This window comes from Burkholderia sp. A9 (assembly GCF_000801975.1).
Genome location: NZ_JSZN01000007.1, coordinates 1 through 230,686 on the forward strand (window position 1 = coordinate 1; position 230,686 = coordinate 230,686).

General features: G+C 65.0%; 199 protein-coding genes, 2 tRNA genes and 4 pseudogenes (1 of these 205 cut by a window edge). 75 read left to right on the forward strand and 130 right to left on the reverse strand.

Annotation, left to right across the window (positions count from 1 at the left end; all coding sequences use genetic code 11):
• The coding region (locus PI86_RS03820; protein ID WP_039318887.1) for a glycoside hydrolase family 3 C-terminal domain-containing protein at positions 1 to 797 on the forward strand (797 nt) is incomplete at its 5' end.
• A 240-nt stretch (positions 798 to 1,037) separates the two neighbouring features.
• Here PI86_RS03820 and PI86_RS03825 read toward each other — a convergent pair.
• The 8 genes from PI86_RS03825 to PI86_RS03855 all read right to left on the reverse strand — a co-directional run bounded on the left by PI86_RS03825 (position 1,038) and on the right by PI86_RS03855 (position 11,067).
• Positions 1,038 to 2,456, reverse strand: coding sequence for a M20 family metallopeptidase (locus PI86_RS03825; protein WP_039318890.1), 1,419 nt, complete (start codon positions 2,454 to 2,456; stop codon positions 1,038 to 1,040).
• Between the two features lie 80 nt (positions 2,457 to 2,536).
• The gene (locus PI86_RS03830; protein ID WP_039319343.1) at positions 2,537 to 3,700 is read right to left on the reverse strand and encodes a M20 aminoacylase family protein; all 1,164 of its coding nucleotides are present in this window, start codon (positions 3,698 to 3,700) and stop codon (positions 2,537 to 2,539) included.
• Positions 3,701 to 3,810: 110 nt separating this feature from the next.
• A complete protein-coding gene (locus tag PI86_RS16860) occupies positions 3,811 to 4,032 on the reverse strand; it encodes a hypothetical protein (RefSeq protein WP_152608040.1) in 222 nt (73 codons plus the stop codon).
• Positions 4,033 to 4,172: 140 nt separating this feature from the next.
• A complete protein-coding gene (locus PI86_RS03835) occupies positions 4,173 to 5,300 on the reverse strand; it encodes a branched-chain amino acid ABC transporter substrate-binding protein (RefSeq protein WP_200885179.1) in 1,128 nt (375 codons plus the stop codon).
• Between the two features lie 663 nt (positions 5,301 to 5,963).
• Positions 5,964 to 6,749, reverse strand: a complete 786-nt coding sequence (locus tag PI86_RS03840) for an enoyl-CoA hydratase/isomerase family protein (RefSeq protein ID WP_235362684.1) — start codon at positions 6,747 to 6,749, stop codon at positions 5,964 to 5,966.
• Positions 6,750 to 6,895: 146 nt separating this feature from the next.
• Positions 6,896 to 7,657: an SDR family NAD(P)-dependent oxidoreductase gene (locus PI86_RS03845; protein ID WP_039319344.1), complete on the reverse strand. Its 762-nt coding sequence runs from the start codon at positions 7,655 to 7,657 to the stop codon at positions 6,896 to 6,898.
• Between the two features lie 262 nt (positions 7,658 to 7,919).
• Positions 7,920 to 9,098 (reverse strand): porin, encoded by a 1,179-nt coding sequence (locus PI86_RS03850; protein ID WP_039318897.1) that lies wholly within the window; start codon positions 9,096 to 9,098, stop codon positions 7,920 to 7,922.
• A 292-nt stretch (positions 9,099 to 9,390) separates the two neighbouring features.
• Entirely contained in the window at positions 9,391 to 11,067 is a 1,677-nt protein-coding gene (locus PI86_RS03855) for a tannase/feruloyl esterase family alpha/beta hydrolase (RefSeq protein ID WP_052319359.1), read from the reverse strand.
• A gap of 802 nt (positions 11,068 to 11,869) precedes the next feature.
• Here PI86_RS03855 and PI86_RS03860 point away from each other — a divergent pair.
• The 3 genes from PI86_RS03860 (at position 11,870) to PI86_RS16865 (ending at position 15,881) form a co-directional block, all read left to right on the forward strand.
• Entirely contained in the window at positions 11,870 to 13,360 is a 1,491-nt protein-coding gene (locus PI86_RS03860) for an acyl-CoA synthetase (protein WP_326929221.1), read from the forward strand.
• Positions 13,361 to 13,845: 485 nt separating this feature from the next.
• Positions 13,846 to 14,982: an acyl-CoA dehydrogenase gene (locus PI86_RS03865; RefSeq protein WP_039318904.1), complete on the forward strand. Its 1,137-nt coding sequence runs from the start codon at positions 13,846 to 13,848 to the stop codon at positions 14,980 to 14,982.
• A 185-nt stretch (positions 14,983 to 15,167) separates the two neighbouring features.
• Positions 15,168 to 15,881, forward strand: coding sequence for a helix-turn-helix domain-containing protein (locus PI86_RS16865; RefSeq protein WP_152608041.1), 714 nt, complete (start codon positions 15,168 to 15,170; stop codon positions 15,879 to 15,881).
• Between the two features lie 142 nt (positions 15,882 to 16,023).
• Here the strand turns inward: PI86_RS16865 and PI86_RS03870 are convergent, their stop codons facing one another.
• From PI86_RS03870 to fadB, 5 genes are all read right to left on the reverse strand, one after another.
• Entirely contained in the window at positions 16,024 to 17,172 is a 1,149-nt protein-coding gene (locus PI86_RS03870) for an acyl-CoA dehydrogenase family protein (protein ID WP_039318907.1), read from the reverse strand.
• Positions 17,173 to 17,234: 62 nt separating this feature from the next.
• The gene (locus PI86_RS03875) at positions 17,235 to 18,236 is read right to left on the reverse strand and encodes an NADPH:quinone oxidoreductase family protein (RefSeq protein ID WP_082012128.1); all 1,002 of its coding nucleotides are present in this window, start codon (positions 18,234 to 18,236) and stop codon (positions 17,235 to 17,237) included.
• The gene (locus PI86_RS03880; protein WP_039318909.1) at positions 18,230 to 19,216 is read right to left on the reverse strand and encodes an NAD(P)H-dependent flavin oxidoreductase; all 987 of its coding nucleotides are present in this window, start codon (positions 19,214 to 19,216) and stop codon (positions 18,230 to 18,232) included. The genes PI86_RS03875 and PI86_RS03880 overlap by 7 nt, the downstream gene beginning before the upstream one ends.
• A gap of 222 nt (positions 19,217 to 19,438) precedes the next feature.
• Positions 19,439 to 20,686 carry an acyl-CoA dehydrogenase family protein gene (locus tag PI86_RS03885; protein ID WP_268745856.1) on the reverse strand — a complete coding sequence of 416 codons (1,248 nt, stop codon included), beginning with the start codon at positions 20,684 to 20,686 and terminating at the stop codon, positions 19,439 to 19,441.
• Positions 20,687 to 20,695: 9 nt separating this feature from the next.
• Complete coding sequence (gene fadB / locus PI86_RS03890) at positions 20,696 to 22,858, reverse strand: fatty acid oxidation complex subunit alpha FadB (RefSeq protein ID WP_039318912.1); 2,163 nt, start codon at positions 22,856 to 22,858, stop codon at positions 20,696 to 20,698.
• Positions 22,859 to 23,378: 520 nt separating this feature from the next.
• On the opposite strand from fadB, the gene PI86_RS03895 reads away from it, so the two are divergent.
• On the forward strand, positions 23,379 to 24,359 hold the full coding sequence (locus tag PI86_RS03895; protein ID WP_052319362.1) for a LysR family transcriptional regulator: 981 nt from the start codon (positions 23,379 to 23,381) through the stop codon (positions 24,357 to 24,359).
• A gap of 76 nt (positions 24,360 to 24,435) precedes the next feature.
• On the opposite strand, the gene PI86_RS03900 is transcribed toward PI86_RS03895, so the two are convergent.
• The 8 genes from PI86_RS03900 to PI86_RS03930 all read right to left on the reverse strand — a co-directional run bounded on the left by PI86_RS03900 (position 24,436) and on the right by PI86_RS03930 (position 32,537).
• Positions 24,436 to 24,738, reverse strand: coding sequence for an H-NS histone family protein (locus tag PI86_RS03900; RefSeq protein WP_039319355.1), 303 nt, complete (start codon positions 24,736 to 24,738; stop codon positions 24,436 to 24,438).
• A gap of 135 nt (positions 24,739 to 24,873) precedes the next feature.
• On the reverse strand, positions 24,874 to 25,128 hold the full coding sequence (locus tag PI86_RS17275) for a hypothetical protein (RefSeq protein ID WP_161792351.1): 255 nt from the start codon (positions 25,126 to 25,128) through the stop codon (positions 24,874 to 24,876).
• A gap of 71 nt (positions 25,129 to 25,199) precedes the next feature.
• Positions 25,200 to 26,468, reverse strand: a complete 1,269-nt coding sequence (locus PI86_RS03905; protein ID WP_162835530.1) for an MFS transporter — start codon at positions 26,466 to 26,468, stop codon at positions 25,200 to 25,202.
• Between the two features lie 368 nt (positions 26,469 to 26,836).
• On the reverse strand, positions 26,837 to 28,042 hold the full coding sequence (gene acdA / locus PI86_RS03910; protein ID WP_039318914.1) for a 3-sulfinopropanoyl-CoA desulfinase: 1,206 nt from the start codon (positions 28,040 to 28,042) through the stop codon (positions 26,837 to 26,839).
• Between the two features lie 8 nt (positions 28,043 to 28,050).
• Entirely contained in the window at positions 28,051 to 29,250 is a 1,200-nt protein-coding gene (locus tag PI86_RS03915; RefSeq protein WP_039318917.1) for a CaiB/BaiF CoA transferase family protein, read from the reverse strand.
• A 240-nt stretch (positions 29,251 to 29,490) separates the two neighbouring features.
• Positions 29,491 to 30,732, reverse strand: coding sequence for a MalY/PatB family protein (locus PI86_RS03920; RefSeq protein WP_039318919.1), 1,242 nt, complete (start codon positions 30,730 to 30,732; stop codon positions 29,491 to 29,493).
• A 34-nt stretch (positions 30,733 to 30,766) separates the two neighbouring features.
• Positions 30,767 to 32,056 (reverse strand): amino acid permease, encoded by a 1,290-nt coding sequence (locus PI86_RS03925; RefSeq protein WP_052319363.1) that lies wholly within the window; start codon positions 32,054 to 32,056, stop codon positions 30,767 to 30,769.
• Between the two features lie 109 nt (positions 32,057 to 32,165).
• Positions 32,166 to 32,537, reverse strand: coding sequence for a PaaI family thioesterase (locus tag PI86_RS03930; RefSeq protein ID WP_326929217.1), 372 nt, complete (start codon positions 32,535 to 32,537; stop codon positions 32,166 to 32,168).
• 451 nt (positions 32,538 to 32,988) lie between these two features.
• Between PI86_RS03930 and PI86_RS03935 the strand changes: the two genes are divergently transcribed.
• On the forward strand, positions 32,989 to 33,921 hold the full coding sequence (locus tag PI86_RS03935; RefSeq protein WP_326929218.1) for a LysR family transcriptional regulator: 933 nt from the start codon (positions 32,989 to 32,991) through the stop codon (positions 33,919 to 33,921).
• A gap of 182 nt (positions 33,922 to 34,103) precedes the next feature.
• Positions 34,104 to 34,700, forward strand: coding sequence for a cysteine dioxygenase (locus PI86_RS03940; protein ID WP_039319361.1), 597 nt, complete (start codon positions 34,104 to 34,106; stop codon positions 34,698 to 34,700).
• A 287-nt stretch (positions 34,701 to 34,987) separates the two neighbouring features.
• Here PI86_RS03940 and PI86_RS16005 read toward each other — a convergent pair whose 3' ends face one another.
• Together PI86_RS16005 and PI86_RS03945 are read right to left on the reverse strand one after the other, a co-directional pair.
• Positions 34,988 to 35,740 carry an SDR family NAD(P)-dependent oxidoreductase gene (locus tag PI86_RS16005; RefSeq protein ID WP_082012129.1) on the reverse strand — a complete coding sequence of 251 codons (753 nt, stop codon included), beginning with the start codon at positions 35,738 to 35,740 and terminating at the stop codon, positions 34,988 to 34,990.
• 439 nt (positions 35,741 to 36,179) lie between these two features.
• Positions 36,180 to 36,788 (reverse strand): TetR/AcrR family transcriptional regulator, encoded by a 609-nt coding sequence (locus PI86_RS03945; protein ID WP_082012130.1) that lies wholly within the window; start codon positions 36,786 to 36,788, stop codon positions 36,180 to 36,182.
• A 104-nt stretch (positions 36,789 to 36,892) separates the two neighbouring features.
• Here PI86_RS03945 and PI86_RS03950 point away from each other — a divergent pair, with 104 nt between their 5' ends.
• Positions 36,893 to 37,120, forward strand: a complete 228-nt coding sequence (locus PI86_RS03950) for an SDR family NAD(P)-dependent oxidoreductase (protein WP_039318931.1) — start codon at positions 36,893 to 36,895, stop codon at positions 37,118 to 37,120.
• A 33-nt stretch (positions 37,121 to 37,153) separates the two neighbouring features.
• On the opposite strand, the gene PI86_RS03955 is transcribed toward PI86_RS03950, so the two are convergent.
• The 3 genes from PI86_RS03955 to ligD form a co-directional block, all read right to left on the reverse strand.
• On the reverse strand, positions 37,154 to 37,960 hold the full coding sequence (locus PI86_RS03955; protein ID WP_152608048.1) for a tetratricopeptide repeat protein: 807 nt from the start codon (positions 37,958 to 37,960) through the stop codon (positions 37,154 to 37,156).
• A gap of 29 nt (positions 37,961 to 37,989) precedes the next feature.
• Positions 37,990 to 38,913: a non-homologous end joining protein Ku gene (ku, locus tag PI86_RS03960; RefSeq protein ID WP_039319363.1), complete on the reverse strand. Its 924-nt coding sequence runs from the start codon at positions 38,911 to 38,913 to the stop codon at positions 37,990 to 37,992.
• Positions 38,914 to 39,028: 115 nt separating this feature from the next.
• Complete coding sequence (ligD, locus tag PI86_RS03965; protein ID WP_039318936.1) at positions 39,029 to 41,539, reverse strand: DNA ligase D; 2,511 nt, start codon at positions 41,537 to 41,539, stop codon at positions 39,029 to 39,031.
• Positions 41,540 to 41,646: 107 nt separating this feature from the next.
• Between ligD and PI86_RS17620 the strand changes: the two are divergent.
• A pseudogene (locus tag PI86_RS17620) lies at positions 41,647 to 42,038 on the forward strand (transposase); the annotation flags it as partial.
• A 34-nt stretch (positions 42,039 to 42,072) separates the two neighbouring features.
• Here PI86_RS17620 and PI86_RS17625 read toward each other — a convergent pair.
• The 6 genes and pseudogenes from PI86_RS17625 to PI86_RS17630 form a co-directional block, all read right to left on the reverse strand.
• A pseudogene (locus PI86_RS17625) lies at positions 42,073 to 42,204 on the reverse strand (DUF29 family protein); the annotation flags it as partial.
• Positions 42,205 to 42,262: 58 nt separating this feature from the next.
• The gene (locus PI86_RS03975) at positions 42,263 to 42,460 is read right to left on the reverse strand and encodes a hypothetical protein (RefSeq protein ID WP_039318938.1); all 198 of its coding nucleotides are present in this window, start codon (positions 42,458 to 42,460) and stop codon (positions 42,263 to 42,265) included.
• 93 nt (positions 42,461 to 42,553) lie between these two features.
• Positions 42,554 to 42,862 carry a hypothetical protein gene (locus PI86_RS03980; RefSeq protein ID WP_039318941.1) on the reverse strand — a complete coding sequence of 103 codons (309 nt, stop codon included), beginning with the start codon at positions 42,860 to 42,862 and terminating at the stop codon, positions 42,554 to 42,556.
• Positions 42,863 to 43,190: 328 nt separating this feature from the next.
• Positions 43,191 to 43,673, reverse strand: a complete 483-nt coding sequence (locus PI86_RS17280; protein ID WP_268745857.1) for a hypothetical protein — start codon at positions 43,671 to 43,673, stop codon at positions 43,191 to 43,193.
• Positions 43,582 to 43,947: a BPSL0761 family protein gene (locus PI86_RS17895; protein ID WP_326929219.1), complete on the reverse strand. Its 366-nt coding sequence runs from the start codon at positions 43,945 to 43,947 to the stop codon at positions 43,582 to 43,584. Before PI86_RS17895 ends, PI86_RS17280 begins: the two co-directional genes overlap by 92 nt.
• Before the next feature lie 205 nt (positions 43,948 to 44,152).
• A complete protein-coding gene (locus PI86_RS17630) occupies positions 44,153 to 44,386 on the reverse strand; it encodes a DUF6471 domain-containing protein (RefSeq protein ID WP_039318946.1) in 234 nt (77 codons plus the stop codon).
• A gap of 196 nt (positions 44,387 to 44,582) precedes the next feature.
• Here PI86_RS17630 and PI86_RS17920 point away from each other — a divergent pair, with 196 nt between their 5' ends.
• The 6 genes and pseudogenes from PI86_RS17920 to PI86_RS16025 all read left to right on the forward strand — a co-directional run bounded on the left by PI86_RS17920 (position 44,583) and on the right by PI86_RS16025 (position 51,023).
• Complete coding sequence (locus tag PI86_RS17920; RefSeq protein ID WP_442854565.1) at positions 44,583 to 45,080, forward strand: HAD domain-containing protein; 498 nt, start codon at positions 44,583 to 44,585, stop codon at positions 45,078 to 45,080.
• Between the two features lie 202 nt (positions 45,081 to 45,282).
• Positions 45,283 to 45,780, forward strand: a pseudogene (locus tag PI86_RS17925) (TniQ family protein); the annotation flags it as partial.
• Positions 45,781 to 46,149: 369 nt separating this feature from the next.
• Positions 46,150 to 46,608 (forward strand): hypothetical protein, encoded by a 459-nt coding sequence (locus PI86_RS17635; protein WP_235362686.1) that lies wholly within the window; start codon positions 46,150 to 46,152, stop codon positions 46,606 to 46,608.
• A gap of 431 nt (positions 46,609 to 47,039) precedes the next feature.
• Entirely contained in the window at positions 47,040 to 48,443 is a 1,404-nt protein-coding gene (locus tag PI86_RS04000; RefSeq protein ID WP_082012134.1) for an integrase catalytic domain-containing protein, read from the forward strand.
• Between the two features lie 17 nt (positions 48,444 to 48,460).
• Entirely contained in the window at positions 48,461 to 49,513 is a 1,053-nt protein-coding gene (locus PI86_RS04005) for an AAA family ATPase (protein WP_039318951.1), read from the forward strand.
• Between the two features lie 4 nt (positions 49,514 to 49,517).
• Positions 49,518 to 51,023, forward strand: coding sequence for a TniQ family protein (locus tag PI86_RS16025; RefSeq protein ID WP_082012135.1), 1,506 nt, complete (start codon positions 49,518 to 49,520; stop codon positions 51,021 to 51,023).
• Between the two features lies 1 nt (position 51,024).
• Here PI86_RS16025 and PI86_RS04010 read toward each other — a convergent pair.
• The 7 genes from PI86_RS04010 to fdnG form a co-directional block, all read right to left on the reverse strand.
• Positions 51,025 to 51,120, reverse strand: a tRNA-Sec gene (locus tag PI86_RS04010).
• Between the two features lie 28 nt (positions 51,121 to 51,148).
• Positions 51,149 to 53,074, reverse strand: a complete 1,926-nt coding sequence (gene selB / locus PI86_RS04015; protein ID WP_039319371.1) for a selenocysteine-specific translation elongation factor — start codon at positions 53,072 to 53,074, stop codon at positions 51,149 to 51,151.
• On the reverse strand, positions 53,071 to 54,510 hold the full coding sequence (gene selA / locus PI86_RS04020) for an L-seryl-tRNA(Sec) selenium transferase (protein ID WP_039318954.1): 1,440 nt from the start codon (positions 54,508 to 54,510) through the stop codon (positions 53,071 to 53,073). The genes selB and selA overlap by 4 nt, the downstream gene beginning before the upstream one ends.
• A 75-nt stretch (positions 54,511 to 54,585) precedes the next feature.
• Positions 54,586 to 55,527, reverse strand: a complete 942-nt coding sequence (fdhE, locus tag PI86_RS04025; protein WP_200885178.1) for a formate dehydrogenase accessory protein FdhE — start codon at positions 55,525 to 55,527, stop codon at positions 54,586 to 54,588.
• A 109-nt stretch (positions 55,528 to 55,636) separates the two neighbouring features.
• Complete coding sequence (locus tag PI86_RS04030) at positions 55,637 to 56,263, reverse strand: formate dehydrogenase subunit gamma (RefSeq protein ID WP_039318958.1); 627 nt, start codon at positions 56,261 to 56,263, stop codon at positions 55,637 to 55,639.
• Complete coding sequence (fdxH, locus tag PI86_RS04035) at positions 56,260 to 57,174, reverse strand: formate dehydrogenase subunit beta (RefSeq protein WP_014899928.1); 915 nt, start codon at positions 57,172 to 57,174, stop codon at positions 56,260 to 56,262. The genes PI86_RS04030 and fdxH overlap by 4 nt, the downstream gene beginning before the upstream one ends.
• A gap of 10 nt (positions 57,175 to 57,184) precedes the next feature.
• Complete coding sequence (gene fdnG / locus PI86_RS04040; RefSeq protein ID WP_082012136.1) at positions 57,185 to 60,256, reverse strand: formate dehydrogenase-N subunit alpha; 3,072 nt, start codon at positions 60,254 to 60,256, stop codon at positions 57,185 to 57,187.
• A 140-nt stretch (positions 60,257 to 60,396) separates the two neighbouring features.
• On the opposite strand from fdnG, the gene PI86_RS04050 reads away from it, so the two are divergent.
• From PI86_RS04050 to PI86_RS04060, 3 genes are all read left to right on the forward strand, one after another.
• Positions 60,397 to 61,329 (forward strand): YihY/virulence factor BrkB family protein, encoded by a 933-nt coding sequence (locus tag PI86_RS04050; protein ID WP_039318966.1) that lies wholly within the window; start codon positions 60,397 to 60,399, stop codon positions 61,327 to 61,329.
• A gap of 429 nt (positions 61,330 to 61,758) precedes the next feature.
• Positions 61,759 to 62,919, forward strand: coding sequence for a porin (locus PI86_RS04055; RefSeq protein ID WP_039318968.1), 1,161 nt, complete (start codon positions 61,759 to 61,761; stop codon positions 62,917 to 62,919).
• Positions 62,920 to 63,412: 493 nt separating this feature from the next.
• Positions 63,413 to 63,886 carry a VOC family protein gene (locus PI86_RS04060; protein ID WP_039318971.1) on the forward strand — a complete coding sequence of 158 codons (474 nt, stop codon included), beginning with the start codon at positions 63,413 to 63,415 and terminating at the stop codon, positions 63,884 to 63,886.
• Between the two features lie 162 nt (positions 63,887 to 64,048).
• Here the strand turns inward: PI86_RS04060 and PI86_RS04065 are convergent, their stop codons facing one another.
• Together PI86_RS04065 and PI86_RS04070 are read right to left on the reverse strand one after the other, a co-directional pair.
• On the reverse strand, positions 64,049 to 64,852 hold the full coding sequence (locus PI86_RS04065; protein ID WP_039319374.1) for an aminoglycoside adenylyltransferase family protein: 804 nt from the start codon (positions 64,850 to 64,852) through the stop codon (positions 64,049 to 64,051).
• A 255-nt stretch (positions 64,853 to 65,107) separates the two neighbouring features.
• Positions 65,108 to 65,557 carry an HU family DNA-binding protein gene (locus PI86_RS04070; protein WP_011548077.1) on the reverse strand — a complete coding sequence of 150 codons (450 nt, stop codon included), beginning with the start codon at positions 65,555 to 65,557 and terminating at the stop codon, positions 65,108 to 65,110.
• 258 nt (positions 65,558 to 65,815) lie between these two features.
• Between PI86_RS04070 and PI86_RS04075 the strand changes: the two genes are divergently transcribed.
• A complete protein-coding gene (locus PI86_RS04075) occupies positions 65,816 to 66,934 on the forward strand; it encodes an acyltransferase family protein (RefSeq protein WP_039318978.1) in 1,119 nt (372 codons plus the stop codon).
• Positions 66,935 to 67,467: 533 nt separating this feature from the next.
• Here the strand turns inward: PI86_RS04075 and galU are convergent.
• Both galU and PI86_RS17435 read right to left on the reverse strand, forming a co-directional pair.
• Entirely contained in the window at positions 67,468 to 68,355 is an 888-nt protein-coding gene (galU, locus tag PI86_RS04080) for a UTP--glucose-1-phosphate uridylyltransferase GalU (protein ID WP_014899936.1), read from the reverse strand.
• Between the two features lie 228 nt (positions 68,356 to 68,583).
• Complete coding sequence (locus PI86_RS17435; protein WP_006479318.1) at positions 68,584 to 68,727, reverse strand: hypothetical protein; 144 nt, start codon at positions 68,725 to 68,727, stop codon at positions 68,584 to 68,586.
• A 214-nt stretch (positions 68,728 to 68,941) separates the two neighbouring features.
• Here PI86_RS17435 and PI86_RS04085 point away from each other — a divergent pair, with 214 nt between their 5' ends.
• Entirely contained in the window at positions 68,942 to 70,117 is a 1,176-nt protein-coding gene (locus tag PI86_RS04085) for an acyltransferase family protein (protein ID WP_039318981.1), read from the forward strand.
• A 428-nt stretch (positions 70,118 to 70,545) separates the two neighbouring features.
• On the opposite strand, the gene PI86_RS04090 is transcribed toward PI86_RS04085, so the two are convergent.
• The 4 genes from PI86_RS04090 to PI86_RS17285 form a co-directional block, all read right to left on the reverse strand.
• Positions 70,546 to 73,011: a glycosyltransferase family 4 protein gene (locus tag PI86_RS04090; RefSeq protein WP_039318984.1), complete on the reverse strand. Its 2,466-nt coding sequence runs from the start codon at positions 73,009 to 73,011 to the stop codon at positions 70,546 to 70,548.
• Positions 73,008 to 74,474: a flippase gene (locus PI86_RS04095; protein WP_039318987.1), complete on the reverse strand. Its 1,467-nt coding sequence runs from the start codon at positions 74,472 to 74,474 to the stop codon at positions 73,008 to 73,010. The genes PI86_RS04090 and PI86_RS04095 overlap by 4 nt, the downstream gene beginning before the upstream one ends.
• A gap of 19 nt (positions 74,475 to 74,493) precedes the next feature.
• The gene (locus PI86_RS04100) at positions 74,494 to 76,686 is read right to left on the reverse strand and encodes a hypothetical protein (RefSeq protein WP_039318991.1); all 2,193 of its coding nucleotides are present in this window, start codon (positions 76,684 to 76,686) and stop codon (positions 74,494 to 74,496) included.
• Between the two features lie 106 nt (positions 76,687 to 76,792).
• Complete coding sequence (locus tag PI86_RS17285; RefSeq protein WP_161792352.1) at positions 76,793 to 76,996, reverse strand: hypothetical protein; 204 nt, start codon at positions 76,994 to 76,996, stop codon at positions 76,793 to 76,795.
• A gap of 185 nt (positions 76,997 to 77,181) precedes the next feature.
• Between PI86_RS17285 and PI86_RS04105 the strand changes: the two genes are divergently transcribed.
• From PI86_RS04105 to PI86_RS04115, 3 genes are read left to right on the forward strand one after another with little or no spacing between them, the layout of a single operon-like run.
• Positions 77,182 to 78,246, forward strand: a complete 1,065-nt coding sequence (locus PI86_RS04105) for an acyltransferase family protein (RefSeq protein ID WP_039318994.1) — start codon at positions 77,182 to 77,184, stop codon at positions 78,244 to 78,246.
• 35 nt (positions 78,247 to 78,281) lie between these two features.
• The gene (gene gmd / locus PI86_RS04110) at positions 78,282 to 79,328 is read left to right on the forward strand and encodes a GDP-mannose 4,6-dehydratase (protein WP_039318997.1); all 1,047 of its coding nucleotides are present in this window, start codon (positions 78,282 to 78,284) and stop codon (positions 79,326 to 79,328) included.
• Positions 79,315 to 80,286, forward strand: a complete 972-nt coding sequence (locus PI86_RS04115; RefSeq protein ID WP_039319001.1) for an NAD-dependent epimerase/dehydratase family protein — start codon at positions 79,315 to 79,317, stop codon at positions 80,284 to 80,286. Before gmd ends, PI86_RS04115 begins: the two co-directional genes overlap by 14 nt.
• Positions 80,287 to 80,394: 108 nt before the next feature.
• Here the strand turns inward: PI86_RS04115 and PI86_RS04120 are convergent, their stop codons facing one another.
• The 18 genes from PI86_RS04120 to leuC form a co-directional block, all read right to left on the reverse strand.
• The gene (locus tag PI86_RS04120; RefSeq protein ID WP_039319002.1) at positions 80,395 to 81,585 is read right to left on the reverse strand and encodes an O-succinylhomoserine sulfhydrylase; all 1,191 of its coding nucleotides are present in this window, start codon (positions 81,583 to 81,585) and stop codon (positions 80,395 to 80,397) included.
• A gap of 253 nt (positions 81,586 to 81,838) precedes the next feature.
• Complete coding sequence (gene purF / locus PI86_RS04125; RefSeq protein WP_039319005.1) at positions 81,839 to 83,371, reverse strand: amidophosphoribosyltransferase; 1,533 nt, start codon at positions 83,369 to 83,371, stop codon at positions 81,839 to 81,841.
• A gap of 52 nt (positions 83,372 to 83,423) precedes the next feature.
• The gene (locus PI86_RS04130) at positions 83,424 to 83,918 is read right to left on the reverse strand and encodes a CvpA family protein (RefSeq protein WP_039319008.1); all 495 of its coding nucleotides are present in this window, start codon (positions 83,916 to 83,918) and stop codon (positions 83,424 to 83,426) included.
• A 6-nt stretch (positions 83,919 to 83,924) separates the two neighbouring features.
• Positions 83,925 to 84,776 carry an SPOR domain-containing protein gene (locus PI86_RS04135; RefSeq protein ID WP_039319010.1) on the reverse strand — a complete coding sequence of 284 codons (852 nt, stop codon included), beginning with the start codon at positions 84,774 to 84,776 and terminating at the stop codon, positions 83,925 to 83,927.
• Between the two features lie 29 nt (positions 84,777 to 84,805).
• On the reverse strand, positions 84,806 to 86,116 hold the full coding sequence (folC, locus tag PI86_RS04140) for a bifunctional tetrahydrofolate synthase/dihydrofolate synthase (RefSeq protein ID WP_014899948.1): 1,311 nt from the start codon (positions 86,114 to 86,116) through the stop codon (positions 84,806 to 84,808).
• 100 nt (positions 86,117 to 86,216) lie between these two features.
• Complete coding sequence (gene accD, locus PI86_RS04145) at positions 86,217 to 87,089, reverse strand: acetyl-CoA carboxylase, carboxyltransferase subunit beta (protein WP_039319013.1); 873 nt, start codon at positions 87,087 to 87,089, stop codon at positions 86,217 to 86,219.
• Between the two features lie 64 nt (positions 87,090 to 87,153).
• Positions 87,154 to 87,972 carry a tryptophan synthase subunit alpha gene (gene trpA, locus PI86_RS04150; RefSeq protein WP_039319015.1) on the reverse strand — a complete coding sequence of 273 codons (819 nt, stop codon included), beginning with the start codon at positions 87,970 to 87,972 and terminating at the stop codon, positions 87,154 to 87,156.
• Between the two features lie 41 nt (positions 87,973 to 88,013).
• A complete protein-coding gene (locus PI86_RS04155; protein ID WP_039319018.1) occupies positions 88,014 to 88,865 on the reverse strand; it encodes a DNA-methyltransferase in 852 nt (283 codons plus the stop codon).
• A 9-nt stretch (positions 88,866 to 88,874) separates the two neighbouring features.
• Positions 88,875 to 90,068, reverse strand: coding sequence for a tryptophan synthase subunit beta (gene trpB / locus PI86_RS04160; protein WP_014899952.1), 1,194 nt, complete (start codon positions 90,066 to 90,068; stop codon positions 88,875 to 88,877).
• A 55-nt stretch (positions 90,069 to 90,123) separates the two neighbouring features.
• The gene (locus tag PI86_RS04165) at positions 90,124 to 90,825 is read right to left on the reverse strand and encodes a phosphoribosylanthranilate isomerase (protein ID WP_039319020.1); all 702 of its coding nucleotides are present in this window, start codon (positions 90,823 to 90,825) and stop codon (positions 90,124 to 90,126) included.
• The gene (gene truA / locus PI86_RS04170) at positions 90,822 to 91,634 is read right to left on the reverse strand and encodes a tRNA pseudouridine(38-40) synthase TruA (RefSeq protein ID WP_014899954.1); all 813 of its coding nucleotides are present in this window, start codon (positions 91,632 to 91,634) and stop codon (positions 90,822 to 90,824) included. The genes PI86_RS04165 and truA overlap by 4 nt, the downstream gene beginning before the upstream one ends.
• Positions 91,634 to 93,679: a FimV/HubP family polar landmark protein gene (locus tag PI86_RS04175; RefSeq protein ID WP_039319025.1), complete on the reverse strand. Its 2,046-nt coding sequence runs from the start codon at positions 93,677 to 93,679 to the stop codon at positions 91,634 to 91,636. The genes truA and PI86_RS04175 overlap by 1 nt, the downstream gene beginning before the upstream one ends.
• A 589-nt stretch (positions 93,680 to 94,268) precedes the next feature.
• Complete coding sequence (asd, locus tag PI86_RS04180) at positions 94,269 to 95,390, reverse strand: aspartate-semialdehyde dehydrogenase (protein WP_014899956.1); 1,122 nt, start codon at positions 95,388 to 95,390, stop codon at positions 94,269 to 94,271.
• Positions 95,391 to 95,472: 82 nt separating this feature from the next.
• The gene (locus PI86_RS17640) at positions 95,473 to 95,592 is read right to left on the reverse strand and encodes a hypothetical protein (RefSeq protein WP_039319027.1); all 120 of its coding nucleotides are present in this window, start codon (positions 95,590 to 95,592) and stop codon (positions 95,473 to 95,475) included.
• Positions 95,593 to 95,712: 120 nt separating this feature from the next.
• On the reverse strand, positions 95,713 to 96,780 hold the full coding sequence (leuB, locus tag PI86_RS04190) for a 3-isopropylmalate dehydrogenase (RefSeq protein ID WP_014899957.1): 1,068 nt from the start codon (positions 96,778 to 96,780) through the stop codon (positions 95,713 to 95,715).
• 75 nt (positions 96,781 to 96,855) lie between these two features.
• Positions 96,856 to 97,506: a 3-isopropylmalate dehydratase small subunit gene (gene leuD / locus PI86_RS04195; RefSeq protein ID WP_014899958.1), complete on the reverse strand. Its 651-nt coding sequence runs from the start codon at positions 97,504 to 97,506 to the stop codon at positions 96,856 to 96,858.
• 65 nt (positions 97,507 to 97,571) lie between these two features.
• A complete protein-coding gene (locus tag PI86_RS04200; RefSeq protein ID WP_039319030.1) occupies positions 97,572 to 97,718 on the reverse strand; it encodes an entericidin A/B family lipoprotein in 147 nt (48 codons plus the stop codon).
• 3 nt (positions 97,719 to 97,721) lie between these two features.
• A complete protein-coding gene (gene leuC, locus PI86_RS04205; protein ID WP_014899959.1) occupies positions 97,722 to 99,131 on the reverse strand; it encodes a 3-isopropylmalate dehydratase large subunit in 1,410 nt (469 codons plus the stop codon).
• A gap of 426 nt (positions 99,132 to 99,557) precedes the next feature.
• Here leuC and PI86_RS04210 point away from each other — a divergent pair, with 426 nt between their 5' ends.
• Positions 99,558 to 100,283 (forward strand): glutathione S-transferase, encoded by a 726-nt coding sequence (locus PI86_RS04210; RefSeq protein ID WP_014899960.1) that lies wholly within the window; start codon positions 99,558 to 99,560, stop codon positions 100,281 to 100,283.
• Positions 100,284 to 100,393: 110 nt separating this feature from the next.
• Here the strand turns inward: PI86_RS04210 and PI86_RS04215 are convergent, their stop codons facing one another.
• The 10 genes from PI86_RS04215 to PI86_RS04260 all read right to left on the reverse strand — a co-directional run bounded on the left by PI86_RS04215 (position 100,394) and on the right by PI86_RS04260 (position 109,618).
• Positions 100,394 to 101,926: an amino acid permease gene (locus PI86_RS04215; protein WP_039319032.1), complete on the reverse strand. Its 1,533-nt coding sequence runs from the start codon at positions 101,924 to 101,926 to the stop codon at positions 100,394 to 100,396.
• Positions 101,927 to 102,064: 138 nt separating this feature from the next.
• Positions 102,065 to 102,529, reverse strand: coding sequence for an Lrp/AsnC family transcriptional regulator (locus PI86_RS04220; RefSeq protein ID WP_014899962.1), 465 nt, complete (start codon positions 102,527 to 102,529; stop codon positions 102,065 to 102,067).
• A 100-nt stretch (positions 102,530 to 102,629) separates the two neighbouring features.
• A complete protein-coding gene (locus PI86_RS04225) occupies positions 102,630 to 103,388 on the reverse strand; it encodes a dimethylarginine dimethylaminohydrolase family protein (RefSeq protein ID WP_014899963.1) in 759 nt (252 codons plus the stop codon).
• Positions 103,389 to 103,684: 296 nt separating this feature from the next.
• Positions 103,685 to 104,986 (reverse strand): citrate synthase, encoded by a 1,302-nt coding sequence (gltA, locus tag PI86_RS04230; RefSeq protein WP_014899964.1) that lies wholly within the window; start codon positions 104,984 to 104,986, stop codon positions 103,685 to 103,687.
• 66 nt (positions 104,987 to 105,052) lie between these two features.
• A complete protein-coding gene (locus tag PI86_RS04235; RefSeq protein WP_014899965.1) occupies positions 105,053 to 105,325 on the reverse strand; it encodes an FAD assembly factor SdhE in 273 nt (90 codons plus the stop codon).
• 6 nt (positions 105,326 to 105,331) lie between these two features.
• Positions 105,332 to 106,033: a succinate dehydrogenase iron-sulfur subunit gene (locus PI86_RS04240; protein ID WP_006399548.1), complete on the reverse strand. Its 702-nt coding sequence runs from the start codon at positions 106,031 to 106,033 to the stop codon at positions 105,332 to 105,334.
• A 21-nt stretch (positions 106,034 to 106,054) separates the two neighbouring features.
• Positions 106,055 to 107,830, reverse strand: coding sequence for a succinate dehydrogenase flavoprotein subunit (gene sdhA, locus PI86_RS04245; protein WP_014899966.1), 1,776 nt, complete (start codon positions 107,828 to 107,830; stop codon positions 106,055 to 106,057).
• 3 nt (positions 107,831 to 107,833) lie between these two features.
• Complete coding sequence (gene sdhD / locus PI86_RS04250; RefSeq protein ID WP_011355745.1) at positions 107,834 to 108,202, reverse strand: succinate dehydrogenase, hydrophobic membrane anchor protein; 369 nt, start codon at positions 108,200 to 108,202, stop codon at positions 107,834 to 107,836.
• 4 nt (positions 108,203 to 108,206) lie between these two features.
• The gene (gene sdhC / locus PI86_RS04255) at positions 108,207 to 108,623 is read right to left on the reverse strand and encodes a succinate dehydrogenase, cytochrome b556 subunit (RefSeq protein ID WP_034185792.1); all 417 of its coding nucleotides are present in this window, start codon (positions 108,621 to 108,623) and stop codon (positions 108,207 to 108,209) included.
• 170 nt (positions 108,624 to 108,793) lie between these two features.
• A complete protein-coding gene (locus PI86_RS04260; RefSeq protein WP_080599470.1) occupies positions 108,794 to 109,618 on the reverse strand; it encodes a GntR family transcriptional regulator in 825 nt (274 codons plus the stop codon).
• 289 nt (positions 109,619 to 109,907) lie between these two features.
• Here PI86_RS04260 and PI86_RS04265 point away from each other — a divergent pair, with 289 nt between their 5' ends.
• The 5 genes from PI86_RS04265 to acnA all read left to right on the forward strand — a co-directional run bounded on the left by PI86_RS04265 (position 109,908) and on the right by acnA (position 117,068).
• Positions 109,908 to 110,894 carry a malate dehydrogenase gene (locus tag PI86_RS04265; RefSeq protein WP_014899969.1) on the forward strand — a complete coding sequence of 329 codons (987 nt, stop codon included), beginning with the start codon at positions 109,908 to 109,910 and terminating at the stop codon, positions 110,892 to 110,894.
• Positions 110,895 to 111,086: 192 nt separating this feature from the next.
• Complete coding sequence (locus PI86_RS04270; RefSeq protein ID WP_039319043.1) at positions 111,087 to 112,091, forward strand: HpcH/HpaI aldolase/citrate lyase family protein; 1,005 nt, start codon at positions 111,087 to 111,089, stop codon at positions 112,089 to 112,091.
• A gap of 223 nt (positions 112,092 to 112,314) precedes the next feature.
• Positions 112,315 to 112,824, forward strand: coding sequence for a hypothetical protein (locus tag PI86_RS04275; RefSeq protein WP_014899971.1), 510 nt, complete (start codon positions 112,315 to 112,317; stop codon positions 112,822 to 112,824).
• A gap of 22 nt (positions 112,825 to 112,846) precedes the next feature.
• A complete protein-coding gene (locus PI86_RS04280; RefSeq protein WP_039319045.1) occupies positions 112,847 to 114,298 on the forward strand; it encodes a bifunctional 2-methylcitrate dehydratase/aconitate hydratase in 1,452 nt (483 codons plus the stop codon).
• Between the two features lie 52 nt (positions 114,299 to 114,350).
• Positions 114,351 to 117,068, forward strand: coding sequence for an aconitate hydratase AcnA (acnA, locus tag PI86_RS04285; protein ID WP_039319049.1), 2,718 nt, complete (start codon positions 114,351 to 114,353; stop codon positions 117,066 to 117,068).
• 177 nt (positions 117,069 to 117,245) lie between these two features.
• On the opposite strand, the gene PI86_RS04290 is transcribed toward acnA, so the two are convergent.
• Genes PI86_RS04290 through PI86_RS04300 form a run of 3 tightly spaced genes read right to left on the reverse strand, consistent with a single transcriptional unit; the run spans position 117,246 to position 118,437 of the window.
• Positions 117,246 to 117,686 carry a DUF1801 domain-containing protein gene (locus tag PI86_RS04290; RefSeq protein WP_039319052.1) on the reverse strand — a complete coding sequence of 147 codons (441 nt, stop codon included), beginning with the start codon at positions 117,684 to 117,686 and terminating at the stop codon, positions 117,246 to 117,248.
• Positions 117,683 to 118,114, reverse strand: a complete 432-nt coding sequence (locus PI86_RS04295) for an SRPBCC family protein (protein ID WP_039319055.1) — start codon at positions 118,112 to 118,114, stop codon at positions 117,683 to 117,685. The genes PI86_RS04290 and PI86_RS04295 overlap by 4 nt, the downstream gene beginning before the upstream one ends.
• A complete protein-coding gene (locus tag PI86_RS04300) occupies positions 118,114 to 118,437 on the reverse strand; it encodes an ArsR/SmtB family transcription factor (protein ID WP_039319058.1) in 324 nt (107 codons plus the stop codon). The genes PI86_RS04295 and PI86_RS04300 overlap by 1 nt, the downstream gene beginning before the upstream one ends.
• Positions 118,438 to 118,513: 76 nt before the next feature.
• Here PI86_RS04300 and PI86_RS17830 point away from each other — a divergent pair, with 76 nt between their 5' ends.
• Both PI86_RS17830 and PI86_RS04305 read left to right on the forward strand, forming a co-directional pair.
• Positions 118,514 to 118,642: a hypothetical protein gene (locus PI86_RS17830; RefSeq protein WP_268745859.1), complete on the forward strand. Its 129-nt coding sequence runs from the start codon at positions 118,514 to 118,516 to the stop codon at positions 118,640 to 118,642.
• A 497-nt stretch (positions 118,643 to 119,139) separates the two neighbouring features.
• Complete coding sequence (locus PI86_RS04305; protein ID WP_039319060.1) at positions 119,140 to 120,879, forward strand: S53 family peptidase; 1,740 nt, start codon at positions 119,140 to 119,142, stop codon at positions 120,877 to 120,879.
• 83 nt (positions 120,880 to 120,962) lie between these two features.
• Here the strand turns inward: PI86_RS04305 and PI86_RS04310 are convergent, their stop codons facing one another.
• From PI86_RS04310 to PI86_RS04330, 5 genes are all read right to left on the reverse strand, one after another.
• Entirely contained in the window at positions 120,963 to 122,381 is a 1,419-nt protein-coding gene (locus tag PI86_RS04310; RefSeq protein ID WP_039319063.1) for an MFS transporter, read from the reverse strand.
• Between the two features lie 250 nt (positions 122,382 to 122,631).
• On the reverse strand, positions 122,632 to 123,468 hold the full coding sequence (locus PI86_RS04315; protein ID WP_039319377.1) for an ABC transporter permease: 837 nt from the start codon (positions 123,466 to 123,468) through the stop codon (positions 122,632 to 122,634).
• A gap of 37 nt (positions 123,469 to 123,505) precedes the next feature.
• Positions 123,506 to 124,762, reverse strand: a complete 1,257-nt coding sequence (locus PI86_RS04320) for an ABC transporter permease (protein ID WP_039319379.1) — start codon at positions 124,760 to 124,762, stop codon at positions 123,506 to 123,508.
• A gap of 102 nt (positions 124,763 to 124,864) precedes the next feature.
• Positions 124,865 to 125,911 carry an ABC transporter substrate-binding protein gene (locus PI86_RS04325; protein WP_014899981.1) on the reverse strand — a complete coding sequence of 349 codons (1,047 nt, stop codon included), beginning with the start codon at positions 125,909 to 125,911 and terminating at the stop codon, positions 124,865 to 124,867.
• Positions 125,912 to 125,993: 82 nt separating this feature from the next.
• Positions 125,994 to 127,085, reverse strand: coding sequence for an ABC transporter ATP-binding protein (locus PI86_RS04330; RefSeq protein WP_014899982.1), 1,092 nt, complete (start codon positions 127,083 to 127,085; stop codon positions 125,994 to 125,996).
• Between the two features lie 187 nt (positions 127,086 to 127,272).
• Here PI86_RS04330 and pdxR point away from each other — a divergent pair, with 187 nt between their 5' ends.
• On the forward strand, positions 127,273 to 128,799 hold the full coding sequence (gene pdxR, locus PI86_RS04335) for a MocR-like pyridoxine biosynthesis transcription factor PdxR (RefSeq protein ID WP_039319066.1): 1,527 nt from the start codon (positions 127,273 to 127,275) through the stop codon (positions 128,797 to 128,799).
• A 37-nt stretch (positions 128,800 to 128,836) separates the two neighbouring features.
• Here pdxR and PI86_RS04340 read toward each other — a convergent pair whose 3' ends face one another.
• The 5 genes from PI86_RS04340 to PI86_RS04360 form a co-directional block, all read right to left on the reverse strand.
• Positions 128,837 to 129,871, reverse strand: a complete 1,035-nt coding sequence (locus PI86_RS04340; protein WP_039319069.1) for a lipase secretion chaperone — start codon at positions 129,869 to 129,871, stop codon at positions 128,837 to 128,839.
• Positions 129,872 to 129,874: 3 nt separating this feature from the next.
• Positions 129,875 to 130,969, reverse strand: coding sequence for a triacylglycerol lipase (locus tag PI86_RS04345; RefSeq protein ID WP_039319071.1), 1,095 nt, complete (start codon positions 130,967 to 130,969; stop codon positions 129,875 to 129,877).
• 219 nt (positions 130,970 to 131,188) lie between these two features.
• A complete protein-coding gene (locus tag PI86_RS04350) occupies positions 131,189 to 133,321 on the reverse strand; it encodes a TonB-dependent copper receptor (RefSeq protein ID WP_039319073.1) in 2,133 nt (710 codons plus the stop codon).
• Positions 133,322 to 133,403: 82 nt separating this feature from the next.
• Positions 133,404 to 133,772 carry a DUF2946 domain-containing protein gene (locus PI86_RS04355; RefSeq protein WP_039319082.1) on the reverse strand — a complete coding sequence of 123 codons (369 nt, stop codon included), beginning with the start codon at positions 133,770 to 133,772 and terminating at the stop codon, positions 133,404 to 133,406.
• A 158-nt stretch (positions 133,773 to 133,930) separates the two neighbouring features.
• Entirely contained in the window at positions 133,931 to 134,467 is a 537-nt protein-coding gene (locus tag PI86_RS04360) for a cytochrome b (protein WP_014899988.1), read from the reverse strand.
• 233 nt (positions 134,468 to 134,700) lie between these two features.
• Between PI86_RS04360 and PI86_RS04365 the strand changes: the two genes are divergently transcribed.
• Positions 134,701 to 135,339: a Pr6Pr family membrane protein gene (locus tag PI86_RS04365; protein ID WP_039319085.1), complete on the forward strand. Its 639-nt coding sequence runs from the start codon at positions 134,701 to 134,703 to the stop codon at positions 135,337 to 135,339.
• Between the two features lie 48 nt (positions 135,340 to 135,387).
• Here the strand turns inward: PI86_RS04365 and PI86_RS04370 are convergent, their stop codons facing one another.
• Positions 135,388 to 136,122, reverse strand: coding sequence for a peptidoglycan DD-metalloendopeptidase family protein (locus tag PI86_RS04370; protein WP_039319088.1), 735 nt, complete (start codon positions 136,120 to 136,122; stop codon positions 135,388 to 135,390).
• Positions 136,123 to 136,546: 424 nt separating this feature from the next.
• Between PI86_RS04370 and PI86_RS04375 the strand changes: the two genes are divergently transcribed.
• Positions 136,547 to 136,867: a hypothetical protein gene (locus PI86_RS04375; RefSeq protein WP_014899991.1), complete on the forward strand. Its 321-nt coding sequence runs from the start codon at positions 136,547 to 136,549 to the stop codon at positions 136,865 to 136,867.
• Between the two features lie 115 nt (positions 136,868 to 136,982).
• On the opposite strand, the gene PI86_RS04380 is transcribed toward PI86_RS04375, so the two are convergent.
• The 4 genes from PI86_RS04380 to PI86_RS04395 all read right to left on the reverse strand — a co-directional run bounded on the left by PI86_RS04380 (position 136,983) and on the right by PI86_RS04395 (position 140,577).
• Positions 136,983 to 137,327, reverse strand: a complete 345-nt coding sequence (locus tag PI86_RS04380; protein WP_039319091.1) for a DUF4148 domain-containing protein — start codon at positions 137,325 to 137,327, stop codon at positions 136,983 to 136,985.
• 199 nt (positions 137,328 to 137,526) lie between these two features.
• The gene (gene gndA, locus PI86_RS04385; RefSeq protein WP_014899993.1) at positions 137,527 to 138,939 is read right to left on the reverse strand and encodes an NADP-dependent phosphogluconate dehydrogenase; all 1,413 of its coding nucleotides are present in this window, start codon (positions 138,937 to 138,939) and stop codon (positions 137,527 to 137,529) included.
• A gap of 97 nt (positions 138,940 to 139,036) precedes the next feature.
• Positions 139,037 to 139,684, reverse strand: coding sequence for a DUF938 domain-containing protein (locus PI86_RS04390; protein ID WP_039319094.1), 648 nt, complete (start codon positions 139,682 to 139,684; stop codon positions 139,037 to 139,039).
• Positions 139,681 to 140,577, reverse strand: coding sequence for an NAD-dependent protein deacetylase (locus PI86_RS04395; RefSeq protein ID WP_039319380.1), 897 nt, complete (start codon positions 140,575 to 140,577; stop codon positions 139,681 to 139,683). The genes PI86_RS04390 and PI86_RS04395 overlap by 4 nt, the downstream gene beginning before the upstream one ends.
• A 1,147-nt stretch (positions 140,578 to 141,724) precedes the next feature.
• Here PI86_RS04395 and PI86_RS04405 point away from each other — a divergent pair.
• Positions 141,725 to 142,656, forward strand: a pseudogene (locus PI86_RS04405) (TIGR03571 family LLM class oxidoreductase).
• A 350-nt stretch (positions 142,657 to 143,006) separates the two neighbouring features.
• Positions 143,007 to 145,439 (forward strand): mechanosensitive ion channel family protein, encoded by a 2,433-nt coding sequence (locus PI86_RS04410; RefSeq protein ID WP_039319100.1) that lies wholly within the window; start codon positions 143,007 to 143,009, stop codon positions 145,437 to 145,439.
• A gap of 73 nt (positions 145,440 to 145,512) precedes the next feature.
• On the opposite strand, the gene PI86_RS04415 is transcribed toward PI86_RS04410, so the two are convergent.
• On the reverse strand, positions 145,513 to 146,295 hold the full coding sequence (locus PI86_RS04415; RefSeq protein ID WP_039319103.1) for a CerR family C-terminal domain-containing protein: 783 nt from the start codon (positions 146,293 to 146,295) through the stop codon (positions 145,513 to 145,515).
• A gap of 92 nt (positions 146,296 to 146,387) precedes the next feature.
• On the opposite strand from PI86_RS04415, the gene PI86_RS04420 reads away from it, so the two are divergent.
• The 9 genes from PI86_RS04420 (at position 146,388) to PI86_RS04460 (ending at position 158,801) form a co-directional block, all read left to right on the forward strand.
• Positions 146,388 to 147,506 carry an HlyD family secretion protein gene (locus PI86_RS04420; protein ID WP_039319107.1) on the forward strand — a complete coding sequence of 373 codons (1,119 nt, stop codon included), beginning with the start codon at positions 146,388 to 146,390 and terminating at the stop codon, positions 147,504 to 147,506.
• The gene (locus tag PI86_RS04425) at positions 147,499 to 149,085 is read left to right on the forward strand and encodes an MDR family MFS transporter (RefSeq protein WP_039319111.1); all 1,587 of its coding nucleotides are present in this window, start codon (positions 147,499 to 147,501) and stop codon (positions 149,083 to 149,085) included. The genes PI86_RS04420 and PI86_RS04425 overlap by 8 nt, the downstream gene beginning before the upstream one ends.
• A 13-nt stretch (positions 149,086 to 149,098) precedes the next feature.
• Positions 149,099 to 150,586, forward strand: coding sequence for an efflux transporter outer membrane subunit (locus PI86_RS04430; protein ID WP_039319114.1), 1,488 nt, complete (start codon positions 149,099 to 149,101; stop codon positions 150,584 to 150,586).
• A 322-nt stretch (positions 150,587 to 150,908) separates the two neighbouring features.
• Complete coding sequence (locus PI86_RS04435) at positions 150,909 to 152,069, forward strand: efflux RND transporter periplasmic adaptor subunit (RefSeq protein WP_039319117.1); 1,161 nt, start codon at positions 150,909 to 150,911, stop codon at positions 152,067 to 152,069.
• A gap of 20 nt (positions 152,070 to 152,089) precedes the next feature.
• Positions 152,090 to 155,233: a multidrug efflux RND transporter permease subunit gene (locus tag PI86_RS04440; RefSeq protein WP_039319120.1), complete on the forward strand. Its 3,144-nt coding sequence runs from the start codon at positions 152,090 to 152,092 to the stop codon at positions 155,231 to 155,233.
• A 4-nt stretch (positions 155,234 to 155,237) separates the two neighbouring features.
• Entirely contained in the window at positions 155,238 to 156,683 is a 1,446-nt protein-coding gene (locus tag PI86_RS04445; protein ID WP_039319123.1) for an efflux transporter outer membrane subunit, read from the forward strand.
• A complete protein-coding gene (locus PI86_RS04450) occupies positions 156,680 to 157,369 on the forward strand; it encodes a response regulator (RefSeq protein ID WP_039319125.1) in 690 nt (229 codons plus the stop codon). The genes PI86_RS04445 and PI86_RS04450 overlap by 4 nt, the downstream gene beginning before the upstream one ends.
• An 83-nt stretch (positions 157,370 to 157,452) precedes the next feature.
• Complete coding sequence (locus PI86_RS04455; protein ID WP_235362687.1) at positions 157,453 to 157,989, forward strand: histidine kinase; 537 nt, start codon at positions 157,453 to 157,455, stop codon at positions 157,987 to 157,989.
• A 95-nt stretch (positions 157,990 to 158,084) separates the two neighbouring features.
• Positions 158,085 to 158,801 (forward strand): FtsX-like permease family protein, encoded by a 717-nt coding sequence (locus tag PI86_RS04460; protein WP_442854566.1) that lies wholly within the window; start codon positions 158,085 to 158,087, stop codon positions 158,799 to 158,801.
• A gap of 195 nt (positions 158,802 to 158,996) precedes the next feature.
• On the opposite strand, the gene PI86_RS17290 is transcribed toward PI86_RS04460, so the two are convergent.
• Complete coding sequence (locus PI86_RS17290; RefSeq protein ID WP_161792353.1) at positions 158,997 to 159,158, reverse strand: hypothetical protein; 162 nt, start codon at positions 159,156 to 159,158, stop codon at positions 158,997 to 158,999.
• A gap of 324 nt (positions 159,159 to 159,482) precedes the next feature.
• On the opposite strand from PI86_RS17290, the gene PI86_RS04465 reads away from it, so the two are divergent.
• Positions 159,483 to 161,318, forward strand: coding sequence for a S53 family peptidase (locus tag PI86_RS04465; protein ID WP_039319132.1), 1,836 nt, complete (start codon positions 159,483 to 159,485; stop codon positions 161,316 to 161,318).
• A gap of 126 nt (positions 161,319 to 161,444) precedes the next feature.
• Here the strand turns inward: PI86_RS04465 and PI86_RS04470 are convergent, their stop codons facing one another.
• The 7 genes from PI86_RS04470 to PI86_RS04505 all read right to left on the reverse strand — a co-directional run bounded on the left by PI86_RS04470 (position 161,445) and on the right by PI86_RS04505 (position 170,147).
• The gene (locus PI86_RS04470) at positions 161,445 to 162,995 is read right to left on the reverse strand and encodes a phospholipase D family protein (RefSeq protein ID WP_039319135.1); all 1,551 of its coding nucleotides are present in this window, start codon (positions 162,993 to 162,995) and stop codon (positions 161,445 to 161,447) included.
• A gap of 310 nt (positions 162,996 to 163,305) precedes the next feature.
• Positions 163,306 to 163,384: transfer RNA gene (locus PI86_RS04475), tRNA-Ile, on the reverse strand.
• 138 nt (positions 163,385 to 163,522) lie between these two features.
• A complete protein-coding gene (gene rpoD, locus PI86_RS04480) occupies positions 163,523 to 165,940 on the reverse strand; it encodes an RNA polymerase sigma factor RpoD (protein ID WP_082012138.1) in 2,418 nt (805 codons plus the stop codon).
• A gap of 88 nt (positions 165,941 to 166,028) precedes the next feature.
• Positions 166,029 to 167,903 carry a DNA primase gene (gene dnaG, locus PI86_RS04490; RefSeq protein ID WP_014900011.1) on the reverse strand — a complete coding sequence of 625 codons (1,875 nt, stop codon included), beginning with the start codon at positions 167,901 to 167,903 and terminating at the stop codon, positions 166,029 to 166,031.
• A gap of 72 nt (positions 167,904 to 167,975) precedes the next feature.
• On the reverse strand, positions 167,976 to 168,422 hold the full coding sequence (locus tag PI86_RS04495) for a GatB/YqeY domain-containing protein (RefSeq protein ID WP_014900012.1): 447 nt from the start codon (positions 168,420 to 168,422) through the stop codon (positions 167,976 to 167,978).
• 185 nt (positions 168,423 to 168,607) lie between these two features.
• Positions 168,608 to 168,820: a 30S ribosomal protein S21 gene (gene rpsU, locus PI86_RS04500; protein ID WP_006479415.1), complete on the reverse strand. Its 213-nt coding sequence runs from the start codon at positions 168,818 to 168,820 to the stop codon at positions 168,608 to 168,610.
• 106 nt (positions 168,821 to 168,926) lie between these two features.
• Entirely contained in the window at positions 168,927 to 170,147 is a 1,221-nt protein-coding gene (locus PI86_RS04505; RefSeq protein WP_039319139.1) for an NAD(P)/FAD-dependent oxidoreductase, read from the reverse strand.
• 130 nt (positions 170,148 to 170,277) lie between these two features.
• Here PI86_RS04505 and tsaD point away from each other — a divergent pair, with 130 nt between their 5' ends.
• A complete protein-coding gene (tsaD, locus tag PI86_RS04510) occupies positions 170,278 to 171,318 on the forward strand; it encodes a tRNA (adenosine(37)-N6)-threonylcarbamoyltransferase complex transferase subunit TsaD (protein ID WP_014900014.1) in 1,041 nt (346 codons plus the stop codon).
• Between the two features lie 100 nt (positions 171,319 to 171,418).
• Here tsaD and folE2 read toward each other — a convergent pair whose 3' ends face one another.
• The 4 genes from folE2 to PI86_RS04530 all read right to left on the reverse strand — a co-directional run bounded on the left by folE2 (position 171,419) and on the right by PI86_RS04530 (position 175,540).
• Positions 171,419 to 172,228 (reverse strand): GTP cyclohydrolase FolE2, encoded by an 810-nt coding sequence (folE2, locus tag PI86_RS04515; protein WP_014900015.1) that lies wholly within the window; start codon positions 172,226 to 172,228, stop codon positions 171,419 to 171,421.
• Between the two features lie 154 nt (positions 172,229 to 172,382).
• Positions 172,383 to 174,287, reverse strand: a complete 1,905-nt coding sequence (gene dxs, locus PI86_RS04520) for a 1-deoxy-D-xylulose-5-phosphate synthase (protein ID WP_014900016.1) — start codon at positions 174,285 to 174,287, stop codon at positions 172,383 to 172,385.
• Between the two features lie 78 nt (positions 174,288 to 174,365).
• Positions 174,366 to 175,250 carry a polyprenyl synthetase family protein gene (locus PI86_RS04525; protein ID WP_039319143.1) on the reverse strand — a complete coding sequence of 295 codons (885 nt, stop codon included), beginning with the start codon at positions 175,248 to 175,250 and terminating at the stop codon, positions 174,366 to 174,368.
• Positions 175,247 to 175,540 carry an exodeoxyribonuclease VII small subunit gene (locus PI86_RS04530; RefSeq protein ID WP_014900018.1) on the reverse strand — a complete coding sequence of 98 codons (294 nt, stop codon included), beginning with the start codon at positions 175,538 to 175,540 and terminating at the stop codon, positions 175,247 to 175,249. The genes PI86_RS04525 and PI86_RS04530 overlap by 4 nt, the downstream gene beginning before the upstream one ends.
• 270 nt (positions 175,541 to 175,810) lie before the next feature.
• On the opposite strand from PI86_RS04530, the gene PI86_RS04535 reads away from it, so the two are divergent.
• Entirely contained in the window at positions 175,811 to 176,917 is a 1,107-nt protein-coding gene (locus PI86_RS04535) for an aromatic ring-hydroxylating oxygenase subunit alpha (protein ID WP_039319146.1), read from the forward strand.
• A 118-nt stretch (positions 176,918 to 177,035) separates the two neighbouring features.
• Positions 177,036 to 177,905, forward strand: a complete 870-nt coding sequence (locus PI86_RS04540; RefSeq protein WP_039319149.1) for a sulfurtransferase — start codon at positions 177,036 to 177,038, stop codon at positions 177,903 to 177,905.
• A 51-nt stretch (positions 177,906 to 177,956) separates the two neighbouring features.
• Here PI86_RS04540 and PI86_RS04545 read toward each other — a convergent pair whose 3' ends face one another.
• From PI86_RS04545 to polA, 3 genes are all read right to left on the reverse strand, one after another.
• Positions 177,957 to 178,832, reverse strand: a complete 876-nt coding sequence (locus PI86_RS04545; RefSeq protein ID WP_014900021.1) for a dienelactone hydrolase family protein — start codon at positions 178,830 to 178,832, stop codon at positions 177,957 to 177,959.
• Between the two features lie 378 nt (positions 178,833 to 179,210).
• Positions 179,211 to 180,545 (reverse strand): NAD(P)/FAD-dependent oxidoreductase, encoded by a 1,335-nt coding sequence (locus tag PI86_RS04550; protein ID WP_039319152.1) that lies wholly within the window; start codon positions 180,543 to 180,545, stop codon positions 179,211 to 179,213.
• 279 nt (positions 180,546 to 180,824) lie between these two features.
• Positions 180,825 to 183,578, reverse strand: coding sequence for a DNA polymerase I (gene polA, locus PI86_RS04555; RefSeq protein WP_039319156.1), 2,754 nt, complete (start codon positions 183,576 to 183,578; stop codon positions 180,825 to 180,827).
• Between the two features lies 1 nt (position 183,579).
• Here polA and PI86_RS04560 point away from each other — a divergent pair, with 1 nt between their 5' ends.
• Together PI86_RS04560 and PI86_RS04565 are read left to right on the forward strand one after the other, a co-directional pair.
• Entirely contained in the window at positions 183,580 to 184,338 is a 759-nt protein-coding gene (locus tag PI86_RS04560) for a TIGR00730 family Rossman fold protein (protein WP_014900024.1), read from the forward strand.
• Positions 184,339 to 184,732: 394 nt separating this feature from the next.
• A complete protein-coding gene (locus tag PI86_RS04565) occupies positions 184,733 to 185,008 on the forward strand; it encodes a hypothetical protein (protein WP_039319159.1) in 276 nt (91 codons plus the stop codon).
• A 270-nt stretch (positions 185,009 to 185,278) separates the two neighbouring features.
• On the opposite strand, the gene PI86_RS17295 is transcribed toward PI86_RS04565, so the two are convergent.
• Positions 185,279 to 185,416, reverse strand: coding sequence for a hypothetical protein (locus PI86_RS17295; protein ID WP_161792354.1), 138 nt, complete (start codon positions 185,414 to 185,416; stop codon positions 185,279 to 185,281).
• Between the two features lie 92 nt (positions 185,417 to 185,508).
• On the opposite strand from PI86_RS17295, the gene PI86_RS04575 reads away from it, so the two are divergent.
• Positions 185,509 to 186,501 carry a GlxA family transcriptional regulator gene (locus PI86_RS04575; protein WP_039319164.1) on the forward strand — a complete coding sequence of 331 codons (993 nt, stop codon included), beginning with the start codon at positions 185,509 to 185,511 and terminating at the stop codon, positions 186,499 to 186,501.
• Between the two features lie 148 nt (positions 186,502 to 186,649).
• Positions 186,650 to 187,213 carry a tautomerase family protein gene (locus tag PI86_RS04580; protein ID WP_039319166.1) on the forward strand — a complete coding sequence of 188 codons (564 nt, stop codon included), beginning with the start codon at positions 186,650 to 186,652 and terminating at the stop codon, positions 187,211 to 187,213.
• Positions 187,214 to 187,523: 310 nt separating this feature from the next.
• On the opposite strand, the gene PI86_RS16055 is transcribed toward PI86_RS04580, so the two are convergent.
• Both PI86_RS16055 and PI86_RS04590 read right to left on the reverse strand, forming a co-directional pair.
• Complete coding sequence (locus PI86_RS16055) at positions 187,524 to 188,663, reverse strand: acyltransferase family protein (protein WP_235362688.1); 1,140 nt, start codon at positions 188,661 to 188,663, stop codon at positions 187,524 to 187,526.
• 272 nt (positions 188,664 to 188,935) lie between these two features.
• Positions 188,936 to 190,462 carry an AMP nucleosidase gene (locus tag PI86_RS04590; protein WP_039319168.1) on the reverse strand — a complete coding sequence of 509 codons (1,527 nt, stop codon included), beginning with the start codon at positions 190,460 to 190,462 and terminating at the stop codon, positions 188,936 to 188,938.
• A 129-nt stretch (positions 190,463 to 190,591) separates the two neighbouring features.
• On the opposite strand from PI86_RS04590, the gene PI86_RS04595 reads away from it, so the two are divergent.
• The 5 genes from PI86_RS04595 to PI86_RS04615 all read left to right on the forward strand — a co-directional run bounded on the left by PI86_RS04595 (position 190,592) and on the right by PI86_RS04615 (position 194,132).
• Positions 190,592 to 190,987 (forward strand): hypothetical protein, encoded by a 396-nt coding sequence (locus tag PI86_RS04595; RefSeq protein ID WP_039319170.1) that lies wholly within the window; start codon positions 190,592 to 190,594, stop codon positions 190,985 to 190,987.
• A 106-nt stretch (positions 190,988 to 191,093) separates the two neighbouring features.
• The gene (locus PI86_RS04600) at positions 191,094 to 192,092 is read left to right on the forward strand and encodes a homoserine kinase (RefSeq protein ID WP_039319172.1); all 999 of its coding nucleotides are present in this window, start codon (positions 191,094 to 191,096) and stop codon (positions 192,090 to 192,092) included.
• Complete coding sequence (locus tag PI86_RS04605; protein ID WP_039319174.1) at positions 192,083 to 192,892, forward strand: BPSS1780 family membrane protein; 810 nt, start codon at positions 192,083 to 192,085, stop codon at positions 192,890 to 192,892. Before PI86_RS04600 ends, PI86_RS04605 begins: the two co-directional genes overlap by 10 nt.
• 210 nt (positions 192,893 to 193,102) lie before the next feature.
• On the forward strand, positions 193,103 to 193,555 hold the full coding sequence (locus tag PI86_RS04610) for a MarR family winged helix-turn-helix transcriptional regulator (protein WP_039319176.1): 453 nt from the start codon (positions 193,103 to 193,105) through the stop codon (positions 193,553 to 193,555).
• Between the two features lie 157 nt (positions 193,556 to 193,712).
• Positions 193,713 to 194,132, forward strand: coding sequence for an organic hydroperoxide resistance protein (locus PI86_RS04615; RefSeq protein ID WP_014900033.1), 420 nt, complete (start codon positions 193,713 to 193,715; stop codon positions 194,130 to 194,132).
• 107 nt (positions 194,133 to 194,239) lie between these two features.
• On the opposite strand, the gene PI86_RS16060 is transcribed toward PI86_RS04615, so the two are convergent.
• Both PI86_RS16060 and PI86_RS04620 read right to left on the reverse strand, forming a co-directional pair.
• Entirely contained in the window at positions 194,240 to 194,416 is a 177-nt protein-coding gene (locus tag PI86_RS16060; RefSeq protein ID WP_014900034.1) for a DUF3563 family protein, read from the reverse strand.
• A gap of 81 nt (positions 194,417 to 194,497) precedes the next feature.
• Complete coding sequence (locus PI86_RS04620; RefSeq protein WP_039319179.1) at positions 194,498 to 195,607, reverse strand: extracellular catalytic domain type 1 short-chain-length polyhydroxyalkanoate depolymerase; 1,110 nt, start codon at positions 195,605 to 195,607, stop codon at positions 194,498 to 194,500.
• A gap of 248 nt (positions 195,608 to 195,855) precedes the next feature.
• On the opposite strand from PI86_RS04620, the gene PI86_RS04625 reads away from it, so the two are divergent.
• The 4 genes from PI86_RS04625 (at position 195,856) to PI86_RS04640 (ending at position 198,987) form a co-directional block, all read left to right on the forward strand.
• Entirely contained in the window at positions 195,856 to 196,557 is a 702-nt protein-coding gene (locus PI86_RS04625; protein WP_039319180.1) for a phosphatase PAP2 family protein, read from the forward strand.
• Between the two features lie 136 nt (positions 196,558 to 196,693).
• Positions 196,694 to 197,491 carry a molybdate ABC transporter substrate-binding protein gene (gene modA, locus PI86_RS04630; RefSeq protein WP_039319182.1) on the forward strand — a complete coding sequence of 266 codons (798 nt, stop codon included), beginning with the start codon at positions 196,694 to 196,696 and terminating at the stop codon, positions 197,489 to 197,491.
• A gap of 10 nt (positions 197,492 to 197,501) precedes the next feature.
• Positions 197,502 to 198,179: a molybdate ABC transporter permease subunit gene (modB, locus tag PI86_RS04635; protein ID WP_014900038.1), complete on the forward strand. Its 678-nt coding sequence runs from the start codon at positions 197,502 to 197,504 to the stop codon at positions 198,177 to 198,179.
• A 106-nt stretch (positions 198,180 to 198,285) separates the two neighbouring features.
• Positions 198,286 to 198,987, forward strand: coding sequence for a sulfate/molybdate ABC transporter ATP-binding protein (locus PI86_RS04640; protein WP_039319184.1), 702 nt, complete (start codon positions 198,286 to 198,288; stop codon positions 198,985 to 198,987).
• Between the two features lie 159 nt (positions 198,988 to 199,146).
• Here PI86_RS04640 and PI86_RS04645 read toward each other — a convergent pair whose 3' ends face one another.
• The 3 genes from PI86_RS04645 to PI86_RS04655 form a co-directional block, all read right to left on the reverse strand.
• Positions 199,147 to 199,992 (reverse strand): TOBE domain-containing protein, encoded by an 846-nt coding sequence (locus PI86_RS04645; protein ID WP_039319186.1) that lies wholly within the window; start codon positions 199,990 to 199,992, stop codon positions 199,147 to 199,149.
• A gap of 48 nt (positions 199,993 to 200,040) precedes the next feature.
• Entirely contained in the window at positions 200,041 to 201,669 is a 1,629-nt protein-coding gene (locus PI86_RS04650; RefSeq protein WP_039319188.1) for a CHAD domain-containing protein, read from the reverse strand.
• 126 nt (positions 201,670 to 201,795) lie between these two features.
• Positions 201,796 to 202,179, reverse strand: a complete 384-nt coding sequence (locus PI86_RS04655) for a tautomerase family protein (protein ID WP_039319190.1) — start codon at positions 202,177 to 202,179, stop codon at positions 201,796 to 201,798.
• Between the two features lie 109 nt (positions 202,180 to 202,288).
• On the opposite strand from PI86_RS04655, the gene PI86_RS04660 reads away from it, so the two are divergent.
• The 5 genes from PI86_RS04660 to PI86_RS04680 all read left to right on the forward strand — a co-directional run bounded on the left by PI86_RS04660 (position 202,289) and on the right by PI86_RS04680 (position 206,985).
• The gene (locus PI86_RS04660) at positions 202,289 to 203,146 is read left to right on the forward strand and encodes a LysR family transcriptional regulator (RefSeq protein WP_039319192.1); all 858 of its coding nucleotides are present in this window, start codon (positions 202,289 to 202,291) and stop codon (positions 203,144 to 203,146) included.
• Between the two features lie 41 nt (positions 203,147 to 203,187).
• Positions 203,188 to 204,111 (forward strand): DMT family transporter, encoded by a 924-nt coding sequence (locus PI86_RS04665; protein WP_039319194.1) that lies wholly within the window; start codon positions 203,188 to 203,190, stop codon positions 204,109 to 204,111.
• A 67-nt stretch (positions 204,112 to 204,178) separates the two neighbouring features.
• A complete protein-coding gene (locus tag PI86_RS04670; RefSeq protein WP_039319196.1) occupies positions 204,179 to 204,958 on the forward strand; it encodes a sensor histidine kinase in 780 nt (259 codons plus the stop codon).
• 76 nt (positions 204,959 to 205,034) lie between these two features.
• A complete protein-coding gene (locus tag PI86_RS04675) occupies positions 205,035 to 206,378 on the forward strand; it encodes a hemolysin family protein (RefSeq protein WP_039319198.1) in 1,344 nt (447 codons plus the stop codon).
• A gap of 22 nt (positions 206,379 to 206,400) precedes the next feature.
• A complete protein-coding gene (locus PI86_RS04680) occupies positions 206,401 to 206,985 on the forward strand; it encodes a thiamine phosphate synthase (protein WP_014900048.1) in 585 nt (194 codons plus the stop codon).
• A gap of 45 nt (positions 206,986 to 207,030) precedes the next feature.
• Here PI86_RS04680 and PI86_RS04685 read toward each other — a convergent pair whose 3' ends face one another.
• On the reverse strand, positions 207,031 to 208,677 hold the full coding sequence (locus PI86_RS04685) for a DUF3459 domain-containing protein (RefSeq protein ID WP_039319387.1): 1,647 nt from the start codon (positions 208,675 to 208,677) through the stop codon (positions 207,031 to 207,033).
• Positions 208,678 to 208,982: 305 nt separating this feature from the next.
• Between PI86_RS04685 and PI86_RS04690 the strand changes: the two genes are divergently transcribed.
• Both PI86_RS04690 and PI86_RS04695 read left to right on the forward strand, forming a co-directional pair.
• Entirely contained in the window at positions 208,983 to 209,696 is a 714-nt protein-coding gene (locus PI86_RS04690) for a class I SAM-dependent methyltransferase (protein WP_039319200.1), read from the forward strand.
• 141 nt (positions 209,697 to 209,837) lie between these two features.
• Positions 209,838 to 210,506 (forward strand): glutathione S-transferase, encoded by a 669-nt coding sequence (locus PI86_RS04695; protein ID WP_039319201.1) that lies wholly within the window; start codon positions 209,838 to 209,840, stop codon positions 210,504 to 210,506.
• Positions 210,507 to 210,512: 6 nt separating this feature from the next.
• Here PI86_RS04695 and PI86_RS04700 read toward each other — a convergent pair whose 3' ends face one another.
• Positions 210,513 to 211,166, reverse strand: coding sequence for a DUF1345 domain-containing protein (locus PI86_RS04700; protein WP_039319203.1), 654 nt, complete (start codon positions 211,164 to 211,166; stop codon positions 210,513 to 210,515).
• Between the two features lie 136 nt (positions 211,167 to 211,302).
• Between PI86_RS04700 and PI86_RS04705 the strand changes: the two genes are divergently transcribed.
• Positions 211,303 to 212,028 (forward strand): metallophosphoesterase, encoded by a 726-nt coding sequence (locus tag PI86_RS04705; RefSeq protein WP_014900053.1) that lies wholly within the window; start codon positions 211,303 to 211,305, stop codon positions 212,026 to 212,028.
• Between the two features lie 53 nt (positions 212,029 to 212,081).
• Here PI86_RS04705 and PI86_RS04710 read toward each other — a convergent pair whose 3' ends face one another.
• Together PI86_RS04710 and PI86_RS04715 are read right to left on the reverse strand one after the other, a co-directional pair.
• Positions 212,082 to 212,777: an RES family NAD+ phosphorylase gene (locus tag PI86_RS04710; protein WP_039319205.1), complete on the reverse strand. Its 696-nt coding sequence runs from the start codon at positions 212,775 to 212,777 to the stop codon at positions 212,082 to 212,084.
• A gap of 2 nt (positions 212,778 to 212,779) precedes the next feature.
• Positions 212,780 to 213,199 (reverse strand): MbcA/ParS/Xre antitoxin family protein, encoded by a 420-nt coding sequence (locus PI86_RS04715; protein WP_014900055.1) that lies wholly within the window; start codon positions 213,197 to 213,199, stop codon positions 212,780 to 212,782.
• A gap of 235 nt (positions 213,200 to 213,434) precedes the next feature.
• On the opposite strand from PI86_RS04715, the gene PI86_RS04720 reads away from it, so the two are divergent.
• Positions 213,435 to 214,217 (forward strand): ABC transporter substrate-binding protein, encoded by a 783-nt coding sequence (locus PI86_RS04720; RefSeq protein WP_039319207.1) that lies wholly within the window; start codon positions 213,435 to 213,437, stop codon positions 214,215 to 214,217.
• Between the two features lie 970 nt (positions 214,218 to 215,187).
• On the opposite strand, the gene PI86_RS04725 is transcribed toward PI86_RS04720, so the two are convergent.
• Entirely contained in the window at positions 215,188 to 216,660 is a 1,473-nt protein-coding gene (locus PI86_RS04725; protein ID WP_039319210.1) for a sigma-54 dependent transcriptional regulator, read from the reverse strand.
• 438 nt (positions 216,661 to 217,098) lie between these two features.
• Positions 217,099 to 218,016 (reverse strand): metal-dependent hydrolase, encoded by a 918-nt coding sequence (locus tag PI86_RS04730; RefSeq protein ID WP_039319212.1) that lies wholly within the window; start codon positions 218,014 to 218,016, stop codon positions 217,099 to 217,101.
• 580 nt (positions 218,017 to 218,596) lie between these two features.
• Here PI86_RS04730 and PI86_RS04735 point away from each other — a divergent pair.
• From PI86_RS04735 to PI86_RS04745, 3 genes are all read left to right on the forward strand, one after another.
• The gene (locus PI86_RS04735) at positions 218,597 to 218,938 is read left to right on the forward strand and encodes an FKBP-type peptidyl-prolyl cis-trans isomerase (protein WP_014900060.1); all 342 of its coding nucleotides are present in this window, start codon (positions 218,597 to 218,599) and stop codon (positions 218,936 to 218,938) included.
• Between the two features lie 26 nt (positions 218,939 to 218,964).
• Positions 218,965 to 219,732 (forward strand): AraC family transcriptional regulator, encoded by a 768-nt coding sequence (locus tag PI86_RS04740; RefSeq protein WP_039319215.1) that lies wholly within the window; start codon positions 218,965 to 218,967, stop codon positions 219,730 to 219,732.
• 178 nt (positions 219,733 to 219,910) lie between these two features.
• Complete coding sequence (locus PI86_RS04745) at positions 219,911 to 221,365, forward strand: MFS transporter (protein ID WP_039319217.1); 1,455 nt, start codon at positions 219,911 to 219,913, stop codon at positions 221,363 to 221,365.
• Between the two features lie 70 nt (positions 221,366 to 221,435).
• Here the strand turns inward: PI86_RS04745 and PI86_RS04750 are convergent, their stop codons facing one another.
• A complete protein-coding gene (locus PI86_RS04750; RefSeq protein WP_014900063.1) occupies positions 221,436 to 221,906 on the reverse strand; it encodes a winged helix-turn-helix transcriptional regulator in 471 nt (156 codons plus the stop codon).
• A gap of 150 nt (positions 221,907 to 222,056) precedes the next feature.
• Between PI86_RS04750 and PI86_RS04755 the strand changes: the two genes are divergently transcribed.
• Positions 222,057 to 223,292: an MFS transporter gene (locus tag PI86_RS04755; RefSeq protein ID WP_039319219.1), complete on the forward strand. Its 1,236-nt coding sequence runs from the start codon at positions 222,057 to 222,059 to the stop codon at positions 223,290 to 223,292.
• Between the two features lie 200 nt (positions 223,293 to 223,492).
• Here PI86_RS04755 and PI86_RS04760 read toward each other — a convergent pair whose 3' ends face one another.
• The 6 genes from PI86_RS04760 to PI86_RS04785 form a co-directional block, all read right to left on the reverse strand.
• Positions 223,493 to 224,659: a glycosyltransferase family 4 protein gene (locus PI86_RS04760; RefSeq protein ID WP_014900065.1), complete on the reverse strand. Its 1,167-nt coding sequence runs from the start codon at positions 224,657 to 224,659 to the stop codon at positions 223,493 to 223,495.
• The gene (locus tag PI86_RS04765; protein WP_039319222.1) at positions 224,659 to 225,843 is read right to left on the reverse strand and encodes a glycosyltransferase family 4 protein; all 1,185 of its coding nucleotides are present in this window, start codon (positions 225,841 to 225,843) and stop codon (positions 224,659 to 224,661) included. Before PI86_RS04765 ends, PI86_RS04760 begins: the two co-directional genes overlap by 1 nt.
• Positions 225,840 to 227,306: an O-antigen ligase family protein gene (locus PI86_RS04770; RefSeq protein WP_039319225.1), complete on the reverse strand. Its 1,467-nt coding sequence runs from the start codon at positions 227,304 to 227,306 to the stop codon at positions 225,840 to 225,842. The genes PI86_RS04765 and PI86_RS04770 overlap by 4 nt, the downstream gene beginning before the upstream one ends.
• 10 nt (positions 227,307 to 227,316) lie before the next feature.
• Positions 227,317 to 228,453, reverse strand: a complete 1,137-nt coding sequence (locus PI86_RS04775; protein WP_039319227.1) for a glycosyltransferase family 4 protein — start codon at positions 228,451 to 228,453, stop codon at positions 227,317 to 227,319.
• A gap of 43 nt (positions 228,454 to 228,496) precedes the next feature.
• On the reverse strand, positions 228,497 to 229,462 hold the full coding sequence (locus tag PI86_RS04780; protein WP_039319230.1) for a glycosyltransferase family 2 protein: 966 nt from the start codon (positions 229,460 to 229,462) through the stop codon (positions 228,497 to 228,499).
• Between the two features lie 62 nt (positions 229,463 to 229,524).
• Positions 229,525 to 230,686: the 3' portion of a polysaccharide biosynthesis tyrosine autokinase gene (locus PI86_RS04785; RefSeq protein ID WP_039319233.1), read on the reverse strand. Its footprint extends 1,064 nt past the window's final position; the window shows 1,162 of its 2,226 coding nt (coding positions 1,065-2,226); the start codon falls outside the window, past its right edge; its stop codon occupies positions 229,525 to 229,527.

Below are 230,686 nucleotides of genomic sequence, written 5' to 3' on the forward strand. Positions count from 1 at the left end.
ACCAGGCCGCGGCGCTCGCGGGCCGCTCGGACGTCGCGATCGTCCTGGTCGCGCAACCGGCTGGCGAGGAATTTGGCGATCTGGAAAGCCTGAGCCTCGCGAATCCGTCGAACCAGGACGCGCTCGTTGAAGCGGTCGCGCGTGCCAATCCGCACACGATCGTCGTCGTCCAGAGCGGCAACCCCGTGCTGATGCCGTGGAAGGACAACGTGTCGGCAATCGTCGAGGCGTGGTATCCGGGCGAGGCCGGCGGCAAGGCGATCGCGAACGTGCTGTTCGGCGCGGTCAATCCGTCCGGCAAGCTGCCCATCACGTTCCCGGCGCGCGACCAGGATACGCCGACGTGGGGACAGAACGGCGCGTTCGAGAACGATCCCGTCTACGCGGAAAAGCTGAATATGGGCTATCGCTGGTACGACGCACGCAACATCAAGCCGATGTTCGAGTTCGGCTACGGGCTGTCGTACACGCACTTCGCGTATTCGGGGCTGTCGGTGTCGCGCCAAGGGGACGGCTCGCTGAGCGTCGCGTTTACCGTGCGCAATGACGGGCGAGTCGCAGGCGCGGAAACACCGCAAGTCTATCTCGGCGTGCCGTACAAGGACGAACCGCCGAAGCGGCTGGTCGGCTGGGAGAAGATCCAGCTGAACCCGGGCGAGGCGCGGCACGTCCACGTGACCGTGTCGCCGCGGATGCAGAGCGTGTGGGATACGTCGCGCAACGGCTGGAAGGTCGTGCCGGGCGGCACTGTGTATGTAGGCGCATCGTCGCGCGATATCCGGCTGCAAGGTAGCTAAGCGCCCGCGACTACGGGGCCAGGCGGAAACTCACTGGCCCCCGGAATCTGACACGAATCGTGCCGGGTAAGCCATAGCGTGGCCCAGCTGCGCTAAATCTCCGCTCATTCGCGTCCAGCCGTTCATGCCGACGGGACATCGCGCGCGATGCACGGTGTCCGTCCAACGCGCATGTCGATACGCGATTGAATGCAGGGCATTGTCGAGAGATATCACGTCTGCGTTGTCTCCCGCGATGCCCTATTCGCGAAGCGTCGAGGCAATTCGAGCCCCGTCCTCGCCGAGGTCCCACCACAAGCCGGCCATGATAGCCAACGCCTCTCGCCCCAACGAACCAAGGAAGTGTTCATTCGGTGCGTGTTGCGAGCACGCAGGATACGAATGTGGGACCCAGACCGTCGGCAAACCAAGCGTCTTCGCAAATACTGCGTTGGGCACCGTGCCTCCCAGATTGGGAATGAGCGCGGGCGTCTTTCCGGATGTACTGTGTATCGACACCAAGGCCCACTTCACCCAAGGATTGTCGAGATCAAGCCGTGTAGCCGCGACACCTGGCTTGACGAACACCTTCACGTTCGCGAAGCCGTGCCGGCTTAGGTGAGACTCAAGATAGTGCTGTGCATTTTCCCAGTCGGTTCCGACGACAAACCGCAGTTGGCAATGAGCCCGTGCCGTCGGCGGGATAGCGTTTACCGGAGCATCCGGATTGCCGGACTTGAACGCGAGCACCTCGACAGCGTTCCATGCCAGTACACGTTCGGCCGGTGTAAGACCTGGTTCGCCCCATGTAGCGTCGATTGCAGGTGCATTGTCGTCCGTGCCCAATTCGATGTCGGCGAGTGCCTGGCGCACGGCAGGCGACACCGGGGGCGGAAGCAGTCCGTCAACCTGAATACGACCGTCTTTTCCCACAAAGCTCGCTATGGCGTGCGCAAGTTCGACCGCCGGATTGCGCAACACGCCTCCCCAGTTGCCGGAGTGATGTCCGCCGTCACGCAGGTTCACTTCGAGATCGAAGTTCAATTCACCGCGAGACCCGAGAAAAATCGTCGGTCGTTCCGCTGAAACGCGCGGCCCGTCGGACGCCAGAAAGAGGTCGCCGGCCAGATATGCTTTCTCCGCCGCGCAGAGCTGGTCCAGGCCTGGCGAATCGATCTCTTCGCCAGCCTCGAAAATCACCTTCACGTTGTAGCCGAGCTTGCCGCCACGTGCGTCAATCACCGCCTCGAGTGCTGCAAGATTGACCGAATGTGGCCCCTTGTTGTCGGCGATTCCTCGACCATACCAGCGGTCCCCGACCACGACGATTTTCCACGGTTCAAGACCGGAATCCCATTGTTCGTCGTAGCCGCGCACAACATCCGCGTGACCATACGTGACAACAGTGGGAAGATCGTCGCCCTCCTGGCGGACCGCAAGCAGCACCGGTGCGTCAATCCCGGACGGATTCGAGACGATCCTGCACGCAAATCCGAGTCGCTGCAGTGTAGAAGCGATTTCGTCGATCAAGTATCCATGCAGTTGCGCAGCGCCCGACGGTTCCTGACTCTCAGTCCGGTAACCCACGCGGCGATCCAGGTCTCGACGGAATTGACCCGAATCGAAACACGCAAGTGCGGCCGCTATCGCACCTTCACGGGTTCCAATCACATCACTCATTGGACTCTCACTTTCCATGCGTCGAATGCTGGCCACGTCGCCATTGCCGGGACGCTGCCTCGGATTTTCACTTCTCTCGGTCAGACACCGGCGAGTGCCAGGCGTGCAACTTCAGCAAAATACCGAGCCCCGATGGGCAGAATATCGTCGTTGAAGTCGTAAGTCGCGTTGTGCAGAGGCACCCCGCCCTTTTCGCCCGTACCGCCGTTGCCGATGAAGATGAAATTACCCGGAACAGCCTGAAGGAATGCGCCGAAGTCTTCCGAGATCATCATCGGTTGAACGTTCGGATCGACATTTTGGATGCCGGCGACTTTGGTCGCGGCCGCCACTGCGACATCAACGTACTCGGGTGAATTCACGGTCGGTGCGAACTCGTGTGTGTACTCGAAGTCGCATTCAACTCCGTGCATTCGGCAAACTCCCTCGCTGACTTCACGCATGCGCGTCGCGAGCAGTTTCTGCACGTCCGGCGAATAGCTGCGCGTGTCACCTTTGATAGTCACATTAGACGGAATCACATTCCGCAAGCCATCGGTAATGATCTCCGTGCACGAAATCACTGCCGGCAAGCTCGGATCAAGATTGCGGGAAACGATCGTCTGCAAGCCGAGCACGATCTGCGCGGCGAGCACGATCGGATCGACTCCCATATGCGGACGGGCCGCATGCGTGCCACGCGCCTTGATATGAATGACGAAGTTGTCTTCACTGGCCATGATGCCGCCAGGTCGCGTCGAGAATGACCCTGCGGGCATACCGGGCATGTTGTGGGCGCCAAAGATTGCGTCGACGGGGAAACGCTCGAACAGGCCATCGTCCATCATCGCCTTTGCGCCCTTGCCATGCTCTTCAGCCGGTTGGAAGATGAATCGTACGGTACCGTCGAAATCGCGCTGTTCCGATAGCAAGCGCGCTGCTCCAAGCACCATTGCCATATGCCCATCATGCCCGCATGCGTGCATCTTCCCATGGATGCACGACGCATAGGCACGCCCGGGTGCGTTCTCCTTAATGTTCAGCGCGTCCATATCTGCTCTCAGGCCGATCGCACGCGTCCCGTCCCCGACTTTGAGGTTCGCCACGACGCCGGTTCCACCTATGCCGTGGTGGACCTCGAGGCCGAAGCTCTCTAGCAGGTTGGCAACGTAGTCCGAGGTCGCTACTTCTTCAAACCCGGTCTCGGGGTTGTGATGAAAGTGATGTCTCCAATGCTTCAATTTTGATTGCAGTGTGCTTTCCATATTCACAATATCCTTGGAATTCGAAATCAAACTTTCCCTAGCCACGGCGACCATCAGTTGCTGCGGTGACGGCAGTTCGGGAGTCGCCCGTGGGCCGCTCCGATCCGAAATCAACGGATCGCGCCGGGCACATGCACGGGGACATATTCATCTTGACAATGCACGGTGGGGAGTTCTGTTGATGCACCGTCTCCGTGAAAATAATATTTCGAAACCCGCCGAATTTTGGCGCGTTTTTTAGCGTAGATTTGCAAGGAAATTTCACCCCCCCCTCCACCCGCCGGTTGCGCCGGCTGGCCAATGCGGACGTTGTTGATCGCGTACACGGCCATCCTCACCTCCAAGAGGGTTACCCTCTCACGATCGCGAGCATGAGGTCCCAAGGAACAGTACAGGACGGAGAGGATTGTGCACGCCGGCAAGTTCGCGTGGTCCCCTCCGTTTGAGCGCTCTCCAAGCTTGAGATCTGCGCTTACCTTACGACGCTCTGATCGCGCCACTCACCATTACCGTACCGACGGACAGTGATCGCGCCATTACGAATGTCGCCGCTCGCGTCAAATTGAATCGCCCCGGTAACGCCGTCCATCCGAAGTTCGCGAAGCTTGGGTAAATACGCCTTCGGGTCAGTCGATTCCGCCAGTTGCATCGCGTTCGCGAGGGCCATCGTCGCATCGTATGAATACGGCGCATACAACTGAACCGGAACGCCGAAGCGCTGCTGGTAGCGTTTGAAGAATGCCTCCCCCTGCGGCATGCGAGCACGTGGCACGCCCGCAAGCGTGCAGTACACATCCTCGTTCATCGCTGCGCCTGCAAGTGTGATGAACTGCGGGGTGCATGCCTCATCGCCGGCAATCAGTTTTGCCTTGATTCCAAGCTTGCGAGCCTGCTGTGCAAATGCAGCGGCCTGCGTGTCCCCGCCGGAGAACATGATGGCTGAGGGTGTGTGGTTCTTGATGGTGGTAAGAACAGCCATCCAGTTAGTTGTCTTGTCCGTACCGTATTCACGGTCCACGACCGCGCCGCCTGACGCCTTGACAGCCTTTTCCACTTCGTCGGCCAAGCCCTGACCATAAGCCGTCCGGTCATCGACGATTGCCACTTTTGTTGCCTTCAGGTCTTTCACAACGTAAGTGCCAATCACGTTGCCTTGACGTACGTCGTTGGCGACCATTCGAAACACGTTTCGATAGCCCTGCTGCGTCAACTTCGGATTCGTCGCGGACTCGGAAATCATCGGAATGTCGGCATCGGCGTATATCCTCGAGGCAGGAATGGACGTACCTGAATTCGCGTGACCGATCACACCGGCAACGCGATCGTCGACCAGCTTCTGGGCCACAACCATGGCTGTCTTCGGATCTGCTGCATCGTCCTGTGAATCGAGCACAAACGTGACGGGTTGACCACCGATTTTCAACCGTTTCGCATTCAGATCCTCGATTGCGAGACGCACACCATTCTCGTCATCCTTTCCGATGTGAGCGAGCTCTCCGGTCAGTGGCGAAACCTGCCCAATTCTTACGGTGACATCGGCCTGTGCAGAAATGGTCTGGAGAGCCAGTATGATAGCCAGCATTGCAGGAGTATGTTTCATGGTGGTCATGATCAGTAGTCACCCTGTGGTGTACTTTCGTGGCAAACGAGCGGCGAACGCTACCGCTCCAAACCGGCGCATGCTCGCCGGCTGGTTCAATGCTACGGAATGACCTCGATAGCCAATATTGGCTGTCGGACGGCAAATGGAATTTGCGTGCGTTCGAGGCGGTCAAAACGAGGAAACCTTGCGCACTCACGAAATTAGCTCGTCAGATCAGGATCGACGACTCTGGACAGAGCCCTTGCGGAAGCTGCGACGGCTAAGGTTGCGAGCCGACGTCTTGCGTATGCGCCCGACAGAAATCCTCGTCCCAAAACGGCTCGTGGCCGCATCGCAACTACATTCAGTATCCGAATGAAGTACGATGCAGCCACGATCGAGTCGGCCCGTCGCTACGGGAGACGTTCGCGCAATTACCTGACAAATCCCGCACCTTCGTTGTTGTGCTGAAAGCGGGATGCCACCATCACGACGATGGTTCAAATTCGCTAGGCGAGCGCGTTGACGCACCCCGTCGCTTGATGAGCAAACGCCGATGCGGCTACCTCATCAATCAGTTTCCGTGAGCAGCACGCAAGAATGCCAGTCCTAGGCGCCCGTTTATCATCGATCCTAGGTCATTGCCGCCCCGAACCGGGCTACGACTGCCACGCCATCACATTAGCCGATTTCCGTATCTTGAACGAATCGAGGTTTTCGCCGTTCCGTGAAAGCTCGAATGCCTTCACATGCCTCCACTCCTGCACCAAGTGCTGCGATTGACCGTGCTTCCCGCTCGAGGTGAGCCTCGAACTCGCCATGAAACGATTCGAGCAGCAGCTCGCGACTGGCGGCAAGTGCTTTCGTCGCTGATTCGACCAACGTACGCGCCATCGTGCGTCCCTCGTTCGCGAGATCCTCATCGTTCACGACCCGATTGATCAGGCCGATTGCGAGTGCCTCTTCTGCCCGAACGCGCTGGTTCAAAAGCAGCATTTCCAGGGCGCGCCTGACCCCCACTAACCTAGGCAGTTGCCAGGACATGCCTCCATCAGGACTGAGGCCAACCGCTCCGTAAGCAGGGGTGAAATGTGCCGAGCGTCCAGCAAGGACGATGTCTCCAGCAATCGCCAGACTGAAGCCCGCGCCGGCAGCCGGCCCGTTCACCAGGACGAGAAGCGGCTTGGGCATTCGCATGAGGCGAGAAAGCGCCAGATGAAGCGTTCCGGCCAGTTCGCTCAGAAATCCGGGCAGATCGTTGCCTACCGCCCCGAATGAACCCAGATCTCCTCCCGTACAGAAGAGTCGCCCCATTCCCGTGAGTACGACACATCGAATCGCCGGATCCTGGTCGCAGCGGATTGCCGCCCTCATCAGCGCCTGTGCCAGGGGCAAATCGATTGCGTTTCCGGATTCCGGTCGGTTGAGAGCAAGGGTTGCAATGCCATCCTCAACGTCGACCAGCAAGCATTCTCCATTCATACACATTCCTATATCTCACGGTCGGAAATGCCACAAACTTTCCGGCCGTTCACGTCATCGCGATCACAAGCCTGCTTTCAACGCGGCGGCTTGCAGCACAACTTAAACGCTCAGCCCGCAACTGCAATACGTCATCGCGGCGCCATGCGGATTGCGCCGTCGAGCCGAATCACCTCCCCGTTCAGCATGGAGTTCTCGACGATGGATTGCACGAGCTTCGCGAATTCGTCCGGTTGCCCGAGACGACTCGGAAACGGAACCTGCTTGCCAAGCGAATTTTGAGCGTCCTGCGGCAAGCTGGCCAACAACGGCGTAAGAAAAATGCCTGGGGCGATCGTCATTACCCGAATTCCAAACCGAGCAAACTCGCGTGCAATGGGAAGCGTCATGCCGACAATACCCGCCTTCGAAGCGGCATAAGCGGGCTGACCGATTTGTCCGTCGAACGCGGCCACGCTCGCAGTATTGATGATGACACCGCGCTCCTCACCGATCGGTGCTTCCGTGTGCAACCGCGCGGCAAATTTTGACAAGACGTTGAATGTCCCCATCAGATTGATGTTGACGATCCGCGCGAAGTCGTTCAGCGCGAGCGGAGATCCATCGCGATTGATTACCTTTCCCGGCGGGCCAATGCCGGCGCAGTTCACAAGCAAGCGCGCCTTCCCATAGAGCCCCTCCGCTTTCGCGAGCGCTGCATCGACCGCAACCTCATCACACACGTCGACCTTGACGAAATTGCCACCAACTTGCTCCGCGCAGGCGCGGCCCAACTCCTCATTGAGATCGAAAATCGTGACCTTGGCGCCCTTCTCCGCTAGCAGTCGTGCTACCGCACCGCCAAGTCCGGATGCGCCACCAGTCACAATTGCAGCCAATCCCTCGATATGCATGCCAATCTCCATTCCGATAAAAGTACGACTCGTCTCTCAGGCGTCTTGGGAAACGTCACGAATCAAAAATTACCGCAAAGTATTTTACCTACTCACGAGTAGATTCTGGAGCGATGCTCTCTCACTGTCAAGCACCGAAGACTCCATTGATGCTTCGATCTTCACCGTCAACGCAGATAGTCGACCTGGTAAGTACAACTATCATGGAGAGTTGCATGCGGCACGGTCTACTGGACGCGGCCGCACGCAACCCCGCTCGGATTTAGAAGCGATGACGCAACGCCGCGCGAATCAGAATCTGATGATTGTTCGACGAATCGCCGTAGTTGCCGATATCCGCAACGGCGGGAGCGCCAGTCGACGAGATGCCGGACGCACGTTGCCAGCCGATGGTCCAGTACACGTCCGTTCGCTTGGAAAGGAAGTAGTTAGCCATCAGCCCGATCTGGTTGTAGTGTTGTCCGCCAATCGTTGCACCACTGGCAGTACTGACACTCCGGCCGTTCAAATAGTTGTACATAATGCCCGCGAAGAAATAGGGCGAAAACTGATACTGCGCGCCAACGTCGAAATTGTTGAAGCGAGCGGTTCCACCCAGCAACTCCCCGTTGAGGTGGCCATACTGAATATTCGAGTATGACGCCGCCAGCGTCAGCGCCCCGATCTTGTAGTTGGCCGCTACGACCGCATTCTGGAAGGACTGCGCGCTCTTGTATCCGGAGTTGAGTGAAAATGCCAGGGGCGAAGCACCGCTGGCGTTGTCAGTGAAGAAGCCGGATCCGGCCGTCGCCGAGGTCGGATTCTTGAAATATTCGTACGCCCCGGCAACCTTGAACGGTCCGTATTCATACGATGCGCCGACCGAATAACCGCTATTGGCCGTCAAGTTGCCGGCAACACCGCCGACGCTATATTCGCCACCGAATTTCAACCCATTGAACGCCGGGCTCATGTAGCGAATCGCGTTGTTCACGCGAATAGTATTGGCGGCGTTATCGAGATCGCCCGGATGCGACGAGGCCGGCCCCCCAAGCAGCCCCTCGGCGGTCAGGGGTTCCGGGAAATAAAAGATCATGTCGTACTGCCGCCCGAGGGTGAGGCTCCCAAGGCGATCACTGCTGAGACCTACGAATGCCTGGCGGCCAAATGCAGTTCCACCTTGACCGAATGCGCCGCTGTTCAAGTTGATGCCGGACTCAAGTGTGAAGATCGCCTTGAGGCCGCCGCCGAGGTCCTCACTGCCCGTCATCCCCCATCGACTGCCGAAGATGCCGCCCAGCGAGTCAAGAGAGACCCGCTTGCCGGCCCCGCTATTGCTCTGAAACACCACGCCTTCGTCGATGACCCCATACAACGTAACGGAGCTTTGCGCGTGACTCGCAACCGAGAACGCGCCGAAGAGCGCTGTGCAGATAAGGTTTCGATAGAACGGATTCTTCATGCGTAGATCTCCTAACCAAATGTAAGAATATTTTTGTTTCCGGATAGTCGTTTACCGCGAAGTAAACAGGCTTGCTCAAATGCCTTTACTCGATCTCCGGCAAATCGAGCGAGGCTTGATATGGTGAGTCTCGACGGCCCCGCACGATTTACCTCAGGTGCGGCGCTTCGGCACCATGCCTGAAGTGCTCGAACAAACATCGGTCTCGTTCATCTCAACCATTTGACACGGGTGGTCGGCTCCCGCATTTGTGTGGACTCGGCGCCCAGACGAGGGAGCCGAGTCCGGTCCTTTAGCTGTCGGCGCAAACGAAACTTGAAGCGCTATTTGCGTCGCCGGATCCCTTGTACATTGGGAATTGCGGGTACTCGCACAACGGACGAGTACGTCCCTTGGTAGCGGGATTCCCATCCGTCACGACCGGGCTGACGGGTGCTTGTCCCGATGCCACCCACCCATCCAGCGCTGCCAGCGAGTCCCACTGCAGCGCAAATGTGCCGTTCGCGTGGCCAAACCCTGGTGCAACGTAATACCGGACAAAGCTGCTCGTCGAATCGCCGTATCGTGCCGCAACCTTACTGAAGTAAGCGGTTGTTTGATTGGGCGTCACCAACATGTCGGTCGTGCCTTGCACCAGGATCAGCTTTCCGCCTTTCTTCTGAAACGTATCGAGATCCGGATTCGTCGCGTCCAGTTCATTGGACAACTGCGTGACCCGCGGTTGCCACGCACGGTAGTCAAAACCAGTACTCGTGCCATTCGGATTTTGCTCGTCGAAGTACTTGATAACGGGATTGAACAGGTTGTAGTAGGCGGTATGAGTGCCGTCCGTCCCAAAGGGGTCAAACAGTACTCCTTCCACGTCAGCACCTTGGAACACCGGGTATGGCCCAATGCTAGTGACTCCGTTAGCCAATGGGAAAGCAAACTCCATTGGCGTCGCTGCAGTCATCAACGTATTGATCTGAGCGTCGGACAGGCAAGTATCACCGGTGTCCGCTCCGCCGGAGCAGCGCAAGCTGTTAATCGAGAATGTGGCCTGGCAAGCCGCGGTGTTGCTCACGATGCCATCCACGACACCGTCCAGTCCGTCGCATGCAGCCAGCACTTTGGCCCGAACCAGAGCCTGTTTGGCCGGATCGAGCGCCCCGCCACTGGTTGAATATGCGGCATTCCACATCCGGAACCACGACATCACCATGGCCTGATTCTGGTTCGCAGGATAGTAAGCGACGATCCCGTCATAGTCGCTTGCGTACCGTTGCGCCGCCACGAGGCTCTCATGCCCCCCCTTGGAATGCCCGATGTGATACATTCGATGTGGCGCGGTCTTGTAAAACACGTTGATGATATAGAGCGCCGTGTCATGCGTGCGTTTGACGCTCTCCCCGCCATAATTGGCGAGTGCTTGAGCGTTTAGACCGAACGACCCGTCTAGGGTCGTTCCGCCGTCACTGCCGAAGGTTACATAGTTCATCGACAGCGGTTGCTGTTCGTCGGACGGCCAGTTGGGCACGCCGCCTATCTGCCCACCAAGACCGGTCACAAGCAGTCCATTGAAGCCTCCACCTCCCAACTGCAGTGCTTTGAAGTTCCAGGTCGTCGGGAGATTGACTTCGAAGTTGATCGCGGGATCTGCGGAATTGGTAGCGAGCACCTTGCCGAGCACTTGGCAGTAGTCCGGAAGGCCCGTCTTGCTATCGGCTGCGACCAGTGATGCGGATGTGATCGTCGCGCCTTGCGTCGGCAGTGCAATGGCGCTGGCCGGAACGGTTGAGCCAGCAAGAGCAGAACATGCGCTCGCAGCATTCTGCACTTGCATCGAAGTCGGAGCCGCCGGCGTTGGTGCCGCAGCGTTGTCACTCCCCCCCCCACAAGCAGCGAGGCCCAAAGCCACCACCGCGCCCACGATGCTCGTCGCGGCCAACCCTCTGTAGAAGCTCGAGGTTGTCTGATATTCGTCGGTCATGTTGTCTCCACCTTGTCTAAGTGTGCCGACCAGCGATGTGCATCGCGGCCGGCACACGGATTAGGCGCGCACTCACGTAGGTGAGACCATCGTCGAAACAGACGAGATCGCAGTGCGCAGAACTAACGACTCAGCAGATACCCCAACCCAAAGGGACCACGGAGGACCGGTTCCATGGCGATCTAGTTCATATGAACAACATTACAAAGAACCGCGGCGCGCCTTGCACAACGCTTGGCCATGGATTGGTACGAGAAATTGGTGGCGGTACATGAAGATGTCACCGACATGCAATGAATCAAGTGACGAGCCACGGTATTTGTCGATAGCCCGCTTTAGTAGCTGTCTCTACCGGTGACACACAAACACACAATCGGCATTGTTCTTACGTCGAAGTATTGTATATACTCCAAAGTAGGATTTGGGCCAGACGGAGCGCTGACATTAGTCTGTCAAGAGCGTGGTCGCATGGGCCCTTGTTCGCAGAACGATGCGAGATGGAGAGAGACGATGTGCCAGGCCAACATGCTCATGGAGTCGATAACCGTCGACTCTTCACGCCCTTCACAATGCGATGCGGCGCCCCTCCTGCGGTGAGAGGCACCCCATGTCTCCGGGCCTCACGCGTCTTCGCAAACGCCGAGAACTCGTTCGTGATCCGGAAGTCGCCCTCGACACCGCCTTCTTGTTGATCCGAAATGCCCTCCAAGCTGGATCTCGCCTTCAGAGAAACTCAACTTTCCTAAAAGCAATGTACCCCGGAACGCACGCCCAAACCCACCCCTCGAAGCCTGCCGTGATCATGGCTGCATCAGGGCTGCATGTCACCTTTTCCGAGCTCGAAGACAGATCTCTCAGGATCGCGAATTGGCTTCGCGCGCAAGGGATGAACAGAGGTGACGTCGTCGCCATCCTCTCAGAGAACGACCACCGCATATTCGACGTCTACTGGGCAGCCCAACGCTCGGGGCTTTACGTCGCGGCAATAAACTTCCATCTCAAGAGCGAGGAGATCGAGTACATCCTCCAGAACTCTGGGGCGAAATGTCTCTTTGTCGGAGACGTGGGGCAGGATCTCGCACGTGCATGGGCCGACCTCCCGTCTCTTTCGCATGTCGTGCATTTTGACGTGGCCTTGCCCGGTTCGGTTTCGATGAGTTCCGTGTTGGAAACGGCGTCCTCGGAACGACCCGAGTACGAGCCCCGTGGCGCAGACATGCTCTATTCGTCGGGAACAACCGGACGTCCGAAGGGGGTGAGACTTCCGCTGCCCGACCGTCAGGTGTCGGACGCCGGCGACAGCATGGTCGCCATGTTCGGCGGACATTTCGGGTGCGGCAGCGACACGGTGTACCTCTCCCCGGCGCCGCTCTATCATGCTGCCCCCCTGCGGACCTGCGCTGCGATTCAGGCCATGGGCGGCACCGTCGTCGTGATGGACAAATTCGATGCCGAAGCAGCACTCGATGCAATCGAGAAATATCGTGTGAACGTCAGCCAATGGGTTCCGACAATGTTCGTCCGGATGTTGAAACTCCCGGACGACATCAGAAGCGCGTATGACGTCAGCAGCATGAAGGTCGCAATACACGCGGCAGCACCGTGCCCTGTCGACGTGAAGCGCAAGATGATGGATTGGTGGGGGCCGGTACTGTACGAGTTCTATTCAAGCACGGAGCTGAACGGTATTACGACCATCGGCCCATCGGAATGGTTGAAGAAGCCGGGGTCGGTCGGGCGTTCGATACTCGGAAAAATTCACATCTGTGACGAGAGCGGTGATGAACTGCCCGCCGGATCGGATGGGCTCGTCTATTTCGAGCGTGAAACGACGCCATTCTCGTATCACAAGGACCCCGAGAAAACACGTGCGACCCAACACCCGATGTATTCGACGTGGACGATGGTTGGCGACATCGGCCATGTCGACGAGGATGGCTTCCTCTACCTCACTGACAGAAAGGGCTTCATGATCATCTCCGGCGGAGTCAATATCTATCCGCAGGAAGTCGAAAACGCGCTCGCACTCCACCCGGCCATTCTGGATGTGGCAGTAATCGGTATCCCCGATCCGGAGATGGGGGAACGAGTAAAGGCTGTCGTCACCCTCGCAGAAGGCTACGCGGGAACGACGGAGCTCGAGAAGGAGATCATAGACTTCGCGAAGTCACGAATTGCCTCGTACAAGGCACCCAAGAGTGTCGACTTCGTCGATGCATTACCGCGAACCCCAACCGGAAAGCTGCAGAAGGGCGAATTGCGAAAGCAGTATCTTGCTCGCGAAAGCTCCTGATGTACCAGACGCGCCCGCAACCTCTTCCCGAATCTTTTCGAGTGGTAATGGGACGAGTTTCAAGGAAGAGATTGGTGATCAAATGAGTACAGGAGCGAAATCCCTGCATGCACTTGTCGAGCATTGGCTGGGACAGCCCTCAGCCACCCAAACCAGAGTGGTTCGCGTGGCCGGGCGCGGCAGTCAACGATGCGTGTACGTCGAGCTCACCAGTCCGGGGGAACTCTTGAGGATGTACTTTTTCCGCCACCCAGATCGGGTGTGGCGGGTATTCCCGCCTTCGCTCAAACGCCCCGCCATGCGTTTTTGATGAAGCGCTTGTGAGCTTGCGCAGCGTCGTAGCCCCTTCACCCGAGATCGTTGACCGAAGATCGCCCGTTATATTGGTAGTCCGACGTACTTTTCTTGGCGTGACATCTCACGCGCAGACGCAGATCGTAGAACGTCCGCCACAATTCTAAGTTGACTGAAATACGGATCCAAGAATGATGCTGAATGATGAGCAGGAGATGATTCGCGACTCCATGCGTGCTTATGCCCAAGAGAGGCTTGCGCCGAATGCTGCAGAGTGGAGTCGCAACCACACGTTTCCGTCCGATGCACTGAAAGAACTTGGTGAACTCGGGGCACTGGGAGTCGTGGTCCCCGAAGAATGGGGTGGCGCCGGTCTGGACTATCTGTCCCTGGCCGTCGCGCTGGAGGAAATTTCCGCCGGCGATGGCGCTACATCGACAATCGTAAGCGTTCAAAACTCGCTCGTTTGCGGTATCACGCTCAAGTATGGCTCGACGCAGCAAAAGCAGGAATGGCTGACCGCGTTGGCACAGGGGAAGTCCTTGGGCTGCTTCTGCCTGACAGAACCACACGCGGGATCAGACGCGGCAGCAATCCGAACGACCGCGGTACGCGACGGCGACGACTGGGTAATCAACGGCGTGAAGCAGTTCATTACCACGGGAAAGAACGCTGACGTAGCAATCGTGTTTGCTGTAACCGACAAAGGAGCCGGAAGACACGGCATATCCTGCTTTCTGGTGCCGACGCACACGAAGGGCTACATCGTTGGCCGTATCGAGGAAAAGATGGGGCAGCATGCCTCTGATACCGCGCAAATCCTGTTTGAAGATTGCCGGGTTCCCGGCGCCTCCTTGATGGGGAATACTGGTGACGGCTACCGCATCGCATTGTCCGACCTCGAGGCTGGGAGGATCGGTATCGCCGCGCAGTCGGTCGGGATGGCGCGAGCTGCATTCGAGGCAGCATTGAATTACGCAAAAGAGCGAGAAGCTTTTGGCAAGCCTATTATCGAACAACAGGCAGTTTCCTTCCGCCTTGCCGACATGGCAACGTCACTCGACGCAGCCCGCTTGATGGTGTGGCGCGCGGCGAAGCTGAAGGATGCCGGTTTGCCGTGCCTGAAAGAAGCATCGATGGCAAAGATGTTCGCGTCCGAGGTAGCCGAGAGCATTTGCTCGAACGCGATTCAAATCCATGGTGGCTACGGCTACGTGTCGGATTTCCCGGTCGAACGCATCTATCGCGATGTCAGAGTTTGCCAGATCTACGAAGGAGCTAACGACATCCAGCGCTTGGTTATCGGCCGGGCACTCGCAGAGGAGTAACGTCGGTCCGCTCTCCCAGAAAATTCTGCTCGTCAGGCTCGGCCAGCAGAATATGACTATCGGTGCGTTGCCGCCTGGTGCCACTCTGCAAATCGGACACGCAGATTTCGCGCAAGACCTCGGCGACGAGCTGCACCGCCCGGCCAGGGCGCTACTGACGACGCAACACTCGTCGCTCCTCCAACATGATTCACACCGTTCATTCGCCGTCAGTGGTAGATGCGAATTCCCTCACCACCCGCGGATTTTCCACGCGCGGTGGTCGCTTGCTGCGCCTGTACAACCTGCGTCTGCCGTTTCCAATCCATTTGAGCGCTCGGCGTGGACATCATCTGCTCGCCGGCGAGCGGCGCCGTGGGGTGCTGGCACAGGGGCGGTCCGCCATCCTTGCGCCGTATCGTACCGTGCACTACGAAGGCGCGACCGCCATTGATCCGAGAATCGGTTACGAGTTACATCTCACCATCGACAGCCATCTCGAGCGCGTCGCATCAGACGCATGGGGTACTTCCGCAACGCCCGTCCTTGCAGTCCGAGTAGCTCATGCGGTATTCAGTGATCCGACCTCCGACTGGTCCGTCTCGTTCACGGCAGAACGGATGAAAATGAGTCCGCGAGAGCTGACCGGACAACTATTCCGTGAAAATAACGCACTCACCGCGATCGTCCGCGAACAACGTCTAATGCGTGCACTGCTGGCATTGCTCGCGTACCCGCAGACACGCGATGACTTGCGCACGCTTGCATGCCAGCTCGGCTTCGCATCGGCGGCACGTCTAAACGACACATTCGATGAGCATTTCGGTAGCAGCGCGACGCGAGTCGCCACATTGGCCTGGTATCCGGCACTGACATGGTCATTCGCGGACCGGCCACGTTCGAGTGACTCGTCGGACTGACGGGTTCACGGAGGATCATGCGCATCCAGACCGTCATCGCCAGCTCAAGTCGGAAACACAAAGGCCCTACGAAATCGATCAATTCGTAGGGCCTCGCTTGCAATTCATACGCCGTGCATCATACTCGGCGCAACATACGCGATCACAATGCGCGTGCGATCACCTCCTTCATGATTTCGCTCGTGCCACCGTAGATGCGTTGAACGCGGGCATCCGTGTACATCCTCGCTATCGTGTACTCGTTCATATAGCCGTAGCCGCCGAACAACTGCAAGCACGCATCAACCACCCTACCCTGAGTCTCCGATCCCCAGAGCTTCGCCATCGAAGCTGTTGCGGTATCCAAACGACCAACCAGCAAGTCCTGCACACAGCGATCGATGAAGGCGCGTCCGACCTGGATCTCCGTGGCAATCTCGGCAAGCTTGAATCTGGTGTTCTGGAAAGCGGAAATTGCCTGTCCGAATGCCTGCCGATCACGCACATAGGCCAGTGTTTCCTCATACGCACCCTCCATCGCTGCCAGGGCCATCACGCCGATGAGCAACCGTTCGTAGGGAAGATCCGCCATGAGCTGGTAGAACCCCTGTCCAGGCAGTCCGCCGAGGATCTGGTCCTCACCGACAAGCACGTCGTCGAAAAACAGCTCGGCGGTGTCTTGCGCCTTCATGCCGATCTTGTCCAGCAACCGTCCGACCCGGAAGCCGGCGCAATCGGCTGTCTCCAGCAGGAAGATCGAAATGCCGCGAGCACCCTCACCCGACTCCGTCTTCGCCACCACCAGGACAAGGCCAGCCAGGAGGCCGTTCGAAATGAACGTCTTGGCGCCATTGATGCACCATCCGTCCTGCCCGCGTTGGGCCCGAGTACGAATACCCTTCAGATCCGATCCGGCGCCCGGTTCAGTCATCGCAATCGCGCCGACCAGTTCGCCCGATATCAAGCGCGGCAGGTAGCGACGTTTCTGCTCTTCGGTGCCGTGGTTCAAGAGATAGTGAGCCACGATCGCGTGCACGGAGGCATTCATGCCCGAGAGTGCTCGTCGAGCCATCTCTTCATGGAATACAGCTTCGTGACGGAAGTCGCCCCCTGCACCGCCCCACTCCTCCGGGAGATCGGCGCACAGGATCCCAAGTGCTCCAGCTTTCCGCCACAAGTCATGCCCGACGTGTCCGCGATGGCGAGCCGCCTCGTCGTGCGGAAGCATTTCCTCTTCGATGAACCGTACGACGGTGTCGCGATACTGCTCGAGATCGGGATCACTCCACGAGCGGTTGAATTGAATCGTCATAGATGTGATTTTCCTAGTAGAACGCCAGCTAGCCTGCCAATTTGCCGCGGTCCTCGCTGTGGTCAGCCTGGAGCCTTCTGCATATTCGCTCCCCAGTCCAGAACGACTCGGCCTACTGTCGAAACATCCTGAGCTTGCCGGATCGCCTTCGCCCAATCGAGAGCGGGATAAACCTGAGCGACGCGCGGTCGAAGCTGACCGGTCGCCAGCATCGCAACCGCTTCGGCCAGATTGGCTCGCGCACGCTCAGGCTCGCGCTCCCGGAACTGGCGAATGTCCACCCCGACGAGCGAGGCCCCCTTGAGCAGCGGCAAGTTGGAGCGGATTGCGGGAATATTGCCACCGGCAAAACCAATGACCAGATGACGGCCACCCCATCGAAGGGTGCGAAATGCCGTCTCCGTGTACGAATCGCCAATCGTGTCGACCACGACGTCGACCCCTTCGGGCACGGCTGCCTGCACTGCAGTGCGCCATTCGGCTTGGCCAACGTCGACGATGTGATCCGCACCTTCTTGCCGGGCAACGTTCATTTTTTCGTCGCCGGTCACACCGGCGACGACAGTCGCACCAAGCGCCTTCGCGACTTGCACACAAGCCAGGCCGACACCTCCTGCCGCACCCAATACGAAAACGGTCTCCCCGACTTGAAGGGCTCCGCGGTGCTTCAACGCATACAATGCCGTCGCATACGTAACGGGCAATGCCGATGCCGCGTGCATGTCCACATGCGGGGGCAAGACCTCCAGGGCACTCGCAGGGACATTGGCGCGCTCAGCCCACGCTCCGCCAACAGTCATTCCCACGACATGCTGCCCGACTTGCAAACCACCCTCGACGCCGGGACCAAGGGCCGCAACGACACCGGTGAACTCGGTGCCGGGCACGAGCGGCAGCGGCGGCTTTACCTGGTAGCCTCCTCGTGCAAAGAGCAAATCCACATACGAAATCGCGTTTGCCAGAACGCTGACCTGGACTTCACCGACACCGGGCGAAACTTCCGGTGCCTGCTCGAGCACCCATTGATGAAGACCGTCAAATCCGTGTACGCGCAGCGCTAGCATGATGCAGCTCCACTTGCCCGGCCGGATGCGCTCGCGAGTGCGGCCCGGCAATCGGCCACCATCCTCTCCAGCAATTCACCACAGGTCGGAATATCCTTCACCAACCCGACAGTCTGCCCTGCCCAGACGAGGCCGGCGTCCACCTGGCCACTTTGCAATGCGGCGCGCCCCCGCTGACCAGAGACCAGGGGCTGGATGTCTTTGAACTCGCATCCGCCCGGACGGCGCTCAATCGAGACCACTTCGTCGGACACTTGGTTGCGCAGAACCCGACCGGTATTGTGCAGGGTACGGAAGATCAGGTTAGTCTCCAGCTCATTGGCGCACACCAATGCACATTTGATGTCTTCGTGGATCGGTGCTTCGACGGTCGCGCAGAATCGCGTTCCCATGTTTACACCCTCCGCCCCCAAGGCCAATGCTGCAGCCAGCCCCCGGCCATCAGCGATGCCGCCGGAGGCAATCACCGGGATGCTCAACGCCTGTGCCGCGAGCGGAATGAGCACCAATCCCCCGACATCATCTTCTCCAGGGTGGCCGGCACATTCGAAGCCGTCGATGCTGACAACGTCGACACCATTGCGTTCAGCCGAGAGTGCGTGGCGAATACTCGTGCACTTGTGGATCACCCGAACGCCAGCTGCCTTCAAGCGCGCGGTGAACTCCTTGGGGCTGCTGCCGGCGGTCTCGACCACCGGAATGCCCTTCGCGATCACCACGTCAAGGTACTCGTCATACGGAGGCGGCTTGACCGAAGGCAGAATGGTCAGGTTGACGCCGAACGGGCGGTTGGTCATCGTCCTGCAGCGGTCGATCTCGGCGCCCAAGGCGTCCGGTGTCGGCTGAGTGAGCGCCGTGAGGATACCCAACCCGCCTGCGTTCGACACCGCGGAAGCCATTTCGGCGGTGCCAACCCATTGCATCCCGCCCTGAATGATCGGGTAGCGGATGTCGAACATCTCAGTGATACGAGTCTTCATCGTTCAACTTCCTTGAAAGCTGGTGTTACGTTTGATGAGGAAGGCATTCGCGCCACCCTCAGAATCAGCGGCAATGCCGCGTACCTAAGCGACGGTGTTGGCCACACCGACGAACACATCGAGTACGGCCGGCCCGGGCGAGGCCCGAGAAATGATGTTCCCTCGCCCCGTCACCGCCAGACCGTTGCCCGGGATGGCATGGACATGACACACAGCGAGCCTTCAATGGTGACGGTAGTACGGAGCCGTTGTCCCGAGCTGTTCCTTGGCCTTCGCCAACTCGGCGCGAGCGATGGCGCGAAGGTGAACTTCGTCGGGGCCATCAAAGAAGCGCATTGCTCGCCCCCAGGACCAGAGGTAAGCCAGCGGCGTATCGGGTGTGATACCCATCGCGCCAAATACCTGAATCGCTCGATCAACGACGCGTGTCTGAAGCTGTGCCGCCACGAGCTTGATGGCCGAAACATCCAGGTGTGCGGACTTGTTGCCGTAGGTATCCATCTTCCAGGCCGCCTGCAGAACGAACAGGCGAGCTTGATCGATTTCGACGCGCGAATATGCAATCCAGTCCTGAATGTTGGCGAAGTCCGACAAGGTCTTGCCGAACGCGCGGCGCGAGAGCGCTCGCTCGCACATCAAGTCCAGCGCGACTTCACACTGACCAATCGTTCGCATGCAATGGTGGACTCGCCCCGGTCCCAAGCGGGCTTGCGCCAATGCGAACCCGCTGTTCTCTTCCCCAAGCAAGTTGGACACCGGCACGCGCAAGTTCTCGAACGCGATTTCGCAGTGCCCCTCTGGCAGATGGTGGCTCATGATCGGCACGTTGCGGACGATGCGCAAACCCGGGGTGTCCATAGGAACAAGGACCATCGAATGTCGGCGATGCTTGGCCGCGCCCGGATCGAAGTCGGTCACCCCCATCACGATAGCCAACTTGCAATTGGGGTGCATCGCGCCCGTGGTGAACCATTTTCGCCCGTTGATGACGTACTCGTCGCCCTCGCGCCTGATGGACGTCTGGATATTGGTCGCGTCTGACGAAGCCACATCCGGTTCAGTCATGGCGAAGCAGGAGCGGATAGTCCCCTCGAGAAGCGGAACCAGCCATCGATCCCGCTGCGCTGGATTCGCGAAGAGGTGCAGCAGCTCCATGTTGCCGGTGTCCGGGGCGTTACAGTTGAACACCTCGGATGCCCAGGGAACACGACCCATGATCTCGGCCAGCGGCGCGTATTGCATGTTGGTCAAGCGAGTACCCGGCTCGTTGTCGAGCAGACCCGGAAGAAACAAATTCCAGAGACCTGCGTCGCGCGCCTGCTGCTTGAGCGGTTCGACGATCTCCGTCGGGAAGCAGCCGGAATCGGCAATGCGCTGATACTCGTTGTCGAGAGGGAGTATCCGCTCATCCATGAACCGGCGCAGCGTATGCTGCATTTGCTGAACGTCTTCGGGAAGCTGGAAGTGCACGTCAGGCCCTCATTGAGTAATCGAATAGAAGCGCTCGTTTGCCGACGCCATCTCGCGGAGTTGCTGGCTGGGCTCGTAGGCCGGCCCCAGTGCGCTCAGCTCGTCGCAACGGCGCACCACTTCGGCAAGGCCCAGCCAGTCGGCATACTTGAGCGGGCCACCGGCATAGGCAGGGAAGCCGAGACCAAGTCGCATCGCCAGGTCTACTTCCGCCGCAGTTCCGACCACACCTTCGTGCAACGTTCGCGCTGCCTCGAGCACCATCGGGAGCATCATGCGGTCGACGATCTGTTCGCGAGTAAATTCCCGGCGCCCCTCGGATTGCAGCTGCGCAAGCAACGCGTGTGCGTCCGTTGAAGATGTACGTCGCGGCTTGCCGCCGGCCGCACTCGCCTCGTAGTGGTAAAAGCCCAGCCCGTTCTTTTGACCAAACCGACCATTACGCACCATCACTCGCAGCGCGTCGTCAGCGAACTCGGGCATGCGGTCCGCATAGCCGGCTGAAATGACATTGTTGACATGGCTACCCGTGTCCATACCAACCACATCCTCCAGATAGGCCGGCCCCATCGGCCAGCCGAAGGACTCCATAACCGTGTCGACCTGCTCGAAGTCCGCGCCGTCCGCAATCAGCTTCAGGAAACCCCGCATGTATGCGGTCAGCACCCGATTGACGAGAAACCCGGGGCAATCGCGTACGACAATGGCAGTTTTGCCCAGGGCAGTTGCGTAGGCCACTGCGGTCGCCACGGCCTGATCGGAGGTACGCGTGCCGCGCACGATTTCCACGAGCGACATCATCGGTACCGGATTGAAGAAATGCATGCCGACAAACCGGTCAGGACGCTTGAGCGGCGCCGCAATCTCGTCGATGCGGAGACTTGACGTGTTGGACGCCAGGATCGCCCCTTCTTTGAGCGCCAGCTCCAGATCCGCCAGAACCTTGCGCTTGATGTCCAGATTCTCGACGATCGCCTCGACCACGGCATCCGCCTGGCCGATTCCGGCAAGATCCAACTGAGGCTGGACAGCCGACAGAATCTCGAGGCTTGCGGACTCGCTCAGGCGCCCGGTCTTGACCTGACGACCGACTTGCTTTTGCGCCTCGGCCATGCCTTGGTCGAGCGCTCGCTGTTGCAGATCGCACATACGGACCGGGATCTTCCGCAGGGCATTGGTAATCGCTATTCCACCGCCCATGATCCCCGCGCCCAGCACCAACGCGCGAGACACTTTTTCCGCCCCTTTGGCGTAGTTTCGCGCGATCTTCTTGACAGCCTGTTCGCTCAGAAACGTCTGAACCATTGACGACGCAGCTTGAGTACGAGCGATTTCACCGAACACCTGCGCTTCCAAAGCCAAGGCGCCGGCACGGTCAAGGGCTGCTCCCCCAGCCATCATGTCGATTGCAGCCAGTGCAGCGGGTTGGTGCGGCGCGCCACGTTCGCCTGCAATCGCGCGAGCTTGCTCAAAAGCAGCCGCGACCTGCCCTGCCTCCATCGACAACGGCTTGCGCTTGCGATCCTGTAGCGCCTGCCAGGCTACTTCGTTGGCGATCGCCCGCTCAAGCAAATGGATCGCGCGAGACCGCAGTTCGTCCGGCACTGCAATCTCGTCCACAACGCCGGCGGCAAAGGCCGCAGCCGGCTTGGCAGGTTTGCCGCTGGCAACCCAGTCGCATGCCACCGCAGCCCCCGCAATGCGCACCAACCGGACCGTGCCTCCGAATCCGGGGAACAGGCCTAAATTCACCTCTGGCACACCGATCTGAGCCTCACTCGACATGACTCGCATTGCGCCGGTCAGCGCAAACTCGAGGCCACCGCCCAATGCGAAGCCATTAATTGCCACCACGGAAGGCACCGGCAGGTCTTCGAACTGGATGAATGCTTCATTGCTTCCCGCCACATCGGCGGCAATAGCCGCCGCAGGCTGAGCGAACTTGGCCCCGAATTCGGTGATATCCGCACCGACGATGAAAACGTCCTTCGCACTGGTTACCAGGACCCCGCGCAGGCTCGCCTGATTCAGCAGGTACTGGTTGGCCTGCCGCAATTCATCGATGGTCCTGCGGTCGAACTTGTTGATGGATTCGCCCTGACGATCGAAGCACAACTCGAAAATGCCGTTATCGCCCAGCGGCGAAACACGCAAGCTTTGCCCTTGAAACACGATGACTCCTACTGGCACCGACCAGAATGCAGTGAAGTCTAGAAGGCCATACGCGGGGCGCCCATCGTCGGAAGCGACGAATCAATGAGCGCCGGAATCGACGAACGTGCAGTAGTGGCAACGCAGGAGCGTCAAGGAGTTGAGGCTGCCCGGCATCCGTACGCTCAAAACAATACCTGGGCGACGCATCCGCCCTCCTCTGGTGTACAAAGCATGTTTTGCCCGAGAGGGAGGGCGACGCGGCTCCCGAACACGACCGACCTGAGCCTTGATGTCGCGACCAGCGCTTTACATCCGATGAGAGCGAATGAGGACGCAGGTGTCATGGGTATTCGTTGGCAAGCGAATCTCGCCACTATAATTCTTGGCCATCGTGTTCTACATCTGCAAGCCGCCGCTTCACCGCTTCGTTTCTGCATCTCGGATACACGCGTCAAATTCCAATGCATTCGTTGCGGGTCAGCGAGTTCGCCGATAGCGACGAGCCGTAGAGAACTCGTCTAGCCAAGGAAATGCCCCAATGGACCTCATACATAGCATGCGCGCTTTCGTGCGGGTAATTGAAACCGGCACGTTCACGAGGGCTGCGCAAACGCTGGAGCTGGCTACTGGGGCCGTTTCCCGTTCGGTCACTGAATTGGAGGCTCATCTTGGTGTGCAACTGATGATCCGCAGCACCCGCAAACTCTCGTTGACTGAGGCCGGCGAGCGGTTTCTCCCCCGTGCGCAGAAGATCCTCGCCGAAATTTATTCGGCAAAGCAAGACTTAATAACGGATCACGTTGACATCAATGGCACGCTGCACATTCAGAGCTTTGCGAGCATCGCGCAGCACTATATTCTTCCGGCGATCGCAAGCTACAGAGAATCTCACCCGAAGGTCAATTTCGAACTGAGCCTGGCCCAGGCGATGCCGGACTTTTACGACGGTAAGACGGATATGGCAGTGGTAGCTGTACACGCGCTGCCCGATTCAGAGAACTTCGCGACGAAGCTAGGCACGACATTCAGCGTCCTCTGTGCATCGCGATCCTATGTGGAGCGCCACGGTGAGCCGAAAACCCCGGATGAGCTGACGAACTACGATTGCCTTCTGCTCAGCATTCCGACTTTCGCGGAAAACCAGTGGCTGCTCGAGGGCCCGACTGGCAGAGTCACGAAAGAAGTTCGTGGTGCAGTGAAAGTCAACATCGCGGAATCGATGACCGTCGCGGTCCGTGAGGGGCTGGGAATTGGAATGCTTCCGGCACATTCCGTTCTCGACGGCCTACAGGATGGCTCGCTCGTTCGAATCTTGCCGGACCACGTACTTCAGAGCAAAGAGATATTCGCGGTCTTTCCGTCGCACCGATACATGGACAAGCGAACTCGCAAGTGGCTGGATTTTCTCAAAGTTCGCTTCCAGGACGCTCTAACAGCAGATCATGCTCGCCTGCAGACTCTAACGGGCATCGGTCGTCACGGGCTTGCTAGCCGGTCGTCAGCATTCGAAATGCGTTAAGCCTTGGAGGCCACGAGAAATTGGCCGGCTGCTGAGCGATGTCGCTACGCAGCCGGGCACTCGTTGGCACCGAGTCTTACTCCTGAATCAGGAATCGATTGCGATTCTTGGCATCCTTGATCCATGCCGGCGCGCGGCCACGGCCGGACCACGTCGCGCCCGTCTTGGGGTCCCGGTACTTGGCTTCCACTGGCGCCGCGACCTTCTTCGCCGCCACTCTGCCTCGCCGCCCTCCGAAGATGTCCTTTTCGGTAATGCCATACTCCGCAACCTTTGCACGGATATCCTCAACGACGGCTCGAAATTCGGCAGCACGCGCTGCTTCGGCCTTCGCGACCAAAGCTTCCACTTCAGCTTTCAGCTCTTTGTAAGTTGCCATGTAGTCCTCCACTTGTTATGCCGAGGACATCATAACTCGTTTGGCGGATTGAACTAACGTAGTCTCGATTCCGTGATTCATATGGACTGGGGATCGCTGTCACGGAATGCACGTGTTGCGCGTGATGTCACTTGATCAGTCTGGTCCTTTCCTGAATGCCTCATCTGGCAACACATCGACGCTTAATGCCAAAGCCACGTTGCAGAGCATGGCCGCCGCCACAGTCGAATGAAGGAAAATGGCGACACGCCCGAAGCGCTCCCCGGCCGGCAGGTCATGGTTGGTATGCTGCGGCGACGGACAAGGATTCGTAGTTGATTTCACCGGATATCGGGCGACTTTGATTCTCTCCGTCATCGACGCAGACGAAACTCGCTGCACTATCTGCATCGCCGATTCCTGTGTACTTCGGAAATTGTGGGTACTCGCACAGAGGGCCTGCGCTTGTTCAAGCTCGAATCCTACGTACGTTCGAAGTCGCGCTTGTGAACGATGGACGATTGCGATTGATGCGACTCGGCCTCGCTTGACTGGCTACTCTTTCGTAATGCTAAGGCAGCAAGAGACGCAATGATCCCGCCCGCAGCGAGCGGCATATACGCCCATCCCCAATGACGGGTCCAATCGAGTGTTGCCCCGAATGTCATGGGCGCGAACGCTCCAACGCCAAACCCCAGAATCGATCTGACGCCCATCACCCGTCCCAGATATGCAGCAGGCACCTCGTCAGTCATGGCGGCCGAAAGTACGCCCGAGTCGGCAAGAATGAAGAAACTGCCGGTTGAGGCCAAAGCGATCACCCAGCCAGGTCCCCATTGTTCTGACCAACCCATAAGCATGGAACACAACGCCCCCATTGCGCCAACGCAAATGAGTACGCGTGCTCGCCCCCATCGATCGGACAGCGCGCCGACTACTCCCGTGGCGACCATGCCAGACAGGTGTATTGTGCCGGCTACAATCAGGCTCGTCGTCATCGCTCCCAAGTTGCACGCACGAAGTGCGGTCGCCAGCAGGGTTGGCGTCCAGGCCCAACTTCCCAGCAGTTCCCAGCAGTGGGCGACATAGCCGACCAAAAGGCACAAGGAGGTCGTGCCAAACACGCTCCGCCAATTGATGGGCTCCGAAGATGCCGACACCTCGATACTGTGTCGTCGATTCTCCACGCCTTTGAGAGCGATCTGGCCAAATACGGCACCAGCCAATGCACCTATCGCGCAAATAGTGAACCCTGCCGCCGCACCGTAAGTAGTCGCGGCCCACATCGAAAGAAACACCGAAAGCAGATAACCCATCGATGCTGCAGCCAGAATCTGTCCCATCCCGCGACCACGCTCCGCCGCCGGACTCAGTTCCGCAACAAGGAGCAGCACCGGGGCGTAAGCCCCCCCTTGTGTCAGACCAACAAGCACGATCAGGGGCAACGCGGTATGAGGTGAACGGGCGAAAATCGCAAAGATCATCAACGCAGCAGCGCCCGCCCACGTACTGGCCAAGTACACACGTTTAGCGCCCAGACTATCCGAAAGCCACGCGGTAACGAGGAGTGCAAGTGCGTTGGAGAGATTGAACGCGGTCTGGATCGACCCAGCAGTTGCTGCGTCCATGTGCCACGCCGAGCGAAGTATTGGCAATGCTCCGGCAAATGCCATCGTACCCATGCACGTGCCGACACGACTGAGGCACAGAAGGAACTGACGATTCACGCCCACCTCCCGGTAGCGGTACATCTTGGTCGTACAAGGCGATATGCACGATGGCTAAACTGAAAACGAGACACGATAATCGTAAAAATGTTGAATTGCATGACCCATTGCGCATGGACAGGCTCGCGCATTAACGGTCGTGGGTGATGGCATATGCCATCGGAATACTGCTTTACGTTGCAAGCCGTTTCGCCGGCTCTCCGCCGTCACTTCAGTGAGGTTGCCTCCTCGAATTTCGACAACTTGTGATGCACATTCAGTTTGCGTCCCGGGCGGACTCGACACCGAGGTCGATAGTCCGCCCGCACATTCACGAACACCGGAACTCGGAGGCGAGATCTTAAACACACCAAGCTTCGGTTCGCGTCGTTGATAGCGTAACGTGTGTCGGTTTAAGCGTTACTGCTTTGAGCCGCTTTCAGAAAACCTTCACGCGTCTGCGGCAGCTTCATGCCCAGCAACGTGGCAGCGACCTGCGTGCGCAAAATCTGCGCGGTGCCACCTGCGATGGTGAACATGCGCGCATCCCGCACGTGCCGCTCCATCGGATTGTGACGGCCATACCCGGACGACCCGTAGAACTGTAGCGAGTCATTGGTGACCTTGTTGGCCGTTTCGGCCGCAAATATCTTCGCCCGCGCTGCCTTGTCGATATCCGGAAAGTCCACACCACTGGCGGCGGCCGAACGCAAAAGCAACCGTGCCGCCTCCAGCTGAGTCGACATGTCGGCAAGCATCCACTGCAGCCCCTGGAATTCGGCGATCGGTCGGCCAAACTGCTGCCTGGATTTGAGGTAAGCCATGCCTTCCTCGAAGGCGCCTTGAGCGATACCCAGGGCAACCGTTCCCGCGCCGACACGCTGGGCGTTGTAGGCCGTCATCAATGATGCGAAACCACGCTTCAGACCACCGGGAGGCATCACAAGCATCGACTTGTGTACCTTGAGGTCACGGAACTCGAGATGAGTTTCCGGAATGCCACGCACGCCCATGGCGTAAAGCCTGCGGCCAACGACGAGCTCAGCGGGTGTGTTGCCGTCTCGCACGCAGATGAATGCGCCGATACCCTGTTCGACACCGTCGTCGAATACCCGCGCGAAGATGAGGTGCAACTTCGAAACTCCGCCGCCGGTAATCCAGTACTTCTCCCCATTCAGGATGTAGTCATCCCCTTTCTTGTCAGCACGCGTCGTCATCTCGCTGGCGGCGCTGCCGGCATTAGGCTCCGAGATGCAGATCGCCGGCTTGTCCCCCGCCAGGACGAGATCGGCCGCCACCTTCAGTTGGGCCTCGGTACCGTACTTGGCAATGGCACCGATCGCGCCCATGTTTGCCTCGACGGTAATTCGGCCCATGGTCGCGCACGCCTTTGCCATCTCTTCAATGACGACCACGGTATCCAGGTACGAAAGACCGCGTCCGCCCAGACTCTTGGGCAGCGTCATGCCCATGAATCCTGCATCGCGCAGTGCTGCGACGTTGTCCCACGGATACTGTTCGGTGAGATCTGTATTCGCGGCAGTCGGAGCGAATACGGATTGCGCGAGCTCACGCGCTTGCGCCTGGAGATCCAGTTGTTCGGAAGTGAGGTCGTACATGGTGTCTCCTAAAACGTTTGATTGTTTTCAAGCCAATCCATCAGTACTTCTTCGGCATGCTCGTCGAGCCGCGGCGGAGGGCGCCTATAGCTCGGCGGTGTTGCAGACATCTTCAACGGGTTTGCGAGGAGGCGAATCTCCCCGTCCATCGCCCACTCGCACGGCATATGCAGCTCGGCACCGCGGGCCTTGACATGGGGGTCGGCGAACACGTCTTCCAGATTGTTCACCGGCCCGCACGGGACCCCGACAGCCTCGAGCTCTTGCAGCCACGTCACGCGATGCTTACTTCGCAGCGCTTTGTCCACGAGCTCACACAATTCCACTCGATGTCGGATCCGCATCGGGTTTGTCGCAAAGCGTTCATCGGACGCGAGCGCGTCAATTCCGGCGACCTCGCAAAACCGGCGGAACTGCGCGTCGTTTCCAACGGCGAGGATCATCGGCGCGTCTGCTGTCGAGAACACCTGGTATGGGACGATGTTCGGATGACCGTTCCCCAAGCGCGACGGCACTTGCCTGTCAGCCAGATAATTTGTTCCGGCATTGACGAGCCAGGAGATCTGCGTATCGAGAAGAGAAATGTCGATATGTTGCCCCTCCCCGGTTTGCTGACGATGGCGCAAAGCAGCCAGGATTCCGACAGTCGCATACATACCGGTCATGACATCGGCAATCCCGACGCCCACCTTCATCGGCTCCCCATCCGGGACGCCGGTAAGACTCATGATCCCGCCCATCCCCTGGATCAGAAAATCGTATCCGGGTCGGGGGGCGTACGGACCCGTTTGCCCGAAGCCAGTGACAGAGCAATAGATCAAGCGAGGATAGCGATCCTTGATTTGCTCGTATGCCAAGCCGTACTTGGCAAGGCCACCCACCTTGTAGTTCTCCACCAGCACATCTGCCTGTGCAATCAGCCGATGCACGAGTTCCCGACCCGAATCGGAACCGATGTCGATTGCGATTGATCGCTTGTTGCGATTGGCCGAGAGGTAATAGGCACTTTCATCGGTTTCCTCGCCGGACGTCCCACGCACATACGGCGGCCCCCATTTGCGCGTGTCGTCCCCCTCATCGGGCTTTTCGACTTTGACAACATCCGCGCCCAGATCTCCGAGAAGCTGAGCCGCGCTCGGCCCTGCCAGGATGCGGGACAGATCCAGGACCTTGATTCCTGCCAACGCCATCTTCTGATCCGCCGTCATGCAGCACCACCATTTGAGCGTTGCTCGGCAAGCGGGAAAATACAGCCAGCTGACCACTTGGAACCACGTGAAAAGACAACCCGATCCATCATCTTCCTCCTCACTCCAGTGACTTAGTTGATATCGTATAACTCACGTTTTACAAAGACAATTGAATCTAAATTCAACTGCATTCCGCAAGCCGGCCTTCGAGCGACGCGGCTCAGGCAACTGGCCACGCCGCCCACAAACTGGCGCTACTTAGCGTTCTGCAAGTGCTCTCGAGATACGGTCGATCGCCAAGTCCACCGTTTGCCGCGAACAGCCGAGATTTGCCCGCATGAAGCCGTGCCCCTCCACACCAAACTTGGGCCCCTTGTCGAGCCACACTTGTGCCTTGACGAGCATGAAGTTCTCCAGCTCTTCAGGCGTCATCCTCAAAGCACGGCAGTCCATCCACGCGAGGTAGAGCGAATCCATTTCAATCACTCGCACGCCCGCATCAAGTGCATTGATCCGATGGGCAAAGTGCTTCTGGTTCTGCGAAACATAGGGGATGAGTGCATCCACCCACTCCGCTCCGTGCGCGAAAGCGGCTTCCGTCGCGACCATTCCCAACAGATTGATGCGCGTGTTGTGGTTCCTGTCGATTGTTCGCACGACCTCATCGCGCTTGGCCTTGTCGGCAATGAACATATTTCCGCATTGCAATCCCGCCAGATTGAAAGTCTTGCTCGCGGACGTGCATGTGATGGTGTTATGAGCGAACCGAGAATCGAGCGACGCAAACGGCGTATGCTTCCTGCCTGCCGCAAGCACAAAATCGCAATGAATCTCATCGGCCAGCACAAGCACGCCATGCTTCAAACAAATTTCGCCCATGGTGCGCAGCTCATCCTCCGTCCACACATTCCCCGTGGGGTTGTGCGGGTTCGAGAGGATGAAAACCTTGGTGTTTTCGCGAATCGCGTCCTCGAACACCTTTGCGTCAAAGCGGTATCGCACTCCATCGAACTGCAACGGTGCCGCGGCAACGTGACGACCATTGATCACGACGTCATTGTGAAAGTGGACGTATACCGGCGGCTGGATCAACACTGAGTCGCCAGGCTGCGAGAATGCCTGTACGACGATCTTGATCGCGGCAACGACGCTGGCGACAGGCACCACCCACTCCGAACGGACATCCCAACCGAAGCGCTTTTGCTGCCATCCGGTCACTGCATCGAGGTAACCCTTCGTCGGCCCGGCAGGATAGCCATAGACACCGTGCGACACCGCTTCGTACAGCGCCTCGTTCACGGCAGGCGGCGACTTGAAATCCATGTCGGCAACCCACATCGGCAATGGCTTGGCTCGTGCCTGCTCAGCGCTCATGAAACCGGCCGGGTCGCCCCACTTCATTGAATTGCTTCGACTGCGGTCCACAACGGTATCGAAGTCAAATCGAGGCTTGTCAGCCGGGGACATATTCGTAACTTGAGTCATAACCTTCAACCTCATTCGGTCTTTTCTAACCTGCAATCCCGCGACGGAGTCAGTAGCCCATCGCCTTGAGTACGGGTGACAGGCTCACAACGACACCAAACAAAAACACGAACAACACGCGGTGAGATCGGTACTTTCTAAGTGCGGGCACCTTGCACACAAGCACACAGGGAATGATGAATGACGCGATGCCGTAGATAGGAGATGCAAGCTGTTGCAACAGCAGAATCGAGAAACGCGTCTGCACCCAGAGCCACAAACCGAGCACGATGAATACACACACGCAAACGGATACCACGCGGGAGTCAATACGTTCTTGCGGAACGAAGCGCGTGATGATGTTCATCACGACACCTTTGATCGATTCCTCGAAACCCAGGTAGATCCCGAGAAAGGCGGTGAGAATCGCGAACACGTTGAGAGCCGTCGTCATGTACAGCACGCCGCTCCCAGGCATGACGCTACCAGCCAATGCCAGGGCCGAAATGTTCTGCGCCTTGGCCGACAAGGCCTGTTCGTGCGAAATGGAAAACGAAAACGAAGTAGCAAAGAAGAGAACCGCGACAACGAGTACCGCGTATGCGATACGGCTAGCTCGAATAGCTCGGTACGTTGCAACCCGCGGATCTTTCTCTACCCGACGGAACGCAACGTTCATCGGGCTGAGGATCTGTACGAACAGAATAGAGAACAGAGTGAACGGAACGGTCAAGATAGTGTCCACGACGAAGCGCTTGAGATCTGGCAATGGCGGTAAGTTCGCGCGGATATCCCAATGGGGAATCATCACCACGCCGAGAAGGACAATCACGCCGAGCTTGAAGATCACCAGCGGGCCGGACACCTTGAAGATCAACTTCTCGCCCTGTGCCGCGATCAGCACCAAGCCGCACAGAATTGCCAGCGAGAACAGTGGGCTGTCGGAAAGCAATCCCGTCGTTACACCGAAGCTTTGCAGGTACTTGGCCGTGTCAAAGGTGACTGCCAGCGAGTACGTGAGCATGCCTTTGACAAGCATGAGGAAATACACGATGGCGAGGACGATGCCCCAGTTCTTGCCGAAGTACTGCGAGATGATTCCCGCATAGTTCTCGCATTCGACACTTTCAGACAGGGTCTGCAAGTACAGCTTCTGCATCATGTACAACGCCGGATATGCGAGCGCCACCGATGCCGCAAACACCCACACACCGGTGATTCCAACCTGAACCGGCAGAAAGACGATGCCGGCGCCAATCGCCATACCGATGCACAGGATGACCCACCCCATGTCATATCGGGTGAACGGTATCTTGCCAGCGGACTCAACCGACAATCCCAAATCAGCTAAAGCACTCAATGTTGTCTCCTTTGTTCATAAGCGTGGCAACGCATGCAGAGCATCTCCACGGTCAGCATGTCTTATTATTTCTTCGAGGCAGGCTCCACACACCTGCAGTCAAACCTGGCTAAACGCCGTTTCGTTCCGACAGCCGAATTGCCAGCATTTCGCCGATAGCGCATGTGACGCCATTCGCTGTCAATGCCAGGTCGATCCATGCTTTGCGCCCTTCCAGAGAACGAAGCTTACCGGTCACGACGAGTTCGACTCCGAGAGGAGTGGGCTGCTTGAAGTCGACCTTCAGCGAGGCCGTCACGAAACGAATTGGCTGCGGCCCCTCGCCGATCTCACGCCCCTCGCGCTGATAGGCGAACGCTGCGGCCGACGCAGCGCCGTGACAGTCGAGTAGCGACGCAATCATCCCGCCGTAAACGTGATCCGGAACGCCCCCGCTGTATTGGGCTTCAGGCGTGAACCTGGCAACTGTCTGGTCGCCCACGAGGTGGCTCTTCAGGTGATGGCCGTGCTGGTTTTGAGGTCCGCAACCATAGCAGTGAGCAAACTCCGGGGAGTACAAGTCCTGTATTGCGCATGTAGACATCTGTCCGCCTCCATTTTTTGAATTTGAGACTCCGGCAGCCGCCAAAAGACCATTTACATGGTGCTGGCTGTTTGAGGATCTTGTAGTTATCGTATATTTCATCAAATTCATGAACAATTGAATTTCAGATCAAGTCATACGATTGAACGGAGGCTCAGTGATTGCCCATCGCTGCTGCACCTACCCCCGGAGTTCTTGCTTTGTCCACGCCCCACCGAGCTACCGCTCGACTGCTGGCCTCGTTCGGCACGGAACATGTGCTCGATCATTCACGCAGGCAAATGCATGCATCGCCTCCGACTTGCAAGCGAGCGGATCCGCAAATAGGATTCATATATTCGCAAATGACTTGAAGGCAGGTTCAATGGCGCGTCGATCAGGCATAACGTCCCCCACCCTCAGGCAGCTCGAGCTTCTGCTCGCCCTCACTTCCTCTGACGGAATAGCCGGCGCTGGAGCGAAGCTCGGCATGTCGCCATCGGCTACCAGTCACGCGTTGCGCGCACTGGAGACCGCACTCGGTACGGAATTGATCGATCGAAATGCCTCTGGCGTCGCGCTGACCTATACGGGAGAACACGTTCTCCCACACGTGCGCGATGTCTTTGCGTCCCTACAGTTGGTTCAGGCGACGGCGCTGGCTGGTGCAGAACTGAAGACCGGTTTGCTACGTTTGGGTTCGTTTGGTGCGAGCGCCACGACCAGGGTTCTTCCGGCACTGATAGAACGCTTCAAGGCCCGATATCCCGGCGTCGACGTCATAGTTACGGAGAAACCAGATGAACAAACGTCACGAGATTTGATCGAGCGGCGGCTCGAGCTCGCTGCAGTCACGCTTCCAAAGTCAGACTTCGATTCGCAAACGCTCGCTGTTGATGAACTCGTAGCAGTCTTGCCTTCCGACCACCGTCTGGCAAAGCTGGAGGTCGTACCGCTCAAGGAACTGACAGCGGACCCTTTCATCCTGACTCGCGCCGGTTCACAGGCGCTGGTCACAAAGCTGTTCGCGAGGAACAACCTACATCCGCGGGTGGCCTACGAACTTCTTCAGTTGATGTCGATACTCGAGTTGGTCGCAAGCGGAAAGGGGGTCTCTGTTCTCGCGAAGCTCGCACTTCCAGACCAGTACAACGGCACGGTCTTCCGCCCTATTTCGCCAAGCACTTCGCGGCGTATCGGTTTGGTATGCCTGAATGAGGGCCGCCTTTCACCGGTCGCTCGAGCGTTTTGGCAGGAGACTCATCGGCATCAAGCGAGCCTCAAGTCGTCGACTCGCTCATAATTCGGCAGGACAACGAGAGCGGCGCAGAGGTCGCCTAATGATTGAAATCAGATTCAATTGCTCGTGACGATCGGTTAGAGAAAAATCTCTCAACGCCCAACGCCCCGTCACGATGCCAAATGCACAGCTTGCCGAAGAGCTCGGGGGTGGCCGCGACAACATCCAACATCCGGAGACACCTGATGCCAGTTTCATCTCCTCGCTTCAATCGCTTCGTCCACGACTTTACGCAGCTCGTTGACAACTTCTCGGGCGACGAGCATCAAATCTTGAGCACGGGCCGAGAACTCCTTGCCGACATCGTCCGCCACGATGACTGGCTTCCGGACGAATACGCACAGCCGCATCCTCAGTACTATCAACAGTACCTGCTCCATGCGGACCCGGCCGACCGTTTCTCAGTGGTCAGTTTCGTTTGGGGGCCTGGCCAGAAGACCCCGATCCACAACCACACGGTCTGGGCACTCATCGGCATACTGCGAGGCGGAGAGCGAGCAGAGTCATTCGAACTGGGTCTGCCGAACCAGCCCATGCGATCACTCGGGGTCGACTATCTCGAGCCAGGCGTCGTCGAAAGCATTTCACCGCTCACGGGCGATATTCACCGAGTCTCTAACATGTATGAGGATCGCGTCTCGATCAGCGTCCATATCTACGGGGGAAACATCGGGAGGATTTCGCGTCACGTCTTCGATCCTGAAACGAGTGCGCTCAAACAGTTCGTTTCCGGTTACTCCAACGAAGGCGAGCTTTCACGGCAAGCAGTGAGTAATTCGTAAGTACCTGATGGGGTCATCGCGGGTCAGCACTTTAGGCTGCAAGATGAGATCCGCAACGAATGGCCCCTCGCAACCCGTATCGAGCAAACCTTCGAATCGCGATGTGGGCAGCATGCTGTCGACACTACGCGGACGCGTCAGATGCGGGCTAGGCCCGCGGTTGCCATGAATGCGGCCTCGTCGTTAGCCTATCGACCGTGCAAGACACCGCAAAACACAAGGGTATGGCATGCCGTCGGACAGCGGGCGTCATGCCATATTTGTTCCTGTAGTGTGGGGAGACCATCTCACCAAGGAATATAGCCATCCGCGTTGGAGAAAGTGCCAGTCGGTCCATTCGCATCAAGGAGTGCCAAGCGGACCGGCTCCCGTGCTGCATCCTCAACCGAACCCGCCCCTTCAGCAAAATTACTCAGATCCGTTGCGGTAAAGCCCGGACATGCTGCGTTGACCTTGATGCCCGCCGCTTCCAGCTCAATCGCAAACGCTTGAGTGATTGCGTTGAGCGCGGTCTTCGACGCATGATATACCCCGACTTGGCCGCGAAATGGGTTTGATGGATCACCCTTCAATCCAAGTGAGCCAGTAGCGCTCGATATGTTGACGACACGTGCGGCCGATGATTTGCGAAGAAGTGGCAGCATCGCCTGCGTTACAGCAACAACCCCAAACACGTTTGTCTCAAATACGATACGCAGATCGTCGGCAGCGATGCGGCTTAACCTGCCCAACTGAACAACCTCTTCCAGACGAGTCCCCGGCTTTGCCGGGTTCGAAATCCCTGCGTTATTGACCAACACATCAAGGCGTCCGAGCGTCTCGTCAATTTGCTTGACCGCTGCGAAAATCGACGCCCGATCGGTTACATCAAGATGGATGGCTTGAGCGTCTTGCCCGACGCTTCTCGCCGCGATCGTGCCCAAATCTAGGTTGCGTGCCCCGACAAGCACCTTAAACCCCTTCGATGCCAGATCCTTGGCGATCTGAAGACCGATCCCTTTGTTTGCGCCAGTAACGAGTGCGACAGGTCTGCTATGCATGTTTGCCCCCTTCGAAACGATGATCGGCATCGACGAGCGCGGCCACATTCACAACCGGAACATCGATCCGGTTTCCGACTATACGGAACAGCGCTCCGTTTATCAAGGGGCGATTTGCGTGTCCAAGTAGTCAGCCATTGAAAGGCGTGCAGCATATCTATACGCCAGGGGCGGCAGCTATCGATGCGACCCAACCGGCTATGAGACAGCATTCGACTATGTTGGAGTCGGCATCCGTATGCGAGGCCACCGTGAGGATGAGATGCCCCGGGGTGCTCGCAAACATTTGGATGAAGTGAGCTTGAGCGTGACTGCTTGCTCACCGAGGTCAGGCATGGTCCTGCACAAAATTGGCGATTACCATTTTGCAGTTCCTGGATCTATCACCCCGCTACTCTCACCCTCTCGCCAGAGCCATTTCACGAGGTCGCCCCGCAACTCAGCCTGGGCGGTGGCGCAAGCCATCCATAAACATTCCAACCATGCGTTGCGGATCAATGGGTTCACCACAATGAGATGGCACACACAGCATTGCAACAGCATGGAGGAGTTCACTCGCCTTCACGCCAGCACGAATCTCCCCGGCTTCTGCAGCGGCATCCAGCAAGCCTTGAACGACCGGTCGTAAGCGCTCGTAGAAATGCGCCGGCAAACCCTCAAGAGTTGGGTCGCCCGAGTTCAGGGCTTCTGCAAGCCCACGATGGGCGTCGATGAAATCGACATAATTCTCGACCCATTGCGCAAGCGCATCGGCGGGCGGGTAGTTGGCCGCCAACACGGACACCGTATCAACGCACTCATCAACCTCTTTGCGAAACACCGAAACGACGAGGTCGGCCCGCGTCGGAAAATGGCGATAGAGCGTGCCGACACCGACCCCCGCACTCTCAGCGATCTCGCGCACGGATACATCCACTCCCGAACGGGTGAAGCTCTTCGCGGCGGTGCGGAGAATGGAGTCGATATTCCGCTGCGCATCGGCCCGGACGTGACGCCGGGCCTCCACGATCGTCGCGGCACTCTTCAATCTCTTGTCGTTATCTGCCAATTTTTCCCCTTGATATGCGGAGCAGTGTTCCGCATACTGCAATCGGAACCGCGCTCCACATATAGCGCGAGCGGGTGACTTTGTCCACTCTTTGAAGATTGAGTATGCGCAACAACCCCGTTGCCCTCGTTACTGGCGCAAACAAAGGGATCGGTCTTCAGATCGCCAAAGACCTTGCCAAGAACGGATTCACCGTATTACTCGGCTCGCACCGGCTTGAGGCTGGCAATGTCGTCGTGAAGAGCGTCGGCGCCGATGCCGACGCAGTTCACCTCGACGTTACTGACCCGGAGTCCATCGCAGTCACTGCAAGATATAGCTACGACCATTGACAGCGGCATTACCTCGACTGGAGCATGCCCTCGCTACTCGGTGAGCCTGCGATACGCACTCAAGTGGCGTATGAGGCCCTGCCGGTCGCCGCGCATCTCGAGAAGAATTGCGAGATTGTGATGTGCGTCTGCATATGATGGGTCGAGTTCCAGGCATCGCTCATAGCTTCGCTCCGCATCGTCTTTTCGGCCGAGTTCTTCGAATGCAACGGCCCGATTGAAATGCAGGGCTGCGTCATCGGGGAAGTGGGCTATCGCCTCATCGAATACCTGTAACGCGTCTTCACTTCGTACCTCGAGTTCGCATAGCAACGCACCCAGATCGACATAGGCGGCGTAGAACGGCCCTGGCGAGAGCGTCAGGGCCTTCCTATATGCCTGCTCGGCTCCCTTCACATCGGATGTTCTGAGTTGCTCGCCGAGTTCGTACCACTCCTCTGCCTCGTGCGCCAGGTCCTTTTGCGCCGGTGTGTTGTCGAGAAATACTACGTCGCCTTTGATTTCAGCGACCTCGAAATCCAGGAGGAGTTGGCCGGTAATCACATCCCACTGCGAGGGTCCCGTCCGTACTGCGACATCGTTACCCACTGCGGATACCCGAATGCCTGTCAGTGGCAACTCGTCTGGCAATGCCTCTCTCAATCGTGAGAGAGCCATGATAATTTTCCGAGGCGGGATTCTAGCAGTGCGCAACTGCAGTGCAGTTCGCAGCAGGACGACATCCTGGAAGGTAAAGCGATATCCGTTTCGCGCCCCGCGCCTGGGGGTCACGAACCCCGCTGCTACCAGGCTGGAAACCACGCGGCGAGAAACGCCCAGCATGGATTGCAAGTCCCGCATCGAAATCGCGCGGGCCGTGTCTTGTGACGTCACTTGCGTGCCCGAACCTTCGCAGGTTGTTCAGCAACTTCCCTCCGTGCACGCGTCGCAGGCTTGCGCGCCTTCGGTGCCGCTGCAATTTCGGCAGCTGGATCGGCGCTCTTTCGCTTCGGCGTCGGAGCGGACTTCGCTTTCGCACCGCCTTTCAGACTCGCGCGCAAGGCCTCCATCAGGTCGATGACCTGTCCGCCGACAGCAGTGGCCTCCGCGGGCTCATGAGTCACGACCTGCTTGCCTTCAATCTTTTCGTCTATGGCGGCGAGGATGCGCTTTTTCTCTTCGTCCTCGTATGCTGCCGGGTCATAGCTCTCTTCGGCACCCTGCTCGATGATTTGAAGCGCAAGCTTCAGCTCAGGGGCGGATATCTCAACGTTTTCTATATTCAGTTCCTTCAGATTGCGAACCTCATCCGCATAGAATAGCTGTTGAAAAACGAGCCCATTTTCTTCGGGTCTTACCTGCACTATCCGAGTCTTGCCTTTGAATGCCCACTTGGCCAGCGCACAGCGGCCGCTTTCTGCCAGTGCTTGCTGCAGCAAGCTATATGGCTTTCCGCCCCGTTTGTCAGGGGCGATGTAATACGCCTTGTCGTAGAAGACCGGGTTAATCGCTTTCTCCGGTATGAAGGCCAGGATCTCGACGACATGACTGGCTGATTCCTCCAGAGCCTTGAATTCATCGCTGGTGAACACTACGAATCGGTCCTTCTCGAACTCGTAACCCTTCTTCATGCTCGAGCGCTCGACGACATCTCCAGTCGCTTCCGATATGTACTGCTGCTTCACGCGTGACCCGTCTGGGGCGAGCAAGTTGAACCTAACATCAGACGAACTCTCAGTCGCCGTATACAGCTTCACCGGAATTGAAACGAGCCCAAAGGAAAGGGATAGAGAGGCGATTGAACGGGAGGGCATGGACGTCTCCTCGCGGATGAGCATGTTCAGCGTGTCGCCCCGCAAAGCACGTGGCGCTGCGGAGGCTGACGCATTTACAGGAACGCCCGCGATGTCGGCGTTCTTGTACTGAACATCAGTGTAGGCGCTTTAGAGCAGATGCCAACGACTGACTCGTGGACCAGTAGTCCACCCACGGATCCATGGTTTGGAAACTGAGATACTCCCGCGCCGTCTGGACGGTCCATTGCGCTCCGGTCTTCAACTCAGACAGTTGCTCCCACGAGACTGGCATCGACACCCCCATGCCGGGTCGTGCGCGCGCGGTGAAGGCTGCCGCGGTGGTCTGTCCCTTCCCATTTCGCAGATAGTCGACATATACCTTTCCGACGCGATTTGACGCCCCCGAAGTCGCCGAAAAGCGCTCCGGAATCGTCTTGGCGAGGTGCCAGACGAATGCCCGTGAAAACAACCGCACCGACTCGTATTCAAGTCTTGGCGCCAAGGGCACCACGACGTGGACCCCTTTACCGCCGCTAGTCTTCACCCATGCTTTGAGTCCTAATTCGAGCAATAAGGCACGAACAAGGAGCGCTGCCTCATAAATCCGCCCCCATTTCACACCTTCACCAGGGTCCAAGTCGAAGATGACCCTGTCGGGCTTATCGAGGCGTCGAACCGTCGAGTTCCAGGTATGCAGTTCCACCACATTCATCTGCGCCGCTGAAAGCAACGCATCAGGAGTTTCGATAGTGAGCAATGGCGGATGATTTGGCCACAAGTTCCGGTCGTACGCCGTTAAACCAGGCATCGCGGTCTTCTCTGCGTGCTTCTGGAAAAACATCTCGTGCGCGATACCGGTAGGCGCGCGTAGCATTGCTAGGGGACGGCCTTTCAGATGAGGTAGCATCCACTGCGTAACGCTTTCGTAGTAGCGCACCAGGTCGAGCTTGGTGATGCCACTTGAAGGGTCAACAATTCGCCCCGGATGAGTGACCTTGACACGCGACGGAGCAGCCGATGTTACCGTCTTCCCTCCTTCGCGAACGACGCTGCTAGCAGGCTTGTCGACGCGCAAACCTTTGAATGATGCCTGTCGCACTAGCCCGTCCGCCGTCCAATCTGCAAACTCGATTTCGGCGACCAGCAATGGTTGAACCCAGCGCTCGCTCCCGGCTGCTCGCCTGTTCCAGCGCTGGAACTTCGTAGCAGCCATGTCAAATGGCGATGAATTCAATTCGAGCGGTATGAGACGCGTCCAAAGGTCTCTCGCAGTCCGAGCATCCCAGCCGGTTCCCACGCTGCCGGCGTCATGAAGTTTGTCGCCAGCGTAATATCCGAGCAGCAAGCTGCCGACCTCCCCTGCCTTGCCCCCTCGACTGGTAAAGCCGCAAATGGCGAGTTCCTGCCGCAGCCGACACTTCGCCTTCAGCCAGGTCTGCGTCCTTCTCGATTCGTATCGGGCGTCGCGATGCTTGAGCATGAGGCCTTCGAGACCGAGACCTGCGGCTGCTTCGAATACCTGCGCCAGCGGTGCCTCAAAGTCCTGACTGAACCGAATTCGGTCGCCTGCGTGCTCGAGCAATTGCGAAAGCAACGCACGCCTAGCCCACAGCGGCACGTTCCTGAGGTCCTTCCCATCGAAGTACACCAGGTCAAAGAGGAAGTAGACGATTTCCTGATTGGCCGAACCAGCTATCGCATCTTGCAGCGCGCCGAAATTGGGAATGCCACCCTTAAGTACGACAATTTCGCCATCGAGCCAGGCACTTGAAACCGGCAGCTTCTCGAGCTCGACAGCGAGACCAGCAAGCTTTTTCGTCCAGTCGTACCCGCCACTCGTGAAGAACTGAACGCTCCCCTTGTCGACGCGGGCAAGCATGCGGTATCCGTCCAGCTTCGCCTCGGTAATCCAATCGCCGCTCGTGGGCAAGGAGGCCGCCAAGGTTGCGCGCTGCGGCTCGAGTTTCGCTGGCAACGGAGCGTGAACCGCCGCAGACAGGTCTATCTGCCGCTCCCTACTGCGCACTGGCTTCACCGCGTTCGGCTCCCGTTCTTCAATGGGCCCGAGCGGCATCGTGGTGACGCTGTCGGGAAGCGCCTTGACGACATCATATTCCGCCAGCGGCTGCGCCCACTCGTCGCGCTTCTTGAAGAGCATCCACTGGTCTTGCTTGTCTGCAGGCTTCGCGATGCGCACCAACTCCCAAAGACCGGCAAGTTTCTCGCCATGGAGACGGAAGACGAGCTTGCCGGCTTTCATTCCCTCCTGCGGGTCGCCAACGGGCTCCCACGTCCCACGGTCCCACACTATGACCTTGCCGGCGCCATATTGCTTGGGCGGAATCGTGCCCTCGAAGCCCGCATACTCGACTGGATGGTCCTCGACGTGGATGGCAATCCTCTTTTCTTTCGGGTCATAGCAAGGGCCTTTAGGTACGGCCCACGACAGCAAGACCCCATCCAGCTCAAGTCGAAAGTCATAGTGCAGCCGGCTGGCCCAGTGCTTCTGGACGACAAAGCTTTGATGTCGGCGGTCAGAAGACCGGTTCGCAGCCGTTGGCGCCGGTTCGGGCGTGAGCAGAAAGTCCCGCTTTTTTTGATAGCGGGAGAGAGGCGAAAATGTCCGGTCGAGGGTCGCAACCATGACAACAGTTTAGGACGCTCTTAAAGGCCAGTTCAAAAAGAGCCCGGAAGGGGGCTTACTTTCCCACGAAATGGTTGACCGTGGATGCCTGAGCAACGGATCAAGGAATGCCGGCACCTATCATCGATTACGAGCTGTGGGCACTAATCGAACCGATACTTACACCGCCCAAACCGCGACGCAAGCGATACCCTCGGTGCCTGCCGGTCTCGGACCGTGCAGCACTCAATCGCATCCTGCTCGTGTTGAAGATCGGAATGCGATGGAACCATCTGGCGACCCGGCTGAGCTTCGGCTCCAAAGCGACTTGCTAGCGTCGGTTGCACGACTGACAGCAGGCCGGGGTGTGGGACAAGCTGCACGGGCTGCTGCTCGACAAACAGGACGAATCTGGCCAGCTCGATTTCTCATATGCGGCTGTCGATTCATCGTCCGTGCGAGCCGTTGGGGCAGGCCAAAAACTGGGCCAAACCCTGCCAATCGCGCACGACCAGGTACTGCAGCAGCCTCACCAGTCGACCGGACATCTCGCGATGCAGTGCCCGCGCGAGGGTGTCGAGCTCCTCGGCAAGGTTTTCGCGATCGAGTTCGTCGAGCCGGCCAGCGCGCAGCAGCGCGGCCTGTTCGCTCGCCCACCGGGCGAAATCGGCGTCGTAGTCCGTCATGGCTTCGTCTTCCGGGCTCACTTTTCAATGTCTCGCCCCAGTTGGTTCAGGCGATGATTCAACGCAATCTTGTCCGTGCTGCACGGCGCGCAGTCGTCTTCGCGCCCGCAGCGAACAGGCGCTCGCCCAGTCTGACCGGATCGCCGGCCTCGAACGTTTCCCCGGTCGCGAGCACCACACCGATGAGCACATCACGGGCGCTGTCATAGGTCACACGTGCTTTCGGCCCGATCACCGGGATGTCATCGGGAAGCATCGCGGAACTCCTGCATGAACCGCGCCTCGTATTGCTCCACCAGGCTGACCAGCGCTGAGACGGTCTGGAGCGCTTCGCGGTATTCCTCGTCGTTCATAACCACCTTCGCGTGCCGCTGACCCAGTCTGCAAAGTCCCAGGCATAGGCGAAATCGCCCTCGCCATCGAGCACAGACACGGCCGACCCGGTCAGCGCCCGATCAAAGGCGGTTCGGTGCGGTTCGGGAATGTCGGCGAGCCGCACGGCGAATGGTCGGCCGTTGCGTTCAATCACCGGTACCGTGCCCAGCGATTTGCGAAACAGCTCTGGCCGTTTGCGCAAATCCTTACTCAGTTCCACGAGTACGTCCGGCGTCAGCGGCACCACCTTGAAATCCTCGCCTTCAAACTTCGGCTTTTCCATTGGCCGCGTCCCCCAGTTCGCGAGTAAAAAACTGCCGGCCTTTGGGGGCCGGCAGGGGCCCGGTCATCCTAGCCGATTAGTGGCAGCTCTTGAGCAGCCACAGCGCGAGCATCGCGACGAGCCAGACACGCGGGTCGTTCACGGGGCACCTCCCTTACCGCTGTGCCCGCCGGCGTCGGCGCCGGCCCGGGGCAGGCGCCGCGACGCGTCTGCCTACGGTATAGGGCGGTGACCGCGTGGAATTTAGCCCTTCCGGTCAAATCAAGGGTAAACACCTACACGCGTGTACCCCTGTGATGCGGATCATGCACAAACGGCTTAAGGTAGCTCACCCGACGCAGCCAGTTTCGCGCATCGGGCACCGTACAAGATGCGGGCAGCGCATTTCGCTGCTGCATTGCTCACCGACCTTCTCATAGCTGATACCCGGTTCTTCGCCCACACTGCCCTCGCGCTCCCCAATCCATTCACGGTACTCGACCAGCGCCGGCACCCGCTCAATAGCTCCCAGGGGTTCAATGCCAAGCGCATACATGCGAGCCAACAGGTCATTGAGTACTTGCTCCCTGCGCATCGACCAGGTCGACGCAAAGCAGCACCAGAAGACCCAACCGGCGCGCTCCAGCACCCGTTGCCGATTCATATCCGCTTGCCATCGGTCCGGGCCATGAAACTCATCGCCATCCAGTTCGATGGCAAGTCGCGCGTCGTTCTCGCCCTCAACCATCATGTCGATGCGAAACGCGCCCGCCTTCGCCTGTGGAATGACACGGTAGCCCCTGTTCACCAGTTCCGTGTACAGACATCGCACCCTGGCAATAATCCCCCTGCACCGTTCCCCACAGCGTTGGAAGTGAACTGCTCGAGAGTGCAATGTCAGCGTCTGACGGGAAGTGTCGCAAGAGTTGAATAGCCAGGGTGCGGACAAGACAGTGGTTAAGCTGGCCGGTGTGACTAGCAAGTATCTCGAGGAACTGTCTCGTCCCACGCACCGAGCGCGTGCGTTCTGCGGGCGTCGTCATCTCAATCTCCAAGCTCCCTGGTTGAACGTCCACGCCGGCTAGGTCGGACTCGGTAACCACCATCACTATATCGAGACTATAGTCTCATATATGAGATTTTCAAGTCGAGGCACCACCCTTTTAGGCGTCTTGCGAATTGGAAAATAGTCTCGAGGTATCCCGACCAGAGCGCGCCTGCTCGCCAAAGACCGAAAGATACTGTCGCTCCTGAAAGCGCCACACCGATGCTAGCCGGGAAGGCGGCGAAGCCTCGGAACAAAAGAAGTAATTAGGGCCAGGTTACGTCAGTGAGGTCTATACGGAAATCCGTTCGTCCCAACGCCCTCATGCATTGGAGGTAAAAGGCGAAGCTAAAGCTGCCGCGAGACAGCTTGTTAGCAATGGACCGCTCGGTCTCGCTAACTCCGATGTCAGCAAGTAATACCGCCAGTTGTCGATAGCTGACTCCGTGCCGAACAAGCTCGGCACGAAGCACGTTTCTCGCCGCCTGATACCAGTCCATCCGCCTTGACCCCCAGCAAAAAGGCGGATTATTCCTTGCCTCTCTCGGATACACGCCTACAATCTCATATATGAGACTTTAAACGCATATTTGAGATCATCTTCGCGGTTCAAAAGCAAACGTGGGGGAACGAATGCCGACCCGGATGGAGCAATCAGTGACCGCGAGTACCCGCTGGGCAAGGAGTGAGACCATCATGGTGCTATTCCTCAATTTTGACGGCGTGCTACACCCCAATGCAGTGCAGTTCACACAAAAGAACAAGCCCGTTCTCGACGCACCAAGGCATCGCCTGTTTGAATGCAATCAGGCACTCGCAGAAGTCGCCGCAGACTTTACCAACCTACACCTAGTCCTTAACACGTGGTGGACATACACGGTTGGGCTCGATGGATGTCTTCGTCTTTTACCGAAAGTCCTCTCATCGCGCGTTAGGGGTTCAATCCTGCCGCATGCCAGTTTGTGTCCGACATTGCCGAACCGCATTTCGCTGGCAACCAATGCAGCAGACCGCTCAGAGGTACCAGTCCTCATACTCGACCACGCAGACGCCAGATATCCCAAGTATCTCCGTCACATTACGTTCACTCTCGAGCCACAGGTCGGTCTAGCCGACCCGCAAGCTGCGCATGCATTCCGTCGCTTCATATCTCGTGCAGCAGAACGGGCGGCCAAGGACACCGAGAGCCGGTGAGCGTCAGCCACGGAATGGGCTAAGTCCCACAACTTTACTATGCATAGTTATACTGAGCAATATAACGACATACGGGGATTCTGCCTTACCGCCTTTTCAAGTGAGATCAAGACAAGCTCTAACACTGCGTCAGACAGCACTGTACGTCACCCGAAACGGCGCGCGGTAAAGCGGGCATTCCATCGTTGACGAGAATTCAGCGATGAGACAAGCTGCCCGCGACACGATAAGGCCGGGAGGCTGGCCTGTCGGCCTTCCGCCGCGCTCAATTTTGTTTGGAGTTGCGCCGTACGGCTTTGACGGAGCGACGCGAGAAAACGTCGTGAGTTTTTTCAGACGAACATCTAATGCGCATGCGCTACTTCCACGTTCGCTAGCCTATCATATGATAGTTCCACTAATGGGCACACCGTCACAGCTCTCGGCGGATCTCATGGCCGATGAGTGCTATCGCCTTGAGTTGTGCGGAATGAGCGGGAAAGCTGCACACTGGATTGATTTTTTGAATCAGCTCACCTGTCGCTCAGACCTCCAGTTGTTGACTTTACTCCCCCTCAGGAATCTCGTGTCCTCGTACCAACTCATCGAATACGCGAACCGGTTCTGCCCGGCCTGCTACGCTGAGGACGAACGGGCCGGGCGTCAGAAGTATGACCGGCTCCTGTGGACGATACGTTGCGTTACCGCATGTCCAAAACATAAATGCCGACTGATTTACGAGCCCAAAGTCAAGGGCCACAGCCCCCTGCCATTCACGGTTCCGGGCATTTCAAGAATCGACGGCAGCAGTCTGGCAAGAGTCACTAGCACAAGAGCACCAAGGTATGAAGTAGTCGTCGCTGGGTTGGTATCCGAATTTATTGAGGATATAACTCGAATCAGAGCGCAGAGGCAATCGTTGATATCGGACTTTTTGACTCATGTGGGAGACTCTCTATTTAACGGGAATTTCGCAGCTCTTGCACGCCACCTCGGACTTTCCAAGTCTCAAGTGCACGGTTGGATGTACGATGGAATTTTGCCTAGCCTGGCAGGGGTTATTCGCATTGCCTATGCGTTTGAGTGCACTATGGCAGACGTCATCTTGGGGAATAAAGTTAATCCGAGTCTACGTCAAGGTTGCAAGTTATCTCGCGGCTTATTTGGACTTGCGCGGAGAGCTGGTCATAAGACGCCTCAATGCAAACTGCTTGCCTCGCTCTTGACTTTTATGAATCGGCATCCCGATGCAGGCGCTCAAGATGCGACTCACCACCTGAAAGTATCGCCCAAATTCCTTCGAGAGAAGTTCCCGGAGCAAAACGCAGCCCTTGTTAAATCCGGTCGATTGTACAGACAGCAGATTGCTCAGGCGAGGCGCGACTCCAAGGACGAGTCATACGAGAAATCGTATCTTGCTCTGGCGGACAGCGGCACGTACCCATCCAGGAGAAAGGTGGCAAAGCGACTCAAGGAACTGAAGGTTCCGCTGACCTTCGCAGATGAGAAGCGTGCAAAGGAGAAGGCAGACGCAGCTCATTACGGATAAGTTTTTGATGGAGATTTGTAAAATCGGATGTTTTTCAAAAATGGCCACGACAGTGCTTTAATGGGCCCACACAGCAAGCCGTTACGTCCAGATTTCTATCTCTCTAGGACAAGTCCCAGCGGGTGCGTCAGGGTACGAGTATGGGCAACTTCGCCACCGACCGCAGGCCGGCTGTCACAGGATTGTCCTGTGAATAACGAGCCCATATGAGGATGACCGCAAAAGGGTCCTGAACCACCTCTCCAAGTGTCACCGATGCCAGATCCCGTTGCTCGTCGCACCAAACTGTGCCGCCCTCTTTTCAACTGAGTCGGGTCTACGCTGAGGATGTGCCGCTACGGGTCTCTATGTGAACTAGACTGGTATTACCGCACTATTTCTCGCTTGGTGCCCGAGGGCCGCAATTCCTTGTCTTGGCGCCGTTACCCCTGATGACACCCTTTCGACTGTCCTCGCCCGGCTCAGGGAGGCAAGCGACGCACACCGCCACTGACGTCCATCACATCTTTTCCGTATGCGAATCGCGCGCCCTACTATGCGCCGAGCCTCAGGTCTGGTACCTGCATCACGAAGACAAGATACACGGCGGACGCCCATTCCACCGTGTACACATAGATCACACGAAACTTGACATTGTTATCAGGATACGCGGGTGGGGCGGACGCATTTACAAGATCCGCCCGTGGCTGACCATCGTCATGGATGCAGCGACGCGAGTCGTGCTCGCATTTTATCTGGCCGCCCATACTCCGAGCACTACCAGCTGCATGATGGCTATCAGGGCTATGGTGGCGACTCACAAGCGGGTACCAGAATATATTGTCGTTGATAACGGCAAAGAATTTCATTCAATGGCATTCGACAGATTTTGCGATTTGAACGACATCACGCTGGAATATCGTCCAGCGCACGAGGCTCGTTATGGTGCAGTCTGCGAACGTCTGTTCGCTACAACTAATACTCTGCTCATTCATAACCTCATTGGCAACACTGCTGCGATGCAGCACGTCCGAACGATCACTCGGAAAGTTGATCCTTTTTTTGCCGACCATTTGAGTTTCGCCGCGCTCCATGGACTCCTTGAGTACTTTTTCTTTGTCGAGTACAACCGCGAGCGTATCCATCCCGCACACGACCACACCCCCGAAGAATATATGCATAAGCTATTCATCGAGACCGGACGGCGATTGGCCAGAATTCGGTCGTATGATGAAAGGTTCATGATCGAGACGTGTATACCTGTAACACGCGGAGGCGTTCGCACAGTTGACCCCCAAAGGGGCATTCAAGTTGGGCCGCTTCATTACTGGGCCGATGAATTCGCAGGTTCGCGCAATAGGCACAAGCAAGTCAAAGTACTTGTCGACATGTGGGACGTGAGCATCGCGTACGCTTCCATTGATGGCCAGTGGGTGCAATGTGTTTCGAAGCTCCTTATGCGTTATCGAAGGCTGACTGCGATCGAGCTTCGCTATGCATTTTATGAAGTCCGCTGGCGCCTTCGCAACGCCCCGAAGGAAAGTTTTGAATCCCTACTCGATGAAGTAATTTCCGACCACGTTCTTCCGGCCGTCGCTGACGCTACTGCTGCAACACGTCGCATCTATGGGGCATACGGGCTGGCAGCCGTAACCAATCGCCTGACGAGGGACGAAACATCAGACGGCGATGATTCCAGCTCCCGGCCGACAGACGCGCAGACATATGCAGACAGTAGCACCAAGCCATTGCCCCCTCCCACCCCGAAGACCACCGAGAAACTCGGGTTGAACGATTCGCTGATGGGTCGTTTCGATGTCGACTACGATTCCTTGCCGATTCGCCGCCCCATGTAATTTCCCAGGAGAGCCTTATGAAGATCACTCGCGAACAGGCTATTGCCGGAAGTCCTGAAGACAAGGAAGCGTACATGAAATCAATTCGCATTCCTCATCGAAACCAAACTTTGGTGATAAAAACTCTCGTTGACAGGATGAGTCCAGGCGCAGGACTATCCCTCACCCTGCTGGTCGGACCACCTGGTGCGGGAAAGACAACGGTCGGGCAAATTATGCTCGAGAATCTCCTGAATTCGTTCGCCATTCAGATTCAGGAAGATCCCAGCATCATTCCCGCTATTATGAGTGAGGTTGATGCACCAGACAAAGATGAGGTCAATTTTGTATTACTCTATTCTCGCCTGTGCCATGACTTGATTGCACCGAGCCCGATGGACGGATTCACCATCGTCGACGACCAGAAAGTGCCTCTAGAACAAATACAAATCCGGAATAGCCGATTGATGTTCGAACGCGCCATCTGGTATCGCAAACTCAGATATCTAATTCTGGATGAAGTACTGCATCTTACAAACACGAATACCGACCCGAAGCAGTACGCGAACCTACTGAAATCACTATCCAACAGAACAGGGTTCTATCTACTTTTGCTGGGAGCCTATGGATGCGAAGAGCTTGCAGTCGCTAGTGGTCAAATCGCACGACGCATCGTGGTTGTACATTACCCGAGATATACCGAATCCCTTGAAGATTTCACGGAATATTGCGTTGCCGTGAAGTCATTCGCCGAACTTCTTCCGGTCCGTTGTAATGTCGACTTGGGGAACTGCATGGATTATCTCTTCAGGGGCACATTTGGCATCCTCGGTCAGACGTTTGATATCCTCAAAGAAGCGACCAAGCCCTGCATCGCAGACGGTGAAAGAAAATGGCGGGACGATTACATCCACTCGGTAATGCCGTCGGAGGAAGCTCAAAAAAAGATCGCTAGAGAGACATTTCGCGGCGAGATGGACATCGTGCCCTATCTGCGAGGGAGCGAGAAGCACGCATACGTCGATGCGGCCCAAATCCGTGCTGACTTGGAGCTAGAAGCTGAGCGGGACGACAAGCCCCGCGGGAGGTAATGAGATGACGCCGTCGCCCGAACCGGTTTCCCGCCCGGGAGGCTGGCCAGAAGACACCCCTCCACGCTCTGCACTGTTCGGTTTGACGCCGGAAGGCTTCTCTGGAGAAACGTTCGAGGAACTTTCGAGCTATTTCCGCCGGCTCTGCGATCGCCATGGTCTGCCTCCGTGGACCCTTGCGTTCCACGCAGTTACTCCCTTGATTCGTGGCTGGGACTACAACGCAGCCCGTAGGTGCTATGACCTGACCATTTGTGGCGCAGGTGAGCCAGCGGCACAGTGGTCAAGTGCACTCAAGAGGTTGACACTGCGTCACGACCTCCAGTTGACTACACTATTGCCCCTTAGCTCTGTTGTGTCGAATTACGGACTCATTTCACCGGTGGAGCGCTTCTGTCCGCGTTGCTATGCGGACGACGAGCGGGCTGGCCGACAGAAATATAATCGTTTGCTTTGGGCAATCAAATGTGTGACCGCGTGCCCTGTGCATGGACTCGCATTGAAGCGAGTACCGCAAGCGCAGCGCGGAGTTGGACAAATGTCCTGTCTTCCTGGAGTCTCTGCGTTCGATGGCTCAAGCCTCGCCAATGAGGTTGCACAAGAAGCGCGTCCGCACCAAATCCGGATTGCATGGCTAATTGCAGAACTACTAGATCATTCTCATCTACACCCGGAATCTTTCAGTCAGACATCCGCAATTCCAGATTTCCTTCGACACGCCAACGAATTGCTATTCGGAGGCAACATCCCAGATTTCAGCCGTTATCTTGGAACCCATACGTCATCGCTTCGAATGTGGATGAGAGGATCGATTCGCCCCACCCTCGATTGGCTCGTTGTGATTGCATATTGTTGCGACGTGAGTGTTGCGGATGTCTTGCATGGAAACCAAAAGATGTTGAGAAAACTCGCGCCGCCCCCCCTCGGCGATGTCCCCCACGGCCAGAAGACTCGAAGAGGATTGACGAAGAAGTCGGATGCCTTCCTTATCGCCGCTCTCAATAAACTACTAGAGTCGGAAACTGTTACGTCCCAGAAACAAGCGGCGGATGTGCTCGGCATCTCACGCACTTACTTGCGCAAGATTGCACCTAGGCAGACGGCGGTTTTGGTCGAGTTTGGCAAGCAATACAGGAGGCATGTCGCAGAGGCGACTGAAGATGAAAAATTCGCAGAATATTGGCAGTCCCACAATTCGCTCACGGATGCAGGCATTTATGCGTCAGTCCAGAAGGTACTTGCTGATGTACGGGCCAGGACTCAAAAAACGTTCAGCTACGATCTACTTAGTCGCGTAATGAAAAGGTCCAAGATTTGGCAAGCACAGGAAGTACAAAATGAAAGTACGGTTAGAAACAGAGTCGCAAATGATCGCAGTCTACATCGAGACTCTGTACCGGAGCAGTCCGTGAATGGACTGGCATCCTTAGCGCGTACAACCAATTCCTGTCGTAAACGACATCGGCAGGTTAATTCCACATTAGTCGACGGAACGACCGGGACGCCTTGACTGGCGGAAGGCAGCAGGAGTCGAACCTACCCGGGAGTGTCTGACACCCCCAACCGGATTTGAAGTCCGGCCGTACCACCGGATACGAATGCCTTCCGTGGGGAAAACCAAAGAACGACGAGCGCCTACGCCTGTACACCCACCCAACCGCTGTCAGGCCGCAGGAAGTGAAGATCGCGGTGGAAGCGAGTATACCCAACCCGATCGAAGAACTCGAGAATCTGGATCGCGCGCTTGCGGCCGAGCCCCGTCGCATCGCGGAACGTCGCTGCATCGAGCCCGCCGCCGCGTGTCGGTGCAAGATGCGCAACCAGTTCGACCAGCTCGCACACGACATCCGCGTGATAGAACAGATCGCGCACGACCTGCTGCACGTCGCCGCGCCGCGCGAGCTTGCGCAGCAGCGTGCGCACGGCCTCCTCGGCCGCGCCCGTGTCGCGCGCCAGATCGCGCACCCACGGCGGATCGAAGCGCCCCGCATGGAGCAGCGGCAGCAGTTGCTGCGCCAGCGCTTCCTCGCGCGCATCGAGACTCACCGAATGCGACGGCAGATGCAGCCACGGCCCGCTTCGCGCAACCTCCCCGCCCGCCACCAGCGCATCGACCAGCGCACGCCACAGCGCATCGCCGACGAGCGGCGCCGCCATCCGCCGCAAGCGTGCCGCATCGAGCCCCTGCTCGTCCGGCATGCGCTCGTGATACGCATGCAACGTGTCGATCGCGCGCGCCTGTAGCGCCCGCCAGTGCACCCGCGCCATCACCGTGCCGTCGTTCGACGCGGCGTCGCGTTGGCCGATCGCCAGCACGTCGTCCGGCAATGCGAGCGCGTCCGGCGCGAATCCCGTCAGGTGCGTGAGCATCGTGCGTGCGATGCCGAGCGGCGCCTGAGCGAGCAGCACATCGAGCCGCCCTTCATCGAGCCACGCCGCCAACGCGTCGAGCCATGCACGGCGCGCTGGCGTACGACGCTTGCGCGCGGGTCCGAACGGATCGAGCACGCGACCGCCGCCGACGGTGCGGGTCGCTTGCGGATTGCGGACGATGAAGCGATCGCCCGGCAGCGCGAACACCGGCTCGTCGAACACCAGTTGCACGCGCATCTTCTGTCCGGCGGCAAGCGTATCGCCGTCGAGCAGCGCGACGTGCGCGACGCGATGCAGCGTGCCGAGATGCACGTGCAGCGGCGCCCAGTGCGTCAGCGTGAGCCCCGCATCGGCCAGCAGCGTCAGCTCGACGTCGAGACGCGGCGACGTCGCGACGAGCCGCGCATCCGCGACGGTATCGCCGCGCTCGACGTCCGTCTTGTCGATGCCGGCCAGGTTCAGCGCGCAGCGCTCGCCCGCGCGGCCCGCCTCGACCGGCCGGTTCTGCGCATGGATGCTGCGCACGCGCGCCGCGCCGCCGGTGCGCACGACGGCGAGCGTGTCGCCGGTCTCCACGCGGCCCGCGAACGCGGTGCCCGTCACGATGGTGCCCTGCCCGGCAAGCGTAAACACGCGATCGACCGCGAGCCGGAACAGGCCGTCGTCGCGACGCGCACGCCACGCCTGGGCCGCATCGGCAAGATGACGCTTCAATGCGGCGACACCGGGATCGTCCGCGCGCGTGGCGCAGGTTTCGAAGATCGGCGCGCCGTCCAGCGTCGAGCCGTGCAGCCACGCGGCAATCTCGTCGCGCACCGCCGACACGCGCGCGGCGTCGACGCGATCGCACTTCGTCAGCGCGACCGCGCCATGCGCGACGCCGAGCAGTTGCAGGATCGCGAGATGCTCGCGGGTCTGCGGCATCACGCCATCGTCGGCGGCGATCACGAGCAGCGCGAAGTCGATCCCGCTCGCGCCGGCCGCCATCGTATGAATCAGCTTCTCGTGGCCCGGCACGTCGATCAGCCCGAGCACGTCGCCGTTCTCGAGCGGCGTATACGCATAGCCGAGTTCGATCGAGATGCCGCGCGCCTTCTCTTCCTTCAACCGGTCGGTGTCGACGCCCGTCAGCGCCCGCACGAGCGTGGTCTTGCCGTGGTCGATATGTCCCGCGGTACCGACGATCATGCAGCCGGCCCCGCGATCCGCGCGCATTGCGCGACGAAAACCGCTTCGTCTGCGGCTTCGAGGCAGCGCAGGTCGAGCCGCAGCGCGTTGTCGGCGACGCGCCCGATCACCGGGCGCGGCCATTCGCGCAGCCGCTTCTCGAGCTGCACGAGGGCGCGGCCACCGCGCTTGCCGTCCGGTGTGCGCACGACGAGCCCGGCGCTCGGCAACTGATCGACCGGTAGCGCGCCGCTGCCGATCTGGCTGAACATCGGTTCGACGCACACCTCGAAGCCGCTGCCAAGCGCCGCCTGCAGCGCCGGACGCACGCGTTCGGCCGCGTCGGCGATGTCGCGCTGCGGCCGCGTCAGCAGGCGCAGCGTCGTGAGCCGGTCGCGCAGGAATTCTGGCGCCTGGTAAAGCCGCAACACCGGTTCGAGCGCGGCGAGCGTCAGCTTGCCGACGCGCAGCGCGCGCTTGAGCGGATGTTTCTTGATCTTCGCGACGAGCGCGCGATCGCCGACGATCAGGCCGGCCTGCGGCCCGCCGAGCAGTTTGTCGCCGCTGAACGTGACGAGATTCGCGCCGGCAGCGACGGTTTCCTGCACGGTCGTCTCGTGCGGCAAGCCCCATTGCGACAGGTCAGCGAGCATGCCGCTGCCGAGATCGACCGCCACCGGCAGACCGTGCTCGCGCGCGAGCGGCGCGAGTTCGGCGAGCGTCACTTCCTTGGTGAAGCCGCTGATCGCGTAATTGCTGCAGTGCACCTTCATCAGCATCGCCGTGCGCGGGCCGATCGCGTCCGCGTAGTCGTGCAGATGGGTACGGTTGGTCGTGCCGACCTCGTGCAGCTTCGCACCCGCACGTCGCATGATGTCGGGAATGCGAAACGCGCCGCCGATCTCGACCAGCTCGCCGCGCGACACGATCACTTCGCGTCGCGGCGCGAGCGCCGACAGCGTCAGCAGCACGGCCGCCGCATTGTTGTTGACGACGGTCGCGGCTTCCGCGCCCGTCAGTTCGCACAGCAGATCGTCGATCAGGTCGTCGCGGTCGCCGCGGCGGCCGGTCTCGAGATCGAATTCGAGGTTGACGGGTTGCGTGAGCGCGTCGACCACCGCGCGCACCGCGGCGTCGGGCAACAGCGCGCGCCCGAGATTGGTGTGCAGCACCGTGCCCGTCAGGTTGAACACCGGTCGCACGGCGCCCGCGCTCTGCGCGGCCAGCGTGCGGGCGACCGCTGCCGCGATGCGCAACTCGTCGAGCGGCTCGGCCGCTGACGGATCATGCTGCGCGGCGGTGCGCCAGCGTTCGAGTTCGGCGCGCACGGCATTCAGGACACGCGTGCGCCCATAGTCGGCGAGCAGCGGCTGCAGCGGCGCCGACGACAGCACGCGCTCAACGGACGGCACGCGTGCGAGGACGGCATTCAGTTCATTCAAACCCGGTTCGGTCACGTAATCGTGGCTCCATTTCCATGCACGGCAGGCAACCGGGGCCGGCGCGCGCGCGCCCGCCCCGGCTCCATGCCGTCAGTCCGCCTCTGCTTCGCGCGACATGTCCGGCCACAGCAGCGGGTTCGGCGAACTGCGCTGGTAGCCGGCTTCGTTCATCAGCAGGTCGAGCGTGAGACTCGCGAGATCGTCCGCCAGCGGCTCGAACTCGTAGTCCTTCTCCTGGTAGCCGATCTTGCGATAAGTTTTGCATTCGTCGCACGATTCGGCCTTGACGGCCTCGCTGCCGCCCTCGATCCCGTGGTACGCGATGCCCTTGGTCGAGTCGCAGTGCGAACATTTCGTGCGCACCATGTGCCACTCGGTCGTGCACAGCCCGCACTGCAGGAAACGGTAGCCCTGGAACTGGCCGCCGACGCGCACCACGCTCGCGACCGGATGCGTGCCGCATACGGGGCACAACCCCGGCTGGTCGAGATACGGCACGTCGGCCGGTGCGACGCGGCTCGCGAGATCGGTCCAGACGACCTGCAGCGCGGCCATCACGAACGGCGCGGTGGCCGGATCGACTTCGGCGAAGCGCAGCGCGAGGATCGCGTCGGCCTGCGCGTCGAGTTCAGCGGGCGCCATCAGGCGCAGCCGGTCGAGCAGCTTCGCGAGCGACGGATTGACGAGCCCGGCGCTGTCGACGCGGTCGAGCAGTTCATACAGAACGGCACGCCACTGCGGGTCGCGCTCTCCGTCGAGCGCCGGCACGAGCGGCATCGAATGCTGCTGCGCCCGCGCGATCGCTTCGGGCGACGGCAGCGGCAGGTTCAGCGCCTGCAGCGTCGCGTGCTGTGCGTCGGCGACGGTCGCCATCAGCCGCAGGTAGCCGCTGATCGGGTTCAGGTCGGCGAGCTTGCGCAGCCGCGCGGCGCGCGCCGCGAACGCGGTGCCGCGCTCCGGCAGGCGAAAGCGCGGAATGGCCGAATGATCGAGCGCCGAGATCTCGGTCGGTTCGAGAATGCGTTGTGTCACAAATATGTCATCCAAAAAAAAACAAGCGCCGATGAATCGGCGCTTCTGGCGATTCCGACGGTTGGCGGAACGATACGCCGCAACCGGCGTACCGCCCCGCTCCGATGCGTTACTTCACGCTTTCACGGAACCACTTCGGGTGATGCTTGCGGGCCCAGCCCAGCGTGACGGTGCCGCGCACCATCGCCCCGATCGAGCCTTTCACCCACAACGCCGCGTAAATGTGCACGATGATGCTCGCGATCAGCACGAAGGCCGCCACGGCATGCACGACGGCCGCCGCGCGGATCACCCCGATCGGGAAGTAGAACGAGAAGTAACGCCGCCAGATCACGACTCCCGACAGCAGGAGCAGCAGCAGGCACGCCACCAACGTGAAGAATAGCAGCTTCTGTCCGGCGTTATATCGACCGACGGGCGGCAGCTTGTCTTCCTGGTTGGTCAGCACGTCGCCGATCTGCTTCAGCCACTGGCGATCGTCCGCGTCGAGCGCGTTGTGATGCCAGAAGCGCACCACGAGAATCGCGAACGACACGAACATCACGAGACCGACGAACGGATGCAGGATCCGCGTCCACTGGCCGCCGCCGAACAGCGCGGTGAGCCAGAACATCGACGGATGGAACAGCGCGAGCCCGGACAGCGCGAGCAACACGAACGTGATCGCGGTGATCCAGTGGTTCGTACGCTCGTTCGGCGTGTAGCGGACGATCAGGTTGGGGTCGTCGTGCTTCATTTTGCGTCCTCCTTGATGCGTCGCGCCTCGTCGCGGGCGGCGGCTTCCTCGTCTTCGCTGACCTCGTTCGGACCAATCCGGGTGTAGTGGAAGAACCCGGCCAGCGCGGTCAACGCAAGGCCGGCGACCGCGAGCGGCTTCGCGATCCCCTTCCACAGCTTCACCATCGGGCTGATCGACGGATTGTCGGGCAGCCCGTGGTACAGCGACGGTTTGTCCGCGTGATGCAGCACGTACATCACGTGCGTGCCGCCGACGCCCTGCGGGTCATACAGCCCCGCATGCTCGAAGCCGCGTTCCTTCAGGTCCTCGATCCGCTCGGCCGCGTGCTGCTTCATGTCCTCCTTGGTGCCGAACACGATCGCGCCCGTCGGGCAGGTCTTCACGCAGGCCGGTTCCTGGCCGACCGCGACGCGGTCGGAACAGAGCGTGCACTTGTACGCGCGATGATCCTTCTTCGAGATCCGCGGGACGTTGAACGGGCAGCCGGTCACGCAATAGCCGCAACCGATGCAGTTCTCCTCGTGGAAATCGACGATCCCGTTGTTGTACTGCACGATCGCGCCCGGCGACGGGCACGCCTTCAGGCAGCCCGGATCCTCGCAGTGCATGCAGCCGTCCTTGCGGATCAGCCATTCGAGGTCGCCGGCCGGGTTCTCGTATTCGGCGAACCGCATCACCGTCCACGAGTGCTCCGACAGGTCGGCCGGGTTGTCGTATACGCCCACGTTGGTGCCGACTTCGTCGCGCAGGTCGTTCCACTCCATGCATGCCGTCTGACATGCCTTGCAGCCGATGCACTTCGATACGTCGATCAGCTTCGCGACGCTCCCGGTCACCGGTTCGCGCGCCGTGGGCGGCGGCGTCGTGGTGGCCGAGACGCGCTTGATATCCAGCGATTGCAATGCCATCTCTTCCCCCTTACGCCTTTTCGACCTTCACCAGGAACGACTTGAATTCCGGTGTGTACGAGTTGCCGTCGCCTACGGACGGAGTCAGGGTATTGGCGAGATAGCCGGGCTTCGTCAGACCCTTGAAGCCCCAGTGCAACGGGACGCCGACCGTCTGGACCTTCTTGCCGTCGATCGTCAGCGGCTTGATCCGCTTCGTGACGAGCGCGACCGCGACGATGTAGCCGCGCTTGGACGACACCTTCACGCGATCGCCATGCGCGACGCCGACTTCCTTCGCGAGGTCTTCGCCGATCTCGACGAATTGCTCGGGCTGGATGATCGAGTTGAGCCGCGCATGCTTGGTCCAGTAGTGGAAATGCTCGGTCAGCCGGTACGTCGTCGCGACGTGCGGGAACTCGGACACCTTGCCGAACGACGCGCGGTCGTCCGGGAACACGCGGGCGGCCGGGTTGTTCAGCGCCTGCGGGTTGTCAGGGTGCAGCGGGTTCGCCGCGAGCGGTGTCTCGAACGGCTCGTAGTGCTCGGGGAACGGGCCTTCGTTCATCCCCGCGCGCGCGAAGAAGCGCGCGACGCCTTCCGGGTTCATGATGAACGGCCCCATCCCGTTCTCAGGCGGTTCGTCCGCCTTGAAGTCCGGGATGTCGACGCCCTTCCACGCGCTGCCGTTCCAGCCGATCAGCTTGCGGGTCGGGTCGAACGGCTTGCCGCTGACGTCACACGATGCGCGGTTGTACAGGATCCGCCGGTTCGCCGGCCATGCCCACGCCCAGTTCAGCGTCTGGCCGATGCCGGTCGGGTCGGAATTGTCGCGCCGCCCCATCTGGTTGCCGGCCTGCGTCCACGCCCCGCAGAAGATCCAGCAGCCGCTCGCGGTCGTGCCGTCGTCCTTCAGTTGCGCGAACGCGGCGAGCTGCTCGCCCTTCTTCACGAGCGGCCTGGCCGGATCCTTCGGGTCGGGCAAGTCGGCGAGCGCACGCCCGTTGAACTCCATCGCGAGCTCTTCGGGCGTCGGGCTTTCCGGGTTCGCGTACGGCCAGGTCAGGTTCAGGATCGGGTCCGGATACTTGCCGCCGTCCGTCTGGTACATCTTGCGCATGCGCAGGAACAGCCCCGACATGATCTCGAGATCGCTGCGCGCCTCGCCCGGCGGCTCCGCGCCCTTCCAGTGCCATTGCAGCACGCGGCTCGAACTGACGAGCGAGCCGTTTTCCTCCGCGAAGCACGTGGTCGGCAGGCGGAACACCTCGGTCTGGATCTTCGACGAATCGACGTCGTTGTAGTCGCCGTGATGCTTCCAGAACTCGGACGTCTCGGTCGCGAGCGGATCCATGATCACGAGCCACTTCAGCTTCGCGAGGCCTGCCGCCGTCTTCACCTTCGACGGCGCCGCCGCGAGCGGGTTGAAGCCCTGGCAGATGTAGCCGTTCAGCTTGCCGGCATTCATCAGCTCGATCGTCTGCAGCAGGTCGTACTGCTTGTCCAGCTTCGGCAGGTAGTCGTAGGCCCAGTTGTTCTCGGCGGTCGCCGCATCGCCCCACCACGACTTCATGAAGCTGACGTGGAACGCCTTGTAGTTCTTCCAGTAGCTCAGCTGGTTCGGTCGCAGCGGCAGTTGCACGCGCTGCTTGATGTAGCCGTCGAAATCCTGCTCGGACTGCATCGGCAGCGTCATGTAGCCCGGCAGCAGGTTCGACATCAGCCCGAGGTCGGTCAAGCCCTGGATGTTCGAGTGGCCGCGCAGCGCGTTCATCCCGCCGCCGGCGATGCCGATGTTGCCCAGCAGCAGCTGCACCATCGCGCCGGTGCGGATGATCTGCGCGCCGATCGAATGGTGGGTCCAGCCGAGCGCGTACAACACCGTGCCGGCGCGGCCGGGGACGGCCGTCGTCGCGAGCATCTCGCACACCTTCAGGAACTTCTCCTTCGGCGTGCCGCAGGTTTGCTGGACCATGTCCGGCGTATAGCGCGCGTAGTGCTGCTTCAGCAGGTTGTACACGCAGCGCGGATGCTGCAGCGTCGGGTCGACCTTCACGAAGCCGTCGTCGCCGCGCTCGTAGTCCCAGCTCGATTTGTCCGGGTACGCGTGCTTCTCCGCGTCGTAGCCGGAATAGATGCCGTCGTTGAACGCGAAATCCTCGCGCACGATGAACGAGAAGTCCGTGTAGTTCTTCACGTACTCATGCTGGATCTTGTCGTTCGTCAGCAGATAGTTGATGACGCCGCCCAGGAAGACGATGTCGGTGCCGGTGCGAATCGGCGCGTAGTAGTCGGCCACCGAGGCCGTACGCGTAAAGCGCGGGTCGACGACGATCAGCCGCGCCTTGCGGTGCGCCTTCGCCTCCGTTACCCATTTGAAACCGCACGGATGGGCCTCGGCTGCATTGCCGCCCATCACGAGAATCACGTCCGCGTTCTTGATGTCGACCCAATGGTTCGTCATCGCTCCACGGCCAAACGTCGGGGCAAGACCTGCCACCGTCGGGCCATGTCAGACACGCGCCTGATTGTCGAATGCGAGCATCCCGAGACTGCGGACCGTCTTGTGCGTCAGGTAGCCGACCTCGTTGCTTCCCGCCGACGCGGCCAGCATGCCGGTGGTCAGCCAACGGTTGACCTTCGCGCCGTCTTCCGCCGTCTCGACGAAGTTCGCGTCGCGGTCGGCCTTCATCAGCTTCGCGATCCGGTCGAGCGCGTCGCTCCACGAGATGCGCTCCCACTTGTCCGAGCCCGGCGCCCGGTATTCGGGATGCGTCAGGCGGCTCGGGCTGTGGATGAAGTCGATCAGGCTCGCGCCCTTCGGGCACAGCGTGCCGCGATTGACGGGATGGTCGGGATCGCCTTCGATATGGATGATGCTCGGCTGCGCGTTCTTCGCGCCGTCACCGAGGCTGTACATCAGGATGCCGCAACCCACTGAACAGTAAGGACAGGTGTTGCGCGTTTCGACGGTGCGCGCCAGCTTGTACTGTCGGACTTCGGCGAGCGCTTCGGTCGGAGAAAAGCCCATCAGGGCTAGACTCGATCCGGCAAGCGACGTAGCCGTCACCTTCAGGAACTGGCGCCGGGACATTTGTAGCATGATGGTCTCGGCGTTTTTGTGGGGTGGGGTGCAACTGAAAGGAATTATAGACAGTTCAAGCAACTATGATCGAATCATCGGATCAATACTGATTTGTCTGATCCACCGATGCCCCGCGTTCAACGCGCAACCGAACCGTCATGAAACGACAGATCACCTCCGAGGCCACCCGCCTCGCGCAACAGCAGGCCAACTGGGCACTCGACGCATTCAAGCGTTTCTCCTCCGACCGCTGCTCGGCGATGGCCGCGAGCATCGCGTTCTTCTCGGCGTTCTCGCTCGCGCCGACGCTCGTGATGGTGATCGCCGTGGCCGGCTGGTTCTACGGCGACGACGCCGCACGCGGCCAGGTGTTCGAGCAGGCACACCAGTTGATCGGCAACGATGCGGCGGCCAGCATCCAGACGATCGTGCAGAACGCGCATCGCGCGGGCCAGCGCGGCGGCATCGCAACGCTGATCTCGTTCGCCGCGCTCGCGCTCGGCGCGTCGGCCACGTTCGCATCGCTGAACACGGCGCTGAGCGTGATCTGGCCGAGCACCGAGAACCGCTGGTCGAGCATGCTCGGGCTCGTGCGCGTGCGGCTGGTCTCGTTCGGGCTCGTGCTCGGCGTCGCGTTCCTGCTGATCGTGTCGCTCGTGCTCGATACCGCGATCACGTTCATCGGTACCTGGCTGCTGGGCAATTCACCCTACGTCGCGATCACCAACCTGCTGCAGTTCTTCGTCGGCATCGCGGTGCTCGCGGGCGCGTTCGCCGCGTTGATGAAGTTCCTGCCCGACGCGCGCGTCGCATGGCGCGACGCGACGATCGGCGGGATCGTGTCCGCGATCCTGTTCTCCGGCGGCAAGAAGCTGTTCGCGCTGTACCTCGCGCACGCGGGCACCGCAAGTGCGTTCGGCGCGGCCGGATCGTTCGCGGTCCTGCTGATGTGGTTGTACTTCTCGGCGGCCGTGCTGCTGCTCGGCGCGGAATTCGCAGCCGCACGCGGCGATGCGCATGGCCGCACCGGCAACGCACCGGTAACGGCCGCGCCGGCGGATCGCACCGCCGATCGCTCGCGCGGCAACTGATTTCCGCCGCGTCGCTTTGCACGCAGCCGCGCGCCGAGTGTGCGCGGCGCACCGTCGCCGTACGCGACTCCGTGCCGTTTCGCAACCACACCACCCGCCACGCCCACACACCGGGTTGATGCGTTCTTTGCATCGTCCGGCAGCACGCGCTGCAACAGCAAACGTTTGCACACCCCGATTTTCATGCACCGACCGGCGAAATCCGCCCTGTGGCTGCCGGACGCGCCAGCCACTGCAACAATCGCAGCGCAGCAATTGTCAACTATTTCAAAAACAGGAACAGTTCTTGATGTGCTTGATATATATGCACTTTTTTCAGCTGTTACCTTTTCGAGACACTTTATTTTTTAAGCTTTCTTGCCTGTATTGCACTGAGCTATTCTCCAATCCGCAACAAATAACGAATCACTTGCGTGGAGATACTCAACGATGAAGAAACTCGCTCTCTCGACCCTCTCGCTCGCCCTGCTGGGCGCTGCCGGTGCTGCTCATGCTCAATCGAGCGTGACGCTTTACGGTGTGATCGATACGTCGATTGCCTACGTTCACGGCAATGACGGTCAAGGCAACAATTCGTGGCAAATGCTGTCGGGCAACCTGCAAGGCAGCCGCTTCGGCCTGAAGGGTGCTGAAGATCTCGGCGGTGGCCTGAAGGCGATCTTCCAGTTGGAAAACGGTTTTGATCCGGGCACGGGCCACCTGAACCAGGGCGGTCGCATGTTCGGTCGCCAGGCATACGTCGGCCTCGAGAGCAACCAGTACGGTACGCTGACGCTCGGCCGCCAGTACGACCCGCTCGTCGACCTGGTCCAGGCTGTCACGGCAGACAACTACTTCGGCAGCACGTTCGCTACGGCGGGTGACGTCGACAACAACGACAACTCGCTGCGCGTCAGCAACGCGATCAAGTACACGTCGCCGGTCTGGGCAGGCTTCCAGGTCGAAGGCATGTACGCCCTCGGCGGCGTCGCAGGCAAGACGGGCGCGGGCCAGACGTGGTCGGTCGCAGCGGCTTACAACAACGGCCCGGTCGGCGTTGCTGCAGGCTACTTCTACGCAGCCAACCCGTCGCCGGCAACGCCGGTCGGCCGTGCAGGCTGGGGTTCGACGACGTCGGACAACATCATCGACGGCCCGATCAATGCGGGTTACGTGACGGCGAAGTCGATCGCGATCGCACAGGTTGCAGGTCAGTACGCAATCGGCCCGGTGACGGTCGGCCTCGGCTACAGCAACGCACAGTACAAGCCGGACGCATTCTCGGCTTTCGGCGCGACCCAGAAGTACAACACGGGCCGCGGCTTCGTGACGTACCAGGTTACGCCGCCGCTGCTGCTGGGCCTCGGCTACTCGTACACGAAGGCAAACGGCAACACGGACGCCAAGTACCACCAGGTTTCGCTGGGCGGCGACTACTCGCTGTCGAAGCGTACGGACATCTACCTGGTCGGCGCATACCAGCACGCAAGCGGTACGCAGCTGAATGCAGACGGCACGACGTCGGCAGCTCAAGCTTCGATCGGCTCGTACGGCATCGCCGGCACGAAGTCGCAAGAGCTGGTTGCTCTCGGCCTGCGCCACAAGTTCTAAGAAGTACGTTTCCGGTGTGCATGGCGTCTCCGACGCCATGTCTCCGAACTGCAAAACCAGTCATCGGCTACGGCCCTGGCTGGTTTTTTTTCGTCCGTCGCCCGCGCCGCATGGCGGGCGACGGACACGGTCCGGACTCACGGATACGGCAACCGGCCGGCAGCGGTTCCTGGGCCGCCCATGGCGCGCCGGAAGCCCCGTCGAGGGGGGGGCGCACACCTTGCGCCGGCCCCGGCCGCAGGCAACCCCGCACGCGCGCCGCATCCCGGCTGGCGCCGCCCGGAATGCGCGGCGTTCCACCCCCGCACACGCGCCACCCGATTCGGCATCGCACGCGCCAAGCCGGACGACGTTACTCCCGCACCCCCGACCTGCTCGCGCGATGCGAAGAACGTATGCTTCGACGTGTCGATTTCGGCCGCCGTCATCCGTCGTATCGATGGCGGCGCGCGGATTGCCCGGCCCACTACCGACAGCTGACAGGAGACGTTCCATGACGATTCAGAAGATCACCCCGTTCCTCTGGTACTCGACGGAAGCCGAAGAAGCCGCGGCCTTCTATGCGGGCATTTTCCCGAACTCGCGCGTCGTGCGCGTCACGGCGGTGTCCGGCACCGGCGGCACCCGGATGGTTGAGTTCGAGCTGTTCGGGCAGCCGTTCATCGCGATGAGCCACCCGCGCACCGAGACGTTCAATCACGCGATCTCGCTGATGATCAACTGCGGCGACCAGGCCGAGCTGGATCGCTACTGGAGCGCGCTGCTCGAATACGGCGGCAGCGCAGACGGCTGCGGCTGGGTGCGGGACCGCTACGGCGTCTCGTGGCAGATCGTGCCGGACGAACTGATCCCGATGATGGCCGACCGGGACGAGGTCAAGGCGGCGCGCGTGGCCGCGGCGATGATGCAGATGACGAAGTTCGACGTCGCCGCGCTGAAGGCCGCGTACGCAGGCACGCCGGGTTGACCCGGCCACGGCGCTGCGTGCGCTTCGCGCGGCGCGGCGCTGCGCGCGGCGCGGGCAGCCTGTGCACGCGTGCCGATTCGCGCGTGGCCATCGGCGTCATGGCGCACGACGGCGACATTGCGTCGCGCCACGATGCAATCACGAGCGCCGTCTCGCCCGCCGCTACGCCGACAGCATCGCTTCGACGATCCGCCGCGCATAGCGAACGAACGCCGCGACCGGTTCGCCGCACTGCATCGCGTCGTCGCCTTCACCGCGCAGATAGACGATACGCACGATACGCTCAGCCGCCACGATCGGTCGGTACGCGTCAGGCACGCGCTCCAGCACCCATGTGACCGCGACATCCTTCGGCGCGATCCTGCCGGTCGCCGCGCTGTACCAGATGCGGGCGAGCGCAAGCACCACGTTGCATGCGTCGCCGCGCCAGTCCGGCTCGGCATCCCGCTGCGCGACGGTAGCGAGCAGCGCGGCGACGCAGTCGCGCGCAGTCACCGGCTCGAACCACGCGCCCGCGCGCGGCCCGGCCAGCGCAACGTCGTGCTGCCGCACCTTGGTCAACAGAATCGCCAGATCGTGATCGACGCACGGCGGCTCGACGCTGTCCGCGCACAAATCGTGGCGCAGCCACTCGCCGAACTGCAGCTCGCGCCGCGCCGGATGACGCCACGGCACCACGTCGCCGCGCACGACCCCGATGACTTCCAGCGCACGCAGGTGCTGCGCGCCACCCGGCGGCGCCGACACATCCAGCAAGTCGAACATCAACGCGCGCCGCGCCGGTTCGCCGGGCGATACCGCGACGGTCACCGGCAGGTCGATGTCGCTGCGCGGTTTCAGGCCACCGTCGAGCGCCGAACCGAACAGATGAATCGCGTGCAGCGTCGCGCCGACATGCCGGTCGATCGCAGCACACGCAGCGCTCACCTGCTCGGCGATCGCTTCAGGAACGACCGCTGCGTTCATGACGCAAGCCCCGCATCGTACATGCGCCGCGGGCTGCAATCCGAAACGACGCACCGGTGCGAGCGCGGCAATCCGGCTGCCACGCATGCGGCGCGTAACACCGGACGCGCATCGCGTCGCGCCGCCGCCGCACTTCACGACATCGCCGCCGCGCGCTTGGCGCAGCGCAATAAAAAACCCCGCACGCTTTCGCGAACGGGGATCGTCGGACATCGCAACGGCCGCCGACATGCATTCGGCGGCCGTTACGCGGCATTACGCTGCCGCGTCCTTCAGCTTCTTCAGCGCACGTGCCTTCACGCGCACGCTGGCCGGCTTCGCCGGGAACCAACGCTCTTCGCCCGTGAACGGATCCTTGCCGAAGCGCTTCTTCTTCGCCGGCACGACTTGCGCCGTGATCTTCAGCAGACCCGGCAGCGTGAACTCGCCTGCGCCCTTCTTGTGGACCGAGCCCAGCACGACGTTCTCGAGTGCGACGAGCACTGCCTTGACCGCCTTCACTTCGACAGCTGCGCGCTCAGCGATGTGCGTTGCGAGCGATGCCTTCGTGAACTTGTCCTTCAGCGGCGTCGGAGCGGCCGGTGCTGCCTTTGCGACAGCCTTCTTGGCCACTACTTTCTTCGCGGGCGCAGCCTTTTTGGCAGCCACTTTCTTGGTGGCCGGTGCGGCAGCCTTCTTGGCCACCTTTTTTGCGGAAGTCGCCATGTTTCTCCTACCAGGTGTGGTCGTTGGATACACGAAGCGTGCAACGCGCGCGCTTCAACGCCGGATTCTACAAGCGCCGTGCCGCTTCGTGCAGTACTTTTATGCGTTTTCGCGGGGTTTCCCGCAGGTTTTGTTGCGCGCGACCGACTTCGCCGACGCTCGAGCATCGAAAAACGCCTTCACGTATACGTCCGAACGCGAATTACGTTCGATATTTGCGCACCTATACTGACCTCGCTCAGTGCCCCGGATGCCTTCATGCGCGAAGTCAGATACGTCAAAGGACTCGACGGCCTGCGAGCCATCGCCGTCATCCTCGTTTTCCTGTCCCACAAGGGCCACGTCCTCGCTGTCGACGTAGGCAAGCTCGGTGTGTGGACGTTTTTCTTCATCAGCGGATTCCTGATCGTCGGCGAACTGCATCGCAACCGTCAGGCGGTCGAGCGCGGCACGATGACGCGCCGGCATGCGCTGGCGCTGTTCCTCGCGAAGCGCGCGCTGCGGATCTTTCCCGTCTACTACCTGCTGCTCGCCGCGCTCGCGATCGCGCACGCGCTGTTCTACCAGCGCGGCGTCAATCTCGGGCTCGCGTGGCACGCGACGTTCCTGTCGAATTACTGGATCGGCGTCGTCAAGGACGGCTGGCCGGGCTCCACGTCACACTTCTGGAGCCTCGCGGTTGAGCAGCAGTTCTATCTGATTGCGCCGCTCACGCTGCTCGCGGTGCCCGCCGCGCGACACGTCGCGCTCGGCGTCGCGGCCGTCGCGCTGTGCGCGCTCGCGCATCTCGCGCTGTACGCGGTCGATGCGTCGCCGGTCCTGATCTACGCGTTTTCACCGTGGAATTTCGCGCTGATCGCGCTCGGCGGCGTCGGCGCGATGGCGCTCGCCGATCGCAGGCCGGCCGTCGTCCGCCACATTCCACCGGGCTGGATCGGTGCCGCCGGCGTCGTGTTCTTCCTGGCGCTGCCCGCGTTCACGCGACTGCCCGACATCGCCGCGGGGTTCGCGGATCTCGGCCTGTCCGCGTCGCTCGGCGCGCTGATGCTGTGGATCGTCAGTGAACCCGACCACCCGGCCGTCGCGCTGCTCGACTGGGGGCCGCTCGTCTACCTCGGCACCATCAGCTACGGTTTCTACCTGTTCCACAACCTGATTCCGGCACACTTCGGCAAACTGCCTGCGCTGTTCGCGCACGTGCCGATGCCGACGATCGCCCGGGAAGCACTGCCCGAACTGCTCCAGTTCGCGCTCGCCGTGCTGCTCGCACATCTGTCGTGGCGCTATCTGGAAAGGCGCCTGCTCGACTTCAAGAAGCCGATCGCCGCGCTGCTGACGCGGTACTTCGTCGCAAGGCCGACGACATCGCCGCGCTGAACGGGACACCGTCGCAGCAGCGACGGAACCGGAACACGCGCGGCGCAGCGGCGATGCCGGGCGCCGCAACGGTGCAGCGCCGGCGCCCCCGTCGCCGCCGAAACGCGCTTCGCGTCGGCGGATGAAACGCTCCTGGGGCACAGATGCGCGGCGTCGACGGATGCAATACCCCTAGGGCGCAGATGCGCGACGTCGACGTCGGCGTCGACGTCATTTGCGAATCGCCACACGCGCAAGCGTCGAACGGATCGCACGCGGCGGGCACGTCGGCCCCGGTTTCATCGCGACGGCAACTCGCGCACCGTGCGCCGCATACCGAAAACCGAACCACGGCCCGACGGCGATGCGTCAGGATTGCCGCGAACGTACCCGTTCGATCTGATTCGAGGCCGCCGGGCATCGGCGCAGCTGCTTGCCCGCCGCCCGTCCGCCGTCGCCCCACACCTCGTCCGCACGCAAAAAAGCCCCGGCGCACGAGGCAGCCGGGGCCAACGGAACAACCACCACCTGAAACAACGGAGCTGCGCGGCTGCTTATGCGACAGCAGCCAGCGCGGGCAGGCAGGTACGCAGGTACGCCTCGAATTCGCGGCTCACTTCCGGATGCTGGAGCGCGAGCTCGACGGTCGCCTTGAGGTAGCCGATCTTGCTGCCGCAATCGAAACGCGTGCCGAAATAGCGATACGCAAGCACCTGTTCGTTCGCGAGCAGCGACTGGACGGCGTCGGTCAGCTGCAGTTCGCCGCCCGCGCCCGGCTTGAGCCGGCGCAGGTGATCGAAGATCGTCGGCATGAACACGTAGCGGCCGACCACGCCGAGGTTCGACGGCGCGTCTTCCGGCGCCGGCTTCTCGATGATGCCCGACAGCTTGATGATGTCCTCTTCCCACTCCCGGCCTTCGACGACGCCGTACGAGCGGCTGTCCTCGCGCGCAATCGTCTCGACCCCGATCACCGAGCTGTGATAGTGGTCGAACACGTCCACGAGCTGCTTGAGCACCGGCTGTTCGCCGTGCAGCAGGTCGTCCGCGAGAATCACCGCGAACGGCTCGCCGTGCACGAGCTTTTCCGCGCACAGCACGGCGTGGCCGAGGCCGAGCGCTTCCGGCTGGCGCACGTAGAAGCAGTTCACGTGGCTCGGCTTGATGCCGCGCACGAGCTCGAGCAGCTTTTCCTTGCCGCGCGCCTCGAGTTCGGCCTCGATCTCGTACGACTTGTCGAAGTGATCCTCGATCGCGCGCTTGCTGCGCCCGGTCACGAAGATCATCTCGGTGATACCGGCGTTGATCGCCTCCTCGACCGCGTACTGGATCAGTGGCTTGTCGACGACCGGCAGCATTTCCTTCGGGCTCGCCTTCGTTGCCGGGAGGAACCGCGTGCCGAGACCGGCGACCGGGAACACGGCCTTGGTGACTTTCAACATGTTCGCATCCTGATTGCGTTGACTGCGCCGCGTCGCCCTGCGACCCGGCGCGATTGTTTTCCGAACGGCATATCGAGAATCGACGGTACGGCCAATTCCACTCCGCTCATTTTCGATATGAACCGATTGCCCATGTTTCCGGAAAATAGATAATCCGCAAATTCGGTCGATATTGCCGAACCGAGTGCCCGAGCGGAAACAAATTACCGATTTTCCCGATACAAATTCTTACGATTCGAATTCCTCGATATACGGGACGCCGCCCCGCTCGAGACCGGGGCGAATCGGCTCGTTCTTCAGCGCCTCACGGTACGCCGACAGCACGGCCATGACCAGCAGTACTGCCGCGCTCGCGATCCAATGCATGTCCATCTTGCCGCTCCTTGCATCAATCAACTGGAGCTTCAAACTATCAGAAAAAAATCGGCAAATAATTCTGGCACCTGCGAAACCGCTTTCATGGCTTAATAAAACCCATCATCTGAAATGCCATTATTCCGCGTCACGATTTTTTTATTCATTCGCTCGAATTCTTGCGCATTACGATTGGACCATCCCCTTCATCCGTCGCAAGGAATCGAATCGCATGCAAGCTTTCAGCGGATCGCCTTTGACCGCGCCGCCCGTCGCCGACCACAAGGATCACGTGATCGACGCGATGCGCGGGTTCGCGGCGCTGCTCGTCGCCTATTTCCACTGCCGCCAGGTCGTCTGGGTCGGCATGCAGAGCTTCCATCACGCTTACGGTCATGCGCTCAACCCGAGCGCAATCGCCGGCTACCTGACCTTCCCGTTCGCGTGGGGATCCGCCGGCGTGCCGATCTTCTTCGTGATCAGCGGCTACTGCATCCATCGCAACGCGGCGCTCAAGCTCGCGGCCAACCCCGCGTACCGGCTCGACGCGCCGAACTTCTGGGCGCGCCGCTTCGCGCGCATCTACCCGGTGCTGCTCGCCGCGTTGCTGTTCACGCTCGCGCTCGACGCGGTCAGCCTGCAGATCGCGCCGGTCAGCCACAAGATCCGCGATGTCGGCATCACTGCGTTCCTCGTGAACCTGTTCTCGCTGCAGGGCGTCGCCGGCTACACGTACGGGTCGAACGGCGCGTTGTGGACCCTGTCGCTCGAAGTGCAGTTCTATGTGATCTATCCGCTGCTGTTCGCGCTGCGCCGGCGCATCGGGATGCCGGCCATCGTGGCGGCCGTCGCGCTCGTCAACGTCGCGTCGGCGTGGCTGCTCGAACGGCACGACCTGCAGTTCTTCACGTCGTACTGGCTGTCCTGGACGGTCGGCGCGTGGATCGCCGACGTGCGCGCGCAGCCGGCGCGCGGCGTGGCCGCCGTGCCGTCGCGCGCGTGGTACGTCGTCGCCGCCGCGCTGCTGGCGGCGGGCTGCGGCGCGTTCCATTTCGGCCAGTACGGCGCGTTCCAGCTGTGGGCGGCCGGCTTCGCCTGCTTCCTGTATCGCGCACTCGCCTGCCCGCCGCGCCCGACGCCGCTGCTGCGCGTGCTCGGCTGGTTCGGCGACTTCAGCTACTCGCTGTACCTGATCCACCTGCCGCTGTTCGTGTGCCTCGGTTCGGTGCTGTTCCATTCCGAGCTGCAACTGTCGATCTGGCCGTCGTTCGCGTTCATGGCCGCCGCGATTCCGGTCGCCTATGTGTTCTACCGGCTGTTCGAACGCCCCGCGATGACGTGGGCGGCCAGCCTGAAGCCGGCTCGCCCGTCCCGCGTCGTCGCACCGGTGCCCGAACAGGCCGCCTGAGCGCGCCGCTCCGGCTCTCCCGGCCCCCGTGCAGCGTCCGGCTGCGCGGGGGCTTTTTCATCGGCGTAACGGGCGTGAGGATGCATCTGCGCGACGGGGCATGGCAGGAACGCCACACGGAGGGGTGCAAGCCGCGCGTAACGGCCGTCCGGGCGGCTGCACTGCCGTCGCCTCGCCCCCGACCTCACCCGCCCCACGGCATGACCGCACGGCGCCGCTCGCGGCGCCCCGCGCGCTTCCGGTCCGGACAGCAGCCCGGCTCAGGCACGCGCTGTAGCGCTTCGTTCTGCTCCGACCACCCACGCCCGGCGCGTGACAGGGTCCACCCCGCCCAAAAGACAAAACCCCCATGCAGCACAACGCCGCATGAGGGCCGGTTTCCCGCCGGTTCACGACGACCCGCTGCGCGGGCCGCCGCCGGCTGTCGCCTACTGCCGCTTTGCCTTCGCGGCCTTCGCCGTATCCGCGAGGATCTTCTCGACCCGCTCCACATAGGTCTCGGTGCCGAACCGGCGCACCGCGGTCGCGCGCCCGCTCGCGACGAGCCGCTCGCGCAGCGCGGCGTCGTGTTTCAGCGCGCCGAGCGCATCGGCCAGCGCGGCCGCGTCGCCCGGCTCGCAGAGCAGCCCGTTCTCGCCGTCCTCGATGATCTCGATGACCCCGCCCGCGCGTGCAGCGACCACCGGCCGCCGCGCGAGCATGCCCTCGACGATCACGCGCCCGAACGGCTCGGGCGTGATCGACGTGTGCGCGACGACGTCGACCGCCATCATGCACGCGGCCACGTCGCGCTGGAACCCGAGGAAATGCACGCGCTCGGTCATGCCGTGGCGCGCAGCGATCTCGTGCAGCTGGGCCGCGTATTCGTCCTCGCCGAACAGCGGCGCACCGACCAGCACCACGTGCATGTCGGGATGCCGCGCCGCGGCTTCCAGCAGCAGGTGCTGCCCCTTCCAGTGCGCGAGGCGGCTGAACGAGCCGACAAGCCAGGCGTGCTCGGGCAACCCGAAGCGCGCGCGCAGCGCAGCCTGGCTGGTGTGTTCCAGCGCGTCGAACGGTTCGGCCGAAATGCCGTTGAACACGACGTCGACATGCTGCGGCGTGAAACCCGTCAGCGCGCGGAACGCCTGCGCGGACGCGTCGGAGTTCGCGATCACGCGCGTGACGCCGAACCGCGCGCAGTACTTGATCGCCATCAGTTGCTTGCTGCCGAAATGATCGTCGCTGACGATGTCGCGCAGGTGCCAGACCACCGGCTTGCGCGCGAGCCGCCCGGCCAGCGCGGCGACCACCATCGCGCGCTGTGTGTTCGCGTAGATCACCTCGGCGCGGCGAGCGCGCCGCGCGACGTTGCGCACAAGCGCGAACAACTGCCTCAACGCGCCGGCCGACACGCCGCCCTGCTTGCGCACGCCCGCGAGCGCACCCTGGTCGAGCACGTCGACGCGCGCGCCGATCTCGTCGAGCGCCGCGCGGAACGGGCCGTCGTCGAACAGCAGCACGTCGGCGTTCGCGCGCATGTGCTTCATGATCTCCAGCAGCGACAGCTCGGCGCCGCCCAGCACGCCGCTCTGGTCGAGCACGAGCGTTGCCGGGCCGCGCGCGGCCGGCATCGGCGCCGCCGCCGTACCGCGCTGCGCGGTCGAGCCGGGCAGCGCCGCTTCCACATAGTCGAGAAAACGCCGGCGGAACGTATCGGCGGAGAACCGCTCCGCGTTCGCGCGGCACGCGTGCGGCGTGAAGCGCTGCGGCGCGCGCTCGAAATCGTCGACCGCCGCGACGATCGCGTGCGGCGTCTGTTCGTCGAAGAAGAGCCCGGTCGGATTCGCATGCGAGCGCGGCTCGAGCACGGTTTCGAGCGCGCCGCCCTTGCCGTACGCGATCACCGGCGTGCCGCATGCCTGCGCCTCGACGACCGAGATCCCGAAATCCTCTTCGGCCGCGAACACGAACGCTTTCGCACGCCGCATCCGGTCGTGCAGCACCGCGAACGGCTGGTAGCCCATGATCTCGACGTTCGAGCCGGCCTTCGCGCGAATCTTCTGCATCTCGGGGCCGTCGCCGATCACGACGAGCTTGCGCTCGGGCGTGCGCGAGAATGCTTCGACGATCAGGTCGATCTTCTTGTACGGCACCATCCGCGACGCGGTCAGGTAGAAATCGTCCTTCACCTCGTTCAGCGAGAAGCCGTCGACGTCGACCGGCGGGAAGATCACCGCCGCGTCGCGGTGGTAGACCTTGCGGATGCGCCGCGCGATGAACGCGGAGTTCGCAACGAAGCCGTCCACCGCGTTCGCGGTGCGCGTGTCCCAGTTGCGGATGTAGTGCAGGATCATCCGCGCGAGCAGCGACTTCGGCCCGTGCGTCAGGTTCGACTGTTCCAGATACTGGTGCTGCAGGTCCCACGCATAGCGGATCGGCGAATGCACGTAGCTGATGTGCATCTGGTCCGGCCCCGTCAGCACGCCCTTCGCGACCGCATGGCTGCTGGAGATCACGAGGTCGTACTCCGACACGTCGAGCTGCTCGATCGCGAGCGGCATCAGCGGCAGGTAGCTGCGGTACTTGGTGCGTGCGAACGGCAGCTTCTGGATGAAGGAAGTCGTCACCGGCTTGCCGCGCACGAACGCGCGATCGTCGAGAAAATCGACGAGGCTGAACAGGTCCGCGTCGGGAAAGCACGCGACGAGCTGCTCGAGCACGCGCTCGGCGCCCGCGTAGGTCACGAGCCAGTCGTGGACGATCGCCACGCGCAGCGGACGCGACGCATCGCGTGCGCCTGCCCGCCCGGCCGGCTCGGACCGGCGCAGCGCGGCGGCGTCGCCGGCATCGGCCACGGCGGCGTCCGCGGTGGCCAGGTTCAGGATGGCGTGTTCCGCCAGATCGCGATTCATATCGTTTTCCTCGCATTGAGACGGACGAACAGGTCGCGCACGAGCGCGCGCAGCCCCGGCGTCATCGTGATCGACCACGCAAGGTTCAGCACCAGCACGATTGCGCACAGGCCGATCGACTCGCCGAGCCCCGACCACGCTTGCGCGAGAAACAGGCTCGCGAGCAGGAAGGCGAGATGCGCGAGCATGTCGAGCACGATGGCGCGCATCCGGATCGCCGACAGGTAAAGCAGCACGCCGTAGTCGACCAGCGCACGCGTCGCGACGACCACCGCCGCGCCGATCAGTCCGAAGTGGTGAATGCCGAACCACAGGCCGCCGACGAAGAACGGCATCTCGATGAGCCCGGCGAACGCCGCCCGCGCCGGGTTGACCTGCGACTGGATCAGGATCCGCGTGACGCTCGCCTGGCCGACGAGCCACACGCTGATCACCAGCACGCGGCCGACCGGCGCGGAATGCGCGGCGAGATCGGCGCCGACCCACAGCGTGAGGAACGGCGCGAGCGCGAAGATCGCGACGATGCCGACCGGCGTGAACACGCCGTTCAGGAATTCGAGCGACTGCCGCGCGAGCGTGTCGGCGTGATCGCGGCCGACCGCCGACAGGCGCGGGAACAGCGTGCGCACCAGCGCGTTCGGCAGCATGTTCAGCCGCGTGACGAGGTTCTGCGGCACCGTGTAGTAGGTGACGAACTTCGCGCCCATGCCGGCGCCGAGCATCACACGATCGAGCGTGTCGGCGACCATGCTCGCGGTGCTCGCGATCAGCATCCAGCCGCCGAAGTTGAACAGCCCTTTCGCGGTACCCCACTGCGGCGGATCGATACGCCGGATCCCGAGCACCTTGATGCTCGCGTGACCGAGCATCACCGCCGCGATCAGGCGCGCGACGACTGCCGCGGCGAGCACGGTCTGCAGGTTCGGCGCGATCCACCATGCGGCGCCGAGCGGCAGCAGCTGGAACAGGAACGTGCCGATCGTCTGGTTCGTGTTGAACACGCCGAACCGTTCGGCGCCGTTGATCGCGCCGGCGAACACCCACGACACGTTCGCGAGCGGAATCGCGAGCGCGAGCCACGGCAGCGCGAGATACACCTCGTGCTGCATCGCCGCCGACACCTTCGTGAAATACGCGGTGTAGACGAACGCGCCGAAATAGATCAGCAAGCCGCCCACGATGCCGGTGCCGAGGTTCAGCCAGAACGCGCTCCAGAACACGCGGGCGCTTTCGTCCTCGTTGCCGCTCGCGAGCGCCTTCGAGATGTGGTTCTGCGCGGCCATGCTCATCCCGAGATCGAGGATCCCGAAATAGCCGATCAGCGTCCACACCAGGCTGACGACACCGTAGCGTTCGACGCCCAGCGCGTGGATATACGCGGGCACCGTCACCAGCGACACGAAGGTCGGCAGGATCAGCCCGATGAAATTGATCGATACGTTCTTGAGTATGCCTTTGTCCATGCTTTAGCCCATGGGCCCGTTACGGTTTCCAGCGGTACATGAGCACCTTGCCGCGTGCGTCTTCCTCGACGAACACCAGGTATTCGCCGTTCTCGCGCCGGAACGCGCTGATGCCGAACGGCACGTCGACCCAGCCCGACGCCTTGCCGACCTCCGCGCCCGGACTCATCACGCCGACTTCCTTGCCGGTTTCCTTGTCGTACACGTGGATCTTGCCGACCGGCTCCACCGTGAAGATGTAGCGGCCCTCGACCGTGATCCCGATCAGGTCGAAAATCGGCTTCGCGTCGAGCTGCCACGGCAACGCGACCGTGTAGCGCACCACCGGCGAGCCGGTCGACCACTTGTCGAAGCGCACCAGCACGCGGCCGACTTCCTTGTTGATGCCCGGCTGCGGCGGCGCGTCGGCCGTGTAGCCCGTCACGTACAGCGTGTCCGTCTGCGGCTCGTAGATCGCGCGGCGCAGCTGCGTGAACGGCTGCGGCATCGGATAGGTGGTGACCTTGTCGTACGAGTAGATCGGGTTGCCGGCCTTGTCGACACCGCCGTAGCTGAAGCGGTGAATCCCGCGCACGTCGCTCGTGCGCCAGATGTCGCCCTTCGTGTCGACCCACCAGCCCCAGCCGCCCGCCTTCGCCTTGCCGGTCGAGTTGGTCGTGAACTCGTCCTCGTCGAGCCGGCCGTTGCCGTTCGCGTCGCGCCAGATCCAGTCGCCGCCCGGCGGCTTGTTCGGCACCTTGTCGACCGGCCGCGCGCGGCCCGCGATCAGGCCCGACGGGACTGCGACCTCACCGTCGCGCTTCGCATCGAAGCGGTAGATCTTCAGGTGATCGGCATACATGTCGGTCAGGTACAGGAACGTGCGGCCGTCGACGCGCCGCGCGAACGGCATGCCGGGATACTGGTCCGTGTGGAATACGGGATCGTCCGGATACTTGAAGCGGTTCGACAGGAAGCCGGCGTATTTCCAGTCCTGGCCGGGCGGCTTCGACAGATCGAGCTCGAAGCGCTTGTTGCCCGTGTACACGCTGTTCGGCCGCGCGGGATCGAGCCACGCGCCGTCGACGAACAGCAGCCCCTGCACCTGCCAGCGCAGCTTGCCTTCGGGCGTGTAGCTTTCGAGCACCGCGCCGAGCCCCGCGCCGATCGTGTCGTGACGCGGCCCGATGCCGTTCATCGACACGTACACGTTGCCCGCGCGATCGACACCCACGCCCGTCAGCCCGTTGAAGCGCTGCGGCCCCGGGCGGCCCGGCACCGGGCCCGCGAAGATGCCGCCGCGCTCGCCGAGCGTGCCGGACGGCGCATAACCCTTGCCGCCTTTCGAGAAAATCAGCACCTGCTGGCGTTGACCGTTGTCCGCGACCAGCACGCGCCCTTTCGGGTCGACCGCCACGTCCACCGCCTCGGTGCCGTCGGGCAACGCGGGCGCGTCGTCGAGCTTGCGGCCGTCCGCGCGCACGTGCACGAGATGCGCGGGCCCGCTGAGCGTATCGGTGAGCAGCCACAGCGTGCCGTCGCCGGCAAGCGCGATGCGGCCCGGCTCGTGCTCGCTCCACGTGCCCTTCTTCTGCATCGTCTCGGCGTCGTACACGTCCACCGCGTCATGCGACGGATTCGTCGCGAACAGCGTCTTGTCGTCGGCCGCGAGGCCGCCCACTTCCGCCTTCGCGTCGCCCACTTCCGAGCGTGCGGGGGCCGGCACCTCGTTGACCATCATGAAGCTCGCTGCCATCCGCGCGCGGCCGGCATCGGCGCGCCCGCCGGGCGCGACCTGCGGCGCCGCGCGGAACGGCGCGGGCTGCTTCATGTCGCCGATCGTGCGCCGCGAGATGCCGAACCACTGCTTGCCCTTGTCCGGCCAGATGCCGGGAGACTGCAGGTGGCCGCGCTCGTTGCCGACGCCGATCGCGACGTATGCGTACTTGCTGTTCACCGCGACCGCGTTGCCGCCGAGGTTACCCCAGCCGTGCGTGCCGCCGGCGAAGCCGAGCATCTTCCCGTCCTGGTAGACGCTCGCCTCGGCGCCGCTCTCGTCCCACGGCGCATTCGTATACACCTTGCCGTCGGGCGTCACCGCAATCGCACGGATGTCGATCTGCGTCCAGCTGCCGTCGCCATAGCCGGACGTGTTGCCGATCCACGATGTGGTCGCGGGCAACACGGTTTCAGCCGGTGCGGCGCTCGCCGTCAGCGCCGCGCATATCGTCATGCCAATCAGAATCGGACGTCGCAATGCGCTCTCCAGACTTGATGCGGAAGCGACCGGTGCCGTGGTGGCGGATTGCCTGCCCGGGTGACCTGTCGCTAAATGGGTTTCAAACGTCGCGATGCAGGTTACAAGCAAAAATAATCACAAGAAATTTGGAAATATTTGGGGATGTTTCCGCCTGAGATATCGCGCCGGAACGGCGTGAAATAAACCTGCCGAAGCGGCAATATCGACCGCCTTTCACGCGGCGATCCGTAGAAAATGCCGCTCCACCCCGCCCATCGCGGCGCCCGGCCTGCAAACCTTTCATGTCGTGATTGAAACGATCGGGATTTGAAGGTTTTCAAGCGGATAAATGACATGCGTTTTTTTGCCGATTTCTTTTCCCTAGAATCGATTTCGATTCAATATTTCATTTAAACGCATGCATTACGTTCACGCATCGGATGCGCGGCGCGCCACGGCATCGGCCGCGCGTCGCGAAGGGGTAGCGCGATGACGGGCATCTCACGCACCGCCGACCTCGCCCCGCCGCAACACGGCCGCATCGTGCAGCTCGACGGGCTGCGCGCGATCGCCGTCGGCGCGGTGTTCCTGCAACACGCGCTGAAGGCACCTCTCTGGATGGGCGTCGACCTGTTCTTCGTGCTGAGCGGCCTGCTGATCACCGGCATCCTGCTCGATCGCAAGGCGCGCGGGCAGTCGTACTTCAGCCACTTCTACGCGCGCCGCGTGCGCCGGATCCTGCCGCCGTACGTGCTGCTGCTGGTCGTGTCGACGCTGCTGTTCGGCGCGAGCTGGCTGCCGCACTGGCCGTGGTTCGCGTTCTTCTCGACCAACATCGGGCTGTCGCTCGGCAGCATTGGCCACGACAGCCTGAACGTGCTGTGGTCGCTCGCGGTCGAGGAGCAGTTCTACATCTTCTGGCCGTTCGTCGTGCTGTGGTGTTCGGAGCGCGTGCTGCTGTGGATCGCCGCCGCGCTGATCGTCGCCGCTCCCGTGCTGCGCGCGATCGCGACGCCGTGGTTCGATTCGTTCTGGCCGATCTACTACCTGACGCCGTTCCGGATGGACCTGCTGGCCGCGGGCGCGCTGCTCGCGATCGTGCTGCGTCGCGACCGGCGCGCGCTGGAGCCGTTCTACCCGCTCGCGATCGTCGGCGCGCTGGTGTCGCTCGCGATCCTCGGCTGGCTACACCTGTCGTTCCCGCGTTTCCGCGCGGCGAACACGCCGCTGTCGAACGCCGCGCTCTACAGCATCTCGCTGCTGCTGTGCACGTCGATCGTCGTGATCGCGCTGCGCGGACGCGGCCTCGTGCAGCGCGTGCTGACGAATCCGCTGCTCGTCTACGTGGGCACCGTCAGCTACACCGTCTACCTGATCCACCTGAGCGTGCTGTACGCGCTGTGGCTGCTGCACCTGAACCGCTTCGTCACGGCCGCGCTCGCACTCGCGATCACGCTCGCGTACGCCACCCTGAGCTGGTACGGCTTCGAACGACGCCTGACGCGCGGCCCCGCGCGCAGCACGTTGCCGGCCGCCGCCCGCACGACCGCCTGACTTTCTCAATCTATCGTTTCGACCAGGACATTGCCATGAGCCAAACTCGCAAGAAGGCCATCATCACGGGGATCACGGGGCAGGACGGTGCCTACCTGACCAAGCTGCTGCTCGACAAGGGCTACGAAGTCACCGGCACCTATCGCCGCACCAGCTCGGTGAACTTCTGGCGCATCGCCGAGCTCGGCGTCGACACGCACCCGAACCTCTCGCTCGTCGAGCACGACCTGACGGACGCTGGCTCGAGCCTGCGGCTGCTCGAACGCACGCAGCCCGACGAGCTGTACAACCTGGCCGCGCAGAGCTTCGTCGGCGTGTCGTTCGACCAGCCGGCGACGACCGCCGAAGTGACGGGCCTCGGCCCGCTGAACCTGCTCGAGGCAATCCGCGTCGTGAGCCCGAAGACGCGCTTCTACCAGGCGTCGACGTCCGAGATGTTCGGCAAGGTGCAGTCAATCCCGCAGACGGAAACGACCGCGTTCTACCCGCGCAGCCCATACGGCGTCGCGAAGCTGTACGCGCACTGGATGACCGTGAACTACCGCGAGTCTTACGACCTGTTCGGCTGCAGCGGGATCCTGTTCAACCACGAATCGCCGCTGCGCGGCCGCGAGTTCGTCACCCGCAAGATCACCGACACCGTCGCGAAGATCAAGCTCGGCAAGGCGACCAGGCTCGAGCTCGGCAACCTGGACGCGAAGCGCGACTGGGGCTTCGCGCTCGAATATGTCGAAGGGATGTGGCGGATGCTGCAGGTCGACGAGCCCGACACCTACGTCCTCGCCACCAACCGCACCGAGACCGTGCGCGACTTCGTGCGGATGGCATTCGCGGCCGCCGGCTACCAGATCGAATGGACCGGCAAGGGCGAGCAGGAACGCGGCATCGACGCATCGAACGGCAACGTGCTCGTCGAAGTGAACCCGAAGTTCTACCGCCCCGCCGAAGTCGACCTGCTGATCGGCTGCGCGGACAAGGCCAAAAGCAAACTCGGCTGGGCGCCGGAAACCACGCTCGAGCAGCTTTGCCAGATGATGGTCGAGGCGGACCTGACGCGGAATCGTCACCATGACACGTTCTGAAGCCGGCCGCCCGTCGCGCCGTGCGTTCGTCACGGGCCTGACGGGCTTCACCGGCCGCTACATGGCGCAGCGCCTGCACGCGGCCGGCTACGATGTGTGGGGCACTGTGGCGCCCGGCGCGCCGCGGCCCGACGATCCGGCGTTCGCGCACTGCACGCTGCTGCCCGTCGACCTGCTGGACGCCGAAGCCATGCGTGCGGCCGCCGCCGACGCGCGGCCCGATGCGGTCGTGCATCTCGCCGCGCGCGCGCATGTCGCACAGGATGAGCCGTCTCAGACCTACGCGATCAACATCGCCGGCACGCGCAACCTGCTGGCCGCGCTCGCGGGCCTCGACCACCGCCCTTCGGCGGTGCTGCTGGCAAGCAGTGCGAACATCTACGGCAATTCGACGGCCGGCGTGCTCGACGAAACCGTCGCGCCGGCCCCGGCGAACGACTACGCGGTCAGCAAGCTCGCGATGGAATATGCGGCGAAGCTGTGGGCCGACCGGCTGCCGATCGTGATCGCGCGGCCGTTCAACTACACGGGTGTCGGCCAGAGCGATGCGTACCTGCTGCCGAAGCTCGTCGCGCACTACGCGCGCAACGCGCCGCGGATCTCGCTTGGCAATCTCGACGTGAGCCGCGACTTCTCCGACGTGCGCGACGTGACGGCCGCGTATCTGAAGCTGCTCGAAACCGCGCCGGCCGGCGAGACGTTCAACGTCTGCGCGGAGCGCGCGTATTCGCTGAAGGAAGTGCTGGCGATGCTGTCGCGCATCGCCGGTTACGTGATCGACGTGACGATCGATCCGCGCTTCGTTCGGCACAACGAAGTGAAAAGCCTCTCCGGGTCGCGCGACAAGCTGCGGCGCGCGGTGGGCGATTTGCCCGTCACGCCGCTCGACGACACGCTACGGTGGATGGTCGACGCGATGCGCAACGACACGCACGCGAACGGACATCGCACGGCGTAAGCCCGGCGAATTCATGGGTACAAAACACGAAGGGCCGTTCGCTTGCGCGAACGGCCCTTCGTCCATCGTCACGTCGGATCACGTCACGACAGGCGTGACGTGCCGCGCTCAGCCTTCCAGCCCGCGCGCGAGATCCTTGCGCAGGTCACCCGCATCCTCCAGGCCGACCGACAAGCGGATCAGCCCTTCGCTGATCCCCGCTGCTGCGCGCGCTTCCGGCGTGATGCGGCCGTGCGTGGTGGTCGCCGGATGCGTAATGGTCGTACGCGTGTCGCCGAGGTTGCCGGTGATCGAGATCAGCTTCGTGTTGTCGATCACGCGCCACGCGTTCGCGCGCTGCTGCTCGGGCGTGTCGCCCTTCAGCTCGAACGACACGATCGCCCCGCCCGCCTTCTGCTGGCGCTTCGCGAGTTCGTGCTGCGGGTGCGATTCGAGGCCCGGATGAAACACGCGCGCGACGGCCGGATGCGCATCGAGCCAGCGCGCGATTTCCAGCGCGTTCGCCGATTGCTTCTCGACGCGCAGCGACAGCGTCTCCATCCCCTTCAGCAACACCCACGCGTTGAACGCCGACAGCGTCGGGCCCGCGCTGCGCACGAACGGGAACACCTTGCCCATGATGAATTCCTTCGAGCCGACCAGCGCGCCGCCGAGCACGCGGCCCTGGCCGTCGAGGAATTTCGTCGCCGAGTGCATCACGACATCCGCGCCGAGCTTCAGCGGCTGCTGCAGCACCGGGCTGCAGAAACAGTTGTCGACGACGAACAGCGCGTTCGCGGCCTTCGCGATCTTGCCGATCGCCTCGATGTCGGCGAGTTCGGTCAGCGGGTTCGACGGCGTCTCGAGGAAGAACATCTTCGTTTCAGGCCGCACGGCTTCCTGCCACGCGTTCAGGTCGGTCGGGTCGACGAAGGTCGTGGTGATCCCGAACTTGCTGAAGATCTGCGAGAACATCCCGAGCGTCGAGCCGAACAGGCTGCGCGAGCTGACGAGGTGGTCGCCGGCCTGCAGCGCGGCCATCACGACCGACATGATCGCGGCCATCCCCGACGCCGTCGCGATACAGGCCTCGCCGCCCTCGAGCGCCGCGAGACGCTCCTGGAACATGGTGACGGTCGGGTTCGTGAAGCGCGAATAGGTGAAGTAGTCTTCCGAGTTCGCGAAGCGCTCGGCCGCGTCGGCCGCGCTCGAGAAGCAGAAACTCGACGTGAGGAACAGCGCTTCCGAGTGCTCGTTGAAGTCGCTGCGCAGCGTGCCTGCGCGCACGGCAAGCGTGTCGAAGTTGAGGGAGTCGTCCATGTTCCGTTTTCCGTATCCGATGGCCACGCGCGTTGCGCAGGCCAGATCAAAACCAGGCCAAAAAACAAAAAGCCCGCTATGCGTCGGCATCAGCGGGCTTCGGTGCGGTACGACATGCGACAGCGATCGACTCGGGCCGGCTGCCGCCGGCCTTCGCTTTAGCTGTTTTGGGAAGTCGCCCCGCGTCCGCAAGCTGAATCAAATCGACGCAAGGCCACATCCTATCACGCTTCATTCGAAGCGTGCGCCGGCATTACTCGACCGACAGCTGCAGGTTCATCTGCGACACGGCGGTGTCGCTGGCCGCGTCGCGATCGGCCTGCGACGCCGGTGCGAGGCGTGCGCGCTCGATCGCGTCGAGATACTCGGGCGTCACGGCGCCGGTGATGTAGTTGCCGTCGAAGCACGACGCCTCGAAGCCCTCGAGCTTCGGGTTGATGTCGCGCACCGCGCGGCGCAGATCGTCGACGTCCTGATAGATCAGGTGGTCGGCGCCGATGATCTTCGCGACTTCCTCGTCGGTGCGGCCGTGTGCAACCAGCTCGCCGCGCGTCGGCATGTCGATGCCGTACACGTTCGGGAACTTCACGGGCGGCGCCGCCGACGCGAAGATCACCGACTTCGCGCCCGCATCGCGCGCCATCTGGACGATCTCGTGCGAGGTCGTGCCGCGCACGATCGAGTCGTCGACGATCAGCACGTGCTTGTCCTTGAACTCGATGCTCATCGCATTGAGCTTCTGGCGCACCGACTTCTTGCGCACCGCCTGGCCCGGCATGATGAAGGTGCGGCCGACGTAGCGGTTCTTGAAGAAGCCTTCGCGATACTCGACGCCGAGCTTCGCGGCGACCTGCATCGCGGCCGGTCGCGACGAATCGGGAATCGGCATCACGACGTCGATCGGCACGTTCGGCAGCTCGCGCTTGATCTTCTCGGCGAGGTAGTCGCCCATGCGCAGGCGCACGTTGTAGACGGGCACGCCGTCGAGGCACGAGTCCGGACGCGCGAGATACACGTATTCGAACATGCACGGATTCAGCGTCGGGTTCTCCGCGCACTGCTGGCTGTGGAAGTTGCCGGCCTTGTCGATGAAGATCGCTTCGCCCGGCTGCAAGTCGCGCACGAATTCGAAACCGATGCCTTCGACCGCCACCGACTCCGACGCGACCATCCATTCGGTGCCGTGTTCGGTCTCGAGCTTGCCGATGCAGAGCGGGCGGATGCCGAACGGATCGCGGAACGCGAGCAGGCCGTAACCGGCAATCAGCGACACGATCGCGTACGAGCCCTGCAGGCGGCGATGCGCGCCGGCGACGGCCTTGAACACCGCGGCCGGATCGAGCTCGAGGCCCGTCGTCGACAGCTGCAACTCGTGCGCGAGCACGTTGAGCAGCACTTCGCTGTCGGAGTTGGTATTGAGGTGCCGGCGATCGATCCGGAACATCTCGTCCTTCAGCTGCTCCCAGTTCGTCAGGTTGCCGTTGTGCGCGAGGATGATCCCGAACGGCGCGTTCACGTAGAACGGCTGCGCCTCGGCTTCGTTCGACGCCGAGCCGGCCGTCGGATAGCGGACCTGGCCGATGCCGTAGGTGCCGGGCAGGCTGCGCATGTTGCGCGTGCGGAACACGTCGCGCACCATGCCGTTCGCCTTGTACATGTGGAAATTGCTGCCGTCCGCCGTCGCGATGCCCGCTGCGTCCTGACCGCGATGCTGCAGCAGCAGCAGGCTGTCATAGATCAGCTGATTGACCGGGGATTGGGAGATAACACCTACGATGCCGCACATGGCATGTCCTTCAAGATGACAAAATCGGTTCCGTCCTGCCCGGCTCGCGTCGTCAAACGCGCACGTACTGGGCCATGCCGTCGGGCAGGAGCTGCTTCAGCTCGTGCACGCCCTGCTCGGCGAAAGGACGCAATAGCGCATTGCGCCAGAAATCCTGTTTGGGCAAATCGGTCAGCCCGGCCGCCGCGACCAGCAACACCACCAGCACGCAGCCGCGGACGAGCCCGAACATCATGCCCAGCGAGCGATCGACCCCGCCGAGGCCCGTCGCCTGCGCGATCCGCGACAACAGCGCGTTCGCAACGCCCGCGACGAACACGACGCCGATCACGATCAACGCGAACGCGATCACCCACTGTGTCAGCGCGCCGCCCGGCCAGTTCGCCGGAATGTAAGGCACGACCAGTCCGACAAAGCGGGCCGCGATCACGACCGCCGCGATCCAGCCGATCAGCCCGAAAATCTCGGAGACGAAGCCGCGCCACGCGCCACGTAGCGCAGACAACGCGATCACCGCCAATACAGCGTAGTCGAAAGCCGTCAGCATCGCACGTTACTGCGTGAGTCCGGCTTCGCGCACCTTCGCGATCGCGGCGGATGCCGCCGCACGATCCGCGAACGGGCCGGCACGCAGCAGTGTAGCGGTGCTGCCGTCAGCCTGCTTGCTATGCTCGACATATGCGGGCACGCCCGCCGATTTCAACTTGGTGGCCCACGAACGCGCCGTCGTGTCGTCCTTGAACGAACCGAGCTGCACCGCGAAGCGCGCACCGGCCGGCGATGCCGGCGACGATGCGTCGCCGCTGTCGGTCGCGGCGTCGGCATTCGCGACCACCGCCGGCGCCGGCTTCGGCGCAACCGGCTTCGCCGCGGGGGCGGCCGGCTTCGCTGCGGGCTTCGGCGGCGTCACGCTTGCCGTGGTCGTCGAGTTCGTCGAGGTCGACGCATCGGGCTTCGCGGCCGGCTTGGCTGCATCCTTCGCTACGGGCGCCGGAACGGCCGCCACGGCGACATCGGACGCCGGCGGTTCGTCGTGCGCGACGCCGGCCTGCACGTCGGACGCGTCGTCGTCACGCGGCGCGACCGCCTGATGCGCGGGCCGGTTCGGAATATCGATGGCGATATCGTCGGTGACCGGCTTCGGGTGCGAATCGAGCACCATCGGCAGCACGATCACGGCGGCAACGACGAGCGCGATCGCGCCGACGAGACGCCGGCGTGCGCGTTGCTTTTCTGGAAGGGTCGGATCGAGGAGCAGTGCGTCCGATTCCGGACGCTCGGTGCGGCGCGTGCGTCGCTCGACGCGTTCTGTGCGCTCCGTGCGCACGTTCCGGGAGGCCCCGGTACGACCGCCGCGCCGAGTGGGCGCGTCGTCGTCTTTCTTGCCGAACGAGAAAATTCCCATGAATGGCTGAGTCCGAAACTGCCCGTCAGTCAGTGTTGCTGCGATTTCCGGTAGGCCATCACACCTGCCACCGTATGGAAACTGCCGAAAACCACGATTCTATCATTCTCGGATGCTCTTTTTAGTGCATCTCGAAATGCTTCGGCGGGCGACGCGAACCGGGTCACGCTCGAATCGGCCCCCTCCTCCACGCCGGCCTTGCGCAGCGCGGCTTCGAGTTGCTCCGCGCTCGCCGCGCGCGGCAGCGGCAGGTCGGTCACGCACCAGTGGTCGATCTCGCCCTTCAGGTGCCGCAGCACGCCGTCGATGTCCTTGTCGTGCATCGCGCCGAACACCGCGTAGGTGTACGGGAAGAAGCCCATGTTGCCGAGGTTCTGCTCGAGCACGGCCGCCGCATGCGGGTTATGTGCGACGTCCAGCACGATCGCCGGCTTGCCGGGCAGCACCTGGAAGCGGCCGGGCAGCTCGACGTTCGCGAGCCCGAGCCGGATGTCCTGCGCGGACACCGGCAGCACCGGGCGCAGCGCCTCGAGCGCGGCCAGCGCGGCCGATGCATTGATCAGCTGATTCGCGCCGCGCAGTGCCGGATAGGCGAGCGCCGGATAGCGCTTGTCGCGGCCGAGGTAGCTCCATTGCTGGCGCTCCGCGCCCGGCTGCGCTTCATAGCGGAAATCGCGGCCGACCAGCCACAGGTCGGCACCGATCGCGGCGGCATGGTCGACCAGCGTGTTCGGCACCGCGGGATCGCCGCAGATCGCCGGCTTGCCCGCGCGGAAGATCCCCGCCTTCTCGAACGCGATCTTCTCGCGCGTATCGCCAAGGTATTCGGTGTGATCGATGTCGATGCTCGTGACGATCGCGCAATCGGTATCGATGATGTTGACCGCGTCGAGCCGGCCGCCGAGGCCGACTTCGAGGATCACCGCGTCGAGCCCGCGCGACGCGAACAGGTGCAGGATCGCGAGCGTCGTGAATTCGAAGTACGTGAGCGAGACCGGCTCGGGCAGCGACGTGCGCGCGGCTTCGACGGCTTCGAAGTGCGGCAGCAGCTCGGCATCGCTGACCTGCTGCCCGTTCACGCGCGCGCGCTCGCTGAATTCGAGCAGGTGCGGCGACGTGTGGCAGCCGACCTTGTAACCCGCATGAACCAGGATCGCCTCGAGGAACGCGCAGGTCGAGCCTTTGCCGTTCGTGCCGCCGACCGTGATCACGGGGCACGCGAATTCGAGCTGCAGCGCCGCCTTGACCTGCCCGATACGGGTGAGGCCCATGTCGATGCCGACCGGGTGCGCGCGTTCGAGATGCGAAAGCCACGCGTCGAGAGTGGGAAAAGTGCTCATCGGATCAAATCTGAATCGGTACCGCCACTACGCCAAAAAACGAAACGCGCCGCCCGGCGGTTCAGCCGGGCGACGCGCGCAGTTCACAACGTCGCGCCAATCAGGCCAGCGCGTCGGCCGGCTGTCGCTGCAGCAGCGCGAGCAGCTGCGCGATCTCGTCGCGCATCTTGCGGCGGTCGACGATCATGTCGACCGCGCCCGTCTTCACCAGGAATTCGGCGCGCTGGAAACCTTCCGGCAGCTTCTCGCGAACCGTCTGCTCGATCACGCGCGGGCCGGCGAAGCCGATCAGCGCCTTCGGCTCGGCGATCACGACGTCGCCAAGGAACGCGAAGCTCGCCGACACACCGCCCATCGTCGGGTCGGTCAGCACCGAGATGAACGGCAGCTTGGCTTCGGCCAGCTTGGTCAGCATCGCGGTGGTCTTCGCCATCTGCATCAGCGACAGCAGGCTTTCCTGCATCCGTGCGCCGCCCGACGCCGTGAAGCAGATGAACGGCACGTGCTGCTCCAGCGCATTCTGCGCGCCGCGCGCGAAGCGCTCGCCGACGACCGAACCCATCGAGCCGCCCATGAACGAGAACTCGAAGCAGGCCGCGACGACGGGCAGCGTGTGGATCGCCCCGCCCATCACGACCATCGCGTCGGTCTCGCCCGTCTCGTCCATCGCTTCCTTCAAACGATCGGGGTACTTGCGGCTGTCCTTGAACTTCAGCGAGTCGACGGGCACGATTTCCTGGCCGATTTCATAGCGGCCTTCGGGATCGAGCAACCCGTCGAGACGCTCGCGTGCACCGATGCGCATGTGGTGATCGCACTTCGGGCACACGTGCAGGTTCGCGTCCACGTCGTTGCGGTACAGCACGGCCTCGCAGGACGGGCACTTGACCCACAGGCCTTCCGGAATGCCCTTGCGGCTTTTCGGGTCGGTCTGCTTGATCTTCGGCGGCAACAGTTTGTCGAGCCAGCTCATCGTATGGTTTCCTGTTCCGTGGCGGGGCGGGCCGACCGGCCCGTTCCCGCTTCCTGTGTTGTGTTTATCGCGCCGTGTTGCCGGCGCCGTCCAGGGCGGCGCGCAGCTCGGCGATGAAAGTCTTCAGCGCGGCGGCGGCACCCTCCGGCGCGGCGCTCTCGAGCAGCTGCACCAGGCGGCTGCCGATCACGACGGCGTCCGACACTTCGGCCACTGCGCGCGCCGTTTCTGCGTCGCGGATGCCGAAGCCGACGCCCACCGGAACCGGCACGCGCGACTTGATGGCCGGGATTTTACCCGCAATGCTCGAAACATCCAGATTTCCGGCGCCGGTCACGCCCTTGAGCGACACGTAATACACGTAGCCGCTCGCGATCTTGCCCACGTCGGCGATGCGTTCGTCGGTCGACGTCGGCGCGAGCAGGAAGATCGGATCGATCTGCGCGGCGCGCATTTTCTCGGCGAACACGCCCGCTTCCTCGGGCGGATAGTCGACGACGAGCACGCCGTCGACACCGGCCGCCTGCGCTTCGGTCGCGAACGTGTCGACGCCCATGCGCTCGATCGGGTTCGCATAGCCCATCAGCACGACGGGGGTTTTCGGGTCGGTCTCGCGGAAGCGCTTCACGTCGGCGAGCACGCTCTTCAGCGTGACGCCGCGCGCGAGCGCGCGTTCCGACGAGCGCTGGATCACCGGGCCGTCGGCCATCGGGTCCGAGAACGGCACGCCGAGCTCGATCACGTCGGCGCCGCCTTCGGCGAGCGCGTGCATGAACTCGACGGTCTTCGCGGGATCGGGATCGCCGGCCGTGATGAACGGGATCAGGCCCTTACGGCCTTGTTCGGCGAGTGCGGCGAAGGTCTGCTGGATACGGGAGGACATGGCAATTTTCCTTGATGCGATCGGCACTGCGGCGGCGCGACTCACGCGCACGCCGGCGTGGCGAGCGCGTTCACGCGCTCGTGCGCGATCGCGCAATAACTTTCGTTGATCTCGTAGCCGACGAAGTCGCGCCCCTGCCGTGCGCAGGCCACCGCGGTCGTGCCGCTGCCCATGAACGGATCGAGCACGCGACCGCCCGGCGGGCAGCTCGCGAGCACCATCCGCTCAATGATTTCCAGCGGCTTCTGGGTCGGATGATCGACGCGCTCCGCGTGCTGCCGATGCAGGCGCGAGACCGACCAGACGTCCTTCGGGTTGTAGCCCATCTCCAGCCACTTGCTGCCTTCGAACAGCTTGCGCGAGCGGGCCTTCTTCGTATCGGCGTCGTACGGGATGCGGACTGGATCGAGATCGAAGTAATACGCCCTGGAAACCGCGAAAAAGCCGATGTTGTCGTGCACCGACGTGAAACGGCGCGTCGTGCCGCCCATGCTCGGCACGCGCCGGTCCCAGATGATCTCGTTGACCATCGTGAGCTTCGTCTTCAGGAAACTGAAGATTTCCGGCGCGTACTGCCATGTGCAGAAGATGTACATCGACCCGCTCGGCTTCAGCTTCGGAACCGCGAGCTCGAGCCACTCGCGCGTCCACGCGAGGAAATCGTCGCCCGAACGCTTGTCCGAGTCGTTGCCGTAGTCCTTGCCGAGCCCGTACGGCGGATCGGCGACGATCAGGTCGATCGACGCATCCGGCAGGCGCGCGGCTTCGGTCATGAAATCGCGGTTGTGCAGTTCGATCCCGGGCGGCAGTGCGCGCGGCACGGCGACGGCAGGCTGCCCCGCCCCCGCTTCGCTCGCGGCGCCGCCGCCCGGCTGTTCGATCAGGTCACGCATCGGTCGGGGTCAGAGCGTGAGGCCCGATCGCTCGGCGACCGTGTGCATGTCCTTGTCGCCGCGGCCCGACAGGTTGACGAGCAGGATCTTGTCCTTCGGCAACGTCGGCGCGAGCTTCACGCCATACGCGATCGCGTGGCTCGACTCGAGCGCGGGGATGATCCCCTCGATCCGGCAGCAGTCGTGGAACGCCTTCAGCGCTTCCTCGTCGGTGATCGGCACGTATTGCGCGCGGCCGCTGTCCTTCAGCCATGCGTGTTCGGGGCCGACGCCCGGATAGTCGAGGCCTGCCGACACCGAATGCGTCTCGATGATCTGGCCGTTGTCGTCCTGCAGCAGGTAGGTGCGGTTGCCGTGCAGCACGCCGGGGCTGCCGGCGATCAGCGATGCCGCGTGACGGCCGGTGTCGAGGCCGTCGCCGGCCGCTTCGACGCCGATCAGCTGCACCGACGCATCGTCGATGTACGGATAGAAGATGCCCATCGCGTTCGAGCCGCCGCCGACGCACGCAATCACCGCGTCCGGCTGACGGCCGGCGAGTTCAGGCATCTGCACCTTGCACTCGTCGCCGATCACGCGCTGGAAGTCACGCACCATCGCCGGGTACGGATGCGGACCCGCGACCGTGCCGATGATGTAGAACGTGCTCTCGATGTTCGTGACCCAGTCGCGCATCGCTTCGTTCAGCGCATCCTTCAGCGTGCGCGAACCCGATTCGACCGGCACGACCGTCGCGCCGAGCAACTTCATCCGGTAGACGTTCGCGGCCTGGCGGCGCACGTCCTCGGCGCCCATGTAGACGATGCACTCCATCCCGAAGCGGGCGCAGATCGTCGCCGTCGCGACGCCGTGCTGGCCGGCGCCGGTCTCGGCGATCACGCGCTTCTTGCCCATCCGCTTCGCGAGCAGCGCCTGGCCGATCACGTTGTTGATCTTGTGCGCGCCGGTGTGGTTCAGGTCCTCGCGCTTCAGGTAGATCTGCGCGCCGCCGAGCATCTCGCTCCAGCGCTGCGCGTGATAGATCGGCGACGGACGGCCGACGAAGTACTTCAGTTCGCGCTCGTATTCCGCGACGAAATCGGGGTCGTTCCGGAATTTTTCATACGCCGTGCGCAGTTCGTCCAGCGCGTGAATCAGCGTCTCGGCGACGAATACGCCGCCATACGGGCCGAAGTGGCCGCGATCATCAGGAAGGTTGTACATGGTGTCACTCTCGATCGGTCGGCGCGCCCCGCTGTCGGGGCCGCACCTTCTTGCATCACTCGGCGTCCGCTGCGCGCACCGCGCGTACGAACGCCGCCATCCGGGCGTGATCCTTCACGCCCTTCGCACCCTCCACTTCGATGCCGCTCGAGACATCGACAGCAAACGGGCGCAACTGGCGGATCGCATCACCGACGTTTTGCGCGTTCAAGCCACCACTCAAAACGGCCCGATGCGCGAGCTCTGCGGGAATAAGAGACCAATCGAAGACCTTGCCGCTACCGCCGTAGTCCGGCACCAGAGTGTCGTACAGGAGGCCGCGTGCTTTCGAATAATGAAGAGCTGATTCTACCAAATCGGCCGGCTGCGTCGAGGGGCCGACGCGCACCGCGCGCAACCACGGCAGGCGCGCCGCGCGGCCGAGCGCCTCGCACTGCTCGGGCGTCTCGTCACCATGGAATTGCAGCACCGTGAGCGGCACGTCGCGCACGACCGCTTCGAGCTCGGCTTCGGTCGCGTTCACAAACAGTCCGACCACCGATACGAACGGCGGCGCGAGGCGCGCGAGCTCGGCCGCCTGCGCGATCGAGACCGCGCGCGGGCTCTTCGAGTAGAACACGAGGCCGATCGCATCGGCGCCGAGTGCCGCCGCGTGCAGCACGTCCTCGGGGCGCGACAGGCCGCACAGCTTGATGCGCGTGCGCGGCGCGAGGCCGGCCGCGGCGGGAGTCGAAGGAGACACGGCGTGATCCGTCATGGTTGTGGGTCCAGGTCGGCCCAGACGCTGCTCCACGGCACGCTGCCGAGCTGCGCGGGCGGGACGGCGAATTCCGCCGGGTAGCCGACATGGGCAAGATACAGCCCGTCGGCCATGAACGTGGGCGCGGCGAGCTTGCGATCGCGCCCGGCCAGCACGTCGACGATCCAGTCCGCCGGATAGCGGCCGCGCCCGACCGCGACGAGGCAGCCCATCAGGTTGCGCACCATATGGTGCAGGAACGCATTCGCGCGGAAGCGGAAATGAATAAAGTGGCCCGCGCGCCGCACGTCGATCTGGTACAGGTGTTTGACCGGCGTCTTCGACTGGCATTCCGACGACCGGAACGACGAGAAGTCGTGCTCGCCGATCAGGTGCGCGGCGGCGGCACGCATCGCGTCGTCGTCGAGCGGCGTGTGGATCCAGCCCGCCCGGCCGGCCAGCATCGGCGAGCGCACGGGGTGCACATACAGCGCGTAGTAATAGGTGCGCTCGAACGCCGCGAAACGCGCATGGAACGTGTCCGGCATCGGCTTGGCCCACTGGACGGACACGGTCGACGGCAAGAACGCGTTGGTGCCGCGCACCCACGAGAAATCCTCGCGGTCGAGGTCGGTGTCGAAGTGCACGACCTGCCCGAGCCCGTGCACGCCCGTGTCGGTCCGTCCCGCAACCGTGGTGTGCAGCGGCACGCACGCGAATTCGCCGAGCGCGTGCTCGAGCGCGTCCTGCACGGTCTTGCCGTGCGGCTGCGCCTGCCAGCCGCAGAACGCGGCGCCGTCGTACTGAACCCCCAGCGCGATTCGCATCACGCCTGTTCCGCCAGTTTCGCGAGCAGCGCACGCGCATCGTCGCGCGTCGCGGCGTCGTTCGCGTCGACCACTTCCTGCAGCAGCGTGCGCGCGCCGGACAGGTCGCCCAGCTCGACATACTCGGACGCGAGATCCAGCTTGTTGCGCGCAATGCGCACGAGCTCGGCCGGCGTCAGCGCGGGCAACACGGCATCCGGCGTGGCAGGCAGGTCGAGATCGAAATCCAGCTTCAACGCGCCGAACTGCGCACCGCCGAGCGGCGGCAGCGACGACAGCGCAGACGAACCGCCCTCGTGCGACGCCGGCGTTGCCGCGTCCGGGTCCCAGTCGAACTCGTCGTCATGGTCGGCCGGGTGTTCCGGGGGCAGATAGCTCGCGCCGACGGGCCGGCGTGGCGCGGATTGACCGTTAGTTGCAATTTTCCCGCTTTCGGCCTGCCCTTCCTGCGCGGCAGACTCGTCCGCGATACGCGGCGGCAGCGGCATGTCGAGGCTGTTGAGCGCGCTGATCGCGTTCTGCATCAGCACCGCGTGCTGGGCATCGGTTGCAGCAGGCGCTTCGACCGGCTCGCCGGCGGCCGTTGCCGCGACGGGCGCCAAGTCGTGCGGCACCGGCGCCGAGTCGCGCTCCAACGCGGCGTGCGCGGACGGCGCTTCCGCTTGATCGTCGTGCGGCTTCACCGCTTCCGGCGACGACGACGCATCGGCATCGCGCGTATCGACCGTCTCTGCCGCTGCCGCGATGGCCGCGACGAGACTCACGTCGGCGGCCGCGTCTCGGGCAACCGGCGTCTCGGGCAGGATCGGCGGCAACGGCTCGACGGACGACGACGATGCGCCGGCATCGGCCGCCGCCGCATCAGCAGACTCAGACGCAACCGCATCGGCAGGCCGCGCTTTCCGGCGCTTGCGCCACGCGAACCCGGCCGCGAGAACCACCACGGCCGCGCCGGCCGCTGCGGCCGGGCGCCAGTCGATCTGATCGGAACCGCGCGCGGGCGGCGTCGCCGTGACGGGCACGGCCGACTGCACAGGCGCCGATGCCGGCTGCACCGCGCTGGCGACCACGCCGGACGCCGCTTCGCTCGCGGCCGACGACGCGGCGGCAGATGCAACTGCGTCGGGCGCGGCCGGGCGCGGGGCGGCGGGTGTCGCTGCCGGTGCGGGTGTCATGTTGCCGGTCGCGGCAGGCTTGCCGATCCCGTGCTTCTGCAGTTCCATCAGCACGCGGTTCTGCAGTGCCAGTAATTGCTGCAGGCTCGACGGCCGCGGCTGCGACGCGCCCACGACGGATGCCGCAGCGGACGGTGCGTGCCCGCCCTGCACCAGACCGCCCGGTGCGGGCTGCGCAGCAGCCTCGCTCGCGGACGACGGGGCGGACTGGATCGCGCCACTCCATTCGTGCGGCCCGCCGTCGCCGGCACCCGGTGCCACCGGCTGAACGGTCGCGACCGACGACGCGCCATGCGCGCCCGACGCACCGGTCGAAGCGGACGCACCTGCCGCCGCCGCTGCGCTCGCGCCGCTCACGGCTGCCGGATGCGTGACCGATGCAGCCGGCCCGGTTTGCACGGCCGACCCCGCATGCGGCGCGGACGCACCATGCTGCGCGGCCACGGACGCGCCCGGCGCGGCGACCGCCGCGGCAGCGGCCGATGTACCGGATGCTGCGGACGCTCCGGCCGGCACGAGTGCCGCGCCCGTCGCGTCGAGCGCGGGCACCGTCAGCGTCACGCCGGGCTTCAGGCGGTTCGGGTCGCGCTTCATGAACGCCTGCGGATTGGCGTCGAACAGTGCGCGGCCAGCGCGCGCGAGCACACCCGGGTCGTGCGACTGCGTGGCTGCTTTCGCGAGATCGTTCAACGACTGGCCCGGCTGGACCGTAACGGCAAGCGGAGCGGGGCCGCCTGTGGCGGATGCCGGCAGTTCTCCGGCACCGGCCGCCCAGGCCGATGCGGCCGCGCCGAGCGCCAGGATCGCCAGCGCACCACGCACGGCGCGCGACAGACGGGACAGACGCGGAAACAAGGAAATTCGGGACATCGTAGGCTCTATCGCCGCGCGCGGGCGCGGCTCGGATTCGCGTAGGGAAGCGTCAATAAAGTCGCCGCAGAAATGCAAAAGCGTCGCGCAGAACGCGACGCTTTCGGCGCCTCTGCGCGTCGTAACCGCGTAGTTTACTTCACACGATCGGGTTCGGGCCGAATTCGTCGCCGGCGATCGTGGCCGGCCATGCCCGTGCAGCGACGCAACCGGCGACCGTGCCGGGCTGCCGGCAGGCGGACCGCGCGACTGTCGCGCCGATCGGCATCATGAATCGCACGCGGCAGTATTATCAAAAACGGGGCATCGATTGATGAAAATCGCGACCAGAACACGCCGCCGGGAATGAATCGGCGCTCGTGTGCTGCGCATCGCATCCTCTGCGCGTGTCACAGGATTCGATCCGGGCAGCAGGCCAGGGCCGCGCAAGTAGCCGGAGCCTTCTCGCCCGCCCAGCACTGGTTCGCGACAACCACCCCGTCGCCCGGCCATCCCCACCCGGGCGACCAATAAAAAACGCCTGCCGCCCCGCGAGGGGCAAGCAGGCGTATCGCTGCGCGCGCCGACAGCGCGCGGTGCGGCCCGATGCTTACTTGTCGAGCAGGATGCGCAGCATGCGGCGCAGCGGCTCGGCCGCACCCCACAGCAGCTGGTCGCCGACCGTGAACGCCGACAGGTATTCGCCGCCCATCGCGAGCTTGCGCAGACGGCCAACCGGCACGGTCAGCGTGCCGGTGATCTTCGCCGGCGACAGGTCGCGCATCGATGCTTCACGCTCGTTCGGCACGACCTTCACCCAGTCGTTTGCCGACGCGAGGATGCCGTTGATCTCGTCGAGCGGCACGTCCTTCTTCAGCTTGATCGTCAGCGCCTGCGAGTGGCAGCGCATCGCGCCGATCCGCACGCACAGGCCGTCGACCGGGATCGAACCCGGCTCGCCCATTGCCGGCTTGCCGAGGATCTTGTTGGTTTCCGCGCCGCCCTTCCACTCTTCCTTCGACATCCCGTTGCCGAGATCCTTGTCGATCCACGGAATCAGCGAGCCGGCGAGCGGCACGCCGAAGTGGCTCGTCGGCATCGCATCGCTATTCATCGTGGCGAGCACGCGGCGGTCGATGTCGAGGATCGCGGAAGCCGGATCGGCGAGTTGTTCCTGCACCGCGCCGTGCAGCGCGCCCATCTGCGACAGCAGTTCGCGCATGTTCTGCGCGCCCGCGCCCGATGCGGCCTGGTAGGTCATCGCCGTCATCCAGTCGACGAGGTTCTCGCGGAACAGGCCGCCGAGCGCCATCAGCATCAGGCTGACCGTGCAGTTGCCGCCGACGAAGTTCTTCGTGCCCTTGACGAGCGCGTCCTTGATCACGTCGAGGTTGACCGGATCGAGGATGATGACCGCGTCGTCCTTCATCCGCAGCGACGAGGCCGCGTCGATCCAGTAGCCGTTCCAGCCGGCCGCACGCAACTTCGGGAACACTTCGTTCGTGTAGTCGCCGCCCTGGCACGTGATGATCACGTCGCACTTCTTCAGCTCGTCGACGTTGGTCGCGTCCTTGAGCGTAGTCTCGTTTTTCGCGAACGACGGCGCCTTGCCGCCCGTGTTGCTGGTGCTGAAAAACACCGGCTCGATCAGGTCGAAATCACCTTCTTCCTGCATGCGCTGCATCAGCACGCTGCCGACCATGCCGCGCCAACCTACGAGACCTACGTTCATGACTAACCCTTTGAATGGAGCTTCCCCGCCATTTCCGCCCCCGGCGTGACCGCGCGGGGAAACAGGCGGGCACGACGGACGATCAGCGTTTAATGATCGTTTTCGTGGTAATGGTTTTCGTGATGACGATGGCGCGCGTACCCGCACGGGCAGTGTTGCCGTGGAGTTTCAAGACCGGGGAGATCAGGGAAATCAGCGCCATCGTTCGAGTCTACACAAAGCCGGTTGCCCGCACAACGGCCAACCGCGCGCGAACCGGCCGATTTCGCGGCCTGCTCGCGCCCTTTTCTACATTTACTGCCGTACTGCCTTGCCGTGCGCGTTACAGCGCGGCGACGACTGCGTCGCCCATCGCCGCCGTGCCGACCTGCTTGCAGCCCGGCGTCGCGATGTCGCCCGTGCGATAGCCTTGCTCGAGCACCGTTTTCACCGCGCGCTCGATGCGATCGGCCTGCTCCGCGCGATTCAGCGAATAGCGCAGCAGCATCGCGGCCGACAGGATCGTCGCCAGCGGGTTCGCGATGCCCTTGCCCGCGATGTCCGGCGCCGAACCGTGCGACGGCTCGTACAGACCCTTGTTGTTCTTGTCGAGCGACGCCGACGGCAGCATGCCGATCGAACCCGTCAGCATCGACGCTTCATCCGACAGGATGTCGCCGAACATGTTGCCGGTCACGATCACGTCGAACTGCTTCGGCGCCTTCGCGAGCTGCATCGCCGCGTTGTCGACATACATGTGCGACAGCTCGACGTCCGCGTATTCCTTCGACACGTCGATCATGATGTCGCGCCAGAACTGCGACGTTTCGAGCACGTTCGACTTGTCAACCGACAGCAGCTTCTTCGCGCGCTTTTGCGCGGCCTGGAACGCGACGTGCGCGATGCGACGCACTTCCGGTTCCGAGTAGCGCATCGTGTCGAAGCCTTCGCGCGCGCCGGCGAACGGGCCGTCCGGCGCGGCGCGCACGCCGCGCGGCTGGCCGAAGTAGATGTCGCCGTTCAGTTCGCGCACGATCAGGATGTCGAGGCCCGCGACGAGCTCCGGCTTCAGCGGCGACGCATCGACGAGCTGCGGATAGCAGATCGCCGGACGGAAGTTCGCGAACAGCTCGAGATGCTTGCGCAGCCCGAGGATCGCCTGCTCGGGGCGCAGCGCGCGCTCGAGCGAGTCGTACTTCCAGTCGCCGACCGCGCCGAACAGGATCGCGTCTGCTTCCTTCGCGAGCGCAAGCGTCGCGTCCGGCAGCGGATGACCGCTCGCCTCGTAGCCCGCGCCGCCGACCGGCGCCTGCTCGAGTTCGAACTTCTCGTCGAGGGCGTTCAGCACCTTGACCGCTTCGTTGACGATTTCCGGGCCGATGCCGTCGCCGGGCAGCACTGCAATCTTCATGCGTTATTCCTGACTGGGTAGGTGTTGGTGGCAGGTCGGCGAGCACGCGTCATGCGTGCCCGCCCGAAGGCAATCTCAGCCGACCAGCTTGTTGTTGAGCCACGGCTGCTTCGCGAGCCGCTCGGCTTCGAACTGGCGGATCTTGTCGGCGTGACGCAGCGTCAGGCCGATGTCGTCGAAACCGTTCAGCAGGCAGTACTTGCGGAACGCGGTGATGTCGAACGCGTATTCGCGGCCATCGCCCGCGCGCACGACCTGCGCGTCGAGGTCGATCGTCAGCTGATAGCCGTTGAACGCATACGTGTCGTTGAACAGGTGATCGACCTGCTGCTCGGTCAGCACGATCGGCAGCAGCCCGTTCTTGTAGCAGTTGTTGAAGAAGATGTCGGCGAAGCTCGGCGCGATGATCGCGCGGAAGCCGTACTGCTGCAGCGCCCACGGTGCGTGCTCGCGCGAGCTGCCGCAGCCGAAGTTCTTGCGTGCCAGCAGCACCGATGCGCCCTGGTAGCGCGGCTGGTTCAGCACGAAGTCCGGGTTCAGCGGGCGCTTCGAGTTGTCCTGGCCCGGCTCGCCATGGTCGAGGTAACGCCATTCGTCGAACGCGTTCGGACCGAAGCCCGTGCGCTTGATCGACTTCAGGAACTGCTTCGGGATGATCGCGTCGGTGTCGACGTTCTCGCGATCGAGCGGCGCCACGACGCCGGTATGCACATTGAATTTTTCCATGATCCGTCTATCCGGTTGAAGGGCCGGCATTCAGCCGGCGCACATCGACAAATTCTCGGCGGGCGTCAGTCCGCGGCGCGCTGGAGCGCGTTGCCGGCGGCATTGACGTCCTCGCCGAAGCCTCGGACGGTATTGCAGCCCGCCAGGCCGAAGCCCAGCCCTGCGAGCGCCAGCGCGGCCACCAGCCGCGCGATGAGCTTCGATGCCGTCACGCGTTACCCCAGCTGGCGAATGTCGACGAAATGGCCTTCGATCGCCGCCGCCGCCGCCATCGCGGGGCTCACCAGGTGCGTGCGACCGCCCGCGCCCTGCCGGCCCTCGAAGTTACGGTTCGACGTCGATGCACAGCGCTCGCCCGGATCGAGCCGGTCGGCGTTCATCGCGAGGCACATCGAGCAGCCCGGCTCGCGCCATTCGAAGCCCGCATCCGTGAACACCTTGTCGAGGCCTTCACGCTCGGCCTGCGCCTTCACGAGGCCCGAACCCGGCACGACCATCGCGAGCCGCACGTTCGACGCGATGCGACGGTTCAGCTTCTTCACGACATACGCGGCCGCGCGGATGTCCTCGATGCGTGCGTTCGTGCACGAACCGATGAAGATCTTGTCGACCTTGATCGACTCGATCGGCGTGTTCGGTTCGAGCGCCATGTAGGCCAGCGCGCGTTCCATCGCGTCACGCTTGACCGGATCCTTCTCGCGCTCGGGATCGGGCACGCGACCGTCGATCGACGTGACCATTTCCGGCGACGTGCCCCACGTGACCTGCGGGACGATCTCGGCCGCGTTCAGCTCGACGACGCGGTCGAACTGCGCGCCTTCGTCGGACTTGAACTCGCGCCAGTACTCGACGGCCTGGTTCCATTCCGCGCCGCTCGGCACGAACGGACGGCCCTTCAGGTAGTCGATCGTCGTATCGTCGACGGCGACCATGCCCGCACGCGCACCGGCTTCGATCGCCATGTTGCAGACGGTCATCCGGCCTTCCATCGTCAGCGCGCGGATCGTCGAGCCGCCGAATTCGATCGCGTAGCCCGTGCCGCCTGCCGTGCCGATCTTGCCGATGATCGCGAGCACGATGTCCTTCGCGGTACAGCCGCGCGGCAGTGCACCCTCGACCTTCACGAGCATGTTCTTGCTCTTTTTCTGCAGCAAGGTTTGCGTCGCGAGCACGTGCTCGACTTCCGACGTGCCGATGCCGTGCGCGAGCGCGCCGAACGCGCCGTGCGTCGACGTGTGCGAATCGCCGCACACGATCGTCATGCCCGGCAGCGTCGCGCCCTGCTCCGGCCCGATGATGTGGACGATGCCCTGGCGCACGTCGTTCATCTTGAACTGCGTGATGCCGAACGCGTCGCAGTTCGCGTCGAGCGTGTCGACCTGCAGCTTCGAGACCGGATCGGCGATGCCGTGGCTGCGATCCGTGGTCGGGACGTTGTGGTCCGACACGGCCAGGTTCGCGCTGATGCGCCACACCGGGCGGTGCGCGACGTTCAGCCCCTCGAACGCCTGCGGGCTCGTGACTTCGTGCAGCAGCTGACGGTCGATATAGAGCAGGGTCGTGCCGTCGTCCTCGGTGTGGACGACGTGGGTATTCCACAGTTTGTCGTAGAGAGTCTGTGCCATGGGTATGCGGGGTCGTTGTGACTACAAGCCTTGCGGATGCGATCGATTATGCCACGCAGAACGCATCGCGGCGCAGGCCGGACGAGAAAAAACCCATTAAAAACAGTGGTTTGGCTGGTAGTGTCAATACCTGTATCGGCATTACCCGGCAAACGGGGGCACGAAGGGAACGGCGATGAACACGGTCGCGCCCTTCGGCGTCTGGAGGTGGTCGTTGTGAAAGAACACGCGTTCGCGGCGCACCGCTTCGTCAGCTTCTCCGACGACTTCGCGACCTGGGTGTTCTTCTACGGCCCCGAAGGCGACGAGCGCGGCATTTCCGGCACGATCTCCTAGACTGTCTATTCGCCACGGGCGGTGCACGGCCGCCCTCCCCGCCATCACGATGCGGACCACACCGACGCATCGACCGGACAGGAGCGCAGCATGCGATACGAACTCTATTACTGGCCCGAGATCCAGGGCCGCGGCGAATACGTGCGGCTCGCGCTCGAGGCGGCCGAGGCCGACTATGTCGACGTCGCGCGCGAATCGGGGCGGGGCATGGGCGTGCCGGCGATGATGCGGATGATGGACAGCACGAAGGCCGAATGCGTGCCGTTGGCGCCGCCGTTTTTGAAGGCCGGCGACGTCGTCGTCGGGCAGACCGCGAACATCCTGCTGTTTCTCGGCGCGCGGCTCGGGCTCGCACCCGACGACGAAGCCGGGCGACTGTGGGTGCATCAAATCCAGCTGACCGTCGCCGATTTCGTCACCGAAATCCACGACACGCACCATCCGATCGGCAGCGGCCTGTATTACGAGGACCAGAAGGCGGAAGCCGCCGAGCGCGCGGCCGACTTCCTCGAAAACCGGCTGCCGAAGTTCCTCGGCTATTTCGATCGCGTGCTCGAGCAGAATCCGCACAAAGGCGGGTTTATCGCCGGCAGCGCGCTCAGCTATGCGGACCTGTCGATGTTCCAGCTGATCGAAGGCCTGCGCTACGCGTTTCCGAAGGCGATGAAGCGCGCGGAGCGCAAGGTCGCCGGGCTCGTCGGCCTGCACGACCGCGTCGCCCAGCACCCGCCCGTCCGGCGCTACCTCGAATCGGAGCGCCGCATTCCGTTCAACGACATGGGGATCTTCCGGCACTATCCGGAGCTGGACAAGTAGCGTTGATTCAAGCGCCGACCGGCGTCTCGTGCAGGTGACGCCATACGAGCAGGCCATCCGCCTCGCGCCGGAACACGACCGTCGAGCGCCACGCGTGCACCGCCCGCTTCTCAGCGCGGCTGCCCGTGCCGCGTCGCCGCGGCGTCGACGGCCTCGACCGACCGCGTCAGCCACGGACCGATATCCATCTCGTCGTACCGCACGAGCCGGCTCTTGCGCGCGCGGCGATACGCCCACCAGATCGCGACGAACAGCGGAATCCACACGTAGATCGACAGCACTTCCATCCAGTCGATACGGGCCGCGAAAAACGCCTGGTAATCCTGCCCGAGCGAGATCACGATGCAGATCGCAATCGCGAACAGCGGCCCGAACGGAAACCACTTCGCGCGATACGGCAATTGGTCGAGCCGGTAGCCCTGCTTCAGAAAGCCCTTGCGGAACCGGTAGTGGCAGACCGCGATGCCGAGCCATGCGATGAAGCCCGTGATGCCAACCGTATTGAGCAGCCACAGGTAGATGCGCTGGTTGTTGGTCAGCGAAGTCAGGAAGCACAGCCCGCCCACCGCCATCGTCGCGTACAGCGCGTTGCGCGGCACGCCGCCCGGCGACAGCGTCGCGAACATCGCAGGCGCACGCCCTTCGGCCGCGAGGTTGTACAGCATCCGCGTGGCCGCATACGTGCCGGAATTGCCGGCCGACAGCACGGCCGTCAGGATCACCAGATTCATCGCGCCGGCGGCGAGCGGGAAGCCCGCATGGCTGAACACGAGCGTGAACGGGCTCACGCCGATGTCGGTCACGTCGCTCTTCAGCAGGTTCGGATCGGTGTACGGCACCAGCAGGCCGATCACGAAGATCGCGAGCACGTAGAACAGCATGATCCGCCAGAAGATCTGCTTCACCGCGCGCGGGATCGTCTTGCGCGGGTTTTCCGACTCACCGGCCGTGATCCCGACCAGCTCGGTGCCGAGAAACGAGAATCCCGCGATCAGCGCGACGCTCATCATCGCGTGCACGCCGCCGACGAACGGTGCGTCGCCGGTCCTGAAGTTGCGCCAGCCGACCGGATGCCCGTTGCCGAGCAGGCCGGCCGCGATCAGCAAGCCCGCCGCGATGAACGCGATCACGGTGACGACCTTGATCAGCGAGAACCAGTATTCGGATTCGCCGAAGCCGCGCACCGACAGCGTGTTCAGCAGGAAGATCAGCACCAGGAACCCGGCGCCCCACCACACGCCCGGTACCGCGGGAAACCAGTAGCGCATCACGATCTGTCCGGCCACCAGCTCGATCGCGATCGTCACGGCCCAGCTGTACCAGTAGGTCCAGCCGAGCGCGACGCCGAAGCCTTCGTCGACGTACTTCTCGCCGTAAACCGCGAACGAACCCGACACCGGCATCAGTGCGGCCATCTCGCCGAGCCCGGTGACGACGAAGTAGACCATCAGCCCGATCGCAATATACGCGGCGATCGCGCCGCCCGGCCCCGCCTGCGCGACCGACGCGCCCGAGGCGACGAACAACCCCGTGCCGATCGAGCCGCCGATCGCGATCATCGCGATGTGGCGGCTCTGCAGCCGGCGCTTGAGCACCGTCCCGGACGGCGCGGCCGTCTGCGCTGCCGCTTGCAAAGCATCCATAGTGTTCACCCTGATTGGAATCGGGTCGACCAGATTGATTCGGAATACCAATCGATCGACCCGGTTATTCGCATCGAAACGGCCCCTGCCCGACCGGCCGCGCGTCCGATGCCGCCGGCCCGGACGCGCACTGCCGCGTCAGACGACGCTGCGCTTGATCGCCTGCAACTCGGCCGTCGTCACGATCTTCTCGATCCGGAACCGCGGGCTTTCGAGCCACACGTTCGCGATCCGCCGGTATTCGTCGAGATCCTCGCACGCGAGCCGCACGAGAAAATCGAACGTGCCGCTGACCAGCCAGCAATCGAGCACCGCCGGGTTGTTCCGCATCTCGTCCTCGAACGGTGCCTGCGAACGCCCGTGATCCGCCAGCACGATCTGCGCGATCACGACGATCGGCTTGGTCGCGCGCGGCGCCTTGATGACGGCGCGGTAGCCTTCGATCACGCCGAGCGCCTCGAGCCGTTCCACGCGCGCCTGGCACGGGCGCGGCGTGAGGTTCACGAGCTCCGACAGCTTCCGGTACGAAATCCGTCCGTCGGTGCGCAGGATGTCGAGGATCCGGAGATCGATCTTGTCGAGCTGCATCTTCTTGTCGGTCATCCGCGTTCGCTCCGGTCGGGTCATGGCAGGTGCGCGGCGGGTTTCCTCCCGTTCCGCGCGGGGCCACATTATCCGGCCGAAGCGGTCGCGCGCCAATCGGCTAGAACCGCAGCGACAGGCACGTCAGGCCGCCGTCCATCTTGCGGAATTCACTCGTGTCGATCACGTGCAGCGGCAGCCCGAGCGACTGAATCGCGTCGTGCACGCGCGGATAGCCGGCCGGCGTGATCAGCGTACCGTTCACACGCAGCGTGTTGCCCGCATATTCATCGGCGGCCGAGATCGCGATCCGGCGATAGTCGGCGAACGCCGGATGCGCGGCCAGCGCCTCGGTCACGAGCAGCGTGTCGTCGCCGAGCGCGTTGACGACCGACTTCAGGTGCAGGCCGGCGCCGACCGGCACCGCGACGACCGCGTAGCCGTAGCGCGACACCAGCGACTCGAACGCGGCGATGCCTTCGGCGTCCGTGCGGCCCGTCAGGCCGATGTAGAAGCGCTTGCCGACCTGCATCACGTCGCCGCCGTCGAGACGGCCGTCCTGCATCGGCAGCAGGTCGCGATGCGCGCCGAGCGCCGCTTCGATGTGCACCGTCTCGCCGCGCCGCGCGGGCGCGCCGGGGCGCGTGATCACCGCAAACTCAGGCGTGACGACCGCGACGTCCTCGACGAAGTGCGAATCGGGGAACGCCTCCAGCGGCGGCAGCTCGGTCAACTCGACGCCGAGCCCGCGCAGCGCGTCGCAGTACGCGTGGAACTGCGTGAGCGTCTTGTCGTAGTCGGGCGCGCCGAGCGTGGCGGTGGTGAGACCCGCGCCACAGGACGGCGCGGGACGGCGAACGATCGCTTGCGTGAATTGCATCGACTCCTCCATGGTCACGCTGCCCCCCGTGCGGCGCACGGGGCAGCTGCGTTGTGTCCGGACCATTATCGGAAGCCAAATTGCGCAATTCGCGTCGATTTCGCGGGCGCCCGCAGCCGATCGCGTCGAATTGCAGGCGGGCCGCAGCGGATTCGGCAGACGGCCAGCGGCAGCGGCGCGCCCGGCCGTTTCGGACGCGCCAATGAAAACACCCCGGCGGGATGACCCGTCGGGGTGTCGAGGCGTTGCGATTGCCGGACGCGAGCGGCCTGACGGCCGTTCGCGCCGCGCACGACTTAACGTGCGTTGATCGGCTTGGCTTCGCGCGGCGTGTCGCCGATGAACAGCTGACGCGGACGACCGATCTTCTGCTCGGGATCGGCGATCATTTCGTTCCACTGTGCGATCCAGCCGACCGTACGTGCCATCGCGAAGATACACGTGAACATCGACGTCGGGATGCCCAGCGCGCGCTGGACGATACCCGAGTAGAAGTCGACGTTCGGGTACAGCTTGCGCGACACGAAGTATTCGTCTTCCAGCGCGATCTTCTCGAGCTGCATCGCGAGCTTGAACAGCGGGTCGTCGTGCAGGCCCAGTTCGTTCAGCACTTCGTAGCACGTTTCGCGCATCAGCTTCGCACGCGGGTCGTAGTTCTTGTACACGCGGTGACCGAAGCCCATCAGCTTCACGCCCGAATTCTTGTCCTTCACCTGCTTGATGAATTCGGGGATGTTGTCCGGCGAACCGATCTGCTCGAGCATGTTCAGCGCGGCTTCGTTCGCACCACCGTGCGCCGGGCCCCACAGACATGCGATACCTGCTGCGATACAGGCGAACGGGTTCGCGCCCGACGAGCCAGCCAGGCGGACCGTCGACGTCGATGCGTTCTGCTCGTGATCAGCGTGCAGGATCAGGATACGGTCGAGTGCGCGGACGAGCACGTCGTTGACCTTGTACTCTTCGCACGGGTTCGAGAACATCATGTGCATGAAGTTCGCGCTGTACGACAGCGAGTTCTTCGGATACACGAACGGCTGGCCGATGCTGTACTTGTACGCCATCGCGACGAGCGTCGGCAGCTTTGCGATCATGCGGATCGCCGACACTTCGCGGTGACGCGGGTCGTTGATGTCGAGCGAGTCGTGGTAGAACGCGGACAGCGCGCCGACTGCAGCGACCAGGATCGCCATCGGGTGCGCATCGCGGCGGAAGCCACGGAAGAAGAAGTGCATCTGCTCGTGCACCATCGTGTGCTTCGTGACGGTGTCGACGAATTCCTTCTTCTGCGCTGCGTTCGGCAGTTCACCCTTCAGCAGCAGGTAGCAGCTTTCGAGGAAGTCGGCGTTTTGCGCGAGGTTGTCGATCGGGTAGCCGCGGTACAGCAGTTCGCCCTTGTCGCCGTCGATGTACGTGATCGCCGAATTACAAGCTGCCGTCGACATGAAGCCCGGGTCATACGTGAACTTGCCGGTCTGGCCGTACAGCTTGCGGATGTCGATTACGTCCGGGCCCATCGTGCCCTTGTAGATCGGCAGTTCGACGCTCGGCGAGTTGTCGCTGAACGATAGCGTGGCTTTAACATCAGACGGAGTCATGGCACATCCTCAATCGAAATAAAGAAACGGGATTCGATAACGGGCACAGCGCGTTACACCTTGGCGTTACACGTTGCGCAGCATCTCCAACAGCCGGTGGATATCCGGGCTGTTTAGGTCGCCCTCTGGTTCCTTGCGCGCGAGGAGCAAGTCCATCAGGTCGTTGTCGCTCAGATCGAGCAGGCGCGACAACGCGCCTACGTCTGCATCGGTGAGGTCATGCTCGTATCTGCTGAAGAAACGCTCGAAAATGATGTCGTTTTCCAGCAGACCCCGCCGCGCGCGCCAGCGGAGGCGCGCGCGACGGTGCGGGTCGGATTGATGCGATTCGTCGCTCATCAAACTTTAAACCGCGCGGCGAACCATCAGTTCCTTGATCTTGCCGATCGCCTTCGTCGGGTTCAGGCCCTTCGGGCAAACGTCGACGCAGTTCATGATCGTGTGGCAACGGAACAGACGGTACGGGTCTTCCAGGTTGTCGAGACGCTCGCCGGTGGCGGTGTCGCGGCTATCCGCGATGAAGCGGTAAGCCTGCAGCAGGCCGGCCGGGCCGACGAACTTGTCCGGGTTCCACCAGAAGCTCGGGCACGACGTCGAGCAGCTTGCGCACAGAATGCACTCGTACACGCCGTCGAGCTCGTCGCGTTCTTCCGGCGACTGGAGGCGTTCCTTCTCCGGCGGCGGCGCGTCGTTGATCAGGTACGGCTTGATCGAGTGATACTGGTTGAAGAAGTGCGTCATGTCGACGATCAGGTCGCGCACGACGGGCAGGCCCGGCAGCGGACGCAGCACGATCTTCTGCGGCAGGTCGTTCAGGTTCGTCAGGCACGCGAGACCGTTCTTGCCGTTGATGTTCATCGCGTCCGAACCGCACACGCCTTCACGGCACGAACGGCGGAACGACAGCGTCTCGTCCAGTGCCTTCAGCTTGACCAGTGCGTCGAGCAGCATGCGCTCATGCTTGATCTCGAGTTCGTACGTCTGCATGCGCGGTGCCGCGTCCTTGTCCGGATCGTAGCGGTAGACTTCAAAAATGCGTTTTGCCATTTCGGATTCCTTTGACTCGGCTTAGAACGTGCGCGGCTTCGGCGGCACGGATTCGACCGTCAGCGGCTTCATTTGAACCGGCTTGTAGTCGAGGCGATCGCCTTCGCTGTACCACAGCGTGTGGCGCAGCCAGTTGTCGTCGTCGCGGTGTTCGTAGTCGCTGTGCGCGTGTGCGCCGCGGCTTTCCTTGCGCGCTTCCGCCGACACCATCGTCGCGCGGGCGACTTCGATCAGGTTCTCCAGCTCGAGCGCTTCGACGCGCGCGGTGTTGAACACCTTCGACTTGTCCTTCAGGTGGATGTTTTCCACGCGGGCCTTCAGGCCGGCCATCTCGTCGACGCCTTCCTTCAGCAGTTTCGACGTGCGGAACACGCCTGCGTGCTTCTGCATCGTCGAACGGATGTCGTTCGCGACGTCCTGCGTGTACTCGCCCGAGCTCGACTTCTCGAGCTTCGCCAGGCGCGCCAGCGAGAATTCGCCTGCGTCGGCCGGCAGCGGCTTGTGTTCCTTCTGGTTCTTCACGTGCTCGACGATGTGGTTGCCGGCCGCACGGCCGAACACCACGAGGTCCAGCAGCGAGTTCGTGCCGAGGCGGTTCGCGCCGTGCACGGACACGCACGAGCACTCGCCCACTGCGTAGAAGCCGTTGACCGGATCCTTGTGACCGCGCGACGTGCCGACGACCTGACCGTGGATGTTGGTCGGGATGCCGCCCATCTGGTAGTGGATCGTCGGGACGACCGGGATCGGTTCCTTGATCGCGTCGACGTTCGCGAACTTCAGCGCGATTTCGCGGATCGACGGCAGACGCTTCATGATCGTCTCGGCGCCGATGTGCGACAGGTCGAGCAGCACGTGGTCCTTGTTCGGACCGACACCGCGGCCTTCCTTGATTTCCTGGTCCATCGAACGCGACACGAAGTCACGCGGCGCCAGATCCTTCAGCGTCGGTGCATAGCGTTCCATGAAGCGCTCGCCGTTCGCGTTGCGCAGGATACCGCCTTCGCCGCGCACGCCTTCGGTGATCAGCACGCCCGCGCCGGCCACGCCGGTCGGGTGGAACTGCCAGAACTCCATGTCCTGCAGCGCGATGCCCGAGCGCGCAGCCATGCCGAGGCCGTCGCCGGTGTTGATGAACGCGTTGGTCGATGCCGCGAAGATCCGGCCCGCGCCGCCGGTCGCGAACAGCGTGGTCTTGCCTTCCATGATGTAGACGTCACCCGTCTCCATCTCGAGGGCCGTCACGCCGAGCACGTCGCCTTCCGCGTCGCGGATCAGGTCGAGTGCCATCCATTCGACGAAGAACTGCGTCTTCGCTTCGACGTTCTGCTGGTACAGCGTGTGCAGCAGCGCGTGACCGGTACGGTCGGCGGCCGCGCAAGCGCGCTGGACCGGCTTCTCGCCGTAGTTCGCGGTGTGGCCGCCGAACGGACGCTGGTAGATCGTGCCGTCCGCGTTACGGTCGAACGGCATGCCGAAGTGTTCGAGTTCGTACACGACGTTCGGCGCTTCACGGCACATGAACTCGATCGCATCCTGGTCGCCGAGCCAGTCGGAACCCTTGATCGTGTCGTAGAAGTGGAAGTGCCAGTTGTCTTCGCTCATGTTGCCGAGCGACGCGCCGATGCCGCCCTGTGCGGCCACCGTGTGCGAACGGGTCGGGAACACCTTCGACAGCACGCCGACCGACAGGCCCGCGCGCGACAGTTGCAGCGCTGCGCGCAAGCCCGAGCCACCCGCGCCGACGATCACCACGTCGAACTTGCGGCGCGGCAGGGAAGTTTTGATTGCAGCCATTCTTTACACTCTCCAGAGAATCTGCGCGGCGTAGCCCGCACATGCGAGCAGCCAGACGATGGTCAGCGATTGCAGCAGCAGGCGCACACCGACGGGCTTCACGTAGTCCATCCAGATGTCGCGCACGCCGACCCATGCGTGGTAGAAGAGGGAAAGCAGCATCACGAAGGTCGCGAGCTTCATCCATTGCGCGGCGAAGATCGATGCCCAGCCTTCGTACGAGAAATCGTGCGCGCCGAAGAACAGGACGAGCAGAATGACCGTGTAGACCGCCATGATCGTGGCGGTGATGCGCTGCGCAAGCCAGTCGCGCAGGCCGTAGTGAGCGCCGACGACGAGGCGCTTCGAGCCGATTCGGTTATTGGCTGCCATTTTCTTAGAATGCTCCGAACAGTTTGAGTGCCATGGCGATCGTCAGGGCGATCGAGACGACAAAGACGACGACTGCCGTCCGCTTGCCGCCTTCCTTCGTGACGGCGTCGTGGTTGACGTCCATCAGCAGGTGGCGAATGCCGGCGCAGAAATGGTGGAAGAAGGCCCACGACAGTGCGAGGACGATCAGCTTGACGATGATGTTGGAGAGGAAAGCCTTGAAGACTTCGAAGCTGAGCTCGGACGTGAGGCTCTGGTCGAAGAGGAACAGCAGGAACGGCAGGAACAAGAACAGCAGCGCGCCGCTGACTCGATGGAGAATCGACAATATCGCTGCCAGCGGCATGCGATATTTCATCGTGATATCGCCGAATCCGATGTTCCGGTATTCCGGCCTCGGCTTTCTTACTGCATCAGTCATGCTAGACCCCTACTATGTTGTCACACTAATCCGCAATTTTAGCGCCTTTTTATATCGCGCTGCAGCGAAAGTCTGCTCTGGATCGTTACGCGAACGAGAATAAAGGCGGCCCGAAACGTGCTACGCGAGTGTGGAAAACGCGCATGCACGCTGCTTGTGCCGATACGTCGTCAGCTCAAGTCATTCTGATAGTAATACCCGGTTGTGACATACCAGCCGCGCCGCACTTCCACAGGCCGGTCTCCGTATGTATAGGACACGCGCTCGACCGACAGCAATGGAAATCCTGCCGGCACGTGCAGCAGGTCGGCCACCGCCGGCTCCGCCGCCACCGCGCGAATCTTTTCCGTCGCGCGGATCATCCGCGTGCCGAACTCCGTCTCGAACATCGCGTAGAGCGGCCCCTTGTACTCGCTCAGCCGCTCGAACGTAAGGCCGCGGAACATCGCGCCCGGCAGCCAGATCTCGTCGAGCACCGTCACCTCCTTCTCGAACTCCAGCAGGCGACGCACCTGCACGACCGGATCGGCCGGCTTCAGGTCGAGCTGCCGCGCGATCTCGGCCGGCGCGCGCAGGCGCCGGCATTCGAGCAGGCGGCTCACGTGCGGGTGCTCGGCACCGTCGTCGGCCAGAAGCCGCAGGAAGCGGAACTGCGCGCGATCTTCGTTGTGCGTTGCAACAAAAGTACCCTTGCCCTGCCGCCGGACCACGAGGTTTTCAGCGGCCAGCTCGTCGATCGCCTTGCGAACGGTGCCCTGGCTGACCTTGTAACGGGCCGCGAGCTCCACTTCGCTCGGAATGATCTCGCCCGGCTTCCATTCACCGGATTCGAGACTTTGCGTGATCAATGACTTGATCTGCTGGTATAACGGACTAAAGGTCGGCGACGGCGAAGCGACAGGCGTCGGCACGGAATCACCCGCGCCCGGCTGCCCTGGGCCGCCTGCGCCGTTCTGATTCGCGTTGTTCGCCTGGTTCGATGTCATGGCGCGCATTTCATCACAAACCGCGCTTTTCCGTCCACTCAAATTCCGCAAAACATCTGTCTTATATAAGACATATGATACCGTTTGACTTTGGGCCCGCCGGCTCCTACACTCCGGGTCGAGCAAGGGTTCGCGGGTGCAAATACGCGTCCCCGGCTACGTGCCACGGCCGTCTCCAGGTTCACCGCGTCTGCCTTTCGCGAGTCCTCCGCCCTGCTTCAATGCAACGCTACGCGTAACGCGCATAGAATGGCGTTTTGCCTAGCGTCCACCGCTTCACCCGTCCTGGAGATTTTCAATGGCTAAGCCCGCAAAGCGCGTTGCCGTCACCGGCGCCGCAGGTCAAATCGCTTACTCCCTGCTGTTCCGCATCGCGAACGGCGACCTGCTCGGCAAGGACCAGCCGGTCATCCTGCAACTGCTCGACCTCCCGCAAGCCCAAGCCGCCGTCAAAGGCGTCGTGATGGAACTCGACGATTGCGCGTTCCCGCTGCTCGCGGGCGTCGTGATCACCGACGATCCGAAGGTTGCATTCAAGGATGCAGACGTCGCGCTGCTGGTCGGTGCACGTCCGCGCTCGAAGGGCATGGAGCGCAAGGACCTGCTGTCGGCGAACGCCGAGATCTTCACGGTCCAGGGCGCTGCGCTGAACGAAGTCGCGAGCCGCGACGTCAAGGTGCTGGTCGTCGGCAACCCGGCGAACACGAACGCGTACATCGCGATGAAGTCGGCGCCGGACCTGCCGAAGAAGAACTTCACGGCCATGCTGCGCCTCGACCACAACCGCGCGCTGTCGCAGCTCGCGGCCAAGTCGGGCAAGCCGGTCGCATCGATCGAGAAGCTCGCCGTGTGGGGCAACCACTCGCCGACGATGTACCCCGACTTCCGTTTCGCGACCGTCGAAGGCGAATCGCTGCTGAAGCTGATCAACGACGACGTGTGGAACCGCGACACGTTCATCCCGACCGTCGGCAAGCGCGGCGCGGCGATCATCGAAGCGCGCGGCCTGTCGTCGGCAGCGTCGGCAGCCAACGCGGCGATCGACCACGTGCGTGACTGGGTCCTCGGCACGAACGGCAAGTGGGTCACGATGGGCATCCCGTCGGACGGCTCGTACGGCATCCCCGAAGACATCATCTACGGCGTGCCGGTCGTGTGCGAAAACGGCGAGTACAAGCGCATCGAAGGCCTGGAAATCGACGCGTTCTCGCGCGAGAAGATGGACGGCACGCTGGCCGAGCTGCTCGAAGAGCGCGATGGCGTCGCCCACCTGCTGAAGAACTAAGCAGCAAATCGCGTGACCGTGCCGCCCCCCGGGCGGCACGGTCAAGGCACAGGCGGCGGGGCCGGCATGCAGCCGGCGCCACCGCCCGATCCGATCCGCGCACGTTTTGCCGCCACAGGCGCCCCGCGCCGGCCCAGAACGCGCCCGAATCCGATTTTCTCCACGTTGATCCGCCTCCTTGACGTAGAAGAGATGTCCGCGCTCACTCCTGCACAAGTGCTGTACGACGGGGCGTCCCCGCCCGCGATCCTGCCCTGCTGCGATCACTACGCGGGCAGCGAGAAGCTGATCCGCAAGTCGCTCGCGCTCCAGGCCGAACTCGGCCCCGTATTCGACATCACGCTCGACTGCGAGGACGGCGCGGCCGTCGGCCAGGAAGCGGCGCACGCGCAGCTCGTCGCCGAGTTCCTCGGCGGCGCCGAGAACCGCTTCGGGCGGGTCGGCGTCCGCATCCACGACTTTTCCCATCCCCACTGGCGCGACGACGTGCGCATCGTGCTGCGCGCCGCGCGCGCGCCGGCCTACCTGACGCTGCCGAAGATCGCGAGCGCCGCCGACGCGGCCGAGATGGTCGCGTTCATCGAAGGCACCCGCCGCGAGCTCGGCCTCGCGCAGCCGATCCCGGTCGACGTGCTGGTCGAGACGCACGGCGCGCTCGCGCAGGCAGCTGCCCTCGCCGCGCTGCCGCTGGTCGGGACGCTGAGCTTCGGGCTGATGGACTTCGTATCCGCGCATCACGGCGCAATTCCCGATGCCGCGATGCGCTCGCCGGGCCAGTTCGACCACCCGCTGGTGCGCCGCGCGAAGCTGGAAATCGCCGCGGCGTGCCACGCGCACGGCAAGACGCCGTCGCACAACGTGACGACCGAGGTGCGCGACATGGGCGTCGTCGCCGGCGACGCGCGCCGCGCGCGCGACGAGTTCGCGTTCACGCGGATGTGGAGCATCCACCCCGCGCAGATCCGCCCGATCGTCGACGCATTCGCGCCGCGCACCGACGAGGTTGCGCTGGCCGCCGAGATCCTGCTGGCCGCGCAGGCCGCCGACTGGGGCCCGACGCGCCACGGCGATACGCTGCACGACCGCGCGAGCTACCGCTATTACTGGTCGGTGCTGCGCCGCGCGCGGGCGACCGGCCAGCCGGTGCCGGCCGAGGCCGCGCCGCTGTTCGGCCCGGCCGCCGGAGACGCGCAGTGAGCGCGCGCCGACACACGCATTTCATCGAATTCCGGGAGCGCAAACCCGCGATAGGTTTGCGAAACGACAAAAAACGTAACGGAGCCTGAAAACCTGAAATATGCGCGTCCAAATAGGTGAAAATAGCGGCCGCTGCGCGCTTCCGGGGCGCGTGCAGTTTCAAACCGGCCGGCAGCTTCGGCTGCCGGCCCTTGTCAACTGATTTTCGAAAGGTTCTGACTCCATGAAGAAACTCCTGATCGCTACCGCCATCGGCGCGTTGTCCGCCACGATGCTGGTGTCGGCACCGAGCGCGTTTGCCCAGGATACGGCGACGACTGCGAAGAAGACGGCCAAGCGCCCGGCGCCGGCCAAGCGCATCATTCCGCGCAGCAAGAAGGCCCAGGCACGTGCCGCGGCCAAGGTCGATCCGGTGCCGGACGGCGCAGTCAAGTGGGCGTGCAAGGACGGCCTGTCGTTCGACCTCGCCGGCGACATGAAGCGCGACCAGCTGGTCACGGTTCACTGGGCGAAGAAGAACTACAAGCTGCCGCGTCAGGCCACGACGACGGGCGCCGACACGTTCTACGATCCGGCCAACGGCTTCAAGCTGGTCGTCATCCCGAGCAAGGCGATGCTGTTCAGCGATGCGAACGGCGGCGAACGTCTCGCCGACGAGTGCGTGACGCCGGAAATGGCGCAAGGCGGCGCAGCGCCGACGCAATCGAACGAGCTGAAGCCGGTAACGAACTAAGCGCGTTCTCCCAGGCCCCTCGATGTCCGCCCCGGTCTCCAACGTCCGCCCCGCTCCGGATACGGTGCTCGTCGATATCGTCGACTACGTGCTGAACCCCGGCATCGACAGCGCGCTCGCGCTGGAGACGGCGCGTCATTGCCTGATCGACACGCTCGGATGTGGACTCGAGGCGCTGTCCTACCCTGCCTGCACCAAGCTGCTCGGCCCCGTCGTGCCCGGCACGAGCGTGCCGAACGGCGCGAAGGTGCCCGGCACGTCCTTCCAGCTCGATCCCGTCCAGGCCGCTTTCGACATTGGCGCGATGATCCGCTGGCTGGACTTCAACGACACCTGGCTCGCCGCCGAATGGGGTCATCCGTCCGACAACCTCGGCGGGATCCTGGCGACGGCCGACTGGCTGTCCCGCACGGCCGTCGCGGCGGGCAGGAAGCCGCTTGCCATGCGCGACGTGCTCGTCGCGATGATCCAGGCCCACGAGATCCAGGGCTGTCTCGCACTCGAAAATTCGTTCAACGCGGTCGGGCTCGACCACGTGCTGCTCGTGAAGGTCGCCTCGACGGCCGTCGTCGGCCGCCTGCTGGGGCTCACACGCGACGAGCTGATCAACGCGGTGTCCAACGCGTTCGTCGACGGCCAGGCGCTGCGCACCTACCGCCACGCGCCGAACACCGGTTCGCGCAAGTCGTGGGCGGCCGGCGACGCGACGTCCCGCGCGGTGCGCCTCGCGCTGATCGCGAAAACCGGCGAGATGGGCTACCCGTCGGCACTCACCGCGAAAACCTGGGGTTTCTACGACGTGCTGTTCGACGGGCAGCCGTTCCGCTTCCAGCGCCCGTACGGCACGTACGTGATGGAGAACGTGCTGTTCAAGATTTCGTTCCCCGCCGAATTCCATGCGCAGACGGCCGCCGAGGCCGCACTGCAGCTGCACGCGCAGCTCGCCGCGGCAGGCCGCACCACCGACGAGATCAGCCGGATCACGATCCGCACGCATGCGGCCGCGATCCGCATCATCGACAAGCAGGGCCCGCTCGCCAATCCGGCCGACCGCGACCACTGCATCCAGTACATGGTCGCCGTGCCGCTGCTGTTCGGCCGGCTGACCGCGGCCGACTATGAAGATTCGGTCGCCGCCGATCCCCGCATCGACGCGCTGCGCGCGAAAACCGTGTGCGTCGAGGATCCGCAGTTCACGAAGGATTACCATGACCCGGCCAAACGATCGATCGCGAATGCGCTGACGATCGAATTCGCGGACGGATCGAAGCTTGCCGAAGTAGCGGTCGAATACCCGATCGGCCATCAGCGACGCCGTGCGGACGGCATCCCGCTCCTGGTCGGGAAGTTCCGGACCAACCTTGCCCGCCGCTTCCCGGCAAAGCAGCAACAAGCGATTCTCGACGTGTCGCTGGACCAGGCAAAGCTCGAAGCGATGCCGGTCGATGAGTACGTCGACTTGTATGTGATATAGCCGTCATCTACAGGACTCTTTGTTTCCTAGCCTTAAACCCAGGAAAATCACCATGGCCCACAATCTCCACAAGACCCTCAAGGAATTCGACAGCGGTTCCGGCAAAGGCAAGTTCTACTCGCTGCCGCAGCTCGGCAAGGAACTGAAGACGAAGATCGAGCGCCTGCCGGTGTCGATCCGTATCGTGCTCGAGTCCGTGCTGCGCAACTACGACGGCAAGAAGATCACCGAAGAACACATCGAGCAGCTCGCGAACTGGAAGCCGACCGCGAAGCGCGTCGACGAGATTCCGTTCGTGGTGTCGCGCGTCGTGCTGCAGGACTTCACGGGTGTGCCGCTGCTCGCCGACATCGCGGCCATGCGCGGCGTCGCCGAGCGTTCGGGCAAGAACCCGAAGAAAATCGAGCCGCTGGTCCCGGTCGATCTCGTCGTCGACCACTCGGTCCAGATCGACTACTTCCGCCAGAAGGACGCGCTCGACCTGAACATGAAGCTGGAATTCCAGCGCAACAACGAGCGCTATCAGTTCATGAAGTGGGGCATGCAGGCATTCGACACGTTCAAGGTCGTGCCGCCGGGCGTGGGCATCGTCCACCAGGTGAACCTCGAGTATCTCGCGCGTGGCGTCCACAAGAAGGCGGACGGCGGCGACACCGTGTACTACCCGGACACCCTCGTCGGCACGGACAGCCACACGACGATGATCAACGGCATCGGCGTGGTCGGCTGGGGCGTGGGCGGCATCGAGGCTGAAGCCGGCATGCTCGGCCAGCCGGTGTACTTCCTGACGCCGGACGTCGTCGGCGTCGAGCTGAAGGGCAAGCTGCGCGAAGGCGTGACGGCCACCGACCTGGTGCTGACGATCACCGAAATGCTGCGCAAGGAAAAGGTCGTCGGCAAGTTCGTCGAGTTCTTCGGCGCAGGCACGAAGTCGCTGTCGCTGCCGGACCGCGCGACGATCGGCAACATGGCGCCGGAATACGGCGCGACGATGGGCTTCTTCCCGGTCGACGAAAAGACCATCGACTACTTCGAAGGCACGGGCCGCACGAAGGCGGAGATCGCCGCATTCGAGAACTACTTCAAGGCACAGAAGCTGTTCGGCATTCCGAAGGCCGGCGACATCGACTACACGAAGACGGTGACGCTCGACCTGGCAACGGTCGCCCCGTCGCTGGCCGGCCCGAAGCGCCCGCAGGACCGCATCGAGATCGGCAACGTCAAGTCGACGTTCACCGACCTGTTCTCGAAGCCGGTCGCGGAAAACGGCTTCGCGAAGAAGGCTGAAGACCTGGGCACGCAGTACACGACGAGCAACGACGTCGACGTGAAGAACGGCGACGTGCTGATCGCCGCGATCACGTCGTGCACGAACACGTCGAACCCGAGCGTGCTGCTGGCCGCCGGCCTGCTCGCGAAGAAGGCGGTCGAGGCCGGCCTCACGGTCGATCCGAAGATCAAGACCTCGCTCGCGCCGGGATCGCGTATCGTCACCGAGTACCTGACGAAGACGGGCCTGCTGCCCTACCTGTCGAAGCTCGGCTTCGAAGTCGCGGCGTACGGCTGCACGACCTGTATCGGCAACGCAGGCGACCTGACGCCGGAACTGAACGAAGCGATCACGAAGAACGACATCGTCGCGGCAGCCGTGCTGTCGGGCAACCGTAACTTCGAAGCGCGTATCCACCCGAACATCCGCGCGAACTTCCTCGCGTCGCCGCCGCTCGTCGTCGCATACGCGATCGCCGGCAACATCACGCGCGACCTGATGACCGAGCCGGTCGGCCAGGGCAAGGGCGGCCGCGACATCTACCTCGGCGACATCTGGCCGACGAGCGAGGAAATCCACGCCCTGCTCAAGTTCGCGCTGGACCCGAAGAAGTTCGAGGAAAACTACGCGAAGCTGACCAAGAAGGGCGACCTCTGGAGCAAGATCGAGGGCGAAACGGGCCAGGTCTACGACTGGCCGAAGTCGACCTACATCGCGGAGCCGCCGTTCTTCGGCAACGACTTCTCGATGGAACCGGCTGCGTCGATCCCGACCGTCAAGGGCGCGCGCGCGCTGGGCATCTTCGGTGACTCGGTCACGACCGACCACATCAGCCCGGCAGGCTCGATCAAGGAAGACTCGCCGGCCGGCAAGTGGCTGAAGGAAAACGGCGTGCAGAAGGCCGACTTCAACAGCTACGGCTCGCGCCGCGGCAACCACGACGTGATGATGCGCGGCACGTTCGCGAACGTCCGGATCAAGAACCTGATGATCCCGGCGAAGGCTGACGGCACGCGCGTCGAAGGCGGCCTGACGATTCACCAGCCGAGCGGCGAACAGCAGTCGATTTACGACGCGGCCATGCAGTACGTCGCAGCCGACACGCCGACCGTCGTGTTCGCGGGCGAAGAGTACGGCACGGGCTCGTCGCGCGACTGGGCCGCGAAGGGCACGCAGCTGCTCGGCGTGAAGGCCGTGATCGCACGCAGCTTCGAGCGGATCCATCGCTCGAACCTGGTCGGCATGGGCGTGCTGCCGCTGCAGTTCAAGGGCGCGGACAGCATTCAGTCGCTCGGCATCACCGGCGAAGAGACCTACGACATCGAAGGCCTCGGCGACGACTTCAAGCCGCAGCAGGACGTCACGCTCGTGATCAACCGCAAGAACGGCGAAACGACCCGCGCGCCGGTGCTGCTGCGCATCGATACGCCGATCGAAGTCGACTACTACAAGCACGGCGGTATCCTGCCGTTCGTGCTGCGCTCGCTGCTCGCAGCGTAAGCGTCCTGCTTTTGCAGGTGCCGCAGCCGCCTCACGGCGGTTGCGGCCGATTTGAATGCCCGACCTCGTGTCGGGCTTTTTTTTGGTTCATCGCGGGCCTCGCGGGCGTCGTAGCGCCGATCGCACGGCGGCGCCCCGCTTTCGCGGGACGTCACCCGCCGGCATCCGGCTCGCGCGTCACGCCGCCTTGCTACTGCGCGCCTTCGCGCCCGCGCCGGAACCTGATCGCGCGTTCTTCTTCAGATGCGTGCGGTTGTATTCGATCGCCGCACGCACGAGGCGCTTCAACGCCCGCTTGTCGATCCGGTCGCCTTCGAAGAAATCGATCGCACGCCGCGCATTGCCATCGAGACCGTCGTTGAACAACTGGTCGGGATCGGGCAGCTTCGCGCCGTGCATGAAGGTCAACTTCACCTTGCCCTTGTGCGCGTTCGCGACCGCGATCATCCCGTCGCACGACCACACGGGGCTGCCCATCCATTTCCATTCCTCGACGATGCCGTCTTCAGCAGCGAGGATCGTCTCGCGCAGCTCCGCGAATGTCTTGCCGCGCCAGTCGGCGATCCCCGCGATCAGCGCGTCGATGCGGGCCGACGGTTCCAGGTCCGATGCGCTCATGCCCGGGCCTCCTGGTCTTCGTCGGGACGCGCCAGCACCCGTTCGAGCGACTCGAAGAACCGCGCCCACCCGTGCTGCGCACCGCGGTACGCCTGCTCCTGATCGGTGCGGAAGCCGGCCTGCTCCATCCGCAGCAGCGTGCCGCGCGGCGTCGGCGTGAGCGTCCACGTGACGACGCTTTCGAGGCCGCAGGCTGCCCACGTATAGGACAGCGCGCGCTGTGGCTCGATCGTCAGCACCGTGCAGTCGACCGAACCCCAGTCCGCGCGAAAGCTGAACGCGCGGCCCGCGACGGGTTCGAAATCGCTCTTCATCAGCCACGCCTCGATCAGGTGCGGTTGCGTGAGCGCGCGCCAGATCTTCTCCGGCGGATGCGACAGTTCCCGTTCGACGACGACGGTACGCGTTTCGGTGGTAGCTTGGTTCATTACTGATCCATCCTCTTTAGCAGATCTTCGAGGGCATCGAACCGGTTCTGCCAGAAGCCGGCCATCTGGCTGGTCCAGTCGATCAATGGCGTCAGCGCCTGCGGCTGCGCGCTGTAGTGCGTCTGCCGGCCTTCGTGACGGTCGCTCACGAGCCCGGCCTGCTTCAGTACACCCAGATGCTTCGATACCGCCGGCTGCGACACGCCTGCATGCGCCGTCAGCGCGGCAACCGTCAGCTCACCCTCTTCGCACAGCCGCTCGAAGAGCGCGCGGCGCGTCGGATCGGCAAGCGTCCTGAACAGCATGTCGTGAGCGTTTTGCATGGTTGAATCCATAACCCCATGGTTATGAATCGAAGGATAGCGGCGGACCGGCGCACGTCAAGGAGGAATTTCGCGCATGTCGTCGTCCGATGCTGCCGCATGCGGCGTTCGTCGTGACGGGCCGCCCGGCGGCGAAACTGCCTGCAACGGACATCGGGAGCGCTTCGAGTCCGAGTCGCTGCCCGAATTCGAGCATTCCCTCTAATCCACTCACCCGATCCGCGAACCGAAAGCACGTTGCAAGACTCGGCAACGCGCTGTTCCACAGTTCGGGAAACGCTCCCGATCGACTGGCCCTGTTTTTGTGTATCCGCGCGTCCGGGCGTCGTCACGCCGACGCCGTGGCGGCGCCTGACCACATAGTGCGACGCGCGACGCGTCCACGCCCGATCGCCCGCGACGCGCTCGCGCGGCGATTCGCTCCGCAATCGCGCGCATTCCGATACCGCAACGAATGAGTCGTGCGTGCAAACGTCGTCGACCGTCGCACGGTCGCGCGGCGAACCGGTTCCCTGTGCCGGGGCGCGCTGCTGCATGCACGAACGACGCAGCACATGCGCGCGAGCATGCCGATGTCAGAACTGACAGCTATGGAAACTGGCAGCTACCTGAACGGCACCGACGCCCTACGCTCGTCACCGCTCGCGGCCCCACAAGGGCCGAGGGTTCCAGCAACGTCGTCTCTCCTAAAAAGGACTCCCGATGAAAAGGAACGCCTGGTTTTCCTTTCCCCTTCCGTCGCCCCGCCGCCTCGCGTGCGCGTGGCCGCTCATGGTCGCCGCCGGCGCGGCGCATGCGACGACGGACTGGGTCGACACCCACACGAAGGCCTTTCTGACCGGCCCGCAGTTGATGGCGCGCAGCGCGGCGCCGTCGCTCGAACTCGCGGCCGGCGAGACGGCCGACGTCGTCGTCAGCCTGAAGCTGCGCAACGCCGCGCAGCTCAAGCAACTCGCGCACGACGTGAACCGGCCCGGCAATGCGCATTACCGCCAGTACCTCACGCACGAGCAGTTCCTCGCCAGCTACGCGCCGACCGACGCGCAAGTGAAGTCGGTCGTCGACTATCTGCGCAAGAGCGGCTTCGTGAACATCGAGGTCGCGCCGAACCGGCTGCTGGTGTCCGCACGCGGCACGGCCGGCACGGTGAAGAGCGCGTTCAACACGTCGCTCGTGCGCTTCCAGTACGCTGGCCGCTCGGGCTTCGCGAACGCCTCCACCGCGCAGGTGCCGCGCGCGCTCGGCGACGTCGTCGGCTCGGTGCTCGGGCTGCAGAACGTCGCGCGCGCACGGCCGATGCTGCGCATCGGCAACGTCGCGAAGGCGCAGGCACTCGCGGCCGGCACGGCCACCGGCCACTATCCGAAGGAATTTCCGGGCCTCTACAACGCGACCGGCGTGCCGACCGCGGCCGGCGTGAGCGTCGGCATCATCACGATCGGCGGCGTGTCGCAGACGCTGCAGGATCTGAAGCAGTTCACGTCGAGCAACGGCTACGGCGCGGTCTCGACGCAGACCGTCAAGACCAACGGCACCGGCACGACCGGCAGCTACAGCGACGACCAGGACGGCCAGGGCGAATGGGATCTCGACAGCCAGTCGATCGTCGGCTCGGCCGGCGGCCAGGTCGGCAAGCTCGTGTTCTACATGGCGGACCTCAACGCCGCCGGCAACACGGGACTCACACAGGCGTTCAACCGCGCGGTGTCGGACAACACCGCGAAGGTGATCAACGTGTCGCTCGGCTGGTGCGAGACCGACGCGAACGCGGACGGCACGATCGACGCCGAGGAGCAGATCTTCACGACGGCCGCCGCGCAAGGCCAGACGTTCTCGGTGTCGTCGGGCGACGAAGGCGTATACGAGTGCAACAACCGCGGCTATCCGGACGGCGCGAACTACACGGTGTCGTGGCCGGCCGCGTCGCCGCACGTGCTCGCGATCGGCGGCACGACGCTGTACACCACGTCGGCGGGCGCGTTCTCGAACGAAACGGTATGGAACGAAGGCCTCGACGCCAACGGCAAGCTGTGGGCGACGGGCGGCGGTGTCAGCACGGTCCTGCCGGCGCCGGCGTGGCAATCGGGCAGCAATCGTCAGTTGCCCGACGTGTCGTTCGACGCCGCGCAAAGCACGGGCGCGTACATCTACAACTACGGCCAGTTGCAGCAGATCGGCGGCACGAGCCTCGCTGCACCGATCTTCACCGGCTTCTGGGCGCGCCTGCTCGCGGCGAACGGCACGACCCTCGGCTTCCCGGCCGGCAAGTTCTATGCGGATATCCCGTCGAACCCGTCACTCGTGCGCTATGACGTCGTGTCGGGGAACAACGGCTATCAAGGGTATGGCTACAACGCGGGCACCGGCCGGGATCTGACGACGGGCTTCGGCAGCCTGAACATCGCGAACCTCAACAAGCTGATCCAGACCGGCGGCTTCTGAGCGTAACGTGAAGGACGGCGCGTGGCAGTCGTTCGCCGCGCGCCGCGCCGACACACTCGCGGGCCGCGGGCTCGCACGGAACCCTACTCCGTCGCGCGCTCCTTCACCGGTGCCGCCGCGGCCGACGCCCCGGCCCGATGCGATGGCGCGAAGAGTCGCAGCCCGCTCGCCACGCTCGCGGCACCGGCAAAGCCGGCGCCGAGCATCAGCGCGAGCGTCGGGCCGTGACGCCCCGCGATCCCGAACGACAGCGCGACGAGCGCCGCGCCGGTCGCCTGCCCGATCAGCCGCGCGGTCGCGATGATCCCGCTTGCGCCGCCGCTGCGTTCGGGCGGCGCGCTCGACATCAGCGCCTTCAGGTTCGGCGACTGGAAGAAACCGAAGCCCGCGCCGCACAACATCATCCGCCAGCCGATGTCGACTACGTTCGGCGCCGTCGGCAATGCCGCGAGCGACACCATCCCCGCGCTCAGCAACGCGAGCCCGATCGCGCCGAGCAACCCGGGCGGATAACGATCGGACAGCCGGCCCGCGATCGGCGCGGCCAGCGCGACGATCGCCGACCACGGCGTCATCAGGAACCCCGTCTCGACCGCGCTGCGATGCAGGACGGTCTCGAAGTAGAACGGCAGCGACACGAACGCCAGGCCCTGTGCGGCGAACGCGCACACGGCCGTCAGCGCGGACAGCGTAAACACGGGCCGGCGGAACAGGTCGACCGGCAGCATCGGCGCCGGGTGCCCGGCCTGGCGGCGGATCAGCAGCCAGCCGAACGCGAGCGCGACGGCGGCGGCCGCGAGCACGATGGACAGCGGCCCGCGCTGCGCGAATTCACCGAGCGCGAAGATCAGCGACGCGAACGTGATCACGTTGAACAGCGCGGCAATCGGATCGAACGCATGCTTGCCGCGCGCCGTCTGCGGCAGCGACGGAATCGCCACCGCGAGCGCGATCACGCCAAGCGGCACGTTCACCGCGAACAGCCACGGCCACGCAGCAACGGACAGGATCAGCGATGCGATCGTCGGCCCGATCGCGAACGACACACCGACGACGAGCGCGTTGAAGCCGACGCCGCGCCCGAGCCGGTGCGCGGGAAACAGGTTGCGGATCAGCGCGACGTTCACGCTCATGATCGCGCTCGCGCCGAAGCCCTGCACGATGCGCGCCGCCGTCAGCTGCGGCAGCGTCGCGGCGAGCGAACAGGCCAGCGAGGCGAGCGTGAACACCGCGAGGCCCGCGATATACACGCGCTTGTGGCCGACGATGTCGCCAAGCGACGCGAACGGCAGCAGCGTGGCGACCATCGCGAGCTGGTAAGCGTTGATGATCCACACCGACGCGGCGGGCGATGCATGCAGGTCGGCGGCGATTGCGGGCAGCGCGGTGTTCGCGATCGCGGTGTCGAGCGTCGCGAGCGCGACGGCCAGCAGCACGGCGGACATCGCGCGCCAGTTGACGGCCGGCTCCCGGGTGCCGGCGGGGGAAGCGAATTCGGACAAGATGAGGCTCGGCTGACGGGCGACGCGCGGCGTCGCGGATTGAGCGGCGCGGCAACGGCGGCTCCGTGCAACAGCAACGGAACGCGCGGCACCGCGAGCCGTATTGTTGCAGAGCCGCATCGAACGTGCAGGCGAGCGCGTCGTCAGTCAGCGAAACGAAAGCTTCGGCGTGCCGCGTCGAGTACGCGCCATCGTTGAATACGCAACGATCAATGGTCGGGCAGCGGGCCGAACGGCGCCCGCCCCGCCGTCACGACACCGCGCGCCGCGCGTTGCGGCCGCGCAGCCATTCGAGCGCGAGCAGCAGGCTCGTCGAGAAAATGATCAGGATCGTCGCGAGCGCGGCGATCGTCGGGCTGATGTTCTCGCGGATGCCGGTGAACATCTGGCGCGGCAGCGTCGTCTGGTCGGCGCCCGCGAGGAACAGCGTGACGACGACCTCGTCGAACGACGTCGCGAACGCGAACAGCGCGCCCGACATCACGCCCGGTGCGATCACCGGCAGCGTCACGCGGAAGAACGTCGTGACGGGATTCGCGCCGAGCGACAGGCTCGCGCGCACCAGGTTCTGGTTGAAGCCCTGCAGCGTCGCGGCCACCGTCGTCACGACGAACGGCACGCCGAGCGCCGCGTGCGCGGCGATCAGCCCCGTGTAGGTATTCGCGAGCCCGAGCGGCGCGAAGAACAGGTACATGCCGACGCCGACCACGACGACCGGCACGATCATCGGCGACAGCAGCACCGCCATCAGGAGCCCCTTGCCGCGAAAGTCCGCCTTCGTGAGGCCGATCGCGGCGAGCGTGCCGAGCACGGTCGCGACGATGGTCGCCGACGGCGCGACGATGAAGCTGTTCTTCGCGGCCATCCGCCACTCGTCCGACGCGATCAGGTTCTCGTACCAACGCATCGAGAAACCCGGGATCGGATAGACGAGGAACGTGCTCGACGAAAACGACAGCGGCACGATCGCGAGCACCGGCAGGATCAGGTACAGCAGCGTCAGCACGACGAGCACGCGCAGCGCGACATACCACGCGCGCTCGACGAACGACATGTGCGGCGCGAACAGCGGCCTGGCGAGTTTCATGGTCGGCATCCCCTTCCTGTTTTCCTGTGCCCGGCGCTCAGCCGAGGCTCACGTTGGTGCGCGTGAAGCGCCCGTACACCGCATACAGCACCAGCGTCGCCGCGAGCAGCAGCCCGCCGAGCGCGCACGCCATGCCCCAGTTGATCGTCACGTTCGTGAAGTACGCGACGTAGTAGCTGACCATCTGGTCGTTCGGGCCGCCGAGCAGCGCAGGCGTGATGTAGTAGCCGATCGCGAGGATGAACACGAGCAGCGCACCCGCACCGACGCCCGGATAGGTCTGCGGCACGTACACGCGCCAGAACGCGGCGAACGGATGGCTGCCGAGCGACACGGCCGCGCGCTGGTAGGTCGGCGGGATCGACTTCATCACGCTGTAGAGCGGCAGGATCATGAACGGCAGCAGGATGTGCGTCATCGAGATGTACACGCCGACGCGGTTGAACAGCAGCGTCAGCGGATGCGAGATCAGCCCGCTGCCGATCAGCGCCGTGTTGATGAGCCCTTCGCTCTGCAGCAGCACGATCCACGCAGCGACGCGCACCAGTACCGAGGTCCAGAACGGAATCAGCACGAGGATCATCACGAGGTTCGCGCGGCGCTCCGACAGCGTCGAAATCCAGTACGCGAGCGGATAGCCGAGCAGCAGCGCGAACAGCGTGACCGCGACGCCGATCACGAACGTGCGGCCGAAGATCGCTAGATAGATCGACTGGTCGGGATCGGCCTGCACGATCTGGCCGAAGCCGTCCTGCTTGTGGTCGAGCGCAGCGAGCAGGTAGAACGGCGACAGCTGGCTGCCGTTCTTCGCGATCGCCTGCCAGTACGCGGCGTCGCCCCAGCGCGAATCGAGGTCGATGATTTTCTCGCGCGTCTGCGCGGGCGTCAGCACCGCGTCGTTGTCGCCCTTCAGCGGCATCGCGCGCGCCGTCTTCGCGACGAGCGAGCGATAGCCGGGAATCTCGGTGTTCAGGCGCCGTGCCAGCGCACCCATCGCCTCGCTGTCGGCCACCTTCGTCATGTCGGCCGCGAGCGCGACATAGGCGGCATCGGCTGGCGGTGCCTTGCGGTCCCAGCCCGACAGCGCGGCGATCGTGTTCGGCAACGCGGTCGCGATCTCGGGGTTCTGCACCGCGCGCGTGAGCAGCGTGCCGATCGGCACGACGAAGATGAGCAGCAGGAAGATCGCGAGCGGCGCGATCAGCAGCAGCGCCATCGTGCGCTTGCGGGCCTCGGCGGCCTTCAGCTCGCGCTTGAGCGCGGCTGTCGACGGCGAGGAAGGAGCGATCGTCATCGTGTTCAACGGTTCTCTCCGGCCGGGCTCGATCCGGCGGAATGCCGCGCGACGCGTCAAGCGCGCCGCGCGGCCGGTTGCATCAGGACACCTGAACGGCTGTTACTTCGTCGCCCACGCGGCGAAGCGCTGCTCGAGCTCGTCGCTGTGGTCGGTCCAGAAGCCGATGTCCTCCAGTACCGCGTTCTTGCCGTTGGCCGGCGAGTTCGGCAGGTTCGCGAGCGTCTTCGCGTCGAGCGACTTGATCGCCGCGACGTTCGCGGGGCCGTACGCGATGTGCTGCGCATAGCCCTGCTGCGGCTTCGGCGTCAGCGTGTACGCGATGTACTGCTCGGCGAGCGCCTTGTTCGGCGAGCCCTTCGGAATCGCCCAGTAGTCGAGGTCGTAGATGCTGCCGTTCCACACGACCTTCAGGTTCTTGCCTTCCTTCTGCGCGGCGTCGATGCGGCCGTTGTACGCGGTCGACATCACGACGTCGCCGGCCACCAGGAACTGCGGCGGCTGCGCGCCCGCTTCCCACCACTGGATGTACGGCTTCAGCTCGTCGAGCTTCTTGAACGCGCGGTCCTGGCCGGCCTTCGTGCCGAGCACCTTGTACACGTCCTTGGTCGCGACGCCGTCGGCCATCAGCGCGAACTCGAGGTTGTAGCGCGCGCCCTTGCGCATCCCGCGCTTGCCGGGGAATTTCTTCACGTCCCAGAAATCGGCCCAGCCGGTCGGCGCGGTCTTCAGCTTGTCCGCGTTGTACGACAGCGCGGTCGACCACACGAAGAAGCCGACGCCGCACACCTGCGGCGATTCCGGAATCAGGTCGGACTTCTTCGCGATCTTCGACCAGTCGAGCTTCTCGTACAGCCCTTCGTCGCAACCGCGGTTCAGGTCGCCCGATTCGACTTCCACCACGTCCCAGTTGACGTGCTTCGCCTCGACCATCGCCTTCACTTTCGCCTGCTCGCCGTTGTACTCGACGGCCGTGACCTTGTTGCCGGTCGCCTTCTCGAACGGCTGGTTGAACGCGGCCTTCTGCGCGTCGCCGTTCGCGCCGCCGAAGTTGACGACCGTGAGTTCGGCCGCCGTGGCCGATGCGCCGACGACGGCGAGCGCCAGTGCGAGCGCGGTGCGACGCGCGGTAGAGCTTGCTCCGTTCATGATGGTTCCTCTGCTCTCGTGGTGGAAGTAGTCAGTTGTTGTTGACGACGTGCTGCGGAAAATCGGGAAAACCCCGGGTCAATCAGGTGAACACGCGCAGGTGCTCGGGCGCGAATGCGAGCGATACCGGCGCGCCGGGCGAGAACGCGTCGAGCGCGCCCGTGCCGAGCGGCACCTTCACGAAGCATTCATCCTGGCCCGGCAGCGCGCAGCGCATGCGCACGTGATCGCCGAAATAGATGAGGCTGCGCGCCTCGCCGGTCACGCGGTTCGCGGTGCCGTTTGCATGCCCGTTCGCGAGGCTCATGCGTTCGGGGCGGATGCAGGCGACGGCTGGCGCGCCTTCGGCCGCGTCGCCGATGCGGCGGCCGACGAGCTGCGTGCCGTCGTCGAGCCGGAATTCGCAGAATTCGCCGTCGACGCGCGCGATGGTGCCGCGCAGCCGGTTGCTGTCGCCAATGAAGTTCGCGACGAATTCGTTGCACGGCGATTCGTACAGGCGGTCGACGGTATCGAGCTGCTGCACGATGCCCTTGTCGAACACGGCGACGCGATCGGACATCGTCAACGCCTCGCCCTGGTCGTGCGTGACGTAGACGAAGGTCACGCCGAGCTTCTCGTGCAGTGCCTTCAGTTCGTACTGCATGTGCTCGCGCAGCTGCTTGTCGAGCGCGCCGAGCGGTTCGTCCATCAGCACCAGCTTCGGCTCGAACACGAGTGCGCGCGCGAGCGCGATGCGCTGCTGCTGGCCGCCCGACAACTGCGCCGGATAGCGCTTCGCGAAGCGTTCCATCTGCACCATCTTCAGCGCGTGCGCGACGCGCTCCGTGCGCTCGGCCACCGACAGCTTGCGCACCGTCAGCGGATACGCGACGTTCTGCTCGACCGTCAGGTGCGGAAACAGCGCGTAGTTCTGGAACACCATGCCGATGTTGCGCTTGTGCGGCGGCACGGTGTTCAGCAACTCGCCGTCGAGGCGGATCTCGCCGCCCGTCGGGAATTCGAAACCCGCCAGCATCATCAGGCAGGTGGTCTTGCCCGAGCCCGACGGCCCGAGCAGCGTCAGGAATTCCCCTCGGTGGATGTCGAGGTCGAGCGATTTGACGACCAGCGTCTCGCCGTCGTAGGTCTTCCGCACGCCGCGAAAGCTGACGATCACATCATCGGACTTCATCGTGGCTGTCCCCTTGCTGCGCGACAAACGTTTATGAATGCCCCCAAACCTGTCGCTGCGCGCCAGGCCCCCCGAGGGGGTCAAGAAAACGTGGGGCGGCCCGGCGCTTTCTTGTGAGATGGACCCACTATACGGTGCGCACGGTTCTATACTAGGGAACCATTTCAATATTCCTAGTAGGACCACTTTGGATACCGTGATCCTCGCCGACTGGCTCTCCGCCCGTCTCGACCGCAGCTCGTCCGAGCCGATGTACCGGCAACTGCTGCAACAGATGCAGCAAGCCATCCTCACCGGGGAATTGGGGCCAGGCACAAAACTGCCGAGTTCGCGCACGCTCGCGGCCGACCTGTCGATTGCACGCAATACCGTGCTGCACGTGTACGACCAGCTGACGGCCGAAGGCTACGTGCTGACGACGACCGGCAGCGGCACCTACGTGGCCGATACGCGACCGGACGCCGCCGCGATCCACGCGCCGGGCGCGGCGGCGGTGCCGTCGTCCGGCGCCGGTGCGACGCCGCTGCCGGACGCGCAAGGCGGCCTGTCGATGCGCGGCCGGCAGTTGATCGAGCACGCGGGCGTGTCGCGACGCCAGTGGGGTGCGTTCATGCCGGGCGTCCCGGACGTGTCGGAATTCCCGAGCCGCACATGGAGCCGCCTGCAGGCGCGCTTGTGGAAGGAAGCGAATCCCGAACTGCTGACCTACGCGCCGGGCGGCGGCTACCGGCCGCTGCGCCGCGCGCTCGCCGACTACCTGCGCGTCGCGCGCTCGGTCAAATGCACGCCGGACCAGGTGATCATCACGACCGGTATCCACCAGTCGATCGACCTCGCGGTGCGGCTGCTGTCCGACATCGGCGACCGCGCGTGGGTCGAGGAGCCGTGCTACTGGGGCGTGCGCAGCGTGCTGCAGGCAACCGGCCTCACGCTCGCGCCGGTGCCGGTCGACCAGGAAGGGCTCGATCCGCGCGCGAGCGACATGCAGCATCCGCCGCGGCTCGTGCTCGTCACGCCATCGCATCAGTATCCGCTCGGGATGGTGATGAGCCTCGCGCGCCGCCGGATGCTGCTCGAGTACGCGCGTCAGCACCGCTGCTGGATCATCGAGGACGACTACGACAGCGAGTTCCGCTACGGCAGCCGCCCGCTCGCGTCGCTGCAGGGGCTCGACGACGGCGGCCGCGTGATCTACGTCGGCAGCCTCGGCAAGATGCTGTTCCCGGGCCTGCGGATGGGCTACATGGTCGTGCCCGAGCATCTGGTCGACACGTTCCGCACCGGGCTGTCGGAGCTGTACCGCGAGGGCCAGCTGATGCAGCAGGCCGTACTCGCCGAATTCATCATGGACGGACACCTGACTTCGCACGTCAGGCGGATGCGCACGCTGTACGGCGAGCGCCGGCAATTGCTGATCGATGCGATCCGTGCGCGCTTCGGCGATGCGCTGCCCGTGATGGGTGACGAGGCCGGCCTGCATCTGGTGCTCGGGCTGCCCGACACGTGCGACGATCGCGCGGTCACGCAAAGCGCGTTCGACGCGGGCGTGATCGTCCGTCCGCTTACCAGCTACTACAGCAGCCTCGACACCGCGCGGCAGGGCCTGCTGCTCGGCTATGCATGCGTCGCGCACGAAGGCATCGGACCCGCGTTCGACACGCTTGCCGATACCATCGAGCAGCATCTGCCGCGCGACATCACGCGCGCCGCATAGGGCCGCACGAGACCGGCCGCACGCGGCGACGCCCGCGTCATTGCGCGCTGCCGGCCGCGCGATCGAGCGATGCCGCGCGCACGGCTTCGCCGGGCTTCGTGAACACGCGTTGCCGCAGCGCGGCGATCTGCGTATCGCGGTCCTGCGGCGACAACCCGGCCGATTCGATCTGCGCACGCTGTGCCGCGTAGTCCGCATAGCGGCTCTGCCACGATGCGTCATCCTGCTGCATCTGCGCGACGCGCGCCGCGGCGTCGCGGCCGAGCGTCTGCGTCAGCTGCGCGCGCATCGCATCGGGTGTCGCCCCGCTCTTCTGCAATTGCGCGATCTGGTCGATCGCGGCACGCTGCCGGTCGATCCGCTGCTGCGCCGCCCGTTCGTCGGCCGGCATCTGCTGCTCCAGCGCCGCGAGCCGCTCGGCCTTCTGTGCATCGGTCAATGAGCGATCCTGAGTGATCTTCAGCCGTGCGAGGTCGTAGCGCTGCCGCCACTGCTCCGCACCGAAGAACGGCTGGCTCCAGTCGCCGAGCGTGCGGTACGCGATGGACGCGCGCTGATCGAGTGCGAGCTGCAACGCGCCCAGGTCGGACTTGTCGACCGCGCCGGCATCGCGCAGTTTCGCGAGCGCGTCGAGATACGCGCGATAGCGGTGCCACACGTCGAGCGCCTCGACCTGCGCAGCCGTACCGTCGAGCTGCGCGGCGATCTCGCGCACGACGAACGCATCGAGCGCGGCCGCGCTCAGGTCGCTCTGCGCGGTCAGGCAATAGTCGAAGAAATCGCGTACCGCGCGCGACTTCGCGAGATGGCCGCCGGCATCGAGCGGCAGCCGCGGCGCGCTGGAACCGGCCAGCGACGGCGGCAGGCCCGCACTCGCCGGCACGGCGGCCTGCGGTGCGGCGGCCGGCACGCCGCCCGCCGCTGCCATGTCCGTTGCGTCACCGGCGGCACCCGACCCGCGATGCCATCCCGCCCCGCTCCACATCGCGACGCCGGCGATCGCCGCCAGCCCCACGACACCGTAGACCGCTGCGCGCCGCGCCAGCGGCGCGCGCCCTTCACGAGCCGTCATCGATTACACGCCCGCGAGCTGCAGCCGGTTCGCATGCGTGCGGATCACCGCGACCGGATCTTCCGCGTACGCGCCGCGCACGCCGAGCAGCTGGTTGATCTCGTCGATGTGGTTCCACTTGTAGCTCGTGCTCAGCACCTTGCCGTACAGCGCGCTGCACTTCGACACGAGCCCGTCGTTCTGGCCCGACCCGCGGTTGATCATCACCGTGCCGGTGCCGAACAGCGCGAGCGTCGACGGATCGAGGGCGTTTGCGGGATCGACGAGCGGAATGGTGCTCATGTCCTGCGCACCCGTCACGCCGAACAGCGAAAGCGTCGGCTGGATCGCCGTGCCGGCCCACGAATACAGCAGATGCGTGTTGCCGCCGACCGTTTCCGTCGGTGCGCCGGTCTGGCAGCTGCCCGGTACACCCAGGCCCGCGCTCGGATAGTTCTGGTTGTAGGTCGCCGCCTGCGCGGTCGTCAGCGTCTTCAGCGATGCGAGCGCGTCCTGGTTCGTGTTGTGACTGCTGCTCGTCAGGATCCCGAACACATTGACGAACGCCGAGATCACCGTCGACGACAGCCCGGTCGGATCGTACGCGAGCACGCTCTGCACGAAGTCCGCGAACTCGGAGCCGCGATGCGGCGTGCCGATCGTCGTCACCGACGCGACGAGATCGGGCGCGACGGCCGCGACATAACGCGACGTCAGCCCGCCCTGGCTGTGGCCGACGAGATTGACCTTGGTCGCCCCCGTCGCGGCGAGTACCGTCTTCACGTAGGCGAGCAGCTGTTCGCCGCGCCCGTTCGGGCCGTCGTCGCTCTGGAAGCCCGACAGGTTCGCGACGTAGACGGTCGCGCCATGCTGCTGCAGATCCTCCTGGATTCCGTACCAGTACTCGAGCACGCCGGCATACTTGTCGGTGCCCGTGAGCCCGTGCACGAGGATGATCGGATAACGCGTCGCCGCGTAGTTGTCGGCGGGCGCGGTCGCCGCCATCGCCGAGTGTGTCGTCGCGAGCGTCATCAGCGCGGTCGTCCCCGCGAACGGTGCGACGCTCATCGCACATGCCACTGCCCCCGCCATTACCCTGGAACGCATCGATCTGGCCATGCATGTTCTCCTGATTATTGTGCTGCCGGTGCGAATGACACCGGATCGACACGCACGCTGCATCGCGCGCACCGTGTGCGTCGAATGCGGGAGTGAATCACGAGTCGCGAACGTTTGCGCCCTGACTAGATACGGTTCTCTAATCGGTTGACGCAACCCGCCCGTTCGGGCGGGGCCGCCTTCACACGCGCGCATGCTGCAATGCACACGCGCCGTGCGCTACAGCTTCGCGCTCACGCGTACCCATGCGGTCCGGCCCGGTTCCATCACCGGTGCGTTCGCCGGATAACCGAAGCCCGCGTTGCCGGCGAGGTTCAGGTGCTCGGTGTAGGCCTTGTTCAGCACGTTGTCGACGCCGATCGAGATCTGCACGGTCTTGCTGACGTTGTATTGCGTATGCAGCGACAGCACGCCGAATCCGGCGCTCGGGCCGAAGTCCTTGCCGACCACGTTGCCCTCGTTCAGTGCATAACGATGCTGCGGCGCAACGATCCGCCACAGGCCGCCGGCCGACCATGCGCCGCGCGCGTATTCGAGCCCGATGCGTGCCTCGAGCGGCGGCATCTGCGGCAGCGGATCACCGCTTGCCACGTTGCGCCCCCACGCATACGCGAGCGACGTGTCGACGCGCAGCGGCGCAACCGGCCGCCACGACACGCCCGCTTCGCCGCCCATGATCTGCGCGTTGACGTTGGTCGCCTGCGTGGTCGGGCCCATCATGCCGGCCGCGTAGTTGAACAGGATGAAGTCCTGCACATACCCCGCGTACGCCGACACCCATGCATCGAACCGGTCGCTCTTGTACTGCGCGCCGATGTCGATCTGCGTGGTCTTCTCCGGCTGCACCGCCGAGAACGCGTTGACCGAACCGGCCGGCCCGCGCGTCGCGGAGAACAGTTCCCAGTAGTCGGGATAACGTTCCGCATGACCGATCCCCGCGTACCACGTGACGGGCAGCGACGCGAGATCGCGCTCGTAGCGCACGAAGCCGCTCGGCAACACGCGCGAGCGATCGTCGTCGAAGGTCGGGTTCGGCTTGCTCATCATCATCCCGCTCTTCATCGCGCGCTTGTCGCGAGCGCTCGCATAGTCGACGCGCGCGCCGCCGATCACGCGCGACACGTCGCTCGCATACCACGTCAGCTCGCCGAACGCGCCCGAGTTCCACATCGTCGCCTGCGCGTCCCACGGCTGGTCGCGGTAGTTCTGCTGCCCCATCGACGAGCGCCAATCGAGCCGGTTCGATTGCGCGTCGACACCGGTCACTAGCTTGAAGTCGTCGCCGAAACGGAACGTCGCGGCCGCGCGCGCACCGACGGTGCGGCGCCGCACGTCGGCCGCCATCCGCATCGGCATGCTGCTGGTCGGGTCGGGCTGCCGCAACGTGTAGTTGTCCATCACGTGATCGGCCTCGTTGTAGTACACGCGCGCCTCGATCCGGTCCAGCACGTCACCGAGGTGCCGCTTGTCGAACGACAGCCCGACGGTCTCGCGGCGGAAGTGCGCACCGTCCATCCCGCGGCCCGCGTAGCGCGCATAACCGTCGCCAGTGCCAGCAGTCAGCTCGACGCGCGTGTGGTCGTCGGGGGTCCAGCCGAGCGCCGCGTCGGCGTTCCACTTGTCCCACTGCGACGGCACCGTGTTGCCGTTGCCGTCCTTGTAGTCCTGCGAATGCGCGTGGTTCGCGGTCACGCGGCCGTAGACGTCGGGCGTGCCGGCCGTCAGGTCGATGTTCTGGTCATTGCGGCCGAACGATCCACCGACCAGGCTGCCGTCGAAACGCATGCCCGGACGCTCGAAGCGCGGCGTCACGCGCTCGAACAGCACGGTGCCGGCCGATGCGCCGGGTCCGTACAGCACGGTCTGCGGGCCCTTCACGACGGTGACCTTGTCATAGCTTTCCGGCGCGATGTACGACGTCGGCGCGTCCATCCGGTTCGGGCATGCGCCGAGCGTCGGCATTCCGTTCGCCAGGATGTTCAACCGCGAGCCGAACATCCCGCGCAGCACGGGGTCGCCGTTCGTCCCGCCGCTGCGGATCGACGTGAAGCCGGGAATCGTCTTCAGGTAGTCCGCGCCGTCGCTCGCCGGCAGCGGCTGGCGCGGCGCCTTCGGATTCGTGACGACGACGAGCGGCGTCGTCAGCGGCGACGCGACGACCTCGACGGGCGGCAGCAGCGCGGTCATGTCGTCGGCCGGGGCGCCTGCAGCACGCGCGGTTTCGGCCGCGGCTGCCGCCACGGTCATTGCACTGACGGCCAGCGCGGGAACGGTGAGTGTCAGCATCCGCGGCACGCGCCGCGCACGGGAATATCGCGCCGCCCTCGGCGCGCGCAAGGAGAAAATGGTCATGATCGAAAGCCCGAGTGACGCCCTCCACGCGGCCTCGACGGGCCACACGGATATCGGCGATGGAAATAACGGAAGCAGCGCGTCAGGCGCGCTCGGGCGGTGCGCGCGGGTACGCGCGCGGGTAGCGGCCGGCGTGCACCGCGACGGCATGCGGCGCGGTGGCGGAAACGGCAACGACGGGGATGAGGGCGAACGACGCGGCGGCCAGGGCGCCGATCGCAGGACTGTGCGCGAAGAAGCCGCAATAGCCGCAGGCATCGAGATGCAGCGCGTGATCGTGCGCGCGGCCCGCATCGGACGCTCGGTGCGCGTCATGATCTGCACTGCAGACGATCGAGTCGGGGACAGCCGCCTGCGCGATGCGCCACTGCGACACCAGCGGCGCCGCGATCGCGAACCAGATCGCGAGCACGCCCAGCCAGGCGGTCAGGTGACGATGTCGGTGCAGCATGCGCGGCGATGCGTAAGCAGAATGTAAAAGCAGCCGGAATATTACCGAATCTTCGCTGCGATGACCAGCTGCGCACGGCGGTAAGCGAACCGGGGGCGCATGGTTGTCAACACAACCATGCGCCCCCGGGGCTGCTGCGCGGCTTCAGCGCCCGGCGATCACGGCGCCATGCGCCGCAGCACGTCGTCGCGGCGGATGAAATGGTGGTAGAGCGCGGCCAGCGCATGCAGGCCGATCACGAAGTAGAACGCGTTGCCGATCAGCTCGTGCGCTTCCTTGATCGTCGGCCGCAGCGCCTTGTCGGGGCCGAACAGCGTGAACGACACGCCGATCCAGTCGAGCGACACGGGCTTGCCGCCCATGTTGACCATCATGATGCCGAGCAGCGGCTGCGCGAGGATGAATACGTACAGCGCAAAATGTGCGAGCTTCGACAGCCACTTCAGCAGCGTCGCCTGCGGAATGGGTGCCGGCACGCGACCGAGCATCCGCCACAACACGCGCAACACCGACAGCACCAGCACGAACGTGCCCGCCAGCAGGTGCACGTTCATCCAGAACACGCGACTATCGCTGCCTTTCGGCCCGCGAATCTCGATGGCCAGGTAGGCCAGCGCCACCAGCAGGAAGATGGCCCAGTGGAAGAAGATTGCCGGCGAGCTGTAGCGCGTCTGTTTCGCAAGGATGTTTCTCATGCTTCGTCTCGTGTTTCTCGTGTTGTATGCGGGGCAGGCGCACGCCGCGGCTGGCCTGTCCCCGGCGGCTGCCCCGATTGTAGCCGCACGCGCGACCGCTGTTGCCCGACGGCATCAAATATCCGAAGAATCGACGCCACCCGCGCCCGCGATGCCGTCATATGGAAAATCCGCATCGCACACATGGACCGCTGTGGCACGATGGAGCTTTGATGCGACGTTGCGCGGGCATCATGAGCAAAGCGTTCTTCGTTGCGGCCTACCGGCTGATCGCCGCGTTGCTCGCCGTGTCCACCACGCTGCACAGCGTCGCCGGCTACTGGCAGCTGCCCAGCTTTCACCTCGGCAACTACCTCAGCTACTTCACTCAACTGAGCAGCCTCTACGCGGCGGCCATGCTCGCCGCGGGGCTGTGGCGCGTCACGCGTACCGGCTCGGCCCGCTACGAATCGATGCGCGGTGCCGCCGTGCTGTACGTGCTGATCACCGCGATCGTCTACGAGCTGCTGCTCGCGCGGCTCGATGCGCTGCGCCACGTCACGCCGGCATTCAACAACTGGGTACTGCACCGGATCGTGCCGCTCGTGATGCTGTGCGACTGGCTGTATGTGGAGCCGCGCTCGCCGATCCCGCGGCGCAGCGTGTTCGCGTGGCTCGGCTTTCCGTTCGTCTATCTCGGCTATACGCTCGTGCGCGGCGCACTGGAGAACTGGTATCCGTATCCGTTCGTCGATCCGCGGCCGCACGGCTACCTGCCGGTCGCCATCCAGTGCTCGCTGATCGCGCTCGGCGCGGCAGGGCTCGCACTCGGTATTCGCTGGCTCGGCAATCATGCGCGGCAGTCTGCCAGCGCGGAGGTCAGGGAAGGATGAAGGCGGGAGCGTGTGCGCCGCGCGGCGCACACGTCGTGACGCGGCCCGTCAGCCGCCGTTGCGCGGCAGGAAGTTCATCGGATCGACGACCTTGCCGTTCTGCCGGACTTCGAACTCGAACGTCGCACGACCGCTCGCGTCGGTGCCCATCTCGGCGACCGGCTGGCCCGCGCGCACCGCGTCGCCTTCGTTGACGAGCAGCTTGCCGTTGTGGCCGTAGGCCGTGATCAGCCCGTTGTCGTGCTTCAGGATCACGAGCGGACCGTACGCCTTGACGCCCGACCCGGCGTAGACCACCCGCCCGTTGGCCGCGGCCCGCACCGAATGGTCGGGCCCCGAGGCAGCGATCACGATGCCGCGCGTCTTGCCGGTTGCAAACGGCGTCGCGACGATGCCCGTGGCCGGCCATGCGAGCGAGCCGGGTTGCGCGACCGCGGCGGACGGCTGCCCGAGCGACGTCGCGGCCGGCGGCGGCGCGACGCGCAGCACCTGGCCGGGCGACAGGCCGTCGTTGGGCGACATGTGGTTCCAGCTGGCCACGTCCTGCACGCGCTGCCCGTAGGCGGCGGCGACACCCGCGAGCGTGTCGCCGGGATTCACGCGGTAGTAGCCGGCGATCACGCCCGGCGTGGCGACCAACGCCGGCGTCGACTGACGCACCGGTTGCCAGCTGTCGGTCCACGGCGTCATCGTACAGCCCGCCAGCGCGGCGGCCGCGGCGGCGAACGCCGCCTGCGGCAGCCAGCGCGCCAGGAAAGCGTGGATCGGGATATTTTTTCTCAAGGGTCCTCCGGATTTGCGTCGTTGCGCCGCCCACCGCCCTCCGGCGTGCGACGCACGATGTCCGGCCGAACGGCCGGACCAACCAGTATCCGACCGCTCTCGCGGCCGTCAGTTTCCACAGCGGAACGTCGACGCGAACGGGCTCACCGGCCCTTTTTTCACATCGTCCCGATCGTCAAAGATACCATTTGTCGCGGTCAGGACCGCGACAGGCGCCCGACCCGGTGACGATCTTGCGGCCTGCCGCGCGCGTGGCGACCGCTTGCAAGCCGCGCCGCGCGGGCCGTTCGGCGCCCTGCCGAGGGGCCGTGCCGCCCCGGCCTTCGCGACGCCATCCATCTCGCGCCGGCGACCGCCGCCCCGCCCGGTCGCCTCCTATACTCGGAGATGCCCCACAAGATCCGGCGACCACGAGGAGATGATCATGAACAACGCGACGTTTCTGTCCGTGCAAATCAACGCCGAGGATTTCGCCGGTTCCAGCGGCCTCGTCGAATTGCTCAACCGGCACCTGCTGTTCGCGACGGACGTCGCCGAAGCCGCCGACGCGCTCGTCCAGCTCGCGAGCATCGCGCACCTGAGCGGCGCGACCCGCCACAGCGTCGAGCTGCCGGTGCTCGCGATCGAGCGGCTGCGCGACGCGCTCGACACGCTGAGCGGCTACGACGAAACGTGGCTGCAGGCGCTGGAGCCGCGCGAAGCGCTGTTCAGGGACATCGGCCGCGGCCACCGGCCGCTGCACTGACGCAAGCGGAGCCACCAATGAAAACAGCCCGTCGTTCCGTGATGCGGAACGACAGGCTGCGTGTGCTGCGCGGGGTCGGATCAGGCCGCTCATGCGGCCCGTCGATCGACGACGATTAACGACCCTTGTAGATCGGTGCGCCATCCGACACGCGCTTGACCTGCCAGCCGGTCTTGGCGGCTGCCGGCGCGCCCGACTCTTGCTGAGCGGCCGGTTGTGCGCCGTAGCCGGTCGTATCGGCAGCGGCGACGTTCTGTTGCGGGTTCACACGGGCTTCGGCCGCCTGGATGCCCGCCGGATAGTCCGTACGGTCGCTGCCCAGCTTGTAGCCGGCCTGTTGCAGCGCGGCCAGTTCGGCCTTCACCTGCGCACGGGTAACGGGCGCGTTCTGTTGGGCGAACGACACGGCGGGAACGGCGAGGACGGCAGCTGCAGCGAACGTTGCGATCAGCGATTTCATGATTTACCTCCGGGATTTTTTTGCTCCGCCGCACACACCATGTCTGCAGCGATTGAACAAAGTTTAGTCCCGAGAACACTTAGGGAAAACCATGAAAGAACGAAAACACTGTTTCCTCGGAGCCAACAATTCCGGGATCCGGGAACCTAAAACCCTACTCAAAGAATAGAATTTCGCAACAATGCCGCCCTCGGGCCGGTTACGACCAGTTCGCGTGGAAGCTACCCGGCTTGTCGGTACGTTCGAACGTGTGCGCGCCGAAGAAGTCTCGCTGCGCCTGCACCAGGTTCGCCGGCAGCCGCTCGGAACGGTAGCTGTCGAAGTATGCGACCGCCGACGCGAACGCCGGCACCGGCACGCCTGCCTTCACCGCGGCCACCACGACGTCGCGCAGCGATGCCTGGTAATTCGCGGCGATGTCCTTGAAGTACGGATCCAGCAGCAGGTTCGCGAGCGCTGCATCCTTCGCGTACGCGTCCGTGATCTTCTGCAGGAAGCGCGCGCGGATGATGCAGCCCGCGCGGAAGATCTTCGCGATCGTCCCGAGATCGAGATTCCAGCCGTACTCTTCGGATGCCGTGCGCAACTGTGCGAAGCCCTGTGCGTACGAGATCACCTTGCTCAGGTACAGCGCGCGACGCACGGCTTCGATGAACGCGGCGCGGTCGCCGTCGAACGGTGCGGCGGCCGGACCCGACAGGATCTTGCTGGCCGCGACGCGCTCGGTCTTCAGCGACGACAGCACGCGCGCGAACACCGACTCGGTGATGAGCGGCAGCGGCACGCCCAGATCCAGCGCGTTCTGGCTCGTCCACTTGCCCGTGCCCTTCTGCGCGGCGCGATCGAGGATCACGTCGACGAGGTGCTTGCCGGTCTCGTCATCCTTCTTGCCGAAGATCTTCGACGTGATCTCCATCAGGTAGCTGTCGAGTTCGCCCTGGTTCCACTCGGTGTACACCGCGCCGAGTTCGTCGTTGCTCAGGCCCGCGACGTCCTTCAGCACCGCGTAGCTCTCGGCGATCAGTTGCATGTCGCCGTATTCGATCCCGTTGTGGACCATCTTCACGTAGTGGCCCGCACCGTCCGGCCCCATGTACGCGACACACGGCTCGTCGTCCGACGGCGCCTTCGCGGCGATCTGCTTGAGGATCGGCTCGACCAGATCGTACGCGTCGCGCTGGCCGCCGGGCATGATCGACGGGCCGCGCAGCGCACCCTCCTCGCCGCCCGACACGCCGGTGCCGATGAAGTGCAGGCCCGATTGCGCGAGTTCCTGGTTGCGGCGGATCGTGTCGGTGAAGTGCGTATTGCCGCCGTCGATCAGCACGTCGCCCTTCTCGAGCAGCGGCTTGAGCGATGCGATCGTCGCATCGGTCGCTTCGCCGGCCTTCACCATCATCAGGATCCGGCGCGGCGTTTCGAGCGACGCGACGAATTCCTCGAGCGTATGGGTCGGCACCAGATTGCGGCCGGGGAATTCGGCGATCAGTTCGTCGGTTTTCTCGCGGCTGCGGTTGTACACCGACACCGCGTAACCGCGGCTCTCGATATTGAGTGCGAGATTGCGGCCCATCACCGCGAGCCCGATCACACCGATTGCTTGTTTGCCCATTATTCAATTCTCCGGAAAAAACGGGGCGCGACCCGAGCCGGGCCGCGCGCACAGGCGAAAGGATAGTGGAAACCCGGCCGCGATGCGCGCTTGCGTGTCATTGCTCCGCGTGCGGCAGGCGCCGGAACACGACGCTCAGGTTGTTGGCCGGCATCTCGACGACCTCGATGCAGTCGAGCCCGCGGTCGAGGCCCAGCGCGACGACGGCCTCGAGGTCGCGCACGCCCCACGACGGGTCGCGGCTGCGCAACTGCTGGTCGAACGCTTCGTTCGACGGCGCCGTATGCCGGCCTGCGCGGCGATACGGGCCGTACAGGAACAGGATGCCGCCCGGGCGCAGCACACGCGACGCGCCGGCGAACAGCGCGTCGGTGCAGGCCCACGGCGAGATGTGAATCATGTTGATGCAGACGATCGCGTCGAGTGCCGAGGCCGGCCATGGCCACGCGGCATCGCGCACGTCGAACGCCAGCGGCTCGGCCAGGTTCGCGAGGCCGGCATGCGCAACCCACGCGGCGATCGAACGGCGCGCCTGCGCGTCGGGGTCGCTCGGCTGCCAGCGCAGCCCCGGCAGCGCCTGCGCGAAATGGACCGCATGCTGCCCCGTGCCGCTCGCGATCTCGAGCACGCTGCCGCTCGCGGGCAGCACGCGACGCAGCACGTCGAGGATCGGCTCGCGATTGCGCTCGGCCGCCGGCGCCGACAGCCGCGCCGACGGATCGGATGACGACGTCGGCCCGGTCACGATGCCTGCTCCGTTGCGATGCCGGCGACGCCCAGCCGCGCATTCAGCGCATCGAGCGCGGGCGCGCAACGCGCCTCGACCTTCAGCGTCAGCATCGGATCGGCGCGCGTGTGGCCGAGGTTCAGCGCGGCGACCGGTTTGTGCTGCGCCTGCGCCCAGACGCAGAATCGGTAGCCGGAATACACCATCAGCGACGAGCCGACGACGAGCAGCGCATCGGCCGCGTCGAGCGCCTGCGACGCCAGCGCCACGCGTTCGCGCGGCACGTTCTCGCCGAAGAACACGACGGCCGGCTTCAGCAGCCCGCCGCATGCCGGGCAGGCCGGAATGCGGAATGTGTCGAGCGCGCCCCATTCGAGATGCGCGTCGCCGTCGGCGGCCGGCTCCGCCTGCGCGCCGAGCAGTTCGGGGTTGTCCGCTTCGAGCACGGTCTGGATCGTCGCGCGCGCATGGTGCGCGCCGCAGTCGAGGCACGTGACGCCGCTAATGCCGCCGTGCAGCTCGATCACGTCGTCGCTGCCCGCGCGCTGGTGCAACCCGTCGACGTTCTGCGTGACGAGGCGCTCGATCCGGCCGGTGCCGCCGAGCCGCGCGAGCGCGACGTGCGAGCGGTTCGGCTGCGCGCGGCCGACGACGGGCCAGCCGATCATGCTGCGCGCCCAGTAGCGCCGGCGCGCCGCGTCGGAACCGAGGAATTCGTGGAGCTGGATCGGCGGCGAACGCATCCACTGACCGTTGCGGTCGCGATAGCCGGGAATGCCGGAATCGGTGCTGATGCCCGCGCCGGTCAGCACGAGCAGCCGCGGATGGCGCTCGACGAACGTGTGCAGCGCGTCGAGCGCGGCCGGATCGATGTCGGCGGATGAGGGGTCGTGCAAAGCGGTATCGTTCATGTTGGCGGCGTGATCGGGCGTGCCGGCAGGCCGTGCGCCCGCACGGGCTGGCCAGCGCGCCAGCACATGATACCGAACGCCGCGCGATCCGGCCGGCGCCGCGCGCATCAAGACCGGCGCACAAAAAAAGACGCCCATCGACCAAGTGGCGATGGGCGCTTCAACAATTGATCCATCGGGGTAGTGGATCAACTGACAGCACAATGTCGTCGCATCCGCCGCAATGCAGCCGGCGGAGCTATCCCCTGAACTACGTGATCGGTTCCCTGATGACGCGCGCATTGCCGCACTGCCGGCATGCCCGTCCGCTCCTGCCCGGGCCTGCCGATGCGGCGCGCAGACGCAGGCGTCGCGTACGGCGCTTGCGTTTCGCGCGGCGGCATCAAGATCCGGAAGTCATGCTCGTCCATCTGCGTACACCTGCGGTTCATCCTCGACGGCCAAACGGCACCTGTCGGCCTCGTGCGTCGCGCGTGCACGTCGCCCGGAACGAACCCGATTTGTTCGGATGGAACGGAAAGCCGCGCGGTCAGGTCGCCGCAATCAACGGCGAAGCGAATATCCGGGCAGGTCGGCGATTCAGGTTTGCAACATGACATGTTGCGATTCGGTCTGTTTTCATTCTCTTGTCCCCGTCTTCGATGCGTCCGACCCACTGAAGCGATCGCCGGGCCCTACTGCGCCGGCGATCGCGCTCACGGCCCGTACAGATATGCAAGGAGCGCACCATGCGTCGCGGCGCAAGGCCCCGCGGGGCGGTGAAATGGCCCTGACCCGAATCGCGCAGTGAAGGAAAGACGTGAATGTTTCGAAAGTGAAACGACGGGAAACGGCGCACCCGATCGACGACGACCGGCCGGTCGGCGATGTTGCAGGAATGGTACGTGTGTCGCAGCGCTGCGTTTTCGCCTTCAGACGACCGACGGCTTGCTTGCAAATACCAAACCGGGACTGCGTATGTGTGATCGAACACGCATCGCGACCATGCGCGCGGCCCTGCCCGATCAGCAGCCCGCGCGCCGCAAGCTTCGCGCAAACACGCTAGCATTCGGGCACGGTATCCCGTGCGTGGCAAGCGCACCGGCCCTTCGCCGGCACTTGCACGAACTGGCGCGTATCCGCTTCGCCCCGCCTTCGAGGAATCGACATGACCCTGCCCGCCTCCGACCGCCCCGATGTCGCGCATCGCGTCTTCTCGGCCGGCCGGCTGTCGATCGGCCTGACGTTGCCGATTTCAACGAGCAGCTCGAACTCGCGGCGCTCGCCGATGCGCTCGGGTTTCGTGCACTGTGGATTCGCGACGTGCCGCTGAACAGCGCCGACTATCCCGACCCGGTCGGCCATCTCGATCCGTGGGTCCTGCTCGGCGCGCTCGCGTCGCGCACCCGCCGGATCGTGCTCGCCAGCGGCGCGATCGTGCTGCCGCTGCGTCATCCGCTGCATATCGCGAAAGGCGCGCTGTCGGTCGCGACGCTGTGCGGCGGCCGCTTCATCCTCGGGCTCGGCTCGGGCGACCGGCCGCCCGAATATGCCGCGTTCGGCGTCGACGCGGAAACGCGGCGCGACCGCTATCGCCAGCACTGGGAGGTCGTCGCGGCCGCGCTCGGCGTGCCGTCGCGCGTGCTGCCCGACGAGACGCCGCCCGACGCGCCCGACTTCACGCTGCTGCCGCGCGACACCGCCGCCGTGCCGATGCTCGCGGTCGGCTCCGGCGGACAGAGCGTCGACTGGATCGCACGGAACGCGATCGGCTGGATGACATACCACCGCGATCCGGACACGCAGCGCGCCCGTCATTCGATGTGGCGGGCGGCCGTCGAGCGACTCCCGCAACCGGCATTTCGCGCGTTCGGCGTGTCGATGCGACTCGATCTCGACGCGAATCGCGATGCACCGGCCACCGCGCTGTCGCTCGGCTACGCCACCGGACGGCACGCGCTGATCGACATCCTGCACGACATGCAGGCGGCCGGCACGCATCACGTGACGCTGAATCCCGGCTCCGACCGGCCGGTGCGCGAGATCATCGAGGAAATCGCGGAACACGTGCTGCCGGTCTTTCACGACGAGCAGGCATGATTCCTCAGGAATCCGAATTCGTAGTACGCGACGCCGCCTGAGGCTTCCATCGCAATGGCCGGCGCCGAGCACGTTCCATTCCCGGCCGCGCTGCCGCCAAGCCTCGACGCGTCGCTACGGGACGTAGCCTGCCGGGACGACCGGGCCAATCGCAGGCTGCCGACCACCCGCCCCGACGCTCGCCCGGTCATGCGCACCGCCCGGCAGCCGCAAACGCCCGCACCACTGGCCGCATGCACGATTCGAATATTCGTCGACGGAACTATTCGGCTCCGGTCGCGATCATGTTAACTTCCGTCCATCGTCCAGACCGGCGGGCCACGCTTCGACGCGCGCCCGCACGCCTCCCCATGCGACATTTCCTGCTCGGCTGGCTGTTCGCCGCCGTCGTATCGACCGCCCACGCGGCCGCCCCTGCCCCGGCCGCCGCATCGGCCGCATCCGGCGCCGTGCCCGCACTGACGCCGCAACAGGCGCAGCAAGCCCTTTCCGTGCTGCAGAATCCGCGCGAGCGCGAACAGGTGGAGACGACCTTGCGTGCGATCGCGGCAGTCGGCGTGCTGAGCACGCCCGCACTCCCCGCCAGCGCGGCGACCCCGGCCAGTGCCGCGTCGGCTGCTGCCCCGGCCGCGCTCACGTCGAACGGACTCGCGTCGATGCTCGTGCGGCAAGGGTCGCGCTGGGCAGGCCAGATCGGCGGCGCACTGAACGAATCGCTGCGCTCGCTGCTCGATGTCGGCTCGGTCGGTACCTGGTGGCACGACCGAATGGTGCGCGCCGACGAGCGCGCGGACCTCGCGCACTCGATCTGGGTCATCGTCGCCGTGCTCGTACCCGCGCTCGTCGTCGAATGGTTCGCGCGGCGCCTGCTGCGGCGCGCGCTGACCGCCCTGACCGCCCGCCGGACCGAATCGTCGCGTCAGGCGGACGCCGAGCCGCCGGCGCCCGACGACGACACCGCGCCGGCGCCGGAACCCGACGGCCCGGCCGACGAGCCCGACGCCCGCCAGCCGTCGTCGCCAGGCCGCGGCCACGCGCGGCGCCACACCACGCTGCTGCGCCGGATGCCGCGCGCGCTGGTCGGCCTGGCGCTGCGGTCGGTGCCGCTGCTCGTGTTCGTCGGCGTCGCGAGCCTGACGATGTCGGTCCTCGCCGAAGCCGATACGCCGATCGAAGCCGCGCTCGAATCGCTGATCGACATCTACGTGATCAGCCGCCTCGTGACGATCGTCAGCCGGCTGTTCTTCCAGCCCGATGCGCGGCAATTGCGGTTGCTGCACATCGGCGACGCGTGGGCCGCGTTCGCGCAGCGCTCGATTTCGCGGATCGTGATCGTCGTCGGCGCCTGCACGGCCGCGGTCGAGATCGCCGCTAGCCTGGGCCTCAGCGACGCCGGCCACGTCGCGCTGCTGAAGGCCGTCGCGCTCGTCGGGCACTTGATGGTCTCGGCGCTGATCCTGCGCTGCCGCGAGCCGGTCGCCGCGCGCATCCGTGCGGCCGGCGCAGACCGGCCGACCTTCGCGATGATCGGCAATGCGCTCGCCGACGCATGGGCGCCCGTGGCGGTGTTCGTCGTGATGGCGTTGTGGTTCGTGTGGGCACTCGACGTCCACAACGGCTATCGCGTGCTGATCACGCTAGGCGGCCGGTCGCTCGCCGTGATGATCGGCATGCGGATGGTGTCGATCGTCGTGTTCGGCGCGCTCGCGCGGCTGTTCCAGCGCCGCGACGACGATCACACGCTCGTCCATCTCCACGCCTACCGCTACTATCCGCTGCTGCGCCAGATCGTGTCCGCGGTGATCGCCGTCGTGACCGTCGCACTGCTGCTGCAGATCTGGGGCGTGCCGATCTTCCACGCATTCGGGACCGGCACGATCGGTCATCGGCTCGCGTCGGCGCTGATCACGATCGCGATCGCGGCGGTGGTCGCGCTGATCGTGTGGGAAGCCGCGAACATCGCGATCGAGCGACGCCTGCAGCAGTGGACCCGCGAAGGCAACCTGGTGCGCGCGGCACGGCTGCGCACGCTGCTGCCGATGCTGCGCTCGCTGCTGTTCATCATGATCGCGCTCGTCGTCGTGCTGACGGGCCTCAGCGAAATCGGCGTAAACGTCGGCCCGCTGCTCGCCGGCGCCAGCATCTTCGGCGTCGCGCTCGGCTTCGGCTCGCAGAAGCTCGTGCAGGACTTCATCACCGGAATCTTCCTGCTGATGGAAAACGCGATGCAGGTGGGCGACTGGGTCACGCTCGCCGGCGTATCCGGCACCGTCGAATACCTGTCGATCCGCACGGTGCGCCTGCGCGCGGGCGACGGGTCGCTGTACACGATCCCGTTCAGCTCGGTAACGACCGTCAACAACACGAACCGAGGGCTCGGCAATGCGGCCGTCAAGGTCAGCATCGCGTACGGCCAGGACATCGATCTCGCGATCGCGACGTTGAAGGAAATCGGCGCCGCATTGCGCGACGACCCGAACTATAAGGATGGCATCCTGTCGGACTTCAGCTACTGGGGGATCGACCAGGTCGACGGCGCGGCGGTCGCGCTGGCCGGACAGATGCAATGCAAGGACTCGTCGCGCTGGGGCGTGCAGCGCGAATTCAACCGGCGGATCGCGGTGATGTTCCGCGAGCGCGGGATCCGGATCGCGAATCCGCAGCGCAGCCTCGTCGCGTATGACAAAGGTGCACACCCCGTCGCTCCCGATGACGACGGCAATGCCGCCGGCACGGCTGCAGAGCCGCCGCCTTCCGCTGCACCGGCACGCACGCCGGACTGACGGAGCGTGCGCCGGTCGGCCGGCAGCCGCGCTTCACGCCCCGCCCGAACCACCGGCCGGCTGATACGCGCGTTCAGCGCGCCGCGGGTTTCTTCGCGTGCTGAACACGCTTCGATGCGGTCTTCGGCACGGCAGCCCCGGCGCCGGCGTCCGTGCCGCGCTCCGCATGCCATTGCTCGAGCAGCACCCGCGTCTGCTCGGCAACCGTCGCGATCACCAGCGCGGCGCCTTCATCGTCGAATTCGTCCCATTCGAGCAACTGCAGCGCCGAGCGCTGCGCGATGTGGAACACCGTCAACTGCCCGAACAGGCTCAGCGCGCGCAGCCGCGTGACGGGATCGTCGGCCGGCCGGCCGGAGATCCGTCCGATCAGTTCGGCGTTCACGTCGTTGAGCGGCTTGCGCATGCGCGTCATGAGGATTTCGCTCGCGCTCTCGGGTTCCTGCCCGCCCTGCTCGCGTGCGAAGAACATCCGCTGGTTCATCGTCTTCGGCACCGTGAACATCCGGTCGGCGAGCGCACGCATGATGCCGATGAACGCATCGATCAGCAGGTCGACGTCCGCATCCGCGGCGAGCATCGCCCGCGCATGCTCGACCGCCGGGCGGAATACTTCCCAGCCCAGTTCCGCGATCGTCTCCACGCTCGCGCGGTAAACGCCTTCCTTGTTCTCGAAGTAGTACTGCAGCGCCGGCGCGTTCACCCCGGCCTTCGCGGCAATGTCGCGCGTCGATGCGCCCGCGAACCCGCGTTCGCCGAACAGCTCGATCGCCGCCTCGATGATCCGCTGGCGCGTCTCGTCGCCGCGCGCGTAGCCGCCCGTCGATGTGCGACGCAGCTTCTTCGCTTCGTTCATGCGTTCCTCGTCATTCGATCGATCGACATTCTACTTGACACAATTTTAGCAACTGGAATAATTATTCCGTTCGGAATAAATCGGATGCCCGCATGTCGACGCTGCAAGACCCGCCTTCGAAAGCAAATCGTCAGGAAGCCGCAATATCGCCCCGCAACAGCAGCGCGAAGCGGCACATCGTGATCGCCGTCGTCGTGGTCGCGGCGATCGGCGCCGCCGCATGGCTCGGCCGCTGGTGGACAGTCGACCGCTTCATCGAAAGCACCAACGACGCGTACCTGCAGGCCGACAACATGAGCGCCGCGCCGAAGGTCGCGGGCTACGTGACCGACGTGTACGTGCGCGACAACCAGGCCGTCAAGGCCGGCGATCCGCTCGTGCGGCTCGACGTCCGCCAGTACCAGGTGGCGTTCGCGCAATCGAATGCCACCGTCGACGCGCGCCGCGCCGACATCGCTCGCGCGCAAGCCGACATCAGCCAGCAGCGCGCGAACCTCGAGCAGGCCGAAGCGCAGGCGAAGGTGTCGCAGATCAACGCGCGGCACGCGAACGACGAATATGCGCGCTACGCACCGCTCGCGGCGACCGGCGCCGAGACGCACGAGCGCGTCGCCGACCTGAAGAGCACGCGCGACCAGGCAGCCGGCACGCTCGCCGCGAACAATGCGTCGATCACTGCCGCCCGCACCCAGATCGCGTCGTTCACCGCGCAGCTTCAACAGGCACGCGCGCAGCTCGAAGCCGCGCAGGCCAGCGCTGCGCAGGCTCAACTCGACCTCGACAACACGATCGTGCGCAGCACGCTCGACGGCCGGGTCGGCGACCGCACGGTGCGCGTCGGCCAGTACGTGCAGCCCGGCACGCGCCTGCTGACCGTCGTGCCGGTGGACGCGATCTACCTCGTCGCGAACTTCAAGGAAACGCAGATCGGACGGATGCGCATCGGCCAGCCCGTCGAGCTGCACGTCGACGCGCTGCCGGACGACAGGCTCACCGGCACGGTCGACAGCTTCGCGCCCGGCACCGGCGCGCAATTCGCGCTGCTGCCGCCCGAGAACGCGACCGGCAACTTCACGAAGATCGTGCAGCGCGTGCCGGTGCGCATCCGCCTCGCCGCGAATGTGCGCGCGCAACGCATGCTGTTGCCGGGGCTGTCCGTGACCGTCGACGTCGACACGCGTTCGGCCGGCAACGAGAAGCGCCATGGCTGATACCGCCGCCACCCCGCCCGCGCCGCCGCACGAAGGCCGCGCGAGCGTGACCGACTGGATCGCGGTCGCCGCCGGCGCACTCGGTGCGCTGATGGCGACGCTCGACATCTCGATCACGAACTCCGCGCTACCGCAGATCCAGGGCGAAATCGGCGCGACCGGCACCGAGGGCACCTGGATCTCGACCGGCTACCTGATGTCGGAAATCGTGATGATCCCGCTCGCCGCGTGGCTCACGCGCGTGTTCGGGCTGCGCAATTTCCTGCTGACGAACGCCGCGCTGTTCATCGCGTTCTCGATGATGTGCGGCTGGTCGAATTCGCTCGCGATGATGATCGCCGGGCGCATCGGACAGGGCTTCACGGGCGGCGCGCTGATCCCGACCGCGCAAACCATCATCCGCACGCGGCTGCCGCTGTCGCAGCTGCCGGTCGGGATGACGCTGTTCGGACTGATCGTGCTGCTCGGCCCGCTGTTCGGCCCGGTGCTGGGCGGCTGGCTCGCGGAGAACGTGAGCTGGAGCTGGTGCTTCTTCCTGAACCTGCCGGTGTGCCTGCTGCTGATGGCGCTGCTGGTGTTCGGGCTGCCGTCGGACCGGCCGCAATGGAACACCTTCTTCAACGCGGACTGGCTCGGGATCGCGGGCCTCGCGATCGGGCTGAGCTCGCTGACCGTCGTGCTCGAGGAAGGACAGCGCGAACGCTGGTTCGAGTCGCAGCTGATCGTCACGCTGAGCTGCGTGTCGCTCGCCGGGATGATCCTGATCGCGCTGTCGCAGCGCTTCGCGAAGCGGCCGATCATGCGCCTGTCGCTGATGCGCAATCCGCGCTACGCGAGCGTGATCGTGATCGTGTCCGCGGTGGGCGCCGGGCTGTACGGCGTGTCGTACCTGCTGCCGCAGTTCCTCGCGATCGTCGCGGGCTACAACGCGGAACAGGCCGGCGCGATCATGCTGCTGTCGGGCCTGCCCGCGTTTCTCGTGATGCCGATCCTGCCGCGCCTGCTCGGCAAGGTCGACTTCCGCATCCTCGTCATCTCCGGGCTGCTGCTGTTCTGCCTGAGCTGCATGCTCGACATCAGCCTGACCGCTCAGAGCGTCGGCCACGATTTCGTGTGGTCGCAACTGATCCGCGGCGTCGCGCAGATGCTCGCGATGATGCCGCTTAACCAGGCGTCGATGGCGGCCGTCGCGCGCGAAGACTCGGGCGACGCGGCCGGGCTCTACAACATGGCGCGCAACCTCGGCGGCTCGATCGGGCTCGCGATCATCGGCACCGTGATCGACCGGCGCACGACCTTCCATGCGGCCGCGCTGCGCGAATCGGTGACCGCCAATTCGCTGATCGGGCAGGAACGGCTGTCGGCCTATACCGCGAACTGGTTTGCACATACGGGCGACCTCGCGTATTCGAATCTGCGCGCGCTCGGCCAGCTCGCGCAGCAGATCCAGCTCCAGGCCATCGTGATGACCTATTCCGAAACCTTCTACCTGCTGGGCCTCGCGCTGCTCGCGTGCGTGCCGCTCGCGCTGCTGCTGAAGACGCCGCGCGGCCCGCAGCCGATGTCATCCGGCCATTGAACCGTCTTACGCGATGAAGCCCTTTTCCCTGCCCCACCGCGCTGCGCTCACACTGTGCGCAGCCGCCTGCCTGCTCGCCGGCTGCACCGTCGGCCCCGACTACCGCGGCGCGCCCGCGGCGCCCGACGCGCCGACCTTCGTGCGTGCACCGGCATCCGGCGTCGACACCGCCGCCCCCGCGCCGAGCGCGTGGTGGCAGGCACTGAACGATCGCCAGCTCGACGAGCTGATCGCCGCCGCGCTCGCGCACAACCCCGATCTGCATGCCGCGCAGGCACGGTTGCGCGCCTCGCGCGCGCAGCTCTCGCAACAACGTGCGGCGCAGCTGCCGAAATCGTCGGCCACCGTCGCCGCGATCCGCATGCGCGAACCGGACGTCAGTGCGCTCGGCTCGCTGCTGCCGTCGAGCAGCTCGAACCAGTCGGGCGGATCGTCGCCATCGCTGGGCGGCTCGGGGCCGCTGCAGCTCTATTCGGCCGGCTTCGACGCGACCTGGGAAATCGACCTGTTCGGCGGCACGCGCCGTGCGGTCGAAGCCGCGTCCGCGCAGGCGGAAGCGGTCGACGCCGATCTCGCCGACACACAGGTATCGATCGCGGCCGAAGTCGCAACCGCATACGTCGACCTGCGCGACCAGCAGCAGCGGTTCGCGCTGTCGCAACGCACGGCCGACCTGCAACAGCAGATGCTCGACCTCGCGCAACAGCGCCGCGCGCGCGGCGTCGCAGCCGATGCGGACATCGAGCGCCTGACGACGCAGGTCGAGAACACGCGCGCGTCGCTGATCCCGCTCGATGCGCAGGTGACGGAATCGCTCGACCGGCTGGCCATCCTGACCGGGCGCGCTCCGGGTGCGCTCGACGCCGCGCTGTCGGCACCGGGCACGCCGCTGCCGACGCTACCCGGCAGCGTGCCGATCGGCGATCCGGGCGCGCTGCTGAAGCAGCGCCCCGACATCCGCGCGGCCGAGCGCCGGCTCGCGTCCAGCAACGCGCAGATCGGCGAGCATGTCGCCGACTATTTCCCGAAGGTGACGCTGCTCGGCGATCTCGGGTTCAGCGCGACGAATCCGGGCCACCTGTTCCGCAAGCAGAACTTCACGTGGGTCGGCGCACCGTACCTGCAATGGAACATTCTCGATTTCGGCCGCACGCGCGGCGCGGTGCGTGCCGCCGAAGCGTCGCGCGACGAAGCGGAAGCGAACTACCAGAAGGCCGTGCTCGGCGCGTTGCAGGACGCGAACACGGCGTTGCAGCGCTACGGGCACCAGCGCGAACACGTTGTCGCGCTCGCCAAGGTGCAGACGTCGGCCACGCATTCGGCCACGCTGATGGACCAGCGCTATCGCGCGGGCGTCGCGTCGATGATCGATCTGCTCGATACGCAGCGCGAAGCGCTCGCCGCGCAGCAAAACGTGATCGCCGGGCAGGCCGAACTGATCAAGGATTACGTGTCGCTGCAAAAGAGCCTCGGGCTCGGGTGGCAGACGAACGCGGGTTGACGCGCGGCCGGCCGTCGACGGCGCGCTCGCGCCCCTCCGTCATTCAGAAAAAAGGGCTGATACCCCGCCCCGACACCGCCGCGCGTGCCGCCGCGCACGCTGTCGAACGACGGGCCGATCGCGACGCCATCCGCATCGGTTCGTCAGACAAAACCATCCCGCGCTGTCCTGCCCCGCCCCCCCGGCGATTCGACCTGACTTTCAGGCCCTTTCGTCGTCTCCATCGAATCTCCATCCTTCCGCATAAAAGACGCCAACTACGCGCCTCACACTCCAGTCCGTCAAAGCAGGCAGTGGGCTGCCTGCGCTTCCTGGAGTCGCAATGAAGAATCAACAACGATGCCGTTACGGCGCCGCCGGTGCGCTGATGGCGGCGCTGCTGTCGGGCTGCGGGCCTGCCCAGCAGCAGGCCGCCACCCCGGCTACCCCGGTCGCAGCGCTGACGCTGGCCGCCGCCCGCCTCGACGTGACCGAGGACCTGCCGGGCCGCGTCGCGGCCGTGCGGATCGCTGAAATCCGGCCGCAGGTCAGCGGCATCGTGCAACACCGGCTGTTCGAGCAAGGCACCGAGGTGCGCACCGGCCAGCCGTTGTTCCAGATCAATCCGGCGCCGTTCAAGGCCGACATGGACACGGCCGCCGCATCGCTGCAGCGCGCACAGGCCGCGCTCGAACGCGCAAAGGTGCAGACGGCACGCTTCAAGCCGCTCGTCGAAGCCGACGCGATCAGCCGCCAGGTGTACGACGACGCCGTTTCGCAACGCGACCAGGCCGCCGCCGACGTCGCGCAGGCCCGCGCGACGCTCGCGCGCCGCCAGCTCGACCTGAAATTTGCGACCGTGGAAGCGCCGATCGCCGGCCGCATCGACCAGGCGCTCGTGACCGAAGGCGCACTGGTGTCGAGCAGCGACAGCCAGCCGATGGCGCGCATCCAGCAGATCGACCAGGTCTACGTGGACGTGCGCCAGCCGGCCGCGTCGCTCGACGCGTTGCGCGGTGCGCTCGCGGCGCAGCCGCAAGCGTCGGACAGCAACGGCCTGCCGGTCGACGTGCTGCGCGACGACGACACACGCTACGACGTGAAGGGCCGCATGCTGTTCTCGGGCGTCAACGTCGATCCGGGCACCGGCGACGTGCTGCTGCGCGTGCTGGTCGACAACCCGAAGCGCCAGTTGCTGCCGGGCATGTACGTGCGCGCCCGCATTCCGCGCGCGCACTACGCCAACGCGGTGATGGTGCCGCAACAGGCAGTCGTACGCGCCGGCGGCAAGCCGCAGGTGTGGGTGCTCGACGCGAAGGGTACCGCGCACCTGAAGGCGGTCGAGGTCGGCGAGCTGACGAACCGCAGCTACCGCATCAAGTCGGGCCTGCAGGCCGGCCAGAAGATCGTCGTCGAAGGCATGGAACGCCTGGTCGACGGCGCGCCGGCCGCCGCGACCGACTGGAAGTCGCCTGACGCGGCCGCCACCGCGTCCGCGCACTGAGTCACGAGGGGCCTCCAGTCATGGCTGAATTCTTTATCCGCCGCCCGGTGTTTGCGTGGGTGATCGCGCTCTTCATCATCCTGAGCGGGCTGATCGCGATCCCGCAACTGCCGGTCGCGCGCTACCCGTCGGTCGCGCCGCCGTCCGTCACGATCACCGCGAGCTACCCGGGCGCCACGCCGCAGACGATGAACGACGGCGTGCTGAGTCTCATCGAGCGTGAACTGTCGGGCGTCAAGAACCTGCTGTACTTCGAATCGTCGGCCGATACGTCCGGCTCCGCGCAGATCACCGTGACGTTCAAGCCCGGCACCAATCCGGAGCTGGCGCAGGTCGACGTGCAGAACAAGATCAAGTCGGTCGAGCCGCGCCTGCCGGCAGCCGTGCGCCAGAACGGGCTGATCGTCGAATCCGCGTCGTCCGGCTTCCTGATGCTGATCGGCCTGCGCTCCGACAACGGCCGCTTCGACGAAGGCGCGCTCGCCGACTACATGGCGCGCAGCGTTTCCGAGGAGCTGCGGCGAATCGACGGCGTCGGGCGCGTGCTGCAGTTCGGCTCCGAACGCGCGATGCGCATCTGGGTCGATCCGCAGAAGCTGATCAATTTCGGTCTGTCGATGAGCGACCTGACGACCGCGATCGGCCAGCAGAACGTGCAGATCGCGCCGGGCAGCCTCGGTGCGCTGCCCGCGCTGCCGGGCCAGCGCGTGACCGTGCCGCTTACCGCGCAGGGCCAGCTCACGACGCCTGAAGCGTTCGCGAAGGTCGTACTGCGCGCGAACGCAGACGGCTCGAAGGTCGTGCTCGGCGATGTCGCGCGCGTCGAACTCGGCTCGCAGAACTACACGTTCGTGAGCCGCGAGAACAACAGGCCGGCCACCCTCGCCGGCGTGCAGCTCGCGCCGGGCGCCAACGCGGTGAAGACCGCGGACGCGATCCGGGCGCGCATGGCCGAACTGAGCAAGTCGATGCCGTCTGGCATGACCTACTCGATTCCGCTCGACACGTCGCCGTTCGTGAAGATCTCGATCGAGAAAGTGCTGCACACGCTGCTCGAGGCGATGGTGCTCGTGTTCCTCGTGATGTACCTGTTCCTGCAGAACGTGCGCTACACGCTGATCCCGGCCATCGTCGCGCCGGTCGCGATGCTCGGCACGTTCACGGTGATGCTGCTCACCGGCTTCTCGATCAACGTGCTGACGATGTTCGGCATGGTGCTCGCGATCGGCATCATCGTCGACGATGCGATCGTCGTCGTCGAGAACGTCGAACGCCTGATGGCCGAGGAAGGACTGTCGCCGAAGGATGCCACCTCGAAGGCGATGAAGGAAATCACCGGCGCGATCATCGGCGTCACGCTGGTGCTCACCGCGGTGTTCCTGCCGATGGCGATGGCAAGCGGCTCGGTCGGCGTGATCTACAAGCAGTTCACGCTGTCGATGGCCGTGTCGATCCTGTTCTCCGCACTGCTCGCGCTGACGCTCACGCCCGCCCTGTGCGCGACGATGCTCAAGCCGGTCGAGCCGGGCCATCACGAGAAGCGCGGCTTCTTCGGCTGGTTCAACCGCCGCTTCGAGCGCCTGACGGCGTGGTACGAAACGCGCGTCGGCTGCCTGGTCGGCCGCACGGGCCGCGTGATGCTGGTGTTCGTCGCGATCTCGGGCGCGCTCGTGTTCGGCTTCCGCAGCCTGCCGTCGTCGTTCCTGCCGGACGAGGACCAAGGCTACTTCATCACCAGCTTTCTGCTGCCCGCAGACGCTACCGCCGAGCGTACGCATGACGTGGTCAACACGCTGGAGAAGCATCTTGCTTCGCGTCCGGCAATCCAGTCGAGCATTTCCGTGATCGGCTACGGCTTCTCCGGGCAAGGTTCGAACGCGGCGATCAACTGGTCCGTGATGAAGGACTGGAAGAACCGCGGCGGCTCGTCGACCATCGAGGAAGGCATGCTGGCCCAGCAGGCGATGGCCGGTGTGACCGAAGGCATGGTGATGAGCCTGCTGCCGCCGGCGATCGACGAACTCGGCAACAGCTCGGGCTTCTCGATGCGTCTGGAAGACCGCGCGAATCAAGGCAATGCGGCACTCAAAGCGGCTGAAGCGAAGCTGCTCGAACTCGCCGCGCAAAGCAAGATCGTGACCGGCGTGTACCCGGACAGCCTGCCGACCGGCGCGAGCATTCGACTCGAGATCGACCGCGCGAAGGCGCAGGCGCTCGGCGTCTCGTTCACGACGCTCAGCGACACGCTGTCGACCGCGATGGGTTCGACCTACGTGAACGACTTCCCGAACGCGGGCCGCATGCAGCAGGTGATCATCCAGGCCGATGCGCCGGCGCGCATGCAGATCGACAACGTGATGAAGCTGTACGTGCGCAACGCGGCCGGCGGCATGGTGCCGCTGTCCGAAGTGGTGCGACCCGTGTGGACCGACACGCCGCTGCAAATGGTGCGCTTCAAGGGCTACCCGTCCGCGCGCATCTCCGGCAACGCGGCGCCCGGCCAGTCGAGCGGCGCGGCGATGGCCGAGATGGAACGTCTCGCCGCGCAGCTGCCGCCCGGCTTCGCGGTCGAGTGGACCGGCCAGTCGCTGCAGGAACGCCAGTCGGCGTCGCAGGCGCCGATGCTGATGGTGCTGTCGATGATCGTCGTGTTCCTGGTGCTGGCCGCGCTGTACGAAAGCTGGTCGATCCCGCTATCGGTGATGCTGGTGGTGCCGCTCGGCCTGCTCGGCGCGATCGGCGCGGTGCTGCTGCGCGGCTTGCCGAACGACGTGTTCTTCAAGGTCGGGATGATCACCGTGATCGGCCTGTCCGCGAAGAACGCGATCCTGATCGTCGAGTTCGCGAAGCAGCTGCGCGAGGAAGGCAAGGGATTGATCGAAGCAGCCGTGCAGGCATCGAAGCTGCGCCTGCGCCCGATCCTGATGACCTCGCTCGCCTTCGGCCTCGGTGTCGTGCCGCTGATGATCGCGACCGGCGCCAGCGCCGAAACGCAGCACGCGATCGGTACCGGCGTGTTCGGCGGCATGGTGACCGCCACGGTACTGGCCATTTTCTTCGTCCCGGTGTTCTTCGTGTTCGTGATGAGCATCCAGGAACGCATCGGGGCATGGCGTGCAACTCGCCGGAAGCCCGACGCTCTGCATAACGAACAACAAGGTTGATGCCATGCGATTGCTGATTCTTTCCGCTGCGGTTTCCGCCGCCCTCGCGTTGTCGGCCTGTTCGCTGACGCCGGCGCTGGTAAAACCCGCGATGCCGGTGCCGACCGCCTATACAGCCGCCGCTGCCGCCGACCTGCACGCGAACGCGGCCGATCTCGGCTGGCGCACGATGTTCGGCGACCGCCGCCTGCAGCGTCTGATCGAGGTCGCGCTACAGAACAACCGCGACCTGCGGCTGGCCGCGCTGAACGTCGAGGCCGCCGAAGCGCAGTACGGCATCCAGCGCTCGGCGCGCCTGCCGTCGATCGACGCAGGCGCCAGCTTCACTCGCCAGCGCACCGCTGCCGACCCGCAGTCGAATCCGCCGCTGCTCGAGTCGACGCAGAACCAGTACGGCGTGAACGTCGGCATCAGCGCGTTCGAGATCGATCTGTTCGGCCGCGTGAAGTCGCTGTCGGATGCGGCGTTCGCCCGCTACCTCGCGACCGATCACGGCCGCCGCGCGGTGCAGATCTCGCTCGTCGGCGCGGTCGCGGACGCGTACTTCGCGGAGCGTCTCGCGCAGGAACAGCGCCAGCTTGCCGAGCGCACGCTCGGCGACTGGCAGCAGTCGCTCGATCTCGCACGCCGCCTGAAGGAAGCGCATCAGGCGAGCGGCGTCGACATCGCGCAGGCCGAAGGCCAGGTCGCGAGCGCGACCGCCGATCTCGAAGCGCGCACACGCGCCGTCGAGCAGGCACGCAATGCGCTGCGCCTGCTGCTCGGCAGCGAGCCGCCGAAGGATCTGCCGGACCCGCTGCCGCTCGAGCAGCAGCCGGTGATGACGCAACTGCCGGCCGGCCTGCCGTCGGAGTTGCTGTTCCGCCGGCCGGACATCCAGCAGGCCGAGCAGAACCTGGTCGCGGCCAATGCCGACATCGGCGCGGCACGCGCGGCGTTCTTTCCGCGGCTGTCGCTGACGTCGTCGATCGGTTTCCTCAGCCCAGCGATGGGCAGCCTGTTCGCCGGCGGTCAGAACGTATGGAGCTTCGCGCCGCAGCTCACCGTCCCGATCTTCCAGGGCGAGCGGCTCCGTTCGGAGCTGCGTCTCGCGGAAGTGCGCAAGTCGAGTGCCGTCGCCGAGTACGAGCGCTCGATCCAGACCGCGTTCCGCGAAGTCGCCGACGGCATCGCCGGACGCGAAACCTTCGGCCGGCAGATCGAAGCGCAGTCGCGCGTGGTCGCATCAGCCGAGCGCCGCACCGATCTGTCGAACCTGCGCTACCGCGCGGGCGTCGAGGGGCGGCTGGAATTGCTGGATTCGCAGCGCCAGCTGTATTCGGCGCGGCAGGCTTTGCTCGACCTGCGCCGCAGCGAACTGGCCAATGCCGTCGCGCTCTACAAGGCACTCGGCGGCGGGCTGACGGACACCGACGTCCCACCGTCGACCAACGTGGCGCTGCAACGATGAGCGCGCTGATCCTGATTGCCGAGGACGAGCCCGACATCTCGGACATCCTCGACGCGTACCTGAAGCACGACGGCTTTCGCACCTACCGCGTCGGCAACGGGCAGGCCGTGCTCGACGTGCAGCCGCACCTGGAGCCCGACCTGATCCTGCTCGACGTCAAGCTGCCGGGCAGGAGCGGCTGGGACGTGCTGGCCGAACTGCGGCGGCGCTGCAATACGCCGGTCGTCGTCGTCACCGCGTTCGACCGGGACATCGACAGGCTGCAGGCGCTGGGCGCCGGCGCGGACGACTTCATCGTGAAGCCGTTCGACCCGGCCGAGGTGGTCGCACGCCTGCGCGCGATCCTGCGACGCGCACGCACGCCATCGGCCGCACGCATGCTGCAGGTCGGCAATCTGGAGATCGACACCGACAGCTATCTCGCCCGCGTGCGCACGGCATCCACCGGCGTACAGATCGCGCTGACGCTCACGGAATTCCGGCTGCTCGCGCACATGGCGCGCTCGCCGAGCCGTGTATTCACACGCGGCGAACTGCTCGACGCCTGCATGGCCGACGTGAGCGCACTCGAACGCACGGTCGACAGCCACATCAGCCGGCTGCGCAAGAAACTCGAACAGGCCGGCGCGCCCGGCATGCCCGAAGTGATGCGCGGGGTCGGCTACCGGTTGCGGGGGACGCAGTGAACGGGCCGCCGACGCCGGGCCGGCCAATCGGGCTGGCGATCGCGCTGCTCGCGCTCGTCGTCGTGCTGGCTGCCGGCCTCGGCATGTCGATCGTCGACGCGTTGCGCCATCCGGCAGAACTGCCGCGCGACGGCATGCACCACGACGCATTCACCTACCCGGTGCTTGCAACGCTGCTGTTGTCCGGACTCCTGGCGGCGGCCGTCGATCTGTGCCGGCTGATTCGCCGAACGCTCGACGCGCTCGACTCGGCCGCGTACACCGCCGGGCGGATCGCTGCCGGCGATGTTGCGGTGAGCGGAGTTTCCCGCGACGGTTGCCCGAGAGCGATGTCGCAATTCATCGAGGACTTCAATGCCATGACCATCCGGCTGCGGCATACGACCGCCGTTAATACCATACCCTCGCCCACCGACGCGGAGCACATTGCACACGTCCCGCTCGCGGACCTCGAAGCCCGGCTGGACGAAATCAAGCGCCTCGCATCCGCAGCCGGCGACGCATCGGACGAACGTCTGCTGCACCGTGTCGACGACCTCTTCCGGTTCGTCGACAACCTGCAGGTCGTCGAACGGCACGACACACTGAAGCTCGAGCGTCGGCCACAGGAGCGCCGTTGAAATTTCCGTACGAATGGCAGATCGGACTGCGCTATGCGTCTGCCGACAAACGCGCGACCGGCAGCTGCTTCGTTTCGTTCGTCGCCGCCGCGTCGATGGCCGGCATCGCGCTCGGTGTCGCCGCGCTGATCATCGTGCTGTCGGTCATGAACGGGTTCCGCAGCGAAGTGCGGGACCGAATGCTGTCGGTCCTGTCGCACATCGAGATCTTCTCGCCGACCGGCAGCATGCCGGACTGGCGGCAGAGCATCGAACACATGGAGCAGGCGCCGGCGGTCGCGTTGCAGCTGTCGCGCGCGCTGTCGGGCAACCTGTACATCCGCGACTGGACGCAACACAACCGGACCTGGTTCATCGCCGAGCAGTTGCAGAAGCGCATGCTGTTCCTGATCCTGATGCTCATCATCGCGGTCGCGGCATTCAACCTCGTGTCGTCGCTCGTGATGACCGTCACGCAGAAGCACGGCGATATCGCAATCCTGCGCACGCTCGGCGCGCCGCCGGGCGCGATCATGAAAATCTTCATGATCCAGGGCATGACGATCGGGCTGGTCGGGACGATGACGGGCGTGGCACTCGGCGGCGCGATCGCGTCGAGCATCCCGTGGCTGCTGCCACTGATCGAACACGCGCTCGGCATCCGGTTCCTGACGCCGTCCGTCTACTTCCTGAACGAACTTCCGTCGAAGCTCGTCGCGGCCGACGTGATCGAGGTGGCGCTCGTTTCGTTCGTCATGTCGTCGCTGGCGACGCTGTATCCGAGCTGGCGAGGCGCGCGCATCCATCCTGCGGCCGCGCTGCGCGACGAGTGACCGCAGCAACCGGTGCGGTTGGCGCCTGCGACTCGAATGTTTCCTCCACGACCATTCGCTCATTGCGAACGGAATCGTCAATTATCCGACGTGCCGAGCCACCATTGCATCCAGTGACGGCCTTGAAAATTACAAAACACCGCCAATTTTTTCAAAATCATTTCAGCCAATTCGATTTAATTTTGTTTCATATAATCAGAAAAAGTTTGACACCGAACTTTCGTTCTTGATACCGTCCGATGCAAGTAATCTGACGAATTGCAACCCACGCAATCGATTCTGCTCGACGCAGTTCGCTTCCGCCGCACCGAAGTTCTCGCCGCTGACCGCATCTTCTTCCGTTGGCGCATGCAACATCCCGATGCATTTCATTGGGCAGCTGCCGTCCGGCAGCGGGCCGAAGGACCGAACCGAATGAGCAGGACACCGAAACTGTTGCTCTAGCCATCCCGCCTGCGTCAGGCCTGCTGGCGCCGCTGCCTCGCAGCGCGGCGCAGCGCCCCCGTTACCGAGCATTCCAGCATTTCGCCCCCGGAGCAACACCTTTCCGGATCGGGCGAAAGGCCCCGCTGCGCCCACGCGATCCGCGCGAGCGCAGCGGATTTCAGCGGCGCACGATCCGCGCCGCTGTCGACCGTTGTTGTTCGTGCCGTTCGATGTTCAACCGGAGGGGTAATTCAAATGAGTCAGGTTGCAGACAAGAAACAAAAGCACATTCGCATCGTCAAGCTCGCCTTCGCCGCCGCGGCAGCCGCTTCGTTCGGCATGACGGCCGTCCATGCCGCACCTGCCGCCGGCTGGACCGAAACACGCACCAAGGGATTCCTGCCGCTCGTCCAGCAGGGCGAAAGCAGCAGCACCGCCGGCGCGCCGGCGGCAAGCACGGCCGCCGCTGCCGCGGCTGCAACCGAGATGGCGCCCGGCGAATCGGTCGACATCGTGCTCGGGCTGAACCTGCGCAGTGAAGCGCAACTCGACCAGTACCTGCATGATCTGCATACGCCCGGCTCGCCGCACTACAAGCAGTTCCTGACGCCGGCGCAGTTCGCTGCGCAGTACGCGCCGACCGACCAGCAGGTCGCGTCCGTCGTCGCGCACCTGCGCAAGGCCGGCTTCGTCAACATCGTGGTTGCGCCGAACCGCCTGCTGGTGTCCGCCTCCGGCACCGCGGCAACGATCAAGTCGGCGTTCCGCACGACGCTCAAACGCTTCACGCGCAACGGCCGCAGCGTCTATGCGAACACCGATGCCGCGCAGGTGCCGAACGCGATCAGCGGCATCGTCGGCGCGGTGCTGGGTCTGCAGAACGTCGAGCTCATGCATACCGGCGCGGGCAGCAAGCCGCAAGGCAACACCAGCAACCTGACGATTCCCGCGGGTGCGTCAGCGGTGCCGCACAACCCGACGGAATTCTCGTCGCTCTATGGCGGCGACGGTACGCCGACGGCCTCGCAGACCACGGTCGGTATCATCTCCGAAGGCGACCTGTCGCAAACGGTCAGCGACCTGAACACGTTCGCCGCGAGCAACGGCCTCGGCGCGATCAGCAGCAGCATCGTGCAGACGGGTCCGTCAGGCAGTTCGTACACCGACACATCCGGCACCGTCGAATGGAACCTCGACAGCCAGTCGATCGTCGGCGCGGCCGGCGGCAGCGTGAAGCAGGTCGTGTTCTACGTGGCGCCGTCGATGACGCTCACGGCGATCACCGCCGCGTACAACAAGGCAGTCAGCGACAACGTCGCGAAGGTCATCAACGTGTCGCTCGGCGTATGCGAATCGTCCGCGTACAGCACCGGCTCGCAGGCGACCGACGACACCATCTTCAAGCAGGCCGTTGCGCAAGGGCAGACCTTCTCCGTGTCGGCCGGCGACCATGGCGCGTACGAATGCGCGAGCGGCACGCCGTCGCGCTCGACCTACACGGTGAGCGAGCCCGCGACGTCGCCGTACGTGATCGCGGTGGGCGGCACGACGCTGTTCACCAATACGTCGACCAACGCGTACAACAGCGAAATCGTCTGGAACGATCCGGGCTGGCAGCCCGGCACCGTATGGTCGACGGGCGGCGGCTACAGCAAGTACGAAGCCGCGCCGTCGTGGCAATCGTCGAGCCTCACCGGGTCGACCAAGCGCGCGCTGCCGGACGTCGGCTTCGACGCCGACCTGCGCACCGGCGCGATCCTCGTGGTGAACGGCCAGACGTCCGACACGCTGTGGGGTTCGGGCTACCTGAACAACGAAGGCGGCACGAGCCTCGCCGCGCCGATCTTCACCGGCATCTGGGCACGGCTGCAATCGGCCAACAACAACGCGTTGGGCTTCCCGGCATCGAGCATCTACAAGTACTTCCCGACCAACGCGGCGCTGCTGCACGATGTCACGTCCGGCAACAACGGCAGCGGCACTTACGGCTACAAGGCGAAGGCCGGCTGGGACGCGACCACGGGCTTCGGCAGCGTGAACATCTCGAAGCTGAACACGTTCATCCAGAGCACGTCGGATTTCGCGCGCTGATCGCGCGATGAGCAGTGCGGTTCCGGGCGCGCCGCGTGGTGCACGCCCGGAACCGTGTGCACGTCGCGCCCGGATCGATGCTGCGCGTCCACACCCGCCGCCCGCGGTTGTCGCGGGCGAGCGAGATCACAGCTGCGACTCGATCGGAAACAGCCCGAGAAACCAGACTTCCATCCGCCGTGCCGCCGACACTTCCGGTTCGTGATCGAGCTCGGTCACCTTCCCGTCCGCATCGGTCTGAAGCCATTTCAATTGCCCTTTGCCGGCGGGATCGGTTCTCGATTCGACACGCCACGCGATTCGATCGAGCCGTGACGCCAGATCCGTCGCGACTTCGGACGCAATCGCCGGACTCTCGCAGTAGACGCCGATCTCGGTGTTGAGCCTCAGCGAGCGCGGATCGAGGTTCATCGAGCCGATGAAGATGCTCTTGCGATCGAACACATACGTCTTCGCGTGCAGCGACGCACGCGACGAACCGATGATGATCTGTTTCGAGATGCTCTTGTCGCCGGACGGCCGCCGCTCGTAAAGCCGCACGCCGGCTTCCACCAGATCGCGCCGATAGTGCCGGTAGCCGGCATGCACGGCCGCCACGTCGGTCGATGCGAGCGAGTTGGTCAGGATCGTCACGCGCACGCCGCGCGCCGTGAGCGCACGCAGCCGTTCGACCATGTCCTTGCCCGGCACGAAGTACGGCGACACGATCAGCAGTTCCTGCTCGGGCCGCAGCGCGAGTGCGCGCAGCTGCGGCATCAGGTGCCCGTCGGGGTCCTTCGGCGAGCGCGAGATCTTCGCCGGATCGTCGTACAGGACCGTCGCCTGCCCCCACGACAGCTCGGTGCCCTGCCCGTGCACGATCTGGTCGAGCCTTTGCCGCGCCTCGAGCACGTATGGATTGTCCTCCATGGCCCGCAGGTAGTCGCGCAGCCGTTCGCGCTCCCGGTCGAGGCCGCCCGGCGCCGCGTCGTGCCCGACCAGCGCATCGACCGGATACGCATACGGCGAATTCCAGAACGTATCGAATTCGGTCGAGATGTCGTTCACGACGGGGCCGTGCACGACCACGTCGAGATCGCCGAACTCCAGCATCGACGACGCGCCGAAGTACTCGTCGCCGATATTGCGGCCGCCGACGATCGCCGCCTGGTTGTCCGCGATCATCGCCTTGTTGTGCATGCGCCGGTTGACGCGCGCGAACTCGAGCACGGTGCCGATCTTCTTGAAGTGGCGCGTCGCGACCGGATTGAACAGCCGGATCTCGATGTTCGGATGCGCGCTGATCTCGAGCAGCTTGCGGTCGTCCGCGTTCGTGCCGAGATCGTCGAGCAGCGCGCGCACGCGGACCCCGCGATCGGCCGCACGGATGATCGCATCCGCGAGCTCGTGTCCGGTCAGGTCGTCGTGCCAGATGTAGTACTGCAGGTCCAGCGAGCGGTCCGCGCGATCGGCGAGCAGCACGCGCGCATCGAGTGCGTCGACCGGATCGCGCAGCAGATGAAACGCGTCCTGCCCCGGATGGGTGGCGGCCTGCTGGCGGAACGCGATGCCGAGGCGCGTGTTGTCGGTATCGGTGAATGCGTGCGTCGGCGTGCGGCCGGCCTGCGGCGGCAGGCTGGCGCACGCGGCAAGCATCAGCAACGACAGAATCGCACCCCACGAACGCAGCATGATCATGATGGCCGCCCTCCACTGTCGGGCGAAGTCGGTTTGTGTTTGTTCTGGCTGCCGGATAGTGCGCGGAGCCTGGCTGCGGTTCGCGCACTCGATGGATAGCGGGCGCGCCGGTCGCGCTACAGCATACTTCGACTGAGATCGGGACGGCACGCTTTCCGTATTTCCCCGGTGGCGGCGATACGACACGCGACGCCGACGTGCACGCATTCAACACGATCGACACATTCAGGCGGCGCGCAAAAGAAAAACCCGCGAAGCCTTGCGGCATCGCGGGTTTCGCGTCTTCCCCGAATAACCCTGGAAGCGAATCTGGTGGGCCCCCCGGGAGTCGAACCCGGCACCAACGAATTATGAGTTCGCTGCTCTAACCAAGCATGAGCTAGGGGCCCAGATGAGAAGCAAGACGTGCTACACGCCGCCCCGGCAACGAAGCCGGGCCGGCATTGTAACAACAAAGACGCTAAAGAGGACAAACGCCACCGGCATCACGCGGATACCGGCGGCGTTCGCAAGTGAGATGCTGGAAATCAGTTCCCTTCGAGGAACGACTTCAGCTTGTCGGAACGGCTCGGGTGACGCAGCTTGCGCAGCGCCTTGGCCTCGATCTGACGGATCCGCTCACGCGTGACGTCGAACTGCTTGCCGACTTCCTCGAGCGTGTGATCGGTGCTCATCTCGATGCCGAAGCGCATCCGCAGCACCTTCGCCTCGCGCGGCGTCAGCGAGTCGAGCACGTCCTTCACGACGTCGCGCATGCTTGCATGCAGCGCGGCATCCGCCGGCGCGACCGTGTTGTTGTCCTCGATGAAGTCGCCGAGATGGGAATCGTCGTCGTCACCGATCGGCGTTTCCATCGAGATCGGCTCCTTCGCGATCTTCATGATCTTGCGGATCTTGTCTTCCGGCATCTCCATCTTCTCGGCGAGCGTTGCCGGATCCGGCTCGAGACCGGTTTCCTGCAGGATCTGCCGCGAAATGCGGTTCATCTTGTTGATCGTTTCGATCATGTGAACCGGAATACGGATCGTACGCGCCTGGTCCGCAATCGAACGCGTGATGGCCTGGCGAATCCACCACGTCGCATAGGTCGAGAACTTGTAGCCGCGACGGTATTCGAACTTGTCCACCGCCTTCATCAGGCCGATGTTGCCTTCCTGGATCAGGTCGAGGAACTGCAGGCCGCGGTTCGTGTACTTCTTCGCGATCGAGATCACGAGACGCAGGTTCGCCTCGGTCATTTCACGCTTCGCCTGGCGCGCCTTCAGTTCGCCGGCCGCCATCTGGCGGTTGGTTTCCTTGAGGTCCTTCAGCGGCAGCACGACGCGCGCCTGCAGGTCGATCAGACGCTGCTGCTGTTCGCGAATCGCCGGAACGTTACGCGTCAGGACCGCGCTGTACGCATGGCCTTCGGCCGTGACCTTCTCGGCCCAGTCGAGATCCGTCTCGCTGCCCGGGAAGCGCGCGATGAATTCCGAACGCGGCATGCCGCATTTGTCGACGACGATGTGCAGGATCTGACGCTCGACCTGACGCACTTCGTCCACTTGCGCACGCAACGTGTCGCACAGACGCTCGACGGTACGCGCGGTGAAGCGGATCGTCATCAGCTCGGTCTGGATCGTTTCCTGCGCCTTCAGGTAGGACTTCGACTTGTAGCCTTCCTTCTCGAACGCGCGGCGCATCTTGTCGAACCACTCGCTGATCTGCGAGAACTTGTCGAGCGACGCACGCTTGAGGGCTTCGAGCTGGGCGGCGTTGGCCGACGCCTGCGCGGCACCGTCGTCCTCCTCCTCTTCCTCTTCTTCCTCTTCCTCTTCGGCTTCCTCGTCCTCGTTCTCGATGGCTTCCGCTTCCTTCGCGGAGAAGCCGTCGGTGTCGGCGGAGTCCGAAGCATTCGGATCGAGCAGGCCGTCGACGAGTTCGTCGACGCGGATCTCTTCGTTCGCGACGCGTTCGGCCATCGCGAGGATGTCGGCGATCGTCGTCGGGCATGCGGAAATCGCCATCACCATGTGGCGCAGGCCGTCCTCGATCCGCTTCGCGATCTCGATTTCGCCTTCGCGCGTGAGCAGCTCGACCGTGCCCATCTCGCGCATGTACATCCGGACCGGATCGGTCGTGCGGCCGAATTCCGAATCGACGGTCGACAGCGCGACTTCCGCTTCTTCCTCGACTTCATCGTCCGACGACGCGGCCGGCGCGTTGTCGTTCAAGAGCAGCGTTTCCGCGTCCGGCGCCTGCTCGTAAACCGCCACGCCCATGTCGTTGAACGTGCCGATGATGCCTTCGAGGGCTTCGGTCTCGGTGAAGTTGTCCGGCAGGTGGTCGTTGATTTCGGCATACGTGAGGAAGCCGCGCTCCTTGCCGAGCTTGATCAGCGCGCGCAGTTTCACGCGGCGCTCTTCGAGCTCCTCGGCCGTGCCGGGCGTGCTCGTCGCGAACGCTTCCTTCAGCAGCGCCTTCTCCTTGGCACGACGATCGCGCACCTTGGATTTGCCCGGAGCAGCCGCGGCTGCAGGCTGCTCGTCGCTCTGATTTGCGTCGTCATCGACGGATACTTCGTTCAGCTTTTTGGTCATGGAGTTCGCCGTACCGGCTATATCGACTCGCGGCTGCTGGACGACAGCCGGTTGAACCGTGGGTGCATGAGTAGTACGTACTGCCGTTTCGTCCGCGGCGGCAGTCGTGTCCCTTGCGCTTTTCGCACTTGCCCGCTTCTCCACCGGCTTGGCCGGCCCGGAGTCGGGTCTGGCGGCAGCCCGTGTTCTGGCTGCCGGCGCCGGCGCAGCCTGAGCGGTGCCGGCCGCGGTTTTCTTTCCTGCAGGGGCTGACGTGACTGAAGACGTTGTCCTGGTGGAAGAAGCAGACTTGGCCGCTGTGACCTTCGTGGTCGGCTCCGTCGAGCCCTTGCCTGTTGCTTTCTTTCCGCCTGTCGTCTTTGCCATCGCGATTCTCGCCTCTGCTTAGAAAACAAACCGCTGGAAACCTTATATTATAGCACGCTGGGGAGCCCTCTCTTGGCGCCCCGGCCGCCTACAGCCCGAGCCGACGCTTCATGTCGGTTCGCTGCTGGTTCAATTCCGTCAATTCGGCTAATTCCTCGGGTGTGAAGGTGGATTGCCGCGCCAGCCTGTCGAGCCGGTCGCAGCAAGCGTCATAGCGCATCTTGAGCACCGCCGCCTGCAGTTCCTCTCCCGCAATCCGTTCCTGCTCACGCTGCCGCTCGGGCACCGTCTCGTCTTCCGGATTCTGTAACAGCAAGTCGCGGACGTTTTCATCATAGTCCAGAATTTCGCGGAAGATTTCCTCGTAAGTCGCTCCATTCGAGGACGTCCGCAGGACATCCGACAGCAGCCGGAACTCCGCGCCATCGCCCAGCGCTCGCGCATGGTCGACCACTTCGGCGAACAGCTCGCCGATGCGCGGCAGCGCGCGCAGGGTCGCAAGCTGCTCGTCGTCGAGCTGCGACGCGATCCGCGGATGCATCACCAGCGTGCGCAACGCACGCTTTTCGCTGTCCGTCACGCGCCGCCGCTCGCTGCGCGCGGGCGCCTGGCGAGGCGGCGCCGCGATCCGCGTATCGACGTCGGACAGCCCCGCAACTTCCTCGAACGGGATATCGAGTCGGTCGGCAAACATGTGCATGATCTGCGCGCGCAACGCATTCGCCGGCAGTGCCTGCAACAGCGGCTTCGCGTCGAACAACGCCTTCGCGCGGCCCTCCGGCTGGTCGAGCGCCTTGCCGGCAATTGCTTCGTTCAACAGAAATTGCGACAGCGGCATCGCACGCTCGACCTGCTCGGAGAATGCGTCCGCGCCGAATTCGCGCACGAAGCTGTCCGGATCGTGCTCGGACGGCAGGAACAGGAATCGGATCGTCCGGTTGTCCGCCGCATGCGGCAGGCACGCCTCGAGCGCGCGGCGTGCCGCACGCCGGCCGGCCGAGTCGCCGTCGAAGCTGAAAATGACCGTGTCGGTCTGGCGCAGCAGCTTCTGCACGTGGATCGGCGTGCACGCCGTGCCGAGCGTCGCGACCGCGTTCGGGAACCCGAGCTGCGCGAGCGCGACGACGTCCATGTAGCCCTCGACGACCAGCACGTACTTGCGCTCGCGAATCGCGAGGCGTGCCTCGAACAGCCCGTACAGTTCGCTGCCCTTGTTGAACAGCGGCGTTTCGGGCGAATTCAGGTACTTCGGCTCGCCGCTGCCGAGCACGCGCCCCCCGAACCCGATCACCTGCCCCTTCACGTTGCGGATCGGGAACATGATCCGTTCGCGGAACCGGTCGTAGCGTCGCGCGACGCCTTGCGCGTCGGTCTTCTCGCTGACGATCACGAGCCCCGATTCGACCAGCGACTCGTCGCGGTAGTCGGGGAACGCGGTTTCGAGGTTCTGCCAGCCGTCCGGCGCATAGCCGAGCCCGAAGCGTGCGGCGATCTCGCCAGTCAGGCCCCGGTTTTTCAGATACTGGATCGCGACGGTCGCACCGCGCAATTGCTTGCGGTAGTAGTCGCACGCCGCGGACATCACGTCGGACAGCGCGGTCGCGACCGATTTCGACACGGGCGCCGGATAATCGCCGCCCCCGCCGCCTCCACCCCCGCCGCGCATCGACGGTTCGTGCGGCACGGTCAGCCCGACCGATTGCGCGAGCTCCTGCACCGCTTCCGGGAACGTGAGCCCCGCGTGTTCCATCAGGAAGCCGATCGCCGTGCCGTGCGCGCCACAACCGAAGCAGTGATAGAACTGCTTGGTCGGGCTGACGGTAAACGACGGGCTCTTCTCGTTATGGAACGGGCACAACCCCATGAAGTTGGCGCCGCCCTTCTTGAGTTGCACGTACCGGCCCACCACGTCGACGATATCGACGCGGTTCAGCAAATCCTGCAGGAACGAATGCGGAATCACCGTGGGATCGAACGAAAAAAAGACAATACGACACCCCGGCGCACGCGCATGCGACGCGCCGGGAGGCGGGAGTTACTTCGAAAGCGCGGTCTTGACCTGCGCGGAAACGGCCGTCATGTCGGCACGGCCGGCGAGCTTGCCCTTCAGCACGCCCATCACCTTGCCCATGTCCTGCGGACCGGCTGCACCCGTTGCCGCGATCGCGGCCTGGACTTCGGCAGCCACTTCGGCGTCCGACAGCTGCGCGGGCATGTAGCCGCCCAGCACGTTCAGTTCGGCCTGCTCCTTCGCGACGAGATCGTCGCGGCCGGCGGCCTGGAACTGGCTGATCGAGTCCTTGCGCTGCTTGATCATCTTGTCGATCACGGCCGTGATGCCCGCGTCGTCGAGGGTCACCCGATCATCGACTTCGCGCTGCTTGATCGCGGCCATCAGCAGGCGAATCGTCGCCAGACGCTCGCTGTCCTTCGCGCGCATCGCGGCCTTCATGTCTTCGCTGATCTGCTCTTTCAAACTCATCTTGCACCCGGGATGGAAACGTGACTTCGACGCCCGCGAACGGACGTCAACACAAAAACCCGCTTGGGACTATGTCTCAAGCGGGTTGCTCGAATCCGGCATCGGCGACTCGCGGACCCTGTTCGCAACCGATCGTGCGGAGGTCGCCGGTGCGCCGCTCAGTGAACCGCGCGGCGCCCAATCTTTCAGTACAGCTTCTTCGGCAGCGTCTGACTGCGAATCCGCTTGTAGTGACGCTTCACTGCAGCGGCCTTCTTGCGCTTGCGCTCGGCGGTCGGCTTCTCGTAAAACTCCCGCGCACGAAGCTCGGTCAGCAGACCGTTCTTCTCGATCGTGCGCTTGAAGCGACGCATGGCGACTTCGAACGGCTCGTTTTCTTTAACGCGAATGATCGTCATGATCCGACACGAATAAAGGTTTGCAGGGAAGATTAACGAGTATAGCAGAGCGCCGCACAAAGACATAAGGGCCGGTTCCCGTCAACGACGGGCTTGCGCCGGCGTGTCACGGGCCGCGCGAGAACTCCGCCGCCGCCTGGCCGGCAGCCGTGCCGGACGCCCACGCCCACTGGAAGTTGTAGCCGCCGAGCCAGCCGGTCACGTCCACCGCCTCGCCGACGAAGAACAGCCCCGGCACCCGCGCGCTCATCATCGTCGCCGACGACAGCTCACGCGTGTCGACGCCCCCCTTCGTGACCTCGGCCTTCTTGTAGCCTTCGGTGCCGTTCGGCGTCAGCGTCCAGCCGGACAGTGCATCGCCGATCTGGCGCAGCGTCTTGTCGGGCAGGTCCGCGAGCCGCGCATCGGCCGCGACGCGGTGCGTGTCGAGCCATGCGTGCGCGAGGCGCGACGGTACCCAGTCCGCAAGCAACGAGCCGACCTGGCGCTTCGACGTGCGCTTCGCGTCGAGCAGCTCGGCCACCACATCGCGCTGCGGCAGCAGGTCGATGCGGATCGGGTCGCCGGACTGCCAGTAGCTGGAGATCTGCAGGATGCCGGGCCCCGACAGGCCGCGATGGGTCAGCAGCAGATCCTCGACGAATTCGCCACCGCGCTTCTTGTCGCCGGTCGACACGCGCACTTCGAGCGACACGCCGGACAGCGCCGCGAACGGAGCCCAGTCCTGCTGCGCGAACGTGAGCGGCACGAGCGCGGGGCGCGTATCGACCAGCTTGTGGCCGAACTGCTTCGCGAGCCGGTAGCCGAAGTCGGTTGCACCGATCTTCGGGATCGACAGGCCGCCCGTCGCGACGATCAGTGCGCGCGCGCGGATCGGCCCCGCCTGCTGCGTGTCGAGCGTGAAGCCGTCGGCCGGCGCGTGGCGCACCGCATCGACGACCACCGGCCGGCGCCATGCGATGCCGCCGGTGTCGCATTCGCCCTTCAGCATGTCGATGATCGCGTCGCTGCCGTGGTCGCAAAAGAGCTGGCCCTTGTGCTTTTCGTGCCAGGTCACGTGATGGCGCTTGAGCAGCCCGAGGAAGTCGCGCGGCGTATAGCGCGCGAGCGCCGAGCGCGCGAAATGGGGATTCGACGACAGGTAGTTGTCCGGCCCGGCGTAGAGATTCGTGAAGTTGCAGCGGCCGCCGCCCGAGATGCGGATTTTCTCGGCGAGCCGCGGCGCGTGATCGATCAGCACCACGCGGCGGCCGAGTTGCCCGGCGACCGCGGCGCTCATCATCCCGGCGGCGCCCGCGCCGATCACGGCGATGTCGTAAGTTTCCATGGCGCGGATTGTACCTGTCCGGCTCCGGGCCCGGGCCACCCGCAGCGGCGGCCTGCCCTCGCCTGCTATAATTTACGGTTACGTTTATCTTCCTGCGGCGCGCTCGATATAGCGCGCCCTGCCCGCACCCATGCTCGTTCTCGGCATCGAAAGCTCCTGCGACGAAACCGGCCTCGCGCTCTACGACACGCAGCGCGGCCTGCTCGCGCACGCGCTCCATTCGCAGATCGCAATGCACCGCGAATACGGTGGCGTCGTGCCCGAGCTCGCGTCGCGCGACCACATCCGCCGCGCGCTGCCGCTGCTCGAGGAAGTCATGGCGCAAAGCGGCACGCGCCGCGACGACATCGACGCGATCGCATTCACGCAAGGCCCCGGCCTCGCCGGCGCGCTGCTGGTCGGCGCGAGCATCGCGAACGCGCTCGCGCTCGCATGGAACAAGCCGACCGTCGGCATCCATCACCTCGAAGGCCACCTGCTGTCGCCGCTGCTCGTCGATGAACCGCCGCCGTTCCCGTTCATCGCGCTGCTGGTGTCGGGCGGCCACACGCAACTGATGCGCGTGACTGACGTCGGCGTGTACGAGACGCTCGGCGAGACGCTCGATGACGCGGCCGGCGAAGCGTTCGACAAGACGGCGAAGCTGATCGGCCTCGGCTATCCGGGCGGCCCGGAAGTGTCGAAGCTCGCGGAAACCGGCACGCCGGGCGCGATCGTGCTGCCGCGCCCGATGCTGCACTCGGGCGATCTCGACTTCAGCTTCAGCGGCCTGAAGACGGCCGTGCTCACGCAGATGAAGAAGTTCGAGGCGGCGAAGCTGGATGGCGAAGCACTCGAGCGCGCGAAGGCCGACCTCGCACGCGGCTTCGTCGACGCGGCCGTCGACGTGCTGGTCGCGAAGTCGCTCGCCGCACTCAAGAAGACGAAGCTGAAGCGCCTCGTGGTCGCGGGCGGCGTCGGCGCGAACCGCCAGTTGCGCGCGGCGCTGTCGGCTGCTGCCGCGAAGCGCGGCTTCGACGTGCACTATCCCGATCTCGCACTTTGCACCGACAACGGCGCGATGATCGCGCTCGCGGGTGCCTTGCGGCTCGGCCGCTGGCCCGAGCAGGCGAATGCCGACTATGCGTTCACGGTGAAGCCGCGCTGGGATCTCGCGTCGCTCGCACGCTGATTCGCGCAACGCGACACCGCACGCACCGGCACACGCCGGAATACGAAAAGGCCGCTCGGACGAGCGGCCTTATTCGTTGCAGCGGCAAAATGACGCAGTGTTACGCGGCGTGTCGCTTGTCGCGCTCGATCAGCGCATAGGCGCTGTGATTGTGGATCGACTCGAAGTTCTCGGCCTCGAGCACGTAGGCGACTACACGCTCATCCGCATCGAGACGCTGCGCGACGTCGCGCACCAGATCCTCGACGAACTTCGGGTTCTCGTAGGCACGCTCCGTGACGAACTTCTCGTCCGGACGCTTCAGCAAGCCCCACAGTTCGCACGACGCCTCTTCTTCCGCGATGCGGATCAGCGCCTCGACCGGCAGGTCGGCCGCGAGTTCGGCGTCGATCGTCACGTGCGAGCGCTGGTTGTGCGCGCCGTACTGCGAGATCTTCTTCGAGCACGGGCACAGGCTCGTCACCGGCACGAGCACCTTCAGGAACAGGCGCGTCTCGCCGTCGCGGCTTTCACCCGCGAGCGTCACCTCATAGTCGAGCAGGCTTTGCACGCCCGACACCGGCGCCGTCTTGTTCACGAAGTACGGGAACGTGACCTCGATGCGGCCTGCTTCCGCTTCCAGCTTCTCGAGCATCGACGCGAGCATCGCGCGGAAGCGCTCGACCGTCAGCGGCGCGCGGTTCTCCTCGAGCAGCGCGACGAAGCGCGACATGTGCGTGCCCTTCTGATCGGCGGGCAGGCGCACGTCGAGGTTCCAGACGCCGACGGTCGGCTGCACGTCGCCGCTTTCGGTGCACACCGTCAACGGATGCCGGACCGCCTTCACGCCCACGCGCTGAATCGGAATCTGGCGGGTATCCACCGTGCTCTGCACGTCGGGCATCACGAAGGCGGGATTCATCTGGTTCATCTTGTTCAATCCTTGTAAGCCGCGCGTTCGACGACGCGCACGCCGCGTCACGCGGCAGCCGGAAAAGCAACATGGGCCCGCAGGCCCATGTTTTCCGCATCAATGAAGACCGGTTACGCCAGTCGCACCGACGCCGCCCGCAGGCGGCGCCAGCTTACGCGACCCGCTTCGCCTGACCGGCGACATCGGCCGCCGGGCTCAGGAAGCGTTCGCGAATCGATTTCGCGATGCCCGCGCCGTCGAGGCCGCATTGCGACAGCAGCTTCGCGGGATCGCCATGATCGATGAACTGGTCAGGGAGGCCCAATTGTATTACGGGTCGGATAACCCCACTTTCCATCAGGGCTTCGACGCAGGCCGAACCCGCACCGCCCATCACGCAACCTTCCTCGACCGTGACGAGACAGTCGTGCGTCTCGGCGAGCTCACGCACGAGCGCCGCATCGACCGGCTTCACGAAGCGCATGTTCGCCACCGTTGCGTCGAGCTCCTCGGCCGCCGCGAGCGACGGCGCGACCATCGTGCCGAACGCGAGGATCGCGACGCGCTTGCCTTCCGGCTGCGACGTGCGGCGACGCACTTCACCCTTGCCGAGCGGGATCTCGGTGAATTCCTTCACCGTCGCCACGCCCGTGCCCGCGCCGCGCGGATAACGCACCGCGGTCGGGTTCGGCTGCTGAAGCGCCGTGTGCAGCATCTGGCGGCACTCGTCCTCGTCGGACGCAGCCATGATCGTCATGTTCGGGATGCAGCGCATGAACGCGAGATCGTACGCGCCCGCGTGCGTCGCGCCGTCGGCGCCGACGAGGCCCGCGCGGTCGATCGCGAACACGACCGGCAGGTTCTGCAGCGCGACGTCGTGGATCAGCTGGTCGTACGCACGCTGCAGGAACGTCGAGTAGATCGCGACGACGGGCTTCAGCCCCTCGGTCGCCATGCCGCCCGCGAACGTCACAGCGTGCTGCTCGGCGATGCCGACGTCGTAGTAGCGATCCTTGAAGCGCTTCTCGAACTCGACCATGCCCGAGCCTTCGCGCATCGCAGGCGTGATGCCGACGACGCGCGAATCGCGCTCGGCTTCATCGCACAGCCATTCGCCGAACACCTGCGTGTACGTCTTCTTCGCGGGCGTGGTCGACGGCTTGATGCCTTCGGCCGGGTTGAACTTGCCGGGGCCGTGGTAGAGCACGGGATCGGCTTCGGCGAGCTTGTAGCCCTGGCCTTTCTTCGTCACCACGTGCAGGAACTGCGGGCCGCGCAGTTCGCGGATGTTCTGCAGCGTCGGGATCAGCGAATCGAGATCGTGACCGTCGATCGGACCGATGTAGTTGAAGCCGAACTCTTCGAACAGCGTTGCCGGCACAACCATGCCCTTCGCGTGCTCCTCGAGCTTGCGCGCAAGTTCGAGCACCGGCGGTGCAACGCTCAGCACGCGCTCGACACCCGCGCGCGCGGCCGCGTAGAAGCGGCCCGACATCAGGCGTGCGAGATGGCGGTTCAGCGCGCCGACCGGCGGCGAAATCGACATGTCGTTGTCGTTGAGGATCACGAGCAGCTTCGCATCCTCCGACACGCCCGCGTTGTTCATCGCCTCGAACGCCATGCCGGCCGTCATCGCGCCGTCGCCGATCACCGCGATCGAGAAGCGGTCGTCGCCGTTCAGCTGGCTGCCGATCGCCATGCCGAGCGCCGCCGAAATCGACGTGCTCGAGTGCGCGGTGCCGAACGTGTCGTATTCGGATTCGCTGCGGCGCGGGAAACCCGAGATGCCGTCGTACTGGCGCAGCGAATGCATCTGGTCGCGGCGGCCCGTCAGGATCTTGTGCGGGTAGGTCTGGTGACCCACATCCCAGACGATCCGGTCGTTCGGCGTGTTGAACACGTAGTGCAACGCGATCGTCAGCTCGACCGTCCCGAGGTTGGACGACAAATGGCCGCCCGTCTTCGACACGCTGTCGAGCACGAACGCGCGCAGTTCATCCGCGAGCGGTTGGAGTTGGCGACGATCGAGGCGGCGCAAATCCGCCGGGTCGTCGATGGTTTTCAGCAAGTCGTACATCGTCGTTCCATTGTAGGAAATCAAACGCGCCCGCATTCTATGGCGCACCGTAGCGTGTGCGCAGCGGCGGGCTTCGCGTCAGCTGACCCGGTTCACCACCAGGTCGGCAAGTTCGGCGAGACGCTGTGCGCGTGCGCCGAACGGTTTCAGCGCATCATGCGCTTCGGCGCGCAGCTGGGCTGCGAGCTCGCGCGACGCGTCGAGGCCGAGGATCGATACGTAGGTCGGCTTGTCGTTCGCCGCATCCTTGCCGGCCGTCTTGCCGAGCGTCGCCGAATCGGTCGTGACGTCGAGAATGTCGTCGACGACCTGGAAGGCCAGACCCACGGCACCCGCGTAAACGTCAAGCGCGGCCATCGTTTCCGCGGACGGCGTTTCGCCGGCCAGCGCGCCCATCCGCACGGCTGCGCGCAGAAGCGCACCCGTCTTCATCCGGTGCATCGTCTCGAGCTGCTCGCGCGTCAGCTTCAGGCCGACGCTCGCCAGGTCGATCGCCTGCCCGCCGGCCATGCCGATCGAGCCGCTTGCGAGCGCAAGCTCGCGCACGAGCGCGGCCTGCTGTGCCGGCGCCAGTGCGTCGGCGTCGGTCAGCGCGACGAATGCCTGCGACTGCAGCGCATCGCCGACCAGCAGCGCCGTCGGCTCGTCGTACTGCACGTGCACGGTCGGCTTGCCGCGCCGCAGCGCGTCGTCATCCATGCACGGCATGTCGTCGTGCACGAGCGAGTAGACGTGGATCATCTCCAGCGCCGCCGCCGCCGCGTTGCGCGCCGCTTCGGTCGCGCCGGTCAGTTCGCCTGCTGCATGGCACAGCAGCGGGCGAACGCGTTTGCCGCCGCCGAGGACCGCGTAGCGCATCGCTTCGTGGAGTTGCGTGGGCACCACAGTTTCAGCCGGCAAATAGTGGCCGAGTGCGTCCTCGACGCGGTCGAGCACGGACCGCATCCATTGTTCGAATGTCATAGATCGTCGTCTTCGCCGTCCGTGGCGGCCGCTCCGGACGAAAGCGGCTTCAGCGTCGCGCCGTCGAGCACGCGAACCTGCTGTTCCACTTTCTCAAGCTGCTGTTGGCAAAACGCAACGAGGGTCGCACCGCGGCGATACGCCGTGAGCGAATCCTCGAGGCTCAACGCGCCGCCTTCCATCCGGGCAACCAGCGTCTCGAGTTCCGCGAGCGCCGTTTCGTAGTTGTCCGGCAACGGTTCGGCGCCATTGCCGGGCGGGGTGGCGCCTTGGGATGCGGTTTTCGCCATGGACGAGGGTGTCAAATTTCAAAACAAGTCGGACATTCTACGGCAAAAGAGAATTTTCCGACCTGCCGACTTGGGCATCCGGGCATGCATTCCGGCCCCTTCTTCGTCACGGATTGTGTGCCCGCCGATCACCGCCGACAAAAAATTGACACAAATCAGGCACTTAATCCTAGCCTTGCGAGGCGAACCGGGTATAATTCCGCGTTTCCCTAAATCGATTTTTCGATGGTTGGGTTGTTCACTGCTTTCACGCTAACACCGGGAGTGGGAATGTCCAATCTGAGCGACGCGCTTCAGTTGAAGTCGGCTCACAGCCAGCTTCCAGTCACTGCATACTTCGATGAGGCGCTGCTCGAGCGCGAGATCGAAACCCTCTTCAAGAAAGGACCTCGTTACGTCGGGCACGAGTTGATGGTGCCCGAGGCGGGGGATTATTTTGCGCTGCCGTCCGAGAAGGAAGGCCGCGTGCTGGTCCGCAACCCGGCGAACCAGATCGAACTGCTGTCGAACGTGTGCCGCCACCGGCAGGCGATCATGCTGAACGGGCGCGGCCACACGCAGAACATCGTGTGTCCGCTGCACCGCTGGACGTACGATCTGGAAGGCCAACTGCTCGGCGCGCCGCACTTCCCCGACAAGCCGTGCCTGAACCTCGGCAAGAGCCCGCTGCAGAACTGGCAGGGGCTGCTGTTCGAGGCCGAAGGCCGCAACGTCGCGCGCGATCTTGCGAACCTCGGCACGAAGCATCACTTCGACTTCTCCGAGTATCACTTCGATCACGTCGAAGTGCACGAGTGCGATTACAACTGGAAGACGTTCATCGAGGTCTACCTCGAGGATTACCACGTCGTCCCGTTCCACCCGGGCCTCGGCAGCTTCGTGTCGTGCGACGATCTCAAATGGGAGTTCGGCGACTGGTACAGCGTGCAGACGGTCGGCGTGCACAACGCGCTCGCAAAACCGGGCAGCGCGACTTACCAGAAGTGGCACGAGCAGGTGCTCAAGTTCCGCAACGGCGTACCGCCGGAGTTCGGCGCGATCTGGATGGTCTACTACCCGGGCCTGATGATCGAGTGGTATCCGCACGTGCTGGTCGTGTCGTGGCTGATTCCGCGCGGCCCGCAGAAGACGACCAACATCGTCGAGTTCTATTACCCCGAGGAAATCGCGCTGTTCGAGCGCGAGTTCGTCGAGGCCGAGCGCGCCGCCTATATGGAAACGGCCGTCGAGGACGACGAAATCGCGATGCGGATGGACGCAGGCCGCCGCGCCCTGATGGCGCGCGGCGAATCGCAGGTCGGCCCGTACCAGAGCCCGATGGAAGACGGCATGCAGCACTTCCACGAGTTCCTGCGCCGCCACCTCGGCGATCTCTGACGGCCCGCGCGGCGCGTTGGCGCCGCACGGCATCCGGCATCATGAAAAGACGGGTTTCGGCCCGTCTTTTTTTGTTTAGACTTGGAGTATCAGGCCGTTTGCACTCCAGGGAGCCGTCATGCCACATACCCATTACACCACGCTCATCTCCGCAGCCAATCTCGCCGAGCGACTGGCCGCAGCGCCGGGCAGCGTCGTCGTATTCGATTGCCGCTTCGATCTCGTCGATCCGGCGGCCGGCGAAGCCGCCTATGCGGCCGGCCACATCGCGGGCGCACAGTATCTTCATCTTGATCGCGACCTGTCGGGCCGCAAGACCGGCACCAATGGTCGCCATCCGCTGCCGACGCGGGACGCGCTCGCGACGCTGATCGCCAGCCGCGGCGTCAAGCAGGGCCAGCAGGTCGTTGCCTATGACGCGCAAGGCGGCGCCTACGCAGCGCGCCTGTGGTGGCTGCTGCGTTGGCTCGGACACGATTCCGTCGCGGTGCTCGACGGCGGCCTGCAGGCATGGGAAGCAGCCGGCCAGCCACTGACGACCGACGTAACGCACCCGGCCGCCGGCGACTTCCGCGCAGCGGCCCCGCTCGAATCGACGGTCGACGCGGCAGCCGTGCTCGCGAACCTGACGGCGGCCACGCGTGTCGTGATCGACGCACGCGCGCCGGACCGCTACCGCGGCGAAAACGAAACGATCGATCGTGTCGGCGGACACATTCCCGGCGCACGCAACCGCTTCTTCAAGGACAACCTGAACGCCGACGGCCGCTTCAAGACCGGTCATGAACTGCGCGAGACATTCACCACGCTGCTGGCCGGCACCGAACCGAACAACGTGATCCTGCAATGCGGGTCCGGCGTGACCGCATGCCACAACGCCCTCGCACTCGAAATCGCGGGGCTGCACGGCGCATCGCTGTATCCGGGCTCGTGGAGCGAATGGAGCGCCGATCCGTCGCGGCCGATCGCGACCGGCCCGACGCCGTAAACACCATCGCGGCACGACGACGAAGCGGCGGCATCTGCCGCCGCTTGCCGCTTACATCACGCCGTACTTCTGGAACCACTCGATCGAGCGCCTCCAGCCGTCCTCGGCATCGGACTTCACATAGCTCGGCCGGTAATCGGCGAAGAACGCGTGGCCGGCATCCGGATACACGACGATCTCCGATTGGCGCGCGAGCTTCGAATCGCTCGCCTGGACTGCCTTGCGCATGTCGGCAAGCGACGTCTGCGAGATGTTCGCATCCTTCTCGCCGTACAGCCCGAGCACCGGCACCTTCAGCGACGACGCATGGTCGACCGGATTGAACGGCGTCATCTCGTCGGTCTTGCCCTCGACGAACCCGTACCACGCAACGGCTGCCAGCACGTGCGGATTGTGCTCCGCATACAGCCACGCCTGACGGCCACCCCAGCAGAACCCCGTCACGCCGAGACGCGACAGGTCGCCACCGTTCTTGCCGGCCCAAGCGACGGTCGCATCGAGATCCTCGGTGACCTGGCGGTCCGGTACCTTGCTGACGATGTGGTCGACGAGCGACTGGATCGTCGGATACTTCGATGCATTGCCTTGCCGCGCGAACAGGTCGGGCGCGATCGCGAGATAGCCGAGCTTCGCGAAGCGCCGGCAGACATCGGCGATATGCTCGTGCACAGCGAAGATCTCGTGGATCACGATGACGACCGGCAGGTTTGTCTTGCCGGCCGGCTGCGCACGATATGCGGGGATGCTCGCGTCGCCCGAGCGGATCTCAATGGTGTCGACGTCCAGCCCGGCGCTGTCGGTCGTGACCGTCTGCGCAGACACGGGCAGCACGGCCGCCGCGAAGGTGCCGCCCAGCGCCGCCTGCATGAACTTGCGGCGCGAGAACGGAACGTGGGGAACCAGGCTGTCGACTTCGGGTTTCAACATGAATGCACTCCTCGATTGGGCGCCACGGTCACGGCCAGGGACTCGACTTGACGGCGCGGATGTCGCGGCGGGTGGCACCTCGCCGCAAGCGAAAACCCGGACAAGATGCCCAATAATCCGTTGTCGCGTCAACTGTCAGATGTGTAAGACTCGATTACGACGAATCGACCCGGCTGCGTCGACGCGCCCTGGAAGCCGCGCGCAGCGGGCATGAAGCGGTCGCCGCCAGGCAGCCGAATGCTTGCAGGTTGAAAGAAAGTCGGCTCGCGGGCTCGGTGCCCGGCAAGCGCGCCGGCAGTCATCCGGCGCCCGAAAAGACAACGGGCCGGGAACACGCGCAATGCGCGTTCCCGGCCCGTTCGACACACGAACGCGTGGTCAGTGCAGCTTCACGCGCGGCAGCGTCGTGCGGCGCAGCCAGTGCGCGAACGTATCGAGCATCATGCGCGGATAGCCGTGCAGCGCCGCAATGTGCAGCCGGTACAGCGACATGTACATGAACCGCGCGAACAGCCCCTCGATCAGCATGTTGCCGCCGATCAGGCCGCCCATCAGGTTGCCGACCGCGCTGAAGTGACCGAGCGACACGAGTGAACCGAAATCGCGATACGTGAACTCGGGCAGCGTACGCCCGTCGAGCCGGCATCCGATCGCCTTCAGCAGGAAGCTCGCCTGCTGGTGCGCCGCCTGCGCGCGCGGCGGCACGTTGCGTTCGTTGCCGGGCCACACACAAGCCGCGCAATCGCCGAGCGCGAACACGTTGTCGTCGGTAAAGGTCTGCAGCGTGCGGCGCACGTCGAGCTGGCCGAGCTTGTTGACCTGCAGGCCATCGAGATGCGACAGCACGGACGGCGCCTTGATGCCGGCCGCCCAGACCGTGAGATCCGCACGCACCGCCTTGCCGCTCGCGGTATGCACGAAACCCGGCGCGACCTCGGTCACGCGCTCCGCGAGCATCAGCCGCACACCGAGTTTTTCAAGCAGCTCGGCCGTTGCCGCCGATACGCGCTCCTGCAGCGCAGGCAGAATCCGCGGCCCCGATTCGATCAGCACGATGCCGACATCGTGTTGCGGGTCGAGCTTGTGCAGCCCATAGACGGACAGCACCTGCGCGGTGTTGCGCAGCTCCGCCGACAGCTCGACGCCCGTCGCGCCACCGCCGACGATCACGACCTGGATGCGCGGCTCGGCCGCCGCACCGGGCGCGGGCTGCGCCGGCGCCTGGTGCTCGGCGCGCATGCACGCGGCGATCAAGCGCTTGCGGAAACGCTCGGCCTCGCCGACCGTATCGAGCGCGATTGCGTTTTCCGCCGCGCCCTGCACGCCGAAGAAGTGCGTCGTACTGCCGATCGCGATCACGAGCGTGTCGTATTCCAGATCGCGCGCCGGCAGCAGTTCCTCGCCGTCGCTGTCGTTGACCGGCGACAGCGTGATGCGCTTCGTGGCGCGGTCGAGCGCGGTCAGCTCGCCCTGCTGGAACTCGAAGCCATGCCAGCGCGCCTGCGCCGCATATTCGAGCTCCTGCGTGAACGGATCCATGCTGCCGGCCGCGACCTCGTGCAGCAGTGGCTTCCAGATGTGCGTCGGATTGCGGTCGACGAGCGTGACAAGCGCACGCGCGGGACGATTGCCGCGCGCGCCGTAACGGTCGCCGAGCCGCGTCGCCAGTTCCAGGCCGCCCGCGCCTCCGCCTACGATGATGATCCGATGCATCTGATTCCCCCTTTGCGATTCGAAACTGCTGCCGCCCGACGAGGCGGACGCGATGCGTTCGCGCCGCCCGGTGGATTAACCGGTTCGGACATCATCGATGTGCAGTTCGAAACACTTCGATGCGTCCGATTCCGGAACGCGGGCGCGCTGCCCCCGCGACAATGGCCTGACTGACCTGCATTGTCCGGGAGCTTGCGCGTTGACCACAAGCAAACCATCTCGATATTCAGCATCCCTGCAACAATATGCCGCGGGAAACGGGAATCGCGCGGGGGTGCGTCAGTGTGCCTCTTCCCAGTTCGCGCCGGCGCCCACTTCCGCGACCAGCGGCACCTTCAGCCTGGCGACGCCGCACATCATTTCCGGCAGCTTCTCGCGCACGAGCGACAGTTCGCCGTCGGGCACCTCGAGCACCAGCTCATCGTGTACCTGCATGATCATCTTCGACGCCAGCCGGTCGCGCGTGAGCCAGTCGTCGACCGCGATCATCGACAGCTTGATCAGGTCGGCCGCCGTGCCCTGCATCGGCGCATTGATGGCCGCGCGTTCGGCCGCCTGGCGGCGCGGACCGTTGCCGCCGTTGATCTCCGGCAGCCACAGACGGCGACCGAAAACGGTTTCAACGTAGCCCTTCTCCTTCGCCACGGCGCGCGTGTCTTCCATGTACTGCGCGACGCCCGGGTAGCGCGCGAAATAGCGGTCGATATAGAGCTTCGCCGCATCGCGCGTGATGCCGAGGTTCGACGCGAGGCCGAACGCGCTCATCCCGTAGATGAGCCCGAAGTTGATCACCTTCGCGATCCGGCGCTGGTCGGAATTGACCTCCAGCGGCGTCACGCCGAACACTTCGGCGGCGGTTGCGCGGTGGATGTCTTCACCCTGCGAGAACGCGCGCAGCAGCGACGCGTCGCCGGAAATGTGCGCCATGATCCGCAGTTCGATCTGCGAATAGTCGGCCGACACGATCCGGTGGCCCGGCGATGCGATGAACGCTTCGCGGATCCGCCGGCCTTCGGCCGTGCGCACCGGAATGTTCTGAAGATTGGGATCGTTCGACGCGAGGCGGCCCGTGACCGCGACAGCCTGCGCATAGTTCGTATGCACGCGGCCCGTGGCGGGATTCACCATGCGCGGCAGCTTGTCGGTGTAGGTCGACTTCAGCTTCGACAGCCCGCGATGCTCGAGCAGCAGCTTCGGCAGCGGGTAATCCTCGGCAAGCTTCTGCAACACTTCTTCGTCGGTCGACGGCGCACCGCTCGGCGTTTTCTTCACGACCGGCAGTTGCAGCTTCTCGAAGAAGATCTGGCCGATCTGCTTCGGCGAGCCGAGATTGAACTCGCCGCCGGCCAGTTCGTACGCTTGGCCCTCGAGCTCGATGAGCCGCGCCGCGATCTCACTGCTTTGCGCCTGCAGGCGTGCGTCGTCGATCAGCACGCCGGTGCGCTCCATCTTGCGCAGCACGAGCGATACCGGCATCTCGATGTCGCGATACACGCGCTCGAGGCCCGCTTCGCGTGCGACCTGCGGATACAGCGCTTGATGAAGCTGCAGCGTGATGTCCGCATCTTCGGCCGCATACTCGGCGGCCTGCTCGAGCGCTACCTGGTCGAAACCGATCTGCTTCGCGCCCTTGCCGGCCACGTCTTCATACTTGATCGTCTTGACGCCCAGATGACGCAGCGCGAGGCTGTCCATGTCGTGCGTGCGGTGCGATTCGAGCACGTACGACTCGAGCAGCGTGTCGTGCTCGATGCCGTTCAGCGCGATATCGTAGTTCGCGAGCACCTGCGCGTCGTACTTCAGGTGCTGGCCGACCTTCTTGCGATCGGCCGCTTCGAGCCACGGCTTCAGGCGCGCGAGCACGTCGTCGAGCGGAAGCTGCTCGGGCAGGTCCGGGCCGCGGTGCGCGACCGGAAGATACGCGGCCTTGCCCGGCTCGACCGAGAACGACAGGCCGACGAGCCGTGCGACCATCGGATCGAGCGAGGTGGTTTCGGTGTCGAACGCGGTCAGCGCGGCCGCATCGATCTTCGCGAACCACGCATCGAACTGCGCCCAGGTCTGGATCGTTTCGTATTCGCGGACGATGTCCGCTGCCACCACTTGTGCGGGCTCGCCTTCCGGCACGTCGGCGCCGCCGCCCTCTGCGGGCGCGCTGTCGACTTCGCGCAGCCACGTCTTGAAGCCGTAGCGCGCAAAGATGTCGCGCATCAGGTCACGTGCTTCGCCGTCGGTCTTCAGCGACGCTTCGATCGACTCGAGATGCGGCGCGAGATCGCAGGCCGTCTCGACGGTCACGAGCGTGCGGCCGAGCGGCAGGAAGTCGAGCGCGCGGCGCAGGTTGTCGCCGACCACCCCCTTGATCTCGCCCGCGTGTTCGATCACGCCGTCGAGGCTGTCGTATTGCGACAGCCATTTCACGGCCGTCTTCGGCCCGCACTTCTCGACGCCCGGCACGTTGTCGACGGTGTCGCCGATCAACGCGAGGTAATCGATGATCCGCTCGGGCGGCACGCCGAACTTCGCGATCACGCCGTCGCGATCGAGCGTCTCGTTGGTCATCGTGTTGACGAGCGTGACGTGATCGGTGACGAGCTGCGCGAGATCCTTGTCGCCGGTCGACACGATCACGTTCATCCCGTGCCGCTCGGCTTCGCGCGCGAGCGTGCCGATCACGTCGTCGGCTTCGACGCCCTCGACCATCAGCAGCGGCCAGCCGAGCGCACGCACGGCGCCGTGGATCGGTTCGACCTGCAATGCGAGATCGGGCGGCATCGACGGACGGTTTGCCTTATAGTCGGCATAAAGGTCGTCACGGAACGTCTTACCCTTTGCATCGAACACGCAAGCGCTATACTCTGCACTGACTTCCTTGCGCATACGGCGCAGCATGTTGATGATTCCGTAGAGCGCTCCGGTCGGCTCCCCGCCCGGGCCACGCAAATCAGGCATCGCATGGTAAGCCCGATACAGATAGCTCGAACCGTCAACCAATAGCAGGGTCTTACCTTCCAGATTTCGTTCTTCAGGCATTATGAACAAGAGAAAAGTGATTCCGAGTCTGCGTTCGCTCGCAGATCAAGAACGCGCGACGGCCAAGAAGGCGCGCGCATCGTGGCAGATGTTCACGATTATGGCAGAGTTTATCGAGGCGACCGAGTACCTGTCGGAGATCCGCCCGGCTGTCAGCATCTACGGTTCTGCCCGTCTCAAACCCGACACGCCGCACTACAAACTCGCTGCGCAGATCGCGCGCAAGCTGTCCGACGCCGGCTTCGCGGTGATCTCCGGCGGCGGCCCCGGCATCATGGAAGCGGCGAACAAGGGCGCGCACGCCGGCAAGGCGCCGTCGGTCGGCCTGAACATCGAACTGCCGCACGAGCAGGCCGGCAACCACTACCAGGACATCTCGCTGCGCTTCCGTCACTTCTTCACGCGCAAGGTCACGTTCGTGAAGAACTCCGACGCAGTGATCGTGATGCCGGGCGGGTTCGGCACGCTCGACGAACTGTCGGAAGTGCTCACGCTGATCCAGACCAAGAAGTCGCGCCTCGTGCCGATCATTCTCGTCGGTAGCACCTTCTGGCAAGGGCTGCTGCAATGGTTCCGCGACCAGCTGATTCCGATGGGCCTCATCAATCCGGAAGACATGGACCTGATGCAGGTGATCGACGATCCCGACCAGGTGCTCGACGCCGTGCTCGCGTTCTACGAGGACAGCGGCGAGGAAGAAGGCACGGACGGCGACGATCATCCGCCGCGGCCCGAAGAAGACCGCATGTTCTACCTGTAAAGCGATCGATGTCGATGCCCGGCCGCACGGCCGGCATCTCGCTTCCCGCTCGGCAGGCGTGGCGATTTCGCCACCTGCCGCGCATCATTTTGTAACGCTGCATTAATCCCGCTTCGCGGCCGTGCGCCGCCGAATGTCAAATCCGGGCAGCCCGCGCCGCGCAACGCGGTCGCCATGTTCCGCGCCCGCGGCCCGTCATTGTCAAATCACGCTGCCGGCCGTCCACCTGGCCGGTCGGCCTGACACCAATCCGCCGTAACAAACACAGCTCGCCTTTTCCGCGCCGCACCAGCACACTGCATCTGGTCGGTGCGGCGTTCCCCCGGTGGAACGATCCCCCCTCGCGTCCACCGCGTCGCGCCGGCCATTTGACAACGACATCACGGAAAACAACATGCAACGCTCGCTGATCGCCCTCGCCTTCGCCGGCCTCGGTCTTTCGCTGTCCGGCCTCGCCCACGCCGTCAACGTCGACGTCAACATCGGTACGCCCGCGCCGGTCGTCGTCGCGCCTGCGCCGGTGGTGATCGTCGGCTGGCACGGCGACCGCTACTGGGACGGCCGACGCTACTGGGAGCGCCGCGAATGGGAAGATCACGAGCGCCATCACGGCCATGAAGGCCGCGGCTATCACTGCCCGCCGGGACACGCGAAGAAAGGCGAGTGCTGAGCAACACGACTCGAGCTTCGACGACAAGGCCGCCTGCGCGCTACAGCGCCAGGCGGCCTTGTCGTTTCAGGACCATACCTCCCGCGCTGCCGAAACCTGAATCGCAAGTACGCCGTCACGTCGGCGCATCCGCCAGCGAAAGTGGCGCCAGATCCGTGTGCGCGCCGGGCCGCTCGACCAGGAAATCCATCAGCAGCCGATTCCTTCGCGGCAGATGCGTTCGCTGCGGCATGCACCGGTAGAGGCCGTAACAGCAAGTGACGTGGCGGGTCAGCAACGGCACGAGGCGGCATTCGACCGGGCGATCGAACCGGTGCAATGGTGAGCGCGGCGCCGGCAATCGGGTCGCGCCAGCGTATCGATGCCAAACCAGCCATTGCGGGCGCCCGGCCGTTCTTCGACGTTCATCGCACTCGTCTCGAATAAGCCATCTGGCGGCCAGCCGGACCGCATGACGTCGGTGGTAGCATTGCCCTTGTCCGAGGCCAATCCCGCCACTCATGCCGCTCATCCGAATCTGGGCCGTCGACCATGCGCTGGCGTCCGGCATCGCCGCGCCGACCGACATTCTCACGGCGGCCAATCATCTCGCGTCATCGCTACCGCAAGGCCGCGCCACCGCACCGTTCCGCTGGCGCGTCGAATCGATCGGCGGACGGCCGGTGCGCGCAGCCTCCGGCCAGCTCATCCCGGTCGACGGCGCGATCCACGGCGGCAGCAGCGCCGACGCAATCTGGCTGACCGCCCCGTTCGTCGCGGATCTCGACCGGCTGCTCGACCAGCCCGCATCGCTCGCTCCGCTGTTCGACGCGCTGCGCCGGCAACATGCACGCGGCACGCTGATCGCCACGTACTGCACGGGCGCATTCCTGCTCGCGGAAGCCGGGTTGCTCGACGGACGCGTCGCCACGACGCACTGGTCGAAAGCATCGGGCTTCCGCTCACGCTATCCGGACGTGGCGCTGCGCGCAGCGGACGTCCTGACCGAGCAGGACGGCATCCTGTGCGGTGGCGCCGTCACCTCGTACCAGAATCTCGCGCTGCGGGTCGTCGACAAGCTGGCGAACGCGCGCCTTGCCGCGTCCGTCGCCCGGCTCATGCTGATCGACATGAATCGCGCATCGCAGGATTCATTCATCGACCTCGACCGGATGGGCCATGACCGGCACGACGACCCGGCCATCGCGCGCGCGCAACGCTGGATGGAAAAGCATCTGCGCGAACCCTTCAGCCTCGCCCGGCTGAGCGACCACGTCGCGATGAGCGAACGCACGCTCCATCGCCGGTTCAGGGACGCGGTGGGCGCCCCGCCGCTCAGGTATCTGCAAACGCTCAGGATCGAAGTCGCGAAGCGGCTGCTCGCGGAAACGCGGCTCGCGATCGACACGGTTTGCGCGCGCGTCGGTTACGCGGACATCAGCGGTTTCCGGCAACTGTTCAAGCGCGAGACCGGCATCTCCCCCGGCGAATACCGTCGTCGCTTCGCGCGCTAGCTACGTGCGGCAGGGGTCGGGCGCGATGTCGGAAATGGCATCGCCGAATGGCAGTTTCGCCACTTCGCGCCTGGGCACGCGGTTCATACACTGGATTGACGTCGCCGGAACCGGAGCGACGCCGTCTCCACCGAACCAGGACACCACCATGCCGATGATCGACGTCACCCTTCCCGAAGGCGCGCTCGCGCCGCATGCCGAGGCGCAACTGATGAACGAATTGACCGGAACGCTGATCCGTCACGAGGGACTCGATCCCGACAATCCGCGCGTGCGCGACGTGACGTGGATCTTCGTTCATCGGCCGGCGGCCGTATATCGCGCCGGTGCCGTCGCGCCTGCGCCGATCTACCGGATCGTGCCGACCGTACCGGAAGGACAGTACACGGATGCCGCGCGCGCCGCGCTGATCGCCGACGTAACCGCCGCCGTCGCACGCGCGGAAGGCGTAACGGTGGACGCCGTCGCGACACGCGTGTGGGTATTTCCAACGGAGATCGACGACGGCTGCTGGGGCAGCCGCGGCACGGTGCGCCGCCTGCCGGACATCATGGCGTATTTCGGTGGCGCGCCGCTGCAGGCGCTCGGGGAGCGACGGCTGGCGAGCAAGCGGCGCGCGGATGCGATCAGGATCGTCGACGCGGTGCGTGATTCGATGCACGAAACAGGCGTGAGCGAATCGCACGTAGCGGCCGCAAAGGCATTGCTCTGACGCAGGTTCGCAGCGCAATCGCGATCGAACGCGCGTATCCGCGGGAGGAAAGCTGACCTGCCCCGGTTGACGGCTCGCCGCACATCGCGACGCGCACCGTAACCGGGGCCGGCGTTCACGTTACTGAAACGCGACTTCCGCGAAGCTCCGCAGCTTGCACACGCGGAATCACGTTGAATCAACAGGTTCCGCGATTTCCTCTAACTCCCCGCACACATTTCGGCCAAGAATTCATGCGGCTCCAAGCAATGATTCGGCGGCAAGTCAGACGATTTTTACGCACGCCGTACTCCCCCCTTCCTTCGGAGCTTCACCGGCGCGCAACTCGCGCAGGCATGTAGCGTTGCAGTGCGTCGAGCACATGCAACACGCCTCGTTTCAGCGGCCCCGCAGCGGGCCTCTCAACCGCAACGTGCAGCAGCAACGCAGCCCCGATCGCCGCAGCGACAACGCCCCAGAACATCACGGCCTGGTCGACGGCCGAGCCGACTTGATTGAACAACATGTACCCGACGTTCTGATGGATCAAGTAGAGCGGGTAGCTGACTGCACCGAACCAGGCCCATCGCGCGCTGGCGAGGATCGGCGTGCGGCGCAACGCGAGCGCAAGCATCACAACGAAGAACGCGGTCATCACCACTGCCACGGCCACCGGATCAATCTCCCTCCCGAAGTTTTCGCCGAAGTTTGGCAAGAGCTGGAATTCGTGATGGAGAGAAAGCGCCCAGGCGGCGCCGACAAGCGCGACGCGCGATCGTGACAAGCCGCGCGCGTGGATGAGAAAACACGCGGCTCCTGCAATGAAGAAGCCCGCATAGTCCGTCACCAGAAAGCCCTTGAGCTTGATGAACGGAAACAGTTCCACGAGCACCGTGGCAATCAGCCATACGAACAGCCAGCGTTCGGCACGATCGATCTGGCCGACGATGAGCAGAATTCCGACCAGGCGGTAGAACCGCAGCTCCGCCCCGAGTGACCAATACGCGCCGTCGATCGGATCGGCGCCGAAGCCGCCGCCGAGCGTGACCATGTTCACGAGGTATTGCGGCCACGTCGCAACGAACCGATCGCCGCCGATCGCGAGCGTCACGACGAAGGTGATCGTGCAGCACACCCAGAAGGCGGGCAACAGACGAGACGCGCGCGAAGCGATGAAACGCTTGATGCTGCCGTCGCCCGCCGTCATCAGGATCACGAAACCGCTGATCATGAAAAACAGGTGCACGCCCAGGAAACCGTACTGCGCGACCGGCTCGAGCGCCGGATAGTGCATGCTCGTCAGGCCGTCACCCGCGTAGCCCCTGAAGGCGTAGTGAAAGAACACGACGGCGATGGCGGCGAGGAAGCGAAGCAGGTCAAGCTCGGGAATTCGGGAAAACTTCACGATCGGATCTTGTGGGAATTGGAAACGCGTCGGCCGGGCGCTCACACAAACACCGACCATCCCCATACGCCGCTCACGCGGCCGGCCGGCACCTATGGGACAGGCTCTTGCTACGCGAAGCCGGTGCCGTGCGAGGGTGCGATTATGGCCGAACCGACGACAGCGGGCCACGAAGCGCCGAAACTGCATAACCTAGGCGCAAGAAAGTGCATGGGAAAATCGACCCGACAATCACCGCGCGGCCCATGCTGGGGCCGGCGCGGCCTGCGCATGCGAGCATAAAGACCACTCGTTTTGCTTCCCGAATCTCCCCAGGAGCCTTACCTGGAAAGGGTTTCCTACTGAAACGCCACTTCCGCAAAGCTCCGCAGCTTGCGGCTATGCAGCTTGTCGAGCCCGTTCGTACGCAGGATCTCCATCGCCTTCACGCCGATCTGCAGATGCTGGTCGACCTGCCCGCGGTAGAACGTGTCGGCCATGCCCGGCAGCTTCAGCTCGCCGTGCAGCGGCTTGTCCGATACGCACAGAAGCGTGCCGTACGGCACCCGGAAGCGGAAGCCGTTCGCGGCGATCGTCGCGCTTTCCATGTCGAGCGCGATCGCGCGACTCTGCGACAACCGCTGCACGGGCTCGCGATGATCGCGCAGTTCCCAGTTGCGGTTGTCGACGCTAGCGACGGTGCCCGTGCGCATCACCCGCTTCAGTTCGGCGCCTTCGAGCCGGGTGACCTCCGCCACGCCGCGCTCGAGCGCGAGCTGCACTTCCGCGAGCGCCGGGATCGGCACCCACAGCGGCAGGTCGGCGTCGAGCACGTGATCCTCGCGCACGTAACCGTGCGCCAGCACGTAGTCGCCAAGGCGCTGCGTGTTGCGCAGCCCCGCGCAGTGACCGAGCATCACCCATGCGTGCGGACGCAGCACCGCGATGTGATCGGTGATCGTCTTCGCGTTCGACGGGCCGACGCCGATGTTGACCATCGTGATCCCGCTGCCGTCCGCGCGCTTCAGGTGATACGCGGGCATCTGCGGCAGGCGCGGCGGCGCGGCGCCCTCGGCCGGTTCGCTGCCGAGGTTCGCGTTGTACGTAATGACATCACCCGGCTCGACGAACGCGCTGTACTGGCTGCGGTAGTCGCGCACTTCGGGATCGGTGCTTTCCGTCATCAGCGCGCGGCCGAGCTTCACGAACTCGTCGATGTAGAACTGGTAGTTCGTGTAGAGCACGTAGTTCTGGAAATGCGTGGGCGACGTCGCCGTGTAGTGACGCAGCCGGTGCAGCGAGAAGTCGACCCGTGCGGCGGTAAACAGCGCGAGCGGATGCGGCTCGCCGTGCGCGGGCTCGAACGTGCCGTTGACGATGCGATCGTCGAGGTACGACAGGTCGGGCGTATCGAAAATGTCGCGCATCGCGAGCAGACGGTCGCGGTCGAGCTCGCCTTCGAGATGGATGCCTTCGGGAAACGCGAAGTGAATCGGGATCGGCTGCGACGAGACGCCGATCTCGATCTTCACATGGTGGTTCTTCGACAGCAGGCGCAGTTGCTCGCGATAGTAGTTCGCGAACAGATCGGGACGCGTGACCGTGGTTTCGAACACGCCGGGACCCGCGACGAAGCCGTACGAGCGACGCGAATCGACGTGCGTGTTGACATCGGTGCGGATGCGCACGAACGGGTAGCACGCACGCACGTGCTCGGTAATCGGTTCGTGGCGGCGATAGCGCGCGAATGCGTCGCGCAGGAAACCCGTATTGGTGTCGTAGATGGCCGACAACCGCGCGACGGCGGCGATCGGATCGTCGAATGCTTCGACGGACGGGCTTTCGGGCGTCAGCACCCGGTGGCGGCGGCTCAAATCGTTCTTCATTTTCAACACCTCGTCTGATCGGACGACATTACCACGGAACCCGGTCACGCTCATGGCCGCCGGCTTGCACACGAGGGCCGGGCCGCGCGCAGTATTTGCTAAAATCGACAAGTTCACTGGAGACTCATCATGAAGCCGCTCATTCTCGTCGCCGCTGCCGCCGCGTTTGTCGCCGCCAGCGTCGCTCATGCCGCCGGCGGCACGCCTGACGCCGACGCGCAGGCCCGGGCCGAGGCCAACGAAGCCGCCGGCCTGCCCGATCTCCGCAAGATCAACCGGCCCGGTGCCCAAGTCACGTCGAAAGTCGACTTCGCCGACATCCGCCGCACGCCGAGCTTCCACGAGAAGAGCAAGAACGGCACCGAGGTCACCGAGTATCGCGATCGCGGCAAGCCGGTCGAGATCGACGTGAAATCGAACTTCGGCACGCGCTACCAGATGAGCTCGACACCCGACACGTCGCCGAAGCCGCACGACGCGGGCATCCCGATCACGCGGCTGCCGTCGCTGAACCTGCGCTACTGATCGCCTGCCGCGCCACGCCGTTCCGGCGCGGCACGCAGGCCCTCCCTTCACCTCCTGTCGCGCCGCACGCACCGCGCGTGCCGACAATTGACCAGACGCATCTCGCATGGCCGTTTTCACCGCTGTTTCCGACTCCGATCTCGCGCAATGGATGCGCCACTACGAACTGGGCGACGTGCTGGCGTTCCGCGGCATTCCGTCCGGTATCGAGAACAGCAATTTCTTCCTGACGACGACGCGCGGCGAGTACGTCCTGACGATCTTCGAAAAGCTGACGGCGGAACAGCTGCCGTTCTACCTCGAGCTGATGCGCCATCTGGCCGGCCATGGCGTGCCGGTGCCGGACCCGATCCCGCGCGACGACGGCGCGCTGTTCGGCGAGCTGCACGGCAAGCCGGCGGCGATCGTCACGAAGCTCGACGGTGCCGCCGAACTCGCACCGGGAATCGAACACTGCATCGAGGTCGGGCAGATGCTCGCGCGCCTGCACCTCGCGGGGCGCGACTACGCGCGCTACCAGCCGAACCTGCGCAGCCTGCCGTGGTGGCAGGAGAACGTCCCGGCGATCGTGCCGTTCATCTCGGACGCGCAACGCACGCTGCTCGAAGGCGAACTCGCGCACCAGGCCGCGTTCTTCGCGTCTGACGATTACGCGGCGCTCCCGAGCGGCCCATGCCACTGCGACCTGTTCCGCGACAACGTCCTGTTCGCGCACGCGGCGCCCGGCACCGGCCACGACGTCCGGCTCGGCGGCTTCTTCGATTTCTATTTCGCGGGCTGCGACAAATGGCTGTTCGACGTCGCAGTGACCGTCAACGACTGGTGCGTCGACCTCGCGACGGGCGTGCTCGACGTCGCGCGCGCGGACGCGCTGCTGCGCGCCTACCAGACCGTGCGGCCGTTCACGGCCGAGGAACGCCGCCACTGGAGCGACATGCTGCGCGCGGGCGCGTACCGTTTCTGGGTGTCGCGCCTGTACGACTTCTACCTGCCGCGCGCAGCCGAAATGCTCAAACCGCACGACCCCGGTCATTTCGAACGCATCCTGCGTGAGCGTATCGCCCATACGCCCGCGCTTCCCGAGATCCATACCGCATGCAACTGATCGAAGTGCCCGCGAAAGCGGGCTATGTCTGGTTCCGTCAAGGCATCTGGCTGTTCCGCCGGAACCCGCTGGCGTTCATCACGCTGTTTTTCACGTACCTGCTGGCGATCACGCTGGTGTCGATGGTGCCGGTGATCGGCGCGGCGCTGCCGCTGCTGTTCATCCCCGGCATCGCCGTCGGCTTCATGGCCGCATGCCGCGACACGGTGGCCGGCAAGCCGGTGATGCCGACGATCCTCATCGACGGGTTCCGCTCGTACGGCACCGCGACGACGCAGCGGCTGCTCGTGCTCGGCGTCGTCTACGTCGCGCTGATGGTGCTGGTGTTCGCCGCGTCGTCGGTCGTCGACGGCGGCGGGCTGCTCCACATGATGCTGGGCGCGACGAGCGACACGAGCCCGACGCCGGAAGCGCTCGCCGCGCAGGGCACGCTCGGCGCGCTGCTGCTCGCAACGCTGCTCTACGCGCCGGTCTCGATGCTGTTCTGGTTCGCGCCGGTGCTCACCGCGTGGCACGACATTCCACCCGCCAAGGCCCTGTTTTTCAGCATCGTCAGCTGCTGGCGCAATCGCGGCGCGTTCGTCGTGTACGGGCTGCTGTGGTTCGGCGTCGCGCTCGGCACGTCGTTCGGCCTGTCGCTGCTGCTGCAGGCGCTCGGCGCGGGCGCCTATGTGCTGACGATCATGATGCCGGTGACGATCATCATCGTCACGATGATGTACTGCTCGTTCTACGCGACCTATCGCGGCTGCTTCGGCGTGCAGGAGCCGGGCGCCGCGACGCCCACGTCGGGCCGCTGAGGCCCGCTCGGCCGGCGCGCGCCGCCGGCCGCCGATTCCCTTCCCGGCCAGCCCGGCGCCAGTCGCCGATCGCCATACCCGGCCGATCCATCCCGCGCCGGGCGCCCCTGGCCGGGCGCCCCTAGCCGGGCGCCCCTGTTCAACCCGATCTTTTGCGCGCAAAATAATTTGCATGCAAATCATTAGCGCGTCCGCCGCGCCGCCCGAATCATGGACCGCCTGCCCCCGCTGCCTCAGACGCTCGACGAGCAACTGTGCTTCGCGCTCTACTCGACTTCGCATGCGATGACGAAGGCGTACAAGCCGTTACTCGACAAGCTGTCGCTGACCTATCCCCAATACCTGGCGATGCTCGTGCTGTGGGAACGCGACGACATCGCGGTGAAGGACATCGCCGCCCGGCTCGACCTCGACCCGGCCACGGTCACGCCTTTGCTGAAGCGCCTCGAGGCGCTCGGCTACGTCGAGCGCGCGCGCAGCGCGACCGACGAGCGCGTCGTGAACGTGCGCGTCACGGCGGAAGGCCGCGCGCTGAAGGACAAGGCACGCTCGGTACCCGCCGATCTCTTTTGCGCGATGCAGCAAACACCCGAGTTCCTGGTCAGGCTGCGCGCGGATCTCCGGCAACTGCGCGACGCGCTGTCGGCCGCCAACGAAGGCTGACGATCCGATCGGTCGCAAACGGGCCCGGCACTGCCGGGCTTTTTCTTTAAAATTTCATTTGCACACTAATCATTTGTGTTCTATATTTTCTCCGTGGCCGGCGACACCCCGTCCGACCGGACCGCTTTCCTCCCATTCTTCCGACAGGAGCTGCACGATGAACATTCTGTACAAGACCAGCGCCACGAGCACGGGCGGCCGCGACGGCCGCGCGGTATCCGCCGACAACAAGCTGGAAGTGAAGCTGGCCGCGCCCCGCGAGCTCGGCGGCACCGGTGCGGAAGGCACGAACCCGGAGCAGCTGTTTGCCGCAGGTTACTCGGCCTGTTTCCTGAGCGCGATGAAATTCGTCGCCGGCCAGGACAAGCGGACGCTGCCGGCGGACACGCAAGTCACCGCGGAAGTGGGCATCGGCCCGAACGACGCAGGCGGCTTCGGGCTCGACATCGAGCTGCGGGTGTCGCTGCCGGGGCTCGACAAGGCCGACGCACAGGCGCTGGTGGACAAGGCGCACCACGTGTGCCCGTACTCGAACGCGACCCGCAACAACGTACCGGTGCGCCTGACGGTCGTCTGACGCAACATCCGGCGACGAATACAAAAAGGGCGTGTGCGGCTGGTTGCCGCACACGCCCTTTTGTGTGGTCGCCGGACCGGCTGACGAGCCGGCCCGCGCTGCGCTGCTTAACGCGAGCCGAACGAGAACGGACGGTTCATCGCCGCTTCGCGATCGATCTTGCGCATACGGAATTCGAGATCGTAGATGTCGGTCGCTTCGGACAGGTACGCCTCGGCGCGCTCTTTCGAGGCCTTTTCAGCGTTCTTGGTCAGCATCAGGAAGAGGTGGCTCAGCAGGTACATGGTCGATCTCGCAATCCAAGGGTTCTTTGACTAGGGTTTTCCCGAATTATAGGGAAAACCCTAGTCATTGGCCAGCATCGATCACGCGGTGCGTCGTTCGGTCGCCACAGTGCGACGATTCCGTTCGAAAAAGGACCAGATCATGGCGCTCGCATCGGGGCCGACGGCCGCGTGAAACGGCACCGCTTCGTCGCCGCCTGCCCATGCATGATCGAGCCCTTTCACGTGACAGAGCCGCACGACCGGCTCGCCGTCGCGGCGCACGTCGGTGATCTGGGCGCCCGCCTCGCGCGTCTCCACGCGCTCGCCGCCGCGCAACGCGCCGCGGCTGTCCGCGAGCCGGTTCAGGCGCATGAACTGCACCGTCAGCTGGTCCGCATTCTTCGGCGCGACGACATGGTCGCCGTCGCCCTGCACGATCAGCGCGGGCATGCCTGGGTACGCAGCGGCGTCGATCAGCGCGTCGACAACCGCGGCCGGATTCTCCCGCAAGCCGCGCCGCATCACGTCCATCGCGCTGATGCCGGAGTTCGCCTCGCCGAACGCCGGGCCGGAGTGCAGCGCGACCGCGGCGAAACGGTCCGGATGGTGCAGCGCGAGCAACGCCGCGAGGCCCGCACCGGCCGACAGCCCGGCGACGTAGACGCGCGACGCGTCGAACCCGTGCTCGTCGACGAGCGCATCGACGAGCGACGCGACCGCATCGGCTTCGCCGCGGCCCGCGCGATCGGTATCTTCATACCAGTGCCAGCAGCCGTGCGCGTGCGCGCGCGACGACTGCTCCGGGTACAACACCGCGAAACCGTGCTTGTCGGCCAGCAGGTTCATCCGGGTGCCCTGCACGAATTCGTCGACGGACTGCTGGCAGCCATGCAGCATCACGACGAGCGGCATCGCGCCGCGTCGGCTGCCACGCGGCACGTAGAGTCCGTACGCCAGTTGCTGGACGAGGCGCCCGAGCGCGGGCGCCATCGGATGTTCGCCGCGCGTCCATTCGCCGGTCGCCCACGCAGCCGCGCGCGGCCGCACGCGCGACTCTCGCGGCGGGGACAGATCAGTTACGGCAGGCGACGCAGCCGCCTCCAGCGCATCGCGCGTGATTCGCTGCGCATCGCGCGACGCACGTTTGGCGACCGGAGACAGCATGCGCTTCATGCCGCCCAGCCATACCTTCGTCAGACTTTTGGTCATCGATCGGGCTCGCAGTCAGGAAAAAATGGGACACCACACAGGATGCATCGTTCGACTTTGTGCAATGCACCATAACATTGTTTCCGGGATTTTTCCTGCACGCGGATCGTTCCCCGCGGCTCAAAAAACGGGCCTCGAACAGTCGCGGCGCTATACTGGGGCTTAGCCGCTTGTATCCGTTGTAGTCGTTCTTTCCGGCTCGCGCGTTGATTTAAGCATTCGTCCCGCCTCTGCTCGTTCCCCTCCCGATGTTCGACCTGTCGTCTCACCTGTGGATCACGATCACCGCATTCGGTGGCGCCGGCCTGACCTTGCCGCTCGCGATCACGATCGCCCTGTGGCTGGCGCTCGGCTACTCGTGGCAGCGCTCGGCCGCGTGGCTCGGCGTGCTCGCGGCCGCGATCGGCGTCGTCGCGCTCACGAAGATCGCGTTCCTCGGCTGGGGCATCGGCATCCGCAAATGGGATTTCACGGGGTTCAGCGGCCACGCGATGCTGTCGACGTCGGTCTATCCCGTCGCGATCTTCCTGGCGCTGATCCGCACGCGCACGCCGGTGCGGATCGCCGGCATCGCGCTCGGGTTCGCGGCCGGCATTGCGGTGGGCGTGTCGCGCGTCGCGCTCGACGCGCATTCGCCGTCCGAATCGATCACCGGCTGTATCGTCGGCGCGATCGCCGCGCTGGCCTTCATCGCCGGCTCGTGGCACACGGTGCCGCATCGCTGGTCGGTGCCGGCGGTCGTCGCAAGCCTCGCGCTCGTCACCGTCGCGCTGCACGGCATCACGGTGCCGTCGCACCGCTGGGTCACCAAGGTCGCGCTGGAACTGTCGGGGCACGAGCGCCCGTTCGTCCGCGCGCGCTGGAAAGCCAATCCGAACTACCGGCCGGCGTCGCAGCCGTCGTCCCGGCAGCGCACCGCATCGCCGCCGCCGCCGTTGCTGCACGCGTGACGGGTCGCCCGCGCGCCATTCCCGCCGGCTTTCAAGTCTGAAGGTTTCATGCGCACCGTCGCATGAGCGGTATGTCGAGCGTTATAACCTGCCCTATATTACGATTACGGTTTTCAACCATTCGAACCACCAGACCATGCGCTCAACCGTCCGCCCGCCTCGCCGCACCCTGCTCCGCCTGCTGCCGCTCGCCGCGCTTGCCGCGGGCGTCGCGTTCAGCGCACCGGCTTGCGCCGCCGACGAACTGGTCGTGTCGGCGGCAGCGAGCCTGACGAACGCGTTCAAGGCCGTCGGCGACGCGTACCAGAAGCAGCATCCGGACACCAAGGTGCTGTTCAACTTCGGCGCGTCGGACGTGCTGATGCAGCAGATCGCCAAGGGCGCGCCGGCGGACGTATTCGCGTCGGCCGACCAGAAGGCGATGGATCGCGCGGTCAGCGAAAAGGTCATCGTCCCCGGCACGCGCCGGGATTTCGCGGCGAACTCGCTCGTGCTGATCGTGCCGGCGGACAGCCACGCGGCCGCGCCGACGTCGCTGAACGACCTGACGGCGCCCGGCGTGAAGCGCATCGCGTACGGCGACCCGGCATCGGTGCCGGTCGGCCGCTACACCGAAGGCGCGCTGCGCGCGGCAGGCGTGTGGGACGCCGTCAGCGCGAAGGGCGTGCTGGCCGCCAACGTACGCCAGAGCCTCGACTACGTCGCGCGCGGCGAAGTCGACGCGGGCTTTGTGTTCGGCACCGACGCCGCGATCATGCCGGGCCGCGTGAAGGTCGTGCTGACCGTGCCGACGCAGACGGCCATCACCTATCCGATCGCCGTGGTCAAGGACAGCCGCCATACCGCGCAGGCGCAGTCGTTCATCGACTTCGTCGCGTCGCCGCAAGGCCAGGCCGTGCTGTCGACGTTCGGCTTCAAGCCCGCGGGCAAGTGAGCGTAGCGTGATGCAGGACGCCTGGGTACCGCTGCTGTTGTCGCTGAAGGTCGCCGGCTGGGCGACCGCGCTCGACATCGTGCTCGGCGTCGCGGCCGCCTTCGTGCTCGCGCGCTGGCGCTCGCCAATGCGCGATGTGGTCGATTCGCTGCTGACACTGCCGCTCGTGCTGCCGCCGACCGTGCTCGGTTATTACCTGCTCGTGCTGCTCGGCCGGCGCGGCACGTTCGGCGCATGGCTCGACAAGCTCGGCATCGAACTCGTCTTCACGTGGCAGGGCGCGGTGATCGCGTCGATGGTCGTCGCGTTCCCGCTGATCCTGAAATCGGCGCGCACCGCGTTCGAGAGCGTCGATCCGCATCTCGAACGCGCCGCGCGCACGCTCGGGCTCGGCGAGGCCGCGGTGTTCTTCCGCGTGACGCTGCCGCTCGCCACGCGCGGCATCCTGGCCGGCGCGCTGCTCGCGTTCGCGCGCGCGCTCGGCGAATTCGGCGCGACGCTGATGATCGCCGGCAACCTGCCCGGGCGCACGCAGACGCTGTCGGTCGCGATCTATGCGGCCGTGCAGGCCGGCGACGACAACACGGCCAACTTCCTCGTGCTGGTGACGTCGATCACCTGCGTGCTCGTGCTGCTCGCGACCGGCTGGCTCGTGCCGTCGCGCGCCGGACGGAGCCAGCTGACATGAAGCGCCTGCCCCATCCGCATCATTGCGCCGCGCCGGCCGCGGAAAACCGCGTTGCCGCCGCGCGGGCGGTTTCCCGCCTGCGTGCGGCAGCACGACGGAGGGCCGCATGAGCGTCGCCGTCGACATCCGCAAGACCTACGCGAGCGCCGAGCGCCGCTTCACGCTGGACGTGTCGTTTACGGCCACCACGCAGCGCGTCGTGCTGTTCGGGCCGTCCGGCGCGGGCAAGAGCATGACGCTGCAGGCGATCGCCGGTTTGCTGGCCCCCGACGAAGGTTCGATCACGCTGAACGGCGAACCGCTGTTCGACGCCGCGCGCGGCATCGACGTGCCGACCCGGGCGCGCCGTGTCGCGTACCTGTTCCAGGACTATGCGCTGTTTCCGCACCTGAACGTGCGCCAGAACATCGCGTTCGGGCTCACGTCCGGCCTGCGCAACCCGCGCGCGAAGACGGTGCCGCCCGAAGTCGCATACTGGCTGCATGCGTTCGAACTCGACACGCTCGCCGGGCAGTTCCCGTCGCAGCTATCGGGCGGACAGAAGCAGCGCGTCGCGCTGGCGCGCGCGCTGGTGGCGCAGCCGCGCATCCTGCTGCTCGACGAGCCGTTCGCGGCGCTCGACGGCGCGCTGCGCCAGCGCATGCGCCACGAGCTCGCGGAACTGCAGGCGCGGCTCGACATCCCGATGGTGCTCATCTCGCACGACCCCGACGACGTCGCCGCGTTCGGCGACCAGGTCGTGCAATTGAGCGAAGGACGCGTGCAGGCGGCGACGCCGCACGCCGAGTGCCCGACGCGCGTCACCTGAGCGCGCGAAGGCGGTGGCCCTGGCGGCCACGTTGGAGCCTGAGAGAAGCCGCACTGGCGGCACACGCTGAAAACGGGATCGAAGCCGGCGCCTCGTGCACGATGGGCGGCGCCGGTTTCGCCTCGCCCATCGACGCATGCCTGCGCCGCCCGCGCGCGCTCAGCCTGTCACCGCGAGAATCACGCTCGATGCCTTGAACAGCGCGATCGCCCGCCGGCCGGCGTCGAGCCGCAACGCACCGACGCTGTCGTTCGTGACCACGGCCGTCAGCGTCCCGCCGCCGTCGAGCGCCAGCGTCACCTCGCTGTTCACCGCGCCCGCCGCAACGGCCTCGACCGTCCCGTGCAACTGGTTGCGCGCGGAGACCTTCAACGCTGCGTCGGTGTCGCCGTCGTCGTCGACGGCCAGCACGACCCACGACGCCTTCACCAGCGCGCACGCCGCCGCGCCCGGTTGCAGCCCGAGCGCGTCGGCGCTCTCGTGCGTCAGCACCGCGACGATCACCTGCCCGCCGGGCAGCACGAGCGTCGCCTCGTCGTTCACCGTGCCGCGCACGATCGACTCGACCTTGCCGAACAACTGGTTGCGCGCGCTCGTCTTCATCCCGATCCGGCCGATCAGCGCCCAGTCGACGTCGAAGCCGGCCACCGCCGCGCTCGCGGCCTCGATGAAGCGGCGATGCTCGCGTTCGATCGTGCGGAACGCGGCGATCAGCGACGTCGCGCGCGGTGTGAGCGTCGTGCCGCCGCCGCCCTTGCCGCCCGTCGAGCGCGTCACGAGCGGCTCGCCGGCCAGGTTGTTCATTGTGTCGATCGCATCCCACGCGGCCTTGTAGCTGAGCCCGACGGCCTTCGCCGCGCGCGTGATCGAACCGGTGTCGCCGATCGCCGCGAGCAGCGCGATGCGGGTGGCGCCGCCGAGCGTCTGCTCGCCCGCGCGCAGCCACAGTTCGCCGCCCAGTTCGAGCGGTCCGGCGGAGGAAGAAGGCGACGACGCGTCTCTCATCGGTCTGTCTGAAGAAAACGGGCGGTCATTATAGTGAGCGCGCGCCGCTCAACGCGCCTTGCCGTCGAGCCTCGGCGCGCGCAGGCTCGCGAGCAGCGCCTCGGCGTCGCTCGCCGCGCGTTGCGCAAGCGCGGCTCCGTAGCCGCGCACGAAACCGAGCTGGTACGCGGGCGCGGCCAGTTGCTCGAGATGATGGAGCGCCACGATCGTATCGTTCGCTTCGCCGAGCACGCTCTGCACGCGCGCGAGCGTCTTGACCGTTTCGGTGCGCGTGCGGCGCGACGCCAGCGACGCGAAGAATTCGAGCGCGTAGCGCAGCCGCTTCGCATCGATCCGCACCTGGTGCCGCGCGGCCGTATCGAGCGACGTGAGCGACGGCGACGCATACAGGTGACCGAACAGCCGTCGCACGCGCTTCGTCGCATGACGCCGCAGCGACGGTGCGTCGTCGTCGTCGCTGGCGGCCGCCGGCAGCGCGAGCATGCTCAGCCATTCGAGCCAGCCGAGCACCAGTCGCGCATAGCGTGCGGAATGCAGGGCCTGGCGCAGTTCGACCCGCGCGGCCACCGTCTGCGCGCGCGCGGCGTCGAGCGTGCCGCTCCAGTCGGCGCTGCCGCCGTCAGCCGCAATCAGTGCGGGCAGGCTTTCGGTCGAGAACACGTCCCAGTCGCGCACCGTGCCGAGCAGCGCGGCGAGCCAGCGCAGGTCGACGCCGAAGGTTTCCTGCCATTGGTCGTCCGCGAAGCGCGGAAAGAAGCGCATCAGCGTGCGCAGCCGGCGCAGCGCGACGCGCATCTGGTGCACGAATTCGGGATCGTCGCGATCGAGCACCCCACCCTCGTTACCGAGCCACTGCGCGGCGATGTCGCCGGACAGCGCGAACAGCGCCGACCGCTGCGTGCGGATGCCGGTCAGGTCGACGAGTTGCGCCTTGACCGGCCCGGTGACGGCAGGCTCGCCCGCACACGTGCGATCGATCACGCTGGTCAGTTGCACGAACACGGGCCACGCGCCGCTGAGCTCGCGCGCGGCGGCGAACAGCGCGCGCAACGCGGCCGTACGTGCGGCGACGGTTTCCCAGTCGGGTGCCGCGAGGCGCAGCTCGACATGTCGGCGCGGCGGCTCGGCGCCGCCATGCACCGTGATGTCGTCGAGCGTCATCTCGACCACCACGCCGCTGTCGTCCGCCCATCGCCCGCGCCGCCGCTCGCTGACGAGCCGCAGCGGCGCCGGCCCGGACGATGCGGCGGCAGTCGCGCCGTCAACGGCGCCCGACGTCTCGCCCTCGCCGGCAGCGTCCACCGGCGCCGCATCGGCGTGCGTGCCGGGCTCCGGCATCGCGACGACGATTCCCGCATGCTCGGCGTCGAACAGTTCGCGCGCCATGACGCCGGGCGCGAACTGCTTCGTGCGGGAGGCGACGACACGCGGGCCGTTCGCGTTCGACTCGACCCACGTCCACCAGCACTCGCCGGGGTTCGGCTCGGCCTCCTCGACCTGACACGGCTCGATCGTCACGCGCTCATGGCCCCGACGCATCCGCACCTGCGGACAGATCCGCCACGCGCGGACGAGTTCGGCGCCGAAGTCGCGCTGCTCGCCACGGGCCCGATTCCCCGCCTTGACCGGCCAGCCGTCCAGCGACAGGCATAACACGATTTCCAGCACACGCGACATGGAAGCTCCTGCACATGAAGAATCGCCGGCACATCCTCCGTGCCGGCGTCGCCCGCGAGGCAGCTTCCATAGTACACGGCGCAAAAGCACCCTGGCGACGATCTGACCCTGCCGCCCTGTTGCGCGTCAAACGACGTATTGTGCGAGGCCGTTGCCGAACGACCAGTCCTCCTTCAGCACCTCGACCAGGCTGATGAACACGTCCTGCGGCCGCACGCCGGGCTCGTGCGCGAGGTTGTCGGCGATCGACCGGTACAGCGCCTGCTTCTGCTCGAGCGTGCGCGTGTTGTTCGCGGTGATCTGGATCATCACGAGATCGTCGCTGCGTTCGATGTCGAGGTAGTGGCGGCCGAACACGAAGTTCTCGGCCGAATGCTCGGTCACGACCATGAAGATGTCGTCCTCCGGCACGTTGAACCGGTGCATCAGCGCGCGATGCACGCCAGCGACGAGCGCCGCGCGGTAAGCGGCCGGTTTGCCTTCGCGCACTGCGATGCGGGTGAATGGCATGGTCCTGCTCCTGTTGGTGACGTTGAAAAGCGGAAACGCCACATCAGGTTAGGTACGCATAACTATAATGAACAGTCATCTATCGATATTTCATCCATTTACATTTGAAATGAAAGTACTCGACCTCGATGCGGTGCGCGCGTTCGTGCTGGTCGCCGATCTCGCGAGTTTCACGCGCGCCGCGGATGCACTCGGCACCACGCAATCGGCCGTCAGCCTGAAACTGAAGCGACTCGAGGCGCACCTCGGCAAGCCGCTGCTCGCGCGCACGCCGCGCGTCGTCAAGCTCGCGGCGGACGGCGAGAACTTCCTGCCGGCCGCCCGCGCGCTGCTCGATGCGCACGACCACGCGCTCGGCTCGATCGCGGCCGGCACGCACCGCCTGTCGCTCGGCGTCAGCGAGCACGTCGCGGTGCCCGACCTGCCGGCCGTGCTGACGAGCCTGCACCGGCAGGATCCGGGGCTGTCGCTGGAAATGCATCTGGGGACGTCGACGAACCTGCTCGCGCAATACGACGAACGCCGGCTCGATGCGGCGATCGTGCGGCACGAACCGGGCGAGGACCCGCCGCGCGACGACGCCACGCTGCTGTTTACCGAACCGCTCGCATGGCTCGCCGCACCCGACTGGGCACCGCGCGCGGGCGAGCCGCTGCCGCTCGCGGTGCTGGCCGGTCCGTGCGGCGTGCGCGCCGCCGCGCTGCGCGCGCTCGAGCATGCGGGGCGGCCGTGGCGCGAGCGCTTCACCGGCGGCGGCGTCGCGGCGGTCACGGCGGCGGCCGCGGCCGGGCTCGCGGTCTGTCCGCTGGCCCGGCGCGTCGCGCCGCGCACGCTGGTCGACGTCGGCGCGAAATTCGGCTTGCCGCCGCTGCCGCACTCGCAGGTCGTGCTGCATTCGCGGGTGCGCGACGCCCGCGCGGCCGCCGCACTCCGCAGGTTTGCCGACAGCCTTGCAATCTCGGCGTAAACTAACGGGTTTCGCCGCCCGCAATCTCCTGAAGAATTCCGATGAAGCCCGATGCCCGCAAGCACCTCCGCGCCAACCTGCTGATGCTCGCCGCCGCCGCGATCTGGGGGTCGGCGTTCGTCGCACAACGCCTGAGCCTCGACGTGATCGGGCCGTTCCTGTTCACCGGGCTGCGCTTCCTGCTCGGCGCACTGGTGCTGATCCCGTTGCTGACGTTCAACGCGGCGTCGCGCGCGCAGTTGGCGGCGATGCGCCGCGCGCCGGCGCTGCTGGTGCCAGGCCTCGCGCTCGGCGGGCTGCTCGCCGTGTCGATCTCGCTGCAGCAGTTCGGCCTGCAATACACGCGAGTCGCGAACGCCGGCTTCATCAGCTCGCTGTACGTCGTGATCGTGCCGCTGATGGGCGTGTTCGCCCGCCACCGGATCGGCGCGGGCACGTGGTTCGGCGCGCTGCTCGCGGCGATCGGCCTGTACTTTCTCAGCATCGACGAGCATTTCTCGGTGCTTTACGGCGACTGGTTCCAGCTCGCCGGCGCCGTGATCATCGCCGCACACGTGATGGCCGTCGGCCATTTGGCGAAACGTCACGATCCGCTCGTGCTCGCGTTCCTGCAGTTCGTCGCATGCGGCGCGCTGTGCCTCGCGGTGGGCCTCGTGGCCGAGCCGTTCAGCGTCGCGATGCTGCGCAACGCGGTGCCGACGCTGCTGTACGGCGGGCTGCTGTCGGTGGGCGTCGGCTACACGCTGCAGGTCGTCGCGCAGCGCGACGCGGCGCCCGCGCACGCGGCCGTGATCTTCAGCATGGAAGGCGTATTCGCGGCAATCGCCGGCTGGGCCGCGCTCGGCGAGACGCTGACGCTGCGCGCGCTGGTCGGCTGCGCGCTGATGCTCGCCGGCCTGCTCGCCTGCCAGCTGCTGCCGAACGGCGACGCGCGGAAAAAGGACGAGGACGCGCTGCCGGCGTGACACGCGCCGTCCCTATAATGGCGGTCCAGATGTTTTTCATGCCAACCGCTTCCGACAGGCCTGCTCCGTGACGTCCATTCCCGTCGATCCCGCCGCCGACCTGCTGCGCGAACGCGCAGCGCACTATGCCGCCGAGGCGGCGCTGTTCCTGCGCGACCAGGCGCTCTCCACCGCATCGCACGACCTGCGCAGCCCGCTGAACGCCATGCACAGCTGGGCGTATGTGCTCGAGCGCCAGCTCGCCAGCGCCGACCCGAACCTGCAGCGCGCCCTCGCGGGCATCCGCTCGGGGATCGACCAGCAAGTGGCGCTGATCGACGACGTGCTCGACGCGCCACGCGCGGAAACGCGCACGCTCGCGCTCGCGCCGCAGTCGTTCGCGCTGCGCCCGTTGCTCGACGACGCGCTCGCACTGGTGCGCTTCGCGCTCGCCGACGCGCGGCAGGTGACCATCGACGCGACGCTGCCCGACGGTGAGCCATCGCTGTCGGCCGATCGCGAGCGCCTCGCACAGGCGCTCTGGACGATGCTGACGACGGCCGTCGAAGCCAGTGCCGCCGGCGGCCGCGTGACATTCGTGTGCACGCGCGACGGCGCGCGGTGCGTCGTGCAGGTCGGCTGTGCCGTGAGCGCCGATGCCCTCGTCGATCCGGCGCTGCCGCACGCCTTCGAATCGTTCGCACGCCGCGAGATGCTGCGCCCGCGCGACGCAAGGCGGGTCGCATGGACGCTTGCCCTGTGCCAGCGCGTCGCGCTCGCACACGGCGGCACCTTCACGCACGATCCGCTCGCCGACGGTGCCACCGTCGCCCTCTCGCTCTCCGTCCCCAGCGAGGCGCCGGTGTAAGCAATCGGCCGCCCGACACATTACATTTTCCTTTCCGGCCCTATACTGATGGGCCTGTCATGACTGGAGCGATTCTTTGTTACAGATCTTCGCGCTCATCGGCGCGTTGTTCCTGGTGGCCCTGAACGGGTTTTTCGTCGCAGCCGAATTCGGCCTCGTCAAACTGCGCGCGACGCGCGTCAAGACACTTGCCCGCAAGCACGGCCTGCGCGGGCGCATCCTCGCCATCGTGCACGGCCGGCTCGACGCGTATCTGTCCGCCTGCCAGCTCGGCATCACGCTCGCGTCGCTCGGCCTCGGCTGGGTCGGCGAGCCGGCATTCGCGGAACTGATCGGCCCGTTGCTCGACCTGATCGGCGTGCAGTCGGAACGCATCGTGCACCTGATCTCGCTCGTGTTCGCGTTCTCGCTGATCTCGTTCCTGCACATCGTGGTCGGCGAACTGGCGCCGAAATCGATGGCGATCCGCCAGTCGGAGAAGGTCGGCCTGTGGGTCGCGCTGCCGCTGTACGCGTTCTACTGGGCGATGTATCCGGCGATCTGGGTGCTCAACAGCAGCGCCAACGCGGTGCTGAAACTGGCGGGGCTGTCGACCGACCACGGCGGCGATGCGCACTACTCGACCGACGAACTGAAGCTGATCCTGCGCAGCCGCCGCAGCACGGCCGGCAACACGGCCCAGCCGGCGCGCGGCACGTACACCAACGACGAATGGAACACGCTCGCGCATTCGCTCGATTTTTCGTCGATGACGGTGTCAGACCTGATGCGGCCGGCGCATGAAATGATCGGCCTGCGGCGCGACCTGCCGCTGCCCGACAACATGGAGATCGTCGCGCGGCACCGCTTCAGCCGCTATCCGCTGTTCGAGGATGCGGCGCGCGAACAGGTGAGCGGGTTGATCCACCTGAAGGACCTGCTGCTCGCGCGGCACGCCGGCGCGGCGCTCGCGGACCTGTCCGACTACGTGCGTCCGGTGCAGTACGTGAAGCCCGACACGCCGGCGCTGGAGTTGTTCCGCCGCTTCCGCAAGGGCGCGCCGCACTTCGCGCTGGTCGGCAGCAAGGGCGCGAAGCCGATCGGCTTCCTGACGCTCGACAACCTGCTCGGCGCGCTGGTCGGCCAGATCCACGACGAGTTCCGCCAGGGCGACGCCGACTGGAGCCGTCTCGACGACGGCACGCTGATGGGCAAGGGCAGCCTGCCTGTCGTGTCGCTCGAGCAGGCGCTCGGCATCGACATCGACGAAGGGCGTGCGGAATCGGTCGGCGGCCTGGTGATCCAGGCGTTGAACGATTTGCCGACCGAAGGGCAGCGCGTATCGTTCGACCGCTTCGACGTCGTCGTGAAGAAGATGAACGGGCCGCGCATCGTGCTGGTGCGCGTCTATCCGAAAATCGCGAAAGAGGCCGACGAATGACGGCCTCGGCTCGCCGCACGCGATGAACCCGACGCTGCCGCGCTGCTGCGTGATCACACCGGAGCCGGCGTCCGCGTCGGCCACCGATTGCCACGTGTTTCTCGAACGGCTGTCGGCCGTGCTCGCGCGCGGCGAGACGCTCGTGCAGTTGCGCGTGAAGTCGTTCGACACGGCCGCGTTCGCGCGGCTGGCCGCCGATGCGCTCGCGCGTTGCGACGCGGCCGGCGCACAGCTGATGCTCAATGGCCCGATCGATGCCGCCGGCGTGATGCGGCTCGATGGCGCGGGCTGGCACCTCGATGGCGCTGCACTGCGCGCGGTCGCACAACGGCCGCTACCCGCCACGCGCCGCGTGTCGGCCGCATGCCATGCTGCCGACGATCTTCTGCTGGCCGCGCGCGCGGGCGCGGATTTCGTCACGCTGTCGCCCGTGTTGCCGACGCTCAGCCACCCCGGCGCGCCGACGCTCGGCTGGGCACGGTTCGCCGAACTGGCCGCATCGGCCGCGATGCCGGTCTATGCGCTCGGCGGGATGACGCGCGCGCACCTCGACGACGCGCGCAGACACGGCGCACACGGCGTCGCCGGCATTCGCAGCTTCTGGTAGGTACGCCGATACGGCCGGGCGCACCAGCGCCCGACCTTCGGCGGGTCACGCGTTCAGATCGGGACGCATGGCGCGCCATGCGCCGTCGTCGATCCGACGCACGTCGTGCGTGAGCGCGTACCGGTTGACGTCGCCCGTCAGCCACGCGACGAGCGAATACGCGGGCAACTCCCCTTCATCGACCCGGTCGCGTGCGCGGGCCGGCGTCTCGAACACGATCCGCCCTCTCGGCGCATCGAACGGCACCGCGTCGGGCGACAGGTTCAACGCGATGGTCAGCGTCTCGTCGTCGGCGAGCCGCCACGACGCAAGCAGCGCGTCGGCATCGCCATCGCCGCCCGACTTCAGCGTATGCGCGTCCTGCGGCCGGCAATCGGACAGCCGCGGCGCAATCAGCTTCGCACGCACCGCGAGGGCCGACTGCACGAAATGCGCACGATCGGCATCGCGCGCAGTTTCGTCGAAGATCAGCGGGATCTGCGGCGTGAGCAGCGACAGCGCGAGCGCGGCGAGGCCGGGCTCCGGCCCGTGGTCGCTCTCGTGCCATGCGCCGTCGGACAACACCAGCGACGTCAGCGACAGTCCGCCTGCGTCGGGGAATCCGCCTTCGCCCGATGTGGCCGGCTGGAACGCCGCGCCGGCAGCCGTCAACGCACGGGCGAGCGTGTGGATCGACTGGTGCGTCGAAATGCCTTCGTGGGCCGTCACGTCGCGCCCCGTCAGGCGATGCAGCGCACGTTCGCCGCAACCGTTCCACTGCGCATCGAAGTGGGTGTCGGCCAGATGCACCGGATGGCGTTCGCTGCCGAGCACGAGGTGGATGAAGCGGTCGGCCGGCACGGCCGCGCGCACGCGATCGGCGATCTCGCGCAGCCACGACGTGCCGATCCGGTCGGCCTCGCGCAGCCGCAGCCCGTCGCAGCGGTATTCGTCGATCCAGTACAGCGCGTTGTCGCAGAAGAAGTCACAGACTTCCGGGTGATCGAGCGCGAGCGGCGACGCCTGCAGCGGATCGTCGCGCGTATGGAAGAACGGCGCCGCGTAATGACGCAGCGCGTCGGAGCCGCTGCCGAAGCGCGCGTAATCGAGCTCCAGCAGCACCGCGAGGCCGAAGCCGTGCGCGTCGTCGATCAGTGCCTTCAGCGCGTCGGGGCCGCCTTCGGCCGCGAGCGGCGCGAACGGCAGGCTGTCGTGCGGCGACGCGAGCAACTCCAGCGCGGTCACGCCGAGACGCGCAAGCTGCGGCAGCCGGCGGCGTACGCCGTCGAAACCGCCCACCGCGTGCGGACGAATCGCATAAAGCGCGATGTCTTCCCACGGACGCCCGCGCCAGAACGTGTTGCGCCACGTGAATGCGCGCGGATCGACGACCTCGCTTGGGCCGTTGAGCCCGTCGGGTTGCGAACGCGAGGCGGGATCGGGAATCGACGCGACATCGTCGAGCCGATAGCGGTAACGCGCGCCGGCACCGCATTCGACGAACACTTCGAACCAGTTGGGACCGGCCGCCGTCATCGGGACGAGCGTCGAGCCGTTGCCGGTATCGAGTTCGAGCTGAACCTGCACGCTGCCCGGCGCCCACACGCGGAAATGCGTGCGCGGCGTCGTGCAGAGCGCGCCGCAGGGCTGCGCGCCGAACGGCAGGCAGTGAATGTAGTGCTGCGCATACGGATCGTGCGGACAATCTGACATGATGCGCTCCTCGTGCGTGCCGAGCGGCATGGCCGCGCGATCGGCGCGGCGCATCGGGCCCGGCATGCGACGGCCAGGCAGGGGGAAGGAAGAAAAGTATGCGCCGGTTTGGCAAGCATGACGAAGCGAATCCTCACATTTTTAAATGCGAATCGACCCCGCCAACGTTTGCGCGCGCTGCGCGCCGAGTCGGGTAGTCGGCATACCGGAATGGCCGCTCGCCTTGTTGCGCCGCCACCCCGCGCTTACGCTCGCTGCGATGCGTGCGGACACGTCGTCCGCGCCCCGAACCCGAGGAACCCGTCATGTCGCTTCCCGCCAGCGCCGCGAAATTCGATCCGGCACGCGCGCACGAATACGCCGAACAATCCCGCATCGCGCTCGCCGGCTACGACGCGTGCCACGAACTCGCCGCGTGCATGCTCGCGTCGGCGATCGGCACGGCCGCTGCGCGGATCCTCGTCGCGGGCGCGGGCGGCACGGGCCAGGAGATCGGCGTGGCCGCCGCGCTCGAGCCCGGATGGCGGTTCACGGCCGTCGATCCGTCGGCGCCGATGCTCGCGCTCGCGCGCGCGAACGTGGAAGCGGCCGGTTTCGGCGCACGCACGGAATTCATCGAGGCCGGTATCGACACGCTGCCCGATGTGCCGGCCTTCGACGGCGCGACGCTGATCGGCGTGCTCCATCACGTCCCCGGCGACGCAGCGAAGGCCGCACTGCTGGACGCGATCGCGCGACGCCTGAAGCCCGGCGCACCGCTCGTGATCGCGGGCAACTATCGCCGCTACGCGGACCACCCTCGCCTGCTCGATGCATGGCAGCAGCGCTGGCGCATGAAGGGCGCCACGCCCGATTCCGTGCGTGCGCAGCTCGCGAAGATCCTGCAGGGTGCAGATCCGCCGGCTTCGGAGGAAGCCGTCTTCGCGCTGCTGCACGATGCGGGCTTCGATGTACCGTTGCGTTTCTTTTCGAGCCTGTTCTGGGGCGCGTGGATCGCGGTGCGACGCGCCGCCGCGTGATGGCCTGGTGACGTGAATCGGCGGGTGACGCGCTACGCGCGAGACACCGGGCCCATGCGCGGAAATCGCGCATCCGCCCGACCTGCGCGACGTCATCCGCGCTCGGTATGATGTCGTTCCCGCCCCTCTTCCGGCCTCGACATGCTGACCGTCCACCACCTGAACAACTCGCGTTCGCAACGCGTGCTCTGGCTGCTCGAAGAACTGGATGTGCCATACGAGATCGTGCGCTACGAACGCGATCCGAAGACCATGCTCGCGCCGCCCGCGCTGCGCGCGATCCACCCGCTCGGCAAGTCGCCCGTCGTCACCGACGACGGCCGCACGATCGCCGAATCGGGCGCGATCATCGAGTACCTGGTCGAACGCTACGGGAGTGGACGTCTCGCGCCGCAGCCCGGCACGCCCGAGCGGCACGACTACACGTACTGGCTGCACTACGCGGAAGGATCGGCGATGCCGCCGCTGCTGCTGAAGCTCGTCGCGCTGCGGATCGCACAGGCGCCGATGCCGTTCTTCGCGCGACCGATCGCGCGCAAGATCGCCGCGACACTGCAATCGGGCTTCGTCGATCCGCAGATCGCGCTGCATCTCGGCCATATCGACGACACGCTGAAGCGCACCGGCTGGTTCGTCGGCGACAGCTTCAGCGCGGCCGACATCCAGATGAGCTTTCCGCTCGAAGCCGCGATGGCGCGTGGCGACGGCGGCACGCATCCGGCGATCGCGCGCTTCCTCGCGGCGATTCACGCGCGGCCGGCCTACCGTCGCGCGCTCGAGCGCGGCGGTCCGTACGAACTCCTCAAATAACCCGCGTCAGCTCAGCAGCCCTGCCGCGACGTTGATCGACAGCCCGAGCACGGCCATGTTGAAGTAGAACGACAGAATCGACTGAGCAAGCACCGCGCGTCGCGCGGAGCGGTTCGCGAGCGACACGTCGGCGGTCTGCGACGCGACCGCGAGCGTGAACGCGAAATACAGGAAATCCCAGTAATCGGGCTCGGGGTGATTGTCCGGAAAGCGCAGCGCGCGATCGCTGCTCGGCGAGCCGTAATAGAGCCGCGCATAGTGCAACGTGAAGATCGTCGGGATCAGGAACCATGCACCGAACAGCGTCGCGCCCGTGATCGCGTAATGGCCGAGCCCGACGCGAAAGCCGACGCTCTTTGCGGTGGCGAGCTCGATCGCGATCGCGGCGACGCTCGCGACCGTCGCGAGGCACACGACGGTCAGCACCGTCGTTGCATTCTCGTCCTCGCGGATCGCGACCTCGCGCACCTTGTGATGATGCGCGGTGACCATGCGCACCCACATCAGCACGAGATACAGCCACACCGCGCAATCCCAGCCGATCAGCGCCCGCGCAGCCGCCCTCAGCGGAAGCGGCAGCAATACGGCGCACAGCACGCCAGCGAAGAATGCGGCGACCATGCGCGGCCGGTTGCGTAAGACCTGCGGATAAAACGTCATCGTGTGGTTCCGAAAGCGAATGGAAAGGGTTCGGCCGGCGCGCGAGCGGCCCGCTGCGCCGCGCCGACGGGTAGCGCCCCGATTATCGCCATTCCTGCATGACGTTGCGATGGGCGCGAGCGCCTAAGATATCGGGATGACTCCCTCCCTCTGCCGCCATCCCGCGAACACGGCCGGCCGCGACTTCGTCGTCGGCGATCTGCACGGCTGCGTCGACGTGCTGCGCGCGCTGCTGCACGACATCGGCTTCGACCCGGCCCGCGACCGGCTGTTCTCGGTCGGCGATCTCGTCGACCGCGGCCCCGCGTCCGAAACCGCGCTCGAACTGCTCGACCGCCCGTGGTGCCATGTGGTGCGCGGCAATCACGAAGAGGTGCTGAGCCTCGTGTCGCGCGGCAAGCTGCCGCCCGATGCATGGCGCGGGATCGGCGGTGACTGGGGCGCCGATCTGCCGCCGGAGCGGCTGCACGCGCATGCGGCGCGCGTCGACGCGCTGCCGCTCGTGCGCGTGGTCGGCGATGGCGCCGCGCGCTTCAACGTGCTGCATGCGGAATTCTTCGGTGCGGATGCCGAGCTCGATACGGGCAGCTATACGCACGACGTGCGCGAGCGGCTGATCTGGGGGCGCGACCTGATCCAGGGGCTGGCCGATCCGGCCCGGCAGACCGGCCTGTCGCTGACCTGCACCGGCCACACGCCCGTGCGTGCGCCGCAGCGCATCGGCGCGCAATGGTTCATCGATACGGGCGCATTCGCGCCGTCGGGACGCCTGACGATCGTCGAACCGCGCACGGGCGCTACCTGGTCGCTTGCGCAGGCCGACGCACGCGCCCGTCATGCGGGCGACCTGCCGCTGCCCTGAAGGCCATCGAGCGTCGATCGCCGGCGCCGGCGCGCGTTTGCGTGGACGCCCTGCTAGCCGACCTGGTTCAGTTCGAACACCGCATCGACCGTGGAGCCGTTCCAGTTGTATTCGAGATACGCCGCGTGATGACAGTCGCGCAGCAGGGTCGTGCGGAACGCGGCGAGACACTCGCCGCGCGGGTCGCGCACCGACGGGTAGACGATCCCCGCGCCGCCGGCATTGCGCACCGCGCGGCCGAGCGCCTGCCCCGCGCTGTAATCGTGCGAATCGAGCAACGTAGGGCTGCGCTGCGGCCACGTGCGCACATCGGCCACGTCACCCTGCGCGACCACCGTGTAGAGCCGCATCTGCTGGCGCATCGGCGGTTCCTTCGTCGCGGCCAGGAACAGTCCGCTGTGATAGCGCGTTTCGGCGATCGCCGTATCGCGCGAGCGCCCGCAGTAGAACACGCCGTAGCTGCCGTCGGAAAAGCGGCTGCCCTGCGGATTCAGGTGCGTGAACGCGGCCATGATCGGCCCCCAGCCCTGGCCGTAGCGGCGCTCGGCCGGCGGCACGAGTTCGAGCGTGCCGACTTCATGGCGGATGCGGTCATTGGTCAGCGATTCGAGCGCGTAGAGCGCGTCGAAATCCTCGGCCGATGCGACGCGGTCGAACAGGTTGATGGCCGGAAAACGGGTGGGAATCACGCGATAGGCAGGTGCCCAGTCGACGACGGTCGTGGGCCAGGGTTGCGTTTCGATCGGCATCCTCACGCCCAGCCACCCCGCATCGCGTCGAGGTATTGCCGGACGGCGACCAGGTCGCCGACATTGCCGGCCAGCATCCGGTCGAGCGCACGCTTGCCGCCGAACGGGGCCGCGTCGTTGGGCCGCTTGACCCACGCGTCGGCCGCAGCCGGCTGCGGCAGCAGGATCTGCAGTGCCTTGTAGATGCCGAGCAGCAGCGATAGCCGCTCGAGCGTATCGCGCGGCAGGCGCGCCGATTCGGGCGCCGCCTTCCACTTGAAGAACGTCGAACGGCCGGGCGACCCGAGCAGCACGATCTGTTCGTCGATCGTCAGCTCCCAGTCGCGCGCGATGTTGAAAAACGCACGCAGGCCGGCCGCCGACATCTGCGCGACCGAAGCCTGCCGCGGGGCGGAATGCGGATCGAAGGCGGGCTGTGACATGATCGTTAGTCTCAAAACGAATTTACTAACAAGATTAGTCCATTTTCGTATTTTTGCAAGGGTCGACACCCGCAGTCTTCCCATAACGTCCGGCCGAACGATATTTTTTTGTCCATTCTGGACTGCGATTTTATTTTCTGCGTTAATGGTCGTGCTGACAGCGCGCGCGGAACGCGGTGCGGGTCTGCAGCAACCGTGTCGCCCAGAACCGGATAGTCCACGCCAAGGAACCACCATGAAGAGACTGATTGCCGCCGTTTCGATCGCCCTGCTCGCGGTATCTGCAGGCCCCGCCGTCGCGAAGGACTGGACCACGCTGCGCTTCGGCACCGACGCCAGCTACGCGCCGTTCGAGTCGAAGGCGCCCGACGGCAAGCTCGTCGGCTTCGACATCGACCTCGGCAACGAGATCTGTGCGCGGCTGAAGGCGAAGTGCGTGTGGCTCGAGAACGATTTCGACGGGATGATCCCGGCGCTGAAGGCGAAGAAGTTCGACGCGGTGCTGTCGTCGATGTCGATCACGCCGCAGCGCGCGGAGCAGATCGGCTTCACGACGAAGATCTACAACCAGCCGACCCGGCTCGTCGTGAAAAAGGGCTCGCCGCTGCTGCCGACACCCGAATCGCTGAAGGGCAAGTCGATCGGCGTCGAGCAGGGCACGACGCAGGAAGCGTATGCGAAGGCGTACTGGGCGAAGCAAGGTGCGAACGTCGTGTCGTACCAGAACCAGGACGGCGTTTATGCGGACCTCACGTCGGGCCGCCTCGACGCCGCGCTGCAGGACGAGGTGCAGGCCGCGATCGGGTTCCTGAAGTCACCGCGCGGCGCAGGCTACCAGTTCGTCGGGCCCGAGCTCATCGACGAGAAGGTGCTCGGCGTCGGTGCCGGCATCGGGCTGCGCAGGGAAGACACCGACCTGAAGGCGAAGATCGACCGCGCGATCCTCGAGATGGTCAAGGACGGCACCTACAAGCGGCTCGCGTCGAAGTATTTCGACTTCGACGTCTACGGCGGCTGAAGCGGCGTCGCGCGCGTACGGGCAAGCTGCCCGCCGCGCGCGGCCCGACCGCCCCTCCCTGAGCGCCGGACGGCGATGTCCCGCCGCCGTTGGCCGTCGCGCCGGCTTCATCGTCCGTGTCGCGCAGCCCGATGCCGCAGCTCATTCGGATAGCCAACGGTTGCCTCTGCCGGCGACCGCAGGCGTTCGACGTCAATACGCGAAGACCGGGCGCCGGGGAACCGGCGCCCGAGTGCACATGCCCATGCGGATCGGGTTGGCAAGCAGGAAGGTACCGAGCCGGCGCGGATGACCGGGAATCAGCCGGATCCGCCTCGCACCAGGCGCGGAGAGATGGCCAGTCGATGCATGCCGGCCGGCGGCAAGACGCGTGGTCGAGCGGCGATGCGTCGAATCACTGCGATCGCGGCCTGCCGGCCGCGGCGTGTGGCGATCGTTCATTTTTTGTACCCCGTTCTAGGTCTGTTGCTTGTTTCGGCAACCGGACGACGCCGGTGCTCCGACGATCCGACGACGGCCCGTGCCGGGCGGAACACGGCTGCGTAGCCCGTCCCGCCGTGCATCCCCGTGGACTGCGTCCTGGTCGGCCCTCGCATGGTTCGCTGCCGAACCGGCCGGACGCGACGTCGTCGACATTCGCACGTGGATATCCGCAAGGAGCGGGCCAGCTTCGCGCAGGCCCGTCGGCACAAGGGTTTCGTCGGACCAACCCGCGGCCGGGCCAGGCGGGTCATGCAGGACGTTGCGAAACTGAAACATGCGGCGCGCGGAAGGCTTCTGCCCTGCCGCGGCAACGCCTTGCGGGACAAGGCGCACCGATGATGCGGAAAATTTTCCCGGCGCGCGCGGCGGGCCGCCGCCCGCGTTTGCCGCACCGGTTTGCGCGGCCGCCGGCACGAAACGTTTCACGCGCTTTACATGCGCCCGGACGCACACGCACGGGCCGGCAACGCGGCTCCCCGACCGCGGTTCAGCCGACCCGCTGGTTGTCCTCGTCACCGGACGGCGCGCCGTCCTTCCCGCCGTTGTCGCCGTTGTTGTCGTGATCGTTGAGCCCGTGCTCGATCATCATCCGGTAGAGCGTCACGCGCGAGATGCCGAGTTCGGCGGCGGCCTTGTTGATCCGGTGATCGTTGCGCAACAGCGCGTTCTCGATCGCGATGCGCTCGGCGAGCGAGCGCGCCTGTTCGAGCGTCACGGGCTCCGTTTCACCGGGTGTCTCGAGCCCGAGATCATGCGGCGTCAGCAGCCGGCTCTCGGCCATCACGATCGCGCGGCGCACGCGATTGATCAGCTCGCGCACATTGCCCGGCCACTCGTAGCGGCGCATCGAGTCGAGCGCGGCCGACGTGAAGCCGCTGATCTTGCGGCCGCTGTCGGCCTTGTATTTCTGCAGCACGTAATGCGCGAGGATGTCGATATCCTTGCCGCGCGCGCGCAGCGGCGGCTCGTGGATGCGCAGCACGCAGAGCCGGTGATAGAGGTCCGCGCGGAAGCGTCCGGCTTCGACCGCGCCGTCGAGATCGACATGGGTCGCCGAGATGATCCGCACGTCGACCGGAAGCGACTCCTGGCCGCCGAGCCGCTCGATCTTCCCTTCCTGCAGGAAGCGCAGCAGGCTCGCCTGGCTTTCGACGGGCATGTCGCCGATTTCGTCGAGAAACAGCGTGCCGCCGTTCGCGGACTCGATCCGGCCCACGCGCCGCTGGTTCGCGCCGGTGAACGCGCCGCGCTCATAGCCGAACAGTTCCGACTGCAGCAGATGATGCGGAATCGCACCGCAGTTGATCGCGACGAACGGCCCCTTGCCGCGCACCGAGCGCTCGTGGATCGCGAGCGCCGTCAGCTCCTTGCCGGTGCCCGACTCGCCGGAGATGAACACGCTCGCGTCGGTCTTGGCGACCTTGCGGATCGTGCTGAACAGTTGCTGCATCGCCTCGCAGTTGCCGATCATGCCGTGCTCGCCGATCGACGCCGCATAGGCCGCGCCGTCGACGCGGTCGAGCGCGGCCATCCCGCGCGCGTGGCCGAGCACGTGCGAAATCCATTCATACGGCAACGGCAGCGTCACGTAGTCGAAGCAGTAGCTGCGGATCAGCTCGCGCACGGCGACGCCGATCGTGATGCCGGCCTGCGCGACGGAAATCCAGCCGATTGCCGGCTGGCTCAGGCACGCCTTCAGCGCCGGGTAGTCGCGCGACGTGAAGCCCGTGAAATCGACGAGCCCGGCGGCGACGCCCACGCCGGACGTCATGTTCTGCGCGGCGCCGGCCGTCTTCGCCACCGCGATCTCCCAGCCGAGCCCACGCAGTTGCGCCAGCAGCGGCTCGTCCGGCGAGCGCATGATCACGAACAGCTTGCGCCCGGCCTCGGGCGCGGTGACGGATACGGGCGGCACCTCGGGCGCCGCCGTCCCGTGTGCGTCGGGTGACCTTGCAACCATCGTTGTTCCCCGCTTGGCGTTGGTATCGTGCGCCGGCTCGCCGCCGCATACGACGGACCTCGATCGAACCGACATATTGGCCGCATTTCCGTCCGAATAAAATCCCCCAGCGCAATAATCGCTCGCCGGGATCGATCGCTTCATGAAAGGTATATCGATGCCGCCGATGCGCGGCTAGATGGGTGTTATCCCGGTGGCGCGGGGGCCGAGAAGCGCGGCCGGGCGGGCATCGAACGCGCGAAGCCGCGCCGGCGCTGGCGCACGGCGACGCGTGCGAGGCCGCACACCCGGAACCGGCCCGGCGGTATAGGGCGGCGCATGCGGTCGGCACGAGCGGGCAGCGGCACGCGCAACCGTTTCCGCTTGATGGCAGTCAATCATCAGATGAAACCGCCTGATGCACGAACGCAACACGTGCCGCGCGGCGCGGCGAATGTGTCAGCGCCCCGCTGCGAGCGGCGCGAGCGCGTTGGCGCGGCCGCGACCGGCCGGCGTGTCGTCGTGTTCGCCATACGCGGCGACGAGCGCGTCGACCCGGGCGAGATAATGGCGGTTGTCATGGTCCCACGGATGGAAACCGGGCCGCAGAAAGCTCAGCCATTCACCCGCGATGCGCGGAAACAGCCCGCGCCGCGGCCCGTACAGGAACGCGAGCGTGCGCAGCAGGCCACGCACGTGATGGCCGGCGCCGCGATCGCGCCACAGCAGCGTCACGTGCATCAGGAACACGGTCGGCCAGAACGTCAGCGACGTCAGCAGGTACACGCCGACGCGGACCAGGTAGCGGCGCAGGCCCGGCTTCATCACGGCGTTCCACACGTCGTAGGACACGGCCTTGTGTTCGGTTTCCTCGAGTGCGTGCCAGACCCACATCTGCCGGTAGCCTTCGACCGAGCCGTCGAGACGCGTCGGGTCGCGCAGGATCCAGTCCGCGAGCATCGCCGTGTAATGTTCGGCCGCGACCGTGTGCGCGAGCTGCACCGAATGCGGCAGCTTGCGCTTCATGAAGCCGAGCACCGCCCACACGCGCTGGTCGAGCTTGCGCGCGGGCAGGCGGTTCGCCTGCAGCAGTTCGTTGTATTCGACATGCTCGCGCGTATGCATCGCCTCCTGGCCGATGAAGCCCAGCACCTGCCGCTTGAGCACCGGATCGTCGATGCGGTCGCGATAGTTGCGCACCGAATCCATGAAGAAGCGTTCGCCGGCCGGAAACAGCAGCGACAGCGCGTTGAAGAAGTGGGTCACGTGCGGACCGAGCCGGTGCCAGTCCTTCGCGCGTTCGACCGGCAGGTCGAAACGCAGGTCGCGGCGTACCGGCATCACCTCGGCTGCGGTGGCGGAAGCGGCTGACTTCATGGTGGTCGTTCTCCTTGTTTTCGGGCGGCCCGCCAGCCGTGGCGGCCTTGCCGGCTCGGGCCGGCGGGTGCATCACGCACTGCCGAAACCTTGACATCGATAGCTGTAAAGATAGGCCCCGGCCGGCGCCGCGTGCAAGCCGCGCGGTAGACGCGCGCTTCCAAACGGGGGGCGTTCGGCAGCACGGAAAAAACGGCGTTCGAACGGCGTCCGGGCGGGCCGCAATTCGAACACGCTGGCCGGATCGCGACCGCCATGCGGGCGCTGCACGCGCGGCCTGCAATCGGTGTGAAAGCCCCGTGTCACGGGCGTTTCACGGGAAGGCGCGGCGGCGCGCGGCGCGGCGCGAATCGGCCGGACGGCACCGATTCATACGCGCGCGCCGTTCACGCGGTGCAACCTCATTGATCCGGTGCGCGAGACATTCAAACGCGCGTTCCATTCGCGTTTCGGGCGAAACGCGTCATCACCGTCGCGACCGACGCGTGACAGGCGGGCGGCCGGGCCTTCACCGCGTGCGGCGGCCCCCTGCGCGCTCGCCTACAATAGCGGTTTTACTCACCCCTTTTCAGGAGAAGTCATGACTGTCACCACGACCGCATCGGGCCTCAAAATCGAAGAACTGACCGAAGGCACCGGCGCTGAAGCGCAAGCCGGCAAGACCGTCAGCGTGCACTACACGGGCTGGCTGACCGACGGTCAGAAATTCGATTCGAGCAAGGACCGCAACGATCCGTTCGCGTTCGTGCTCGGCGGCGGCATGGTCATCAAGGGCTGGGACGAAGGCGTGCAAGGCATGAAGGTCGGCGGCGTGCGTCGCCTGACGATTCCGCCGCAACTCGGCTACGGCCCGCGCGGTGCAGGCGGCGTGATTCCGCCGAACGCGACGCTCGTGTTCGAAGTCGAACTGCTCGCCGTCTGACGACGCCGCCAGCCGACGCCCTTCCGATGGACCCCATCCCGTCTCCCGCCATCGCGCTGCGCCGTTACGACACGTGCGAAGCGTCCGACGTGCACGACTTCCACCAGGTCGTGCTCGGTGTCGATGGCGCGATGGTGATGGCGGTGGACGGCGTCGGCCAGCGCATCGACCGGCACGCGGCCTGGTTGATCCCGGCCGGCGCGCGCCATGATTACGCGGGCCTCGGCGACAATCGCCAGCTCGTGATCGACCTGCCCGCGGCATCGCTCGCGGTGCCGCAGCGGCTGTTCGACAGCGCGCGTGCGGTGTCGATCGAGCCGGCGCTGACGTCGCTCGTCGCGCAGGTCGCGGCCGCTGCCGTGCAATTCGACGGGCCGGCCGGCGACGCGCGGCACGCGCACCGTTTCCAGTGGCAAGCCGCCGCGCGTCTGTGCGACGCGCTGCTCGGCGACGCCGGCCTCGCCGCGCCCGCGGCGGGCCTCGATTTCGCGCGCATCGACCGCTGGCTGCGCGCACGGCTCGCGGAGCCGCTGCGTATCGCCGATCTCGCGGCGCACTGCGGCTACGGGATGCGCCGGTTCCACCAGCTGTTCGTCGACGCGTTCGGCGAAACCCCGCATCGCTACCTGCAGCGGCTGCGGCTCGATGCCGCCGTGGTACTGCTCGCCGACGGCCGCCATCCGCTCGTCGACATCGCCGGCATGGTCGGCTTCGCCGACCAGAGCACCTTCACGCACGCGTTCACGAAGCGCTTCGGCGTCGCGCCGGGGCGTTGGCGCGGCGAACGGCACTGAGCGATCCCGCCGCACGATACTCGCCTGCCGGAAAGCAGCGACACGGCCCGACAGGCTGCCCGTTCTCGCGTGCCGTTTCCGCTCACGATCCCGCCGCATTGCGCGGCATCCGGCGACGGTATCGATAATTCACGCCGCCCTGAACCATCGCCGGTCCGACGCGCCCTACGATGCGTACATGGACACGCCCCGCTCCCCCGCCTTCCCGCCCGCGCTCGTCCGCATCGTCGCGACGGTCAGCGTCGGCTTCGTCGTCACGCAACTCGACGTGACGATCGTCAACATCGCGCTCGCGCATCTGGCCCGCCACCTGCAGTTGCCGGTCGCCGGCCTGCAGTGGGTCGTCGATGCCTATACGCTCGCGTTCGCGGTGCTGATGCTGTCGGGCGGCGCGCTCGGCGACCGCTTCGGCGCGCGCCGCATGTACGTCGCGGGCCTCGTGCTGTTCGCACTCGCATCGCTCACGTGCGGTGCCGCCATCACGCCCGCAATGCTGATTGCGGCCCGCGCGCTGCAAGGCGTCGGCGCCGCGGCGATGCTGCCCAATTCGCTCGCGCTGCTCAACGACGCCTGCCGGCACGATCCGCACCTGCGTGCACGCGCGGTCGGCTGGTGGACGGCCGCGGGCGCGATCTCAATCGCGGCCGGCCCCGTCGTGGGCGGCCTGCTCATCGCCGCATGGGGCTGGCGCGGCATCTTTCTCGTGAACCTGCCGCTGTGTGCCGCGGGGCTGGCAGCCGCATTCGCGTGGGTGCCCGCGCGTCGCGCCGCGCTTGCACCGCACGCACCGGAACCGCCGGCGCGTTCGATGCGCGCGCTCGACCTGCGCGGCCAGTTCATCGCAATCGCAATGCTGACCGCGGTGACCGGCGCCGTGATCGAGTGGCGTCCGCTCGGCTTCATGCATCCGCTCGTCGCCGGCGGCCTCGCGCTTGCAGCGCTGGCCGCGCTCGCGTTCGTCGCGGTCGAATCGCGCACGGCGACGCCGATGCTGCCGCTGTCGCTGTTCCGCCACCGCACGTTCAGCGCGGCCGTGGCGTTCGGGATCTGCGTGAACCTCACCTACTACGGCACCGTGTTCGTGCTCGCGCTGTACCTGCAGCGGGTGCGCGGCGAATCGGCATGGCAGGCGGGGCTTGCGTTCCTGCCGCTGACGGGCGGCTTCCTGCTGGCGAATCTCGCGAGCGGACGCGCGGCCGCGCGCCACGGCCCGCGCCCGCCGATGCTCGCCGGCGCACTGGTCGCCGCGCTCGGTTACGGATCGCTGCATTTCATCGAAGCGTCGACGCCACTGGCGCTGCTGCTCGTGCCGTTCCTGCTGATTCCGGCCGGCATGGGCTTCGCGGTGCCGGCGATGACGACGGCCGTGCTCGCGTCGGTCGAGCATGACCGCGCGGGCATCGCATCGGCCGTGCTGAACACCGCACGACAGGCCGGCGGCGCGATGGGCGTCGCTGCGTTCGGCGCGCTCGCGGGCGGGGGTGGCGCGGGGCAGACTGTCGAGGGCCTGCACATCGAAACCGGCGTGTCGGTCGGGCTGCTGATCGCGGCCGCGTTGCTCGCGACGCTGGTCCGGCCGGATGCGCATCGTGGCGCGTCGCCCGCGCGGCAGGCGGTCTCGGCAGCCGATTGAACGTGTGCGGTCGGCCATCGCCGAGCGCCCGCGGTCACGCAGGTCCTGGCCGCGCGCGACGACCGAACGCTCACCGCCGCGGCGCGCCCGCCTCGTCGCCGACCTTCCGCACGACCGTCTCCCCCGCCTTCAGCGGCCGGCCGTCGTCGTGCCGCAGCGCGAGCTTGCGGATCGCGCGACCGGTCTTGCGGTCGACCAGCACCGAATGCGGCTCGCCGCGCCCGAACAGGTTCGCCTCGCCCCACTGCCGCAGCATCACGATGACCGGGAACAGCCCCTCGCCCTTCTTCGTCAACGCGTACTCCTGATACGCGCTGCCGTCCGACGCTGGCACCACGTCGAACACGCCGGCGTCCACCAGCATCCGGAGCCGGTCCGACAGGATGTTGCTCGCGACGCCGAGGCTCGCGCGGAAATCGCCGAACCGCCGCACGCCGTCGAATGCATCGCGCACGATCAGCAACGCCCAGCGATCGCCGACGATATCGGTTGCCCGCGCCACCGGGCACGGCGAATCCGCAAGACTTTTCTGTCTGGCCATGTTCCTCTCCACTGTCGCGCCGGCCGCCTTCGCGGGCCGCCGGCCATCCGTGCGCGGGCCCGCCGCCCGTGCCTCACAGGTTGCATTTTAAAACTACTTTTCCTACACTCACACTGGTTTCAAATTGCAACTACGTGCGTGAGGAAACCCATGGAATCTTCTTGTCGTTCAGGCACTGTCGCGTCGAACGCGACATCGCGTGCCGCGCGCCCGGCCGACGGCGCGCGCGTGTCGGCGGCGCTGGTCGCGCTACTGGCCGTCTGCTGTGCGGCGAGCGTCGCGAATGTGTACTACGCGCAGCCGCTGCTGGATTCGATCGCACGCGACTTCGGGGTGTCGCAGGCAGCCGTTGGCGGCGTCATCACCGCGACGCAGCTCGGCTGCGCGCTCGCGCTGCTGTTCGTCGTGCCGCTCGGCGACCTGCTGAACCGCAAGCGCCTGATCACCGTTCAGCTTCTGCTGCTGACGGCGGCCTGCATCGGCGTGGCCGCCGCGTCGACGCGGATCGCGCTGCTGGCGGGCATGGTCGCGGTCGGACTGCTCGGCACCGCGATGACGCAAGGGCTGATCGCGTGCTCGGCCGCGCTTGCCGGTGCCGGCGAGCGCGGCCGCGTGGTCGGCGCGGCACAGGGCGGCGTGGTGATCGGCCTGCTCGCTGCGCGTTCGCTCGCGGGTGTGGTTACGGATGTCGCCGGCTGGCGTGCGGTCTATCTGGTGTCGGGCGCGCTCGCGCTCGCGATGCTCGTCGCGCTGTCGCGGCTGCTGCCCGCTGCCAATGCACCGCGCGAACGCATCGGCTACGCGGCGCTGCTGGGTTCGATGGTGACGCTGCTGCGCAACGAGCGCGTGCTGCGCGTGCGCGGTGCGATCGCGCTGCTGATGTTCGCGGCGTTCAGCATCTTCTGGAGCGCGCTCGTGCTGCCGCTGAGCGCGCCGCCGCATGTGATGTCGCATACGCAGATCGGCGCATTCGGGCTCGTCGGCGCATTGGGCGCGGCCGCCGCCGCGCGCGCGGGACGGCTCGCGGATTGCGGGCTCGGCGAGGCGACGACCGGCGCTGCGCTCGCCTTGCTCGCGTTCTCATGGCTGCCGCTGGCGTTCGGCGACAGCTCGATCGCGCTGCTGGTGGTGGGTATCGTGCTGCTCGACGTCGGCGGGCAGGCCGTCCATGTCGTGAACCAGAGCATGATCCTCGGCGCGCGGCCCGATGCACACGCGCGCCTCGTCGGCTGCTACATGCTGTTCTATTCGGTCGGCAGCGGGCTCGGCGCGATTGCGTCGACGATGCTGTATGCGCATGCCGGATGGATCGGCGTCTGCGGGCTCGGCGCGGCGGTCAGCGCGGCCGCGTTCGCCGCATGGATCGGCACGCTCGGGCGTGCGTGATGTGTGTTGCGTGTTGCGTGTTGCGTGATGTGTGTTGCGTGATGTGTGTTGCGTGTTGAGAACGGCGCGTGCATGACGGCGTGCCCGGTGCCGCACGCCGGACGGCAAACAGCCGGCTCGCCCGAAACGGGCGGCCGGCGTGCGAACCGGACGCATACGCGTGCGCCGGCCCGATTGTCTGGACGGTCGGTCGCGCTCGCTTACCCTGCCGCCTGGATCGCCTCTTCATACACGCCGGCAACGCGTCGCGCGATCACCGCGTTGTCGAAATGATCGCGTGCATAGCGCTTGCATGCGGCTTCGTCCGGCAATGCGATCGCCCCCGACAGCGCGCCGCCGAGCCCTTCCGCAATCGCATCCGCGCCCGTCGACGGCAGCACGAGATCGTTGGACAGCCCGGCGACCGCCTCCGGCAGCCCGCCGACCGGCGTAACCAGCACGGGCGTACCGGACGCCAGCGATTCGACCGTGATCAGCCCGAAGCCTTCGAGCGCGACCGTCGGCACGACGCTGACCGTCGCCGCGCGGTACAGCGCCGCGAGATGGTTGTCGGGCACGAAGCCGAGCAGCTTCACGTTGTCCTGCAGCCCGGCCTCGTCGATGCGCTGCTGCAGTTCCTCGCCGATCTTGCCCTTGCCGGCGATCAGCAGCAGCACGTCCGGGTGACGGTGCTTGACGAGACCGATCGCGTCGATCAGGTCCTCCAGCCCCATGCGCCGCACGAGCCGGCGCACGGCCAGCACGATCGGCCGGTCCTGCGGCAACTGCAGCTTGTGCCGGGCCTCGCCCGGCGTGAGCGGCGTGTCGAACTGCGCGGTATCGACGCAGCCGGGAATCACGCGCACGCGCGACGGATCGATCCCGTAGCGGTTCGTCAGGATCTGGCCGAACGCCTGCGACAGCACGATCAGGCGCGACGAGCGCGTATAGACGGCCTGCTCGAGATAGCGCTTCGCGCGCTGCCCGAGCGACGCGGCGCCCTCGACCTGGCTTTCGTCGGCCCACGGCCCCTGGAAGTGCGACACCTGCGGAATCCCGCGCGTGACGTCGAGGCCCGGGAATGTGTACAGCGCGAAGTGCGACGAAATCACGTCCGGCCGCTCGCTGCGGATCTCGTCGCGCAGCGCGCGACGCGCGGCGAGCATGCGGCGCGCGAGCGGCTGCGAGGCGGGACCGAAGCCCTGGATCGCACCGCCCGTGTCGTCAGCGACCTTCGGCGAGCCGGCGACCAGCCCGCGCACCTCGACACCCGCCCCCGGCAGCGCGCCGACGAGCGAGTAGTACATCCGGTCGAGGCCGCCCGCGCGTTCGGGGAACCAGTGCATGCCGATTTGCAACGATTTGATCGGCCGGGAAGATTGGGACATCACGACTGCTCCTGCGTGACTGCATGCTCGACCCGCTCGAAGGCGGACGGCTGCGTGGGTTGGCCGATGCGCCGGTAGAGCGCGACGTACTGGGCGCCCATGTGGGCCCAGCCGAAACGGGTCATCAGTTCGCGGGCCGCGTCGCCCATCGCGCGGCAGGTGTCGCGCGATGCCGCGAGCGAGCCGATCGCCTGCGCGAGCGCGGCCGGATCGTCCGGATCCTCCAGCACGATCCCGCAGTCGCGCGTGATGATTTCCGCGCCGCCGGCGGTGCGCGCGGTGACGACCGGCAGCCCGGCCGCCATCGCTTCCAGCAGCGACAGGCTCATCGCTTCGTAACGCGACGGAAACACGTACGCGTCGACCGAGCGCATCAGCGTCGGCATGTTTTTCACGAGCCCGAGGAAATGCACGCGCGACGCGATGCCGAGCGCGCGCGCCTCGTCCGGATACGGACTGCCGGGCAGATAGCCGGCCACCGCGAGGTGGACGTTCGCCGGCAGCTTGGTCAGCGCCTTCAGCACGGTGCCGAGGTTCTTGCGCGGCGTGCGCAGATCGCCGACGAACAGCAGCAGGAACACGTCGTCCGGCAGCTTGAACGCCGCGCGATCGGCCTGCGCGCCCGCGAATGCGCTGCCGTCGACACCGTTGTAGATCACGCTGATCTTGCGGCTGTCGATGCCGAGCCCGGCGATCTCGTCGGCCACCTTCTGCGACACGCCCGTGATCGCGCGCGAGCGCCGGTAGGCCCAGCGTTCCAGCGCGGTGTTAACGCGCGTATAGACGTACTGGTAGGCCGACCACAGCCCCTTCGTCAGGCCGAACGGGTAATACGGGCTCTTGAACCAGCCGCCGTGCACGAAGTGCGCGGTATTCACGTCGGCGCGAATCCACGAGATGAAGCCGTTCACGTGCAGCACGTCGTACTCGCTGCGATGCGCACGCAGCCACCACGCGCTCTTCAGCGCGAACACCTGCTGCTTGACGAGATTCGACGGCCAGAAACGCCCGACCTTCACCGGCACCCAGCGCACGCGTGGGTCGGCCAGCAGCTCGGGCGCGACATGCGATGCGACCAGCGTGACTTGATAGTTTTCGGCCAGCGTCGCGCGTGCGATTTCGTAATTGACGCGGCCCTGCCCGTCGTTATGACGCACGACATGCGTGACGATCGCGATTCTCAATGGTCGCCTCCCCGTGAACGCGCGGCGGCCAGAAGGCGCTGCGCCTTCTGCCATTGCGCCGCGGATAGTATTGAAAAAATGGCCGTGAACAGCAGCAGGCCGCCGGTGCCGATCAGCGAGTTCGTGAACACGAGCATCGCGAACACCGACAGGCACAGGCTCAGGCACGCGCCGACGAACTTGTCCTTGCGCAACTTGAATGCCGCGCGCAGCGTGCGGGCGAGCAGCATCACGACGCCCGCGAGGTACAGCAGCGTGCCGGGCCAGCCGAGCACGAACGGCACGTTCATCACGCCGCTGTCGAAGCTGCCGTACTTGCCGAGCTCGCCGCTGTCACTCGACAGCTTCGTGGATGCGCCGGTCGCCCCCATCCCTTCGCCGGCGACGTCGGTGAACGCCGTTTGCGCGAAGGTCGCGTAGAACTTGTTGCGGTCGTCATAGCTGCGGTCGTCCTTCAGGTTCGTGATCGACTGAAGACGCTGGCCGAGCCGGTCGGCCACCGGCCCGACGGTCAGGAGCGGCACGCACAGGCCGACCAGCACGACACCGCTGATCAGGATCCGCATCCGCACGCGGTTGCTCGACTGCACGAGCTGGATCGCGAGCGCGATCACCCAGCCGCCCCAGGTCGAACGCACGAGACACAGCGCGAACGAGACGAAGCCGGCGGCACCCGCGAACCAGCGGATCTTCTGCGGCGCCGCGAACACGAACACCAGCGCGCCCATGATCGCGAACGCGAACGGCCCCGACGAGTTCATCGTGCTGAATACCCGAACGCCGTACGGCACCGGCTCGCCCTGCGAACCCATGTCCGAACCGATCATCCACAGCACGTCCCATTGCGGCATCACGAAGTACTGCACAACCCCGTACAAGCCCATCACGAGCATGCCCCACATGAACGTGGACAGCAGTACGTCGCGGTACTCGGGATAGTCGCGCGCGTTGACCATGATGTGAAAGCCGATCAGCACCGGGTACACCCAGTTCGCGAGGTCGTAGGTCGCGGCCATCACGCCGCTCGACACGATCCCGACGAGATACGCGTACGTCAGCCCGAACAGCATCAGCAGCACGGGAATCCCGCGCCGCTGGGCGAGCACGCGGTAATGCCTGAGCAGCCCGAACCCGGCGATCATCGTCACCGCGAGCGGTGCAACCTGGATCAGGCTCGTCGGCGTGAATGCGCCCTTCGACCAGTCGGCGAGACGCCGTACTTCCGGGCTCAGGAACCACACCCACCACATGAAGCCGACGTAGCGCGCCGGGCTCTTGAAATACAGCCAGATGCCGACCGCGATGGCCAGCACCGGAAACGCGAGCGTCAGCACCTTGCCCTGGTGAATGGCGATCAGCGCGGCGGTAAACGTCCACAGCCCGGCCTGCCCGACCCAGTGCTTCGGCTCGGGCAACCAGCTGCGGTTGCGCGACGGTGCGCGTTCGGCGGCAATCGTACTCATCGATCTGCGCTCACCGTGACGACGGGCGTGAATCCGCGAGCGGCATTGCCAGGCCCGCGGCCGCCGGCGTGCGACGCCGGCGCAGCATGTCGCGCGTGATCCGCACGTGCTGCTCGGCGAACGCCTGCGTGGTCAGATCGCGGTCGCGCAGGCACGCGGCGGCAGCCCGCGCGCAGTCGAGCGCCACGCCCGGATCGGCCACGAAACGATCGGCGGCCTGACGCATCGCCTGCGCGTCGAACGCCGGCACATACGCAGCCGTGTCGTGCGGGAAGTAGTCGCTGAGCCCGCCCACGTCGGACACGATCATCGGCTTGCCGACCGCCGCCGCCTCGAGCATCACGGTGATGCCCGAGGCGTGGAAGTTCGGCCGCAGCGGCACGACGATCACGTCGGCCCACGCATACAGCTCGTGCTGCTTCGAGAGCCCCGACGCCGAGCCGATCTTCACGTTCGGCGCATGCCACTCGCGCGGCACGCGGCGCCGGGTCGCGAGCCGCACGTCGTAGCGCTCGTCGCCGCCGAACGCGGCGAGGAACGTGCGCCAGTCGCGGTCGCGGTCGTTGCCGATCGCCGCGATCCGCAGCGGCCGGTTCGGCTGCCATTGGCGCGGCTCGACCAGCGGGAAATCCTGCGTGTTCAGCCCGTAGTACACGAACTCCGCGTCGCGTCCGAGGTAGCGGCGGCACAGCTCGGCGTTGTCGCGGGCGAGCGTCGTGAGTGCATCGGCGCGCGCGAGCAGCTTGCGGTACAGCCAGCGGCGCGGGCCGCCGAAGGTGTTCCACTTGTCGAACAACCACACGCTCTGCGCGAGCAGCAGCGGGCGCTTGCCCTGCGCGCCGGCGAGCTTCAGGATCAGCGCGGCGGCAAGGTGCTCCTGCTCGGTGTGCGTCCAGATCACGTCGGTGCCCAGCAGCGCGGCGCGATTGCGCCAGGCGTGCACGACGTCGAAGCCGAGCGCCGCCTTCAGCGCACGGCGCGCGAGGCTCGCGACACGGCTCTCGCGGCGGTCCTGCGAATAGGTCAGCCGGAATTCGTCGGATTCGGCGTGGTGATAGCCGTACAGGCAGCCGATGTTCTCGCCTTTCCGGTAGGTACGCGGATCGGCGCCGTAAAACAGATGGACGTGAACTTTCGTTGAAGTCATGCGAGCCCTCCGAGGGTAGCCGCGCGTTGTGCGCGCAGCCCGTTCAAGACGTCACCGGCGGCATCGCCGCACGGTGGGGGGCAAGGTTCGCGCGGCGCGCATCGCGTGCGCCACGGCGCACCGCGCGCCAGTGCTCGCGCACGCGCTCGCGCTCGCGCTGCGCGGTACGCAGCGACAGCAGCACATGCGCGAAGCCCGGATAGACGCGCGTGCCGACCAGCGTCCACCACCACCACGCGATCTCGCGCCGCACCAGCGGCAGATGCTCGCGCAGGATCAGGTGCAGGTTGTACGCGCCGTTGCTGATCGCATTCAGCGACGCGGCATCGCGCCGGTCGTCGTCGAAGCGCTCGGCCGGAAAATGATCGACCGCGATCGCCGGGTCGTAGACGAGCTTCCAGCCTTCGCGCTGCACATGCATGCTGAACCCCATGTCGTTGTGCACCTGCGCGCCGGCGCCACGCAGCCGCGTGTCGAAGCGCAGCCGTTCGATCGCGGCGCGGCGGTAGCTCATGTTCGCGCCTTTCAGCATGTCGACTTCGCGCGCGCCGCCGACGCCGAGATGATGGTTGCCGATGATCCTGCCGGACAGCGTGAGCTGGCCGACGAGCTCGCGCGATTCGTCGAGCACGCGGCCTTTCTCGTGCACCCAGTCGCGGCCGCCGACCGCACCGACGCGCGGATCGGCCAGGAACACGGCTTCGACGCGCGCGAGCCAGTCGGCATGCGGTGCCGCGTCGTCGTCGGTGATCGCGACGATGTCGCCGCTCGCCGAATCGAGCCCCGTGTTCAACGCGGCGACCTGCCCCGGTACGTCGACCGGCACGATGCGCAGCGGCAGCGTGCCGCCGACCGCCGGATCGGCGAGGCGCTCGTGGGTGGCATCATCCTCCGGGCGCGCGACGACGATCACCTCGTCGGGCAGCCGCTGCTGGCGCTGCAGCGCCAGCAGGCAGCGCGCGAGGTCGGCGGGCCGCCGGTAGGTCGGAACGAGCACGGAAATCTTCATCGATGGTTCTCCAGTCGGCCGGGCGGGCGCGGCTCGCGCCCGCCCGGTTTCGTGCAATGCGGTCAAGCGCTCAGGTATTCGTGAACGGCCGCATAGCCGCGGCCGTAGCCGCGCGCCTTGGGCGGCACGCCATTGAAGATCCCGCCTTCCAGATCGACGCCCGCGGTGCGCAGGCGCTTGATCGCGTCGGCGATCTCGGCTTCGGTATGCATGCCCGAGCGCAGCACCATGAAGGTCGCGCCGGCCATGCGCCCGACGATGGTCGCGTCGGTCACCGCCAGCACCGGCGGCGAATCGATCAGCACGACGTCGTAGCGCTTGCCGAGCCCTTCGAGGTATTGCGGCAGGCGCGTCGACATCAGCAGCTCCGAGGGGTTCGGCGGGCGCGTGCCGGCCGAGATGAACGACAGGCCCTGCACCGGCGTCTCGCGGATCGCGTCCTCGAGCGGCGACTGGTCGCTCAGCAGCTCGGACAGGCCGGGCTGCGCGGTGAGGCCGAAGTAGCGGTCGAGCATCCCGCGGCGCATGTCGGCGTCGATCAGCAGCACGCGCTTGCCGGAATGGGCGAGCAGCACCGCGAGGTTGACCGTCAGGAAGCTCTTGCCGATGCCCGGGGTCGGGCCGGTCAGCACGATCACGCGGTTCTTCGCGTCCATCATCGCGAACTGCATCGCGGTGCGCAGGCTGCGCATGCTTTCGACGCTCAGGTCCTTCGGGCGCAGGCTCGCAAGGATCGGCCGCGCGCGGCCGCCGCCCTTCTCGGCCACGGCGTCGAGCTTCACCTGCTCGGCGCTTTGCGGCACCAGCCCGTACAGCGGCAGGTTGAACGTGCGCTCGACGCGATCCGGATCCTCGATGCCCTGGAACAGGTTGCGGCGCAGGAACACGACGCCGGTGCCGAGGATCATGCCGAGGAACACCGCGGCCGACAGGATCAGCACCTTCTTCGGCTTGACCGGGTCGCCCGGGCGCAGCGCCGAATCGACCAGGTGGATGTTGCCGCCCGTGCCGGCCTTCTGCACCGACAGTTCCTGCACGCGGTTCAGCAGCAGCACGTAGATGTCTTCGGCAACCTTCGCGTCACGCTGGAGCTGCACGGCCTTCACTTCGGTCGCCGGCAGGCTGCGGAAGCGGTTGCTGAACTTGTCCTTCTCGCCCTGCAGTTCCGCGAGCTGCTGCTTCGCGGCGATCACCATCGGGTGCGAATCGGTGAAGCGCTGCGCG

Excerpts from the sequence above, each read along its gene's own strand:
- PI86_RS03825 (WP_039318890.1), bottom strand. The coding sequence starts at position 2,456 with ATGAGTGATGTGATTGGAACCCGTGAAGGTGCGATAGCGGCCGCACTT.
- PI86_RS03830 (WP_039319343.1), bottom strand. The coding sequence starts at position 3,700 with ATGGAAAGCACACTGCAATCAAAATTGAAGCATTGGAGACATCACTTT.
- PI86_RS16860 (WP_152608040.1), bottom strand. The coding sequence starts at position 4,032 with ATGGCCGTGTACGCGATCAACAACGTCCGCATTGGCCAGCCGGCGCAA.
- PI86_RS03835 (WP_200885179.1), bottom strand. The coding sequence starts at position 5,300 with ATGAAACATACTCCTGCAATGCTGGCTATCATACTGGCTCTCCAGACC.
- PI86_RS03845 (WP_039319344.1), bottom strand. The coding sequence starts at position 7,657 with ATGCATATCGAGGGATTGGCTGCAATTGTGACTGGTGGCGCATCCGGA.
- PI86_RS03850 (WP_039318897.1), bottom strand. The coding sequence starts at position 9,098 with ATGAAGAATCCGTTCTATCGAAACCTTATCTGCACAGCGCTCTTCGGC.
- PI86_RS03855 (WP_052319359.1), bottom strand. The coding sequence starts at position 11,067 with ATGACCGACGAATATCAGACAACCTCGAGCTTCTACAGAGGGTTGGCC.
- PI86_RS03860 (WP_326929221.1), top strand. The coding sequence starts at position 11,870 with ATGGCTGCATCAGGGCTGCATGTCACCTTTTCCGAGCTCGAAGACAGA.
- PI86_RS03865 (WP_039318904.1), top strand. The coding sequence starts at position 13,846 with ATGATGCTGAATGATGAGCAGGAGATGATTCGCGACTCCATGCGTGCT.
- PI86_RS16865 (WP_152608041.1), top strand. The coding sequence starts at position 15,168 with ATGATTCACACCGTTCATTCGCCGTCAGTGGTAGATGCGAATTCCCTC.
- PI86_RS03870 (WP_039318907.1), bottom strand. The coding sequence starts at position 17,172 with ATGACGATTCAATTCAACCGCTCGTGGAGTGATCCCGATCTCGAGCAG.
- PI86_RS03875 (WP_082012128.1), bottom strand. The coding sequence starts at position 18,236 with ATGCTAGCGCTGCGCGTACACGGATTTGACGGTCTTCATCAATGGGTG.
- PI86_RS03880 (WP_039318909.1), bottom strand. The coding sequence starts at position 19,216 with ATGAAGACTCGTATCACTGAGATGTTCGACATCCGCTACCCGATCATT.
- PI86_RS03895 (WP_052319362.1), top strand. The coding sequence starts at position 23,379 with ATGGACCTCATACATAGCATGCGCGCTTTCGTGCGGGTAATTGAAACC.
- PI86_RS03900 (WP_039319355.1), bottom strand. The coding sequence starts at position 24,738 with ATGGCAACTTACAAAGAGCTGAAAGCTGAAGTGGAAGCTTTGGTCGCG.
- PI86_RS17275 (WP_161792351.1), bottom strand. The coding sequence starts at position 25,128 with ATGCAGATAGTGCAGCGAGTTTCGTCTGCGTCGATGACGGAGAGAATC.
- PI86_RS03905 (WP_162835530.1), bottom strand. The coding sequence starts at position 26,468 with ATGTACCGCTACCGGGAGGTGGGCGTGAATCGTCAGTTCCTTCTGTGC.
- acdA (WP_039318914.1), bottom strand. The coding sequence starts at position 28,042 with ATGTACGACCTCACTTCCGAACAACTGGATCTCCAGGCGCAAGCGCGT.
- PI86_RS03915 (WP_039318917.1), bottom strand. The coding sequence starts at position 29,250 with ATGACGGCGGATCAGAAGATGGCGTTGGCAGGAATCAAGGTCCTGGAT.
- PI86_RS03920 (WP_039318919.1), bottom strand. The coding sequence starts at position 30,732 with ATGAGGTTGAAGGTTATGACTCAAGTTACGAATATGTCCCCGGCTGAC.
- PI86_RS03940 (WP_039319361.1), top strand. The coding sequence starts at position 34,104 with ATGCCAGTTTCATCTCCTCGCTTCAATCGCTTCGTCCACGACTTTACG.
- PI86_RS16005 (WP_082012129.1), bottom strand. The coding sequence starts at position 35,740 with ATGCATAGCAGACCTGTCGCACTCGTTACTGGCGCAAACAAAGGGATC.
- PI86_RS03950 (WP_039318931.1), top strand. The coding sequence starts at position 36,893 with ATGCGCAACAACCCCGTTGCCCTCGTTACTGGCGCAAACAAAGGGATC.
- PI86_RS03955 (WP_152608048.1), bottom strand. The coding sequence starts at position 37,960 with ATGCGGGACTTGCAATCCATGCTGGGCGTTTCTCGCCGCGTGGTTTCC.
- ku (WP_039319363.1), bottom strand. The coding sequence starts at position 38,913 with ATGCCCTCCCGTTCAATCGCCTCTCTATCCCTTTCCTTTGGGCTCGTT.
- ligD (WP_039318936.1), bottom strand. The coding sequence starts at position 41,539 with ATGGTTGCGACCCTCGACCGGACATTTTCGCCTCTCTCCCGCTATCAA.
- PI86_RS03975 (WP_039318938.1), bottom strand. The coding sequence starts at position 42,460 with ATGCTTCCCGATGACATCCCGGTGATCGGGCCGAAAGCACGTGTGACC.
- PI86_RS03980 (WP_039318941.1), bottom strand. The coding sequence starts at position 42,862 with ATGGAAAAGCCGAAGTTTGAAGGCGAGGATTTCAAGGTGGTGCCGCTG.
- PI86_RS17895 (WP_326929219.1), bottom strand. The coding sequence starts at position 43,947 with ATGGTGGTTACCGAGTCCGACCTAGCCGGCGTGGACGTTCAACCAGGG.
- PI86_RS17630 (WP_039318946.1), bottom strand. The coding sequence starts at position 44,386 with ATGGACTGGTATCAGGCGGCGAGAAACGTGCTTCGTGCCGAGCTTGTT.
- PI86_RS17920 (WP_442854565.1), top strand. The coding sequence starts at position 44,583 with ATGGTGCTATTCCTCAATTTTGACGGCGTGCTACACCCCAATGCAGTG.
- PI86_RS17635 (WP_235362686.1), top strand. The coding sequence starts at position 46,150 with ATGGCAGACGTCATCTTGGGGAATAAAGTTAATCCGAGTCTACGTCAA.
- PI86_RS04000 (WP_082012134.1), top strand. The coding sequence starts at position 47,040 with ATGACACCCTTTCGACTGTCCTCGCCCGGCTCAGGGAGGCAAGCGACG.
- PI86_RS04005 (WP_039318951.1), top strand. The coding sequence starts at position 48,461 with ATGAAGATCACTCGCGAACAGGCTATTGCCGGAAGTCCTGAAGACAAG.
- PI86_RS16025 (WP_082012135.1), top strand. The coding sequence starts at position 49,518 with ATGACGCCGTCGCCCGAACCGGTTTCCCGCCCGGGAGGCTGGCCAGAA.
- selB (WP_039319371.1), bottom strand. The coding sequence starts at position 53,074 with ATGATCGTCGGTACCGCGGGACATATCGACCACGGCAAGACCACGCTC.
- PI86_RS04030 (WP_039318958.1), bottom strand. The coding sequence starts at position 56,263 with ATGAAGCACGACGACCCCAACCTGATCGTCCGCTACACGCCGAACGAG.
- fdxH (WP_014899928.1), bottom strand. The coding sequence starts at position 57,174 with ATGGCATTGCAATCGCTGGATATCAAGCGCGTCTCGGCCACCACGACG.
- PI86_RS04050 (WP_039318966.1), top strand. The coding sequence starts at position 60,397 with ATGAAACGACAGATCACCTCCGAGGCCACCCGCCTCGCGCAACAGCAG.
- PI86_RS04055 (WP_039318968.1), top strand. The coding sequence starts at position 61,759 with ATGAAGAAACTCGCTCTCTCGACCCTCTCGCTCGCCCTGCTGGGCGCT.
- PI86_RS04060 (WP_039318971.1), top strand. The coding sequence starts at position 63,413 with ATGACGATTCAGAAGATCACCCCGTTCCTCTGGTACTCGACGGAAGCC.
- PI86_RS04065 (WP_039319374.1), bottom strand. The coding sequence starts at position 64,852 with ATGAACGCAGCGGTCGTTCCTGAAGCGATCGCCGAGCAGGTGAGCGCT.
- PI86_RS04070 (WP_011548077.1), bottom strand. The coding sequence starts at position 65,557 with ATGGCGACTTCCGCAAAAAAGGTGGCCAAGAAGGCTGCCGCACCGGCC.
- PI86_RS04075 (WP_039318978.1), top strand. The coding sequence starts at position 65,816 with ATGCGCGAAGTCAGATACGTCAAAGGACTCGACGGCCTGCGAGCCATC.
- galU (WP_014899936.1), bottom strand. The coding sequence starts at position 68,355 with ATGTTGAAAGTCACCAAGGCCGTGTTCCCGGTCGCCGGTCTCGGCACG.
- PI86_RS17435 (WP_006479318.1), bottom strand. The coding sequence starts at position 68,727 with ATGGACATGCATTGGATCGCGAGCGCGGCAGTACTGCTGGTCATGGCC.
- PI86_RS04085 (WP_039318981.1), top strand. The coding sequence starts at position 68,942 with ATGCAAGCTTTCAGCGGATCGCCTTTGACCGCGCCGCCCGTCGCCGAC.
- PI86_RS04090 (WP_039318984.1), bottom strand. The coding sequence starts at position 73,011 with ATGAATCGCGATCTGGCGGAACACGCCATCCTGAACCTGGCCACCGCG.
- PI86_RS04095 (WP_039318987.1), bottom strand. The coding sequence starts at position 74,474 with ATGGACAAAGGCATACTCAAGAACGTATCGATCAATTTCATCGGGCTG.
- PI86_RS04100 (WP_039318991.1), bottom strand. The coding sequence starts at position 76,686 with ATGACGATATGCGCGGCGCTGACGGCGAGCGCCGCACCGGCTGAAACC.
- PI86_RS17285 (WP_161792352.1), bottom strand. The coding sequence starts at position 76,996 with ATGAAAGGTTTGCAGGCCGGGCGCCGCGATGGGCGGGGTGGAGCGGCA.
- PI86_RS04105 (WP_039318994.1), top strand. The coding sequence starts at position 77,182 with ATGACGGGCATCTCACGCACCGCCGACCTCGCCCCGCCGCAACACGGC.
- gmd (WP_039318997.1), top strand. The coding sequence starts at position 78,282 with ATGAGCCAAACTCGCAAGAAGGCCATCATCACGGGGATCACGGGGCAG.
- PI86_RS04115 (WP_039319001.1), top strand. The coding sequence starts at position 79,315 with ATGACACGTTCTGAAGCCGGCCGCCCGTCGCGCCGTGCGTTCGTCACG.
- PI86_RS04120 (WP_039319002.1), bottom strand. The coding sequence starts at position 81,585 with ATGGACGACTCCCTCAACTTCGACACGCTTGCCGTGCGCGCAGGCACG.
- purF (WP_039319005.1), bottom strand. The coding sequence starts at position 83,371 with ATGTGCGGCATCGTAGGTGTTATCTCCCAATCCCCGGTCAATCAGCTG.
- PI86_RS04130 (WP_039319008.1), bottom strand. The coding sequence starts at position 83,918 with ATGCTGACGGCTTTCGACTACGCTGTATTGGCGGTGATCGCGTTGTCT.
- PI86_RS04135 (WP_039319010.1), bottom strand. The coding sequence starts at position 84,776 with ATGGGAATTTTCTCGTTCGGCAAGAAAGACGACGACGCGCCCACTCGG.
- folC (WP_014899948.1), bottom strand. The coding sequence starts at position 86,116 with ATGAGCACTTTTCCCACTCTCGACGCGTGGCTTTCGCATCTCGAACGC.
- accD (WP_039319013.1), bottom strand. The coding sequence starts at position 87,089 with ATGAGCTGGCTCGACAAACTGTTGCCGCCGAAGATCAAGCAGACCGAC.
- trpA (WP_039319015.1), bottom strand. The coding sequence starts at position 87,972 with ATGTCCTCCCGTATCCAGCAGACCTTCGCCGCACTCGCCGAACAAGGC.
- PI86_RS04155 (WP_039319018.1), bottom strand. The coding sequence starts at position 88,865 with ATGCGTGACCTGATCGAACAGCCGGGCGGCGGCGCCGCGAGCGAAGCG.
- trpB (WP_014899952.1), bottom strand. The coding sequence starts at position 90,068 with ATGTACAACCTTCCTGATGATCGCGGCCACTTCGGCCCGTATGGCGGC.
- PI86_RS04165 (WP_039319020.1), bottom strand. The coding sequence starts at position 90,825 with ATGACGGATCACGCCGTGTCTCCTTCGACTCCCGCCGCGGCCGGCCTC.
- truA (WP_014899954.1), bottom strand. The coding sequence starts at position 91,634 with ATGCGAATCGCGCTGGGGGTTCAGTACGACGGCGCCGCGTTCTGCGGC.
- PI86_RS04175 (WP_039319025.1), bottom strand. The coding sequence starts at position 93,679 with ATGTCCCGAATTTCCTTGTTTCCGCGTCTGTCCCGTCTGTCGCGCGCC.
- asd (WP_014899956.1), bottom strand. The coding sequence starts at position 95,390 with ATGAACGTAGGTCTCGTAGGTTGGCGCGGCATGGTCGGCAGCGTGCTG.
- PI86_RS17640 (WP_039319027.1), bottom strand. The coding sequence starts at position 95,592 with ATGGCGCTGATTTCCCTGATCTCCCCGGTCTTGAAACTCCACGGCAAC.
- leuB (WP_014899957.1), bottom strand. The coding sequence starts at position 96,780 with ATGAAGATTGCAGTGCTGCCCGGCGACGGCATCGGCCCGGAAATCGTC.
- leuD (WP_014899958.1), bottom strand. The coding sequence starts at position 97,506 with ATGGAAAAATTCAATGTGCATACCGGCGTCGTGGCGCCGCTCGATCGC.
- leuC (WP_014899959.1), bottom strand. The coding sequence starts at position 99,131 with ATGGCACAGACTCTCTACGACAAACTGTGGAATACCCACGTCGTCCAC.
- PI86_RS04210 (WP_014899960.1), top strand. The coding sequence starts at position 99,558 with ATGCGATACGAACTCTATTACTGGCCCGAGATCCAGGGCCGCGGCGAA.
- PI86_RS04215 (WP_039319032.1), bottom strand. The coding sequence starts at position 101,926 with ATGGATGCTTTGCAAGCGGCAGCGCAGACGGCCGCGCCGTCCGGGACG.
- PI86_RS04220 (WP_014899962.1), bottom strand. The coding sequence starts at position 102,529 with ATGACCGACAAGAAGATGCAGCTCGACAAGATCGATCTCCGGATCCTC.
- PI86_RS04225 (WP_014899963.1), bottom strand. The coding sequence starts at position 103,388 with ATGCAATTCACGCAAGCGATCGTTCGCCGTCCCGCGCCGTCCTGTGGC.
- gltA (WP_014899964.1), bottom strand. The coding sequence starts at position 104,986 with ATGACTCCGTCTGATGTTAAAGCCACGCTATCGTTCAGCGACAACTCG.
- PI86_RS04235 (WP_014899965.1), bottom strand. The coding sequence starts at position 105,325 with ATGAGCGACGAATCGCATCAATCCGACCCGCACCGTCGCGCGCGCCTC.
- PI86_RS04240 (WP_006399548.1), bottom strand. The coding sequence starts at position 106,033 with ATGGCAAAACGCATTTTTGAAGTCTACCGCTACGATCCGGACAAGGAC.
- sdhA (WP_014899966.1), bottom strand. The coding sequence starts at position 107,830 with ATGGCTGCAATCAAAACTTCCCTGCCGCGCCGCAAGTTCGACGTGGTG.
- sdhD (WP_011355745.1), bottom strand. The coding sequence starts at position 108,202 with ATGGCAGCCAATAACCGAATCGGCTCGAAGCGCCTCGTCGTCGGCGCT.
- sdhC (WP_034185792.1), bottom strand. The coding sequence starts at position 108,623 with ATGACTGATGCAGTAAGAAAGCCGAGGCCGGAATACCGGAACATCGGA.
- PI86_RS04260 (WP_080599470.1), bottom strand. The coding sequence starts at position 109,618 with ATGCGCGCCATGACATCGAACCAGGCGAACAACGCGAATCAGAACGGC.
- PI86_RS04265 (WP_014899969.1), top strand. The coding sequence starts at position 109,908 with ATGGCTAAGCCCGCAAAGCGCGTTGCCGTCACCGGCGCCGCAGGTCAA.
- PI86_RS04270 (WP_039319043.1), top strand. The coding sequence starts at position 111,087 with ATGTCCGCGCTCACTCCTGCACAAGTGCTGTACGACGGGGCGTCCCCG.
- PI86_RS04275 (WP_014899971.1), top strand. The coding sequence starts at position 112,315 with ATGAAGAAACTCCTGATCGCTACCGCCATCGGCGCGTTGTCCGCCACG.
- PI86_RS04280 (WP_039319045.1), top strand. The coding sequence starts at position 112,847 with ATGTCCGCCCCGGTCTCCAACGTCCGCCCCGCTCCGGATACGGTGCTC.
- acnA (WP_039319049.1), top strand. The coding sequence starts at position 114,351 with ATGGCCCACAATCTCCACAAGACCCTCAAGGAATTCGACAGCGGTTCC.
- PI86_RS04290 (WP_039319052.1), bottom strand. The coding sequence starts at position 117,686 with ATGAGCGCATCGGACCTGGAACCGTCGGCCCGCATCGACGCGCTGATC.
- PI86_RS04295 (WP_039319055.1), bottom strand. The coding sequence starts at position 118,114 with ATGAACCAAGCTACCACCGAAACGCGTACCGTCGTCGTCGAACGGGAA.
- PI86_RS04300 (WP_039319058.1), bottom strand. The coding sequence starts at position 118,437 with ATGCAAAACGCTCACGACATGCTGTTCAGGACGCTTGCCGATCCGACG.
- PI86_RS17830 (WP_268745859.1), top strand. The coding sequence starts at position 118,514 with ATGTCGTCGTCCGATGCTGCCGCATGCGGCGTTCGTCGTGACGGGCCG.
- PI86_RS04305 (WP_039319060.1), top strand. The coding sequence starts at position 119,140 with ATGAAAAGGAACGCCTGGTTTTCCTTTCCCCTTCCGTCGCCCCGCCGC.
- PI86_RS04315 (WP_039319377.1), bottom strand. The coding sequence starts at position 123,468 with ATGAAACTCGCCAGGCCGCTGTTCGCGCCGCACATGTCGTTCGTCGAG.
- PI86_RS04320 (WP_039319379.1), bottom strand. The coding sequence starts at position 124,762 with ATGACGATCGCTCCTTCCTCGCCGTCGACAGCCGCGCTCAAGCGCGAG.
- PI86_RS04325 (WP_014899981.1), bottom strand. The coding sequence starts at position 125,911 with ATGAACGGAGCAAGCTCTACCGCGCGTCGCACCGCGCTCGCACTGGCG.
- PI86_RS04330 (WP_014899982.1), bottom strand. The coding sequence starts at position 127,085 with ATGAAGTCCGATGATGTGATCGTCAGCTTTCGCGGCGTGCGGAAGACC.
- PI86_RS04340 (WP_039319069.1), bottom strand. The coding sequence starts at position 129,871 with ATGACGGCTCGTGAAGGGCGCGCGCCGCTGGCGCGGCGCGCAGCGGTC.
- PI86_RS04345 (WP_039319071.1), bottom strand. The coding sequence starts at position 130,969 with ATGGCCAGATCGATGCGTTCCAGGGTAATGGCGGGGGCAGTGGCATGT.
- PI86_RS04350 (WP_039319073.1), bottom strand. The coding sequence starts at position 133,321 with ATGACCATTTTCTCCTTGCGCGCGCCGAGGGCGGCGCGATATTCCCGT.
- PI86_RS04355 (WP_039319082.1), bottom strand. The coding sequence starts at position 133,772 with ATGCTGCACCGACATCGTCACCTGACCGCCTGGCTGGGCGTGCTCGCG.
- PI86_RS04360 (WP_014899988.1), bottom strand. The coding sequence starts at position 134,467 with ATGAGAAACATCCTTGCGAAACAGACGCGCTACAGCTCGCCGGCAATC.
- PI86_RS04365 (WP_039319085.1), top strand. The coding sequence starts at position 134,701 with ATGAGCAAAGCGTTCTTCGTTGCGGCCTACCGGCTGATCGCCGCGTTG.
- PI86_RS04375 (WP_014899991.1), top strand. The coding sequence starts at position 136,547 with ATGAACAACGCGACGTTTCTGTCCGTGCAAATCAACGCCGAGGATTTC.
- PI86_RS04380 (WP_039319091.1), bottom strand. The coding sequence starts at position 137,327 with ATGAAATCGCTGATCGCAACGTTCGCTGCAGCTGCCGTCCTCGCCGTT.
- gndA (WP_014899993.1), bottom strand. The coding sequence starts at position 138,939 with ATGGGCAAACAAGCAATCGGTGTGATCGGGCTCGCGGTGATGGGCCGC.
- PI86_RS04395 (WP_039319380.1), bottom strand. The coding sequence starts at position 140,577 with ATGAACGATACCGCTTTGCACGACCCCTCATCCGCCGACATCGATCCG.
- PI86_RS04410 (WP_039319100.1), top strand. The coding sequence starts at position 143,007 with ATGCGACATTTCCTGCTCGGCTGGCTGTTCGCCGCCGTCGTATCGACC.
- PI86_RS04415 (WP_039319103.1), bottom strand. The coding sequence starts at position 146,295 with ATGAACGAAGCGAAGAAGCTGCGTCGCACATCGACGGGCGGCTACGCG.
- PI86_RS04420 (WP_039319107.1), top strand. The coding sequence starts at position 146,388 with ATGTCGACGCTGCAAGACCCGCCTTCGAAAGCAAATCGTCAGGAAGCC.
- PI86_RS04425 (WP_039319111.1), top strand. The coding sequence starts at position 147,499 with ATGGCTGATACCGCCGCCACCCCGCCCGCGCCGCCGCACGAAGGCCGC.
- PI86_RS04430 (WP_039319114.1), top strand. The coding sequence starts at position 149,099 with ATGAAGCCCTTTTCCCTGCCCCACCGCGCTGCGCTCACACTGTGCGCA.
- PI86_RS04435 (WP_039319117.1), top strand. The coding sequence starts at position 150,909 with ATGAAGAATCAACAACGATGCCGTTACGGCGCCGCCGGTGCGCTGATG.
- PI86_RS04440 (WP_039319120.1), top strand. The coding sequence starts at position 152,090 with ATGGCTGAATTCTTTATCCGCCGCCCGGTGTTTGCGTGGGTGATCGCG.
- PI86_RS04445 (WP_039319123.1), top strand. The coding sequence starts at position 155,238 with ATGCGATTGCTGATTCTTTCCGCTGCGGTTTCCGCCGCCCTCGCGTTG.
- PI86_RS04450 (WP_039319125.1), top strand. The coding sequence starts at position 156,680 with ATGAGCGCGCTGATCCTGATTGCCGAGGACGAGCCCGACATCTCGGAC.
- PI86_RS04455 (WP_235362687.1), top strand. The coding sequence starts at position 157,453 with ATGTCGATCGTCGACGCGTTGCGCCATCCGGCAGAACTGCCGCGCGAC.
- PI86_RS04460 (WP_442854566.1), top strand. The coding sequence starts at position 158,085 with ATGGCCGGCATCGCGCTCGGTGTCGCCGCGCTGATCATCGTGCTGTCG.
- PI86_RS17290 (WP_161792353.1), bottom strand. The coding sequence starts at position 159,158 with ATGTTGCATGCGCCAACGGAAGAAGATGCGGTCAGCGGCGAGAACTTC.
- PI86_RS04465 (WP_039319132.1), top strand. The coding sequence starts at position 159,483 with ATGAGTCAGGTTGCAGACAAGAAACAAAAGCACATTCGCATCGTCAAG.
- PI86_RS04470 (WP_039319135.1), bottom strand. The coding sequence starts at position 162,995 with ATGATCATGCTGCGTTCGTGGGGTGCGATTCTGTCGTTGCTGATGCTT.
- rpoD (WP_082012138.1), bottom strand. The coding sequence starts at position 165,940 with ATGGCAAAGACGACAGGCGGAAAGAAAGCAACAGGCAAGGGCTCGACG.
- PI86_RS04495 (WP_014900012.1), bottom strand. The coding sequence starts at position 168,422 with ATGAGTTTGAAAGAGCAGATCAGCGAAGACATGAAGGCCGCGATGCGC.
- rpsU (WP_006479415.1), bottom strand. The coding sequence starts at position 168,820 with ATGACGATCATTCGCGTTAAAGAAAACGAGCCGTTCGAAGTCGCCATG.
- PI86_RS04505 (WP_039319139.1), bottom strand. The coding sequence starts at position 170,147 with ATGGAAACTTACGACATCGCCGTGATCGGCGCGGGCGCCGCCGGGATG.
- tsaD (WP_014900014.1), top strand. The coding sequence starts at position 170,278 with ATGCTCGTTCTCGGCATCGAAAGCTCCTGCGACGAAACCGGCCTCGCG.
- folE2 (WP_014900015.1), bottom strand. The coding sequence starts at position 172,228 with ATGAACCAGATGAATCCCGCCTTCGTGATGCCCGACGTGCAGAGCACG.
- dxs (WP_014900016.1), bottom strand. The coding sequence starts at position 174,287 with ATGTACGACTTGCTGAAAACCATCGACGACCCGGCGGATTTGCGCCGC.
- PI86_RS04525 (WP_039319143.1), bottom strand. The coding sequence starts at position 175,250 with ATGACATTCGAACAATGGATGCGGTCCGTGCTCGACCGCGTCGAGGAC.
- PI86_RS04530 (WP_014900018.1), bottom strand. The coding sequence starts at position 175,540 with ATGGCGAAAACCGCATCCCAAGGCGCCACCCCGCCCGGCAATGGCGCC.
- PI86_RS04535 (WP_039319146.1), top strand. The coding sequence starts at position 175,811 with ATGTCCAATCTGAGCGACGCGCTTCAGTTGAAGTCGGCTCACAGCCAG.
- PI86_RS04540 (WP_039319149.1), top strand. The coding sequence starts at position 177,036 with ATGCCACATACCCATTACACCACGCTCATCTCCGCAGCCAATCTCGCC.
- PI86_RS04545 (WP_014900021.1), bottom strand. The coding sequence starts at position 178,832 with ATGTTGAAACCCGAAGTCGACAGCCTGGTTCCCCACGTTCCGTTCTCG.
- PI86_RS04550 (WP_039319152.1), bottom strand. The coding sequence starts at position 180,545 with ATGCATCGGATCATCATCGTAGGCGGAGGCGCGGGCGGCCTGGAACTG.
- polA (WP_039319156.1), bottom strand. The coding sequence starts at position 183,578 with ATGCCTGAAGAACGAAATCTGGAAGGTAAGACCCTGCTATTGGTTGAC.
- PI86_RS04560 (WP_014900024.1), top strand. The coding sequence starts at position 183,580 with ATGAACAAGAGAAAAGTGATTCCGAGTCTGCGTTCGCTCGCAGATCAA.
- PI86_RS04565 (WP_039319159.1), top strand. The coding sequence starts at position 184,733 with ATGCAACGCTCGCTGATCGCCCTCGCCTTCGCCGGCCTCGGTCTTTCG.
- PI86_RS17295 (WP_161792354.1), bottom strand. The coding sequence starts at position 185,416 with ATGAACGTCGAAGAACGGCCGGGCGCCCGCAATGGCTGGTTTGGCATC.
- PI86_RS04575 (WP_039319164.1), top strand. The coding sequence starts at position 185,509 with ATGCCGCTCATCCGAATCTGGGCCGTCGACCATGCGCTGGCGTCCGGC.
- PI86_RS04580 (WP_039319166.1), top strand. The coding sequence starts at position 186,650 with ATGCCGATGATCGACGTCACCCTTCCCGAAGGCGCGCTCGCGCCGCAT.
- PI86_RS16055 (WP_235362688.1), bottom strand. The coding sequence starts at position 188,663 with ATGGGGATGGTCGGTGTTTGTGTGAGCGCCCGGCCGACGCGTTTCCAA.
- PI86_RS04590 (WP_039319168.1), bottom strand. The coding sequence starts at position 190,462 with ATGAAGAACGATTTGAGCCGCCGCCACCGGGTGCTGACGCCCGAAAGC.
- PI86_RS04595 (WP_039319170.1), top strand. The coding sequence starts at position 190,592 with ATGAAGCCGCTCATTCTCGTCGCCGCTGCCGCCGCGTTTGTCGCCGCC.
- PI86_RS04600 (WP_039319172.1), top strand. The coding sequence starts at position 191,094 with ATGGCCGTTTTCACCGCTGTTTCCGACTCCGATCTCGCGCAATGGATG.
- PI86_RS04605 (WP_039319174.1), top strand. The coding sequence starts at position 192,083 with ATGCAACTGATCGAAGTGCCCGCGAAAGCGGGCTATGTCTGGTTCCGT.
- PI86_RS04610 (WP_039319176.1), top strand. The coding sequence starts at position 193,103 with ATGGACCGCCTGCCCCCGCTGCCTCAGACGCTCGACGAGCAACTGTGC.
- PI86_RS04615 (WP_014900033.1), top strand. The coding sequence starts at position 193,713 with ATGAACATTCTGTACAAGACCAGCGCCACGAGCACGGGCGGCCGCGAC.
- PI86_RS16060 (WP_014900034.1), bottom strand. The coding sequence starts at position 194,416 with ATGTACCTGCTGAGCCACCTCTTCCTGATGCTGACCAAGAACGCTGAA.
- PI86_RS04620 (WP_039319179.1), bottom strand. The coding sequence starts at position 195,607 with ATGACCAAAAGTCTGACGAAGGTATGGCTGGGCGGCATGAAGCGCATG.
- PI86_RS04625 (WP_039319180.1), top strand. The coding sequence starts at position 195,856 with ATGTTCGACCTGTCGTCTCACCTGTGGATCACGATCACCGCATTCGGT.
- modA (WP_039319182.1), top strand. The coding sequence starts at position 196,694 with ATGCGCTCAACCGTCCGCCCGCCTCGCCGCACCCTGCTCCGCCTGCTG.
- modB (WP_014900038.1), top strand. The coding sequence starts at position 197,502 with ATGCAGGACGCCTGGGTACCGCTGCTGTTGTCGCTGAAGGTCGCCGGC.
- PI86_RS04640 (WP_039319184.1), top strand. The coding sequence starts at position 198,286 with ATGAGCGTCGCCGTCGACATCCGCAAGACCTACGCGAGCGCCGAGCGC.
- PI86_RS04645 (WP_039319186.1), bottom strand. The coding sequence starts at position 199,992 with ATGAGAGACGCGTCGTCGCCTTCTTCCTCCGCCGGACCGCTCGAACTG.
- PI86_RS04650 (WP_039319188.1), bottom strand. The coding sequence starts at position 201,669 with ATGTCGCGTGTGCTGGAAATCGTGTTATGCCTGTCGCTGGACGGCTGG.
- PI86_RS04655 (WP_039319190.1), bottom strand. The coding sequence starts at position 202,179 with ATGCCATTCACCCGCATCGCAGTGCGCGAAGGCAAACCGGCCGCTTAC.
- PI86_RS04660 (WP_039319192.1), top strand. The coding sequence starts at position 202,289 with ATGAAAGTACTCGACCTCGATGCGGTGCGCGCGTTCGTGCTGGTCGCC.
- PI86_RS04665 (WP_039319194.1), top strand. The coding sequence starts at position 203,188 with ATGAAGCCCGATGCCCGCAAGCACCTCCGCGCCAACCTGCTGATGCTC.
- PI86_RS04680 (WP_014900048.1), top strand. The coding sequence starts at position 206,401 with ATGAACCCGACGCTGCCGCGCTGCTGCGTGATCACACCGGAGCCGGCG.
- PI86_RS04685 (WP_039319387.1), bottom strand. The coding sequence starts at position 208,677 with ATGTCAGATTGTCCGCACGATCCGTATGCGCAGCACTACATTCACTGC.
- PI86_RS04690 (WP_039319200.1), top strand. The coding sequence starts at position 208,983 with ATGTCGCTTCCCGCCAGCGCCGCGAAATTCGATCCGGCACGCGCGCAC.
- PI86_RS04695 (WP_039319201.1), top strand. The coding sequence starts at position 209,838 with ATGCTGACCGTCCACCACCTGAACAACTCGCGTTCGCAACGCGTGCTC.
- PI86_RS04700 (WP_039319203.1), bottom strand. The coding sequence starts at position 211,166 with ATGACGTTTTATCCGCAGGTCTTACGCAACCGGCCGCGCATGGTCGCC.
- PI86_RS04705 (WP_014900053.1), top strand. The coding sequence starts at position 211,303 with ATGACTCCCTCCCTCTGCCGCCATCCCGCGAACACGGCCGGCCGCGAC.
- PI86_RS04710 (WP_039319205.1), bottom strand. The coding sequence starts at position 212,777 with ATGCCGATCGAAACGCAACCCTGGCCCACGACCGTCGTCGACTGGGCA.
- PI86_RS04715 (WP_014900055.1), bottom strand. The coding sequence starts at position 213,199 with ATGTCACAGCCCGCCTTCGATCCGCATTCCGCCCCGCGGCAGGCTTCG.
- PI86_RS04720 (WP_039319207.1), top strand. The coding sequence starts at position 213,435 with ATGAAGAGACTGATTGCCGCCGTTTCGATCGCCCTGCTCGCGGTATCT.
- PI86_RS04725 (WP_039319210.1), bottom strand. The coding sequence starts at position 216,660 with ATGGTTGCAAGGTCACCCGACGCACACGGGACGGCGGCGCCCGAGGTG.
- PI86_RS04730 (WP_039319212.1), bottom strand. The coding sequence starts at position 218,016 with ATGAAGTCAGCCGCTTCCGCCACCGCAGCCGAGGTGATGCCGGTACGC.
- PI86_RS04735 (WP_014900060.1), top strand. The coding sequence starts at position 218,597 with ATGACTGTCACCACGACCGCATCGGGCCTCAAAATCGAAGAACTGACC.
- PI86_RS04740 (WP_039319215.1), top strand. The coding sequence starts at position 218,965 with ATGGACCCCATCCCGTCTCCCGCCATCGCGCTGCGCCGTTACGACACG.
- PI86_RS04745 (WP_039319217.1), top strand. The coding sequence starts at position 219,911 with ATGGACACGCCCCGCTCCCCCGCCTTCCCGCCCGCGCTCGTCCGCATC.
- PI86_RS04750 (WP_014900063.1), bottom strand. The coding sequence starts at position 221,906 with ATGGCCAGACAGAAAAGTCTTGCGGATTCGCCGTGCCCGGTGGCGCGG.
- PI86_RS04755 (WP_039319219.1), top strand. The coding sequence starts at position 222,057 with ATGGAATCTTCTTGTCGTTCAGGCACTGTCGCGTCGAACGCGACATCG.
- PI86_RS04760 (WP_014900065.1), bottom strand. The coding sequence starts at position 224,659 with ATGTCCCAATCTTCCCGGCCGATCAAATCGTTGCAAATCGGCATGCAC.
- PI86_RS04770 (WP_039319225.1), bottom strand. The coding sequence starts at position 227,306 with ATGAGTACGATTGCCGCCGAACGCGCACCGTCGCGCAACCGCAGCTGG.
- PI86_RS04775 (WP_039319227.1), bottom strand. The coding sequence starts at position 228,453 with ATGACTTCAACGAAAGTTCACGTCCATCTGTTTTACGGCGCCGATCCG.
- PI86_RS04780 (WP_039319230.1), bottom strand. The coding sequence starts at position 229,462 with ATGAAGATTTCCGTGCTCGTTCCGACCTACCGGCGGCCCGCCGACCTC.